A 230,686-nucleotide genomic window follows, 5' to 3' on the forward strand; every position below is an offset into this window, starting at 1 on the left:
GGAAGGAATGTAGGGCGTTTCATGACTGCCTCCAGTTTTATTCAAATCAAGGAACATTTAAAGAACAGAAATTATCCAATTAAAGTATAGAGCATATATAGGCATTGGCAAGAGGGGATTTTCTTACTTGACAGCAGGGCATTGACCTGCTATATTTGCACCAACATTGAGCTTTGATCTTTTAACCTGGTCCTGTGAGGCTGGAAAGGATTTATATGGTTTTTGAGCGTGTTTTGTTCATAACTGCCCGTTTCTCTAGTATTTAGAGAGGCGGGTATTTTATTTTAGCGAGAGATCTACAGGGGAGACATTATGTCTGCAGCTCAAATTATGGATCAGGACGCCATCCGCCGCGCGGTTTTGCGCATGGCGCATGAGATCCTGGAAAAAGGCGGGAGCAAGGACCTGGCCATCATCGGCATACGCACCCGCGGGGTGGTTTTGGCTGAACGTTTGCGCAAGGCCATCAAGGACATTGAGGGCAAGGACGTGCCAAGCGGGATCCTGGACATCACACTTTACCGCGATGACCTGACCATGGTGGGCGCCAAACCTGTGGTGCGCGAAACGCTCATTGATTTTGACATTACAGACAAACGCATTGTTCTGGTGGACGATGTGTTTTTTACAGGGCGCACCATACGGGCGGCTTTGGACGCTCTGGTGGATTTCGGCCGGCCGGCGCTGATCCAACTGGCGGTGCTCGTTGACCGCGGGCATCGCGAACTGCCCATCCGCGCCGATTTCGTGGGCAAGAACATCCCGACGGCAAAATCCCAGAACGTGCGGGTGTTTTTGGGCGAGTCCGATGGTAAAAGCGACCATGTGGACGTGGAGGGATCATGACGCAATGGAAGCATAAACATCTTCTGGGCCTGCAGGACCTGACCGCCGAGGACATAGAACTCGTTTTGGACACGGCGCGTTCGTTCAAAGAGGTTTCTTCGCGCGACATCAAGAAGGTGCCCGCGCTTCGCGGCAAGACCGTGGTCATGCTCTTTTTTGAACCCTCCACGCGCACGCGCATTTCATTTGAACTGGCGGCCAAACGTTTGTCCGCCGATACGCTCAACATCGCGGTCAGCGTTTCCTCGACGACAAAAGGGGAAACACTGCTGGACACCGCGCGCAACATTGAGGCCATGAACGTGGACCTGATGGTGGTGCGCCACGGCACGTCCGGCTCGCCTTTTATCCTGGCCCAAGGATTGAAATGTTCGGTGGTCAATGCCGGCGACGGCTGCCGCGAACATCCCACCCAGGCCCTGCTGGACCTTTTTACGCTCAAAGAAAAATTCGGAAGGATCAAGGGCCTGCGGGTCGGCATTGTCGGCGACATCCTGCATTCGCGGGTGGCGCGTTCCAACATCTGGGGTTTGACCAAATTGGGCGCCAAGGTCACCGTGTGCGGCCCGGCCACGCTCATGCCGCGCGGTATTGAGGCCATGGGTGTGGAGGTTTGTTATGACATCAGGAAACTCATCAAGAACAGCGACGCGCTGATCACCCTTCGCCTGCAGAAGGAACGCCAGCAGGACAAGTTCCTGCCGAGTTTGCGCGAATACGGCCGGCTGTTCGGCATCAACCGGGAAAAACTGGCCGAGGGATCCAGCGATCTCATCGTCATGCACCCGGGGCCGACCAACCGCGGGGTTGAACTCTCCGCCGAGGTTGCCGACGGGAAACAATCGGTCATCCTGGACCAGGTCACCAACGGCGTTGCCGTGCGCATGGCGGTGCTTTATTTGGTGCTGGGGACAAAACCCGGCACGGAAGGATAAACGTATGGGACTGCTCATTAAAAACGCGATGATCGTCAACGCGGACAAAATTTGGGATAAGCCGCAGGACATTTTGTGCGAGGCCGGCAAGATCGCAAAGATCGCCGCCTCCATCCCGACGGGCGACCATCAGGTCATTGACGCCAAGGGCAAAAAGGTCCTGCCGGGGCTCATTGATATTCACGTGCATTTGCGCCAGCCCGGATGCGAGGACAAGGAAACCATTGAGACCGGATCCAAGGCCGCGGCCAAGGGCGGGTTCACGACGATCATGTGCATGCCCAACACCACCCCGGTCATTGACAATGCCATGGTCGTGGAATTCATCCGCCGGGAAGCCCAACGCGTGGGCCTGGTCAATGTCCATCCCATCGGCGCCATCACCAAAGGCCAGAATGACCAGGAATTGACCGACATGGCGGAACTCAAAAGCGCCGGATGTCTGGCACTTTCCGACGACGGCAAGTCGGTCCTCAACAGCCGCCTGTTCCGTCTGGCCATGGAATATGCCAAGATGCTGGATATTTTGCTCATCGAGCATTGCCAGGACCCTTGTTTAAGCGCGGGCGGGGTGATGAACGAGGGAGAGGCATCGACGCTGTTGGGCCTGAAAGGTGATCCGGGCATCGCCGAGACCGTCATTGTCGCGCGCGACATTGAGATCGCCCTTTACCTGAACGCCCGCGTGCATCTGGCGCATATGAGCTTGAAGCGTTCGGTGGACCTGATCCGCGCGGCCAAGGCGCAGGGAATTCAAGTGACGGCCGAAGCGTGCCCGCATCACTTCACGCTCACGGACGCGGATGTCAAAAGTTTTGACACGTCCATGAAGGTCAGTCCGCCGCTGCGCGCCCAAGAGGACGTTGAAGCTATCAAACAGGGCCTTGCCGACGGCACCATTGATTGCATCGTCACGGACCACGCGCCGCATACCAAGGAAGATAAAGAAGTCGGCTTTGATGGCGCGCCTTTCGGCCTGACCGGACTTGAGACCTCGCTGGGCCTGACCATCACCGAACTGGTCAAGCCGGGCGTGATCACTTTATCGCAAATGGTGGAAAGAATGTCTGCCGCTCCGGCCAGGATCGTCGGGCTTGGCGGCAAAGGCCAGATCAAGGAAGGCAAGGACGCCGACTTGACCATCATTGACCCGGACAAAAAATGGACGGTCACGAAAGAGGGCTTTGTGTCCAAGTCCGTCAACTCACCTTTTATTGGACGAACGCTTTCGGGCCGGGTAGAATACACCGTCTGCGGCGGTAAAATTGTCTATGCGCCCGTCGCCTAATGGATAGGGCTACAGCCTCCGGAGCTGTCGGTGCAGGTTCGAATCCCGCCGGGCGCGTTTTTAAATGTGAAGTCGGACCGCCGAATCCCGCCGGGCGCGTTTAAATAGAAAGGGATTTGTGAGAAAGCAAAAGATCACCATTTCCGTCGTGGGCGGAAGCACCATCGGCACCAGCGTTGAGGACCTGGCGGAAAAAGTCGGGACCATGATCGCGGAACTTGACTGCATTATGGTGTGCGGCGGTTTGGGCGGCGCCATGGAGGCCGCGGCCAAAGGCGCCAAAAAAGCCGGGGGCATCACCATCGGCATTCTTCCCGGCAAAGAGAAAGACGACGCCAACCCGCATATTGATATCGCCCTTCCCACGTCCATCGGATACGCCCGCAACACCATCGTCGCCTGCTCGGCGGACATCATCGTAGCGCTTCCCGGCAGTTACGGGACCAATTCCGAGATCTGTTACGGGCTTGTCTACAACCGTCCGGTCATTGACCTGGGCAACTGGAACATTGACGGCATGATCGACACCAAGAGCTTCGAAGATGCCCGGGAAAAGATCAAAAAGATCATCAAAAAACTCCAGCAGATCTGAAACGGGACCATGGAGAAGATCCAAAATATATACAAAGTCGTCAGCAATGAGAAATTGTGCCCGCAATTCTGGCGGATGACGTTCGACGCGCCGGACATAGTCCGCGAGGTCAAGCCAGGCCAATTCGTGCACATCCGCACCGGCGAGGGGTTGGAGCCATTTTTCCGCCGGCCTTTCAGCGTGTACCGCGCGCAAAAATACGTTGAGATCTTTTATGAGGCCGTCGGCCCCGGTACCAAATTGTTGAGTCAAAAGAAAAAAGGGGACACCGTTGATGTTTTGGGCCCGGTGGGCACGCCGTTTGCCTTGCCGCCCGAGGGGACAAAGCAGGTGGTGATGATCGCCGGCGGCATCGGGGTGGCACCCATGCTCATTTTGTCCGACGTGCTCAAAAAGAAAAAATGCGAACTGGTGCTGTTGTACGGTGGCCGCACGCGCGGTCATGTCTATCCCATGCAGGAATTCAAGGACGGCGGGATCAAGGTGTTCGTGGCCACCGACGACGGCAGCGTCGGCATCAAGGGCCGTGTGAGCGCATTGTTCGGCAAGATCAGAAAAGACCCGCAAACCACGTTCCTTTACACCTGCGGCCCCGATGCCATGATGGCGGCGGTGCAGGATTTTGCCGGCCAACACAATTTGCGCGGCCAGGCCGCGTGCGAGGAGATCATGGCCTGTGCTTTGGGCGCGTGTCTGGGATGCTCTATAGAAACAAAACACGGTTACAGGACCGTGTGTTACGACGGTCCGGCTTTTGACATCCACGAGGTGATATTCCACCCATGAATTTATCAGTTAAGATCGCCAACGTTACATTTAAGAATCCGGTCACAGTCGCCTCAGGCACGTTCGGCCACGCGGAAAAATATTATGATCTTGAGGAGGCCAAGCGCCTGGGCGCCATCGTTCCCAAAACAGTGACCTTTCACCCGCAGGCGGGCAATCCGCCGGTGCGCATTTTTGAAACACCGTCCGGCATGATCAATGCCATCGGCATCGAGAATCCCGGGATCGACGCCTTTATCGCCGAGAAACTGCCGGCTTTCAGAAAGATCGGTGTGCCTTTGATCGTCAGCATCCTGGGCCATACGCCGGAACAGTTCGTCGGTATCATGGAGAAATTGAACAGCCCCGCCTTCGGCGGGGGCATTGCCGCCGTTGAATTGAATCTCTCCTGCCCTAATTTGAAATTTCAGACGCTCGTGGCCCAGGACCCGCAGGCCACGCAAGCCCTGGTCCATAAAATAAAAGCGATCTCCAAATTTCCCATCATCGCGAAATTGTCGCCGAATGTCACCGATATCGCGGTGATCGCGCTGGCCGCCCAGGACGGCGGGGCGGATGCCGTGTCCCTGGTCAACACTTTTAATGCCATGGCCGTGGATGTCAGGACACAGCGCTCGCGCATCGGGAATTTTACCGGCGGTTTGAGCGGTCCGGCCATACGGCCCATGGCCGTTTATATGGTGCACAGCGTGGCCAAGGCCGTTCAGGTCCCTGTCATCGGCATGGGCGGCATCATGACGGCCGACGACGCGTTGGAATTTCTTATCGCCGGGGCGACCATGGTTGCGGTGGGCACGGCGAATTTCGTCAACCCCCGCGCGCCGCTGGAGGTTTTACAAGGCATTGAGGCCTATATGCGCGAACACAAGATCGACGACATCAAAGATATTATTGGATCGTTAAAATATGACAAAAAATAATTCAAAATTGATCGTTGCTTTGGACGTGGATACCTTGGACGAGGCCAAACGTATCATCGAGGACCTCGGGGACATTGTTGATATTTTTAAAGTGGGCAGCCGGCTGTTTGTGGCCCACGGCCCGTCGGTTGTCCATCATCTGCAGGCCAAAGGCAAAAAAGTTTTCCTTGATCTGAAATTTCATGATATTCCCAACACAGTGGCCGGCGCGGTCAGATCGGCGGTGTCTTTAAGCCCGCTGTTCATGCTCACCGTCCACACGCAGGGCGGTTTGGAAATGTTGCAAGCGGCTTCCAAGGCGGCCAAGGAGCAGGCCATTGCTTTAGGTATTCCCAGACCTTTGATCATCGGCGTCACGGTGCTGACCAGTCAGGCCAGGGACGCCGATACCAATGATATAGTTATGCAAAGGGCCTTGCTCGCGAAACAGGCGGGCTTGGACGGAGTAGTGGCATCAGTTGAAGAAGCGGCCCTGGTTCGCGGCCGTCTGGGTAAAGGGTTTATCATTGTAACGCCTGGAATACGCCCGGCGGGTACAGATGCCGGCGACCAGAAACGCGCGGCAACTCCGGCGGCGGCCATGCAAAGCGGCAGTGATTTTATCGTCGTGGGCCGGCCCATCATCCAGGCCCCGTCCCCGCGCCAGGCGGCTTTGAAAATTTTGGGGGAGATATGAATCTTTTTGTCAAGAAACCCATCAGCCGGATCATTGAAGCCTCCGAGGGAGGAGAGCATCATCTCAAGCGTTCTTTGGGGCCGTGGAGCCTGATCTCCTTAGGGATCGGCGCCATCATCGGCGCGGGTTTGTTTTCGCTGACCGGCATTGCCGCGGCGGAAAACGCGGGGCCGGCGGTGATCTTGTCCTTTGTCGTGGCCGCCATCGGCTGCGCTTTTGCCGGCATGTGTTATAGCGAATTGGCGTCCATGATCCCGGTCGCGGGCAGCGCCTATACGTATACTTATGTGACGATGGGAGAGTTCGTTGCCTGGATCATCGGCTGGGACCTGGTGCTGGAATACGCCGTAGCGGCCTCGGTCGTGGCTGTGAGCTGGTCACGTTATGTCGGATCTTTTTTGCACGATTTCGGCATCACGATCCCGGCGCAGTTTGCCGCCTGTCCGTTCGATAACATCACCCTGGCCGACGGCAGCGTGATCCATGGTATCATCAACATACCGGCTGTGCTGATCATTGTCCTTATTTCGCTTCTGTTGATGATCGGCATCAAGGAGTCCGCCTGGGTCAACAATGTGATCGTGGTCGTGAAACTGCTGGTGGTGCTGACCTTCATTGCGGTGGGTTTTCACTACATCAATCCTGAAAACTACAAGCCTTTTATCCCGCCCAACACCGGCAATTTCGGGGAGTTCGGTTTAAGCGGCATCATGCGTGCCGCGGGAGTTATTTTCTTTGCTTACATTGGTTTTGATACAGTATCGACGGCGGCGCAGGAGTCGAAAACCCCGCATCGAGACGTTCCCATCGGCATCTTGGGATCGCTTGTTATTTGCACGATCTTGTATCTGGCATTTGCGTCGGTGCTGACCGGCATGGTCAATTATCAAGCCATGCGCGGGGATGCCGCGCCGGTGGCCACAGCCATCAATCTGACGCCGTATCCATGGCTGCAGGTGATGATCAAGCTCGGTATTATCGCCGGTTTTACGTCGGTGATCCTCGTCATGCTTTTGGGGCAGTCCCGCATTTTTTATTCCATGTCGCGCGACGGGCTTTTGCCGAAACTTTTTAGCGACATCCATCCTGCGTGGCGCACGCCGTGGCGGTCAAATCTTTTGTTCATGGTTTTCGTCGGTTTCTTTGCCGGGTTTTTCCCGATCTCAAAGCTGGGGCACATGACCTCCATCGGGACCTTGCTGGCCTTTATCATCGTCTGCGCCGGGGTCATGATCCTGCGGTACACCCAGCCGCTGGTGCCGCGGCCATACCGGGTGCCGTGTTTTCCGCTGTTCCCGTTTTTGGGGATCCTGGTGTGTTTGGCCATGATGACCGCTCTGGACGGGGACACCTGGTGGCGGTTGGTGATCTGGCTGGTGATCGGGCTCATCGTTTATTTCACCTACAGCCGTTTTAATAGCAAACTGAATAAGGGCGGTTAGCTCAGCTTGGTTAGAGCAGTTGATTTACATTCAACAGGCCGTAGGTTCAATCCCTACACCGCCCATTTTTTCGTCGGTCGGATCAACTTTTTCTGGACAAAGCCAACCCCCGATACTAAACTATCCGTCTAAATCTTGAAATTTTGGGGTCGTGGTGTAGCCTGGTTAACACATCAGCTTGTCACGCTGAAGACCGCGGGTTCAACTCCCGTCGACCCCGCCAAATAAAAAGGGGACACCTTATGGTGTTCCCTTTTTTCTTTTGAGGATGATGGTCCCGTGGTTCCACGCCCATCCGGGTTCATTGGTCCAATCCCCGAACTGGGCGACGGGGGAGAAATTTTCACCGATATAACGGGCCAGGAGAGGGCAATACGTTTTTCCGAAGGTCCCCAGCCCGTGCTCTCGGGCATTGGCGCGGCTGGAGATGAGCACCGTATTGACGCGGTTTTTTTCAATTTCAGCGATGACCGAGCGTTCCTGTTCAGGCGGGACCTTGACATGGTCAAAGAAAATGAGCTGGCGCGTCGGCGAACGCCGGTCAGTCAGGTAATAATACAGGTCGTCATAAGGCAGGGCAAAAAATAATTCGTCCGGCTTCAATGTTTTGTTCAAATAAGCCGCCGTCGTTTCAACGGTCTGTATCCACTGCGGGCTGTTGGTCAGGTACACAGGGCCCTTGCCGGCGTCCAGCCGCGCCGACGGAGTTTTATAGGAGTCAACGCGCACACGGGTCTCGTTAAAAGAGAAGATGACGATCAGCCCAAGCGCCACCCACAATAAACCGCGCAGTATTGTTTTCCATCGCGCGGTCGCCTGATGGATAAGAACAAAACTGAACATTATGCTCAAGGGCTGTACCCAAAACGCGCGATACCAAACTCCGCTTTTGAGATATTCGTGGAAATTTAAGACGTAGAAGACCCCCAGAACAGTTAAGGTCAGGATCAGGTCCTTGCGTTCCTGGGGCCCCGATTTTTTGGCCCAAAGCAAATACAGGACCTGCAGGGCGCACAAATTGACGATGATCCCGAAGATCAGATTGGCCGGGGTGGCGCGCATATTGTTAAAGACAATGGCGAAGAAATTCACCAGCGCCGTGGCGGGACTGATGTTATACGGCTGATCGTCGCCCCAATAGGGCAGGCATTGCCGTATTTCCATAAGGGACAGCGTGTGCAGGAAATACGCGTAGGATATCAAAAGCAGGAGGGGGATGCCGACCAGCCCTGCCGCGTAAAAAGATTTCTTGGAAAGACCCCAGGGGTTTTGTTTTGTCTTGTCAATGATGAAGACGCAGACGAGCAAACTGACCATGCAGGAAAGTCCGAAATTCAATTTGATCATCCCTAAGATAAAGGTCAGCGCAAGCGCGGTCCATAATGAGCGCATGTCTTGACGCCGGACATAGGCCAGCGCCATCCAGACGATGGCGAGGATCAGGGCGATGCCCCCGATATGATTATAGGTGAAGAAGAAATCCTGATGGAACGTCACGAACCAGACGGCGGTGAAAAACGCGGTCAAAGGAGCGGCGCATAAAGCCATGGCCGCGTAGATGAAGACAGCGGCAATGACCTTGATGATCAGTTTCCCTAAAAGGATGGCGCCGATGGTCTTGCCGAAGACCAGCGTGCAGGCCCCGTAATAATAGGGCATCAAGGGGCCATACACCCACCAGAAGTCGCGGTAGGGCAGATCGCCGCGCAAAACCGCCTGGGCGGCATACAGGTCGCGGCCGTGGTCGCCCTGGGCCAGGAATTCCTGGAAATCATGCCACGGCCACAAGAGGACAACGGCGCTGATGACGGTCAAAAGGAGAAATACCATGTACATGCGGCGGGACAAAGACAGCATACCGATATTGTAGGCAAGGCCTTGCGCGTTGTCAAAGACGATTCAAAGGAAATCCCCGGGAATAGTAAAATAATTGTCGTAAGCGCTTCACGCAGGTATAATACCCGCCATGTCCGGCATCCTCAAGTTCTGCCTGCCGTTTGCCCTCTGGGTTTTCCTTCTTCGCGATTTCGTCTTCGGCGCCATCCCCGTCAACATGGACACCCACACCATTTACGGGGTGATTAAATATTACTTTAATAATCTTTTAAACGGCGTTGTGCCTCTCTGGGAACCGTTCGTGGACCTGGGACGGCCGTTTTACGCGTTATCCATTTGCAATCTCTTTAACCCCGTCACACAACTCGTCGTCGTGCTCAAACTTTCAGGCGTGAATTATTACGCGGGTTTCTTGACGTATCTGATCGTCTATTTTGCCTTAGGGTTGGCGGGGTTTTATCTTTTAGCCAGGGAGATCCTCAAAGATAAGGCCTGCGCCTACTGGGCCTATGTGCTTTTGCTTTTTTCCGGCTTAGGGCTGTCCATTTTTACCCAGATGACCTGGCTTGAGATCTTCGTGCCCGCGGTGTGGTTCTTTTATTTTTGCCTGCGTTTCGCGGCCCGCCCGACACCGGGAAATTTCTTGGGGACGTGTTTGTCCTTGATGATCGCGCTGACTTCGTACCTGCCATTTTATTTTTTGACCCTTGCCGGCGTTTGTCTGATCGGCGCGTTCATTTTTTATTTTTCCGGCACGGTCCGTTTTGTGACGGACACCTTCCGTTTTCTGAATAGGAACAGAGCTCTGGCCGCTGTCGGATTGGCCGGCATTTTGATCGCGGCCGCGCCGTTGGGGGCTTATAAGATGGTGGATGCTTCCAATGACATCGTGTCCCCGGGCCGGCATTGCCAGTATTCTTCCACCCAGGAATGCTATGACCGTACCATGAACCAGAAGGGAGGGATGCTTTACGAGGAAGCGACCCGCAGCGGGACCTTGGGCGAACGCGTGGACCTCGGGTTTTTGTTCACGCATCTGGATAAGCTCACCTACGGTTCGGACTCTCCATTGTTCATCCCGATCTTCGTTGTTCTGCTCATCTGGCTTGGCGCGTTCTTGCGTTTGAGCCGGACCTCGGCGTTCATACTGACCGTCGCTGCCCTCGTCGCCTTGATCGCTTTGGGTGATGCGACGCCGGTATACCGGTTTTTGTATGACCATGTATTTTTCTTTAAATATTTTCGCAATCTCTTTTTCTTTTCCGCGTTTTTGATACCGCTGGCCGTGCTTTTTGCCGTTGGCCAGATGAAAACGCTGTTGGAATTGAAATTGGAGACAACAGCCAAGCGCAAAGCCGCTATCGTCGGTATTCTCGTCCTGCACGCGCTTTTTTCCGCCTTTCTGTTGCGCTACGACGGGGTCATTACGACCACGTTCGTGACTGTCATTGTCAGCGCTGTCCTGTTCCTCCTGTATTATGGAGGAGTTCGTTGGAAGACCCCCGTTTGGACCGCCTTGTTTGCCGCGGTCCTGTGCGCACAGCCGGCACAGGTCATGGTCAGTTACGTGGCCAATGCCGCGGAGTTTAAATGTGTTTTACCCCATGACCATGTGGCCCCCTCTTTCGGCTGGGTCAGGCCGGACAAAGCGCAAACCAGCGAATGCCGTATTTATCAATTCGTCCATTATGAAGATTTTTGGTACGCGATGAGCATGACCGATGCTCCGGCCAGGGTGGGTTATCCGCAGGCCGCCAGCCGCTGGGTGTTTGATCTTTCCCAGAAAACGGATGAGGCAACACTGGCCAACTACGGCCGGTATAAGATCGTTGTCTACGACGATGCCAGCCAGCCGGCCATTCCCGTGACCGGGGATTCAGCCGCCCTGCGGGTCAAACATTTTGACGTCAATCAACTGGTCCTTGCGACCGACCTTCCCCGCCGGATGATGCTGGTTTATAACGATGCCTTTACAGGCGCGTGGAAGGTTTTTATTGACGGAAAATCCGCGCAGTTGCTTCGCGCCAACAGCGCGTTCAAAGGCGTGTGGGTTGATCCGGGGGCGCACACAGTGGCGTTCCGTTACAGCCCGTGGGGCGGGCAAGGGCTGTATATTTTTGTCACCGTTGTGCTCATGGCATTTTTTGTCACGACAGTGCTGGTCCTTTGGAGAGAGAGGGTATGATCCGGAAAATATTTTTAAGGAATGTCCTGGCCTACGCGCTTTTGGCCGGCGTGTTCACGTTTGCCGTGGACCATGCCAAAGTCCAGGACCAGAGGTCGCGGTATCTGCTGGGAATTTTTTATAACGGGTATTTCAAAAATTACAAAGACGGCGTTGTGTATTTTGATTATATGATCCGTCAAGAACCCCGCGATCCGCAGAATTATGCCAATTTGGCGATCTGCTATAAAGAGCTGGGCGATACGAAACGGGGCGCAAAATGAGGGCTTCTTTCCGCCGGTGGCGTCAGCGGGTCATCCGTTATTGGCGGCTCAATGCCGTTGTGCCCCGCCTGCTGCGTTTCAACGCCTATACCGGTTATGTGGGCCGCCGTCTTTTCCAATACGTCCCGTTTTTGCTGCCCCACGACAGGAGTTATTACGGTTTCAGGCATCTGGTGAGGGCGGGCGACGGTCTTTTTCTGGACGTGGGGGCCAATGACGGTATTTCCGCGATCGGTTTTAAGCACATCCACAGCGATTATCGTGTCCTGTCGCTGGAGCCCAATCGCTGGCACGAGGCCTCGTTGAAACGCCTCAAGAAAAAATTGAAGGGCTTTGATTACCGGATCGTCGGGGCTGGTCAACAAACCTGCCGCCAAGACCTGCACATGCCCTTTTATCAGGGCGTCCCGGTCTATACGGCCGCGTCTTTGTATAAGGACTATGTCGGCGTTTCCATGCTCCGGCAGTTCGCCCAACACGCCGGGCATAAAGTGGAATACGTGACGCAAAGTGTTGAGATCGTGCGCTTAGATGACTGGGCGTTGACCCCGGATATCATCAAGATCGATACGGAAGGTTTTGAGTATGAGGTCCTGCTGGGCCTTGGCCGGACGATCGCGCGCTGCCGGCCTTTTATCATGCTGGAATACAATCCGGACCTGTTGCGGCAACAGGATGATCTTTTGAGGCCTCTGGGTTATGAAATGTTCATTTATGCATTCAAGGAGGACTCTTTCCATTCGTTTTCTATGGCGCGCCCGCAGTTGGACGGCGTTCGTGTGGCCGAGAACATTTTTTGTATTCCATCGGAAAAGAAACAGGGGTTACCGATCGCGGAAGGAAAGATTTAAATGCCAATGAAGCGGTTGTTCAAAGACGAGGTCATGGCCAATGCCGCGGCCCTGGCGCTGGTGAGTTTTTTGGAAGCCCTGCAGGCGCTGATCGTCATCGCGCTCATTTTCAGTTTTATCCCCATCCCTGCTTTCGATTTCGTGAAGAAATTATTTCCGTTGTCGTTATATGATGTGCGTCCCGAGAGGGAGATGTTCTTTTATAGGCTTGCGGTATTGACGGCCATCGGCCTCCAGGCCATTTTGACGTTCGTATTCCGCGCTCAATTGTCCGACGGAAAAATGCGCTGGAAATTATATCCTTTCGCGGCCGTCAGCGGTTTTTGGGCATTTGTCCAGGTGTTTGCTGTGTTTAAGATTTTGTTGTGGGGCGATCCGCCCTGGGCAAGGGGATTATTGTATGCCGGTATCGCCGGCGGCGTCCTGTCGAAAGTTTTTTGGCCGGAATTGCGGCGTTTCGCACAAACGGTTTATGGCCGGATCGATCAAAAGGCGGGATTGCGTTGGCCGTGGGGCTGGGATTTGGGGTTCCTGGGACTGTTGGGGTTTCTTTTATGGCCAGGTCATTTTGCGAACCTGCTGGGACGGATATTCGTGCGCGATGAATTTTATCACCTGGACGGTCTTTTCATGGCCCCGGCCTGGGCGCATTTGAACGGGCTTGCGTTGAATCAGGATGTCATCAGCCAATACGGCATTGCTTTGCCGATCATGGCCGGTGAACTGCTGAAACACACGGTCGGTTTTGATTATCCGGCCGCCGTCATGCTGGTCATGGCTGTGACGTTCCTTTATTACGCGGCGCTGTACGTGTTTGTGCGCCAGTGGCTGAACAGCCGGGCCCTGGCCGCCTTCGGGGTCCTGCTGGCGATCAAATTGCAGATGTTCCATTGGGGTGTTGCGCCTTTGGTCTGGCAGTTCCCGACCGCCACACCTTTGCGCCATTGGCCCGACATTATTTTCTTTGTTTGCTTGTGGCGGCACATACAGACCTCGCAGCCGCGATGGTTATGGGCCGCGGCCTTCACTGCGGGCTTCGCCTTGGCCTGGATGGTGGACGTGGGGGTGTATATGCTAGCGGCATTGTTGGTCTATGTCGCGGCGTTCGGATATCAATATCTTCGGCCATTTTCGCGTGTTGTTGTGCCGTTGATGAAGATGTTGTTCATTGCGGCGGGCACGGCCTTTTTGGTGTTTTGGGCGCTGCAGCGCGGTACGTTTTTTCACGCGGAATTTTGGAGCAATGCTTTCGAGCACGCTTCTCTTTTTCTGCGCGGTTGGGGGGCCTTGCCCATGACCGAGGGGTTGAAGGACAGGCAGTTCTTCGCGTTCCTTGTGGGGTTCGCCGTTCCTGTCGTGTACGTTTTTACCCTTATTTATGCCGGGGCTTTATGTCTTTTAAGAAAGACCGACTTCAGGCATATTTTTGCCGTTGTCTTAAGCGTTTACGGGCTGGGACTATATCATTATTTCATCCACCGCTCCGGTGTGACCAGTTATTATGCCGTGTGCGTTCCTCTGGTCATGGTGATCTGTTTCTGGATCAGCAGGGGGCTGGCAGTTCTCGGTATTGTTTCGCGGCGGATATGTGCCGGCGCGCTGGCCTGCGCGGCGCTGGGAGCCCTAATGACGGGTTATTTATTCACGTATTATCCCAATGTTTTGAATTTGGCCGGATTTGACTGGAAACCGGAAAAAGGATTTTACCAAAAGGAATTTGATTTTTCCGAAGATGCGGCACTGATCCGGCGTTTGACCGCGTCTGACGAGCCGGTAGCATTGATCAGCAGTTTTGAAACGAAGATATTGATGCAGGCCGGGCGTAAGCCGTTCTTTTATTATTTTCCGCTGGTGGAATCCGCGCATATGAATTCCCCGGAGGTGCGCGGCATTTATCTGCACACCTACGGCCGCATGGATAAAACGCTTCAGGACCTGAACCAAAGACAGCCAAGGTATATTTTCGTCGAGAAGAAATTGTTGAGCCACAAAGGCCGGCTGGCGCTCGGCACGCTTTTAGATCACGTCGACGCGCATTACGCGGCACAAGAACAGGGCAAGTATCTGATCGCTTATCGTCGCAAGGACTAGATGATGTTCTGGTTATCCCTATTAGCCATATTGGAAGCCATGCAGTTGACGGTGTTTTTGTCCTTGCTGCTGCATTTTGTCCCGCCGCCCGCGCCGCTGGCAGGCAGCGTCTATCCCGAATGGCAGTATTTGCTTAAGCCCGAATGGGAAACGGCGATCTTCCGCTTTTTCGTTTTCGCGTGCATCGCCTTGATGGCGATATTCATACGGGCCTGGCATCAGCGTAGCAGCGACAAGGAATTCATGTCCCGCCTTAAATGTTTTGTCGCCGTTGAATCGGTTTTGGTTTTCTTTTTACTGTCCGCGTTATTTAAAAAGACAGTGTATGCGGACCGGCCGGCATTGGCCACAACAGCGTTTGTCCTGGCGCTGGTCCTGGCGTGTTTAAATAAGATATTCTGGCCCTTTATTTACCGGAGCATGAGGGCATTATGGGATTTTCTGACCGACGGACGTAATGTGCCGTTTTTAAGGAGTTTGCTGACGGTATTGATGCCGCTGCTGATCTTCCTGCTCATTGATGTCCCCAATGTGCCCGCGGTCATTGCGAGATTTTTTTTCGGTGAACAGTTTCACCACAATGACAGTTTTATCTACGGGCCTGCTTGGGCCTACCTGAACGGCTGCGTCCCCAACATAGATACCATCAGCCAGTATGGTGCGGGACTCGGCGTTGTTCTGGGGTCTCTCATGAAACTCTTGGGGGGATTCAGTTACGAGAACGGGTTTCTGGTGATGATGTACGGCACCATCATTTATTATATTCTTTGTTTCATTTTCTTAAGGCGCTGGTTGAACAGCCCTGTTTTAGCTACCGCCGGTCTCCTCTACATGCTTAAGTTGCAGATGTTCAACACGGGCGTATACCCGTTCGTATTCACCTATGGCAGCGCCACGGTGATGCGTTACTGGTTTGACATTCTCTGCATGATGGCCATTGCGGCGCATATTCAAAGGCCTTCGCCTTGGTTTTTAGCCGCTGCGGCCTGCGCCTGCGGGGCGCAATTATTTTATCTTCCGACGGAGGGTGTTTATTTGACCGCCGCGTATGCGGCCTATATGCTGATCCATTTGTTCCGGCGTTCGTGGCGTGAACACATCGGGTTTACTTTACGCCGGTGGCCTTGCTGGGGGATTTTGGTTGTTTTGCCGGTCATCGTTGCGCTGGTCCTGATGCGCGTCTTGATCGGAGACGCGGTCATGTCCGCATCGTTCTGGCATAATATGGGGGAGTTCGTCGAATATTTTTTAAGCGGGTTCGGGATGACGCCCATATACACCGGCTTGGTCGACAAGCAATACCTGGCGTCGTTGATGGGTTTTGTTGTTCCCTGTGTATATCTGTTGACCCTGCTGGTCGTGGGAACGCTGTTGTTCTTAGGGAAGATCCATCGCCGCCATATGCTGGTTGTTTTTCTTTGTTTGTATGGCCTGGGCACATACCATTACTATATCGCCCGTTCAGCGGTCACCAGTTACTATGTCGTGGCCATTCCTTATGTGATGATCTTATGTTTTTGGATCAAGGTCATTTTGGACCGTTTTGAGCTGCAGACACAGCGTCACTTCAAGATGGTCATCCTGGCTGTCTGCGTGTGGGCGTTGTGGACGAATCATAATTTCTTAAGTTATCCTAATCGACTGAATTTTTCTCACAATCCGCTTACGGATCCCTTGGTCGCACAGCCGTTGGATAAAGACAGGCCGTACTTCAATCACCTGTTCAGGGACTATAATGCCCAGCTCAAAGTGCCATTGAATTCCTTAGGAGAGAGCGATGAGAAATTCGTGCGCGAATCCGATTTTCCGTCGGATGACAGTCTGGTGGCGTATTACGATCAAGAGGGTGATTTTAGCGTCGATGCCGATCTGATCGACCGTTTGACTTCACCCAAAGAAGCGGTGCCGCTCATCTCAAGCTTCGAGATTAAGATGCTGATGCAAGCCAAGCGCCGCCCGTATTTTTATTATTTTCCGCTGGTGATCTCCCATCCCATGCGCGCGCGTAATTTTGTGACCATCAGCATTTACACCACGGATCAGTTGAATAAAGTCCTTGACGGCCTGCGGAAAGACAGGCCGCCGTATATTTTTATGGAGAAAATATTTTTGACCACGCCGGTCCCCCGGTATTTTTATTTTTACTATCCCAGTTTTATGCTGCTCAGGGACTATGTGCTGGACCATTACACGCCGGATGACTACGGGCAATATTTGGTGGCGATGAAACGCAAGGAATAAAACCATCATGGACCGCAGGGAACAGATCAATGCCTGGCTTCTGACTGCCGCTGTTTTGGCGGCCGGCCTTCAATTCCTGCTGGTCATGGGCCTGATCGCGTCCTGGATGCCTGCCGTGTATACGTATGAGGTGGCCGATATTTTCCCCAGGGGCCGTCCGCATTTCTTGAGGGAATACGATCTATTCATTTTTCGCGCCTTTATTTTTCTGAATATATTATTGGCCTTCGCCGCCGCATTTTTCCTTAAGCACCGCCTGCGTGAGGAGCGTTTGACTAAAACCCTGGTCCGTTTTCTGTCCGTCGTAGGGGCCCTGGCCATGCTGGGGTTTTGGGCGGCGTTCAATAAAATAGTGAATGGTTCACCCTTCGCGTTAGGGTGGAATGCCGGCCTGTTCTGGCCGCCGCCGCATGTCCCGCAATTACCGTATTTCTTTCCGCTGCGTTATGGCGCTGTTGCCGCGTTCACGTTCAGTTTTATTGTCCCCATCGCCTATATGGCGGTCTTATTTCATGCGTTTGAAAACAAGATGCGCGGATGCGCCGCGCTGGCCGTTTGCGGTCTTGTTTTGTTTTTCGGCTATATGCGTTATCCGTTCACCGGGGCCCTGTTGTTTGCGTCTTTGCCGCTTTTGTTCGCGTCGGTGTTATGGTGGGCCAAGCAAAAACCATGGCCGCTTTCTTCGCGTAATGCCGTTGCTGTCCTATGCGGCATGCAGGCCGCGCTATTGTGCGTGTGGAGCGGGGAGCAGTGGAGGATGCGGGTACAGCCGTCGGATTTTTCCGTCATTGTTTATGTTATTTTTATTCTTGCCGCGCTTGGTATTTTCGCGGGCCTTGTTTTTTTGCGTCTTCGTCCTTCCTATGCTTTTGCTGTTTTTCAACTGGCGCTCGTGTCCCTGATGGCGCTGGCCTGGTTTAAACTCGTCGTCTACGACTATCGCGCAGACCTGGCCAGATTTTGGTTTAAGGCATTGGGGGCCTTGACGATCGCCCAGCCATTATTATGGATCATTGTCCGGAGAATACCGATGCCTTGCCCTAAAAGCTGGTGGCCGGATGTGCTGATCGCGGGTGTGATCGCGGCCTGTGTTTACGTGCCGGATACGGAAGCGCTGCTGGCGCACATGTTTTTGGGTGAGCATTTGCATCATTTTGACCATTTTATCATGGCTCCGGCCTGGGGTATGCTGCAGGGCGGCGTGCTCGATGTGGATGTGCGTTCCCAGTACGGGATCGGATCCATCGCCGTATTCAACGGATTAATGGCGTTGATGGGAGGGGTCTCGTATGTGCACGGGTTAGCCGCAGTGGTATGGCTGTGCACCGTATATTTTGTGCTGGTCTATGTGTTTTTACGCCGTTGGCTGCCGGGGCGCTGGTTGGCAATCGCCTGCTGGGCGATGATCTTTAAAGCGCAGATCGCCTTTGAGCTGGCTTTTCCGGTGGTGTTCACCTATCCTCAGGCCACTGTGGCGCGGCAATGGCTGGATGTCTTTTGGTTCATTCAAATGTTGTATTTTATGGACAAGCAAGATGCGCGCTGGCTGGCGGGGGCCAGTCTCACCGCGGGGGCGGCATTATGGTATGTCCCTTCGACGGGATTTTATTTGGGCATGGCCCATACTGTGATGGTTATCATGGCGGGCCTGCGGCAGGAGACGCTTCGCCGGCGCGTAGTCGCCTGTGTTTGGCCAACGGCATTGATGATCATTTCCGCCGTGGTATTGTATGTTTTTACCTGCGGGGTATGGTTTTTCCGGCCGGTGTTTTGGGATAATGTGAAAGATTTATTCCGGATTCTCATGCTGGTGAGCACAGCCCCCATGATGAGGACCATCGTGGACCAAACATGGGATGCATTGATCTTTTGCGTGATCGTTCTGACGTATACGGCCACGATCATCAAGGTGGGCTTGGATTATTTAAGAGGTCACGGTTGCCGTCGGGAGTGGTTTTTATTGGGCTTAAGCGTGTACGGGCTGGGCAGCCTGGAACATTATGTGGTCTTAAGCCTGGGCAATAATTATTACACGAAAGCGCTGCCGTTCTTTGTTATTTTATTTTATTGGTTGGCGAAAGCATTATCCTGCCCGGCATCGCTGTGGCAGCGCAGGCTCAAGGGAGCCATTGCCGGGGCGGCGCTGGGTGCGCTGGTGACCAGCCATAGTTTTATCGCATATCCGGGCCTGTTGAACATTTCCCGTGATCCTTTATTGGATCCGCGGGTAGCCAGGCCTCTGCCGGATGGCCGTCCCTATTTTTTTCATAAACACCGTTATTTTCCCCCACAGAATTTTTTACCCGTCAACTCCCTTGGCCAGGCCGATGACGGATGGGTGACCGAGGGGCAATTCAAGGATCATCGGGAATTGATCGCCTATTTCCGTCAGTATACGGATTTTACCATTGACGCCGCATTGATCGATGCGTTGACTTCTCCGGAGGACCATGTGCCGCTGATCAGCAGTTATGAGGTCATGATCCTCATGCAGGCCAAGCGTCGTCCGTTCTTTTATATCTTTCCTTTTTTGGATGACCGGCCGATGCGCATCCGTTCTTTTGGGGTGGATTTATTGCACACCCGCCAACAATTGGGTACGATCATCGCGGATTTTGAACAACGCAAGCCGCCGGTCGTATTTATGGAGAAAATCATGCTCCTTGATCCGGACAGGAACTGGTATGAAGAAACTGCGCCGGGACTGATGGGGCTTTTGCGTTACGTCAAGGCGCATTATACGCCGTTTGCCCAAGGACAGTATTTGATCGCTATGCGGCGAAATAGTCTTCAATAAGGAAGAGAAAAATGGACAGGTCTGAAAAAAATGATCGTGCGATCGCCTGGCTGGCTGCGGCGGTCTTTTGCGAAAGCCTGCAATGTTTGATCATTCTCGGTGTTATTTCCCATCATGCGCCGGTGGACACATCTTATTTTATGACCAGGGCCTTCGACAAGGTCAAGGAAGGGTTCTTTTTGACCCGCCAGGTGTTGTTGTATCGGATCTTCGGCGTTCTCAATGTCTTATTGGCTTATTGTTCCTGGCGTTTATTCCGCAACCGTTTGGATGATGCGCATTTTGTCCGGGGACTTAAATGGTATGTATGGTTGAACTTTTTGTTGATCGCCTGGCAGGTGACAGGCGTGTTCCAAATTGTCACCGAACATTCGGCGCCATGGGCTTGGGGAATATTGTATGCCGGTATAGGCATGGCCTTGATCACGCGGTTATTTTGGAAAGAAGTATTGCATTTATGCCAAAGCCGTTCTTTGGGACAAACTTTGGGTCAACAGCGCTGGATCATTGACGCATTTTTGTTGGCGGCCATTACGGCCGTATTGATGTGGTTGACCCGCGGTCATGTACCGGCGGGCGTCAAGGTTTCTTTATATATGGCAGTTTTATATACGGGCTTAAGGGTGTGGGGGGTCAATCCCTTGATCGCCGCCATTGGTATTTATTGCGCAGTCAAATGGATCTTCATTTACGCAGGGATGGGAGCGGCTTTTCGGATGGATGCGGCGCTGTTGCTGCTGATGGCTTTATATTACCGGCAAAAGCAATGGCGATACATGCTTGGGGCCGCATTGCTGACGGGGTTGATGCTGGTATGGGAGCCGCTCTACGCATTGCCGCAGATCGTTATGATAATGGTTTTTACGGCACCGGGGATTTTCGGTGAATCGAAGAACAGGTTCAAGGCGAAACTATGTTGGACTCTCCCCTGGTTGGTGTGGCTGGCGGCCCTTCAATGCGGATGGTCGGATACAAAAATCGTGCTTGCGTTGGCAAGACAGGTGATAGCGGCATTCCAGGGAACGGACAATGTCCCCTGGTATACACCGCTTTTTTCGAGGCATTTTTTTATTTTTACCGCCGGGTTGGCCGTGCCCTTGTTTTATCTGTTCTTTATTTTGGTCACGGGTGCGCGGACCGCTTTGCTTAAAACCATGGCCCGTCATTGGCTGGCCGTCGCATGGGCGGTCTATGGGTTATTATGCTACGGGGCTTATGCGTACTTGTCTGTGCCGCGCATGTATTATTTCATATCCTTGCCGCTGGTTGTCCTGGGCTGTTATACGGTACAGACGTGCTATGAGCGCCTGCGGCGTCCGGCAGCGTTGGGAGATCCGCAACACATGACCGTTAATTTGGGTTTGGCCTCGTGGATGGTGGTTGTGCAGATCGTTCAGGCGGTCATTTACATCCGCCAGGCTTTTGGTTATAGCCCTGTTCATGAGCCGGCTGTTTATACCTGGGGGATCGCCGCAGCCGTCACGGCGCAGGCGGTGTGGGTGATCCGGTGGCGGGACCGGTGGGCAAAGCCAGAACTGATGCGGCCATGGTTTGGATTTATTGCGATGGAAACGCTCCTGGTGACATTTCAATTATGCGCCTTGTGGCAAATGTTCATTTATAGTCCCCGTTCCCAGCTGGCCCAAAATGTTTTGGCGGTCTTGATCGTCATGAGCGTCGTCAATAAAGTATTCTGGCCGCAGGTGCGCCGGCTGGGCGCCGCGATCATGCGATGTGTCCTTAACCCGGTCTGGACCGGTCCTTTGAGGTTCTGGGCGGACGCGGCATGTGTTTTATTCATTGCGGCGCTGATCTATGTGCCGGATCCCCAGGCAGCCTTGGCCAAAATGTTCATGGGGGAACATTTCCATCACTATGACATGATGGTCATGGAACCCGCGTTTGCCTGCCACATGGGCAACCTTTTATATATAGACACGTTCACAACTTATGGCTTTGGTATGCCCTTGATCATAGCCCGGCTGGCCGAAGGACTGGGCGGTTTTTCCGATCTGACCGTTTTCAATATCATCGTGGTGTTGAGTATTTTGTCCTTCATCTTCTTTTACGTGTTCCTGCGCTATTGGATCGGGAGCATTATATTGAGCCTGGCCGCGGTTTTGATCGGCATCAAATGGCAGATGTTCTACAGTTTTGCCTATCCGATGACCTTCACCTACGCGAACTCAACGGCATTGCGTTTCGGCACGGACGTGCTGTTCCTGGCGGCCATGATCATGCACATCAGGACCCACCGGCAAATATTTTTGTGGCTGGCCGCCTTGAGCGCCGGATTTGCCGTGTTCTTTATTGTCTCCACGGGACTCGATTTGATATTCGCTTTTTGGGCCTATTTGACCCTGCATTTGGTGTCCAGGCAATGGCGGCCTTACGTTATGCGTTCGACATCGCAGTGGTGGCAGACAGGCCTGATCTACGCAGCCCCGTTGGTCAGCGGCTTTGCCTTTTATGCCTGGGTGGCGGGCAAGTACGCGTTCGGCCGTCTGTTTTGGCATAATATGTCAGAAGCCCAGCGGTTGTTTTTGGACGGCTTTGTATTCAGCGCGTATTTTAACGGCTGGCGCCATGCCAAATATCTGGATGACTGGATGGGGCTGGTCTTGCCGGCGGTGGAATTAGGGACCATTATTTATGTGATCATCAAAGTACTGCAGAACCGGGGGCGGCAGGAACATTTCTTTTTATTGATCATGGCGGTTTACGGCTATAGCATGTACATGCATTTTGCGGCCTTATGCGTGGGAAATAATTATTACATGCGCGCCTTGCCGTTCGTGTTCCTCTGCTTTTACTGGATCAAGCGGGGGATCGACCGCCTTCCTGTAGTGTGGCAAAGGCGTGCGCCGCTGGCGGTGCTGGGGCTGACGGCCTTTGCCCTGTTGACCAACCATAATTACATCAGCCATCCCAATATGTTTTGCATTTCCCGCAACCCGATGGTCGATCCTCTGGTGGCCGAACCTTTACCCGAGGATGGGCGGCCGTATTTCTTCCACCAGGAGGCGGGGATCCTCGAGGAATTTTTAAGGCCGGTGAATTCATTGGGAGAGAAGGACCAGGGCTTTGTGTTCGAATATCAATTCCCCGACGACGAGACCTTAAAGGCGTATTACCGTAAAGAGGCCGATTTCTCCGGCGAAGGCGCGTTTATTGCTTCTTTGACATCACCCGGTGAACGCGTGCCGTTGCTCTCCAGCTGGGACTGGCGTATCCTGCAGGCCGCCGACCGCAAACCATTTTTTTACGCGGTCCCGTTTTTCGAGAACCGCCCTTTGCGCGCGCGCAGTTTTTCGACTGCGACCATGTACCACAAGGATTTCTTAAAACGTGAACTTGAACGGATGGAAAAACTCAAGCCAGAGATGGTTTTCGTCCAGCGCATGTACCTTGATCCGGACGTTCCAGCCCGGTATTTCTATAAAACAAACAATGAGCCGTTGATGCTCTTGCTGCAGTATATCCGTCAGCATTATGAGCCCTTCAGGGAAGGGGTTTATCTGGTGGCGATGAAACGAAAATTATGATGCGGCGGCATAAAGCCGATTTTTATTCCTGCCGGATGTATTTTATGGTATAATATTTTTTAGTCGTTTTCTCTAATATGAATATCCTCTACGTCGTTGACACATTTTCCATCATAGAACCCATGGGGACCCTGCAATTGTCAGGGATCACCAAGGCGCGCGGCCATAAAAGTTTTGTCTGCGCCATCGATGACGGGGACGTCTGGCGCAAGCTGGACGAAGAGCGCATCGACGCGGTAGCCTGTTCCTTTATGTCCACGGAGGCCGGTGGTTTTAACGTCCTGGTTCGCGGGATCCGCGAACGCTATCCGCGCATGCCTATCATCGCCGGAGGCCCGCACCCGACGTATTATCCGCAGATCATCAATACCTGGCCTTTGGACGCGGTGGTGGTCGGCGAAGGCGATCACGTGGTCGCGGAGCTTTTGGAAAATCTCTATTTGGGCAGGGACATTTCCCATTTGAGCAATGTGCACACCAGGGAGTTCAAGAACCCGCAGGGAAATTTGGTTGAAGCCCTGGACGCCCTGCCTTTTTCAGACCGCGATCTGCTGGACGGCATCGCGCCCTTCAAATACATCCCCATGAAATCGTTCTTTGCCACCCGCGGCTGTCCGTACAGCTGTTCTTATTGCTTTAACAGCGCTTTTAACAAGATGCACAAGGACAAGGGGGAGGTCCTGCGGCGCCGCTCCGTCGAGAATTTGATCCAGGAGATCGAGCAGGTGAAAAAGAATCACAAGATGGACTTTGTGCGTTTCGGCGACGACACCTTTGTCATGAAATACGATGCCTGGGTCGAGGAGTTCTGCGACAAATACCCCAAACGGGTGGGCGTGCCGTTCTATTTCCTGATCCATCCTAATTTGGCGAGCGAGCCTTTGATCAGCAGTTTGAAGAAGGCGGGATGCCATTCCATCATGCTGGGCATTGAGTCCGGCAATCAGGACGTGCGCCGCAAGGTCCTGGACCGTTATGTGGCGGACGCGACCATCAAGAAGGCCTTTGATCTTTACCGCAAATACGACATCAAAGTGTTCAGCAACACCATTTTGGCCTTGCCGGAGACGACCCTGAAAGAGGACCTGGAATCTTTGAATTTCACCCTGGACTGTCGCCCGTTCTATTCCGGTTTTACGGTGTTCACCCCGTTTCCCGGAACGGCCTTGGGGGAATATTCCAGGGCCAAGGGCTATGTCAAAGGCAGCGATGATTTCGCGGAAAGTTTTCCCATCAGCATGCAGTCCGGGTCCATGCTCAATACCGTGACCGACGAACAGCGCAGGATCCACCGCAATATCCTGACCCTGGCGCCGGTGGCGAACCTGTTTCCCGCGTTGCGCGCGCTGATCGTCAAGCATTTGATCTATTGGAAACCGAACATTGTTTTTGACGTGGTGGGGTTTGTGGTGCGCAATTACTGCAACATGAAGATATTCCCGTTCAGCAAGTCCGCGTACACGTTCGTGCAGCTGTTCAACAAAGTCGTGCGCATCGACAAGCACAACTACAACAGCAACAATGCGCGCCCTGTCAAAATCGATGATTTGCGCAAATTCGAACACACCCGCCTTTCCGCCGTCCAAAGCACGTGATCACTATCGTTTTTTTGGCCATTCTGGCCATCGTCGGGGCAGGGCAGGCCCTGGTCATCACGGCGCACATCTGCAGTTTTATCCCCATCCATTGGTCCGGGCCTGTGCCCGGGGGTCTTGAGCCCGAACGCGAAAGTTTCCTCTACCTGATCTTCCTGTGTGCCGCGCTCGTCTTGATGGCCGCGGCTTTTGTGTTTGTTCGTCCCCGGCTGGAGGACCGCTCCAAACGCCGGGGGTGGATGCAGTTTCTGGCCCTCGAGGCATTATGGCTCACGCTCATGCTCTTCGCCTTTTTCAAAGGACTGACCTACCGCTATCCTTTTTATAATGTTCTGCCTTATGAGAACGGCCGCTGGGTGGAACCGTTCTTTTATGGCGTTGTGGCCTTAAGTATTTTATCCAAGGTCTTCTGGCCGGAGATCCGCCGTTTTTGCAACGGATTTTATCCTCAATGGCTCGCCTTTACGCCGTCCGTATGGCAGAAGCGCGCGGCCGGCGCGGCATTCGCGGCGTTCATTTTTGTTCTATTGTTGCCCAATGGCGGTGATGTGAGCGCGTTGAGTTACGCGTGGGACCAGTTCAACCATTGGGATGATTTTTTTCTCTCCCGCTGGTGTCTACTCCACGGAATGGGCCCTTCCCGGATGGTATTTTTGTTATTCATGGCCGTCATGGTCTTCTGGACGGCCTTGTTTTTTATCGTTCAGGAATGGTTGAAAAGTTTTTGGCTGGCCGCGTTCGCGGTCTTGCTGGGCGTTAAGCTGACACTGTTCCATTACGGCATGGCACCGGCGGCGTGGCTGTTCCCGCAGGCCATCCTGCAGCCGGGCGTGGGCATCGCCTCCTGGCAGGGACTGGGCAATGTGCCGATGTATGATGCGTTGAGGGCGCGGGAATTCTTTTCGTTCTTTATGGGGTTTTCTTTGCCGGTTTTTTATGTCTTTACTCTTTTGTCCGTCAGGAATACCGTGATCACTATTATTGCCGCCTATGGCCTGCTCACCTATACGAATTATATCGCGCATCCGACGCTGTTTTCATACGGGGCCGTGGCTGTTCCCGCTGTTTTGCTGTTATGTTTCTGGTTTAACCATCTTGTGGGCCGGTTTTTTTTGCGCCACCGTAAACTGGTCTTTGCCGCGCTGGCATTGACGGCGCTGGGCGCACTTTTGACCAACCGGCTGTTTGTCACCTATCCGCACGCGGTCAACATGTATGGCCAGAATTTCAGCAAGGAACGTCAGTTCCTGGAGAATTCTCTAGATCTCACCGCCGATGCCGCCCTGATCCATGCAACGCTTAAAGCCAATGAGCCGGCGGCTGTGATCGGCAGTTTTGAATTGCCCCTGCTCGCCCGGGCCGGGCACCCGGCATTTTTCAAACACGCGCCGCTGATGCTGTCCGCGTTTTTGGGATCACCGTCGGTGCGCGGCCTGCGTTTGAAAACCAAGGACGATCTTTTAGAGACGATCGATCAGCTTGAGCAGATCCCGCCAGCCCATATCTTTGTGGAGAAGAAATTGTTGTCTTTGCCGCAAGAATTTTATCAAAGCACGGCCGGGATGGCGATCCTGCTGTCCTTTGTCCGCGATCATTATGAACCCGCAGGGCAGGGGAAGTATTTTGCCGTATGGCGGCGCAAATGAACATGATGAATGCCAATCGTTCGCTGATCGCTGTGATCGTTTGTCTGATCAGTATGCAAGCCGTTGTGCTACTGGCGTTGCTGTTGGGATCGGTCCCGCCCGGTCCGGGCATGGCCGACCAGGTCTTGCCGGAATGGGCCGCCAGCGTCAAGCCCAAATGGGACATGGCCTTATTCGCCGTTTTCATCCTGACCGCCTTGCTGGGGCAGGCGGCCGCGCTGTTCTGGCTTAAAGATGAATTGAAACAAGAGGGATGGTGGCGCGGCCGGCTGACATATTTGTCGGTTGAAGGCGTGCTGACATTTTTACTGGTCAGCGCCGCGTATAAAATGACCATTTATGACAACAGTCCTTTTCTGGCCCAGCGGGCTTTGGTCCTGTTGGCGGCGACAGCTGTCCTGGTCAAATTATTCTGGCACGAGATCAACCTTATATTAGAGAAGACGCTGTGCTGTTTTCGCGCTTTACGCGTTTCATCCGTTGCGGCGGATGCCCTATCCCTGGCCGTTATCATTGTTTTGATCTACGTCCCGGACCTTGAGGCCGTGGCCGCCCAACTGTTCATCGGCGAGCAATTCCACCATTTTGATTTCTTCATCATGTCCCCGGGTTGGGCGTATCTTAACGGCCAGTTGCCTTACGTGGACACGATCTCCCAATACGGGGTGGGGGTGCCAGCGGTCCTGGCGCGCCTTTCCATACTCTTCGGCGGTTTTGATTATGTGCCGGTATTGATCATGATCATGGTTTGGGTCATCGGGTATTATCTTTTGCTGTACGGCTTTCTGCGTTATTGGCTGACCAGCATCCCCCTGGCGCTGGCCGTGTTTTTCACGGCCTTTCGTTTGCAGATGTTCCATTACGGGGTCAGCCCCTTGTGCTGGATCTATCCTTCGACAACCCCGGTCCGTTTCGGTCTGGACATCGTGTGGCTGGGACTTTTGCTGGCGCATTTGCGCACGGGTAAAATACGGTTTTTGATCGCGGCTGCCGTGTACAGCGGTGTGGCTTTGTATTACATGACCTCGACGGGTATCTGTGTTTTGCTGACATTCTATTTTTACGCGGCCGTGCTTTTATCAGTCCCGCATCTTAGGCAGCAATATTTTTCCACCAAACGCCTTCAAATGATCGCCGCGGCCTGCATCCCGCTGGCGGGTTTAAGCGCTTTTATTCTGTTCTGGCTGACCTTAGGGGGTCCTGTATGGGCAAAAACCTTTTGGCACAATATGACGGAATATCTGTCATTTTTCGCCCACGGCCACGCCGGCGGCGTTCTGCCCATTTATGAGAGCTTGAAATACCGACATTTCTGGGCCTCCTTCATGGGTTTTGCTTTGCCGCTGGCGTATCTGGCGACCCTTTTGATCGCCGGGGCCATGGTCTATTTGAAGAAAGTCCGCACGGAATATGTCCTGGCCGCCGTGATCGCGGTCTACGGCCTGGCCAATTACCAATATTATGTCGTGCGTTCGGCGCTCACGAGTTATTATATGAACGGCCTGCCGTTCGTTTTGCTTGCCGGTTTCTGGTTGAGCGTTTGGGTCCAACGCCTGGACGCCGCGGGACGGCGGCGCATCATTTGGGGGTCTTTGCTGTTGAGCGTTTACGCCCTGACCACTAACCACAATTACATCAGTTATCCGAACATGTTCAATTTTTCCCGCAACCCCATGGTGGACCTGACCGTGGCCCAGCGCTTTCCGGACCGGCAGGGGTATTTCAATCATCTGGTCAAGTCCATGAAGGAAGAGGACAAGCTCCCCGTGAATTCTTTGGGCGACACCGTTGAGGACATCCGCACCGAAGATGATTTCAAGTCGGATGGGGAATTGAAGGGCTATTTCCGTCATGAATTCGATTTCTCCGACGACGCAAAACTTGTCCGGTCCCTGACAGCCGAGGGACAGCGCGCCGCGGTTTTAAGCAGTTTTGAGACCAAGATCTTGATGCAGGCCCGGCGCCCGCCGTTCTTTTATCATTTACCGCTGTTGACGTCCCAGCCAATGCGTTTGAGGGCTTATCCGGCGGACGCAGGCCACAGCCCCAATTTTCTTAAAGACACCTTGAGCCAGTTGGAGGAGAACAAGCCGGAATATGTGTTTATGGAGAGGGTCTTCCTGCAGGACAAAATTCCCGTGTCTTATCAGGAGAGCAATGCCAATGTCGTTGCCATTGCCGCGTATATCCGCGATCATTATGCGCCGGGGCCCCGGGGGAAATACCTTGTGGCCATGAAACGCAAAGAATAAAGGAGACCATATGGCCACCATCGAGGAATTCAGGAAGGTTGAGCTGATCGTTGCCCAGATCAAGGAAGTCAAAGAGCACAGCAATGCCGACCGCTTGTATGTCGTGCAGGTGGACACAGGTAAGGATGTGCGTCAAGTCGTGGCCGGCATCCGCAAGGCCTATACGCCCGAGCAATTGGTCGGCCGGCGTGTTATCCTCGTCGCCAATTTGGAACCCGCGGTCATCCGCGGAGAGACCTCCAACGGCATGCTGTTGGCCGCTTCCGATGAGAACGGCATGGCCCTTTTGATGCCGGACAAGGATGTGGCTTTAGGCAGTATTGTGAAATGATCGAACAATTAAAACAATTCGTTCCCTCGCCGGTGTGTTTGCAATGCGACGGGTGTTGCCGGTTTAAGTCCGCGGATTCACCCTGGAGGCCCAAATTGGGCCCCGAAGAGTCCGCCGGCCTTGCGCTGAAGATCACCGGCAAGGACTGGCTTGATGATGACGGGCATATCCGCACCCTGCGCCATTGCGGAGAGAACCTGTGCCGTTTTTTCAATCCCGGTGACCACACCTGCCAGATCTACGACAACCGTCCTTTTGAATGCGCGCTGTATCCGTTCGTTCTTTCGCGTTCGTCCGAAGGTATGGATGTCTACGTTCATTTGAGCTGCCCGTATGTCCAGGACACCGAGGGGTCGGCCGTGCTGGACGGATACATCGGATATTTGAAAGAATATTTCCAGACCCCGGCGGTGCTGGATTTCCTTAAACGCAACGCGGCCTTGCTCCACGATTATTCTATATTTTTTTCTGAATTGCAGCATTTGTTCACCATTAAGGATTTGCGGCTGTGATATTGACCCAGGACCTGCTGGCCCATAAGCCCCTGTTCGATTTTTTTTTGGCCCGCGACGAACGCCGCGTGTCCTGCTATCATTTTTCCTCCGTTTTTGCCTGGCAGGATTTTTTCCGTTTCACCTTTGAGGTCATCCATGACCGTTTGTGCGTGTTCGCGCATCAGCCGCAGGGGTGTTTCCTGTATACGCCTCCCGTGGGCGGTGGGCTGGATATAGCGACGGTGGAAGAATGTTTCAAACGCATGGGCAAAAACCGTCTGGCGCGCGTGGAAAATATTTGCGATAACCAATTGCCCGCGCTCGTTTGCAAGGAGTATAATAGCCGTCACAAAGCGGATGAATACATTTACCGCAGGCAGGACATTGCGGGCCTGCGCGGCAACGCGTACAAGTCCCGGCGCCATGATGTGAATCTGGCGGTCAGGCAGTACCCGATCTTTGAGCAGTATGAGGACCGGTATTATCAGGGATGCATAGCCCTTTATGAACGCTGGGCCGCCCAACGTGCCCGTTGCCGTGATGAGGACGTTCACCGCGCCATGCTGGAGGATAATCGCCGTGTGCATGCCCTCGTGATCGCGCATGCCGGGGCGTTGGGGCTGATCGGGCGCGTGGTCATTATCGACGGGGAAGTGGCCGCGTACACGTTTGGATATCCGCAGAACGATCATACTTTTTGCGTGCTTTTTGAGGTCGCTGACCTCGCCAGGCCGGGGTTGGCGTCTTATATTTTTAACCGTTTGTGCGCGGACGAGGCCCTGGGCCCTTTCGAGTTCGTCAACGCCATGGATGATTTCGGCATGCCCGGCGTGGCCAGGGCCAAGGAATTGTTCCATCCCGTGCTGAAGGTTGCTTTGTATACCCTTACTGAAATTTAAGGATCTTTAACGTTGAAAATCCACAGCGCTGAAATTGTTGTTTTTGACGTGGAGACCACGGGTCTTTTTCCGCAGGACGGGGACCGCATCGTTGAGATCGCCGCGATGAAGGTCAAAGGGGGAAAGGTGGTGGACCAATTTTATTCCCTGGTCAACCCCAAACGGCCCATTCCGCCGGAGGCCACCAACATCAATCAGATCACCGAAGACATGGTCGCGGATGCTCCCACGGCTGACACGGTCCTGCCGAATCTCATCGATTTTATTTCCGGCGGCTGTGTGGCCGGGCACAATGCGCGTTTCGACATGGGGTTTTTGTGTTATGAACTGTCCTTATTCGGCCGGCGGCTTAAAGACGATACGCCCGTTGTGGACACGCTTAAGATGGCCAAGGGACTTCTGCCGTATTTGAGTAGTTATAAACTTTCTTATCTGGCGCGTTCCTTGGGGGTCACCGTCACCCAAACCCATCGCGCCATGGCGGACGTGGAATTGACCGTGGCCGTGCTTTTGCGGATGATGGAAATGGCCGCGGACAAGAATGCCGACGACGTAGGCACATTCCTCACCAAGTTCGGCGTTGAGAAACCGTTGTTCAAACTGGTCCAGGTCGCCCAGGACTCCCTGTTTTAATGAGCGTATGACTTATGGATCTTCTTCACCGGACCCTGCCCCTGAAGGCCGGCGCGTTTGAGATTTTCGCGGCCTTTAAGGACCGGCCGTACGCGTTTTTTTTAGACAGCGGCATTCAAACTCCTGCCGGACGTTTTTCTTTCATCGGTTTTTCCCCATCCAGCATCATCGAGGGACATCTCCTTCAAGACCTCGGGCGTTTGCGCGCGGCATTTGACAAGCACAAGGTCCAGGCCAAGGATTTTCCCCATCCTTTGCCCGGGGGCATGGTTGGTTACATCGGATATGACCGGAGGTTCTTTTTTGGTTTTTATGACACCATCATTGGCATCGATCACGCGGCAGGGGCCATCCACGTTACATCAACAGGATCGCCGCAACGGCTGCAGGAGATCTTACGCCTGCTGGACAACCCCCCCGTAATACCTTCCCGGCCTGTTTTGCCGCCGCTTGAATTGACAAGCAATTTTGACAAAGACGGGTATGCGGCCATCGTGCGCCGCGCGCTGGAACATATCCGTGCCGGGGACATTTATCAGATCAATTTGTCCCGCGAGATCCGCGCTTCCGGTACCGGCATTGATCCGATGGCTGTCTACGGGGCCCTGCGCCGTATTTCCCCGTCGGACCACAGCGCGTATTTCACCGACGGGAAAAACCATATTTTGAGCAGTTCCCCTGAGCAGTTCATCGCCGTCAACGGCAGGCGCGTGCGTGTCAGGCCCATGAAAGGCACGCGGCCGCGCGGGCAAACGCCCGTGGAGGATGCCCGTTTTCGCCGTCAGCTGGAGACGAGCGCCAAAGAGATCGCCGAACTTTTGATGGTCACCGACCTTGAGCGCAATGACCTGGGCCGGGTTTGCGATTACGGGTCGGTGCGCGTGTCCGAGATGCGCGCCATTGAAGAGTACGCGACCGTGTTCCAGGCCACATCCACCGTTGAGGGGACATTGCACCGCGGCTGCGACGGGTTTGATGTCCTTAAGGCGTGTTTTCCCAGCGGTTCCGTGACGGGCTGTCCCAAGATCGCGGCCATGACGATCATCGAGCGTTTGGAAACGGCCGGCCGCGGATCGTACACCGGGGCGTTGGGGTACATGAGTTTTACGGGAGACATGGATTTCAACGTTTTGATACGCACCCTCATCGTTGCCCCTGACGGCATCACCTTTAACGTCGGCGGGGGCATTGTCGCGGATTCCGATCCCTTCATGGAATATGAAGAGACCGTGCTCAAGGCCCGGGCCATGGCAAAGGCCCTGGGGATGCCATGACCATTTTTTTAGACGGCAAATATATTCAGCCCGACGACCAACTCCTGGACGATCTGACCCCGGGCCGCCGGCGTCTGCGCGGTGTGTTCGAAACCATGCGCGCCCGGCAAGGCCGTATCATTTTTTGTGACGAACATCTCCGGCGCCTGTCCGATGGGCTCAAATGCCTTGGCCTTGAAGATCCCCTGTCCCGTCGCCGCTGGAAAAACGTTCTGCGCCGATTGTTGGAACAAGGCCCTTGTGCGCATTCCCGGGTGCGCATTTTGGTGTGGCGCGAAGGCCGTTGTTTGCGTTATGCCGCGATGGCCCTCAAATACGAACCTCCTCCAATGTCACAATACCGCCGGGGAATAAGGGTCGTGACAGCGGCGACCCGCCGGAGGGCTTCTTTGCGGCACGCCAGGGTGAAGTCCTTGGACTATTTCCTTTTTGCCGACGCTTACCAACGGGCCGCGGCCTTAGGGTTTGACGAAGCCCTTTTACTCAACGCCCAAGGACACGTTTTCGAGGCCAGCCGGGCCAACATTTTTGTCCTGCACAACGGTGTTCTGCTGACACCGCCGCTGGGCAGCGGATGTCTTGACGGGATCATGCGCGGCCGCGTCATCCGTCAGGCCCTGCGGCACAAGATCCTGGTGCGCGAACGCAGTCTCACGGCCAAAGACGTCATCCATAGCGACGGCGCTTTCATCACCAACGCCCTCATCGGGGTCATGCCCCTGGCCTCGGTCGACGGGCAGGCGCTGAAATTCCCTGATATACGCCTTGCCCTTTTGCAGTGATGCCGTTATAATGACGCCTTAGAGAGAGTTATTATGAATAAGAATATTTATTCTTTATTGTTTATCCTGTGCCTTGTCTGTCCGGCGCGCGTTGGGGCGCAGGAGGAGCCGGTGGACGCGGTATGGCTTTTGACCCTGGACACCATCAAGGCCGAATCCAGCCAATTGATGGCGCAAAATACCCGGTTGAACGCTGACTATCATGCACTTCTTGAGGAGACCGATCAGTTGAATGCTTCTATTGAAGGGCAGGGCGGGAAAAACGCAGCGCTGGCCGATTTTTTAAAGACCAGGCATGGCCGCAGCGACCAGCAGGTCCGTATCCAGGAACTGGAGAGGCAGATCAAGGCGTCCCGTCGGGGTGCGTCCAAGCCAGAAAATGAACTGGACCGTTTGCGTCAAGAACTTAAAATTGAAAAAGCCAATGAGGCAAAATTGGAAAAAACGCAATAGGGGGAGGTTTTTATGGCAAAAACGAAAACAAACAAAAGCGCGCCGGTGTGCGCGTTGATCGAAGTGAGCATCACCCCGCAAAAGGACGCGGGGTTCGACCGTATCGCCGAGCGCATTTACAGTTATCCGCAGGTCCAAAGCTGTTATCTGGTCTCGGGCGGTTACGACCTTTTGGTCGTGGTCGAAGGCGACAATATCCAGACGGTGGCTGATTTCGTGGCGGCGAAACTGTCCTCCATGGCCAACGTCAGGCAGACCACCACGCATTTCCTGCTGCGCAAATACAAAGAACAGGGACAGGTCCTGCATCAGCCCAAAAAAGAACGCCGCGAGACCATCTCTTACTAGGATCTTTATGCGTATTTCCAAACGAGTTCATGAGCTGGCGCCCTCGGGGATCCGCGCGTTTTTCGACCTGGTCCTCGGGATGAAGGACGTTATTTCTTTGGGGGTGGGCGAGCCGGATTTCGTCACGCCGTGGCACGTGCGTGAAAAAGCCATCCAGTCCCTCGAGCAGGGATACACGTCGTACACTTCCAATAAGGGCATGGTCGAACTGCGCCGGCAGATCGCGCGGTTTTTGGAGGCCCGTCATGGCCTTGTCTACGACCCCGAAGAGGAGATCCTCATTACCGTCGGGGTCAGCGAAGGCCTGGACGTGGCCATGCGCGCCCTTTTGAACCCCGGGGAAAAGGTCCTGGTGCCGGATCCTTCCTATGTCGCCTATGGTCCTGTCGTGGAACTCGCCGGAGGCACGGCCATCACTTTACCGACGGGGGTTGCCAGCGGTTTTAAAGTCACGCCTCAACAGATCGAGTCCGCGGGGGCAGGCGCCAAAGCGCTGTTGTTGAATTATCCCGCCAACCCCACCGGCGCGTCCTATAACAAAAAAGAACTGGAAGCGGTCGCCCAGGCGGCTCAAAAGCGGGACCTGATCGTGATCAGCGACGAGGTCTATGACGAATTGACCTATGATTTTGAGCACACCCCGCTGGCGAAATTTTCCGGCATGCGCGAACGCGTCGTCTATCTCAACGGGTTTTCCAAGGCCTATGCCATGACGGGTTTCCGCATCGGATATGCCTGCGGCCCGGCGGACATCATCGGGGGCATGACGAAGATCCACCAGTACACCATCCTGTGCCCGTCCATCACCGGCCAGATGGCGGCCATGGAAGCGCTGAACAATGGGGCCAAAGACGTCGCGGCCATGAAAAAAGAATACGACCGCCGGCGCCGTTTCATCGTCGAGGCCCTCAACGGCATCGGGCTATCCTGTGTCATGCCCCAGGGGGCGTTTTACGTTTTCCCGTCGATCAGATCAACGGGGGAGAACTCCCTGGATTTCGCCAAAAACCTTTTGCAGCAGCAGAAGGTGGCCCTGGTGCCCGGGGTCGCTTTCGGGAAGTCATTCACCGATCACGTGCGCATTTCTTACGCGTCCAGTTATGATAACCTCAAAGAAGCGGTGCGCCGCATCGCATTGTATTTGAAACACAAGCCGAAAGGAAATTGATGCGCAAGATACACGCGCCGAAAGCGCAGCGTAAAAAAGAAGACGCCGAATTTGAGATCGGCTTCTATGAGAAAATCATAGCCGACACGCCGGATTTCATCCAGGCCCTGGCCGCGCTCGGTGATCTGTATACCAGGGCGGGGTATTGGCAAAAAGGCCTGGACGTGGACGTGCGGCTGTCCGGGCTCAAACCGGATGACCCCGTTATTTTTTATAATCTTGCCTGCAGTTACGCGCTGTTGAACCAGACCCGCGCGGCATTGAACGCTTTGTCCAAAGCCATCGAGTTGGGCTACGATGATTTCCGGCATTTGCGCTCGGATGGCGACCTGGAAAATCTCCTGAAGGACGCGCATGTGCAGGCGTTCATCAAGCGGCTGGAAAAAAGAAAAATTAAAGGAGCGATATGAGCTTAGTGGTCCTTGGCACCGTGGCGTTAGACCATGTTAAAACACCGTCGGGGAGCAAAAAGGACATGCTGGGCGGGTCCGCCGCCCATTTTGCCATGAGCGCGCGGCTTTTCACCGAGGTCCATCTGGTGGCGGTCGTGGGGCGGGATTTTCCAGAACGCCATCTCGATTTCCTGCGTCGCAAAGGCATTGACCTGACGTCGCTGAAGATCGGCCAGGACAAAACATTCCGCTGGAGGGGAGAATATAAAAAAGAAGACCTGAACACGGCCCTGACCCTGGCAACGGAATTGGGCGTGCTCCAAAATTACGTTCCTGAGGTGGCGGACCATCAGCGGCACATGCCCAACGTGTTTTTGGCCAATTGCGACCCGGACCTGCAGATGGAACTTTTGTCTCATTTGAAAAACCCCCGTCTGATAGGCCTGGACAGCATGAATTTGTGGATCACGCATAAACAAAGATCTTTAAGGCGGCTGATGAAAATGGTGCATTTGTTCGTTGCCAACGACGGGGAAGCCCGCGCTTTGACCGGCGAACATAACCTGATCGCGGCAGCCAAGCGTCTGTGCCGGATGGGGCCCCAAATGATCGTCATTAAAAAAGGCGAACACGGGGTTTTATTCTACAGCGACCGGTTCATGTTCTCTTTCCCCGCTTATCCGGTCGAGAAAGTGGTGGACCCGACGGGCGCGGGGGACACCTTTGCCGGCGGGCTCATGGGGTATTTGAGCAAGGCGCGCAAGGCCGATGAGAGGTCGTTGCGCAAGGCACTGCTGTACGCCACGACCGTGGCGTCGTTTAACGTGCAGGGTTTCGGGATGGCCATGACAGCGCCCCTGACCATGCGCGAGGTTGAAAGGCGCGCGCACCGTCTGGTCAGGTTTTTCAGCGTTTAACCCAAAAGGGATCTTATGACCTTGGTCGAACAGGTGGGCCTGGTGGCTTCCATCGGCTTACCGTTGTGGAACATCCCGCTCATCATCCGGATCGTCAAACGCCGCTCGTCGGCGGACCTTTCCATGGTCTGGGTCATGGGCGTATGGGTGTGTTCCCTGCTCATGGTGCCGTCGGGTTTTATGTCCAAGGACATTGTCTGGCGCAGTTTCAGCCTCGTGAATGCCGTCCTTTTTACCGGCGTCGTGATCGCCGCGTTCAAATACCGCGAAGGCAGTCATGGCAAAGGATAAAACGATCAGATGCGGGATGGTGGCCATCGTGGGCAGGCCCAATGTGGGCAAGTCCACACTGCTCAACGCTTTGTTGGGTGAAAAAGTGTCCATTGTTTCCAACGTGCCGCAGACGACACGCCACCAGATCCGCGGCATCTACACCGACGGGCGCGGGCAGATCGTTTTTATCGACACGCCGGGATTGCATCTGGGCCGTGATGCCCTGGACAAGCACATGAACCGCGTCTCGGCCGGCTCTGTGGACGGTGTCGATTGCGTCATCCATCTGGTGGATGCCAGCGAACATGTGGGCCAGGAAGAGCGCCATGTCGTGTCCCAGCTGAAGGACTGCGGCAAGCCCGTGATCGTCGGATTGAACAAGGTGGATGTGACCAAAGGCAAATACGTTCCCGACTACATCAAGCTATGGGAGGACATGCGTGGCAAAACAGTGACGGAAATGCCGGATTTGGTCCTGTTCCCGCTCTCCGCATTAAAAGGCACCAACGTGTCCAAACTCGTTGACCTTGTGTTCGAGCGTTTGCCCGAAGGGCCCATGTTGTATCCGGAAGATACCATCACCGACCTGCCGCGGCGCATGGCCATGGCGGACATCATCCGCGAAAAACTTTTTCGCGTCATGCGTGAGGAAGTTCCCCATTCGATCGCGGTCATCATCGAAAAGGCCCAGCCGCGCAAGGGCAAGACCCTGCACGTGCAGGCCCTGATCCTTGTTGAACGCGACAGCCAGAAGGAGATCGTCATCGGGAAAAAAGGCGATGTCCTGAAAACAGCCGGGATCGAGGCCCGCCCGGAACTGGAAGAGCTCTGCGGCGGCAAGGTATTTTTGGAAATGTTCGTCAAGACGCGAAGGCGATGGCGGGATGATCCGGAAATGCTTGAAGAGATGGGTTATGTTGAGCAATAAACAGATCGCCGTTGTCATCAGGCGTTTGAAGGTGGCCATGCGCGATTGGCCGGACCCGTCGGTGACCTTGGTCGGGAAAAAATGGAAAGACCCGTTTTTGGTGCTCATCTCCTGCTTATTGAGCTTGCGGACCAAGGACGAAACCACCCTGCCGGCCTGCGAGCGTCTGTTCGCGCGCGCCAGGGATATCCGCGGCCTCTTGAACATACCGGTCAAGGAAATGGAAAAATTGATATACCCCGTCGGGTTTTACAGGACCAAGGCCCGCACCATCCACGGTGTTTGCCGGGACCTGCGCACACGTTTCAACGGCAAGGTCCCGGAGGACCTGGAGCAATTGCTGACCCTTAAGGGTGTCGGCCGCAAGACGGCAAACCTCGTTGTGACCGAGGGCTTTGGCAAACCCGGCATTTGCGTGGACACGCACGTGCACCGGATCTCCAATCGCCTGGGGTATGTTCAAACCAGGACCCCCGAGGAAACGGAATTTGCTTTAAGGGCAAAATTGCCGGCGCAATACTGGATCGCATATAACGCGATGCTGGTCACGTGGGGCCAGAACGTGTGCAAACCCGTTTCACCGCTGTGTTCGCGATGCCCCGTCAGCAAAATATGCAGGCGGGTCAATGTGGGGATCCACCGATGAAATTATTTTTATATTTCTCCGAAATGATCGGCATGGATGTCCTGGACTCCCAGGGGCAGTGGGTGGCTGGAGTGCATGACATTGCCATGAACCCCCAGGGGGACATTTATCCCAAGGCCACGGAACTCATTGTCCGGCGGGGGTTCTTGGACAAGGAGTATGCCCGCGTCGCGTGGGACGATCTCATCTATATCGAGGAAGAAGTGCGGCTGAAGACGAGCGCCGCCCAAATGGTTTTTACCAAAGACCATCCCCGCTGCGATTTCACCCTGCGCCGCGACATCCTCGACCAGCAGGTCGTGGATACCGACGACCAGCGGGTGGTGCGCGTCAACGACATCCACCTGCTGCGCGTTGAGAACCTTATTTATGCCGCCCACGTGGACGTCAGTTTGCGCGGTCTGGTGCGCCGTTTGGGATGGACCGGGCCCGTTGACCTTCTGGTATGGTTTTTTCGCCGCCAATCCCCGTATTTGACGCTGGAAGAGCTTATTCCCTGGAAAAATACGCAGGTCCTGCCGAAACTGGGGCGCATGAAAAGCGTGCTGAAGCTAGACGTCACCAAAAATAAATTGTCCGGCATTCCGCCGGCGGCGCTGGCAGATATCATGCAGGACCTGGACATTTTTGCCCGTGTATCGCTTTTTAAGTCCTTTGACGCGGCTTTGCAGAACAGGGTTTTCACCGACATGCCGCTGGCGCGCAAGGAAGAATTGATCGACCAGCTCGAAGAGCCTGAGGTGGCGGCCCTCATTCAAAACATCCCGGCGGACGAAGCCACGGACCTTTTGATGAAACTGCCGCGCGCCAAGACCCATCAGCTTCTGCGTTTGTTCGGCTTGGAAGCCAGCAAAAAACTGCGCAAACTGCTGAGTTTTGCCAAGGATTCTGCCGGCGGGCTCATGACCACCGAATACCTGTCCCTCAAGCCGGATGCCACGGTGGCGGATGCCATTGCGAAGATCAAGGACAACACCGATTTTCCCGGGAGCATTTTTTTTCTTTACATCATCGACGACAACCATAAATACCTGGGAACGACGTCCTTGCGGCGCTTCATCAACGCGCAACCGGCCACTCCTTTATTGCGGACATGTTATCCCGAGGACGTGCATGTTTACACGGAAGATGATATCGAGCAGGTGGCGCTGCTGCTGGAGCGTTACAAATTTTCTTCCATTCCCGTCCTTAACCACGAGGGCATTTTGCAGGGGGTCATCACCATCGATGACGTCATGGAAGAATTGATCGCGCTGGTGTGGAGCAAATACAAGGAAAAACTTTAATGAAGAATATTCTGGACGCTGTGCGCAAGCATCCGACCGTTGCCAGGATCATCCTGTTTTTTTCCATCATGGGTCCGGGCATCATTACGGCCAACGTGGACAACGACGCGGGCGGCATCGCCACATATTCTCTGGCCGGCGCGCATTACGGCTACACGCTGTTGTGGTCCATGCTGCCCATCACGGCGGCCCTGATCGTCGTGCAGGAGATGTGCGCGCGCATGGCGGTCGCCACCGGCAAAGGACTGGCGGACCTGATCCGCGAGAATTTCGGGGTCAAGGTCACGTTCTATCTGATGCTGGTCCTTCTGGCCGTCAATATGGGCAACGTGATGGCGGAATTCGCCGGGGTCGCGGCCAGTATGGAAATTTTCGGGGTCAGCAAATATGTTTCGGTGCCTTTGGCCGCGTTCTTTGTCTGGATGCTCGTGGTCAAGGGAAACTATAAATCCGTCGAGAAGGTCTTTCTGCTGGCCTGTTTTTTTTACGTGGCGTACATCATTTCCGGCTTCATGGCCAAACCGGATTGGGGCCAGGTGATGCGCCAGACCGTGGCCCCGCAGATCACGTTCGATCTCGGTTATTTTGTGATGCTCGTCGGTCTCGTGGGGACCACCATCGCGCCCTGGATGCAATTTTACCAGCAATCCTCAACGGTGGAAAAAGGGGTGCCGCCGGAGGAGTATAAACTCGTGCGGCTGGACGTCATCGTCGGTTGCGTCACCGCGCCCGTTGTGGCGGCTTTCATCGTCATTGCCTGCGCCGCGACGCTGTATCAGGCCGGGGTCGGGATCCAGGACGCCAAGGACGCGGCCGTGGCCCTGCAGCCCTTTGCCGGCATCCACGCGACATGGCTCTTTGCGTTCGGTCTTTTGATCGCGTCGCTCTTTGCCGCGTCCATCCTGCCTTTGTCCACCGCGTATTCGATCTGCGGAGGCATGGGCTGGAACGAGGGGGTGAGCAAACGCTTTGACGAGGCGCCGCAATTCTTCGGCCTGTATACGGCCATGATCGTCGTCGGGGCAGGCATGGTCCTCATCCCGGATTTCCCTTTATTGAAAGTCATGTACCTTTCGCAGGTCGGCAACGGAGTGCTGCTGCCGTTCATTCTCATTTTTATGCTCAAACTGGTCAATGACCCACAGATCATGGGGGAGTTCGTCAACAAGCGCGCCATGAACATCGTGGCCTGGTTCACGGTGGCCGTTGTCATCACCCTCACCCTGATCATGGCTGGTTTCAGTTTTGCCCGGATGGTTTAGGAAAAACGGGTTCTTAAAATTTTTTGTAGATATTCGGTGAATTTTTGGTAAAGTTATGGCACAATTATTTCATATGGGAAAAAAAATAGGGCTCACCTACGATCTTAAAAGCGATTGGCAGGCGTCTTCCGACGACCCTGTTGACGCGGCTGCCGAACTGGACAGCTCGCGCACGGTCGAATGCCTGAAAAAGGCGTTCGAGTCGGCGGGACACACGGTCAAACTCATCGGCGGCGTGAAACACCTGCTCAAGATGCTGCCCGATCCCGGCGTGGACATTGTTTTCAACATCGCCGAGGGCCATCGCGGCCGCAACCGCGAAGCCCAAGTGCCGCTCATCCTGGAATTGTTCAACATCCCTTTTGCCGGAGCGGACGCGCTGACGCTGGGCATCACCCTTGACAAGGTGGCGGCCAAGAAATGTTTTATCGCCGACGGCATCCCGACGGCGCGCTACTTCAAGGCGACCGCGGAGGATGACTTAGGCGAGCTCAATACCATCGGTTTCCCTTTGTTCGTCAAGACCCTGCACGAAGGGACCTCCAAAGGGATCACGCCGGGCTCGCGCGTGGAGAACTTCAAGCGCCTGAAGAAACAGGTCGATTTCATCAACATGAATTACAAACAGCCGGCGCTGGTGGAGGAATTCATCAAGGGCACCGAATTCACCGTCGGGATCATCGGCAATGACCCGCCGCAGGCCATGCCGGTGGTGCAATACGCCATCGACGGCAAGACCGAACTGGGCAACGCGTTTTACACCTATGCCCACGTGGTGGACAAAAGCGTTGAGTACATCTGTCCGGCGCCTATCGACGAGGATCTCGCCAGGAAACTGCAGGACATCGCGATCCGTGCTTACAAGAGCGTCGACTGCCGTGATTTCGGGCGCGTGGACTTTCGCATGGACAAGGAAGGTAAGCCGTATGTCCTGGAAATAAACCCTTTGCCCAATTTGAGCCCCGATGACGTTTTTGTGCTCTTCGGCAATGCGCTCAAGCTGACGTACAACCAGATCATTAACAAGATCCTGGACGAGGCCCTGGTGCGTACGGGCCTGCTCCAGAGGGAGGAAGCGTACAAAAAATGAACCCTGTTGCCGCGCCCGCTCAAGAAGAAATAGTCTCTTTGGACCTTCCCAACATCCCTTTGTCCGCCGGTGAAAAACGCATCATCAAGTTTTTTCCGGGAGCGACCCTGGCGGATTGGGAGGATTGGCGCTGGCAGATCCGCAACCGTATCCGCACCTTTGAGCAGATCTCCAAATTCATGACCCTGACCCCCAACGAAGAAAAAGGGGTGAAGGGGGCGGGGGACAAATTGACCATGTCCATCCCGCCGTATTTCGCGGCCTTGATCGACCCCAAGGATACCGGCTGTCCCATCCGCCTGCAGTCCGTGCCCCAGGCCTTTGAATTCGAGACCGCGCCCGAAGAAATGCGCGACCCCTGCGGCGAGGACAAGGATTCCGCCGTGCACGGGCTGGTGCACCGTTATCCGGACCGCGTCTTGTTCCTGGTCAATGAAATGTGCGCCATGTATTGCCGCTACTGCACGCGTTCGCGCATGGTCGGCGACGGCAACCATACGCTCAACATTGCCACGTACGACGCAGCGCTCAACTACATCCGCGGGCACAAGGAGATCCGCGATGTGCTGATCTCCGGCGGCGACCCCTTGACCCTGGGCGACCGCATGCTCGAGTACATCATTTCCAGCGTCAAGGCGATCCCCCATGTTGAATTCGTGCGGATCGGCACCCGCATCCCGGTGACACTGCCCCAAAGGGTGACGCCGGAACTCCTGGCCATGTTCAAGAAGTATTCGCCGATCTGGATGAGCATCCATTTTAACCATGCCCGGGAGATCACACCACGCGTCAAGCATGCCTGCAACATGATCGCCGACGCCGGCATTCCCATGGGCAGTCAGACCGTTTTGCTCAAAGGGGTCAATGACGATCCGGTCGTGATGAAAAAACTCATGCACGAACTTTTGAAGATCCGCGTGCGGCCGTATTACATTTACCAGTGCGACCCCATCATCGGCTCCAGGCATTTCCGCACCAGTGTCGCAACGGGCATCAACATCATGCAGAACCTGCGCGGGCACACCACCGGTTACGCGGTGCCCACCTACGTCATTGACGGTCCGGGCGGGGGAGGCAAGATCCCCATCTCGCCCGAGTACATTGTTTCCAAAGACAACGGCCGTTACGTCCTCAAGAACTTCGCGGGCAAAATATACACCTACGTGGACCCCACCTACTAAGCGTTTGACAATTCGGGCATTCCTATTATAATACACACTTCACCAACCTGTTTCCCCTTGAAGGAGTTGTGACACGCGATGCTGGAAGTCAGGATCTCAGACAAGAACAGTTTCGAGAAGGCCATGCGGCAGTTCAAGAAGCAATGCCAGAAGGATGGTTTTCTCGTTGAATTGAAAGAACGCCGTTTCTATTGCAAGCCCTCCGAGCGTAAGCGCAAAAAAGGCAAACGATAACCCCTTCTACGTGATCAAAGTCAAGCGCGCCCTCATTTCCGTTTCTGACAAGGCCGGGTTGGCGCCATTCGCCCAGGGCCTTGACCGTTTGGGCGTTGAGATCATCTCCACCGGCGGCACCGCCAAATTCCTGCGCGCCTTGAAAATCCCCGTCATTGAAGTTTCCGATTATACCGGATTTCCTGAAATGCTCGACGGCCGGGTCAAGACCCTGCATCCGAAGATCCACGGCGGGCTTTTGGCCGTGCGCGACAATCCCGAACACCTCAAACAACTCAAAGAACAAAGCATCGGCCTCATTGACATGGTCGTTGTGAACCTGTACCCGTTCGAGAACGTCGTACAGAAAAAGAACGTCTCGCTGGACGATGCCGTGAAAAACATCGACGTGGGCGGACCGGCCATGCTGCGCTCGGCGGCGAAGAACTATAAAAGTGTTGCCGTCATCTGTAATCCCGCGCGCTATTCGGAAGTCCTGCAGGAATTGAAAAACAACAGCGGCATCCTGTCCGGCAAGGTCCTGGTCAATCTGGCCCTCGAAGTTTTTGAGCGCACCGGCACGTATGACGCCGCCATCCACGCGTTCTTGCACAGCCGTTTCAAAGGCGACAATGCTTTTTCCGAGTTCCCCAAAGACATCCTTTTGCGTTTTTCCAAAATGCAGGACCTGCGTTACGGCGAGAACCCCCATCAGGCCGCGGCGTTTTATACCGACCCCGCCGTCGGCGGGGCAGGCGGGGCCAGGCCGGGCCTGGCCGGCATGAAGCAATTGCACGGCAAAGAACTTTCCTTTAATAATATCCTCGACATTCAGGCCGCCGCGGCGATCGTGCGCGATTGCGACGGGCCCGCGGCCGTCATCATCAAACACAGCAGTCCCTGCGGCGCGGCCCAGGCCGTGTCTTTGGACAAAGCGTACCGCAAGGCCTTTGCCTGCGACCCTTTGTCCGCCTTCGGGGGTATCATCGGCCTCAATCGTTCCGTCGACGTCAAGACGGCCCGGGCCATCGTTCAAAGCGGGTTCATGGAATGCATCGTGGCCCCGCAATTTGAAAAAGCAGCGTTCGCGCTGTTGTCGCAAAAAAAGAATGTACGGCTTTTGGAACTGGACATCTCCAGCCTGCCCGAGGAAAAATACGATTTCAAGAAGGTCATGGGAGGGCTGTTGCTTCAGGACAAAGACAATCGTATTTTGAAGGCCGAAGAATTGAAGGTTGTCACCAAAGTAAAACCCGACAAGGCCCTTCTTGAAGCCATGCTGTTCGGCTGGAAACTCATCAAACACGTCAGGTCCAATGCCATTGCCGTCATCAAGGGCACGCAAGCCGTCGGCATCGGCGCGGGCCAGACCAGCCGTGTTGACAGCGCCATCCATGCCCTGCGCAAAGCAGGCAAAGCGGCCAAAGGCGCTGTTCTGGTTTCCGACGCTTTTCTGCCCAAGCCCGATACCGTCACCATCGCGGCCAAAGCCGGGATCAAGGTCATCGTCCAGACCGGCGGGTCCATCATGGACCTGGATGTCATCAAAGAAGCGGACAAACGCAAAGTCGCCATGGTGTTCACCGGCGTGCGCCACTTCAAACACTGATGGTTGCTTTTGATCCCCACCAATACCTGAATTCCTTTACGAATTTTGAGAACACCCTGCATCAGCTTAAGGACAAGGATTTTAATCTGGCCCGTGTCGTCGAGTTATTGGATCTTCTGGGCCGGCCGGACAAAGATCTCAAGATCATCCACGTTGCCGGCACCAAGGGCAAGGGCTCAACGTGCGTATTTTTAAGTTATATTTTGGCGGCAGCGGGTTTTCGCGTCGGCCTTTACACTTCCCCGCATTTGCACCGGATCAATGAACGCATCCGCGTTCTGGACAAGGACAGCGTTGAGCGCCGCGAAGATTTTGCCGGGATGATCACCGAGGAACAGCTGGCCCAGACCGTCAGCGTCCTGCGCGGGCACATCGCGGCCATGATGAACCGGGGTTCATTCCTGACTTATTTTGAGGTATTGACCGCGGCGGCGCTATATTTTTTCAGTCAGCAGCGCCTGGATTGGGTCATTTTGGAGACCGGTTTGGGCGGGCGCCTGGACGCGACCAACGCGGTGGACGCGCTGGTGGCGGTCTTGACGCCGGTCAGTCTGGACCACACGCATATTTTAGGCAAGACGCTGGAGCTGATCACCGTCGAGAAATCAGGGATCATCAAAAGTTCCCGCCAAAGGGCCGTGATCGCGCCCCAGGACGAAAAAGTCATGGCCCTGATCTTGAACCGCTGCCGCGAATTCGGTATCCCGCCGATCGTGGTGGACACGGCCAGATATCAGGACCTGAAGGTTTCTTTAAAAGGAGAACATCAGAAGGTCAACGCGTCCACGGCCGTGCATGTGATCGAGTTATTGCGCCATTGGGGGTATAAGGTCCCCGATGAGGCGATCGCCAAGGGGTTAAAACGGGCCCGGTGGCCGGGGCGATTTGAGGTCTTGCAGAAAAAACCCGTGGTCATTGTTGATAGCGCGCATAACGCGGCCTCGGCCAGGGTTTTGGCCAAAACAGTAGCGGATGGATATTCCGGACGGGCGGTGATCCTGGTCCTGGGCGTATCTTTGGACAAAGATATTCAGGGGATGGCGAGGGAATTAAAGGCAATGGCCGCGCGCGTTATTCTGACCCGGGCCGACCACCCGCGCGCGTATACGTTTGGCCGCGACGAGGCCGGAACATTGTTTCAGGATAAAGAATGGTCCGTGACCCAAACAGTCAACGAAGCTCTGGACCTGGCATTGTCCGAAGCCAAGGACAATGATGTGATCGTGGTGGCCGGTTCAGTATTCGTCATCGCTGAAACCAGGAGTATAATGGGGACATCCACCGTAACCTGAATTCCGTAGACTTGAATTCGGGTTACGGTGGGTGTCCCCGTAATTCATATGTATCAATACAAATCATTAGAAGACACGATCGTCGCCATCGCCACCCCGCCGGGCCAGGGGGGCATCGGCATTGTGCGTTTGAGCGGCACGCAGGCGCTGGCGGTTGCTGACCGTATTTTTCAGACAAAAAACGGCAGGAAGATCGCGCGCGCGTTGACGCACACGGTGCATTATGGCCGCATTGTCCATGGGGACAAGACCATCGACGAGGGATTGATCACCGTGATGCGCGCGCCTAAAAGTTACACGACCGAGGATGTGGCGGAGATCAATTGCCACGGCGGTATGGCCGCGGTGCGCGCGGTCCTGGAAGCGGCGCTGGACGCCGGCGCGCGCCTGGCTGAACCCGGGGAATTCACCAAACGGGCGTTCATCCACGGCCGCATTGATCTGCCACAGGCCGAGGCCGTTCTGGATATTATCCAGGCAAAGACGCAGGCATTTTTGCGCGCCGGCCATGCGCATTTGCAGGGTGAATTGTCCGCCGCGCTGGGCGGGATCCGCGACGCGTTGATGGAAATTTATACGGTCATTGAGGCCCTCATCAATTTTCCCGAAGATGATATTGATGCTAAGGGCAGGAATGCTCTTGTCCAACAGATGCAGGCGCAGGAACAAGAAGTTGAACATTTGGTGAGGTCCGCGGACCAGGGGCGCCTTTTAAAAGAAGGCCTGCGCATTGTCCTGTGCGGACGGCCCAACGTGGGCAAATCATCACTGCTGAACGTGCTTTTAAAACATGACCGCGCCATTGTCAGCCCCATGCCCGGGACCACCCGCGACCCGCTGGAAGAATACGCGCAAATTAAAGGTATTCCTTTTCAGATCATCGACACAGCCGGTATTTTGGAACCGCGCGATGTCGTGGAACAAGAGGCGGTCAAGCGCAGCCGGCGGCACATGGAGGACGCGGACATCGTTCTTTTGATCCTGGACGCCGGTGAGCCGCTTTCAAAAGAAGATACGCGTTTGGCCGGACAGATCAAGGGCCGGAAGGTCATTGTTGTTTTAAATAAAAGCGATCTTCCCGCGCGGGTCACGGGTGAAGACATCAGGCGCTTGTTTCCCGACAGTCCCGCGGTGCGCGTCAGCGCGCTTAAAAAGACAGGCATTGAGGATCTTGGATCCGCTCTCATCACATGCGCGGGGCAGGCCAACCATTTTGACGGGCAGGGGATCCTGATCAGCAATATCCGCCACGTGCAGGCCCTTAAGTCCGCGCAAGAGCGCCTTGCCCACGCCGTCACCTTGACGGAACAGGGCACTTCCTGGGAATTCGTTTCCGAGGAGATCAAGGGCGCAATCAATCAGCTGGATGCCGTCACCGGCCGCAACATCGACGCCGATCTCCTGGACCGCATCTTTTCCTCATTCTGCATCGGTAAATAGAGGCAGCTGCTGCCTTAATCCTACTTAATCTTTCTGCTGGATCTGGGTGTAGGCGGACAGGAGTTTCTGGATGAACTGCGGGTCCTGGGCGGATTCCATGACCTTGGGATTGGACATGAGCGTGACATAATCCCTTCTTTGAAGGGCCCTGACAACGCCCGGGTCCTTGAGCAAGGCCTGCATGCGTTCGTCCTCATGCAGGTCCTTGACGGCATCAGTATGTCCGGCCGGTTGGGCAGGAATAAAAGGCGTCAGAAGAGAGTAGGAAAAGGACCGGTGGATGTCCTTACGCAGGGCTGTTATGGATGGATGGATCGGCGGCAAAAATGCCAGGACAAAGACAATCGGCAGCGCCAGGACAGCAACCCACAAAGCCGTGATCATAGCTCCGGCCAACCGTGAAAAGAAGCCCGACTGGACCCTGCCGGAGGCATTGATCGATCCCAGGATCATTTTAAGGATCAAACTCAAGGCAATGGGGCCCAACAGCCCGATGGCAAGGCTGACAGCGATATCTTTTGTCACCCTATAATAGAGAAAAGCAACACCTGTACCGATGATCAGAGCACAGGGGCCGATCACTGAACGGGCAAACCCGCAGCTGGCGCCGCGCAACAGCGCCAACGCTTCGATTAAAAGCAGGCAAATGTCGGTAACAGCCATGATTTGATTATATCAGAGAAAAATTGTTTAAAAAATATTATTTTTTCATTCAAGGATTGTGGTAACCTCAATCAGGCCAACTATTTTGGAATAAATAAAAAGTTGCGATTTTATTTGCACTTTTGCCGGGATGTTTTACAATACCATTAGTAAGAAAGCGTTTTCGCCGTCATCATTTTTTCATACCTTTGTAGGTGGAAGTATGGCAGACGTCAAAAATAAGCGCAGCGAAGACCGCCTGGACTGTTTTGTGCCGGTGGAAGGCAAAGCCGGGTCCGCATTTGACCAGACACAGACCGTGGACATCAGCCGCAACGGCATCGGTTTTGTTTCCTCCCACCCCCATCAAGTCAACGAAAAAGTCGCCATCGAGATCCAATTGAAGCCCAATGCCGAGCCGGTTTTGGTGCTGGGGGTCGTTAAATGGGTGAGTAAACTTTCGGATTCCAAGAATTACCGGATAGGGCTTAATTTTGCCGAAGTCCTTTCCGGTTCCCCAACCCGCCTGGACAGGTATTTTGACGAGGCGGGATAGTTTCGCGAAGGATCTCTTTCATGCCCGAACGCCGCCTTTTTGAACGTTTTTGGGCGCGTTATCCCGCCAAATTTAAGGATTCACGCAATGAATACGGGACCGATGTTTTTCTAAGGGATGCCTCTGCCGAGGGCGTGCGCATCAACACCCGCGAGCGGATGTTTTTGGATGATCCCGTTACTTTGGAAGTTGAAGTTCCCGATGGCACCTCGCCGATGGTCCTCTCCGGCAGGGTGAGGTGGACCAGGGCGGCCGGTTCGTCGGCGTGGGATGTCGGCGTGCAATTTCCCCAGGTGGATTTTATGAAGATGAGCCGCCTTTTTCAACTGACCCTCCAGCCCTAAAACCAATCATGGACGAAAAAGCACTTTATACCTACGGCCCCGACGGGATCACGTTTGTTTCCGCGGCCGCGGGGGCGATCAAGACCATTTACGCCCCCCTATGCGGGGCGGACGCCTCCTCTTTGAAATCCGCGATCACGCCCTCTTTGAGCGGGGACATCAAATTGGATAAATTGCATTATGTCACCAAACCCGCGTCCCGTGAGGACCTGCGCCGGCCGTCGCGCGAATTTTTTGTTTCCGTCAAGGGCAAAGGGACCTGTTCGCTGGCCAAAGACAGCGCTCCGGATACGGCCACCGTCGCAATCGGACAATTGTGGCACCAGGTGACCCGCCGTCATCCGTCCTGCGGGCTTAGCCTTGAGGCCGTTCATTTCATTCCCGTCACCGATGAGACGGTTGAGCTCATGCGCGTGACGGTCAAAAACATTTCGCGCAGGAACATCACCTTGACCCCCACCGCGGCCATTCCCATTTTCGGCCGTTCTCTGGCCAATAAACACGACCACGAACACGTCACCGCGCTTTTACACCGCATCCAACAGAACAAGGACGGGGTGCTGGTCGAGCCCACCATGGTTTTTAATGAAGAAGGCCACGGGCAGGCGCAGTGCGTGTATTTTGTCTACGGCGCCGATGGCGCCGGCGCGCCCCCATCGGGAACTTTTCCGACGGTAGATACGTTTTTGGGGGATGCCGGCAACCTGGACGCCCCGCAGGCGGTCATGGAAGGCCATCGACCCGTTCAATGTTCTGATGAGGCCTTGCAGGGCAAGGAAGCCGTTGGTGCTTTGCGTTTCAAAGAGATCACATTGAAACCCGGAGGGACTAAAGAATATTTCATTGTTGTGGGACTGGCGCCTGACGCTGCCGGGGCCCGCGCGTTCTTCAAACGTTTCGCCTCTCCCCAAGCGTTCAAAGAGGCCTGGGCGCTCAACAGGAAATTCTGGGAGGACAAGACCGGCACGATCCGTTTTAAGACCGGCGACGAGGGTTTTAATGCCTGGATGCGCTGGGTCACCCTGCAGCCGATCCTGCGGCGTATTTTCGGCTGTTCATTTTTGCCTGACCACGATTACGGCAAGGGAGGCAAGGGCTGGCGCGACATCTGGCAGGACCTTTTGTCGCTCATCCTCATCGAGCCCTCCGCCGTGCGCGGGGCTTTGCTCAACAATTGCGCGGGGATCCGCATTGACGGCAGCAATGCCACCATCATCGGCGCCAAACCCGGGGAATTCATCGCGGACCGCAATGCCATCACCCGCGTCTGGATGGACCACGGCTGCTGGCCGCTGGTGACCCTGCTTTTGTATATCAACCAAAGCGGCGATTTTGATGTTCTTCTGGAAAAGGTCCCGTATTTCCGCGACCCGCAAATGTTCAGGACCTTTGAGAAAGACTTAGGCTGGCTGGCGCGCTACGGCCATAAACTGGTGGACAAAAAAGGCCATACGTACGAAGGCACCGTCCTCGAGCACATTTTGGTGCAGAACCTGACCCAGTTCTTTAACGTCGGGGAACACAATTGCATCCGCCTGGAAAGCGCGGACTGGAATGACGGGCTGGACATGGCTTTCGCGCGCGGGGAAAGCGCGGCGTTCACGGCCTTTTACGGCGGCAACCTTTTGAAGATCGCCGACATCATCGAGGGCCTGGCCGGACATAAAGGCATTGCGGCCGTTGAAGTGGCCAAAGAAATCTTGCTTTTATTGGACACCCTTAGCGGCGATCCCATAAATTACGACCATCCCAGGGACAAACATCAGCTGTTGTTCGACCGTTATTTCAGGGCCGTCCAGCCGGCATTGAGCGGGGAAAAAGTGTCCGTCAGCGTCCAGGGCCTTGTCAAAGACCTGCGCCACAAAGGCCGCTGGCTTTTTTCCCATTTGCGCCATCAGGAGAAAATTACTGTCGAGGATAAGGGCAAGAACTACACCTGGTTCAATGGGTATTATGACAATCAGGCCCAACGGGTGGAAGGTAAAAAAGACGGCACGGTGCGCATGACTTTGACGGCCCAGGTTTTCGCCATCATGAGCGGCATGGCCGAGACCAGGGAGATCGAGGACATTATGACAAGTGTTGATCGATTTCTGCGGGATAAGAATTTGGGCGGATACCGTTTGAATACCGATTTCGGCATCCGTCATTATCCGGATCTGGGGCGGGCGTTCGCTTTTGCCTACGGCACCAAGGAGAACGGTGCCTTCTTCAGCCACATGACGGTGATGTACGCGTACGCGCTGTATGAACGCGGCTTTGCCCGTCAGGGGCACGAAGTGCTGCGTTCGATCACCCGCATGGCCGTCGATGGCAGGCGCAGTAAGATCTATCCGGGCATCCCGGAATATTTTGATCCCGAAGGCCGGGGGATGTACCATTATTTGACCGGGTCTGCCAGCTGGTTTGTCCTGACCCAATTGACGCAGGCATTCGGCGTGCGCGGTCTTCGCGGTGACCTGGCCCTATCTCCGCAATTAGTCAGGGAAGAATTTGACGCGAAGGGCAACGCGTCCGTGACCTGTCCTTTTGCCGGGCACACGATCACGGTGCAATACCGTAATCCAAAGAAGCTGGATGCCGGGTCCTATACTATTAAAGAGATCAGCTTTCAGGGAAAGCCCTTAGGCCTTGAACGTTCCCCCCGGGGGGAGACGCTCATCAGGCGTTCCCGCCTGCGCGCCGACCTTGCATCGGCTAAGCCGCTTGTCCTGGATGTGATGTTGGGAACACGATAAGTATTAATTGCGTGATGCGCGTTTATTTGTTAAAATCCGTTTTCTTATTTTTAAACAGGCGTTGATCTCTCCATAAGCAGGATGAAGGAGTTTTATGGGAAAAGTCCCGGCGCATTCTCACCACGTCACCGCCCCTGAAGACCGCATTCCATTTTTTCAACAAGCCGCGTACAGCATAGGAGCACTTGTCAACCAGATGCAGGCGGCGGCTTTGACCGCCATGGTCCTGGTCCTCAATCTTGGTTTGGGGATGGATCCCGCCAAGGTGGGGATCATCGGGACGGTCCCGCGCCTGATCGACGCCTTCACCGACCCCTTGATCGGTTACACGTCGGACAATACCCGCACGCGGTATGGACGCCGCCGGCCCTTCATGTTATTCGGGGCCGTGATCTCAGGCCTTTTATTCATCCTGATGTTCCAGCTGCATAAAGAAAGCCCGGAAAGTTACAGTTTTTGGTATTTTCTGATCATCCAGTGCTTGTATGTGGTCGCCTTCGCCTTCTTCGCCATTCCCTTTATTGCCTTAGGGTTTGAAATGACCCCTGATTATCACGAACGCACGCGTCTGCAGGGGGCCTGCAACACCATCGGCCAGATCGCCTGGGTCATTTCTCCCTGGCTGTTCGCATTCATGTATAGCAGCAAGGACCTCGTGCATGGCGTACGGGTGCTAGCGGTTATTTTTGGCGTCTTCATCATCGCCGGCGGGCTTTTCCCGGTATTTGTCAACAAAGAGCGTTCTACCCATCTGCCCAGTGTCAAGAAACGCAAGGCGATGGAGGTGATGAAGGATTTCTTCTCCGGCTGCAAGATCGCCTTCAAGAACCGGCCCTTCGTTCAGCTGTGCACCATTACGTTCCTGGTCTTCAACGGGTTCATGCTGGCTTCCTCGTTCACGGCCTATGTCATTTTCTTTTACGTGTTCGGCGGCGATTACGGCAAGGGGGGGCAACTGCTTGGGTGGAACGGGACGGTGGCGGCGGTCGCGAGCTTCTTTGTCATCTTCCCTTTGATCACGTGGATCGCGACCAGGCTCGGCAAGCGCAACACCCTGCTCATTACTATTCCCTTGTCCATGGTCGGGTACGCCATGAAATGGTGGGGTTATAACCCGCAGCATCCCTACCTGCTCTTGGTGGCGGCGCCATTGATCGCCTTCAGTTTGGGGTCGATCTTCACTGTTGTCACCTCCATGCTGGCCGATGTCTGCGATTTTGACGAACTTGAGAACGGTTCCCGCCGGGAGGGTATTTTCGGCGCCATTTATTGGTGGATGATCAAGCTCGGACAGGCGGCCGCCTCGTTGATGTCCGGTTTTCTGCTCAACTGGACGGGCTTCAAGGAATCCTTGCACGGCGCCCAGACCGCGCATACCTTGTTATGGCTGCGGCTTTTTGATATCGGCATCCCCATCGCGGCCTCATTGATCGCGATCTATTTTATCGCGACCTTCGAGATCTCCGAGGACAGGGCTTACGATATTCGCAAGCAGCTGGAACAAAGACGGGGGAAAACGTAGTATGCCAAGAGGCGCGCCGCTTGCCCTTTGTTGCGCGTGGATATTGATGGCCCTGACCGGGTGCTCCCCGTCCCCCTCTAAAAGCAATACCATCCTCCTGTGGCACTGGATGACGGACCGTCACGACACCCTCGAGCAGTTAGCGGAAAAATACAAACAAGAGACAGGCATCGAAGTCACGGTCCAGTTGTTCGCCCCTTCCGAAGCGTATTCGCAGAAAGTGATCGCCGCGGCGCAGGGCAATGTCCTGCCGGACATTTACGGCGTTCTGGACAAGAAATCCATCGTGGCTGATTTCATCCAGGCGGGACTTATCGCCGATCTGACGAACGCAATGGAAGCGGACGGGGGGAGGTGGAAGAACAGCCTGTTTGACAAGGCCCTGGCCGACAGGCGCTTTGACGCCGGCAACATCTATGGGGTAAAGCCCGGGATCTACGGGGTCCCCATCGACGTGACCAGTCAGCAGATGCTCTACAACAGGAAACTCCTAGCCAAGGCGGGCATCACGGCGCCGCCTAAGACCTGGGACGAATGGATCAGGGACTGCCAGGCGCTGCGGCGTGTGGGGATCACACCGTTCGTGTCCGGCTGGGGCGAGCTCTGGTTGCTGGATTGTTTCGCCTCCAATTATGCGTTCAATATCATGGGGGAAGCGAAGGTTTTCGCCACCTACCGGGGAGAAGTCAAGTACACTGACCCTGACTGGATCAGGGTCTTGGGGCTCTTCGAAGAATTACGCGGCAAGAATGCCCTCATGGAAGGCATCGTGACCAAGGGCAATAAATACGCCGAGCAGGATTTCGCCCTGGAGCGCGCCGCTTTCACCTTCAACGGGTCCTGGTGCGTCAATGTTTATAAGGACATGAATCCGAAACTGGACTACGGGGTCATGCTCCCGCCGCCATTGGACACGGCGTTCCCGCTTAAGATCTGGGGAGGGGCCGGCTCCTCTTTTGTGGTCAATAGCACCTCTCCTCATAAGGACAAGGCCACGGCGTTCTTGAAGTGGTTGACCGCCAAGGAACAGCAAGCGGTGCTGTCCAAGAATACCAACAATTTGCCCGCAAACCGCGAGGCCATGGCGTTGATCCCACCCATCCTCGAGGAGTTTGCCAAGGGCATGGAAAATTCAACGCACCCGAACACCTGGCCGGTCCATGAAGATCCGCTGGTTGCGGAAACTCTTGACAAGGGCATCCAGAACATCATCATCGGCGAGAAAACCCCTGGGCAGGTGGCCGCTGATGTGCAACGGGTCAAGGACCGTCAAATGTCCAAAGGGAGCCGTTAGCATGGACCGGAAGTTCAGGAATGCCGCCGTTGCCAGGGACCATTTGGAGAATTTCCTGTTCGTTGTTCCCGCCGTCGCTATTTTCTGCATTTTTTACATTTACCCGTTTTACAAGATGATCAACCTTTCCTTGTTCGAATGGAAAGGGATCGGCCCCATGCATTTCGTGGGATTGGCCAATTACAAAGAGCTGATGGGAGACCATCTCTGGTGGGATTCCATCGGCCACGCCGGATACATCACCCTCATCGCCTTGATCTTCCAGAATCTCCTGGCGTTCGCGCTGGCCTTGGCCTGCGACCGGGAGATCCGCTTGAAGGGCTTCTACCGCGCGGTCTTCTTCATCCCGCCGGTGCTTTCGGAAGTCGTTGTCGGTCTCATCTGGAACTGGATCCTCAACCCTCAAATGCAGAACAACCAGCCCGTGGGACTGCTGAATCATTTCCTGTATGCCACGGGTTTCCCCCAGTTGGTGCATAACTGGTTGGGGGACCCCAAGACGGCCCTGACCACCATCGCCGTCGTCAATGCCTGGAAAGGGTTTGGCTGGGGCTTCATCATGTTCCTGGCCGGCCTGCAGACCATCGACAAACAGCTCTATGAAGCGGCCAGGGTCGACGGGGCAGGGGCATGGAAAACCTTCACCAACGTGACCGTCCCCATGATGCTGCCGGTGATCCTGGTGGTCGTCATCCTGACGGTGTTGGGGTGCATGCAGGTCTTTGTCCTTATCCTGGCCTTGGTCAGCGAGGGGCTGGTCAATCACACGGACGTGCCCGTGACGCGCATTTTCTCGGCGATGCAAAGCACCAACCGCTTTGGCTATGCCTGTGCCGAGGCGGTCATTTTCGGGGCCACCCTCATCTGCATCTCTTTCATCCTGAAAAAACTGGCGGACAGGACGAGGCAATTGTAGATATGCGCGTGAACAGATACATCCTCTGGAGAATGACCAAATCGACGTTCATCCACCTTTTCCTGGGCACAGTGACGCTGGTGTGCCTGTTCCCCCTCTTTTGGATGATACGCTGCTCGCTGATGAGCAATGAGACCATCTTCGTTGACACGGGGCTGCTGCCGCATCACATCAACTTCGGTAATTTCGCCATCGCGTGGACCAAGGGCCATCTGGCCGGGTTTTTCTTCAACAGCGTCATTTATACGGCCTGCGTCGTCAGTGGCATCGTGCTCATTTCTTCGCTCGCGGCTTTTGCCTTTTCGCGGCTGGAATTCCCGGGCAAGAACGTCCTGTTCTACCTGTTCGTTGCGGCCATGATGATCCCTTTGCCGGGAAGCTTCGTGGCGTTGTTCGTGCTGATGGCCAAACTGCACCTGGTCAATACCCGTATCGGCTATATCCTGTGCATGATCAACGTCGGGCTGTCCATGAGCATTCTTTTATTGAAAACATTTTTTGACAAGATGCCCCGTGACCTGGAAGACGCAGCCCGCATCGACGGCTGCTCCAAACTGGGGATCTGGTGGAACGTGGCCCTGCCCCTGGCCCGGCCGGCCATTGCGGTCATTGTGATCTTCAATTCACTGACCGTCTGGAATGAATATATCCTGGCAACCCTGCTGTTGGGGGACACCAGCCTCATGCCCTTGCAACGGGGGCTGATGGTTTTTCAGGGAGCCAACAGCGTTGATTACCCGGTCTTGATGGCCGGCCTCACCATGGCGGCAGTGCCTATTGTTATGGTATACTTGGCCATGCAGAAACATATTATCAAAGGCCTGTCTTCGGGAGCTGTGGTCGGTTAGAATTATGGGGACACAATACTTAATTCAACACAACACTTCATCAGGAATTAAGCATTATGTCCCCATAATTTTGCTGTCTGTTTTTCTTGCATCATGGGGTTTTTGTGCCTTTGCCGAGGACGTTCCTGCCGCCACATCCTCTGAAGAGCTCGTCCGCCTGTCCTGGAAGGCCTCCAACGAGGGGAATATCGACGCCCTCAACAAACTTTACGACGTAATGATCGCCGCCTACGATGCCGAGGCCCGCCTGCAGGCGGGCCGTTTGACCGGTTTCCCCCCACGGGACCAGGCTGAAAGTTATCGCATCATGGACGATGTGGCCACCGTCATGTTCATCAAGGCCGAGACCTTGATGCACCAAGGCAAGAATGACGAGGCCAAGGTCCTCTTTGAGCAGGTCAGCGCGCAATACCCGTGGGCCCAGAGTTGGGACCCCAGCCGCGGTTCATTCTGGTCGGTCAAAGAAAAAGCCCAGGCGAGCATCAAGACCATGTCCGGCCAGGCCCCGGACCAGGAAGCGGCTGTTGAGCGCAAAGTCCCGCGCACGGTCCCTCATCTTGCTTTCCCGGGCAAACGGGTCGTGGATTATCTGAAGTACGGCCGTTTCCTTAATGCCGGCACAAAAGGTTATCATTATCAGGTCACGGACCCAAAAGGGCTTAAGGCCGCCGCCGGAGAAGCTATTTATCCCAACCTCACGGACATGTATCGGGACCCCGCGTACAAAAAGGCCTTGCAGGAAGGCCGGCTGGAGGGCAGCCACTGGGATTTCGTCAATACCGATGACATGCAAGCCGCTATTTTCAAATGGGCCACGGCCCCGGAACCCTGGGGCACGCGGCTTTTTTATATGGGCGTCATTTTTGAAAAGGCCAAAATGTATCATGAGGCCATCAAGGCCTACCACGCCGTTGTCGTGTTCTTTCCAGAGACGGTTGCATGGACATATTGGCAAACTCCCTGGTATCCGGGCCAGGCCGCCGTCGCCAAGATCCAGTATATTATCCGCACGCATCCGGAATTAAAACTGGAATTCAAGGGGGCGAAAATTCAGATCCTGAATTCTTTTGACAATGACCCGAAAAACGACGTGACCATGACCAGTCCCGGGACCGTCACCAGGGCCAGCACGAAATTACGCGTGGAACAGATGCAAGTCCCGTTGGGCGAACCGGTCAAGACCGTTGGCACAGGCCTGGTGCAGCTGGTCAAATATTCAAGCGGTCCCTGGCAGATGACCGTTGACGGCAAGCCGTTCTTGATCAAAGGCATGAGCTATATGCCCAACAAGGTCGGCCAGAGCCCGGACAAGGGCACCCTGACCAATTGGATGGAACAGGACGAGAATGCCAACGGGCTCATCGACGCCCCTGATGAGGCGTGGGTGGACAAGAACCACAACGATCAGCAGGACCCTGATGAGCCGTCCGTCGGTGATTTTGCTTTGATGAAAGACGTGGGCGTCAATACCATCCGCTTGTACCATCACCCCATGAAACCCAACAAAGCGCTCCTGGAAAAAATGTTCAAGGACCACGGGTTGATGGTCGTCCTGGGGGATTTCATCGGCAAATACGCCATCGGGTCCGGAGCATCCTGGTCGGAGGGGACCGATTATGAAAATCCAGAGCATCTCAAGGCCATGATGGACAGCGTCCGGCAGATGGTCATGGAATACAAGGACGAGCCGTACATTTTGATGTGGATCTTAGGCAATGAGAACAATTACGGGGTCGCGTCCAATGCCGACAAAAAACCGGACGCGTATTACAAATTCGTCAATGAACTCGCGCTTATGATCAAGTCCATGGACCCCGATCATCCGGTTGCCCTGTGCAACGGGGACACTCTGTATCTGGATAAGTTCGCCCAATTCGCGCCGGACGTGGACATTTATGCCGGCAACGTGTATCGGGGCGATTACGGGTTTGGGTCATTCTGGCAGCAGGTGGCCGAGGTCGCGGACAAGCCGGCGTTCATTTCCGAATACGGTGCCCCGGCCTTTGCTCCGCCCATGTCTTATGAAGAGGCCCAGCAGGCCCAGGCCGATTATCACCGCGGCAACTGGTTAGACATCCAATACAACAGCGCCGGTTACGGGGACGGAGCAGGTAATGCCATCGGCGGCATTGCCTTTGAGTGGCTGGATGAATGGTGGAAGAATTATGAACCATCCATCCACGACACCAAGGCCGATGTGGTGGGGCCTTTCGCGGGCGGGTATTATTATGAGGAATGGTTCGGTATTTTCGGCCAGGGGGACGGCAAAAGCAGCCCTTTTCTGCGCGAACCCAGAAAGGTTCACAATACTTATAAGGAACTTTGGAAAAACTGAATACCCCGCATTTTTGACCTTCCATAGGAATAATTTCAGAAATATTTTTTAATTTAGTCGTAACTAATTGATATTAATATTGTTACGTCATTTCCTTTTATTTGCACATTCCCCAAAAGCATGTTATCTTTGAACGTTATCCGGGAAACGTTTCCCGGCCCAAAGGATGTCATTCCCGCGTAGGCGGGAATCCAGAACATAGAGATTAAATCAATGTTTAAAAAATCCCTGAGCATTGCCCTCATTGTTGCTTTTTTCCTGACCTCCCTGGGGCCTATTCCCAAAGCTCATGCCGACGTCCTTAATCTTCCCATCCCCGGCACCATGGTCAACTTAAGTCCTGCCTATGAGCCGGTGATGATCAAGGGCTTGACCGTCCACAAAGACAATCCCTTTTTGTTTGACTTTATCGTGGATGTGGGTGATTCAGGATTGTCCGTAGGGAACGCAGATCTGCGTTCCCTACAAGATGAATCAACCAAATTAATCAAATATTTCCTTGCTTCTTTAGCCATTCCTGAAAAAGACCTTTGGGTCAACTTATCTCCATATGAGAAAGACCGCACCATCCCCGAAGAACTCTCCAAGACCGACATGGGCCGTGACCTATTAGCCCAGGACTATATCCTCAAACAGATCACCGCCTCACTCATTTATCCTGAAAAGGCCTTAGGAAAAACATTCTGGGACAAGGTCTATACCAAAGCCCAACAACTCTACGGCACCACAGAAGTTCCCGTCAACACCTTCAACAAGGTCTGGATCATGGCAGACAAGGCAGAGGTGTTTGAACGCAACAACACCGCATTCGTTACCGACAGCCATCTTAAAGTAATGTTGGAAGAGGATTACCTGGCCCTTGAGCATCAAGGGCGGGTCCTGCAAAGCCACGATGGAACCCGGCCTGCTCACCAGCTCGCAGGCGCGCTAAGCGGTCCGGCTTATTCGCCGGACCAGCGCCCCGCACCACGCATGGATGCCCACACTCTGGCAAGCGACATCGTGCGTCAAATAATCCTCCCCGAACTAGAAAAAGAAGTCAACACCGGCAAGAACTTCGCTAATCTTCGTCAAATATTCAACTCCCTCATCCTTGCCTCCTGGTACAAGAAAAACCTCAAAGAAGCCCTCCTTAACCAGGTTTATTCCAATCAATCAAAGGTCAAAGGCATAGAAAGGGATGTCATTCCCGCGAAAGCGGGAATCCAATCCAAGGACGATGTGGAAGCCATCTACAACCAGTACCTTGCCGCCTACAAGAAGGGCGTGTTCAATTACATCAAAGAGGACATAGACAAAGCCAAAGGCACGACGATACCGAGGAAGTATTTTTCGGGTGGGATGCAGATAGCTCCGCATGATGTGGCCATGACAACCGATCCGCAGAAACTGGCCAACGCCTTGCCAAAAGACAGGGCCCTGGTGTCTTTTCAAACAGGGATGATGGACCATGTTGTGGCTGTGACGCCGACACCAGACCGGGCGATGATAAACGAGATGCCGGAGAAGTTACGGGGAATATTTTTTTTCACGGACAAGGGGGCGGTCTTAAGATTGCCCCATTGGGAAAGGTTCGTCAGGGATGTTCCTGTCAAAGAAATTGATGAAATCATTGATTTTTTGGCCCCCATAATGAGGGAAAATGATTCTTACGCTTCCATAATGAGGAAAAGGCTCTCATCATCGGTGGAAGAAAGACCCAAAAGACCTTCCGGATCTCAGGAGGCTACTATTAAGAGAGTCATACTTTTATTGGCTGCGCAAGGATATTACTTCCCTGTTGGGAGCGAAAACAGTAAAGAGCCTTTTTCTGTTATGGAGATAACTTTCGACTCCGGGGCACGTAACTATTATTTGACGCTTAATGATGCGGACGGAAAACCCAGGGAAGATTTAACAGCGCAGGAGAGGTCAAGATTGATAGGGAATGTACGAACCGCGTTAAGGCTCTTTAAAAGAGATCTTGGTGAAGCAACGTCGCTTCAGGGTAAGGAAGCGTCACGCCGATCCGATGCCCCGGACCGGGCGATGACGGCGAGGCCGGCCGCATTGGTTCAGATACCGGTAGAAATACAATTATGGATCAATGTATCGGCTGGCAGCGCCAGGCCTGAAAAATGGATTCCATCGGAAACGGTTGTGGCGGAAATGACCGACATGATTGAAGGCGTTTCACCCCAAAGGTCCGAATCAGGAAGGATCCGTGCCTGGGTGGACCGTACAAAAGAAAAACTCAGTCAAGAAAAACGCGATCCATTAATAGGGTTGAGAGAAGCGATTTCCATGACTGGATCTTCGCCGGACCAGCCCATATCCAGCAAATTGAGATCCACGGTCAAAAGACGAGTTTTTCTTCATGTCTCGTCCATTCCCGGGGATGAGCGGACTTCGCCTGAAACCGTTATTGCCGTCATCAATGAGATGATCAGCAAACAGGTTCCTCTTATGGATGAAACGTCAGATTCGATTCGGCAGTGGGTGAGGTCGCAACAACAAAGATATCCCGGTGATCAAGAAGAACAACTTGTGCAATTGCGGGAAGGTATTACCCGTGCTGTCGCAGCCGCCGCCCCGGACCGGGCGATGGTGGGCAAGCCACGGACATTGGATGGAATGATGGATCTTGAAGTTGCACGCATGGTGGTACGAATCAAGCGGTCTATGGAGCTCGTAGAAAGAACAATGGAGAGCGCAGGCAGGATTGTGCGGTGGTATTCCACAAATAAAAGCGGGTTGACCCCGCAAAGCATAGGAAGCCTTCAGGAGGCGCACACAATATTAGAGTATTATTTGGCTATATGGAAAATAGATTTAGAAAAATTGGAAACTGTTTTTACGGGTTCTTCCCCGGAAGATTATCAGACCATTGCACCGGCCCTACGCGCCGATATCCGGCAGGCGAGATCATTAATAGAGAGAATAGCATCCTTACTTCCCAGAGAAAGCGCTGTAGCACCGGACCAGGCGATGATGGGACCGAACCAGCCCAGGTCGCAGAGCGAAGCCTTGAACATGGCCCTTCAAATCCTGGATCATATTACTGGCACGGATTATCAAAATGCCAAGAGGATTCTTTTTGAAAAGATCCTTGAATTAAAATTTGGGGCGTTCGGTGAGGCAGTGGTTATCAAGGACCCGCAGCACATCCTTCCTTTATTTGAACTGACCAGAATAGATCCGCCCAGGGCCGAGATCATGGAGGGGCTGGCGGACCTGATCAGTGATGGCATCCTTGATCCCGAGGCTGTGCGTGACATTGTGACCATGGAGGATATCAGGCACTACCGGCGGATAAACGCCATGCAAATAGAAACAATAGGGGCAGGGTCACCGGCGGGAGATCTTATACATGCGTTGGAGATATTTGTCGGCGTGGTCACAGATGACAGCGTGTCCGGCGCCAAAGGCCCGGACCAGGCGATGGCGGCCAAGGGTGGTATTGACCTGAACGCCGGAAACATGAAGTGGAGCGTCCGTAAGGATGGGAGCGGTGTTGAGATGAAGGTTGACCCGGCCCTGATCGAGCGCATCAAACGCGAAGGCATTGACAGTTTGACGCCGGTGATCTTTCGCGTCACGCCGGTGGTGAGTATTTGGCCTTTGGTTGGTTTAGATCCGCCCAAAAAGGAAGAAGAGCGTTTGGTCGGGGTGTAACGCGTCGGGCTTGCCGAATCCGGAAAGATGTATTATACTTCTAGGGTGTAAGTTCAGTTTGAATAACAATCAAGATGGAGGTTGGATATGAAGAAGTTAGGTTTAACGGTTTTATTGTTGAGTGCTGTTTGTGCCGGCGCCTTGCCGGTTTGGTCAGCAGAGGCCTATAATTTCGGTGATTACCGTTCGGTCACCCTGATCTCCAAAGCGTGGCCGGCGCTGGAAAAAGGCGACATTGAGGCGGTGTTGGCCTACACCAACAAATGCATTGAGCTGTACGCACAGCAGGCCCGCCAGATGCAAGCCGGGCTGAAAGATTATGTCACGGGGCCCACCAAGGACGACACTTTCAATTTGTGGGCGCTCAATGACGTGGCCGCCGCTTATTACATCCAGGGCGAGGCCTACCGCAGGGCCAACATGAAAGCCGAATCCAAAGAGGCCTTCAGCAAATTGATCAATGAATATTCTTTCGGGCAGGTCTGGGACCCCAAGGGTTGGTTCTGGAAACCCGCCGAGGCCGCCAAGGAAAAGATCGCCATGGCCGAGGCCGGCGTGAACGTGGATTTCGGTGATTATACGTCCGCCCAGTTGACGTTAAAAGCATGGACCGCTCTGGCCGCCAATGACCTCAACGCGGTCGTGATCTATACGAACAAGGTCCTGGAACTTTATGCGCCCAAGGCCAAGGAGATGCAGGCCTCTTTGAAAGAATATGCCTGGGAAAGCAAAGAGAGCACCTTCAGTTATTGGGCGCTTAATGACGTCGGGACCGCTTTGTTCATCCAGGGCGAGGCCTACCGTAGCGCCGGCAAGAAAAAGGAAGCCGCCGAGGCCTACAAGAAGGTCATCAACGAGTATTTTTACGCCCAGTGCTGGGACCCGGCTGGCTGGTTCTGGAAACCCGCCGAAGTTGCCCAACAGAAGTTAAGTGAATTGGATAATGTTTAGGATTTTTGTTCTGGTTTTATTGACCGGCGTTCCCCTTTTGGCTTTGGCCAAAGATCAGGGGGACGCCGTTGCTTTTGTCCCTTTCATCGTCTACCGCGACAATGCTTCGCCCAACCGCTATATTTCGTCTGGTTACATGCCGACCGGCGAATGCATCAAGCAGGATAATGCGTATACCCAAAATTGCGCCGAGGGCAAGAGCTGCATCAAGGTCGTTTACGACACGGCCTGTTCGGCCAAAAGCCGGCGCTGGGCCGGGGTGTACTGGCTCAACCCGGCCGACAATTGGGGCGAGCGCAAAGGCGGGTATGATCTCAACGGGGCCAGGAAACTCGTGTTCTGGGCCAAAGGGGAAAAGGGCGGGGAAGAGATCGCCGAGTTCAAGATCGGCGGTGTCGGCTCCAGCCGCGAATTCCCCGACACCGATGCCGCCTCCATCGGCCCGGTCATCCTCTCCAAGGACTGGCGGGAGTATTCTATCGATTTGCGCGGCAAGGACTTATCCTCTATCATCGGCGGTTTCGCGTGGATCGCCAGTGTCGACGCCAACCCCGGACCCTGCACCTTCTTTCTCGACAACATCCGTTTTGAATAATTTTTAAAAAAACGTAAAATCCCTTGTCTTGGGCTTGGGCATTTGTTATATTCTTTAGTGTCTGTATAACTTTTAAGGAGAATTTATGTCCCAGGCCGTCCGCCGTGGCATTATTTTACTTGCCGCTTTGTTGCTTGTCCTCGCCGTGATCTCCGTCGCTATTTTTACCCAGAAAAGGTCCCTGGAAGAGCAGAACCGGAACCTGCAGGCCCAGCTGACCGAATACCAGAATAAAGAAAGCCAGCTGCTGGCCAAAACCAAGAAATTGCAGGACGACAGCAAGGCCATGAACGACCGCGTCGCGCAGAAGGACAAGGAGAAGGCCGAAGTCCAGGGCATATATGACGAGCTCAAGTCCAAGTATGACGCCGTCGACGGGCAGATGGCGCAGGTCGCCCGCGAGCGCGACGATTGGAAAAGCCGTCTGGAGACCACCCGCCGCGAGCGCGACGAGTTGATGAAAAAACTGCGCAACCAGCCCGAAAAGATCGTCTATAAAGAACGCGAGCCGGCCGCGGTTGCCGCGCCGCAGGGGGAAGGTTACTGGGCCCAGGTCCTTAAGGAAAAGGCCGTGCTGCAGCTGGAACTGGAGAAGGTCAAGTCCGACCTCGACCAGAGCGTCCTGGAGATCGTGGACTTAAAGAAGAAGAATTCCGACATGCAGTTGGAGATCAAGACCATTCAAAACGAAAAAGAAGAGATCGTCCGCAAGATCAAATACGGCGAGGACCTCGCCAACAACCTTTCCGTTGAGGTGGCCCGCGCCCGCAATGACCAGAAGATGACCAATGAGCGCGCCGATAAATTAAAAGATCAGAATCAGCAATTGCAGGACCAGATCAAACAATTGACCACGACCAAGGTGGCTTTGGAAAGAAGCCTCACGCGCCTGAGCGAAGACAAAGACAAAATGGGTAAGAAGCTCACCCAGACGGAAAGCGTCATCCAGGGCCGCATCGACGAGATCTGGCAGATCAAGCAGAACCTTGACCAGAAGATCACCGACCTTCCCATAAAACCTTCACCGACTGAAGTGGAATTGTCTCCGATCATTGTCAATGCCGTTCCGGTGGGCCCTGCCCCCGCTGTTGGTCCCGCGGCGGCCGCCCCTAGGGAAAAACAGCACACCGTCATCAGCATCAATGAGACCAATAATTTTGTCATTGTTGACCTTGGTGAGGCCGACGGCAGCCGGGTCGGACAGGCATTGAAGGTGTATCGCGGCGGCAATGACATCGCCTCCCTGGAAGTCATTCAGGTCCGCAAAGATATTTCCGCCGCAGACATCAAGAACAAGTCCGTGCAGCTGAAGGTCGGAGACATTGTCCGCTAATGCTTCGACTCGCCCCTTCGGGGCTCGCTCAGCACAAGTAGCGAGCAATTGATGAACACTCCAAAAAAGATCAGCATTGTGGACGTGGCCCGCCGCGCGAAGGTTTCCATCACCACGGTTTCGCGCGTCCTGAATAAATTTCCCACCGTCAACAAAGACATCGCCGCGCGCGTCCAGGAAGCCATCGGTTTCCTGAAATTCAAACCGAATCCGACGGCCCAGCGTTTGGCCAAGGGCGGGGCCAACACCGCGGTGGGGTTTGTCATCCCGGGATTTCCCGGCATTTTCCATTCCTTTTACGCGGTGGAACTCATGCGCGGCATCGGCCACGGCTGTGAGACCCTGCGCCTCGACCTCATCTTTCACATCACCGACGGACACAATCCCTTAAAATCCAATTATGCCGGCGGGCTTATTTTCGCCGACATCATCGAGAACCGTTCCCAGGTCGAGGAGGCCCTCTCCCAGGGGGTCCCGTGCCTGGTCATCAATCACATGGTCAAGGACCTGGAGGTCAGTTACATCGCGGTGGACAACGTCAAGGGCGGGGCCATGGCCGCGGAATACCTTATCAATCTGGGACATAAGCGCATCGCGACCGTGACGGGCAATATCCAGACCCAGGCGGGCATTGACCGTTTGGAGGGTTTCCAGAAGGCCCTGATGAAAAAAGACATCGCGCTTGATCCGAAATATGTTTTTAAAGGCGATTATTCCCGCCGCTCGGCCCGCACGGCCGGCGAACGTTTTTTTGCCCTGGATGATCCTCCCACGGCCGTTTTCGCCGCCAGCGACGATATGGCCCTTGAGATCATCTCCGTGGCCATGGAACACGGCATCAAGGTCCCCGAAGACATTTCCGTCGTCGGTTTTGATGACAACCCCGCGGGTCTTTTCGGCCCGGTTTCGCTGACGACCATCAAACAGCCGCTGTTTGCCATGGGGGAAGAAGCGGTTAAAGTCCTCTACGACATCATGCAGGGCAGGCAGGAAGGCCTTGTCCGCAAGGTCCTGATCCCCGAACTCATCGTGCGCGAATCCTGCGGCGCCCCCTCGTCATAATCAGTTGACAGTTCCCCCATTTTCCTGTAAATTTCTAATCACCAAATTATGTCTAATCAATATGACTGTATCGTGATCGGCGGCGGACACGCCGGTATTGAGGCGGCCCTGGCCTCCAGCCGCATGGGGACCAAAACCCTCATGGTGACGTTTTCTTTTTCCACCATCGGCCAGATGAGCTGCAACCCCGCCGTCGGCGGGGTGGGCAAAGGCCAGCTGGTCAAGGAGATCGATGCTTTGGGCGGGGAAATGGGCCTGGCCGCTGACCGCACCGGCATCCAGTTCCGTCAATTGAACGCGTCCAAGGGACAGGCCGTGCGTTCTTCCCGTTGCCAGTCGGACCGCAAGCAATACCGGCTTTACATGCAAAATGCGGTGGCCCGCGCGCCCAACCTCTCCGTTAAAGAAGATAAGGTCCAAGAATTGATCGTGCGCCACGGGAGGATCACGGGCATCAAGACCGCGGACGGCAGTGTCATTGAAACCAAGACCCTGGTCATCACGACCGGGACTTTTCTCAACGGCCGCATCCACCTCGGCTCCCGGATCACACCCGGCGGGCGCGTCGGGGAAGATGCGTCCAACCGGCTGGCGGACTCCATCCGGGACCTGGGATTTGAGGTCATGATGTTCAAGACCGGAACACCGCCGCGTCTTGACGGGCGCACCATCAATTTTGAAAATTTGGTCCGCCAGGATTCCGATGAGCCGCCGGTGCCGTTCTCGTTCCGCACGCCGGAAATTCCCAAGACGCAGAAACTTTTGCCGTGCCATATCACGCGCACGACATCGCAGACGCACGACATCATCCGCGCGAATTTCCATTTGTCGCCCATGTATTCCGGCCAGATCCAGGCCACGGGCGTGCGTTATTGCCCGTCCATCGAGGACAAGTTAAAGAAATTCGCCGACAAGGACAGTCATCACGTTTTTTTGGAACCCGAGGGCCTGGACACGTCCGAGTATTATCCCAACGGCATCTCGACGGGCTTGCCTGCCGGTGTGCAGGAACAGATGGTGCATTCCATTCCCGGTTTGGAGAGGGCGGTCATGGTCCGTCCCGGATATTCCATTGAGCACGGCGTTATCCCGGCGACGGAATTGAAAGCGACGCTGGAGACCAAGAGGGTGAAGGGTTTATTCCTGGCCGGGCAGATCAACGGCACCACGGGTTATGAGGAAGCCGGCGCCCAGGGGCTCGTGGCCGGCATCAACGCTGCCTTGCAGGTTCAGGGCAAAGAGCCGTTCGTCCTCGGCCGTCATGAATCTTATATCGGTGTTCTCATCGACGATCTGGTGACCAAGGGCACCGAGGAGCCATACCGCATGTTCACCTCGCGCGTGGAGTACCGGCTCATCGTGCGCGAGGACAATGCGGACATCCGTCTGGCCAAATACGGGCATGCCTTCGGGCTTTTGTCCGACGGGGAATACAGACAGGTCATTGATAAATACGAGACCGTTGAACGCCATATCGAACATTTGCGGCATGTCAAACGGGACGGGAAAAGCCTTTATGATCTGCTCAAAAGGCCGGAAGTCACCTACGACACGATCAGGGCCTATGATGACAGTTTCAAGGATTGCGGCGCCTCAACCGCGTCCCAGGTCGAGTATGCCATTAAATACGAAGGGTTCATTTCCCGTCAGATGAAGGAAATTGAGAAGTTCCGCCACATTGAATACATCCGCATTCCCGACGGGTTTGATTTTGAAGCGGTGCCGGGCCTGTCCAAAGAGGTCCGTGAGAAATTCAAACGTTTTACCCCGGCGACGCTGGGCCAGGCCAACCGCATTTCGGGCGTTACCCCGGCTTCGATCACGCTGATGATGGTTTATTTGAAAAAATACAAACAAGGAGAACGGAATGAAAATCGCAAATGACATTATGGAACTGATCGGCAATACGCCCCTGGTGCGCCTCAACAAGGTCACCCAGGGCTGCCAGGCCACGGTCGTGGCAAAACTGGAATTTTACAACCCTTTAAGTTCCGTCAAGGACCGCATCGGGTTCAACATGATCCGCGATGCCGAGAAAAAGGGAAAGATCAAAAAGGACACGGTGATCATTGAGCCGACCTCCGGCAATACCGGTATAGCCCTGGCGTTCGTTTGCGCGGTCAAAGGGTATAAACTCGTTTTGACCATGCCCGAGACCATGAGTTTGGAACGCCGCGCGCTGTTAAAGGCGATGGGCGCTGAACTCATTTTGACGCCGGGCGCGGAAGGCATGAAAGGGGCGATCAGGAAGGCCAAGGAGATCCATGATTCGGACCCGAAGTATTTCATGCCCCAGCAGTTTGACAATCCGGCCAACGTGGAGATCCACCGCCTGACCACCGCCGAGGAGATCTGGCGCGATACCGACGGGAAAGCGGATTTCCTGGTCGCGGGTGTGGGCACCGGCGGCACCATCACCGGTGTCGCGCAGGTCATCAAACCCCGCAAGCCGTCTTTTAAGGCGATCGCTGTAGAGCCGGTCACGTCCCCGGTCCTTTCCGGCGGCCAGCCCGGCCCCCATAAAATTCAGGGGATCGGCGCGGGATTCATTCCCAGCATTCTGGACATGAAGCTCGTGGATGAGGTTATCCAGGTGACCAATGAAGAGTCCTTTGCCATGGCCAAACGCCTGATCCGCGAAGAGGGAATATTATGCGGTATATCTTCCGGCGCCAATGTGGTCGCGGCCATCAAGGTGGCGAGTCGCCCGGAGAATAAAGGCAAGCTCATCGTGACCGTTGTTCCGTCCACCGGCGAGCGTTATTTGAGCACTGATCTGTTCGCCGAATTCCGTAGCTGACGGGCATGAAATTTAACCGCAATGAATGGGCCGGCGCCTTTGGGGACATAGGCACGGACTTCCCGCTTTTGGTCGGCATGATCCTGGCCTCCGGCCTTGACCCGGCCTGTGTGCTGACCGTCTATGGCGTCATGCAGGTGATGACCGGCATCATTTACCGCCGGCCCATGCCTGTCCAGCCCCTGAAAGCCGTTGCCCTCCTTGTCATCACCCAGAAAATACCGGCAGACACGATTTATGGCGGAGGCCTGGCCATTGCCCTCATCATGCTGGCCCTGACCGTCAGCGGGTCTTTGTCGCGGCTGGCCCGTCATATCCCAAAGTCCGTCGTGCGCGGCATTCAACTGGGGCTTGGGATCAGTTTGGCCCTTTTGGCCCTGAAGGATTATCTGCCCCGCGACGGCGTTATCGGATACGTTTGGGGCGGATGCATTTTCGTTCTCATCCTGGTGCTTTTAAAGAACAGGCGGTTTCCGGCGGCGCTCGCCGCCATTCTTTTGGGGTTGGTGTATGCGTTTGTATTTAAGATCAATCCTGCGGGTTTTTCCGGCGCTGTCGGATTTCATTTACCCGTTGCGCGCATGCCGGGGTGGGGCGCGGTGGGAACAGGTTTTATTCTTTTGGCCTTGCCGCAAATTCCTCTGTCTTTGGGCAATTCCATTTTAGCCACGCGTCAGCTCAACGAAGACCTTTTCCCCGAGCGGCCGCTGACCGTTAATAAGATCGGATGGACCTATACGCTCATGAACATCGTGAGCCCTTTGTTCGGCGGCGTGCCTGTCTGCCACGGTTCAGGAGGGATGATGGGGCATTACACGTTCGGCGCGCGCACCGGCGGGTCGCTTCTCATCTACGGCGGGATGTATCTGCTGTTGGGGCTGTTGTTCAGCCAGACCTTCGCGCAGGTGATCCAGATATTCCCCATGCCTGTCCTGGCGGCGATCCTGTTCGTCGAGGCCTTATCGTTGATGGCGCTGGTGCGGGATCTCTCGTCGGACAGGGCCGGCTTGTGGGTCGCTTGTATGGTGGGGCTGATGGCCTGCGCTTTGCCTTACGGCTTTATCGTGGGCATGGCTGCCGGTGTCGTCGTTGAGCTGTTCTTTCGGAAGAATTTAACTTCCAGGGCCAGGGACGCTTAAAGCGCCGGGGTCAACGATGCGTTCGTTGTGGGAGTCCTGGATCTCTTCGTCCCATATTTTGAAATGGGCGTTGATGGAGCGAAGGACATACGGGCCCATGACCACGATCCCCAGGATGACCAAAAGGACGATGAGGGAATATTCGATCAAGGATTGGCCGTGCCGATGATGTGCGCGCATGGTGAAAGTATATACCACATGTCCGCTCCCGGCAAGCGCGATCCTTGACACCCGAATACCGTATCGTTTTATTTCCATTTCAAAGAAAACTACCCATAGGGCATAAATGTAAAAATAGAAATATACCCCCATATGGGGCTTTCGCTATATTGGGTGAGCTGCGGCTTATTTTCTATTGACAAAGGGAGAAGATGTGATAAATTGGTCATGTAAAAAAAGTGTATGAGAGTTATTCTAAAGATAACCTATGATACCTGAAAATACATCAAAGACCTTAGGCCCGATCGAGACCAATATCGTCGCCCGCTTAACATACGAGAAAAAGTTGATCGTCACTGTAGAGGATCTCGATCAATTATTTAAACTCGCCCCAGAGGATAGAAAACAGGTTGTTTTCAGGCTCAAAAGGAAAAAAATACTGGACCCTATAAAGCGCGGCGTCTATGCCTTTTCCCCGCTTGAAGCCGGCCCGGAAGGGACAGGGATCGATGAACTGCTCATTCCTCCGCTTTTTTTCCCAAAAAAGAATTACTACGTCGGTTACTCAACCATGTTTAATTACTACGGTTTTTCGGAACAACTTTTTCAGACCGTATATGTTCTTAATACAACCTTACGTATGGAAAGGATCATTTGCGGTATTTCCTATAAGTTCATAAGAATTCCGGAAAGCCGCATCTATGGCCGGGAAATCATTAAAGTGAAAAATACGGATGCCCTCGTCAGCTCTAAAGAGAGGACGCTCATCGACCTTCTTTATTTTAACAAGCCGGTCGGCGGCATTAATAACGCCGTCCAGATCTTCAAACAAGTTGTTGAAGAAAAGAAATGTGATATCAAGAAGCTCATTCAATACGCCGCACGTTTTCCAAATATCACGACCAGAAAACGCGTCGGCCTGATCCTTGATGATTTAGGCATTACCGAAACCACCCTTAGCCCGCTTATCAAAAGCGTGGCAAAAACCGCGCTGAGTTCGCTGACTGGATCGCGCAAAGGAACGCTCAACAAAAAATGGAGAGTCATTGTTAATGATCCACAAAAATAAAGAAGAATTTATAAAAACCCTTGAAAGAGCGTCCAGGAAGAAAGAGTTTTTATTGCCTCTATTGGAAAAAGATTACTATTTAACGTTGGTCCTTTCCCGGGTGCACGAGCTTTCAGAAGACCTCATTTTTAAAGGAGGGACATGCTTAAATAAGATTTATTACGCATATTATCGTTTGAGCGAAGATCTTGATTTTAGTATGAAGCTCCCACAGTACGAAGCGACGCGCGGCGAAAGACGCAAGTGTATCCAGTCGGTGAAGGACCATATAAAGAAGTTTGTGGAGCCATTAGATATAAAGATCGATGGATCGGACAATCCTGGGCGCAACGAATCCAAGCAGTATGTATATTATTTTGTTTATCAATCAGCTCTACGCCAGGTCGAAGCAAAAATTAAATTTGAGATCGGCCTTAGGTATAATCCGATCCACGCGACAGAGAAACGCCAAGTCCAACATAATTTTTTGCATCCCTTTACCGGAGAACCGTTATTTGATGGAGGCAAGGTCAATTGTTTGTCCTTAAAAGAGATCGTGAGTGAAAAGCTCCGGGCCGCGGCCTTAAGGAAGACCATCGCGCCGCGCGATTTCTATGACCTCGATTTTATTTTGCGTAATCAATTCAACCTTGCGGACCAGGAAGTGATAGATCTTTTTGAGAAAAAGATTAAGGAAGATGGCGGAGATCCGGATTTAGCAAAGTATCGCACCAATCTCGGGCGATCCAATGATGAAATCAAGGACATGCGTTCACGGATTGAAAATGAATTATTTGACGTATTAACGCCGGGCGAACGTGAGCATTTTGATCTCGACAAGGCGCTGATGAGGATAAATGAGGCTTTAAAAGGGCTGAAATAATGATGCCGGTTATCCGCGCGGATGAGAAAGTGACCTCTCTCGCGCTTCCCCAACCGTTCCTGGAACGCTTGCGTTCCATCATTCCAGTTCCCCTCTTGCCGCAGGTCGAGGGTTCTTTTTCTGCAAAGACCCACGCGGGACTTCGCGTCAATACCCTTAAGACCACGGTGCCGGAAGCGAAAGCATTCCTTAAAGGTATGGACATCTCCTGGCAGGAGGTGCCGTGGTGCTCCTACGCTTTGTGGGTGCCGGTACCATCGCTTAAGGAAATTTTAGCGTCGTCGTGGGCTTCGGAAGGAAAATTGTACAGCCAGGGTGTTGAAAGCCAGATCCCGGTTTTGGTTTTGGATCCCAGGCCCGGGGAAACGGTTTTGGACTTATGCGCCGCGCCGGGCAGTAAGACGACACAGATCGCCGCTCATATGAACAATGAAGGCACGCTGGTGGCCAACGAACCGGTGCGGGACAGGTTTTTCCGGCTAAGATCCGTCGTGGACTTGATGGGCGCGCGGGTCACTCTCAAGATGGTGGACGGACAGCGTTTTGACGGCCGCGGGACCCTGTTCAACCGTATTTTGGTGGATGCCCCGTGCAGTTCGGAGGGCCGTTTTAACGTCCATGAACCCAAGACCACCCGGTATTGGAGTGTGCGAAAGGTCCATGAAATGGCGCACAAGCAAAAAGGCCTGCTCCTGAACGCCAGCCGTCTTTTAAAACCCGGCGGGATTTTGGTCTACGCCACGTGCACGTTCGCCGTGGAAGAAAATGAAGCGGTGGTGGACTGGTTATTGCGCAAGACACAAGGCCTCCTGTCTTTGGAGCCGGTCGCTTTGGACGGCGTGCCGTCTTATCTGGCCCAAACACCCGTCGCCCCTCAAGCGGCGCGCTGTTTAAGGGTATTGCCGGATGGGCGCATGGAAGGTTTTTTTACGGCCAAATTTGTTTTAACAGGTTAAATTCTTGACCATCCCGTGAATTTGTACGAAAATGACACATGATTTGCTTTCGGATATCCACTATGCGCCGCATGTTGTTTCTTTTATTTTTTGTCGTTTTTTATTCCCCTGCTATTTTTGCCCAGCAAGGACCGTCAGAGAGCCTGACGCTGGACATTAACGTCGTCCAGATCGTGCTCAATGATGAACACCGCGACGGGGTGGACTGGGAGGCCATTGTTTCGGATTTTCACGTACTCCCCTTAAAAAAAGAGGACAATTCTTTCTGGATGGATAAAAGATACCGTTTAAGCGCCGGCACCGTTTCCGCCGAGGATTACGCGGTTTTGCTGGACGCTTTGGACACCGTCGGAAAGATGTCGCAGATCCCGCAGGAAAGCGTGCGCTTGACGATGGATGAACCCCTGGCTTCTACTTTAAGTTTAGGCGAAGGCAAGGAGCAGACGGTACGGCTTGGACTGCGTTTTGCCTCTTCGGTCCATGCGGGCCCGTCCATCGTCATCGAGCCGGCCATCGGGGTGATCTTCAAAGACGGGGGCAAGCCGCCGGTGGCCCTGACCTTAAAGACCCAGACCCAGGCCGCGATCAAGGAAAACACGATCATTATCCTGGGCGGACTTACGGAGGAAACCGAGATCACCAAAATGCATAAATTCCCCATTTTGGGCAACCTGCCTTTGGTCGGTCTGGTTTTTCGTAACCAGGGCCGCTGGATGCAAAAGACCGAGACCGTGATCTTTCTGATCCCGCGCGCGCAGGCCGTTGACGCAGAACAACCACAGCAGCCCCCTCAAACCCAATGACAGTCCGTCTTTTAAAGGCGATGGCATGTTCATGTCTTTTGTTTTTCGTCAGCGGTTGTGCCACTGTGCCCCTGCCCGTGAGCGCGCCGTTGCCGGGAGTGTCATTGAACAGCGTGTGCGACCGTTATGGCGTGGCCTGGGAATTTGACGGTGTAACACAGGTGGTCCTGTTGGAATACAAAGGGGCCATGGCCAAAGCGCTCGTCGGAAGTCCGGTGGTCTTAGTCGGCAAGGAAAAGGTCATCTTAAGCGCGCCCTTGCGCCGCCGGCAGAGCGTTATTTACGTACCGGAGGATTTTGAGTCCAGGGTCCTGGCGCCTTTTGGAGTGGTGCTGGGACGCAGGGGGCTGGTCGCCGACATGTCGATGTCTAAGGTCCGCACCATTGTGGTCGATGCGGGCCACGGCGGCAGAGATCCGGGTGCCACCGGAACGACCGGCACTAAAGAAAAGAACGTGGTCCTGGACATCGCCAAACGATTGAGGGGCCTGCTGGAAGGGGCCGGTTTCAAGGTCATCATGACGCGCACCCGTGATGAATTTATACCGCTCGCCGATCGCACCGTGATCGCGTCCCGGCCGGACATTGATCTTTTCGTCAGCATTCATGCCAACTCCAATCCGTCGGCCAAGACCAGGGGGGTGGAGACCTATTACGTCAAGACCGTTGACCAGAAAGACCTGGACGAGGACCAGCGTCAGAGGAATGAAAAGGTCTTTGCCAGAAGTTTGAACATGGAATATTCGCCGCTGTTGGCCGGCATCGTCGCGCAGATGATGTACGACCACAAGATCGGCGAATCCCGCAAACTCGCCGAAGAGATAGCCCGCGGCGTTTCCCGCGATGTGAGCGTTCCCAACCGCGGGGCAAGGGCCTCCCGGTTTTTTGTCGTGCGCAACACCATCACTCCGGCCGTCCTGGTTGAAACGGGGTTTTTGACCAATGCCCGGGAAGAAGAAAAACTTAATTCCGGCGGATACCGTCAGCGCATGGCCGAAGCCATCACCCGCAGCATCATTGATTATGCCACAGCCCTTTAGTTCCGACGCTCCCATTGGTGTCTTTGATTCCGGTCTCGGCGGCCTGACCGTGGTCAAGGAGATCACCCATGCCCTGCCCAATGAGCGGGTGGTGTATTTCGGGGACACCGCGCATGTGCCTTACGGCAACAAGTCCAAAGAAACCATCATCCGTTTTGCGACCCGGATCGTCACCATCCTTTTGAAATACAAGGTCAAGATGGTGGTGGTGGCCTGCAATACCGCCTCCAGTTTGGCCCTGGAGACCCTTCAAAGGAAATTTTCCGTGCCCATCGTCGGGGTCATCGAGCCCGGCGCCCGCAAAGCGGCCGTATCAACAAGGAACAAAAAAGTCGGTATCATTGCTACCCAGAGCACGATCAAAAGCGGACGCTATGTCCGCAAGATCCTCGAGCTTGACGGGCGCATCATGGTCACCAGCAAGGCCTGCCCGCTGTTCGTGCCTTTGGTTGAGGAGGGGTGGTTTGACCACCCGGTGACCGTTTCGGTCGCGCAAGAATATTTAAAGGACATGAAGAGGGCCAAGGTGGACACTCTTATTTTGGGCTGTACCCATTACCCGCTGTTAAAAGGGGTGCTGGGCCGTGTCGTCGGGCCCAAGGTCAACCTGGTGGATTCCGCCACGGAAGTGGCGGGTGCCGTGAAAGACATCCTCGTTCGCAAAGGACTGCTGCGCATGGCCCTTAAGCCCGCCCGCCACACCTATCTGGTCAGCGACGAGCCGGAATTGTTCAAACGCCTGGCCGTCCGATTTTTAGGCAACAGCGTCAAGAATGTCCAAAGGTACCGCGATGTTTGAAGTGACGGTCAAAGACCATGTCGCCTCCGCCCACCGGCTGGCAGGGTATGAAGGTCCCTGCAAGGACCTGCACGGCCACACCTGGCATGTGGAGATTGCCGTCGTCGGGGACCAATTGGATGCGGTGGGCCTGCTTGCGGATTTTAAGGTCCTGAAGAAAAAATTGAAGGATGTCCTGGATCCTCTGGACCACGCGTATTTGAACGATCTGCCCGCTTTCAAGGGCGTTAATCCCACCACCGAGAACCTGGCCCGCCACGTTTATCGTGCCTTGGCCCCGGCTGTCAGGCCGCTGAAACTCAAGCACGTGCGCGTATGGGAAAGCGAAACCGCCAGCGTGATTTATTATGAATAAAGCAGTTGTCTTATTGTCCGGGGGGCTTGATTCCTCGACGACGTTATATCATGCCCTTCAAAAAGGGTATGCCTGTCATTGCCTGGTCTTTGATTACGGCCAGAGGCATAAGAAGGAAATACGTTCTGCTGTTGCCGTAGCCAAGGCCGCCGGTTGTCCCTATGAGATCGTCCGCATCGGCTTACCGTGGAAAGGCTCCGCCTTGCTGGACAAAAAAGTCAAGGTCCCCGAGGGCCGGCGTCTGGATGCCAAAGATATCCCCGTGACCTATGTTCCTGGCCGGAACATCATTTTTTTAAGTTTCGCCGCTTCTTTTGCCGAGGCCGTGGGGGCCGGGGTCATTTTCATCGGGGCCAATGCCGTGGATTACTCGGGCTATCCTGATTGCCGTCCGGAGTTTTTCAAGGCCTATGCCGGAGTGCTGGCGCGCGGGCTTAAGGCCTGTGTTGAGGGACGGACGATCAAGGTTGAGACGCCGCTCATTCATTTGAGCAAATCACAGATCGTGCGCCTGGCCCAACGGCTGAAGGTGCCCACCCATCTGACATGGTCGTGTTATCAAGGCGGACAAAAACCCTGCGGCGTATGCGATAGCTGCCGTTTACGAGCCAAGGGTTTTGCAGGGTCGGGATTGCAAGATTCATGCGTGGTGCGGGTGACTTCGGTGGGGGCCCCCCGGCGCGCGCAGGAACGAGCACGACGGGGGTGACCGAAGACAGGACCCGCCCTTAGTGATTGGACAAAATGAACGCAAAAATCATGGAAATATTCCCGTCGGTGCAGGGAGAAGGTACATATGCCGGAGTACGGCAAGTATTTGTCCGTTTCTTCGAATGTAATATGCACTGCACGTGGTGTGATACGCCCAATTCCATCGGCGACACCGTGCGCAATTATCAGGAGATGGGGCCGGATGAAGTTGAGGCCAAGGTCCGCGCCTGCGCGTCCGGATGCCACTCGGCGAGTTTGACCGGAGGCGAACCGCTGCTGCACAAGGACTTTATCCGGGCGTTCGCGCCCCGTTTAAAAGCCATGGGCCTGAAAAATTATCTGGAAACCAATGGCACCCTTCCTGATGCTTTGGCCGAAGTGATCGATGTCATGGACATCATCGCCATGGACATCAAACTGCCCAGTTCAACGAAAGAAAAGCCGTTCTGGCAGGAACATAAGGATTTTTTGCGCATCGCCCGGCGCAAAGAGGTGTTCATCAAGACGGTCATCACCAATGATACGGAGGCCTCCGACGTGCGGCAAGCCGCCCTGCTCGTGGCCGGCGTTGACGCGTGCATCCCGTTCATCCTTCAGCCCAATTATTTTGAAATGAAGCAGGGCGTCGTGGCCAAATGCGGGGACCTGGCAAAAGAGTGTGCAAAAATTTTGAGCGATGTTAGAATACTGCCCCAGATCCACAAATTCATGAAATTAAGATAATGGCAAGGGCGGGTCCTGTCTTCGGTCACCCCCGTCGGTGCTCGCACCAGCTGCGCGCCGCCGGGGGGCCCCCACCGAAGCCACCCGCACCACGCCATAGGAAGGAAGGAATGAAAAGCTCCTACGAAGGCCTGCAAAAGAACATCCGCAAATTGAAGACCCCGGCCATCGAGGTGTGGGACAATCAATATCCCGACCGCGATTATACGGTGGACATTGCCATCCCGGAATTCACCTGCATCTGTCCCAAGACAGGTCTGCCGGATTTCGCCACCATCAACATCAGTTACAAGCCCGCCAAGACCTGCCTGGAATTAAAATCTTTGAAGATGCATTGCGTGTCCTACCGTAGCGTGGGCATCTTCCACGAACATCTGGCCAATAAATTTTTGGATGATTGTGTCAGGGCCTGCCATCCGCGCTGGATGAAAATAGAGGTCGTGATGAACCCGCGCGGCGGCATCGCTACGACCGTGACCGCGGAGTATGCATACACGTAGAGGTGCCGTGAAAGAATTGATCGTCGCGTCCCGCAACAAAGGCAAGGTCAATGAGATCAAGGAATTGTTGGCCGACCTGCCCGTCAAAGTCACATCTCTCCTGGATTATCCTAAGATTTCCGACGTGGTCGAGGACGGAAAGACCTACAAGGCCAATGCGTTAAAGAAAGCCGTGGCCGTCGCCAAAGCCACCGGCAAGATGGCCTTGGCCGACGATTCCGGCATAGAAGTTGCGGCGCTGGGGAATGCGCCGGGGATCTACTCCTCGCGTTTTGCGGGCAAGGGGGCCGGTGAGAAAGACAAAAACCGAAAATTATTTGAAATGCTTCAAGGCATGCCGATGTCCAAACGCCGGGCGCGTTACCGTTGCGTTGTTGCCCTGGTGGATGGCAAGGCCAAAGAGATCAGCGTTGCGCAGGGGACATGCGGCGGGTATATCACTACAGAAGAGCGCGGTACCAATGGTTTCGGTTTTGACCCGGTTTTTCTTTTAAAACGTTACGGCAGGACCTTTGGGGAATTATCACCGTCTTTAAAAGCAAAGATATCCCACCGCGCGCGGGCGCTCAAAAAGATCAAGGACGTCATTCAAAGATCGATTTGAGGATGGTGTTGATGACCCTGGGGACGGAGATCTTTCTGTCAAACTTCGGGTTGGTGATCTTATCGTAGATATGCACGGTTAAGGTCTGAAGCACGTCCTGGGCGATGGGCGGCACTATTCCGCTGGTCATGTCCACCACGATCGTCAGATCGCAGATCTGGTCAAAATCCACCCACCCCTGGCCCAGCAGGACGATGGTCGGGCTTTTCATGCGCAGATTGTCCGTCATGATCTTCCGGTCCTTGACCGTAAAATTGCCCTCCACGTCGGTGATCATCAACTGGCCCAGGCGCAGGGCTTCGTTGAGAACATCCAAAAGCCCTTTGAATATTTTGAATTCCGTTAAGAAGCCCTCCCGAATGGCCAAAGACCCTTTGGCCTCCAGACCTTTGATATCAGACAGCATCCCCTTGGACAACATGGTCATGTAAAACTTGCCGTTGATCTCTTCCGCCTTGAGGTTGGGGATGTCATTTTTAAGTTTATGCAGGTCCAGCCCGTCAATGTTCAAGGCCAGATCAAAGGGGATACCCGCGCCGTTCAGGTCGCCTGAACCCACGGCATGGAGCTTTCCATCATAGACATTGGCGTCCGCCGTCAGGTTGCTGATCGTTCCTTCGCGCTGGCCGACGGTGATGTGAAGGTCATTGGCCGTGTACCCCAAAATGGAAACGGACGCGCTTTGGAGGGTGGCATCGGTGGTCCAACGTTTCCAGTCCGGTACCGGGCCTTTGATGGCCGCGTTGACATTGAGGGTGCCGGACGGTTTAAGCGCCTCAAAGGCCTTTTTTTGTTCTTCGGGCAAAAGAACGGCAACGTCTTCCAGACGAAAAGTCATTGTGGTGTTAATGTTCAGGACCGGCGGATCGGCTGGCGACAGGACGGCATTGCCGCTGGCGCCAAAGGCGATGTTCAAATATTTTCCGGTCAATTCATTGATGGTCAGGGTGTCCCCGTTTTTGCGGATATCAACTTTTAACTGCACGTCTGCTCCGTCCAGCGTGGTTTTGATGACGGGATCCTTGAAATCATTAAGGCCTCCGGTCAACGTGTAGGCCTTGCCCAGATAAGTCCCGGTAAAATTGTTCCATGTCAGCGCGTCGGGGGCGCCATCCAGGTGTCCGGAGATGCCCGTGACGCTCTGGTTGAATGTTTTGCTGGCCACGTTCACGCCGGCAAGTTCGGCCGTGGCTTTGATCTTCGCGCTTGAGGGGTCCCCGGCAAGACCCTCGAATTGCACCTGGAACGATGCTGTTCCGCTGACTTCAAGCCCGTACTGATCCATGATCTGAGGGAACGCATCTTTGAGTTTGGCAAGGTTGATCCTGTCCGCTCCTGCCCGGATGTTCAGGACAGGCGTCTTGAAATTCAATACTGTTCCCGTTGCTTTGATGTCGGTGTCCAATACCTGAAGGACAAGGCTTTTGATGGTCAGTTCATCGGTTTTGAACGCGGCGTCGAGGCTGATGTTCTTGAATGGCGCGAAGGGGAAACCGTTGGCCTGGCCATCAGCCACGCTCACGTGCCCGGTATAGGTCAAGGCCTGCGGGTCTTTCAGGGGATAAGAGGCCTCGACGTTCATGGTGATGTTGCCGGTCAAGGACTGTTGTGCGTCAAGGACAACGGCGGCATTGTCCGCCTTGATGTCCGTCAGCATTTCAATGCTGCGCTCATTTTTCATTTGGATGATCAGCGGCTTCAGGGTGAAGTTCCCGCGGACTGTTTGAGCGTCCATCCGGATATCCGTATTCTTTGTCGTCATGGTCGCGGTGATCTGAAGACCGTTTTTGTCCTGACGGGCCTTAATGTCTTCTAAAGCGACGTCGCTTTTGATGCTTTGGTCTTTAAAGGAAACATCCAGGCCTTTGAGGGCCGCGTTGGCGCGCACGGTGAGGGTGTTCCCGCCATGGTCAATGCTCAATTGGACTTTCTCGACGGTGCCGGCCTTCCATGACAGCCCCTCAACGGGAGGCAGGAAGCGCAGGTATTCGGCGGGGCGGATGTTCTTGAGATCAACGTCCGCGTGCAGGTCCTGGTTGAGCGGCTGATAATACCCACGGGTGGTGACCAGGCCCTGTGTCCGGGGTAAAGAGGCCGACACATCAAAAGCAATGCCTTTGTAAGACAGGGATATTTTCAGGTTGAGGTTGCCTAGAATTTCCGTCCAGTTACGGCCGTTGGAAACATCATTGATGCGGACCTGTCCATTGCTGATATTGATCCCGGTCACGGTCACGGCCACAGGCGGCCCCCCAGCCGGCGGCGCAAGGAGGTCGCTGAAATTCCATTCATCCACCCCTCGACGTATGATATGCACAAAGGGATGTTCCAGGTTGATAAACGGGATGGTGACCTTGTATTGTTTGGCCCCGGGGATGACAATGAGGCCGAAGGACAGGCGATCGGCTTGCAGGAAGACCTGATCTTGCGAGCCCTTTTGGTAAACCTTGAGTTTTTCGACGATAAATCCTTTGACCCAGTTGAAATGCAGGGCTTCGAATTCAACTTTGCGTTTGAGGAACGCCTCGGCCTGGGAGGTGACGAATTTCTTGGCCTGGACCGGGAGGATGACGCGGTTCACGTAGACCGTCAGCGCGGTCAGGAAAAAGACGACGGCGGCAATGATGATCAGGGGCTTTTGCCACTTCATAAGCACCGGCATTCTGTTAAGATCGGGGGACAGGGATTCGAACCCTGGACCTCTTGCTCCCAAAGCAAGCGCGCTAGCCAACTGCGCTATCCCCCGTCGTGAAGCAGATAAATCAGTATTTTTTAGTATACCATGTTAAAACATTGAAATCAAAACGAAGGTCTATATAATAGAGGCATCATGAAACGCGACCACGCCAAACTCATCTGCGATGTCGGTGAACTGACCGGGCTTTTCCATGACGCGCCGGGCATGGAGGATTTTCTTAGGAAAATAACCGCCATGATCACCCGGCACATGGCCTGCGAGGTCTGTTCCATCTACCTTTATTATCAGGACAGCCGCGAGCTTGTCCTGAAAGCCACCACCGGATTGAACCCGTCTTGCGTCGGGCATGTGAGAATGCGCCTGGGGGAAGGATTGACGGGTCAGGCCCTCAAGGAGCGCCGGCCCATCTGCGAAGGCCGGGCCAAAGATAACCCGCATTTCCGTTATTTCCCCGGGATCGGCGAGGAGAAGTTTGAATCGTTCCTGGCCGTGCCCATTTTGCGCGGCACCGTTGAAATAGGGGTCATGGTCATCCAGAGCGAGAAGAAAAATTATTTCACGCCCGAGGACATCCAGATCTTCCGCGCCGTGACCTCCCAATTGGCCGCCACCATTGAGACCGCCCGGCTTCTCATCACCCTCAACGACAAGGAACGTCAAAAGCGCGCCCCCGCCGTTGCCGCGGACCTGAAATTCGTCAAAGGCCGTTCGGGGGCCGAAGGCGTGGCCCTGGGCAATGCCGTTGTCGTGGATGAGGCCATGACAGACCTGCAGCGGTTCACCCAGACCTCCCACACGCACACCGAAGATGATTTTCACAAAGCCGTGCAAGCGACCGAGGCACAATTGGAGGACCTTCAGGAGCAGGTCGAGACAACACTGTTTGACGTGGCCGCGCTCATCTTTACGGCGCAGATCCTTATGCTTAAGGACAAAGGATTTTCAGATGTCATCGCCGCTCAGATCCGCCATGGCGTCGATCCGCCGCAGGCGGTCGTGTCCGTGGTGCAGGAATATGTCCGCAAATTCGCGTCCATCAACGACAGTTATTTGAGGGAAAAAATTTACGACGTCAAGGACATGGGCCGGCGCGTCCTGGAGAACATGACTGGTTTAAAAGACCCTCACGCGGATTTCGAGGGCCGCATCGTCATTGCCCGTGAACTTTTTCCGTCGGATGTGCTGAAACTTTTTTCGCAAAAAGTCAAAGGCATCATCCTGCTCAACGGCGGGGTGACCTCGCACGTGGCGATCCTGTCGCGTTCATTGAACATTCCTCTGGTCATCGCCGATGAACCCGGGCTTTTAGCTGTGCCCGGCGGCACCCGGGTCCTTTTGGACGCGGTCATGGGCACCATCCATATCAATCCTGATGAGGACACGGTCCGCAAGGTCCTGGACCGTGAGGACCTCAACAAAGACCTGGACCGCCTCAAACGCCTGATCCGGGAACATCCGAAGACGAAAGACGGCGTTGCCGTCAAACTCATGGCCAACATCAATCTGTTGGGGGACCTGAAGGCCGCCAACGAATTCAAGGCCGACGGCATCGGGCTTTACCGCACGGAATTCCCGTTTTTGATCCGCAGCAATTTTCCGTTGGAAGAAGAACAGTATCTGATCTACCGCCGTCTTGTGCAAGGCATGCCAGGCAAAGAGATCACGTTTCGCACGCTCGATATCGGCGGGGACAAGATCCTGCTGCATTACAATTACGGCAGGGAAGAGAACCCGTTTTTGGGTCTGCGGTCCATCCGTTTTTCCTTAAAACACAAGGATGTGTTCATCCAGCAGATACGGGCGATCCTGCGCGCGGGCCACGGCCACGACATGCGTGTTTTGTTCCCCATGATCTCTTCGGTGGACGAATTTTTGGAAGCCAAAGGCATTGTGCAGGAATGCGCCCATGACCTGGCCAAAGAAGGCATAAAATATATTAAAGACCCGCCCATAGGGACCATGATCGAATTGCCTTCGGTCATTGAGATCATTGACGAATTGGCCCAGGAAGCGGACTTTTTGAGCATCGGCACCAATGACCTCATCCAGTATCTGCTCGCCGTGGACCGCAACAATGAAAAGGTGGCGGACTTGTATATGCCTTATCATCCGGCGGTGTTAAGGGCGCTCAAGAAAGTGGCGGATGCCGGACTCAAATACGGCAAGGACGTGTCCGTTTGCGGGGACATGGCCCATTCCGTCCAATTCCTGCCGTTTTTATTAGGGATCGGTTTGCGGCGTTTCAGTATGGACGCGCGGTATTTACCCAGTGTGCATGAAAAGTTAAGCACCATTGTTCTGGCCGAGGCCGAAATCAAAACGCGGGAGATCCTTCAACAGAGCAAGGCTGTCCGCACCGCCCAATTGCTGGACGATTTCTAATGCGCGACCGTGTCCTGACGATCCTCCTGCTTGTTTTTCTGTTCGGCCTGTTCGCCGCGGACCTGGCCCGGCCCATCAATTTGACGGCGGTGGACATCGGCCGTCACGTCAAGAACGGGGAACTTCTCCTGCAGGGGCAATGGGACCTCCTGCACAGGAATTTTTATTCCTTCACGCATCCCGATCATCCGTTCATCAACCATCACTGGCTGTTCGGTGTCCTGTCCTACGGCGTGCATCAATGCGCCGGGTTCACGGGCCTGTCCATCGTTTATATCGGGGTATTGCTGGGGGCTTTGTTCTTTTTTTTGCGCGCGGCCGCTTTGCGCGGACATTTCGCGCTGGCCATCTTTTTCGCGTTTTTGTCCCTGCCCATTCTGGCCGACCGACGGGAGATACGCCCCGAGGGGTTAAGCCTTTTATTCATGGGGCTGTATTTTTATCTGTTGACCAAACTGTCTTTGGGGCAGGTCCGGCAACGGACGGTCTTGATCATTTTGGGAATAACGCAGGTCATTTGGGTCAATACCCATATTTTCTTTTTTATGGGGCCGTTGCTGACGGCGATATTCTTGTGGGAAGGGTATGCGCGCAAATGCAGTGTATGTGTGCGCGCCCTGTGGCCTTTGCTGATCCTGCTGTCGGCGGTCGATCTCATTAACCCCTCGGGATTGGCCGGCGCCTTGACGCCGTTGAACATTTTTAAGGAATTCGGATACCGTCTTGCGGAAAATCAGACGGTGTTTTTTATGATGGACCGTTTCCCGGGCCAGAAGGAATACGCGTATTATCTGGGGCTGGTCCTCGTTGCCGTCGTCGGGATCATTTTGGCCGTGCGCGCGCGGGGATGGAAGGCCAACGCGCCGTTCATTCTGCTGGCCGTGTTCGCGGCCTGCGCCGGCCTTAAAGCCGTGCGCCTGATGACGCCCTTCGCGTTTTTTCTGGTCCCGCTGGGGTCTTTTTTTTACGGCCAGGCCGAGGGGAAGTTACCGCCAAAAATACAGAAAACCATCCGCGTATTTTTGCTCGCCGCCGCCCTCGTCCTGGGCGTTATCCAGGCGTCGGGTTTGCGCAACAGCCCCATCGGTGTGGGTCTGGCCCCCGGGGTGAATGTGTCAGCGGAGTTTTTCAAGCAAACCGGCATCCAAGGGCCGGTGTTCAGCAATTACGATATCGGCGGATATTTGATCTATCATTTGTACGGCCGGGAGCCGGTGTTCGTGGACAATCGGCAGGAGGCCTTCCCGCCGGAATTTTTTAAGGGAACGTATGTCCCGATGCAGGAGGACAAAGAGGTCTGGAAAAAAGCGGACGGCCGCTGGGGGTTTAACGCGGTGTATTTTTACCGGCATGACCTGACCCCGTGGGGACAGGCCTTCCTTGTCCGGCTGGTGGACGACCCGGACTGGGCCCCGGTGTTCGTGGATGGATATACGATCATTTTTTTAAAACGCAACGGCCCCAACCAGCGCGTCATTGACCGTTTCCAACTGCCGCGGTCCATGTTTTCGGCGTCCGGCCCCGCCGTTGGCGGGGCTGGACAGGCCGGATGAATTTTGTTAGGATTGAGGCCTGATTATTCAACATATGCGCCTGTAGCTCAGTTGGATAGAGCAACAGCCTTCAACAGGAGCCTTCATGGGGAAAAAGAACCCATGAAGTGGACGTCGCTAAGTCGGTAGATACCCTTTAGGGGGCAATACCGAGCTACCCAAGTGGGGAGTGTAGAGACTTTACACGGCGGGGCTGAGATGCCCAAGAGAAAGTCCGGCCAGCAACTCCCGCTTTTGCGGGACGGTTAAGGCAACTTAATGCTGGAAGCTAAGCTGTAGGTCGCACGTTCGATCCGTGCCAGGCGCGTTTTTTATTTAACTCGATGCATCATACAAAAGATAAAGCAGATATAGGTTTTTGTAAGGTCATTACGGATCTTACGATGAAGGGGTATGTGCCATGCATACCTTTTTCAGAACATCAAGCGTTTGATCTTGTTGTGGTTGGGCGGGACGGCACCACTTTCAGGATCCAGATTAAATACTCAACATTAAGGAAGAATGGGTCTGTGGATGTCCGGTATAGGAGAAACTGGGCGGATAAGCACGGCGTACACACCAGAATTTATTCAAAAGACGAATTCGATTATTACGCGATTTATTGTCCAGAGAAAGATGCAGTGCTTTATGTCCGTAATACTCCGGATTGCCCGAAGTCGATCCGTTTTGATAAGCCAGCCAACAATCAGATGCGGCATATTAAATGGGCAAATGACTATTTGAAAATCAAGAAATGATATCAGTTGGGCGGCGTTATTCTTGTTGAGTGTTTTTGGGTTTTTTGGTAATGTATTGCCCTTTTCAGTACTGTTGTCATTCCCGAATGTTTCTGTCGGGAATCCAGACACGGCTTTATCGTACAATGGTGGGTGCCCCGCATGTCTGGAATAAACATTATGGAATGCGGGACGACCAACCACTTTTTCTGGGACAAAAAAACGTAGTAAGTGGTGGGTGTAGCTCAGTTGGTTAGAGCGGAAGATTGTGGATCTTCAGGTCGCGGGTTCAAATCCCGTCACTCACCCCATTTTGACCCTTAATCTGTTATAAGGAGCATTGAATTTTGCCTTGACATATGTCAGGATGTAACATAAGATGTTAAATTATGACAATCTATCAACCGCGTGAAATTACGAAAACATTAATTGAGTCGCTTGAAAACATGCCAGTGGTGGTGCTTTCCGGAATGCGCCAGACGGGTAAAAGCACCCTTCTTTTAAACCAGCCGCAATTAAAGAAAAGAAGGTATGTCAGCTTCGATGATTTTAACACTCTCGAATTAGCCCGCAGTAATCCGGAGGAGCTCCTGTCCGGTAAAGAACCCATTACTATTGATGAAGCGCAAAAGTATCCTGAGATCTTAAATGTTATCAAGAAAGAAGTGGATAGAAATCGCAAGCCCGGGAGATTTCTCTTAAGCGGATCGGCTAATTTCTTGCTCCTTAAAAAAGTCGCCGAAAGCCTGGCTGGCAGGGCAGTCTATATGACTCTTCATCCATTTACTCGAAGGGAAATGTTAGGGGTTATTAAAGAAAAACCGGCCCTCGCGTGTTTTATTGATACCGGCGCGTTTCCTAAACGTGAAATCAATCCTGTTTCGTTAAAGGAAATCTTAAAAGGCGGTATGCCTTCCGTATGCCTTGGCCAGGTAAAAAAGCCAGAGGTGTGGTTTCGCGGCTATGAACAAACATATCTGGAGCGTGATATACGCTCCTTAGCTCAAGTGGCGGATTTGGTATCATTTCGAAATCTTTTGCATCTGGTGGCTCTTCGGAATACAAAGATCTTAAACATAAGTGAGCTTGCTCGTGACGCGAAACTAAACGTTGTCACTGCCTCGCGCTATCTTTCGCTTATGGAAGCTTCATTTATTTTAAGCCGAGTTCAGCCCCATTTTAAAAATAAAACAACCCGGCTTATTAAATCTCCTAAAGTATATTTATCCGATACAGGGCTGTCCGCTTACCTTGAGGAGATCAAAGATTCAAATGTAAACGAGATGGCAAGAGGGGCGTTGTTGGAAAGTTACGTGGCGCAGAATTTAGAGGGAATATTTTCCGCTTATTATCCCGACGCGAAGATTACCTATTGGAATATTCAAGGCAGATACGAGGTCGATTTTATTATAGAGGTGGGTGGCAAAACGCTCGCGATTGAAGTAAAAAGCGGCAGCCGGTGGAAAGAAAGCGATCTGGCAGGCATAAAAGCGTATTTAGCCAGCAATAAAGAATGCCTTGGCGGATTATTGGCTTACAATGGCCGCGATGTTTTAAGGCTTGGCAAAAACATATGGGCTGTTCCGGTTAATTTATTGTTAAGTTAGCCCAATGTTAAGAGGCCATTAAACAGGCCTGCCTGCCGTCAGGCAGGTTCTGACCTGTTTGAGCCAGCGACCCCCCAGTAATTTTCAGCAAAGAGGAATGGAGTTTTAAAAAATGGATCTACTTATTTTCGCCGGCTCTCTGCGGGCCGACTCTTGTAATAAAAAATTTGCCCGGGAAGCGCTGCGTTTAGCCAAAGAAGCCGGGGTTGAGGGCGAATTCCTGGATCTAAAGGATTACCCCATGCCACCCTATGATGGAGACATTGAAGCCGCCTCCGGCATTCCCGAAACAACGATCCGTCTTGGAAAGAAAATTGCCTCTGCGGATGCCCTGCTGATCTCCACCCCGGAATATAACGGCAGTATTCCGGGAGTTCTTAAGAATGTTGTGGATTGGCTTTCCCGCGAAAAGCCGGTATCTTTAAGCGGCAAGCATTTGCTGCTTTTGGCGGCCTCTCCGGGCGCTTTGGGTGGTGTTCGCAGTTTGTGGCATTCACGTCAACCGTTCGAAGTGCTCGGCGTACACGTGTTTCCCGCGATGGTGGGTTTACCTAATGCTTACAGCGCGTTTGATGAACAAGGTCAATTAAAAGAGGAAAAAACCCTGCAGAATTTGCGGAAAATATTGGACCAATTTATTAAACATGCAAGCACAAACCTGGGAAAAAGTCTATCTGATCCGCCCCACACTTGACCCCGCACTTGTTGCCAATGCGAAACCGAAAGGCGGAGAGATTACCATGAAATAATAAATTGATATTTTCATTTTTCATGGTATGGAATGTCGCGCCTTTCACAACTTCATTGGGGGTAGCGGTACTTCATGGAAAAGCTATTCATAAAAAGATCGATGTCGTACCGTTTGAAACTATTACAGGCGGGATGAAGGCGATGTTCTAGCAGGACAACAAAGAAAGTAATTAAAAGTAATGATAATACCTGCCAAGCCGGTTACCAGAAGCATTGCCAACATCGACCGTTTTCAAATTCCTTACCGGATATACGGGCGAGGAGCCGAAGTCCTCGTTTGTATTAACGGGATCCAGCAGTCCATGGCGATTTGGATTGACTTTGTCCGCCGGTTCTCTCATAAATATAAAATCCTGCTTTTTGATTTTCCCCATCAGGGTAAAGGCCTGGTTAACGCGGGTTCTGCGGATGTTACTCTGTCCGAGCAGGTTGAGATCTTAAATGAATTGCTTATGACCGCCGGGATCCAAGAGAAGCTCACGTTATGTTCGGCCTCGTGGGGAGGCGTAGTTGCGGCGAGTTTCACCATTCGTTACCCCCACCGGACCAAAAAACTTATTTTGGCCGGGATCGGCACCAAACCAAATCAAACAATGATCGATACGATCACGCGGGGATCGCGACTTCCCATGGAAAACCGCCTGGAAATAGCCGAAACATTGATCAGTAGTTTTGGCCAAGACCTGCCTTTAAAAGTAAAAGCCGCCATTATCAGCCAATTTGAACGTATGGACCAAAAAGCGTTAGCTTCCTTTTACCAGCACGGCTCGTTTATTCTTGCCTGCGGGGCCCTGCATAAAGTGATCGATCTAAAGAGCATCACCTGCAAAACCATCCTGTTAAGGGGCGAAAATGATACGATCATTGACCCGGAAGATCTTATTTTATTGGCCTCTGAGATCCCCGGCTCACAGATCAGGACGATCAAGGGGGCGGGCCACTTCCTTCACCTGGAAAATGATAAACTTCTGGACGCCTACGCAGATATCCTGGGCTCGTAAGAGACCACCATGAACATAGTCCATTTTATTATCAAAGATATTTTCCGGAAAAAGATACGCGTGTTTTTAACGATCCTTGGGATCAGCGTCGGTATTTGCGTGTGCATCATGATGCTGGGGGTGGGAGAAAGCATTAAGAGTTCATTTCAGGACACCTACAGCAAGCGTCAGATCGATCTGATCATTCAAGAGAAGGACCAGCTGAGTATTTTGTTAAGCAGGGTCGATGCCGGTATCGCCAAGCAAATAAAAAACAATCCAGCGGTCGAAGATTCCTCCGCGACGCTTCTTTACATCCATAAACTTAAGGATTCAGCGGTGCCGGTCTTTGGCTGGGAACCGGACAGCTTTTTATTTGATGCGGTCAAGATCACGGCGGGGCGGCGTCCGGTCCTTGATCAGAAAGAAGCCATCGCCGGACAAGCGCTCATGCGCAGCCTTAAGAAAGAAAATACCCGGCAGATAAAGATCAAGGGCGTGTCTTTTGATGTTGTCGGTGAGTACAAAAGCACGAGCCCTTTTGAACAGTATGCGGCCGTGCTCCCGCTGGCGGATCTTCAAACAGCCATCCACGAACAGGGCAAAGCGAGTTTTATTAATATCAAACTGAAGCCCGCTGATCGTACCGACGCGGCCATGGAGAATATAACCAGGGAAATAGAAAACAGCGCGCCGCTGGTTTCGGTCATGCGTTCCGATGTCTTTATCGCCGAAAAAACAAAGTTTATCGTCGTGGGCGAGAAATTCTCGTTCCTGATCAGCATCATTACCATTATCGCGGTGGCCTTAGGATTGGCCAATACGATGGTGACCTCTATGTTTGAAAAAAGGAAATTCCTGGCCATTTTGCTTGCGTTGGGCTGGCAGAAGATCGAGATCGCCGCACTATTTGTGTGTGAATCTCTGGTCGTGTCCTTGATCGGAGGCATGATAGGGATCTTTTTGGGCTTTAAAGGGATCACGTATGTCTTTGGCCTGACCAGCATCCAGGCCTTTGTCCCTGTACTGGATCTTGTTTTAATAAGTAAAATAGTGGTGATGATCCTGGTCAGCGCCATATTTGCCGCGATCGTTCCCATATGGATAACGTTAAATTCTAACCCCATTGAGGTCATCCGTGGCGAATAGAGATGCCGTCCGGAAAGAAATTTTTCGCACGGTCCATTTGCGCAAATATTATCCGCAAACCCAATCGTCGGCCCTGCATGACGTTAGCTTAACGATCATGAAGGGGGAATTCGTCGGGATCAAAGGGCCCAGCGGCAGCGGCAAGAGCACCCTGCTTTATATTTTAGGAGGCCTAATTCCTCCGACTTCCGGTGAGGTTTATTTTTATGATCAGCCGCTTCACGGCATAAAGAACAAGGCCATATACCGCCGGGAAAATTTGGGTTTTATATTCCAGGATTTTTATCTGTATCCGCATTTCACGGTATTGGAGAACATGCTTTTCCCACTTCTGCACCATCTGATCATTCCCAAGAACATCATCAAAAAAGCGGAAATGCATCTGGAATATTTAGGCCTGGGCGCAAAGAAGACAATGCCGGTGGAAGTTCTTTCAGCCGGAGAGCGCCAGCGGGTTTGCATCGCACGGGCATTACTGCATGATCCCCAATGTATTTTGGCCGATGAGCCCACCGGAAATTTAGACAGTCAGAACGCTAAGAATATCCTCGATCTCCTGCAAAAGATCAACAGGGAGTACGGGACCACCATCCTCATGGTGACCCACGATGATCAGGTGTCCCATTACGCCCATCGCCTGGTCCACATGGTGGATGGGAAATTAAATATTTGTGGCATATTAAACTTTTAGATGGTTTTAATTATCTATGTTACGGTTTTCTAAAAAGCGTCAGAACCAATTGATCAACGGGTCTCTGCGGTCGGTCAAGTGGGCCATGAAGGTCCTGCCCAGGGGACTGATCGAGTTTTTTGTGAAAGGCCTGTTTTCCGTCGCCTCTTTAGGGACCAAAAGATTGAAGGAGATCTGCGTCAGGAATTTACAATTGGTCTATGGGAACTCCAAGAACGAGGCGCAATATAAAGCAATAGCCGAAAAATACCTTAGGTCCATCGGCTATTCCATGATGGACCTTCTTTACTATGTTGACCGGCCCAAAGAGTTGTCAAAGATCGTGCATTTTGAACATGAAGACCATTTGAAGAAGGCCCTTGAGTCAGGTCAGGGCGTTATTGCCGTATCCGCCCACATGAGCAATTTCCCTTTGATGTTCGTTTCTCTGGTCCAAAAAGGGTATAAGGTCAATGTGATCATCCGCACCATGCGCGACGAGAACTTCAGTCAATTTATGTATCATTTGTGCGGTCAATGGGACATCCATATGATCCAGACCTCCCCAAGAAAGGAATTTTTAAGAGACAGTTTGGGGGCTTTACAGCGCAATGAGCTGTTGTTCATCCTCCTGGACGAAGTGGTTGCCAAAGAAAACGGTATTCAGGTAAAATTTCTCGGCCGTGAGGTCACGAGGGCAACGGGGCCGGTCTTATTTCTTCAGCGGACGGGCTCGCCCATCCTGCCGATGTTCATCGCGCAAGACGAGCAAAAACATTTTAAGATTTTCATTGAACAGCCGTTTAAGGTCCACGGGGAAGGCGGCAAACAGGAAAATATGCTCAAGAACATTACGGGGCTGACAAATATCATTGAGGGTTTTGTTAAACAATATCCTCTGCAGTGGGGCGGTTGGCTTAATAAAAGATGGGCTTTGGAATAGCACTCAAGGGGGGACCGATGCGAAGGATCGTATTATATTTTTTGTTTTATTTTTGTATTCCCGGCTTGAGTTACGCGGCGCCGTGTTATGGCCCCAAAATGCCCGAACAGAAACAATTTTTTCTGGGGCTTCAAACATATTCGGTTTTTAACCGGTCTTTGGGAACGGACTATGGAAAAGTGAGCAGCCTTCAGGAATTCTTTCTGATCTCATACGGGGTCTTTGATTGGCTTTCTCTGGACATGAAAGGCGGGGCGGGAAACATAAAACAGCGTTCCGGGGTGGGCGGTGATATGAATTACCCCGCTTTTTTAGGGGGCGGGTATGGTTTTCGCCTCAAGCTTTATGACCGTGAAGCGTCAAAAATGGTTTTCGGGTTCCAGCACATCAGCATCCACCCGCAGACGGTATCCGTGGGCGCTTCAAAGAACAAGGCCGTATTGGATGACTGGCAATTTTCTTTCTTAGTGTCCCATGACGTTTTCAACGTCACGCCTTATGTGGGGACGCGGTGGTCCTGGATGAATAAGATCCACTGGACCGATGGTGAGAGAAAGCTGGAAAAGTCGGACCTGAATAAAAGCGTGGGGTTGATCGCCGGAGTTGATATTCCCTTGAGCAAAAAGACATGGCTTAATGTGGAAGGTCAATTTTTTGACGCGACAGCCCTGGCCGGAAGCATCAATGTCGCTTTTTGACATCGCAAAGGGTTTTCTTGTTTTAACGGGGAAGATGTGTTACAGTAGCTTTGGAAGTAGGATCAACAATGGGTACCTCTTTTAAAGGGGGTATCACTAAAACGGAGGCAACATGGCTTTTCAAGGTGGTGGGTACGACAGAGGTCCAAGAGAGATGCACAAGGCAGTTTGCGCGGATTGCAAAAAAGAGTGTGAAGTTCCTTTCAAGCCCAGAGAAGACCGTCCGGTCTATTGCAAGGAATGTTTCTCAAAGCACAAGGACAGCGGTCGTTAAAAGATAGCAAAGTTTCTTGATCTAAACCCCCTTGCAGTTAAAAAACTGCGGGGGGTTTTTGTTTTTCGGGGTATAATGCGGCATGAATAAAACAGAAATACAGGCATGCATCGCATTGCTTGAAGATCTGGTCGCTCACAGCATTGAGCTGGCCCATTTATCTGATGAACAAAGGATCGCCCTTCTGAAGGCGGCGGGGCAGATCTCCCGTCCGGACCGGGAGGAAATTCGAAAAAGAATAAGGGACAGGGCCCGGCTTAAACGCCAGAAGATCGATCACCATGAACGGACTGCCCGGGCCCGCACCGGCATCCGCTCTGCCCGTAAGGACGCTGTATTCACGGCCCCTGAACAGATCACGCATGCCCGCGCCCAAGAGGTATCCAAGGCCCTTGAACTGATCAATCCGCGCGCCTGCTATATCTGCAAGAGTGAGTTTACGCGGCTGCATTTCTTTTATGACGCGCTGTGTCCGGGCTGCGCGCAGTTGAACTACTCCAAACGCTTTCAGACGGCTTCTCTTAAAGGCCAGGTCGCGTTGATCACGGGGTCGCGCTTGAAGATCGGCTATCAGGCGGCGCTGATGATGTTGCGCGCCGGGGCCCACGTGATCGCCACCACGCGATTCCCGGTGGATGCAGCACTTCGCTATTGCCGTGAAAAAGATTTCCACCAGTGGGGCGGGCGCCTGCATATTTATGGATTAGACCTGCGGCATACGCCCAGCGTGGAACTTTTCTGTAACTATGTGGAACAAAAATATGCCCGCCTGGACCTGCTGATCAATAACGCGGCGCAAACGGTCCGCAGGCCGCCGGGTTTTTACGCGCATCTCATGGCGAATGAAACCCTCCATTTTGAAGAATTGCCCCCGGACGTTCAGCCGCTGCTTCGTCCTTTTGAGGAATGTAAAGTCAGGTTGATACCGAGCGTCCGATCCACAGGATCATCGGTGCCCACACTCGCCTGGAATGGAACAATGCCCGGCATCGGGCTAAGCGCGTCAGCCAAGCTTTCCCAGGTCCCGTATACGCACGACCATGCCCTGCCGCTGGAAAAAGTTTTTCCTAAAGGACGGTTGGACGCGGACCTGCAGCAGGTGGACCTGCGGCAAACCAACAGCTGGCGGCTGGGACTGGGGGAGATCCCCACCGCGGAGATGATCGAACTCCAGCTGGTCAATGCCATAGCGCCTTTTGTTTTGTGCAATAAATTGTCAACCATGATGAAGCGCGAGAATACCGGGCAAAAACATATTGTGAACGTATCCGCCATGGAAGGAAAGTTCCACCGCTATACAAAAACAGACCGTCATCCGCACACCAATATGGCTAAAGCGGCTTTGAATATGCTGACCCATACGTCGGCCAGCGATCTGGTCAAATACGGGATCTACATGAATGCCGTGGACACCGGATGGGTCACTGACGAAGACCCCATGGCTTTAGCCATGCGCAAACAGGAGAACCATGATTTTCAGCCCCCTTTGGACATCGTGGATGGAGCGGCCCGGGTCTGCGACCCGTTCTTTCACGGCATTCTGACGGGGACGCATTGGTGCGGCAGGTTTCTCAAGGATTATTATCCGGTTGACTGGTGAGCAAGAAAGTTTACTAATAAGCCGCAAATAGAGTTATAATGATTGTCAATGATCGCAAGGGCACAAGGAGCACTATGAGCGTTGAAAAAGAGATCGATATCCGCATCCACAGGAGCGGCACGGGCTATCCCGGATGGTATGTGGGGATTGCGGCCAATCCGCGCAAACGGTTATTTGAAGGCCATAATGTCAGTGAGCGCAGCGGGGCATGGCTTCACCGGGATGCCGGTTCAGAATTGATGGCCAAGGCCATTGAGACCATTTTTATGAAGAAGGGCTGTAAAGGCGGGCCCGGCGGTGGAAATAGTCCGCACCATGTCTATGCTTATAGAATGACGCGAACAACACGGGGGAGTCAGGGTTAAAGGGAGGTATTGAGATGGCAAAATTTTTGATGTTGGGCAAGTATTCCGTGCAAGGGGTCCAAGGGATTGCGGCAGAACGCACGAAGAAAGTGGTGGATATCATTCAAAAGTCCGGCGGCAAAGTCAACGCGATGTACGCGTTATTGGGCTGCCATGACGCGGCCCTGGTCGTTGATTTTCCAGGCAATACCGATGCCATGAAGGCCTCCATTGCCATAACGAAATTGACCGCCATTGGGTTCACCACTTACCCGGCACTACCCATTGAGGAATTTGACAAGATCTTAGGATAAAGCAGGGCCGGTCACGCTGCAAAAACTTAGTGACAATTGTTTTGCGCGCGGTAGAATACAGACGCAGGAGAACCAGAGATACATTCTCTGGTTTTTTTATTGGAGCCCAATATGTTTAGCGCGTTAAGGAACTTGATCATCGGCAGGCCGAAAAACCCGCAGGACCGGCGCGTATTCCATAGCCTGTCCCTGATCGCTTTCTTTGCCTGGGTGGGCTTGGGCGCGGACGGTTTGTCTTCCTCGTCTTATGGTCCGGAAGAAGCGTTTTTGGCTTTAGGCGAGCACAGGTATCTGGGTATTTTCGTGGCCTTTTTGACCGCCGCCACCGTCTTTTTGATCAGCGCCGGCTATTCACAGATCATCGAGCTTTTTCCAGGCGGCGGGGGCGGGTATCTGGTGGCCAGCAAATTGCTTAACCCAACGCTGGGCATGATCTCCGGATGCGCGCTTTTGATCGATTATGTTCTGACCATTTCCATTTCCATCGCCAGCGGAACGGACGCGCTGTTCAGCTTTTTGCCTGCAGGACTTCACGAGCCGAAACTCATTGTCGCCACGGCCGGCGTTATTCTGCTGATGGTCATGAACATGCGCGGGGTCAAAGAATCTGTTGTCCTCTTGACACCCATTTTCCTCATTTTTATTTTTACCCATTTTTTTGCCGTTGTCCATGCCTTCATGACCCACAGCGGACAAATTCCCTCCATGATGACGGCCGGGAACGCGGACATTGCCAATCTGCATGGTCAGGTCGGCACGTTCGGCATCCTGTTTTTGATCCTGCGCGCCTACAGCTTGGGCGCGGGAACGTTCACCGGGATTGAGTCGGTCAGCAACGGCATGCCTCTTTTAAGGGAACCCAAGGTTGCCACCGGCAAAAGGACCATGCTGTACATGTCTTTCTCGCTGGCATTCACCGTCTTCGGGTTGATGGTCGCCTATTTGCTTCTGGACGTGCACAAAGACCCGCACAAGACATTGAACGCCACGCTTTTCGAAGGATTGACCGGTTCATGGCCCCAGCCGTGGGGGCACGCGTTTGTCCTGCTGACCCTGGTATCGGAAGCTGCGCTGCTCTTCGTGGCCGCGCAAGCCGGGTTCTTAAGCGGGCCGCGGGTTTTAGCCAACATGGCCATGGACCGCTGGATGCCGACGAGTTTTGCGGCTTTGAGCGACCGGCTGGTCACCCAGAACGGGGTGATCCTGATGGGCGCCATGGCCCTGGCGACCCTGATATTGACCAAGGGATCGGTCAAGACCCTGGTCATCCTTTACAGTATCAATGTTTTTATCACTTTTTGTTTGTCGCAGGCGGGGATGGTGCGCCATTGGTGGCAGGTCCGGCGCGAGCAAAGGAACTGGTGGAAAAAAATGCTCATCAACGGCCCGGGTTTCGTGGCCACGACGTTCATCCTTTGCGCCGTCGTTATTTTGAAATTCCATGAGGGCGGATGGGTGACGCTGTTGATCACGGGCATTTTGGCGGTATTTGCCGGCATCATCAAGAGTCATTATCGGGACACGATCAGGATGCTCAAACGTTTGGACCCGCTGGTGGAGATCGCCGCGGGCATTCCCCAAGGCCAGGGTTCGTCGGCGCAGCCGGATCCCACGGGCAAGACCGCGGTGATCCTGGTCAACGGTTTTAACGGACTGGGGCTTCACACCATGATGGCGGTGGCCAGGTATTTCGGCACCTCTTTCAAGAATTACGTTTTCATCCAGGTGGGGGTGGTTGACGCCGGTAATTTCAAAGGGGCCCAGGAGATGGAGAGGCTTGAGGCCTCGGTCCGCAACGACCTCGGCCGCTATGTCCAGTTCATGCGCCATAACGGCTATTATTCGCAAAGTTATTATGCCACGGGTACGGACGTTACGCTGGAAGTGGAGGGCCTGGCCAAGGAGGTTATGGCCAAGTATCCGGACTGCGTGTTTTTCGGCGGGCAACTGGTTTTCCCGCACGAAACGTTCATGACCCGGCTTTTGCACAACCACACGGTTTTTACCATCCAGAAACGGCTGTATCCTCAAGGCATCCCGTTCATGGTCCTGCCCGTGCGGGTGTAGGTTTTAGGGAACCAGCGCCCCCCTTGCGTTGACAAATCTTGGTAACTATGTTAGATTTACCCGATGATATTCCGGCGCCAGGTTGCTCTGCTCCTGTTATTTTTCTTTGCTTTTTCCCCCTTCAGCCATGCCGTCTGGATCTGGACGCCCGAAACAGGCAAGTTCATCAATCCCAAAATGTCGGTCAAGTCCACTCCGAAGGAGCAGTTGGAATTTTCCCGTTCTTTGATGGAGAGCAAGAAATATCCCGAGGCGCTCTCTGAATTCAAGAAACTCATCCGTCATTATCCCCGCGCCAAGGAAGCCCCCGAGGCCCAGTATTACATCGGCCAGATCCACGAAGAATTGAATAAGCCCTATGAGGCCTATAGGGCCTATCAGGTCGTCATTGATAAATACCCTTTCAGCGAGCGCGCCGGCGAGATCGTCCAACTGCAGTACGATATCGGCAACCAGTTATTGGAAGGCAAGAACAGGCACGGTAAGTGGGTGGAGGTCATCATCGGCGGGGATGAGAAGGTCATCACCATTTTTCGTTCCGTCATCAAGAACGCGCCTTACGGGAAATTCGCCGCCGTGTCCCAATACAAGATCGGGCTGTATTTGCAGGAAAAGGGCCTTTATCAGGAGGCCCGCGATGAGTTTGAGAAGACCGCCAACGATTATCCCACCAGCGACTGGGCCAAGGCCGCGAAGTTCCAGATCGCCATGGCTGACAGCAAGCGTTCTTCCGACGTCCAGCATGAGCAGAAGGTCACGAACATCGCCCTCGAGGGTTTTCAGGAATTCATCAAAACGCATCCGGAAAGCGAATTGACCCCCGCCGCCAAGGAGCAGATCAGCCGCCTGCGCGACAAAGAGGCGCAGAACAATTTCCTGATCGCCGAGTTTTACGAGAAGCAGAAGAATCCCAAGGCCGCGAAAGTGTATTACAAGGATATCATTGACCGTTATGCCGACACGTCCTGGGGCTCCAAGGCCCTGGCGCGTCTGAAGACCATCGGGGGATAAACATGCACCGTTTGTTACGCGTCTTTTGGCCTGTTTTTTTTATCTTCGCCGGCTGTGGCTACACCACAGGGTCTTTGCTTCCTGCCAATTACCGCACCATTTACGTCGAGCCGTTCAAGAACAAGGTCCAATATATCAGCGACATCACGCGCGCGCTGTATGTGCCTTTGCTGGAGACCAAGGTGCGCACGGCCGTTGTCAACCGCTTCCAGTTCGACGGGCATTTGAAGATCAAGGATTCCGAACGCGCTGATCTTGTCCTGAAAGGCGACCTGATCGAGTTCAACCGCGAGGAATTGCAGATGACCGACGCCCAGGAGGTGCAGGAATACCGCATCCGCATCACCATGGCGCTGACCATGATGGACGTCGCGACCGGTGAGGCCTTCTGGTCGGAACCGTCGTTCGCCGGCGAGGCCACGTATTTCACGACAGGCGCCCAGGCCAGGTCTGAAAGCGCCGCGCTGGATGATGCCCTGACCGACCTTTCCCGCCGCGTGGTGGAACGCACCATTGAAAACTGGTAATGATTTATTTATTCCTCGGCGATGATCTTGCCCGCAAAGATACCCAAATTTCCTCTTTGAAGGCCGCGGCCTTCAAAGACCCCCAGGCCATTCCTTTTGATTACGAGGCCTTAGACGCCATCACGTTACCCGTTGATGTTTTGAAGAAATCCCTGGTCACCCTGCCCGTCCTGTCGGCCAAGCGGCTGGTCGTTGTGCGCAATGTCCATAAATTGAAAGCCGCGGATATCGCTGTGCTGTCGGCGTTCTTGAAGAAGCCGCTGGGTCACGTGGATCTGGTCCTGGAATCCGCTGAAGTTGCGCTGAAAGGGGAATTGAAGGGACAGGCGGCATCATGCCGGAGGGTGGTATTCAGCACGGCCTCGCCGGGCAATGCTTTTGACGTGGCGCGGTTGATGACCGCGGGCAAGGCCAAAGAGGCCCTGAAAATCCTCAACGATCTTTATGATCACGGCACGCACCCTTTGCAGGTCATGGGCGCTTTGGTGTGGCATTGGGGTCAGGAGGGAAGGGCGCTGGGCCCTGAAAAATTTGAACGGGGCTTAAAGGCCCTGGAAGAGGCGGACCTGAACATCAAAAGGACCCGTTTTAAACCGGAATACGCGGTGGAAAAAGTGGTGGTGGAATTGGTGGCGCTGCGTCGTCAGTAGGATGTCACCCCCGAATGTTTTTGTCGGGGGTCCAGAAAATGTATGTCTGGATGCCCGACAGAAGCATTCGGGCATGACAATGTTATTTTACTAGGAGTTTGGCAAAACGGGATTTGCGGCGCGCCGCGGTCTTTTTGTGCAGGATGTTGCGTTTGGCGGCCTTGTCCATTTTCCGGTAGAGGACCTTCAAAAGTTCCTGGGTTTCGGACTTTTTGTCTTTAACGGCGGAAAGGAATTTCTTGACCGTTTTTTTAAGGTCGGTCTTGATGTCAAGATTACGCATGTGACGGGTGCGGTTCTTGCGTAGGTCTTTGACGGCTGTTCTGCGTTGCGGCATTTGTGTAATATAACAAACATCCAAAAAATGTCAAACGATAAATCACAACTTCCCCACGCACATCGATCCCTCTTAAGGTCCGGCGGCATCGTCGCGTCAGGCGTCCTGGCCTCCAGGTTTTTAGGGTTTATCCGCGATGTGGTCATCGCGCATTTTATGGGAACAGGCATGCTGGCCGAGGCGTTTTTTGTGGCCCAGCGCATCCCTAATTTATTGCGGGGCCTGGTGGGTGAGGGCGCGGCCAACGCGGCCATTGTTCCTGTTTTATCCGAATACAGCCAAAAGAAAAGCAAGGCCGAGTGGCAGGAATTGATCAACGCGGTCATGGCCTGGGGTGTTGTCATTTTAGGCGGGATCACCGTTGTTGGCATGCTCGCCGCGCCGTGGATCGTGGCGGTGATCGCGCCTGGTTTTACGGACAATGCGGCCAAATTTCAATTGACCGTGGACTTGACCCGCATCATGTTCCCGTATCTGGTCCTCATCGCGCTCACCGCGTTCCAGGTGGGCATCCTGTATACGCTGCAGTCATTTGCCGCGCCGGCGTTCGGGCCGTGTTTGCTCAACGTGGCCATGATCTTGAGCGTTTGGGCCGCGTGCCTGTTCTCCTGGCATTTGGCCTACGCGTTGTCGGTCGGGGTCCTGGTCGGAGGGGTATTGCAGTTCGGGGCGCAGGGATTGGCGTTAAAAAAACAGGGCGTGCGTTGCGTCAGGCCAAAAACATTGAATAACGAAGGGGTGAAAAAGATCTGGTCTTTGCTTGTACCGCGCGTCTTGGGGTCGGGCGTGTATCAATTGAATGTTTTTGCCGACACCTTTTGCGCGTCATTGGCAGCCATCGTCGGAGCGGGCGGCATCGCGGCCATTTATTACGCCAACCGCATCGTGCAGCTGCCTTTGGGGGTGTTCGGCTACGCGCTGTCTTCCGTGACCCTGCCGTCCCTTTCGAAAATGGCCGGTGAAGGCAGGATGGAGGAGTTCCGTTCCACCGTATCGTTCACGTCAAAGAAATTGATGATGGTTTTGGTCCCGTCGGCGCTGGTGATGGTTGTCCTGGGCAAGGTGATCATCCACCTGGCTTTTCAGCGCGGTTCATTTGACGCGTATTCCACGCAGATCACGTCCCAGGCCCTGATGTTCTTCGCGTTGGGCCTGCCGTTTTACGGCGTCTCCCGTATTTTTGTTTCCGCTTTTTACGCCCTGCAGGACACCAAAACGCCGGTGAAGATCGCGGCATTGTGCTTAGCCATCAATGTGGTGTTGAATTTTGTGTTGATGTTCCCGCTCAAGATCGGCGGCATCGCCCTGGCCAGCAGCATTTCCGGTTTGGTCAACAGTTGGCTCCTATGGACCGTCTTAAAGAAAAGATTAAGGCACTCCCTTTAACGAGCGGGGTGTATATTTTTGAAGACACCGACGGCAAGGTGATCTACGTGGGCAAGGCCGTGTCTTTGCGCCGCCGGGTGGAGTCGTATTTCCGTTCCAACGCCCGTTCTTTGAAAACCGACATGCTCGTCGGACATATCCGCGGCGTGGAAGTCATGTTGACCCAGAGCGAGGCCGAGGCCCTGATCCTGGAAGCCAGTTTGATCAAGCGCCATCAGCCCAAATACAATGTTGAACTCAAAGACAGCAAGACCTATCCGTATGTCCAGATCACCAGGGAGAAATTTCCTCTGGTCGCTGTTGTCCGGCGTAATACCAGGGAATTCAAGAAAACACCGTCGGACCTCTACGGTCCTTATGTCAACCCGCGGCTGGTGCGCGAGGCCCTGACCATCATCCGCAAGATCTTCCATTTCCGGACCTGCCATCCGTTCCCCCATCAATCGTGTCTGGATTTTCATATCGGCCTGTGCGACGCGCCATGCATCGCCAATATCAGCAAAGAGGAATATGGACGCAACATCCGCAGCGTGAAACTCATCCTAGAGGGGAAAAAGGACGATCTGTATAAGGGGTTGCAACGGGACATGGAGGCCTTTGCGCGGGCCAGGAATTTTGAGGCGGCGGCCAAGGTGCGCGACCAGATCCGCGCCATCGGCGCTTTGTATTCCGGCACGCAGGACGTCAACTATTTCAAGGAAGCCGAACAATTGCAAAGGGCTTTGGGCCTTTTACAGCCGCCGCGGCGTATGGAATGTTTTGACATTTCCAACATCATGGGCAACCAGGCGGTCGGGTCCATGGTATCGTTTTTTAACGGCAAGCCGGACAAGAATAATTACCGCCGTTTTCGCATCAAGACGGTCGAGGGCATTGACGATTTCAAGATGATCGCCGAGATCGTGCGCCGGCGTTACCGGCGCTTGAAAGAAGAGAGGGCCGCGTTCCCCGACCTCATCGTCATTGACGGAGGCAAAGGCCAGCTGGCCGCGGCAGCCGCGGAGTTGAAAAATTTAGGAGTGATCATCCCCATTGTTTCCTTGGCCAAGCGCGAGGAGGAAATTTTCGTGCCCAATAAACGCTTGCCGGTCATTTTAGCCAAGGACTCACTGGGGCTTCAACTGTTACAGCGCGTGCGCGACGAAGCCCATCGCTTTGCGTTGAAGTACCACCATCTTCTGCGGGGAAAGGCAGTGAAAGAATGAACATATGACTCAATTTGAATGGAAGGTTTTGGAAGCGGCACTGACGATCCCCTTTGGCCAGACGCGCAGTTATGGGTGGGTGGCGCAGAAGATCGGCCGGCCCAGAGCCATGCGCGCCGTCGGACAGGCCTTGCGCAAAAATCCATACCCCATCGCCATCCCTTGCCACCGCGTCATCAGATCCGATGGTACGCCCGGGGGCTATGCCGGCAGGATGGGTCCCCAAAAAGGCCGCCTTCTGGCCCTGGAACAGGCAGTGCTGCGGCGCCTAAGAAATCCCTCGACAGGATAGCCGTATTCCCGTATTATCGTCGGCATGGAAATTGGCATCGTAGGTCTTCCCAACGTCGGCAAATCATCCCTTTTTAACGCGCTCACCGGCGCGGCCGCGGCCGTGGAGAATTTTCCGTTCACCACCATTGAACCGAACATCGGCGTTGTGCCTTTGCCTGACGCCCGGCTTGGCCGTCTGGCCGAGGAATGGAACTCTGCCAAGGTCACTCCGGCAGGCATCCGTTTCGTGGACATCGCGGGCATTGTCCAGGGGGCGAGCGAAGGCCAGGGCCTGGGCAATAAATTTTTGGCCCACATCCGCTCGGTGGACGCCATCGCCCACGTCGTGCGCTGTTTTAAGGATGATAATGTGGTCAATGTCATGAACGAACTCAACCCCCAGAGCGCTGCGGACATCATTGAGACCGAACTCTTATTAGCTGATATCCAGCAATGCCAGAAATCTTTGGACAAACACGCCAAGCCGGCCAAGGGCGGGGACAAGGGCGCGATGGCCAAATGCAATGTTCTTAACGACGCGATGAAGGCCTTTAATGAAGGCAGGCCCGCGCGCGCTTTGGATCTGCCCAAAGATATTCTTGATGAGTTCCAATTCCTGACAGGCAAGCCCCTGCTGTATGTGGCCAATACCGACGAGGGACAGCCGGACGAAGGCCTTTTGGCGCCTTTGCGCGATCGCGCCTCCAAAGAAGGGGCCGCGCTGGTTACCCTGTGCACCAAACTGGAAGCAGAGATCGTTCAATTGCCCTCCGAGGAACGCTCCGCGTATTATGAGTCCGCCGGTATTACTTCTCCGGGTTTGGCCCGGCTTGCCCAGGCCGGCAAGGATCTGTTAAAGCTTGTTTGTTTTTTCACCGCCGGGCCGCAGGAAACCCGCGCCTGGCTGGTGAGCAAAGGCACCGTTGCCGTCAAGGCCGCCGGCAAGATCCATACCGACATTGAGAGGGGATTCATCCGCGCGGAGATCTACAAATACGCGGACCTGGAAAAATGGGGCTCTTACAAGGCCGTGCAGGAAAAAAACCTTGTCACCCTTGAAGGCAAGGAATATGAAATGAAGGACGGGGATTGCGCCTATTTTCGTTTCAGTGTTTGAAATTTTCATGTTAGAATAACCGCCATGCTGGACGATCTCGCCAAAGACATCGACGAACTCAACAACAAGCTTTCGGGCTTAAGGGGGTATCTTTGACTTGGGCCCCAAAGAAAAAGACATAGCCGCCATCCAGGAGCGCATGGCTCAGCCGGGTTTTTGGGACGGGCAGGAACGATCCAACCGGCAGATGCGGGAATTGAAGTCCTTGAAGAACGTCGTTGAGCCGTTCGCCGATTGTGTCAAACGTTTGGCCGATGCCCGTGAATTCCTGCCCCTGGCCGATGGTGATGAAGCCATGACCCGGCACATCATCGCGGATATCGCTGCCTTAAAGATCCAGATCGACGCTTTGGAATTGCTGGCCATTTTGAGCGGGCCGTATGACGCCAATAACGCTTTGTTGAGCATCAACGCCGGCGCCGGCGGAACGGAGTCCTGCGACTGGGCGAACATGCTCTTGAGGATGTACACGCGCTGGTGCGACATCCGCGGTTTTAAATGCGAGATCATTGACATTTTGCACGGGGAAGAGGCGGGGATCAAGAACGCCACCCTGCGCATTGAGGGGGAGAAGGCCTACGGGTATCTGAAGGCGGAAAAAGGCGTGCACCGTCTGGTGCGCATATCGCCTTTTGATTCCAACAAACGCCGCCACACCTCTTTCGCATCCGTTGAAGTCATCCCCGAAATTGAGGATGATGATGCCCAGATGACCATTGACCCCTCGGAGCTGCGCGTTGATGTTTACCGCGCCTCCGGGCCCGGCGGCCAGGGGGTCAATACCACCGACTCGGCGGTGCGCATCACGCATGTGCCGACGAATATCGTGGCGCAGTCCCAGAAGGAACGTTCCCAACTGCAGAACAAGATGCAGGCGATGAAGGTCCTGCGCGCCCGCCTGTATGAATTGAAGAGGCGCCAGCAGGAAGACGTCCTGAACAAGGAAGCCGGGGACAAGCAGAAGATCGAATGGGGCAGCCAGATCCGCTCCTATGTTTTACAACCCTATATCATGGTCAAGGACCACCGCACCGGCGTTGAGACCGGCAACGCGCAAAAGGTGCTCGACGGCGGCATTGATGATTTTATCCAGGCGTATTTGAGAACAAAACCGGAAGACCGGGACAAGCGTCTTAAAAATAAAGGGAATGACGATGTTTGATTTTTTTGTCCGTAAGGGCATGGTCGGATCGGCCCAGAATTTCATCAGCCGGCTCAATCCTAAGGTGCAGGTCCATATCCACCCCGACGCGCCTTTGCCGTCCATCGACTTAGTCAAGAAATTAAGCAGCCGCGCCTCCCGGATCTGCGCGCTGGAACCCAAGATCAGCGCGCTCTCCGACGAACAATTGCGCGCCAAGACCGATGAGTTCAAGAGCACCATCGCCCAAGCCGTGGCCTCTAAAAAGGCCGAACATGATCAGGTTTTGGCCAATTATCGCAAGGCCCAGTCAGCCCAGGAAAGGGAAGACCTTGCGCGCGAGATCAAACGTCTGGACAAAGAACTTTTTGAGACCAAGCGCGCGGTTTTGGATGTCATTCTCAATGAGGCCTTTGCCGTGGTGCGCGAGGCAGGCAAACGTTTTTTGAACATGCGTCCTTTTGACGTGCAATTGGTCGGAGGCATGGTCCTGCACAACGGCGCCATCGCGGAAATGACCACCGGCGAAGGCAAGACGCTCGTGGCCACCCTGCCCGCGTATTTGAACGCCTTGACCGGCGACGGGGTGCACGTGGTCACCGTCAACGACTATCTCGCCCACCGCGACCGTCATTGGATGGGGCCGGTCTATGAATTCCTGGGGTTAAGCATCGGCGTCATCCAGCACGACATGAACCCGCGCGAACGCCAGGCGGCTTACGGATGCGACATCACCTACGGCACCAATAACGAGTTTGGTTTTGATTATCTGCGCGACAACATGGTCTCTTTTAAGGAAGAGATGGTCCAGCGCGGGCATGCGTTCGCCATCGTGGACGAGGTGGACAGCATCCTCGTTGACGAAGCGCGCACGCCCCTGATCATCTCCGGCCCGGCGGAAGAAAGCACGGACAAATATTATAAGGCCCATCAGATCTCTCTGGGGCTCAAAGGCTGCCGCGTGACCGATACCGATGTGGAAAAAATAAACGCCAAGGCCAAAGGGCTGGACCCGGAAGAATTGTACAAGGACTACGATTATGTCGCCGATGAAAAGGCCAAATCTATCGCGCTTTCGGATGAGGGGGAACGCAAAGCCGCTGAAATGTTCGGGGTCCATAATTTGCATGAGATCGAAACAACGGAATATCTCCATCATGTCATCTGCGCTTTGCGGGCCAAGGAATTCTTCAAACGCGACATCGACTACGTGGTCAAGGACGGCAAGGTCATCATCGTCGATGAGTTCACCGGCCGCATGATGCCGGGCCGGCGCTGGTCCGATGGGCTCCACCAGGCGGTGGAGGCCAAGGAGGCGATCGCCATTGAGCGCGAGAACCAGACGCTGGCGACCATCACGTTCCAGAATTATTTCCGCATGTATCAGAAGCTGGCGGGCATGACAGGGACCGCGTACACCGAGGCCAATGAGTTCAAACAGATCTATAATCTCGATTGCGTGGTCATCCCCACCAATAGTCCCATGGCCCGCGACAGCCATTCGGATTGTGTTTACAAGACGCAAAAAGAAAAATACGAGGCCGTGGTCCAGGCGATCGAGGCCTGCCACGCGAAAGGCCAGTCGGTGCTGGTGGGTACGATCTCCATCCAGAAATCGGAATTGATCAGCGCGCTTTTAAAGCAGAAAGGCATCCCGCATCAGGTCCTCAACGCCAAATATCACGAGATGGAAGCGCATATCATTGCCCAGGCCGGCCGTTATCATGCCGTGACCATCGCCACCAACATGGCGGGCCGCGGGACCGACATTATGCTGGGCGGTAACGCCGAATATCTGGCGCGCGCGCTGGCTTTGGAGAAAGGCAAGGACAATTCCGACGAGCAGCGTGAGGCCATGGTCAAGACGTTCATCAGCCAGTTCAGGGAACAGGTGAAAAAAGAGCATGACCAGGTCATCGCCGCGGGCGGTCTGTACGTCATCGGCACCGAACGCCATGAGTCCCGGCGCATTGATAATCAGCTGCGCGGCCGCTGCGGCCGTCAGGGCGATCCCGGCGAATCGCGTTTTTATGTGTCTTTGCAGGATGACCTGATGCGGCTCTTCGCGTCCGACCGCATCATGGTGGTCATGGAAAAGCTGGGGATGGAAGAAGGGCAGGTCATTGAATCGCGCATGGTCTCCGGCGCTCTGGAGATCGCCCAGAAACGCGTTGAGAATTACAACTTTGAGATCCGCAAGCAATTGCTGGAATACGACAATGTCATGAACAAACAGCGCGAGGTGATCTATTCCCTGCGCCGTTCCATCCTGGAAGGCGAGAATTTGAAGGACGTCGTGCTCGACGCTGTGGCCCAGACCGCTGAAGACATGATCGACCAGCATGCGGCTTTGGCCGAGGCCACGGAAAACCCCGTCAACGTCCTGGCGGCGCAATTGCAGGCCGCCTTTGCGTTGAACATCTATCCGATCAAACATATGTTCGCCGAGTCCTCCACCGCTGAAATTAAGACCGCCGTGGTCGATTTTCTGATGGACGCCTATGAGCTTAAAGAGAAACAATTGACACCCGAAGTCATGCGCCGCATGGAACGCATGGTCCTTCTGCACGTCATTGACACCCAATGGAAAGACCATTTGCACGCGATGGACCATATCAAGGACGGCATCAGCTTGCGCGCCCTGGGCCAGCGCGATCCGCTGGTTGAATATAAAAAAGAAGGTTTCGCGATGTTCAAGACGCTGTACGGGACCATTAACCACGAGGTCGCCTCCCTGATGTTCAAGCTTGAACCGCCGCAAGGCCAGGAGGAGAGACCGCGCACGGTGTTAAGCCGTTTGCCTCAGCATGCCGTGCATCAGGATTTTTCGGGGTTGGCCGCTGCCGCGGCTGCGCCGCAGGGAAGCATCCCTGAGATGGTGGAAGAGATGCCGTCCGCCCCCGCCCTTGTCCCGCTGCGCGCCGAACACAAGGTCGGCCGCAATGATCCCTGCCCATGCGGCAGCGGAAAAAAATACAAAAAATGCTGCGGACAATGATCCTCATCGTCCTTTCCGCTGTCCTGCTGGTCATTTCCTATCCCCAAATGGACTGGGGACCGCTCGCGTGGGTGGCCCTGGTCCCGTTCTTTTTCGCCATCGACGGTAAAAGCGTCCGTTCTGCCTTCAGCTTGGGTTATGCCTGTGGTTTTCTTTTTTTTGCAGGCACCCTGGGCTGGTTCATCTACGTGACGTATCCCGGGGCTTTTTTATTCATTGCCTATCTTTCCTTATATTTTGCCGCGTTCGCCGCCGCGTTCGTTTTTTTCCGCCGTTTAGGCCTGGTCCCGCGCCTGTTCACGCTGTCCGCCGTGTGGGTCGCGCTTGAATTCATCCGCGCCCACGCCTTGAGCGGTTTCGGGTGGGTGTCCCTGGGTCACTCGCAGTATAAAAATTATCTGCTGATCCAGATCGCGGACGTGACTGGTGTTTACGGCGTGTCGTTTTTGGTCATGCTGGTCAATCTTTTGGTTTTTGAAAGTTTGAAATTTGTCCATGACATCCGCCAGCTCCGCCGGGCACAGATCATCGTGACCCTACTGGTATGTTTGGTTTTAGGGTACGGTATCGTGGATACGACGCATACGCGCGCCTACGGCCAGGTGAAGGTGGGAGTGGTCCAGCCCAACATTCCCCAGTCGCTCAAATGGGACCCCCGCCTGAAAGGGAGGATCGTTGAGCGCAACATACAATTGACACGCACATTCGGTGTCCATAAGCCCGAGATCATCATCTGGCCGGAAACATCTTTGCCGGGGATCTTGGGGGAATCGCCGGAGCTTTTTGAACAGGTCAAAAAAACCGCCCGTGACATGCAGACACCGATCCTGATGGGCACCATCATCCAGGAAGGGGAGGAACAATATTACAATTCAGCCGTTCTTGTTTCTGCCGACGGAGAAATGACCGGCCGTTATGACAAGGTCCATCTGGTGCCTTTCGGCGAGTATTTGCCGTTGCGGCCCGTGCTCGGGTTTATCAACCGTTTCATCGGCATGGGGGACTTTACTTCGGGCGTGGAATATACGCTGTTTTCCGCCGGGCGCGAACAGAAAAAATTTGGCGTGCTCATCTGTTTTGAAGATACCCTGCCGTATTTGCGCCGGGGCTTCACCAATGCCGGGGCGCAATTTTTGGTCAACATGACCAATGACGCCTGGTTTGAGGACACCAAGGCCCCGTTTTTGCATTTGCAGGCCGCGGTGTTCGGCGCCGTTGAGAACAAGCGCGCGCTGGTGCGCGCGGCCAACACCGGCGTGAGCGCCTTCATTGATCCTTTTGGCCGCGTCATCCAGGCCGTTCAAAATGAGCGCGGCAAGAAGGCCTTTGTCATGGGCACGGCCGTGGCTGCCTTGCCGCTGGTCAACCAGCGCACGGTGTACACGAAATATGGGGATGTTTTTGCAATGCTTTGTTTCTTGGGTATACTAGGGGCGATATGGGCAACAAGGACCGCATCAAAAAGATAAAACGGGCCATGGCCCGTTATACGTTTTATTTCTTTTCAGCATTTTTCCGCCTTTTGCCTTATCCCGTCGTGCGCGCCATGACCAATGCCTTGATCGCCCTCGCGTTCGTGATGGTCAAGCGCATGCGCAAGCTCTCCAGGGAAAGCCTGACCATCGCTTTCGGCAAGGAGAAAGGCGAGCGGGAGATCGAAGATATTATCCGCACCTGTTTTTCCAATTTGGGCCGCAGCGCCATTGAAATGCTGTATTTCACGCAAAGACCGCAGATGATCACCGCGAAGCTGGCGTTTGTGCCCGGCGCCCGGGAAAACCTGGAGGCCGCGCTGGCCGAGGGCAAAGGGGTCATCGCGGTCACGGCCCATTTCGGCAATTTTCCGCTCATGCTTTTGTATCTGGCCCGCATGGGATACAAGACCAATGCCATCATCCGTCCGGCGCGCGATGAGGTCATTGAAAAGGTCTTCCAGGACACCCGCACACGTTTGGGCCTGCATACCATTTACAGTTATCCGCGCCTCGAATGCGTCAAAGAATCCCTGCGCGTTTTGCGCAACAAAGAGATCTTGTGCATTCCTTTGGACCAGAATTTCGGGACCGGCGGGGTGTTCGTTAAATTTTTCGGCCAGAAAGCGGCCACAGCCACGGGGCCGGTGGTCTTTGCCGCGCGCACGGGCGCGGTCATTCTGCCCATTTTCATTGCCCGCGACGCGGACGACCGGCACAAGATCATGACGGAACCGCATTTCGCGATCGAGGCCAAGGCCACGGATGACGAGACCATCCAATACAATGTGGCCAAGATCACCGGCATCATCGAGACCTACATACGCCGCTATCCCCACGAATGGGGATGGATGCACCGGCGCTGGAAAAGTAAACCCAAGGAAGAACAAAAATGAAAAAAATACTATTGTCCGGGTTCGGATTTTTGTTGGTCATCGGCGGTATGGCGCTCACCCTGGCGCAATGGGAGATCCTGGCCATGGTCATCAGGGCCTGTGCCGGGCCTGTCCTGGCCGTTGCCGGCCTTGTCATCCTGTTCGCCGCTTCTTCTCAAAAACAATGAAACTCATCATCTTCGACCTCGACGGCACGCTGGTCAATGCCTATCCGGCCGTGCATGCGAGCATCAATCACACGCTCAGAGCCATGGGATTTTTGCCCCGGTCCGCCGCGGTCATCAAAAGTTCCGTGGGCTGGGGGGACCGGCATTTGCTGGAGACATTTGTAGGCAAAGCGAAAGGTAAGGCGGCCATTAAAATATACCGCAGGCATCATGCCGTGGCCCTGAAGACCGGCGTTCGGTTTTTGTCCGGCGCCAAAGCGATTCTAACATTTCTAAAAAGGTCCGGCTATCGGCTGGCCGTGGCCAGCAATCGTCCGACGAAGTTCACGCTCCTGATCCTTAAGATGCTTGGCGCGCGGGCGTATTTCGACATGGTGTTGTGCGCGGACAAAGTCCAAAGGCCAAAGCCCCATCCGGACATGCTCATTAAGATCATGCGTCTGCTTAAGGTCAGGAAAGAAGAGACGCTTTATGTCGGGGACATGACCATTGATGTCCTCACGGGCCGCGGGGCCCGCGTGCGCACCGTGGCGGTGGCCACGGGGTCGAGCACAACAGCGCAATTAAAACGATTGAAACCCTGGCGCGTGATTGATAAGATGAGTTGTCTAAAAACCATCATAGGAGGTTTTCATGAGCAAAAAGAAACGTAAGGGCAAACTCAACTGGCGTTCCAAAAAGGCCAACCACGGCACCAAACCCGGCAAGGGCTAATTCTTTAAAATTTTTTTAGTCCTCACGCTGTTTGTGATATAAACTATAAGTATGATCAGTTCCCGGATGCGCTGTTTGCATTGTTTTTTAGCCCTTGTTCTGGTTGTTTCCGCGGCCGGTTGCACGGCCCCTTTATTGTTTATAGGCGCCGGCGCGGTGGGCGGTTATGCCGTCAGCGGCGACACCTTTGAGGGGATCACGGCCAAAAGCCAGGAGGAGATTTGGGATGCCGCCTATCGCGTGGCCTCCATCATGGGCACCATTGAAGAAGACAACCGCCGCAGCGGGCAAATGACCGCCCGCATCAACGGCGCCCGCGTGACCATAACGCTGGTACCGGTCAATTTGACATCTACTACACTGCGCATCAAGGCCCGCAAAGGCATTTTTCCCCGTAGAGGCACCGCCCAAGAGGTTTATGTCAAGATCAACACCCAGCTGGAAGAATAGGCTTTTCGATTTTATTATTTGACAAAGCACAGAAAGCTGTTATATTATCCCTTGTATATGAGCAACGGTGATCTTAAGCCCGCAAGGTAGAAGGTGACGTGCCTTGCGGCTTTTTTATTGCCTGCCAGGCGGGATCATACAAAAACGTTGGCTCAAGTTTAATAAAGAGGAGGTATCAAAGAAATGGTTAAAGGTAAAGTAAAGTGGTTCAATGATCAAAAAGGTTTTGGATTCATTACTCCCGAAAACGGCAAAGATGTGTTTGTCCATCACAGCGTCATTCAGGGTGATGGTTACAGATCGTTAGCTGAAGGCCAGGACGTCGAGTTTGAGATCGTCCAGGGACCTAAAGGCGAGCAAGCCCAGAACGTGGTGAAATTGTAAAAAACAACTGGTCCCTTTTGGGGCCATGTTTTTTAATAGCCGCAAAAACCCTCCGTGACTTTATTAGTTGCGGAGGGTTTTTCATTTTTCGCGTTCGAGGGTGCGGGGATTAAAGCGCAGGGCGCGCAATTGGGGAGCTAATGCCGCGGTCAAGCCGACGACGGCCAGCGTCACCAGGCCGCCGGCCGCGACACAGGGAATTGTTCCTATCAGCGCCGCCACCATGCCGCTTTCAAAGGCGCCGAGTTCATTCGAAGCGCAGATAAAGACCCAGCTGACCCCCGAGATCCTTCCGCGCATGTCATCCGGCGAAAGCAACCGTACCATGGACCGGCGGATGACCATGCTCACCCCGTCAAAGATCCCGCTCAAGGTCAGGGCGGCCATGGACAGCCAGAAATTTTTTGAAAAAGCGAAAATGAGGATGCTCACGCCAAATCCCGTCACGGCCAGCAGTAGATTGCGGCCCGCGTTGGTCATGGGCGGATGACGGGCGGCGACGAGCATCATCAGCAAAGCCCCCGCGGACGGCGCGGCGTTGAGCAATCCGAACCCCTTGGCCCCGACGTGCAGAATATCATTGGCAAAGATGGGCAAAAGGGCGATGGCCCCCCCGAACAGCACGGCGAAGAGATCCAGCGCCAGGGCCCCCAAAAGCGGCTGATGGCCGAACACGAAACGCCATCCGATGCGGATACTTTTCAGCACCGGCTCCTTGTGTTCCGGCATGGTCTGCCGGCGCGGCCCTATCCCCAGCGTGCACAGCCAAGAGAGGATAAAGAATCCTGTGATGAAAACGTAGGAACCCGCCGCCCCCTTAGCATCAAACACAAAACCGATGATCGCGGGCCCCGCGATGGAACATCCGATCCACGTACTGCCTATCCACGACGAGGCCTTGACCGTGAGTTCTTGAGGGACCACCTGCGCTTCAAAAGCGCTGTTGGCCGGGTCGGCGAATCCGCGCGCGATACCGGCCAGAAAGATGACGCCGTAAAGGGGCAAAACCGACGTGTGATGACCTTCCAAAGAAAGCGCGGCCAGCGCCGCGGCGCACAGGCAGGACGCGGCGCGGGTGATGAGAAGTATTTTGCGGCGGTTGAAATGGTCGGCCACGTGTCCGCCGACGAGGACCAGGGCAATGGCCGGCACGGCTTCCACCAGCCCCAGCCAGCCCAGGGCCATGGCGCTGTGGGTGATCTGGTAAATTTGGAAACCGATGACAACGGCCAGCGCCCGGCTGGCCAGTGTGAAGGACCCGACGGAACTGATGAAAAGACGGAGGTCAGGGTTGTTCATGGTTTCAGGGTAATTTTTCCATAAACCCGTGGGCGGTTCAAGGGTTTATGCTAAAATCACTTCATCCATCAAAAGTCGTTGATATAGATAATACTTACAGATATAATAATTTATTATTAAACCGCCTTGGCGCGTGGCGCTTAGGCGTGTTTTGTTTAATATGGAGGGATATTCTATGGGCGCTTTGCATTTGAACGAAAGCAATTTCAGCCAGGAAGTGGAAAAGTCCACTCTTCCTGTCCTGGTGGATTTTTGGGCCGAGTGGTGCGGGCCATGCAAGGCCATCGGGCCGATCATTGAACAATTGTCCGTTGAGCTGCAGGGTAAGATGAAAGTCGCCAAGGTCAACGTGGACGAATGCCCGGACTTGGCGGGGAAGTTCAACATCATGTCCATTCCCAGCATGCTGATCTTCAAGAACGGCGCGCCCGTGGACCAGATCGTCGGGGCTAGCCCTAAGGACCGGATTTTGGAAAAATTGAATCCGCATTTGTAAGGGACCGTCTATGTTCATTCAGGTTTTAAAATCAAAGATCGGTCATGCCACGGTCACGGATGCCCAATTGCATTATGAGGGAAGTATCACCATTGATACAGACCTCATCAAGGCGGCCGGCTTGATCGTCGGCGAGAAAGTGCATGTCCTTAACGAGAACAACGGTACGCGTCTGGAAACCTATGTGATCGCGGGAAAGCCGGGTTCGGGGGAGGTTTGTCTCAACGGTCCGGCCGCGCTGCACGGCAAGGCCGGCGACAGGGTCATTATTTTGAGTTATGCTTTGGCCGAATCGCAGGAGGCCAAAAAGATCATGCCGACGATCATTTATCTGGACGGCAAAAATAGAATAAAAAAATAACAACACCCCTATGGTTGCCGGTATCTTAAAGATCCGATTGTTAGGTGACCCGTGCCTGCGCCGCAAGTCCAGACCGGTCAAGGAAGTCGGGCCGGTTGAGCGCGTGCTCATCAATGCCCTGTTCGCGACTTTGAAAGAGCATAAGGGGGTGGGTCTGGCCGCCCCGCAGGTGGGGATCAATGAGCAGATCTTTGTCGTGGATACGGGTAAGGACGCGTTCGCGGTCGTCAACCCCAGGATCTTAAAAAGCGAAGGCAAGGCCGCGACCGAGGAGGGGTGTTTGAGCATCCCGAATCTGCATGTCAAGGTCAAAAGGGCCAAGGAGCTTGTGGTTGAATTCACCGACGAACATGACCGGCGCTTCCGGGCTGAAATGTCGGGCCTGACCGCCAGGGTGTTCCAGCATGAACACGACCATCTCAACGGCAAGCTCATCATTGATTACCTGCCTCCCGTCAAAAAGGCGCAGGTGCTCAAAGAGATCAAAGACGGTGTTTTCATCGGGAAGACCGGCCATGATGCAGGCAACACAAGAGAGATTTGAGTCGGGACTCGTCAAACTCCCGCCATGGTTCAGGCAGGAATTGCCGGACATGGGCAAGGTCCGGGCCATGAAAGAAATGCTGCGCGCCTCGCGTTTGCATACGGTGTGCGAAAGCGCGCGCTGCCCCAATATGGGCCAATGCTGGGGCGAGGGCGTGGCCACGTTCATGATCTTAGGGGGCACGTGCACGCGCGCGTGCCGTTTTTGCGCCGTGCCTGCCGGACGGCCCGAGACCGTGGATGAGCAGGAACCCCGGGGCGTGGCGGATGCGGTCAGGCAATTGGGCCTGCGTTATGTTGTGCTGACGTCGGTGGCCCGCGATGACCTCAAGGACGAAGGGGCGTTCCAGTTCGTGCGCACCATCGCCGCCATCCGTTGTTTGACCCCGCAGGTCAAGATCGAGGTCCTCATTCCTGATTTTTCCGCGAAAGAGGACGCGTTAAAGATATTGAGCGAAGCGGTCCCCGAGGTGGTCAGCCATAATATTGAGACCGTGCGGCGTTGTTCGCCGCTGTTACGGCCGCAGGCGGACCATGACCGGTCTTTGCGGGTGCTCAAGCGTTTCCGTGAATTGAACCCTGGTGGTTTTGTGAAATCATCGTTCATGGTCGGCGCGGGTGAGACCGACGAGGAGATCGTTGTGCTGATGGAGGAATTGCTGGAGGCCGGATGTCAGATATTGACCATCGGCCAATATCTGGCGCCCACCCGGATGAAACGGCATTTGCCCGTGGCGCGTTTTGGGACGCCTGAACAATTTGAACGCTACCGCGCCATCGGCAGGAACATGGGTTTCAAATACGTGATGAGCGGACCGCTGGTGCGCAGTTCCTACATCGCCGAAGAAGGGTATCATGAGTGCATGAAAGCGATGGCGGCATGATCTCTTTTTTGGCCCGTCTTGGTTTAAGCGTCGTACTTTTGGGGTGGATCTTAAGCCGTATAGATCTGACCAAGACGTGGCAAGCCCTTAAGGGGGCGGACCCCTGGCTCATGTTCGCGGCGTTTTTGATATTCATCGCCACCAATGTCATCATTTTTTTCCGTTGGAGGGTGTTCATCAGGGCGCTGGACCTTAAATGCAATACTTTTGACGGCGCGCGCTGGTTTTTGATCGGGCTGTTTTGCAACCTTTTTTTGCCGACTTCCGTCGGTGGGGACGTGGTCAAAGGCATGGGGCTGGCCAAAGCCACCGGCCAGAACCCCAAGGTGTTCGCCTCCATCGTCCTGGACCGTCTGGCGGGGTTTTCGGGCATCGTGATCACGGCCTGCGTTTCTTTTGCCTTCGGCCGCGCCGTGGTCCAGGATCCGTCGGTGCTCATGTCCATCGCGGTGATGACGGCGGTGTCCGTGCTTTTAGCCGTGACACTTTTCAGCCGCCGCATTTTTTATTGGGTCGCCTCCGTGTTCGTATTCTGGCCGCGCCTGAAAAACGCGTTGATGGAATGGCACGATGACATCCTGCTCATGCGCGGCAAACAGCTCCAGGGTCTGGAGACCATCGGGCTTTCCATTCTGGCCCAGCTGGTCCTGGCGTTTGAATTTTACGTGACGGCCAAGGCCATGCATCAGGAGATCGCTCTGGTGTATTTCGTGATCTTTTCGCCGCTGGTGTGCGTGGCCACGTCTTTGCCATCCATCGGGGGATTGGGCGTGCGCGAGGTCGGCTGGGTGTATCTGCTGTCCAAGGTGGGCGTGCACCAGGGGGTCGCCGTGGGCCTAAGCCTGCTCAACTTTTTTTTCATGGTCCTCGTCGGGCTTTGCGGGGGGATTTTTTATGTCGCTACATTATCTGGTCGACGGCTACAACGTGGTCAAGCAGGCCCCGGCCTTGGCAGACCGGTCGCTTGAGCAAGGCCGCGACGGGCTTTTGCGCTGGATCGATGCCCAACGTCCTCAAGGCAGTATTAACAACCGCGTGACCGTTGTTTTTGACGGCAGCAGTGAACATTTCGGCGGCGCTTTCGCCGGGACCGCCCAGGTGATCTTTTCCAGGGACGAAAGCGCGGACGAATGCATCAAGACCATGGTGGAGAAAAGCGCTGCCAGGTCCAATGTGGTTGTTGTCAGCGATGACAAGGGAATTACGCTGTATGTCCGTTCTTTGGGGGCCAGGATCATGGGGGTCAAAGAATTTGCCGCGGACCTGTTCGACGCGCCATCCGGGTCATCACCCAAAAAAGGACGCGGCAAATATATTTCTTTGGCCCAAGCCCAGCAGATCAATGAGGAATTAAAGAAGATCTGGTTGAAATAATGATCACCCGCGTCCTCGACAATGTCCGTTCACGTTTGACCCACATGGGCGAAGCCATTTTCTTTCTGGGCGAGATCCTGCGCGTCATCGGCCGGGGCAAGGTGCGTTTCAACGAGGTTTTAAACCAGATGTACGCCCAGGGCGTGCAGTCCATCGTCATCGTTGTTTTGACGTCTTTTGCCTCCGGCATGGTTTTGGCCCTGCAGGCGAGCATCACCCTGCAGAGGTTCGGGGCCAAGGAATTCGTGGCCCGGCTGGTGGCATTGTCTTTGCTGCGCGAATTAAGCCCCGTGTTCACTTCGCTCATTTTTTCCGGCAAGGCGGGGGCCGGTATAACGGCGGAACTGGGCACCATGAACACCCATGAACAGATCCAGGCCACGCGCGCTTTGGGCGTCAACCCCGTTGAATTCCTGGTGGTGCCGCGGTTTGTGGCCTGCGTTTTGGTATTGCCGATCCTGGTCGTTATTTCGGAGATCGTGGGGATCTTCGGCGGTTATGTGATCGCCGTCAGCCAGGCTCATGTCCCCGGGGTCTTTTACGTGCATGAGACCATGGAAGCGGTGGATTACGTGGATTTCTTCAGCGGGCTCATCAAGGTCTTCTTTTTTTCGGTGATCATCGGATGGATCTGCTGTTACCAGGGTTTTTATACCAAAGGCGGGGCCATGGGGGTCGGCCAGTTCACGACCAGGGCTGTCGCCTATTCCTATATCGCCGTCATCATTTCCGACGTTGTTTTGACAAAGATCATCCTGACCATCTGGGGGTAAATGTATGCGTTTACGTTCGCTGTGCGCTCTGTCTTTATTGAGTGCCGTTTTTGCCGCTGGCTGTGCCAATGGGGGTAACAATGACGGGCAATTGCAGAGCTATCTGTACCCTGTCGTTGAGGCGGGGTGGATCCGTAACGGCGAACCCATTGAGTACGGGGAGGAGAGGTGGTTTTCCGTGAACGACGTCGAGATCCTGATGGATTCCGAGGTCGCTGTGATCGGGGAGTACAAGGGCACGCAGATCTTCGTGGACAAGATCGACACAAAACCGTATGACCGTCTTTATACCAAGTTCGCCAAGAACAAATTCCGTTATTATGAGCGTTCGCCTAATGATTAAAGTTGAAGGCGTTTGCAAGAGCTTTGCCGGGGAGCGGGTCCTGGAGGATATCACTTTTGATATCGCTTCCGGCGAGATCGTGGTTTTGCTGGGCTCCAGCGGTGTGGGAAAGACGGTTTTGCTCAAACATCTGATCGGGCTCATCGCTCCCGACGCAGGGCGCGTCCTGATCGACGGCGTGGACATCACCTCATTGCCCGAGGAAGGGTTACTGCAGGTGCGCAAATCCATGGGTTATCTGTTCCAGGAGGGCGCACTGTACGATTTCATGGATGTTTTTGACAATGTCGCTTTTCCTTTAAGGGAGCATACGGTTTTAAGCGGCCCGGCCATCACGGACAAGGTCCGTGATGTGCTTAAACTGGTGGGCCTGCAGGATGCCGGGGAGAAATTCCCGGCGCAGTTAAGCGGGGGCATGAAAAAACGGGCGGGATTGGCGCGCGCGATCATTTTGGGGGCCAAGATCCTGCTGTGCGACGAGCCAACCTCTGGCCTGGACCCCATCCGCAGCCGTGATATTTCGGACCTGATCCATTCCGTGGCCAAAAAGATCGGTTCCACGACCGTCATCACTTCACATGACATTGATAATTCTTTGCGCATCGCCGACCGTCTTATCCTTTTGAACGAAAGCCGGATCGTGGCCGTGGGCACGCCCCAGGCCATGCGCGCCAACCAGGAAGGGTTCGTCCGTGAATTCCTGCGGGTCTAGAGAAAGCCGTTAATGGAGAACATTATGGACAAAAATAGCGTCAAGAAAATAGCGGCGGGACTGTTTTTCGCGGCGGGCCTGGTCCTTGTTGCCATCAGCGTTTTTTTTATCGGCATTGACCGTGGCCTGGCCCAGCCGAAATTCAAGGTCATTGTGCTTTTTAACCAGGTGGGCGGCCTGGTGGACGGCGCGCCCATCCGCATCTCCGGGGTCAACGTGGGCATCGTCGGGTCCACGGATTTCCTTGATAACCCCATTGAAGGCCGCAGTTTAAAGGTCGTCATGGACATCTTTAAGAAATACGAATCGCAGTTCCGCAAATGTTCCCGGGTGAGCATCAAGACCGAAGGGGTGCTGGGACAGAAGCTCATTGAGATCAGCGAAGACCGCACCCGCATTGTCTTTGACATGACCAAGCCTATCATCGGGGAAGATCCCCTGGACGTTGAGGACATGGCCGGGGTCATCACCCACACCGCGGTTTCCCTGCAAAAGACGAGCGAGGACGTCAACCAGGTCATGAACGAATGGAAATACATTTCCCGCAAGGCCAAGCGGATGATGAACCGTTTTGAGCAGAAATTTATTGAGGGAGACCTGTTCAAAATATTTTAGGGAGGGAAAGGCATGTTCGTCCTGGCAAATTTCATGCACGCGCTGGCGGTTCTTGTGAACATCGTCCTGACGGTGTTTTATTGGCTCATCCTTTTTCGGGCGATCATCAGCTGGGTCAACCCGGACCCGTTCAATCCTATCGTGCAATTCGTGCATCGGGTGACGGAACCGGTCCTTGAGCCCCTGCGCCGGCTTTTGCCGCCCATGCCCATTGATATTTCCCCGATCCTGGCGTTTTTGGGCGTCATTTTCCTGCGTTCATTTTTGGTCAGGACCCTGCAGGACCTGGCCATGCGTTTACAGTAATTCTTGCAAAATGAAGGGCTTTCATGTATATAGAGAAGGCATTTTTAAGGAGACGACATGTTCGATAAGATCAAGCAGATGATGACGTTAAGGAAACAGGCCGATAAGCTCAAGAAAGAACTGGAACTCGTCATCATCGAGATCAGCGATGTGCGGGGCATCAAGGTCGTTGTCAACGGCGCCCAGATCTTCCAGTCGGTGGACATTGACGCGGGGCTTTTGAACGCCGGCAATAAGAACCGCCTCCAGATGGACCTTTTACGCAGTATCAACACCGCGGTCAAAAAGTCCCAGCAGGCGGCCGCCAACAAGATGCGCAATACGCCCGGTTTGAACATACCGGGGTTAACTTAAAAATCAGGAGGACTCATGCCTTACGATGCCAGTTTAGACGCCGCCACATTCAAAGAAGTGATCGATTTTGAGAACACCCGCGTTACGGTCGGGGTTTTTTCCTATAACGGCGCGCCCAAGAAATTGCAGATCACCCGCGAAAATTTTCTTAACGAAAAATGGAGTTTCACCAAACTCGGCCGTTTGAACAAGGAAGAGGCGCAGGCGGTTCTGCCGATCATGGCCAAAGCCATCGAAGCGCTCTAGGGAGTTTTATGGCCAACGAAGTTTACTTGACCCGCGAGGGTTTTCATAAACTGCAAAAACAGCTGGAGACCCTCAAGTCCACCGAACGCCGCAAGATCGCCAAAGCGATCGGCGAGGCGCGCGCGCAGGGCGACATTTCCGAGAACGCCGAATACGACGCGGCCAAGGAAGCGCAGGCCCACAATGAGACCCGTGTTGCCGATTTGGAGGCAAAACTGGTCAACGTGCGCATCATCGAGAATGAGAAGATCCCTTCCGACAAGGTGTTCATCGGCGCCATCGTGGCGCTGGAGGATCTGGACAGCGGTGAAAAAATGACCTACATGCTGGTGTCCCCGGAAGAGGCGAGTTACGAGGAAAAAAAGATCTCGGTGTTTTCCCCCATCGGCAAAGGGCTTTTGGGCCATAAAGCCAAAGAGACCGTGGAGTTAAAAGTCCCGGCCGGGACACTCAAGTATAAAATTTTAAGCATCAAACGTCCTTCTTAAGCGCAGGTTCCGCCCACAACATTATCAACGGGTAATACAGTAAGATAAATTTGTCATTTTATCGTATATGGTGTATCATAAAAATGATTTTGTTGCCTCCGCATTCCCCATGCGGTTAACATAAATTCCCCTAATCAGAAGTTGTTGCTTACGCAAAATAAACCATCATCTTTGAGGTTTCAAATTGAAACCTCAAGTTACCGTGGATTGTCATTCCCGCGCAGGCGGGAATCCAAAACATTGACCAAAGGAATACTATGCTCAAAACATTGTCCATCGCCGAATGGCCCATCGACGACCGTCTGCGGGAAGTAGGTAATTTTACGTAACAAGGGGGTAAAATGTTGAATTATTACCTACTTAATGGCTTTAAAAATATGTTTGACCCGGTGATTTGACTTATCACGGCCGTAATGATAGAGTGGTCATCACATAGTTCTTCCGGTTCCCCGCCGGAAGTGCGGTTCATACAAACTCCCCTGTTGCAAGCGGTCGTGCCTGTTTTTTTAAGAATTCTTAATTTTCAAGGGGGCGTGCCATGTCTCAAGAACAAAAGAAGGGGATCCTTGTGCCAGTCGAGATCATCCATAGTAAGATCTATTTAATTCGAGGACATAAGGTCATGTTTGATAAGGATTTGGCGGAATTGTATAATGTTGAAACAGGACATCTCAATAGGGCGGTCAGCCGGAATATCGACCGTTTCCCGGAAGATTTTATGTTCCAACTAACAAAGGAAGAGATGGATTCTTTAAGATGCCAATTTGGCATCTTAAAGAGAGGGCAGCACATTAAGTATTTACCCTTCGTTTTTACTGAGCAGGGGATCGCTATGCTCTCAAGCGTGCTTAAATCCAAAAGAGCTGTCCAGGTGAACATACAAATTATACGGGTTTTTGTGAGACTTAAAGAGCTGATACTTTCCCACAAGGACCTGGCCCGCAAGATTGAGGACCTGGAGCGGAAATTCGGCGACCATGATGCCAAAATCATCCACCTGTTCAATGAGATTCGCCGGTTGATGGCCACTTCTGAGCCGCTGGATAATTACAAAAGGACAAAGGTAGGTTTTGTGGTGAATTAAGAAACGCTTTTGCAAGTGGGCGGGTTTTCTGTATAATGCACCCATGATTTCTCTCGGCGTCATCGGTTGCGGTCATTGGGGACCCAACCATGTCCGTGTTTTTTCCCAGTTGACGGCCTCGCGTGTCGTCCGGTGCGCAGACCCCGACGAAAAACGCCTGGCATTCGTCCGCGCGCTTTTTCCCGCTGTTGAAACCACGACGGACTATACGCGGATCCTCAAAGATCCCGGCGTTGACGCGGTGGTCATTGCCGCGCCCACTGATCTGCATTTTAAATTGACCAGGGAGGCGCTGGAGGCGGGCAAGCATGTCCTTTGCGAAAAACCCCTGTCGCTTGACCCAGATGAGTGTCTTAAGCTGGGCGATCTGGCCCGCAAGCAGGGCAAGGTCCTGATGGCCGGGCATGTTTTTGTTTTCAACCGGGGCATTGTCAAGATGCGCGAGTACATCCAGGGCGGAGAATTAGGGGCATTGCATTACGCCCATAGCGAGCGCACCAATCTGGGCCCGTTCCGTTACGACGTCAATGCCTTGTGGGACCTGGCCCCGCACGACATTTCCATTTTCAATTACCTGTTTGACAGTTGTCCGGTGAGCGTTTCGGCCCGCGGGCATAAATGCCTGGGCAAGGTCCTGGAAGACCTGGCCTTTGCCACCCTTGATTATCCCAATGATGTCATGGTCAATATCCATGTCAGCTGGCTTGACCCCAGGAAGGTGCGCCAGATCACCATCGTCGGCGCCCAGAAAATGGTGTCCTGGGACGACCTGGACAACGACGGGTCCATCAAACTTTACGACAAGCACGTTGAGAAAACATCCGTTTATTACGAGACCTATGGCGAGTTCCAGCTGTTGTCCCGTGAGGGGAACGTCACCATCCCCAAGATCGGTTTCCACGAGCCGCTCAAGGACCAGGCGCAGTATTTTATCGACTGTGTTGTCAAAAACGTCCCGCCGGTTTTGGCGGATGCCCAAAGGGCTTATGATGTTGTGCGCACCCTGTGCGCCATCCAGGAGTCCATGGACCGCAAAGGCGAATTGGTCAAACTATGAATTATTTTAAGCACGAAAAAGCATTGGTCCATCCCAAGGCCGTGGTCGGTGAAGGCACACGCGTTTGGGCCTTTGCCAATATTCTGGAAGGGGCTGTGGTCGGCAGGCAATGCAACATTTGCGACGGTTGTTTTGTTGAAGGAGGCGCCGTCCTCGGCGACCACGTGACGCTTAAAAACGGTGTGGCGGTCTTTAACGGGATCACGCTCGGCAACGACGTGTTCGTCGGTGCCCATATGGTGTTCATCAATGACCGTTATCCGCGTTCCAACCGTGCCGATGCCTGGACGCTGGAAAAGACCCTGGTCAAGAAAGGGGCCGCCCTTGGCGCCAATGCCACCATCATGTGCGGCATCACCATCGGGGAATACGCGGTGGTGGGCGCGGGGAGTGTTGTGACCAAGGATGTGCCGGCGCACAGCATCGTTGTGGGCAATCCCGCCAAAGCCGCGGGCCACGCCTGCTGCTGCGGCCGTAAACTTTCTTCTGATCTGCGTTGTTCGTGCGGCCTGAAATATGAAACATCGCATTCTGGTCTGTCCTGTTGCTTATAATGAGCGGGTGAAAATAAAGAACGTCATTGATCGTTTTTTGAAAAGCCGCGCTTTTGGCAAGACGGATTATTGCATCGTGGACGATGGTTCCGATGACGGCACCAGCGAAGTCATCGCCGGTTTTGCCCCGCAAGGGGTCAGGACGGTCAAACACCCCGGACGCAGCGGGGTGGGGGCGGCCATCCGCACGGCCATCCGTTACGCGCAAAATAATCACTACGACGTCCTGGTTATCATGGCCGGCAATGACAAGGACGATCCCGAGGAGATCCCGCTGGTGGCGGGCCCCGTCGTGGAGCAGGGTTTTGACGTGGTGCAGGGCTCAAGGTATCTGGGCAAGGCCGGTTCCAGCGGCGACATGCCGTTCTATCGCAAGGTCGCCACGCGTTTGCATCCGTTCATTTTTTCTATATTCACCGGACGAAAATTGACGGACACCACCAATGGTTTTCGTGCCATGCGGGTGGCGATCTTTGACGACAAACGGATCAACCTGGACCAGGAATGGCTCAATAGCTATGAACTGGAACCGTATGTGCTCTATAAAGCCATCACGTTAGGGTACAAATTCAAGGAAGTGCCCGTCACCAAAATTTATCCGCCCAAAAATTCAGGCGGCTATACCAAGATGAAGCCCTTTGTCAGTTGGTGGGGCATTTTAAGGCCGCTGTTCTATCTGCGTTTGGGAGTTAAAACATGAGACTTTTCGGAAAAAACCCCGTCATTGAACGGCTGAAGGCCGATCCCAAGAGCATCCGCCGCGTCCTTCTTGAACTGGGACATCCGGACACCGCGTATGTGCACAAGAAATGCCATCAGTGGGGCATTCCGGTCGCGTCGGTACCGCGCAGCAAGATCCAAAAACTGGCGCAGAGTTTGAATACCCAGGGGGTACTCGCCGAAATAGATGAATTCCCGTATCAGCCCTTTGAAGACATGCTGGATACGGCGTGGGACAAGAAACAGACCCTCGTTTTTTTGGACAATCTGACCGACCCGCAGAATCTGGGCGGCATCCTGCGCACCTGCGGTTCTCTGGGCGATTTCGCCGTTGTCCTGCCGACGGCGGAGTCCGTCAGCGTGACGGAGACGGTATTGCGGGTGGCCTGCGGCGGCGAGAATTATTTGTCGGTCGCGCGCGTTTCCAATCTGGCCAATGCCATTGAAAAGGCGAAGAAAAAAGGTTTTTGGATCATCGGTACTGTGGCCAAAGATGCCAAGAATATCACGGATGTTCAGATGAATTTCCCGGCGGGCCTTGTCCTTGGCTCCGAAGACAAAGGGGTGAGGGACGTCATCCGCAAGAAACTGGACCTGGAAGTGATGGTCCCCATGAAAAATGAACGCATGTCGCTCAACGTGGCCCACGCGGCCGCCATTTTGTCCTATGAGATCATCCGCCAAAAAAAGAAACAAAAAGACCGACCCGCACACGGCAACCCTTAATTTCTTTGGGGAAGCGGGACTGCTCAAGCGCGTCCACCGCAGCGGCTGGTGGGTGGCAGGCATTGAGAATCCGGAAACCGTGGCCGAACATTCCTTCCGCTGCGCGGTCATCGCGTATTATATCGCCCATTGCGAGAATGCGGACCCTTTCAAGGCGGTGACCATGGCGCTTTTTAATGACATCCACGAGGCGCGCATCAATGACCTGCACAAGATGGGGCATTATTACATTAATTTCCGCGACGCCGAGAAAAAGGCCTTTGCCGACCAGATCGCGGTCCTGGACCACAGGGTCAGGAAAGCGCTGGCTTCCCTAAGGCTGGCGTATGACGCCCAATCCTGCCGTGAAAGCCTGATCGCGCGCGACGCCGACATCCTCGAATGCCTTTTGCAGGCCAAGGAGTACGTGGATAACGGCTACCCGGCCGCCCGCACGTTCTTTAAAAGCGCCCCCGGCCATCTCAAAACAAAGACCGCCCGCGCGCTGTGGAAAAAAGCCCTGCGCTGGGACAGCCACGCGTGGTGGCAGGAAGTTGTCAAGTTCGAACGATGACCCGATGGCTTTTGTCCTGTTTTTTGCTGCTGACCGGCTGCGCCACCTACAATACCGCCACCGAGCGCAACGAGATCATTCTCATTTCCACCTCTTCCGAAGTGGCGATGGCCCACAGCATTCACAGTCAGATCTCTTCTCAAAATAAGATCATCAGTAATACCGACGAGACCAGGCGCCTGGAGCGCATTGGCGGGCGCGTGGCGCGCGTCAGCGACCGCCAGGATTACCAGTATCATTTCTACCTGATCGACAGCGACGAGATCAACGCCTTCACCGTGCCGGGCGGCAACATCTATTTTTATACGGGGCTTTTGCGCCGCCTGCCCTCGGACGACCAGGTCGCCTCGGTCCTCGCCCATGAGGTCGGTCATTGCGCGGCCAAACACACCGTCAAGAAATTCCAGGCCGCTTTGGGTTATAACGTCGCCCGCAATGTGCTGGTCAACATCCTTGCTTTAAGGGCGCCGGGGGTCCAGTCCGTGGCAGGATTGGGCGCGGATGCCGTCATGAACCTGGCCAACTCCGCCTACAGCCGACGGGACGAATATGAGGCGGACCGTTTGGGAATTAAATATCTGTATTTGGCCGGTTTTGATTTAAATGGTATGATACAGGCATTTGATGTCCTGCAGGAGGCGACCAAGGGCGATCACAGCCCTCTGATCCTCAGATCACATCCTTTTTTAAAGGACCGCATCGTGGCTGTGCGCAAAGAGATCGAGGCTGTCGGGACAAAATACTGACGTAGGGGCCGGGTCACCCGGCCCGAAGGGTGCTCATGCGGCGCATCGGGATCGCGGCCAGCAAAATGGCCAGGGGCAGTTTGCCCAAGTACAATGTTTTCGTCATCATGATCGCTTTTTTGTGTTCTTTGCTTTTGTTCTTTATCTGCGGGCTCTCCATTTTAGCGGCGCTGTTTTTGGTTTCTTTGGTGTGCCGGCCGTTTTTGTCTCCGGAATTTAACGCTGCGTCACCGGCGATCGTCCGGGTATGTCTGGTCGCCCTGGCCGTTGTCATCGGGGTCCTCAACGTTTTGGCCGTGATCAAGAACGTAAAAGTCAACAAATAGGGATTATGCCTTCTAAAGCCGCACATCTGTCCGCCCAGCAGCAAATATTCAAGGTTGTCTTTGAACGCTCTCCCGCCGGCATCACCGTCACCGACCAGCACGAGCGCATCACAGCCTGGAATCCCATGGCCGAGAAGATGCTCGGCATGGGCCACAAGGACCTTTTGAACAAACCTGTCCAGGACCTCTATACGCCAGACGAGTGGAAACGCATGCGTGACCTGCAGATCCGCAAGCACGGGATGCTGGCCGACATCGCCACCAAGGTCATCCGCAAGGACGGGACCATGCTGGACGTCAACACTTCGATCGCTGTGCTCAAGGACAATGACGGCCATGTCGTGGGCGCCATCGGCATCATGCATGACATGTCCCGCCAGAAGATGGTGGAAGAACAGTTGATGCAGGCCAAACTTGCCGCGGAACAGGCCAATATCGCCAAGAGTGTATTTTTGGCCAACATGTCCCATGAGGTGCGCACCCCCATGAACGCCATCATCGGTATGCTGGACCTGACATTGGACACCGCGCTCAACGATGAGCAAAAGGACAATCTGGAAGTGGCCAAGGATGCCGCGGACAATCTCTTGAGTTTGATCAATGATATTTTGGATCTTTCCCGGGCCGAAGCGGGCAAGGTCGTCGTCGAAGAAATTGAGATCAATGTGCCGGACATCGTCAAGAACGTCGGCAAGGGGCTTTCGGTGCTGGCGCGCAATAAGAGCATTGACCTGATGTGGAACGTTGATGCCGGCATCCCGCGGCAATTGGTCGGCGACCCGGTGCGTTTAAGGCAGGTTTTGGTCAATCTGGTCAATAATGCGATCAAATTCACCAACAAAGGCCAGGTGCAGGTCAACGCCAAAATGGAGTCCTTAACAGCCAAGGACTGTGTCGTCAAGTTTGAGGTCATAGACCAGGGCATCGGCATCCCTAAAAAGAATTTGGCCACGATTTTTGACGTGTTCACCGAAGCGCACAACACCACGGCCCGCCGTTATGGAGGCACGGGGCTGGGACTGGCGATCTGCAAAAAGATCGTCGAGATGATGCGCGGGGCCATTTGGGTCGAAAGCACCGAGGGCAAGGGGAGCATGTTTTATTTCACCATCATTTTTGGCGTCAACCCCGATCTCATATGCCACCCCGTGCATGGTCAGGCGCGCGGGCAGGCGGTTGTCCAGGACAATCTTCCCGATGAGATCAGGCATTTGCGCGTCCTTTTGGCGGAAGATAATGTGGTCAACCAGCGCATCGCGGTCAAGACGCTGGAAAAATTCGGCTGGTCGGTGCACGTCGCCGGTGACGGCCAGGAGGTTTTGGATATTCTCAACAAACAGGCCTTCGATGTCATTTTGATGGACGACCAGATGCCTCTGTTGACCGGGGCGGAAGCCACCCAGGTCATACGCCGCGAAGAAAAACAGACGGGACAGCATATTCCCATCATCGCCATGACCGCCAATGCCATGTCCGGCGACCGCGAAAGGTATCTGGCCATCGGCATGGACGGTTATGTGTCCAAGCCCATTGACCGCCAGGTCCTGTATCAAGAGGTTGTCCATCTCGTGACACAACGTTTGAAAGAATAGAAAGGCCTCAAGTCCATGAGCGATGATGCGATCGACCTGCCGGAAGCCCTGGAGCGGGTCCAGGATGACAAGGGTTTTCTGGTGGAATTGCTGGATGTTTTTCAGGAGGATTTCTTAAAAAAGCGGGCCGTTCTGGCAGAGGCCCTGACAACCAGGGATATCATGAAGGTCATGGAAGTCGCCCATTCCATGAAAGGTTCCTCGGGTAATATTTCAGCCAAAGGCATATACACCATATGCCTGGAGCTGGAAAAGCTCGCCAAAACCAACAGCACCGACGGTATGCAGGATCTGGCCAGGAACATCGATGTCCAGTTCGCGGGCGTTCAGGCGTTCGCCGCCAAGCTCAAAAAAGAGTTGGGCGGATGACCGCCGTCCGTGACCTTTGGCCGGCCTTGTCCCTTGTGGCCGTCGCCTGTGTCCTTTATGCCAATACTGTTGTTCATCCGTTCGTCCACGATGACCTTGTTTTTATAGTCCAGAATCCCGCCATCAGCCGGCTCGATCATATCGCCGGTATTTTTTTGGACCCTTCCGGCGCGGTCTCCCACGGCATCAACGCGTATTACCGTCCTGTCCTGGAATTGATCTACCGTCTGGAATACCGGTTTCTCGGGCCTGATCCCAGCGGGTATCACGCGTTCAATGTCCTCGTGCACGCGGCCAACGGCGTGCTCATTTTCTTTCTTTTGTCCCGTCTGGGCTTGGGGTCACGCGGCCTGGCCTGGGGGTTGTCCGCGATCTTCCTCGTCCATCCGGCGCAAAGCGAGTCGGTGGCCTGCGTTGCCGGCATATCCAATCTTGCGTCGGCATTTTTTATTCTGGCATGCCTTTATTTTTACGTGTCCCGCCGTACTGTTTGGGCCATGGCCGCGTTTGTTCTCGGCCTGTTCACCAAAGAATCCACGGTCATCCTTCCGCTCATGTTGATCGTCGTGGACCGCCTGTATATCGGTGGATCTGCCGGCCGCACATGGACCCGCGCGGGACCGTTTGCGGCGCTTGCGTGTGTTTTTCTGGTCCTTCGTCAGTATTTGACGGGGACGGATCCGGTTTCAGCTGTTTTGGCCTCGCCGGGAGAACTTGCCTTACGCCTCCTGGCCATCCCGCGCACCCTGCTGACTTACGGAAAGATCATTGTCCGGCCGGATGACCTGCATTATTACCGCAACACCGATATCCTGGCGCCCAATGCCTGGGCTTTCGCGCTCCTGGGGCTGATCATCCTGACGGGGCTGTGGTGGTTCAGGCGGCTTAATACCGATGACAAAAGAACAGTTATTTTTGGGGCCGGATGGTTCTTGGCGTTCCTGCTTCCTGTCCTCAATGTCGCGCCGCTCATTAATGAATATTCGTTCATCCTGACCGCCGAGCATTTTTTATACCTTCCCATCGTCGGTGTTTTACTGACCGGCGGCGTTGTCCTGTGCCGTTGGACGGTCCGTCCGTCCGTGCGCAAGGGCATATTCGCCGTGGTTTTCGCGGCGTGCTTCGTTACCACCGTTGGGCAGAACACCTTCTGGAGAGGGGAGGTCCCGCTGTTTGAGCGCATGATCCGTTTTGAGCCGCGCTTCGGCCGCGGCCATATTCTTTTGGCCAGGGCGTATGATGCCGACCACCGTTATGATCTGGCCAGGCGTCATTTCCTGATCGCCCTGGGTATCATGCAGGGTTACGCGGCCAGGGCATCTAACGCGACGGCGAAAAACATTTATCTGGGCTTCATCAGGGATATTCATATGGATTTGACGCGGCTGGAAAAGATGGGCAAATTGTGATAGTTTAAGGACATTCCGTAAGTTTGGGGGCTCATTTATGTTTTGGATCGTTGTGATCAGTTTTGCTGTTTTGATCGGCGTCGCGTTGGCGGTCTATGCCATGCCGTCGGACTCTACCAAGGCGTCCAGAAGGAGGGAGAGGCGGCCGGAGCCCGTGCCCCAGGAAAATCCTAAGGACAAAGAATGGCAGGCCATTGCCCAGCGCTGGGAAAAACATAATCTCGGCCTGCAGGGCGATATCGAAAAAATGAAGATGGAGCAAAAGAAATTCCTGCAGGACATGGAGGACCAGAAAGCTCGCAACCAGGAGCTCGTCGAGAAATTGGCCCTGGAAAAAGGGTGGAGGGAAAAGGAGCAGGGGAACCTGGACAAGGCCAAGGCCCATGAGAAGGACCTTAAGGAACAGATCTTCCGCACGGAAGGTGATCTGGAAAAAGAACACACGGCCCGCCTGCGCGCCGAGCGCGACCATCAGGAATTAAAGATCAAAACCGATGCCCTTTTGGAAGAAAAACGCCTGTTGTCCACCAAAGCCATGAGTTTGGAAACCACGGTCCAGCAATTGTCTAAGGAGGCCAGGGAGCTCAAGCGCGACAATGAAAACTTAAGCCGCAAGCGTGAGGATATCCAGTGGGTGGCCAAGTCGGAGTTTGAAGAGGTCAAAAAACTTTTACTCGCCAAAGAGCAGGAGATCGCCCGGCTGAAAAACGCCCCCGCCGGCTGACCATTATGCTTTTTTCCCGACGTACGGACTGGCCATTAGTCCCCAATGAACTTGCAGACATCTTGCAGAATATGCGCGCGCAAGGTCAGGACATTTTGGATCTGACCGAGTCCAATCCGACCCGGTGCGGTTTCAATTATTCCCCGTCGATATTATCCGCGTTCAATGTTCCGGACAATTTGACCTATGACCCGGCCTCCCAGGGGGTTCCCAAGGCCCGGCAGGCGGTGGCCGGATATTACGCGGCCAAGGGTTTGTCCGTCAACGTGGATGATATTGTTCTCACCTCCAGCACGTCCGAGGCGTATGCGTTCCTTTTGCGGCTTTTGTTGAACCCCGGGGAGAAAGCCCTTGTCCCGCGGCCCAGTTATCCGTTATTCCAGTTTTTGCTGGAGCTCAATGATGTTGCCTATACCCAGTATCCTTTGGTCTACGATGGGGCGTGGCGTCTGGACCAACAGGCCCTTGAAGACGCGGTGGATGAGAAAACCCGCGCTGTCATTCTGGTCAATCCCAATAATCCGACGGGGTCCTATGTCCAAAAGGATGAACTGGATTTTTTGAACGGCCTGTGCCTGCGGCATTCCCTGTCTTTGATCTCCGACGAGGTTTTTATGGATTATGGGTGGGGGCCGCGGGCCGGCGTGACCTTGATGGGAAACGCGCGGGTGCCGACCTTTGTGCTGGGCGGATTGTCCAAGACATTGGGGCTGCCGCAGATGAAAATGTCCTGGCTGGCCATGTCCGGTCCACGGGACACCATCGCCACGGCCATGGGGCGTCTGGAGATCATCGCGGACACGTTTTTGTCCGTCAATACGCCCGTGCAGAATGCCGCGCCCGTCTGGCTGGCTGATGCCGGCGGCGTCCGGGACCAGGTGCTACGCAGAGTGAAAGACAACTGGTTCTGGCTTAATGCTCACGTTCCCGCCGGTGTCAAGGTATTGTCCGCCCAGGGCGGCTGGTATGCGGTGCTGGCCATTGAGGGCCTTACGGACGAGGAGGCCTTTGTCACCGGACTGCTCAAGGACGAACGCGTTCTGGCGCATCCCGGGTATTTTTTTGATTTTGAGGCCTCGGGATACGTTGTTGTGTCGCTTTTACCAACTGCGGAAATTTTTTGCCAGGCCGCCGGCCGTCTGTTAAGATATGTCCATGAACAAAAGACCTGACTGGGACGAATATTTCATGAAACTGGCGATGCTCGCTTCCGAGCGCGCCACATGCCCGCGCATGCATTGCGGATGCGTCCTGGTCAAGGCCAAGAACGTCATTGCCACCGGGTATAACGGGTCCATCCCCGGGGACGAACATTGCGACGACGCGGGGTGTCTGCTCGTGGATGACCATTGCGTGCGCACCGTGCATGCCGAAATGAACGCGCTGATCCAGGCGGCCAGGCGCGGCCATGCCGTTGAGGGAGCCGGCGCCTACATCACCAACATGCCTTGCACCACCTGCGCCAAGGCCTTGATCACCGCCGGCGTCAAGCGCGTCGTGGTTTTTTCCGATTACCATAAGACCATGGCCACGGAATTTTTTGCCAAGGCCGGGGTCATCATTGACCGCGTTCCCATGCCGGACAAAATGATCGATTATGACCTTAAAAATTATTCTTCCGCACGCTAGGAGACAGATATGGCCATCAAAGTCCTGATCGCCGACGACGAAGAAGCCATCCTTGGGATCATGGCTAATAAAGTGGCCGCGCAGGATTACGCGGTCGTGACCGCCCGCGACGGCCAGGAAGCGTGGGACAAGATCGTTTCCGAAAGCCCCGACGTGATCATCCTCGACATCGTCATGCCCAAAATGGACGGTTGGTCCGTCTTGCATAAACTGCGCTCTGAGCCCCCGTCGAAGAAATGGCAGCCCGTCATCATCGTTTCCGCTCTGGGGGAAATGGACCATGTGCAAAAAGGGCTGGATCTGGAAGCCGACCATTATTTGACCAAACCCTGCCGTATCGAGGATGTTCTCAAAGGCATACGTCTGATGGTATCGTTGATCCCGGCGAGAAACGTTTAGCCACGGCCCCAAGCCATGACAAATTTTGTCCCGATCGTTTGTATTGTATTGCTATGAACATTTTAACGACACACGGCACGGCGATCCTTGATGGTCAGCGGCCCGTTATGCTTAAGGGCGTGAATTTCGGGGGATGGCTGATGATGGAAGCGTATTTCACGCATGCCCCGAATTTTGCCGAGAAGGTTTTTAAGGAACATTTTTCAAAAGTCCGCGGGGACAAAACCCTTGCGCAACTGGAACGGTCATTTCGCGCGAATTTCATCACCGAGGCAGACATGAAAACCGTGGCCGGCTTAGGCATGAATTGCGTGCGCCTGCCGTTCAATGGCCGTTTGCTTGAGCGAAAGCCTTATCAGGTTGATCCCGCGGGTTTTCATTATCTTGACGATGCCGTGCGCTGGGCCAGGAAATACGGCGTGCGCTTGATCCTGGATCTGCACGCGGCGCCGGGATCGCAGAATCACGACTGGCATTCGGACAGTTTGGGTAAAGCCGGGTTATGGACGTCCAACAGAAACCAAAAACGCGTGTGTGCTTTATGGGAAGCGGTGGCGGACCGTTATAAGGACGAAGGCGCGGTGGCCGGCTATGACCTGCTCAATGAGGCGGTTGTGCAGGACAATGGTCTTTTGAACCGTTTTTATAAAAGCGTCATCAAAACCATCCGTTCGGTGGACCGCAGGCACATTTTGTTCATTGAAGGCAATCGCTGGGCGCAGGACATCGACATGTTGGAGGATTTTTCCGACGACAATTGGGCTTACAGCGTCCATTTTTATGAGCCCGTGGAATTCACGTTCCATCTCAACCATTTCCTGAAATACCCGTTGATATCCAGGGCCGGAAGATGGGACGCGGGGGTGATGCGCCGCCGGATGAAGGCGTATTTGACCCAAGCGCGCTCCAGGCAAAGGCCGGTGTATGTCGGCGAGTTCGGGGTCAATGCCCGCGAAGGCGTTTACGGCGAGGACATTTATCTGCGCGACCTTTTGAAGGTGTTCAATGACTGCGGTTTCCACTGGACGTACTGGACCTATAAAGCGGTCAAAAATTATATGTTTCCCGACGGTATTTACAGTTACAGGCCTAATACTCCGTGGGTCAATCGCCAGGGGCCCAAGAGCGGCTGGGACACGTGGGCGGCCTTGTGGCCCAAGCATCAAAAGGACATGATCGCGTCCTGGCGGACAAAGACCTTCACGCCCAACGCGCGCGTCCTGGCCGAATTAAAAAAGGCCATTTGAATTATGGGGACACAATACTTAATTTCCAGCACACAGAACGGCCTGATCAAAGAGACCGCGGCATTGCGCGAGCATAAGGCGCGCCAGGAAACAGGCCTGACGCTCATTGATGGTCAAAGAGAGTTGGAGCGGGCTTTGCAGGCAGGCATCAAGTTGGTGCGGGTATTTTTTTGTCCCAAACTGATCCAGGGCAAGCTGAACCTCAAGTCCCTTAAAAGCGAAGGGACCGAATGCGTTGAGGTCACGGACCATATTTTCGCAAAATTGGCGTATGGTCAAAGGGTGGAGGGCGTCATCGGCGTGGCCCGCGTGCCTTCTCAAGCATTGAACGGCCTGAAATTATCCGAAAACCCTTTGATCGTGGTTGTTGAATCCGTTGAGAAACCCGGTAATTTGGGCGCCATCCTGCGCACCTGCGACGGTGCCGGCGTGGACGCTTTGCTCATCGGCGATGCCAAGACCGACCTTTACAATCCTAATGTCATCCGCGCCAGCGTCGGCACCATATTCACCGTTGCTGCGGCCGTTGACACGAATGAAAACATCAGGGCTTTCTTAAAGACCAAGGGCGTTAAAACGCTCGGCACCTTTCCCGACGCCAAGGATGTTTATACCAAGGCGGACCTGAAAGGGCCTTTGGCTGTTGTTTTGGGCACGGAAGATGAAGGCCTAAGCCCTTTTTGGCAAAGGCATTGCGACAGGAAGGCCCATATCCCCATGGCCGGCCAGGCCGACTCACTGAATGTCTCCGTCACCGCCGCTATTGTCGTTTATGAGGCCTTAAGGCAGAGGGCTTAATGCGCCTGCAGGTGTTTTTATCCCATAATGGTGTTTGTTCCCGCCGGGACGCGATGGTCCTTGTCCAGTCGGGCCGCGTGAAGGTCAACGGCCTCATCGTGCGCGAGCCGTCGTTCGCGGTTGAGGCCGGTGATGATATCATGGCCGACGGCCAAAAGGTCGAGTCCAAACAATATTCCTATGTCATGCTCAACAAGCCCGCCGGCTATGTCACCAGCAAGGAAGATCCGCACGCGGACAAAACCATCATGGACCTGCTTCCCAAAGAATTGCATCATCTTGTTCCTGTCGGCCGTCTGGACAAGGAGAGCGAAGGCCTGCTGTTATTGACCAATGACGGCAACCTGGCCCATCGCCTGACGCATCCGAAATTCCACGTGGATAAAACCTATACGGTGCGCGTCGGGGGCGAACTGGCCAGGGAAAAAAAGATGCGCCTGGAACACGGGGTGGTCATCGAGGGCGAAAAAACAGCCCCTTGCTGTATCCGCGACGTACAGTATAATGGCACGGATACGGAATTCCGGATGATGATCCACGAGGGCCGCAAACGCCAGATCCGGCTCATGCTCAAAGCCGTGGGCAGTCATGTTCATTACTTAAAACGCGTTGCCGTCGGAGATCTGAAGCTGGGAGACCTCAAGACCGGCGCCTGGAGATATTTGGACCCCAAGGAAGTGAAGATCCTGCGATGATCACCGTCAGCAATTTATCCAAGAATTTTGATGAGCGCATGCTCCTGCAGGATGTGTCTCTGGGCATTTTTCCCAATGAGCGCATCGGCCTGACCGGCCCCAACGGGGCGGGCAAAAGCACGTTGTTTGCCATCATCCTCGGACAAATGGAACCCACGTCGGGTTCGGTGCAGGTCCAGAAAAACTTGAAGATCGGTCATATGGCGCAGGAAACGAAATACGCCTCCGACCGCACGGTCATGGATGAAATGACGTCCGGCGATGCACAGATCCGTGAACTTCTGCATGAAAAACACCGCCTGGAAGAAGAACATAAGGCCGACAGTTCCCGTTACGGCGATATTTTGGAGGTCCTGGAGAAAAAGGGCATTTATGAAATGGAACATAAGGCCGAAAAAGTCCTGACCGGGCTTGGCTTCAAACAGGAGGATTTCCATAAGCCCATTGCCCATTTGTCAGGCGGCTGGCAGATGCGCACCCAGTTGGCCAAACTGCTGACCACCCGTTACGACCTGCTTTTGCTCGACGAGCCGACCAATTACCTTGACCTGGAGGCCACGCTGTGGCTCAAAGGATATTTGTCCAAATACGACGGGACGTTCATCATCATTTCGCACGACAAGATCTTCCTCAACGATGTCACCAATTACACCATCATTCTGGAAGACGGAAAAATGACCAAGGTCAAGGGCAATTACGAACTGTATGAAGAGGAAAAGATCACGCGCCTGCGCACCCTGGAAAAACAAAGCAAGGTCATTGAAAAGAAACGCGAACAGCTGGAACGTTTCACCGAGCGTTTTCACGCCCAGCCCAATCGTGCCTCTGCCGTGCGCAACAAACGTAAAATGCTCGACCGGATGGAAGAGATCCGCATCCCGCAGGAAAAACACAGCATCCGCGATTTTCAGTTTCCCCCGACAATAGAAAGCGGTCATACGGTCCTGACCATGAGCAAGGTCGCGAAATCCTACGGGGACAAACAGGTCTACAAGGACCTTGACCTTGAGATCACCAAGGGCCAGAGAATATGCCTGGTCGGCCCCAATGGTGCCGGCAAAAGCACGCTGCTCAAAATGCTCGCCGGGGTCCTGCCGTTCGATTCCGGCACGCGCAAACTCGGGCATCAGGTGTCTTTGGGATATTTTTCCCAAACGCGTCTGGATGTTTTGAACCCGGCGCGCACGGCGCTGGAGGAATTGTTGTCCGCGTCCACGGCCTCGGTGCCCATGACGCAGGCGCGCACCCTTTTGGGTGTTTTTAATTTCCGCGGGGACGACGTGTTCAAACACGTGCGGATCCTCTCCGGAGGGGAAAAAAGCCGGCTCATCCTGGCCAAACTTCTGGTCAATCCGCCCAATTTCATTTTGCTCGACGAGCCCACGACCCACCTGGACATCGACGGGGTGGAAGCCCTGACGAGTTGTTTCAGGAAATACACGGGCACGCTGTGTTTTATCAGCCACGATCTTTTTTTCGTCAAAGAGATCGCCGACCATATCATGGACGTCAATAACGGGACGCTGAAAATGTATCCCGGCGGCCTTGATTATTATCTGGACAAGAAAGCCGGCCGCGACGCGCAGGAAAGACAAAAAGCAGGGCAGGAGAGGGCCGCTGCCAAACAGAAAAGATCCGCTCCGCCGGGAAATAACGGCCATGCCGCGTCTTCTCAAATCAGGTCTGCCCAACAACGTCATCGGCAGGCCTTAAAGCGTCTGGAAGATATCAAGACAGAGGCCAAGAATTTTGAAAATGAGCGCAAACAGCTGGAGACCGAAAGTTACGTCAAGTCACGCGTTCTTTCTGATGCGTTCGGCCGGGACCCGGTCCTGATCAAGGAATACGGCCGGCGGCTCAAGGAGATCCAGCAACGCATGCGGGAGATCGTCGTGACCCTGGACAAACTGCAGGAAGAGAAGATAAGGATCACCAAATGATAGCACCACTATTGCTGGTCCTTTTTTTCAGCGGGTGCGTGCAGGTGCAGATGCTGCCCCATCTCGACGAGGCGCTGACCCTTCGGTCATTCAGCGCGCAAAAGGACGAACAGCATCAATATGTCCGTGACGCGGATGCCCGGTTTGACAAACTTTTGGCCGCGGTGCAAAGCGGGGACATCAAGAAGTACAACACAAAAAAAGATATTGTGAGGGCTTTCGGAGAGCCGGTCCTGACCAAGGACATTGTCATCGATGGGCTGCCTTCGACATATGGCCTGTATCGTCATGCCATTGGATCCAAAGCTAAACAGAAAGTGTATCTGTATTTTAATGCCCAGGGGCAGTTGACCTATTGGGAGTCTATATGATGACAAAGGCTATTTAGTAAGATTTGTATCATTGGAGGAATGGTCATGAGCGCTAAGTTTGAAAAGTTAAATATTTTCTTCGATAGAATAAAAACTATTGGATTTTTTCAAAGAATATTCCAGTGGCGTCAGATTAGCAATTTAAGTCATGATGCTTATCGAGAATTTAAGGAGCTGGAGAGATTGTTTGAGGATACGACCACAAGGATCAACGAATTAAATAAATCAACAGAACTTTCGAGTGTTGAAAATGATCGTCTTAAGTCAGAGAAAATAAAATTAGAGAATTTGTTGAAGTCTGGGGTAGAGAAATTGGAGGATACTAAGGGAGAGGTTTCCGATTTAAAGGCTTCGATTGCTTCGAAAGACGAAAAAATAAGTTCGTTAACGGAACAAATTAAAAAAGAGGCGATTGAATTAGCCGTATTGAAAGAAAAAACAAGCCTGCTTGAACAAGAAATGCAGAAAATTAAGCAAGAAAATACAAAATATGAACAGACCGAGGCTGGCCGGTTGGCTAAACATGGTAATGAGATGGCAACAATTATAACCATCAGAGATCAAATCCAAAGCGACAGAAAGAAAGAGATAGAGGAACATCAGGCAAATGAGATTGCTCGTATAGAAGCGATGAAGGAAACCTGGAGCAAACATCAGGAAAAGGTCAAGAATACTATCAAATCAATATGTCAAAAACATGCCATAGAGTATTTGGATCAAGTTCCTTTTAAGGGAAGCCCTGATAACACAGTTAAGATTTGTGATGAATTTGTTATTTTTGATGCCAAAAGTCCTTCTTCGGATGATTTGGGAAATTTTCCGGTCTATATCAAAGCTCAGACTGAGGCGGTGAAGAAGTATATAAAAGAGGAAAATGTGCGCAAAGATATTTTTCTTGTAGTTCCTTCGAATACCGTCGATGTTATTGAACAGTTCAGCTATAACATGGCTGACTACAACGTTTATATAATCACTATCAATGTGCTCGAGCCGCTTATGTTGCTTGTTAAGAAGCTCGAAGATTATGAATTTGTTAATCAATTAAGCCCAGAAGAGCGGGAAGATATTTGTAGAATCATTGGTAAGTTTGCTTACATGACAAAAAGAAGAATACAAATCGATCATTTTTTTACCCGACAATTTCTTGAAATACTTGCTAAATGTGAAGCTGGTCTTCCAGGAGAGATACTTGACAGGGTGGCTGCATTCGAACAATCTGAGAAATTGAATCCTCCTCAAGAGAAGCGTGCAAAACAGATTCTCATCAAAGATTTAGAAAAGGATGATCAGAAAATTCAGAAAGAGGCCGAAGCAAAGAGTGTTGTGTTTCCTTTATCATTGTCGCGCAATATCAAGAACATTCCGCTCTATGAAGGGGAAGAATCGGTCTCGTAAGAATAAGATATTATGTTTTATGATAATTTTTAAAGATCCTTCCGTGATTGCTTTCACCAGCGACGCGTCCGTTGATTTCACCACACAGGATTTTGACGCGTCTTTGGCCCCGGCCCAAAGCGCCTACCTTAAAACGCATACCGGTATTGACATCCCGCGGGTTTTTTGGCGCAAACAGGTCCACGGGGATGATGTCCTCATCGCCGGAAAAGAGGCCTGCGCCAGGGGCTGTCCTGACGCGGACGCTTTCATCACCGACCGCAAGAACGTGCCGATCGCCATCCGCACGGCGGATTGCGTGCCGGTCTTTATTTATGATCCCCTCAAACAGGTCATCGGCCTGGCCCATGCCGGATGGAAGGGGACGCGTCAGCGCATCGCGGCTAAAACCGTCCAGGAAATGCAAGACAAATTCACCTGCCGATGCTATGATTTAAAAGTTGCTTTAGGTCCGGCCATCCGTTCGTGCTGTTATGAAGCGGGGCCGGAATTTAAGGTGTATTTCCCGGACGATACTGTTGAACGCGGTGGAAAAGTTTACGTGGATATCGTCGCGGCCAACCGCCGCCAGTTGGTGGAAGCGGGGATTGACGACGGCAATATTTTCGATGGCGGCGCGTGCACCTGCTGCAATAAAGATTATTTTTCGTTTCGCAGGGACGGTAAAAAAGCCGGACGCATGATCTCTTTGATGATGTTGTTGTAAAAATATATGTATATCGTCGTTTTGGTCACAGCCAAGGATGCAAAAGAAGCGCACAAGATCGCCAACGGTCTTTTGCAGGACAAGTTGGTCGCCTGCGCCAATATCGTTGCGGGCGTGCGGTCTTTGTTTTGGTGGCGGGCACAAGTGGATTCATCCAAAGAAGCATTGCTTATCCTCAAAACAAAGAAGGCCTTGTTCAAAAAAGTCGTCGCCAAAGTCAAGGTGCTGCACAGTTATGAGGTCCCGGAGATCATCGCTTTGCCCATTGTTGCAGGCAGCAGCGATTATTTAAAATGGATCAAAACGTTGGTCTCCATCATATTTGTCGGGATGGTCCTGTCCGCGCCTTCTTTAGCGCCGGCCATGAGCAATATGCCGGAGGGGACTTCAGAAATATCTTTGGTGGGCAAGGCCGCTTATGACGTGACCCTGCCGACGGCTTTGGGTGAGCAGAAGTCGCTGTCGCAGGCGCGGGAAGGCAAGAAAGCGGTGCTGTTCTTCTGGGCCACCTGGTGTCCTCATTGCCGCGATGAGATCACGCGCATGAACAAGAACCTCGATGCCATCACCGCCAAGGGGATCAAGGTCGTTTTGGTGTCCATCGGGGAAACGAAAGAGGATGTGGCGGCTTATTTAAAGCGCAATGCCGTTGTGCTGGACAGTTTCTTGGATGAGGACAATGCTTTGCAGGGACCGTATGATCTGGTCGGCGTTCCGACGCTGGTCTTCGTGGATGAAAAGGGCGTTATCCGCGAGGTGCGCCACGATTTTCCCGATGATTACGAGAAATTTTTTTAGCGGCGGATCTTGTCTTTGACGTTGCTCTGCAGTTTTGCTTCCAGTTTTAACCTGGTCACAAAAGCCGTCAGGATCTGGCTGCGTTTGCGCGCGCTGAGCATTTGCCGGTAATTGTCTTTCTCGCCTTCAAAATCTTCGTCTTTGACTTTCACGACACTGCTCAAATAAGCGATGGCCGGCCCTTGGGGCGTTGCCACCGTGTCCGTCAGCCGGTTATTTTCCTCCAACTTTAAACTCGCTTCTTGCAATTGCGCGGCAAATCCCAAAGCCGGGTTATATTCCCCGTGGCTGAATTCCGGCGTTTGCCGGACATCCAAGTTCAGCGCCTGGCAGGATGTCTTGAAATCTTTTCCCGTCGCGACGCTTTCCTTGATCGATCTTAGAACTTCCTCGGCTTTGGCCTGCGCTTTTGCATACGCTTTTTGTGCGATCACGGTTTTTTGTACCGCTTCTTTGATCACTGCCAGGTCAGGGACGGCTGAATCCTTATGTTCTTTGACCCTGGCGATCTGCCATCCGTCGGGCATTTCCAAAAGCGGGGTGGTGGCGCCCGCCTTCATGGCAAAAAGTTTTTCCACCAGGTCCGGCGACCAGGCGAAGGTCAGCAGGGGCTGGTCCTTGGTGAATGGTCCGCTTTCCTTTGCCTCGTAACCGGCTTGTTTGGCCGCGGCCACAAAGTCCGCGGACGGCGTTAACGCTTTGGCAAAGGCCTGCGCTTCTTTTTTGTCCGGCAGGGCAATGATGACGTATTGCACGTTCACCGTGGCCGGCGCGCGCAAGGTCTCCGCATTCCGGTCATAATATTCTTTAATTTCTTTTTCCGACGCCTCGAGCCCGGCGCTAAAGTCCGCGGGGTTGATGATGACATAATCCAATCTGATCTTTTCATTGCGCCTGGCATATTCCTGTTTGACCTCATCATCAGCAATGACCATGGGTCCGGTAACGCCGTCGAGCATTTTTTTGATCATCAATCTGTTGCGCATGCCTTCCTCGAAGTCATGGGGTTTACGGCCGAAGGCGCCGGGATTGCGGACAAGTTCCTCATACAGATAGCGGTCGAACCTACCTTCCCGTTGAAAGAAGGGAAAGGCCGCGATCAAGGCCGCCACTTCTGCGTCGCTGACCTTGATGCCGCGTTTTTTGGCTTCCCGCGACAGGATGAGGCGGTCCCAGGCCTCGTTTTCCAAATCCAGCCTGTCGCCTAATTTGGAGAGTTGATCGCCGTAGAGGATGAGCGCCTGGTCGCGGCTGTCCATGTAGGCGCGTTCGAAATCCCGCAAAGAAACGCTTTGGCCGTAAATTTTTCCGGCGCTGTTGGTGCTGTCCCAGCCCGAAGCCGCGCCGAAGACCCCGAAAGACAGGACAATGATGACCGTGATGAACCACAGCACTTTTTTGGACACGCCCTTGTGGCGCAGGATGCTAAGCATATCGGTGATTATAGACGATGGCCTAAATTTTGACAAGAATTAAGACGGAAAACGCTTTCCCAATAAGCCGGTCTTGGGCTTGTTTTTTTGTGTTTTATAGTAAATACTTATACATGAACCCTAATAGATATATCTAACATATGAACCCCTTGTTCCGCCAGATCATTTGCTCTATTTTGACCGTTACGTTTGCGTTAACAGCGGTCCCGCCTCTGCACGCCCAAGAGATTTACCTGCCCCAACCCGGCGTCCGCATTGGCCTAAGCCCCCAATTCAACCCCGCCGTCCTCAAAGGCCTCAAGGTCCATCCCGACAATCCGTTTCGGTTTGATTTCATATTGGATACCGGTGACGTAGAGACGCAGCATGCTGCGTCTCTACAAAACGAATCAATGAAATTGATCAAATATTTCCTCGCCTCTTTAACCATCCCCGAACAAGACCTCTGGGTCAACCTGTCTCCTTATGAGAAGGATAGAATTGTTCCTCAATCCTTTGGTCAAACCGAGATGGGACGTGACCTATTAGCCCAGGATTATCTGCTCAAGCAGATCACCGCATCACTAATCTACCCAGAGGATGAATTCGGCAAGATCTTCTGGAAGAGGGTCTATGAAGAAGCCAACAAGAGATTTGGAACAACCAACATCCCGGTCAATACCTTCAACAAGGTCTGGATCGTGCCAGAGAAGGCCGTAGTCTATGAGAACGCGCAAGCAGGCACGGCGTATGTGGTAGAAAGCCGATTGAAGGTGATGTTGGAAGAGGATTATCTTGCCTTGGCCAACAACCAACCGCCTACCAGGGGACATGTTCCGCAGAACGTGTCCCCAAGCACCCTGCCAACCTATCAACCATTGAATCCGAAAGCATCCCAGGGAAATCCCCTTAACGCCTCACCAGAGATTAACGCATTAGGTTCTCAAATAGTCAGAGAGATTGTCATTCCCGCATTAACCAAAGAAATCAACGAAAACAAGAACTTTGCCCAACTAAGACAGGTCTACAACTCCCTTATCTTGGCCACCTGGTACAAGAAGAAGATCAAGGACAGCATTCTCTCTCAAGTGTATGCAGATAAGAATAAGATTTCAGGCCTAACGCCAACCAGGGGACATGTTGCTGGCACCGCTAGTGCCAGTAACGTGTCCCCAAGCACGTTGCCAACCAACCCAGCATTGAATGCGAAAGCACCCCAGGGAAACCCGCCCAACGATGTCGAAGCCATCTACCAGCAATACCTCACCGCCTTCAAGAAAGGGGTCTACAACTACATCAAAGAAGAGCAGGACCCTGTGACCCGACAGATGATTCCAAGGAAGTATTTTTCGGGTGGCGTGAAATTCGGTGATGTGGCGATGGTGACTACAAAGGATGCGGCCATGCTTCCGCAGGTGGCTTCCGATCACTCCGCTATTGTTCAGACAAATTTAAATCCAGCTGGCCGGGCGATGGCGGCTATACAGGATTGGGAAAGAGTGCGTGCTCGGGCAAAAATTTCTTTCTTCGTCAAAACATTTTTTATTATGGGAGGGACGGTTATCGGTGCAAGTGCGTTTAAGCATTACAGTCAGAACGTATACGCGGTTCTCGCAATGGGGATGTTGTACGGCTTCACAACCTTCCGTTTTGTTATGGACGACTACTTAATAGGAAAAAGTGAACGTGCTGGGGACTATATTACGATTTCAAGGCAACCGAAGGAAAGGGACTCTTTGGGTATTCATGTCGTCCTAAATTTAAAGGGGCTGGCCGGACAACAGGAGAACGCATATACACTTATCGCGGAAGATGTGGTTAAGGTTGTTTATGAGCTTGTTGCGAACTGGAAACAAGAGGGTGGGCTTAAAGAAGTAAAATATATTACAGGAGATTCCCCGTTGCTTGTTCAGGAGAGGAGGGGTATGGGAGCAAGGTTTATGCCTAGCATAAAGCGTCTGCTCAATAAGATCGGCGTGGGGGATGAGGATATTGAAGTGCACAAACGTCAAAGAACAGATAAAAGGCAGTTTATGTTGTGGAAGATATTGTATCCGCGTGTATGGATGATAAATAATAAAACATATAGTGGCAGATTCAGGATGAATGTTTCCACGCCCGAGGCTCAGCAGGCCTTGCTTGAAAAATTGAGACCTGTTTATGATGCGTTGAACGGCGTTGATCCTAATGATCCGGAAAAGATGGCCAAGAAAAGGCGAATTTTGTTCGGCGGGAGTTTGGCGCGGGATGAAGAAGCCCAAGTGGACGATGCCACAGCCTCCGTGCAGGCCGGGCCGGACGCGGCGATGTCAAGGTCACAACAGTCAGAAAATATTAAAAGCATTGCTGATTGGATTGATGCTCTCAAGAAAGACAATTATGTTTTGTTCCACCAAACAATGGATGATTCAGCTGAAAGAATATTACAGAGTTATTTTAAAACCAGCCCTCAAATTAATGGGATTGCCGCAGTATATACTCGAGAAATTTTGATGGGAAATCTTCAATGGATGTCTATGTCTGCGGGAGAATTTCAGAGACGTCGTTTGGAACAGGACGGTCCCCTCGGACAAATTCACAAAGGTGCAAATGCGATAGTTGTTCTTGTTTTTCCAAAAAAAGAATTCGGAGGCGTAGATCGTTTTATCCGACTTTTCGAAGTCTTTGAGATGATTGATGAAAAAATAGGCGGCGATTGGCTTCAAGAAACAGGAGGTATGGGTGTCCCCAATAAATATGTAGCTGGATATATCCATCCCACTGATCAATCCATTGATGTGTATATAAATCCAAATAGCGTTGTTAAACCTTTATCTGATGAGCATTGGGGATTGTTAGGCGTTGGAAATGAAAATTTGATTGTTTTAAGGGATCAGGCGATAAAAAGTGTTATGAGCAAACAATCCGGCCCTGGAGGTATTGACTTTAAATCCGACAAGGTGGACAGCGCTTTTGAAATAAAAAGAGAGCCGGAACAAATGGGGACACGTAACGAGTACATGTCCCCATTTGTCGACCCGGTCATGCTGGAGCAATTACAAAACGCCCCGGGGTTCGTGCCGGTGATCATCAACATCCAGCCCATGACGGATTTGCGGATGTTTTTGGGGCTTCAAGAAAATAAGCCGGAAAAAGAGGAGGCTGTGTTATAATTCTTAAATATGGATTTCGAGGCGGTTTTTAAAATAATCCTGGGACAATTTGGCAAATATAACGTCCGTTTCGCGATCATAGGGGGTTTTGCCCTGCACGCGGCGGGTTTTACCAGGGCCACCAAAGACATTGATTTCCTGCTGCATCATGAAGACAAGGCGAAAGTCAAGGCAGTCCTTGCCTCTTTGGGGTATGAAGCCATTCATGAAAGCGAGGACGCCGCGAATTTCTTGAATCGATTGTCCGAGTTGGGACAGATCGATTTTATCATAGCCCGTCGTAAATATGCGTTGGCGATGCTCGAACGCGCCAAGCCGTATGAGATCATTAAAGGGCATACGGTCAATGTCATTGTGCCGGAAGACATTATTGGTTTGAAGATCCAGGCCTTGCACAATGATCCCGCGCGGTATGCGCAGGACATGGCGGACATTCAATGGCTGATCAAAAATCACCGGGAACAGCTGAATGTGGGACTTTTACGGGAGTATTTTGATCTATTCAACTGTGCTGATCAATTGGAAAGAATTTTAAACGAGACCGACCATGCTTAGCGACGAAGAAAAAAGAGAAATGCTGGAAGACGCCCGAAGCGAGTCCCGCCGCAAGGCATTTGCCCGGGCGAGAACACAGGTCTTCAGTCAGCCGATGACCTGGGAACAGTATTTTCGTTTTTTGCGCGGCGTTGTGAATCTTTTTCCTCAAAAAGAGTCCTTTAAAAAGATCGAGGGAAGTGCGTTTAAGCTCTAAATCAGCGTATCTATTCGCTTTACATTTAAAAACCGTCTCGTTATAATACGCTCCTTATGAAAAAGTTAAAATTAGGTCTCCCCAAAGGCAGTTTGCAGGACGCCACCGTCGCGCTGTTCGCCAAAGCCGGCTTTAAGGTGACGGTGTCCACGCGCTCCTATTTCCCCCGCATCGACGATGCCGAGATCGAGCCCGTGCTGTTGCGCGCCCAGGAAATGTCCCGCTACGTCGAGGATGAGACGCTGGATTGCGGCATCACCGGCAATGACTGGATCTTGGAGAACAACTCCGATGTGACGCGCCTTTCCGAACTTCTCTACGCCAAACAGACCACCAATAAGGTGCGCTGGGTCTTGGCCGTGCCCGAGGACTCAAAGATCAAGACTATCAAAGATCTGGAAGGTAAAAAGATCGCCACGGAAGTGGTCAATGTCACCAAACAGTATCTGGCCAAACATAAGGTCAAGGCCGACGTGGAATTTTCCTGGGGCGCCACCGAAGCCAAGGTGGCCACGGGCCTGGTGGATGCCATTGTGGAGTTGACCGAGACCGGCTCGTCGCTGCGCGCCAATAAACTGCGCATTGTTGACACCCTTTGCGAGTCCACGACCCAGTTCATTGCGAATAAAAAAGCCGCCCAGGACCCCTGGAAGAAAAAGAAAATGGAGCAGGTCATCATGCTTTTGCAGGGGGCCCTGGCCGCCAATAATATGGTGGGCCTGAAGATGAATTTGCGCAAAAAGGACCTCGACAAGGTATTGAAGATCCTGACCTCTTTGCGCAACCCTACGATCTCACATCTGGCCGCGGACAACTGGCTGGCTTTGGAAACAGTGATCGACGAGGGGACCGTGCGTTCCATTATTCCCCAGCTCAAAGAAGTGGGCGCTGAGGGCATCATCGAGTATTCTTTGAATAAGCTGATCTACTAAAAAAGGAAAAGTATGCCTTGCGGAAGAAAAAGAAAACGCATCAAGATCCGCACGCACAAGCGCAAGAAATTGCGTAAGTCGCTGCGTCATTTGAAAAAGCGCGCCACCCGTTAAGGCGAAGCGGGGGGAGGTCCGTATGAAACGCTTATGCACGCGTTGGGCGGTTGTTTTGGCTGTCCTGATGCTGGGTTATTTCAGCGCGGGGAAATTTGTTTTCTCCGCTGCCGGCCCCGTCGTTGACGCCCGTTCCAAGGCGCTGGCCCATTACATCATGGGCATTTCCAATGACCTCAACGGCATGGCCGCCGAGTCCGTTAAAGAGTACGAAAAAAGCGTTGCTCTCAACGGCCAGGAGCCCTTGCCCCATCTGCGCCTGGCCGCCTATTACGCGCGCCTTGGCCTTCTGGACAAGGCCGTGGCCCAGCTGAAAACCGTTGTCCGCCTCGACCCCAAAGAGCCCCAGGCCCATTATCTTTTGGCCATGGTGTATTCCTCACAGAACAAGTTTGACCTTGCCGCAACCGAATACGAACTGATCCTCAAATCAGCGTCAGCGGACAATCCCGAAAATACCGAGATCTACCTGTATCTGGCCCAACTGTATTCTTCCGAGCGCAAATTTGACGAAGCCATTGCCCAGTTCAATAAGATCTTGGAAGTCCAGCCGGACAATGCTTCCGTTTGCTATCTTTTGGGGTCCATCTATGCGGAAACCGGCGACAGGGCCAAGGCCAAAGACGCGTTCAAGAAAGTGCTGGCCCTTCAGCCTGATCACGACGGAGCATTGAATTCGCTGGGGTATATTTATGCCGAAGATGGCGTGAATCTCGACGATGCTTTAAAGATGGCGCGCCGGGCCGTGGATCTTGATCCTTCCAACGGCGCTTATTATGATACGCTCGGCTGGGTGCTGTACAAAAAAGGGATGAATGCCCAGGCGCTCATGGCTTTGCAAAAAGCAGAGGCCTATATCCAGGACCCGGTGCTTTATGATCACATGGGCGATGTGTATAAAGCCGTGAAGGAATTCACCCTGGCCCGCAAATTTTGGCACAGATCTCTGGACATGAAACCCGGCCAGGCGGAGGTTTCCCGCAAACTCGGAGAACTCGAGAAAGTCCACGCCTTTAACGGAACTCCCTAGTGCCTTCCATCACGCTTTTTGCACCTGCAAAATTGAATCTTGTTCTGGACGTTTTGGGCAAACGCCCCGACGGTTTCCATGAACTGCGCACGGTGTTCGAGCGCGTCGGCCTGTGCGATACCATCACATTGACGGCCAATCCCCATGGTCCTATCCGCGTGATTTGCGGCCACCCCCACGTTCCCAAAGGCCCCAGAAATCTGGCCTTCCGGGCCGCCCGGCAAATACAGCAGGAATATGGCGTCCGCCAGGGGGTGGACATCCGGATCGTCAAGCGCATTCCCGTGGCCGCGGGCTTGGCCGGCGGGTCCAGCGATGCCGCGGCTGTTTTGATGGGGGTAAACCGTTTGTGGCGGTTGGGTTTAAGTCAAAAAGATTTGGTCCGGCACGCCGCCCGCCTGGGCAGCGACGTGGCTTTTTTTATCTACGATACGCCCTTTGCCTTGGGCACGGGGCGGGGGGAGAAGATCAGGCCTTTAAAATTGGGGGTTAAATTGTGGCATGTGCTTGTCACGCCTAAGGTTAAAATGTATACCAAGGATGTTTTCGCCTGCCTCGCCCGGAAGGCCAAGAGTTTAAAGTTGACAAAAAAAAAGGATAATGTTAATATTTGTCTTCCTTATTTAAGGAAGAACGATTTTCAGGGCCTTGGGACGGCTTTGTCCAACGACCTTGAGCTTTCCATTTTGTCTTTAAAGCCGGATCTGATCCGCTTAAAAAAGAAATTGTCCGACGCCGGGGCTGCCGGTGTCTGTTTCTCTGGCAGCGGTCCGTCTGTTTTCGCCCTGGCGTCCGGCCGGGCGCAGGCCGAGTCGATCAAAGACGGGTTCGATAAGCGTTTCACGCAGGTTTTCGTCGTACCGACGCTGTGATCGGGCGCGCCGGTTGTCAAGGATCGACTGCCCGGTGGTGTAATGGTAGCACCCGAGAATTTGGATCTCGTTGTCCAGGTTCGAATCCTGGCTGGGCAACCACGTTTGCATATTTATGACTGACGTTCGCGCGATCATTTTAGCCGCCGGAAAAGGGACCCGGATGAAGTCCGAGATCCCCAAGGTTTTGCATCCCGTTGCCGGCCGTCCGGTCATCGCTTACGTTCTGGACATTGTCCGTTCTTTGAAAACTTTTGTTGTCGTCGGGCACGGGGCCCAAAATGTCCGGGCCGCTTTAGGGGACGGACTGACCTATGTTGCGCAGGATCGGCTTTTGGGAACGGCGGATGCCCTGCGCCGCGTGGCGCCGCTCTTGAAAGGGTTTCGCGGGCACGTGCTTGTCTTGTGCGGGGACACGCCGCTTTTGGAAAAACAGACGGTGCAGCGTTTGCTGGCCCAACACCGTCGCAGTCGGGCCGATGCCACGGTCCTGACCGCCCATATCCATGATCCGCGCGGATATGGTCGCATCCTCCGCGATGCCGGCGGCCGTATTAGTGCTATCCGTGAACAAAAAGACGCCAGCCCCCGGGAAGCGCGGATCACAGAGATCAACGTCGGGGCATATTGTTTTCAGGCGCAAAAGATTTTTGATGTGTTGAGGCGGGTCAAATGGAATGCCCGCAAAAAAGAATTTTATCTGACGGACGTCATCGAGGTTTTATTAGCGCGGGGCGGCCGCGTGGGAACGGTCCTGGCCGGGGATGCTTCATTGGCCTTCGGGATCAACACGCGCGTGGACCTGGCCCGGGCCGAAAGGGTCATCCGGATGCGCATTTTGAGCAAACTGATGCTGGGGGGCGTGACCATCGTGGATCCGGCAACCACCTATGTGGAAACCGGTGTCAAGATCGGACGGGACACGGTGATCTATCCGTGCACCGTCATTGACCGGGATGTCGTCGTCGGGAAGAATTGCCGCGTGGGACCTTTTGCCCATTTGCGGCCCGGCACGCGCGTGGGTGACCACGTTGAGATCGGTAATTTCACGGAAGTGTCGCGCAGCCGTGTGGGCAAAAACGTGTTCATAAAACATTTTTCTTTTTTGGGTGATGCGGTCCTGGGGGCCAATGTCAATATCGGTGCTGGAACGGTGACGGCGAATTTTGACGGCAGGACCAAGAACAGGACAACAATATCCGATGGTGCCTTTATCGGCTCGGGCGCTGTTTTGGTGGCGCCGGTCAGCGTCGGCAAGAAAGCCGTTGTGGGCGCCGGTTCGGTCGTGACAAAGGGTAAGAATATTCCGGCCGGGGCTGTGGCGTTCGGTGTCCCGGCCAAGATCGTACGGTAGGGGTACGGCATGCCGTGCCCGTATAGAGGAGATGTATGGCTCAATTAGCGGTGTTAGGCGGTAATGCCAATCCGGCATTGACGGCGGAGATCTGCGGGATCTTGAAGATCACGCAAACGAAGGTGCTGGTGGACCGTTTCTCCGAGGGCGAGATCCGCGTGCAGATCAAGGAGAACATCCGCGGCAGGGACGTTTTTATCGTCCAGCCGACATGCCAGCCGGTCAACGACAATATCATGGAATTGCTGATCCTCATCGACGCGGCCCGCAGGGCTTCCGCCGACAGGATCACCGCGGTGCTGCCGTATTACGGTTACGCCCGCCAGGACCGCAAGGACCAGCCGCGCGTGCCGATCACGGCAAAGCTGGTGGCGAACATCATTGTCGCGGCCGGCGCCAACCGCGTGCTGACCATGGACCTGCATGCCAGCCAGCTGCAGGGATTCTTTGATATTCCCGTCGACCATTTGTATGCCATTGACGTTCTTTCCAATTATTTCAAGGACAAAAATTTGTACGGACCGGACATTGTTGTTGTTTCTCCCGATGTTGGGGGCTTAAAAATGGCCCGGGCCTACGCGAAACGCCTGCACGCGGGTCTGGCCATCGTGGACAAGCGCCGCATGAGCCCGGATAAGACCGAAGTCATGCACATCCTCGGTGAGGTGAGCGGCAAGAACGTGGTCCTGGTCGATGATATTCTGGCCACGGCCAGCTCGATCATTGAAGGGGTGACGGCATTGAAGGCCAACGGGGCCAAATCCATTTACGCGGCGGTCAGTCATGGCGTGTTGTCCGGCCCGGCGAAACAGCGCATCCGCGACTGCCAGGACTTGAAGGAAGTGGTCATTACCAATACGATCCCCCTGGCGGACGCGGGGAGCAATCCCAAGATCAAACAGCTTTCCGTAGCGCCCTTATTGGCGGAAGCCATCGCGCGCACCCATAACGGGGAATCTATCAGCAGTTTATTTGAAGAGATCCGTAACTAGAAAAGGCAGGGTCATCCCATGGAAGAAATTCAATTCGACGTCCAATTAAGAAAAGAAGCGGGATCAGCCAATGCCCGCCGCGTCCGCCGCGCGGAGCTTATCCCGGCGGTGGTTTATGGGGGCGGTTTGAAACCCACCATGATCCAGGCCGACCGCAAGGCCTATAACCGCATCCATCGCCAGCATATGGGGGAGAGCCTCATCTATCACCTCAATGTGGCCGAAGGCGACAAGAAGGTCGCGGATTTTCCGGCCATCATCAAAGATATTCAGAGGCACCCCGTCAGTGAAGAGGTCATCCACATCGATTTTAACCGCATTTCCCTGGACAAAGAGATCGAGGTCAATATCAAGGTCATCACCAAGGGCGAAGCCATCGGCATCAAGCGCGACGGCGGCACCCTGGACCACACCTTATGGGAACTGGACGTCATCTGTTTACCGACCAATATCCCGCATCATTTTGAAGTGGACATCACGAATTTGGGCATTCACGACGCCATTCACGTGCGCGATGTGGTCCTGCCGGCGGGCGTGCGCACCAAACATGACCTTGACGCGGTGGTCGTGTCGGTGGTCGGTTCCACCAAGGAAACGGTGGCCGCGCCCACGGAAGAAGAGGCCGCCGCTACAGAGCCCGAGGTTTTGAAAGAAAAGAAGAAGGAAGAAGGCGAAGAGCCGGCCGCTGCCAAGAAGGAAGACAAAGAGAAAGAAAAAGACAAAGAGAAGAAGTGATCTAAATGCGGCTCATCGTCGGCCTCGGCAACCCGGAACCCCGTTACGTCCATACGCGGCACAATTTGGGATTTTTGTGCGTCCAGGCCCTGGCCGAAGGGCAGGGCGGTCGCTGGCGCAAGGCCTCTTTTGCGCAGGCCCTGACCAGCCGTATCGTGCTCGACGGTATTGAATGTTCTTTGATCTTGCCGCTGACCTACATGAACAATTCAGGGGTAGCGGTCAAACAGGCGGCCGCCAAAAGCGGCGTTGAACCCGGCGACATCATCGTCGTGTATGACGACATGGATCTGGATTTCGGGGACATGCGTTTGCGCGCCGCGGGAAGCGCCGGCGGACATAACGGGATCAAATCCGTTATTGAACATCTGGGGTCCAAAGATTTTGCCCGCCTGCGTTTGGGCGTGGGCAACCCTAAGCCCGGCGTCGATCCCGCGGACCATGTGCTGTCAGATCTCACTCCGGCTGAGTTAAAAAAACTCCCGGACCTTATCAACAATGCCCTTTCCTGCCTTCACATCTGGGGGACCGAAGGGGTCGAAAAAGCCATGAATGAGTTCAACAAAAGGAAGGTTTAATGAATAAGTACGAATTGGTTTACATCGTGGACGCCCACGCGCCGCAGGCCGCCAGGGACGAGATCAGCAAACAGGTCACTGAGGCGGCTTCAAAATCCGACGTGAAGGTCATCAATTCCCAGGTCTGGCTGGAACGCCACCGGATGAGTTTTCCCATCAAAAAAGTGTGGGAAGGGACGTATTACCTTTTGAACATCGAGGCCCCGATGGCCGCCGTCAACAAGATGCAGGCGTTCTTGCGGCTCAATGAGCAGATCTTGCGTTTCCTGGCCATCCGCCAGGAGAACAAAAGCGCGTAACATATAACGAAAGGCTGTCTATGGCGAGTTTGAACAAAGTCCTTCTGATAGGCAATCTCACGAAAGACCCGGAATTGCGCTACACCCCCAACGGCACGGCCGTGACCAATCTGCGTTTGGCCGTTAACCGCAAGTTCAAGGACCGCACCGGCGAACTGAAAGAAGACACGTGTTTTATCACGGTGACCGCCTGGGACAAACAGGCTGAGATCTGCAATCAGTATCTGCAGAAGGGCCGGGCGGTTTTTGTCGAGGGCATTTTGCAGTCCCGCTCCTGGGAGACCAGTGACAAGCAAAAGCGCAGCACCATTGACGTGCGCGCGGAGCGCATCCAGTTTTTAAGCGGCGCGCCCAAGTCGGCGGAAGGGGCCGCTGTCCCGCCTATCGGCGGGACCGGCGGGGTCAACCCCGCGATCGGCGGGGCTAAAGACACCAATGAACAGGACGAGGTCATCTCGCCTGAAGATATCGCATGGGAGGAATGATCATCATGGAAAACAGAAGGTTCGGTGGTAAGAAATTATCCAGGGAAGACCGCAATAAGAAGAAGTTCCGCCGGGACGGGGACGGTCCCCGGCGCATGGGAAGGATCCAGCGTTTCACCATCCCCAAGGGCACGGACATCAATTATAAGAACATCGCATTTTTGCAGAAATGTCTGACCGAGCGCGGCAAGATCCTTTCGCGCCGGCTCACCAGCGCCGACGCCGGCCAGCAGCGGCTTTTGAGCACGGCGGTCAAGCGCGCCCGCCTTCTGGGGCTTTTACCCGTCGGATCGACAAAAAGAAAGTGAAACCAATGAATATCATATTGACGCAGGACATGAAAGATCTGGGGCATATCGGCGACGTCGTCAGGGTCAAGGACGGCTACGCCCGCAATTATTTATTGCCCCGCCAGATGGCCATGGCGGCGACCGCCTCCAACATCAAACGCATGGAAAAAGAAAAAGCCGGCCGTCAGGCCGTTTATGAACAGCAGAAAGTCCAGGCCCAGGCCAAAGCCGCCGTAGTCGCCAAGATCTCTTTGACCGTTGCCGTCGAGGTCAATGACCAGGAAAAAATGTACGGCGCCGTGCCGGAAACAGAGATCCTCAAGGCCCTGGCAGCGGAAGGCCAGAAGGTGGACAAGAAAGACCTTGTCATCGAAAAGCCCGTTGAAGAATTAGGTATCTTTGAGATCGGCGTGAAACTCCACCCGGAAGTGATCGCGAAAGTCCGTTTATGGGTAACGAAGAAATAAGGGTCCCCCCGCAGAACATCGACGCTGAAAAAGCCCTGCTGGGGGCCATGATGATCGATGAAGAAGCGATCGGGACCGCCATCGAGCATCTCGACAGCTTTTATTTTTATGAGACCCGCCACCAGAAGGTCTTTGACGCGGTGCGCGACCTGTACGCCCAGCGCAAGAACGTGGACATCATCACGCTCTCCGATTTTCTCACCGGCAAGGGGATCCTGGAAGCCGTCGGGGGCCTCTCCTATCTGACCGAACTGGCGGATTTCGTGCCCACCTCCGCCAATGCCCGTTATTACGTGGACATTGTCAAGGAAAAGGGCATCCAGCGGCGGCTCATCAAGAATTCCACCGAGATCATTTCCAAAAGTTACGGCACCGACGTCAATGTGGACGAATTGGTGGATGCCGCGGAACAGCTCATCTTCGAGATCGCCACCGCCAAGCAAAGACAGCAGGCGGTCCACGTCAAAGACATCATCAAGACCGCCATTGAGACCATTGACCAGCTCTACCAGCACAAACAGGCCATCACCGGGGTGGCCACCGGATTCATTGATTTTGACCGCATGACCTCTGGTTTGCAGAAATCCGACCTCATCATCATCGCCGGCCGTCCATCCATGGGAAAAAGCGCCCTGGCGGGTTCCATCTGCGAGTATGCCGCCATTCACGGCAACGTTCCGGTCGCGATCTTTTCTTTGGAAATGTCCAAGGAACAGCTGGTCCAGCGCATGCTGTGTTCCCAGGCGCAGGTGGACGCGCACAAGGTGCGCACGGGGTTTTTGTCCCCGTCGGAATGGCCGCTGTTGACCAAGGCCGCGGGCAAACTGTCCAACGTCCCCATTTTTATTGATGATACCCCGGCGATCTCGGCTTTGGAATTGCGGGCCAAGGCCAGGCGGCTGAAGACCTCCCATAATATCGGGCTCATTGTCGTGGACTATCTGCAATTGATGGAGGCCTCGGCCAGGACCGAAAGCCGCCAGCAGGAAATTTCAGAGATCTCCCGGTCGCTCAAGGCGCTGGCCCGTGAATTGAACACGCCCTTGATCGCCATCAGCCAGTTGTCGCGCGCGGTGGAAAGCCGGCAGGACCACAGGCCCCAGCTGTCGGACCTGCGCGAATCCGGGGCCATTGAGCAGGACGCGGACGTGGTGGTGCTCCTCATGCGGGAGGAACAATATAACCCCACCCCGGAAAATCAGGGCATCGCGGAAGCCATCATCGCCAAACAGCGCAACGGCCCGACAGGGTCCCTCAAGTTGAAATTTTTCAAGGAATTCGTTAAATTTGCCAATTTGGAAACCGTCCACCATCAATAAAAACCTTTTGCCCATTGACACGGCCAACCCCAAACTCTATAATCAAAACCATGCGTAAAAAGACCCTTTTTATTTTTGTTTGCGCCTTCACTTTTTGTTTTTTCGCCGGCGCCAATATCCTTTGGGCCCAAGAAGTTACGGACCAGCAGCAGGCAGCAGCTCCCGCAGCCCCCGTCAAGATCGTCAAGGCCATTGATATCCGCGGCAACAAGTCCATCGGGATCGCCCAGGTCCTGGCGAAGATCAAAATACGCGTGGGACAGGAATACCTGGAGAACGTGGTCAGCGATGACCTCAAGCGACTGTATAATACCGGCCATTTCGCCGACGTGCAGATCGAGCATGAGGATCACGAGGGCGGGTATAAAGTCATTGTGCTTTTGAAAGAAAAGCCCATTGTTGAAGAGATCACCTTTTCCAAATTGCGCCATTTCAATACGCGCCATTTGGAAAGCAAAATGAAGACCAAGAAAGACAGGTTCCTGGACAATAAGACGGTCAAGGATGATGTCAATACCATTGAGGACCTTTATAAGAAGAAAGGCCTCACCCAGGTCAACGTGGACGTTGAGACATTTGTGGATGAGACCACCAACAAGGCCAGTTTGCATTTCATCATCCGCGAGGGCTGGCGCGTCAAGATCAAACGCATCGGTGTGTACGGCAACACCGCCTATCCGGACAAACGCATCATCAAGGTCATGAAGTCCCGCCCGGCATGGCTGTTCAACTCCGGGTTCCTGAAAGAGGAGGTCTTAGAGGAAGACATGACCCGCATCCAGTCTTTTTATGAGCAAAACGGTTACATCGACGCCAAGGCCGGCCATAAGATCGAAGGGCTGTATAAGGGCCTGGTCAACGTTGTCATCACCATTGAGGAAGGCAAGCGTTATTACGTCGGCGATGTGGTCTTCAGCGGTAATGCCGCCGCCTCCGAATACGAGATCAAGAGCAATATCAAGAACATGCGCGAGGGCAATGTGTTCAGCCGCGAGAAATTGGATGAGGACATCGGCAAGATCCGCGATTCTTATTTTGACCGCGGTTACATTTCCGCCAACGTGCAGGAGTCCACGTCGTTCAATACGGATACGGGCAAGGTGGACATCAGGATGGATATTAAGGAAGGCAATTTAGCGTATATCGACAAGATCAAGATCCAGGGCAACACCCAGACCCGCGACATCGTCATCCGCCGGGAACTGCGCATGTATCCCGGCGACCAGTTCGACGGAAAGAAGCTGCGCAAGTCCAAGGACCGCCTCAAAGACCTGGGGTATTTTGAGGACGTGGGCTACGACATTGAAGACACCGACAAACCGGACCAGAAGGACTTGATCGTGCAGGTCAAGGAAGCCAAGACCGGCAGTTTCTCTTTCGGCGGCGGTTACAGTACGGTGGACCGGATCGTCGGGTTCATCGAGATCGAGCAGAAGAATTTTGACATTTCCAAATGGCCAACGTTTACCGGCGGCGGCCAGGACCTGCGCGTGCGCGCGGAAGCTGGCTCCACCCGCCACAACATTGTGTTGAGTTTTACGGAGCCGTGGCTTTTCGATTATCCGGTTTCCGGGGGCTTTGACGTTTTTGCCACCCAGCAGAAACGCGACAGCACCACCGGTTACGCCTACGATGAAACACGTACCGGCGGCGATCTGCGTTTGGGCAAAAGGTTCGATGATCATTTCTCGATCGGGTCGACCTACCGGCTGGAACAGATCAAGATCAATAATTTGGACAGCGGCGTTTCCGCGGACCTGTCTGCCGAAGAGGGTACCAACGTGGTCAGCGCTCTCGGGTTTTCCACCACCCACGATCACCGCGACAGCACGTTAAGCCCCACGCAAGGATGGGTCATCCAGAACAATGCCGATTTTGCCGGCAGTTTCCTCGGGGGAGACAAGGATTTCTACCGTTTGCAGACATCGGGCAGTTATTATGTCCCGTTCAAGTTCGATGAATTGATCACGGTCCTGCAGATGAGCGCCAGGACCGGCCTGGTCAAGCCCTATGGCGATTCGGACAAGGTCCCTATTTTTGAGCGGTATTTCGCCGGCGGCGCGCGTTCCATCCGCGGTTACAATGAACGCCGGGTGGGGCCTTTGGACCCCGGCAGCAATGATTCCATCGGCGGTGAAGCCATGTTCGTCGGTAATGTCGAATACACGGTGCCCATTGTCGAGATCCTCAAGGCCGCGGTATTTTTTGATACCGGTAATGTCTGGAGCGATACGAAGGATTACGGTTCGGGCCTCAAAAGCGGCACCGGCTTAGGGCTGCGGGTCAAGACCCCCATCGGCCCCATCAACCTGGATTATGGTATTCCTTTGAACGATGAGCCCGGCGAAAGCAAGAGAAGCGGCAAGTTCTATTTCAGCGTCAGCCGTGGTTTTTAACGGGTCGTCCCGCCGCATTTTTTAAACAACAACAGGAGGGGTGTATGAAAGCGGTCAAATGTTTTATTCTAACGGTGGTGTTCGCTCTGACAATGGGGCTTTCAGCCCATGCCAAGGAGATGAAATACGCGTTCGTTGATCTAAGCCGCGTCTTCGATAATTATCAGAAGACCAAGGATTCCGACGCTGTCCTGCAGAAAGACAGCCAGGCATTCCAGAAGGAACGTGACAAGATGGTTGAGAAGGTCCGCGATGCCCAGGGCAAACTGGCCCTTTTGAAAGAATCTGAAAAGCAGAAAACGCAGGCCGACATCGATAAACAACAGGCCGACCTCATTGAATTCAATAAGCAAAAAATGACGGAATTGGCCAAACAGCGCGATGAGAAAGTCCGCGAGATCCTGCTGGAGATCGAAAAGAACGTCAGCGCAATGGCCAAGAAGGAAGGCTATGATATGATCTTCAACGACCGCGTTCTGGTCTATGGGGACCAGAGCATGAACCTCACCGAGAAGGTCCTGAAAGGCCTTAACGACAGTTATCCCGGAAAGAAATAACCAAAGCCCATGTCCCATTCCGTTGCCGATATCGCGCGTTGGGTCGGCGGCGAGATCACCGGCGATGGGAAAGCCCTGATCACCGGATGCGCCGGCATCGAAGAGGCGCAAAAAAGTGATATCACTTTTTTGGCCGACCGGAAATACGCGTCTTCGGCCAAGGCCACCCGGGCGGGTGCCATCATTGTTCCCCGGCAGGTTGTTTTGCCGGGGAAAACTTTTATACGGGTGGATAACCCGTCGCTGGCTTTCATTGAAGTGATGCGCCGGCTTTTGCCAGATCCTTCCCGCCATTTTCCTAAAGGCATACATCCAACGGCCGTCGTCGCCAAAGATGCTGTATTGGGCAAAGGCGTCGCCCTCGGCCCTTATACGGTCGTGGAAAGCGGCGCGTCTTTGGGTGAAGGGACGGTCGTGCACGGCCATTGTTATGTCGGGCCCGGGACTTCCGTCGGGAAAAATTGCCTTTTGTATCCCGGGGTCATCCTGCGCGAGCATATCACGGTCGGTGCCCGGGTCATCATCCAGCCCGGGGCTGTCATCGGTTCCGACGGGTATGGCTTTGTGACTGTGGAGGGCAAACACGTCAAATTGCCGCAGGTGGGCACGGTTGTCATCGGGGATGATGTCGAGATCGGCTCCAACGTCACCATTGACCGCGCGCGTTTTGACAAGACCGTCATCGGTGAGGGGACCAAGATCGACAATCTTGTCCAGATCGCGCACAACGTCATCATCGGCAAACATTGTTTGATCGTGGCCCAGGCCGGTGTTTCGGGCAGCACGCGCATCGGCGATCATGTCATTTTGGCGGGCCAGGCCGGTATCGTCGGGCATTTGACCATCGGCGACGGCGCCGTTGTCACGGCCCAGTCCGGGGTCAGCAAGGACATCAAGGCGGGCGAACAGGTGTTCGGGTCGCCGGCGCAGCCCATCAAAGACGCGTTTCGGGCCCGTGCCCATATCCAGCGGCTGGACCATTATGCGAAGACCATTAAAGACCTGAAGAAAAGGATCGAGGACCTGGAAAAGAAGGTCCGTTGATATGAACCAACACACCATCCAATCACCGGTCACCTTGTCCGGCACGGGGTTGCATACGGGGCAGAAGGTGACGTGCACCTTAAAACCCGCCGTGGCCGGGGAAGGCGTGCGTTTCGTGCGCATTGACCTGCCCGGGCAGCCGGTCATCAAGGTTTGTCCGTCATCGGCTGTCATGGACGCCGGGGTCACGCGCTGCACCATTGTGCAGGCCGACAGTGCCAGGGTATCGACCGTTGAACATTTATTGGCCGCTTTGGGCGGGCTGTCCGTGGACAATGTCACCATCGCGATCGACGGGCCCGAAGTGCCGGGTCTGGACGGCAGCAGTCTGGATTTCGCGGCGGCCATTAAGAAGGCGGGGATCGTTGAACTGAAAAGCGCCCCCCAAGATATTTTTGAGATCAGGGAACCGATCATCGTCACCCATAAGAACGCGTTTTTGGCCATCGTGCCCGCGCCGGAATTCAGCGTATCCTATACGCTGGATTACGACCACCCGGCTTTGCGTTCCCAGTTTTTCACCTTGTCCGTTGATCCCAAGACCTTTGAACGCGCATTGGCAGGTGCCCGCACATTTTGTCTGCAAGAGGAAGCGCAAGAGATCCGGGCCAAGGGGCTGGGCAAAGGCGCCGACCGCCACAATACCCTGGTCATGGGCAGGGACGGACCCCTGGACAATTCATTGCGTTTTCCCGACGAGTGCGCCCGGCACAAGGTTTTGGATATTGTCGGGGACCTGTTTTTGCTGGGATACGGCGTGCGCGGGGCCGTGGTCGCGACCAAGAGCGGCCATGCCTTGAACCGCGAACTCGTCAAAAAGATCGACGCCCAGCGCAAGAAATATGCCGCGACCGCTTTTGTTCCCGCCTCTCTGCCGTCGGGCGGGCGTGTTTTTACCATTGACCAGATCCAGAAGATCCTGCCGCACCGTTACCCGTTCTTGCTGGTGGACCGCGTCATTGAGGTCGAACAGGGCAAGCGCGGGATAGGCGTCAAGAACGTCACCATCAACGACGGGTTCTTCCAGGGGCATTTTCCGGCCAAGCCGGTGATGCCGGGCGTTTTGATGGTGGAAGCCATGGCGCAGACCGCCGGGGTCGTGGTTTTGACAAGTGGGCTGCACAGTGGTAAAGTAGCGCTATTCATGGCCATTGAAGCGGTCAAGTTCCGCAAGGTGGTTTCTCCGGGCGACCAGCTGCTGATGGAAGTTGAGATCATCCGCGACCGCGACCGCACCGCGAGCGTCAAGGGCACGGGCAGGGTGGACGGGGAGATCGTTGTTGAGGCCGAAATGCTTTTTTCGTACACGGACGCGTCCTACCTTTACGCGTGATCGTTATGTCTTTCATTCATCCAACCGCCATCATTGCTTCTGAGGCCCGTCTGGGCAAGGACGTGAGCGTCGGGCCTTATACGGTCATTGAAGGCCCTGTCACCATCGGGGATGGGACCGTCATCGGCGCCCATTGCGTTGTCGAAGGTCACACGACCTTAGGGGAAAAATGCGAGCTGTATACGGCCGCGGTCATCGGCAGCCGTCCGCAGGACAAAAAACACAACAGCAAAGACCAGGTGACCCTTAAGATCGGCAACAATAACATTTTTCGTGAATACGTCACCGCCAATCCCGGCACCGTCGAGGGCGGGGGCACGACGTCCATCGGCAATAACAATTTATTCATGGCCTGTTCCCACGTGGCCCATGACTGCCATATCGGCGATGACTGTGTCCTGGCCAATTATGTCGGCCTCTCCGGCCATGTGACCATTGAGGACCGCGCGCTCATCGGCGGCCTTTCCGGCGTGCATCAATTCGCCCGCGTCGGTTACATGTCCATCATCGGGGGGTGCTCCAAGGTGAACCAGGACGTGCCGCCTTATTCCATGGTGGACGGCAATCCCGCGACCTTAAGGGGTTTGAACGCCATCGGGATCAAGCGCGCCGGCATCCCTTCGGATACGGCTTTGGCTTTGCGCCGGGCTTTTAAAATTCTTTTTAATTCAGGGCTGGCCAGGGGCAATGCCCTCACACAGGTTGAACAACAGATGGGGAGCATTCCGGAAATTCAACGTTTGCTGGAATTCATTAAAAATTCTAAACGCGGGATCTCATGAAAACCATAGGATTGATCGCGGGGCGCTGGTCGGCCGAATAAGGCCGACCGTTTAGCGCGCCGGCGAGACAGTGAGCCGGCCGGGCAGCACAAGGAGGCGGCGTGTTGGCTAATAAAACTATCGGCCTTATAGCTGGGAACAGGCAGTTCCCTTTTTTATTTGCCCGGGCCGCCAAAGACCAGGGTTACAAGGTCGTGGCCGCGGGGGTTTGGGGGGACACCTCCCCGCTATTGGCCGCGTTCGCCGACGATTTCCGGTATTTTTACGTCGGACAGATGAAAAAGATGATCGCGTATTTTAAGGACAAGGGGGTCACGCAGGTCATCATGGCCGGACAGGTCAACCCCGATCATCTTTTCGATCCCCGTCTTGCCCTTGACGAAGAATTCGCTTCCCTGGAGGGATCCCTCAAAGACCGCAAGGCCGACACCATTTTTTCCGCCGTTGCCGGCAGATTGGGCGAACACGGCATGGCCTTGCTGGATTCAACATTCCTGCTCAAGAAATACCTGGCCCCCAAAGGCACATTGACCCACCGCGGTCCGACGCTGGCGGAACTGGCGGACATGGAATTCGGCTTCACCATCGCCAAACTCATGGGCGGCATCGACGTCGGGCAGACGGTCGTGGTCAAGGAAAAGGCCATTGTCGCCATCGAGGCCATGGAAGGCACGGACAATGCCATCGCACGCGGCGGCGCCATCGCGCGCGGCGGGGCCGTGGTGGTCAAGACCGCCAAACCCGCCCAGGACAACCGTTTTGATGTTCCTGTTGTGGGCCCGCAGACCATCCGCGTCATGGCCCGCGTCAAAGCCGCCTGCTTGAGCATTGAAGCCGGTAAGACCCTTCTCATTGACCGCGAAGCAACCGTCCGTCTGGCCGACCGTCACGGGATCTGCATCGTCGCTGCCTAGAAAACGCTTTCCCGAAAACCCCTCCAGGGCTTGTTTTAGGTGTATTTATATTCCATACTTGTAGTATATGAAATACCCCGTATTCCGTCGTTTAACCTGCGCTTTGGTCATTATTACCTTTACGGCAACGATGACCCCAGCTTTGCACGCACAGGAAATTTCGCTTCCTCAGCCCGGCGTCCGCGTATCCTTAAGCCCCGCCTTTAACCCCCCAGTCCTCAAAGGCCTCAAGGTCCATTCCGATAATCCGTTTCGTTTTGATTTTATCCTTGATCAAGGTGATTCCCTCCCCCTTGTGGGGAGGGCCAGGGAGGGGGACAAACAAGAACAACTCAAACAAGAAGCCAACAAACTCATCAAATACTTCCTCGCCTCTCTGACCGTGCCAGAGAAAGACCTCTGGGTCAACCTCTCTCCCTATGAGAAAGACCGTATCGTCCCCACATCTTTCGGTCAAACCGAGATGGGAAGGGATCTTCTGGCCCAGGACTATCTGCTTAAGCAAATAACCGCATCTCTGATCTATCCAGAGGATGAATTGGGTAAGACCTTCTGGAACAGGATCTACCAAGAAGCATCCAGGAGATACCATACAACCAACATCCCGGTCAATACATTCAACAAGGTATGGATCGTACCCGAGAAAGCCGTAGTGTACGAGAACGCGCAGGCGGGAACGGCTTACGTTGTCGAATCCAGATTGAAGGTGATGCTAGAAGAAGATTATTTGGCATTATCCAAAAATACCGTAGGGGCGCAATTTATTGCGCCCGATAAGGGTTCGATGAATCGAACCCCTACGGATGTTAATTCGTTGGGTTCCCAGATTATCCGTGAGATCGTCATCCCCGCCTTAACCAAGGAAATCAACGAAGGAAAGAACTTCGCCCAACTCCGTCAGGTCTACAATTCTCTGATCCTTGCCACCTGGTACAAGAAGAAGATCAAGGATAGTATTCTCAATAAAGTTTATTCCGATAGGAATAAAGTTTTAGGCATTGGTTACGATACGCCAACCAGGGGACATGTTGCTGGCACCGCCAGTGCCAGTAACGTGTCCCCAAGCACGCTGCCAAGCGACCCAGGGTTGAATGCGAAAGCACCCCAGGGAAACCCGCCCAACGATGTCGAAGCCATCTACCAGCAATACCTCACCGCCTTCAAGAAAGGCGTCTACAACTACATCAAAGAAGAACAAGATCCCATCACCCAACAGATTATCCCGAGGAAATATTTTTCGGGTGGTGTTAAATGGGGCATGGCAATGCTTCAAACAACAACAGATCAGGCCATGCTCCCGCAAGTAGTTTCCGATCATGCCGCTATTGTTCAGACAAATTTAAATCCAGCCGACCGTGCGATATTCAGTAATATCACCAGTAGGGCTGATTCAGCAGCTGCTAGCCGAAGAATTCTATCGTTTAATCAAGCTAAAATGGCATTTGCCGACTTCTTGCTAGGCAGAGATGGAAAAAGCAAACAAATTGTTGATTTGCCAAGACTAGTGGATAGCCTCAATGCAATGAATAAACCTACAAGAGAAAAATTCCTAGAGTGGACTGTGAATATGGATGATAATTGGTATCAGTATGGTTTATCCAATCATAGTAAAGCTAAATATCGTTCGCTGGCATTATTGTTAATGGAAATGGAAAGCCATAACCGAAATGCTCCGGCTATGAAACTTTGGAATTTTCTTTCCCAACGGTTTGGAGCGTCTCGTTTTCACACAGAACAATGGGTATCTTGGCAACCTGCAATTGACCAAAATCTGTTAAAGGATGTATTACGCATTGCGAAACGATATGGGCTGCGCGCTCATGGGACATTGAATTTTAACATGTTCGGGATCAATAAATATTCTGCTCTCAACGGTTTCTTTCAGAATGAATGGGGAATGCTTAATATCATGATCGATGGGAATCTGTCTCGGGGAAGCATTGGCCCTTTAGCGCCTGTTGAAGATGAAGGGAATCCGAATGTCGCGGCAGCATTATATGGCCCTTTTTATATTATTGTTGATAAACGTCAAGATGAAGTGCTGCCTGAGAGGCGTTTGAATGAGCATGACAGAGTTTCTCGAAAGGATCAGTTGATTTATCTTGTCCCAAGCGAAAAAGAAGTACTTTTTTTCAGTGAAGGTATTCGTGAAGCTTTGCATTTGGGCCTCATTGATCAGGGAATCGCTGACGAGGTATTATCAAAACTTATGACGTATGGACAGTTCGTGATTAATCAAGCCGCATTGGCTAATCTTGAAACTCCCGGTGGCATCGACTTCAAATCTGATAAAGTGGACAGCGCCCAATTAAGCCAAGACCGGGCGATGATGACCAGACGAAATTTTCTGTCTTCGTCGGTTGCGGCAGGTATTGGACTGGTATTACCAAATGCCACCCTTGGGCAATCACTCGCAGGCTTTGGCAGGACGCCTATACCTGATAAACCAGATCAGGTCCAAGTACGATCTATTACAGGTTTTGAAACCCATGGCAATCGATACAATCTCACTTTTGAGGGGTTTAATCATAATCAGGGCGTAATAAAATCGGCGGGGCGGCAAGCGCGGGAAGTGGGTCATTTTAATTTCTTTATTTATCCCAATGGGGGATCGATACTAAGGATTGTCGGAGAATTCCCGGGGATCAATGAATCCGCGCACTTCTTTTCAGTTAACCGGGATCGGGATAAGATCAATTATATAGGCTCCACCGATAACTCTGCAGCGTTAGGGGATATTGCTTTAAACGAAGGGTTATGGGTGCTTCTCGGTGAGTATTTAACGACAGGTTCTTTGCCTTCGGAATTTGACCAACAATTTAATATTTTATTTCCTCGTTGGGCGCCACTGAATTCTTTGACCGATCGATCGCCGTTTAATTTCTCAACAGGGCTCGTTAATGTTTTATCTCCGCGTTTTGTTCCTCCGGATGATAAAACGCTTTTGCTCGTCGGGCAGCAGCGAGACATCATTGAGGGTTATGTTCGCGCTGTTGGAGTGCCCGGTGGGTTTATGTCCTATACATCCATTAAACATTTGGAGGGATTAACCACGTTGGATGATTACGGCGGCGGAATTCAAGATGCGCAGGACCTGGTTGATCTGTATCCGAATACCGTCTTACAACTTGGTTTGTACATGGTGGATGAATTGAATAATGTAAATAGCGGTATATACGATGCGAATATTCGAAAGTTGGGGGAGTGGATCAAGCAAACAAGGCGTCCGGTGTATTTGCGCATTGGCTATGAATTTGATTTGCCCGACAATAAGTATAAGCCGCAAGAATATATAAAGGCCTATCAAAAGATCGTCGACATATTGAGACAGCAAAAGGTAACGAATGTATCGTTTGTATGGCATTCTGCAGTTTATCCGAGCCAAGAAAAATCTGCGCAGGACTGGTATCCGGGGGATGAATATGTTGATTGGGTCGCGATGACCCGTATGGATCCTTCACAAGATTTACAAGGGACTCGGTTAGCTCAGTGGGCCAGAGGGCACAACAAACCTTTTATGATCGCGGAGGCATCTCCGATGGGTCGGAAGACTACGGAGGAAAAGAAAGTATGGTTCGACACTCTTTTGCCATTTATCAGACAAAACAATATCAAGGCCCTTGGGTATATCAACAGTAATTGGGATGCATTGGGTTTATTTTGGGATAGGGGCTGGGGGGACCAGCAAGTGCAGAATGATCCGGCAATTCGTCAATTGTGGATGGACAGAGTCATCCAGGATGGTTCTTATTTGCAATCGTCAGCAGATCTATTCAGGCAATACCTCAATTTTAACCCAAGCCTTGACCGGGCGATGGCGGCCGCAGATCAGGCTGGGCCGGACGCGGCGATGAAGGTGACGCGGCGTACTCTTTTGAGAGGCGCGGGCGCTACGGTGGCGGTGAGGGTATTGGAGGGGGCGTTTGGCAGCCTTGCACTGCAGGCAAGCGGGAACACCAACGCTCCCGACAAGAATAGTGTTCTGGCGATGTCTTGGGATATCCTTGATAAGACGGCACTTCGGATGAATTTACCGAAAGCATTGCTTGAGAACATCAAGGCCGCGCTTCTGGAAGAGGCCACTAAAATATACTCAGAATACAAAGACACGCTTCCTCCAAGAGTACGCTCGATCCTCGGGGATGATTTTAGAAAGCCGGTTCCTTTTTACGCGCGGTGGCTTGTCAGCAGGTTTATCAAGAATGAGATCGAGCCAAGGATAAAATATCTCAGTAAATACACCGCCTTTCTTGACCCGGATGAAGTGGGTATCTTAGATTCTGAGCCGGATTTGGTGAAATATTTCGTTAAAAGAACCGTGAGGTTATACGCTGAAAGAGGTCCGGATTGGATGACCGAGGAAGAAGCGGCTAAAAGCGTGATCGGTCTGTTTGCTTACTTGATCAAAGAAAGTAATGGCAAGTTTCCTCTTTCGCAGGAGGAAATTGGCAATTATTATTATTTATTAAAGAGGGATAAACTCAATACCCTTACAGATTTCGATTTAAAGAATGTAAGGTTGGTGGAGGGTTATCGCGAAAGATTAAAGAAATATTACCGGATAAAATTTGCTCCGAATGAATTGCGTTGGGATATACAAAGTCAGAGAGGGGAAAGAGAGATTGTTCGGGTGGAATATCTACCGACCCATGATAATGTGCAAGTTATTGGATATGGTCTTGAAGAGTATAGTAAAATGGATCGTCGAGTGATCGCACTTTTGAGGTTGCGTGTTTATTTATCGGAGAAAAACGGGGGCGACCATCCGCAGACATCCACAGGCGGTATTGATTTCAATGCCGACAAGGTGGACAGCGCTTTTGCGGTGAAAAATAGCGGCGGCGCGATCAAATTTAACATCGACCCCGCCATGCTCCAGCAATTACAGGATTCCCCCGGTTTCGTGCCCGTGATCATCAACGTCAGTCCGCTCAAAGACCTGCCTGCATTTTTGGGATCAAACGACCCTGTTCCAGTGTCTTCCAAAGCCGCTGCCCTTTAGGTGAGAAATTAATACCTAATCCACATTTGGATTTACTAAACGAAATTCTACTTGCACATAGACAGGCAGGCGAAATTTATAGATTTAAGGTTTTTCTTGCGTCATTTCAATGCGCGTGGTATCTTTAATTGTACAATTGTATATTATTAATGGACGGCAGGAGGGGTCATGCGTTCGATCGTCGTTGATACTTCGGTTGTTTTGGCCGTTGCTTTGGGGGAACCAGAGAAGTTGAAGCTGGTTCGGATGACCAAAGGCGTTGCTTTATTGACCCCTGCTTCAATGAAATGGGAAATAGGTAACGCGCTTTCTGTTATGTTTAAGAAGAAACGGATCACGCTCAATGAAGCAAAGAAAGTTTGGGGCATTTGTATGGATATTCCGCTGCAATATGTGGATGTCGACCCTGTCAGGTCCCTTGAAATAGCTTTTGAGGGTGATCTGTATGCCTATGACGCGTATATGATCGCGTGCTGCCTTGAACGCAAGGCGCCATTATTAACGTTGGATCAGGTTTTATCGAAAAAGGCCGGGCTTTTTAACGTGTCCATGGAGGTTGTCATATGAAAATTTTTACCTATTCTCAATTTCGTCAAAAACTTGCCACCATTCTTGACTTAGCGCGCAGGGAAGGGCGGGTCATGATCAAACGCAAGGATGGCTCCTTGTTTAATTTGTCCCCCGCAAGGCGCAACAACGGATCGCCTCTGGATGTGCGTTCGCTTAAAACAAAAGTCACGACCGTTGATATTATCAACAGTGTCCGTGAAAGCCGTCAGCAGTAACCCCTGAAAATCTCTCCTTTGCGCTGAAAACCCCTTTGACACTCCCGTTGTATTTCTATATAATAAAATATCTTAGAACATAGTTACTTATAAATAATTTAAGATGGAAAGATGGTTTTTATGGCGGCTGACGAGACGAGGATCAATAAACTTAAAACATTGCGGCAAAAGGGGTTAGACCCCTATGGCCAGCGTTTCATACGCTCCCACGCGGTGGCGGATATCCTTAAGGATTTTAAAGAAGGCCTGAAGGTGATCACGGCCGGGCGCATTACAGCCCACCGCGATCAGGGCAAGGTCCATTTCATGGACCTGACCGACCAAAGCGGAAAAATACAACTGTTTGTTAAGGCGGACAATCTTAGCCTCGAAGCCGCGGAATTGTTAAAAGCCCTGGACATCGGCGACATCATCGGCGTTCAAGGGGAAACATTCACAACCAAGACCGGCCAGAACAGCATCCGCGTTTTGAAGTATGACGTGCTGGCCAAGTCCTTGCGGAGTTTGCCGGAAAAATGGCATGGCTTGAAGGACGTGGACATCCGCTACCGCCAGCGTTATGTGGACCTGATCGCCAACCCCGAAGTGCGCGACGTGTTCATCAAACGCAGCCGTATCGTGTCCTTGATCCGCAGCTTTCTCGACGGGCGGGGATTTCTGGAAGTGGAAACGCCGATCTTGCAGCCCATGGCCGGGGGGGCCCGCGGCAAGCCGTTCAAGTCCAGGCACAATACTTTGGACATGGATGTTTATCTTCGCATCGCGCCCGAACTGTATCTCAAGCGTTTGCTGGTGGGCGGCATGGAAAAAGTGTACGAGATGAACCGCAATTTCCGCAATGAAGGCATTTCAACGCGGCATAATCCGGAATTCACCATGCTGGAGGTGTATCAGGCCTACGGGAATTTTGAGGACATGATGACATTGACCGAGGAGATGATCGCTTCCATCGTGAAGACGCTCAATGGTTCGTACAAGATCAAATATCAGGGGCAGGACATTGATTTCACGCCGCCGTGGCCGCGCCGTTCTTTCGCCCAGGTGGTCAAGGAGCGTTTTGACATCAACCCCCAGGACAGCGCCCAGGTCATGCTGGACAAGGTCAGGGCCAAACGTGGGGGGCATGCGAAGGTGGACCGTTTGACCCGCTCGGCGGTCATGAAGATCGTGGAAGAGGTCCTCGACGAGAAAGCTACGCCCAACCCGGTCTTTATGCTGGATTATTTTACGTTCCTCTCGCCCTTGGCCAAGGCCAAGCCGGATGACCCGGCCGTGGCCCAGCGTTTTGAATTTTTCATCGCGGGGCTTGAAGTGGGCAACGCCTATTCCGAGCTCAATGACCCGCAGGAACAGCGCCGTCGCCTGGAGGCGGACCTGGACGACGATGAAACAGGCAACCGCGTCATTGACGAGGATTTTGTTACGGCCCTGGAATACGGCATGCCGCCCGCGGGCGGCCTGGGGGTCGGCATTGACCGGCTCGTCATGATCTTGACGGATTCTCCGTCGATCCGTGATGTGATCTTGTTCCCATTGTTGAAACCGGAGCAATAATTTATGGGATTCGCGAGCTGGATGGCCTACAGGTATTTGACGGCCAGGAAGGACAAATTCCTTTCGGTCATCAATGGTGTCGCCATTGCCGGCATCGCCATCGGCGTGGCGGCGCTGATCGTCGTCATCGGGGTCATGAGCGGTTTTGATCATGAACTGCGCGAAAAGATCATCGGCGCCAATGCCCACGTTCTGGTGGAGCGCGAAACCGGCCTTGAACAATATGCGGCCCTGCAGGACAAACTGAAAGTTTTGCCCGGGGTCATGGCCGCCACACCGTACATCCACGGCAATGTATTTCTGGAAAGCGGCCGCAAGGCCGCGAGTTTGATCCTGCGCGGGGTGGAACCCAAAAGTGAGGGCTCCGTGACCAAGATCGACCAATATCTGGCCCAGGGGGCCATCAAAGACCTGAAGCCCGATGAAGCCGTCATCGGCAGTCAAATAGCGTCGTTTTATGGTTTGCGCGTCGGAGATGATATGACCATCATCGCCCCGGCGTCCGGCATGGCCGGTGCCCCGTGGCGGTATCATTTTAAGGTGGCCGGCACTTTCACGTCGGGCATGTATGACTACGACATGAACCTGGTGCTGGTGGATCTGCGCAAAGCCCAGGAGATCTTCCATACCGGGCCGGATACGGTGACCGGGATCGGGCTGAAGTTGCGCGATCCGCAAGCCGCCGGGGCCCTCAAGAAGAACATTTATGATCTGGCGGGATTCAGTTTTTCCGTGCGCACGTGGATGGAGAGCAATTCTAATTTCTTCGCGGCGCTGCAATTAGAGAAATTCGCGATGTTCATCATCCTCATCCTCATCGTCCTGGTGGCATCGTTCAATATCATCAGCACCCTGATCGTGACCGTAACGGGCAAGGTCAGGGACATCGGCATCCTCAAGGCCATCGGCGCCTCTAAAGGCACGGTGGGCCGTTTGTTCATGTGGCAGGGATTGGCCGTGGGGATGCTGGGCACGTTTTGGGGTTTTACCGGCGGGGTGGGCTTGAGTTTGCTCTTGAAGAAATACCAGTTCATCCGCCTGCCACAGGACATTTATTACATTGACCATTTGCCGGTTTTAGTGCAGGCCTCCGACGTAGCGGTCATTGTCGCCGCGGCGATGCTGATCACTTATGCGGCCACAGTTTATCCGGCGATGAAGGCGGCTGATCTGGAGCCGGTGGAGGCCTTACGGTATTGATATGCTGATCACCGCCCATGACATTGACAAGTCCTACGGGCAGGGAAGCCAGACCCTGCGCGTTTTAAGCGATGTTGAATTTTCCGTTGAGGCAGGGGAAATGGTGGTCGTTGTCGGCCCTTCAGGGGCCGGCAAATCAACGCTTCTGCATATTTTGGGCGGCCTTGACAAGCCCACGCAAGGACAGGTTTTGTTCAAAGGCCAGGACCTGTACGCGATGTCCGACGAGGCGCGTTCCCGGGCGCGCAATACGGCCATGGGTTTTGTTTTTCAATCGTATCATCTGTTGCCCGAGTTGACGGCCCTGGAGAACGTGATCCTGCCGCGGCTGGTGCAAAATAATTCAAGAAAGACGGGCGCCCTTGAGGCCGAAGGGTTAAAATTATTGGAGCAGTTGGGGCTTTTCCCCCGGGCCGGGCATCGTCCCTCCGAGCTCTCCGGCGGGGAACAGCAAAGGGTCGCCATCGGCCGGGCGCTTTTCAACAGCCCCGACGTCATTTTTTGCGACGAGCCAACGGGAAACCTGGATTCCAAAAGCGGGGCCATGGTCATGGACATTTTGCTTCATGTGAACCGCAGCCGTCATCAGGCGGTCGTTATTGTCACGCACGACGATCTTATCGCCCGGCACGCGCACCGGATCGTCGCCATCAAGGATGGCCGTATCCAGGCGGTCCCGGCCGCCGTGGAGTAGGGGCCGGGCATGCCCGGCCCGTGCAGCGTAGGAAAGAAGATATGAAGATTTATTTAAATGGCAAATTCGTCAACAAAGAGGACGCCAGGATCTCCGTGTTCGACCACGGCTTTCTCTACGGCGACGGAGCTTTTGAGGGCATCCGCGCTTATGACGGCCTGGTGTTCCGTCTTAAGGAGCACATTGACCGTTTGTACGAAACCATGCAGGCGCTTTCGCTCGACCCGCGCATGACCAGGAAAGAAATGACCAACGCGGTGGTGGCGACCCTGAAGGCCAATCAGATCAAGGACGGATATATCCGCCTGATCGTCAGCCGCGGCGACGGGGACTTGGGGTTGGACCCGCGCAAATGTTCCGGCAGACCCAACGTGATCATCATCGCCGGCAAGATCACGCTGTATCCGGCCGAGCTGTATCAAAAAGGCATGGCCATCATCACGGTCAAGACGGTCAAGAACCGCCGCGACGCGCTCGATCCGCGGCTGAAAACCCTCAATTATCTCAACAATATCCTCGCCAAGATCGAGGCGAACAACGCGGGTTATGCCGAGGCCATCATGCTCGACGGCGATGGGCACGTGGGCGAATGTACGGGCGACAACATTTTCATCGTCAAGGGCGGGCGCCTGGCGACACCGGCGCAGGGATGTCTTTTGGGCATCACCCGCCAGGCGATCCTGGACATCGCGCGCAAGACGAAGCTGCCGGTTGCGGAGGGCTTGATCACCCTGGACGAGGTGTACGGCGCCGACGAATGTTTCCTCACCGGCACCGCCGCGGAATTGATCCCGGTGGTGAAGGTGGACGGCCGCACCATCGGTAGCGGTAAGCCCGGACCCATGACCGGTCAATTGCTCAAGGCGTTCAAGGCATTGACAAAAAAAGACGGCATCCGATATGCAGTGTAATATTTGCGGTAAAAAGAAAGCCACGGTGCATTTGACCGAGATCGTCGACGAACAGATGTCGGAGATGCATTTGTGCGAGGAGTGCGCGCGCCAGAAAAGCACCCAGATGGAACAGCAGTTCGGCCTGGCGGACCTGCTGGCGGGCCTTTCTGAATCGGGTACAAAAGGTTCGGCCAAGCCCGAGGAGAAAAGCACTCTTCAATGCGCGACCTGCGGCCTGAATTATGAAGATTTCCGTAAGTTCGGCCGTCTGGGATGCGGGGACTGTTACGTTTCGTTCAAGGACCATCTGGCCGGGCTTTTGCGCAAGATCCACGGCTCCAACCGTCATCTGGGCAAAACGCCTTTTTCCGGCCAGGCGCAGGGCGCGCCCGGTGGTACGGAAATACCGGCCACCGCGGGATTTTTGGTGTCAGAGACCATCGAGGATATCAAGAAAAAAATGCAGGCGGCCATACAGGACGAGGATTTTGAAAAAGCCGCGATGCTGCGCGACAAGCTACGGACCATGGAACGGGAACGGCCGTAGAAAATTATGAAGATCGAAGAACTGCTCAACCATACCGGCGAATGGCTTAAGGGCTCGGGGCCCCACGCGAACATCGTCATGAGTTCACGCATCCGTCTGGCCCGTAACCTGGCCAAGGTGCCGTTTCCCAACAAGTCAGGGAAAAAGGACCTGGACGCGGCGCTGGCTTTGGTCGAAAAAGCCGTGGGGCATATCGACCTTTTGAAGGGCTCGTCGCTTTTTCGCATGAGCGACCTTGACCAGGTGGACCGCCAGATGCTCGTTGAGCGGCATTTGATGAGCCACGAGCACGCCTCCAATCCCGAGGGCAAGGGTCTTCTGGTTTCCGCCGAGGAAGTGGTGTCCGTCATGATCAATGAGGAGGACCACCTGCGCATCCAGGTGATGCGTTCGGGCTTGAGCCTGACCGACGCGTGGGGCATCATCAACGCCATTGACGACGCGCTTTCCAAAGAATTGCCTTACGCGTTCATGAACAATTGGGGATACCTGACCGCCTGCCCGACGAATACGGGCACGGGCATGCGCGGGTCGGTGATGATGCATTTGCCGGCTTTGGTGACGACCAAGCAGATCAACAAGGTCCTGGCCGCCATTTCAAAATTGAGTTTCGCCAGCCGCGGTTTTTACGGCGAGGGCACGCAGGCCAGCGGCAATTTTTATCAGATCTCCAACCAGGTCGCGCTGGGCCACAGCGAAATGGACATCATCCAGAACATCAATGGGCTCATCCGCCAGGTCGTCGAGCAGGAAGAGCAGGCGCGCCAGGCCCTTTTATTGCAGAACCGTCCCATGCTGGAGGATAAGATCTGCCGGTCGTGGGGGCTTTTGAAGACCGCGCGCATCATCTCAAGCCAGGAGGCCATTGAACTTTTTTCCATGGTGCGTTTCGGCATTGACATGGACATCCTCAAGCACGTCGACCATAAGGCCCTCAACGAATTGTTCATTATTATCCAACCTGCGCATCTGCAGAAGATCGAGGGTAAAAAACTCAACGCGTTCGAACGCGATACCAAACGGGCGGAGGTCATCCGCCAGAAGTTAGGAGGCAGGGATGTTTAACAGGTTCACGGAGCGGGCGCGCAAAGTCATCGTGTTCGCCAAGGAAGAAGCACGGCGTTTTAACCATGATTATATCGGCACCGAACACCTTTTGCTGGGGCTGATCCGCGAGGGCGAGGGCGTTGCCGCGGCGGTGCTGCAGAAACTGGGGCTGGACCTGGAGACCATCCGTCTGGAAGTGGAAAAACTCGTCCAGGCCGGCCCGCCCACCCAGGTGATGGGGGACATTCCCTTCACCCCGCGCTCCAAGAAGGCGCTGGAACTTTCCGCCGAGGAAGCGCGCGCCCTGGGGCACAATTATATCGGCACCGAGCATCTCTTGCTGGGCCTGGTCAAGGAAGGCGAAGGCATGGCCTACCGCGTGCTGTTGAATTTGGGTCTGGACCTGGGCAAATTGCGCAATGAGGTCATGGAATTATTGGGTTCCGGGATCCCCGGTTACGGCCAGCAGGAACCGGTCAAGACGGGAAAGACGCCGGCCATCGACGCCTACGGCCGCAATTTGAACAAATTCGCCCGCGAGGGAAAGCTGGACCCGGTCATCGGCCGCAAGAGCGAGATCGAACGCGTCATCCAGATCCTTTCAAGGCGCACCAAGAACAACCCCGTGCTGTTGGGCGAGGCGGGCATCGGCAAGACCGCCATCGTCGAGGGCCTGGCCCAGCAGATCGTGGCCGGCGACGTGCCCGAGATCCTGCGGGACAAGACCATCGTGGTGCTGGACCTGGCCATGATGATCGCGGGCACCAAGTACCGCGGCCAGTTCGAAGAACGCATCAAGGCGGTCATGGACGAACTGAAACGTTCAGGGAAGATCGTCCTTTTTATCGACGAGCTCCATACGCTCGTCGGGGCGGGCGCGGCCGAGGGGGCCATTGACGCCGCCAATATCCTCAAACCGGCCCTGGCCCGCGGCGAGATCCAGTGCATCGGCGCCACCACCCTGGATGAGTACCGCAAGCACATTGAAAAGGACGCGGCCCTGGAACGCAGGTTCCAGACCATCATCGTTGATCCTCCGTCGGTGGATGAAACAATACAAATTTTAAAGGGCCTGCGCGACCGATATGAGGCGCATCACCGGGTGAAGTATTCCGACGAGGCATTGGAGGCGGCCGCGCGGCTTTCGGACCGCTACATTTCCAACCGTTTTTTGCCGGACAAGGCCGTGGACATCCTGGACGAGGCCGGGGCCCGCGCGCGCCTCAACGCCATGGTCGTCCCGGACGGCATCAAGGAACTTGAAGAAAGTATTGAGCAGTTAAAGAAAGAAAAAGAGTCGTTCATCAAGAGCCAGGATTTTGAACGCGCAGCCAAAATGCGCGACCAGGAGCGCGACGTGCGCGACCAATTGGAGCGCAAGCGCGCCGAGTGGATGCAAAAGCGCGATAACGCGCTGTTGACCATCACCGATGATGACATCGCCAGGATCATTTCGCAGTGGACGAAGATCCCGCTCATCCGCCTTGAGCAGAAGGAAAGCGAACGGCTTTTGAAGATGGAAGAGCAGATGACAAAGTCGATCATCGGTCAGGAAGAGGCCATCTCGGCCATTGCCCGCGCCGTGCGCCGTTCCCGCGCCGGGATCAAGAACCCGCGCCGGCCCATCGGTTCCTTTATTTTTCTGGGGCCCACGGGTGTCGGCAAGACGCTTTTGGCGCGCATCCTTTCGGAGTTCATATTCGGCGACGAGAAGGCGCTCATCCAGATCGACATGTCCGAATATATGGACAAATACAATGTTTCGCGCCTGATCGGCGCGCCGCCGGGTTATGTCGGCTACGAAGAGGGCGGCCAGTTGACCGAAAAGGTGCGCCGCCGTCCGTATTCGGTCGTCCTTCTCGACGAGATCGAAAAAGCCCACCCGGACGTTTTCAACCTGTTGCTGCAGGTTTTTGAGGATGGTCGTTTGACCGACAGCCTGGGACGCACGGTGGATTTTCGCAACACCGTCATCATTATGACCTCCAACGTGGGCGCCGAACTGGTGCGCAATGCCGGTTCCCTGGGGTTCGTGGCGCAAAAGGAGGACGCGTCCTATCAGGCGATGCGCGAGCGCCTGCTGGGCGAGGTCAAAAAGGCCTTTAGGCCGGAATTCCTCAACCGTATTGATGACATCATCGTTTTCAAGGCCTTGACCAAGGAGCATCTGCAGGTCATTGTGGGGCTGGAGATCAAGCATCTGACCGACCGGCTCAAAGACCGCGGGATCGAGGTGAACCTGACGCAGGAGGCGATGGGCTTTCTCATCGAGAAAGGTTATGACCCCCTCTACGGGGCCAGGCCTTTAAAACGCACGATCCAGCGTTACATCGAGGACACTTTGTCGGAGGAAATCATCGCCGGCCGGTTCAAGGAAGGCAGCAAGGTGCAGGTTGTCCGCAAGGGGGACGCCCTGAGTTTCGAAGACCAGAACGCCATTAAGGTGTAAAATACCGCGCATGATGGACATCGCCGCCAGATCCGGTTCCTTCGCCCTCAATTGGACGCGTTATTTGGGGCAATTGTTCATTTTGTGGGCACAGACCATGACGTGTGCCGTGACCCCGCCTTTTAAAGGAATGCGTTCTTTGGCCCAGGCGGTGCGCATCGGTCCGGGCAGTTTTGTCATAGCGGCACTGGTCGCGTTTTTTGTCGGGATGATCATTGCCCTGCAGATGGCCTATCAGATGGTGCAGTTGTCGGCGGAAATTTATATCCCCAACATCATTGCCGTGTCCTTGACGCGTGAACTCGCCCCGGTGTTGACCGCGCTCATCGTCGCCGGCAGGATCGGCGCGGGGATCGCGGCCGAGATCGGTTCCATGGTCGTCACCGAGCAGGTGGACGCCCTGAAAGCGTTCGCGGTCAACCCGGTCAAGTATTTGGTCGTCCCGCGTTTTGTGGGGCTTCTCATCATGCTGCCGGCATTGACCATGTTCGCCGATATCATCGGCATCTGGGGCGGCTACGTCATTTGCGTGTTCAAGCTGCACATCAGCCATGAAATGTTCTGGAGGATGGTCTTTCACGCGCTGACCATGAAGGACATCGTGACGGGCCTGGTCAAGACCGTCTTTTTCGGCATGATCATTGCTATCATCGGGTGCCATCAGGGACTTACGGTCAGGGGTGGGGCCGAAGGTGTGGGCAAGGCCACGACCACGGCCGTGGTGCGGTCGTTCATCCTCATCATCATGACCGACTGCGTCATCACGTTTATTTTTTACTTTTTATTAAAGGTCTGATGATCGAGATCCATAACCTTTATAAAGCGTTCGGTTCCCAGATGGTCCTCAACAATTTGAGTTTGACCATCCGCCGGGGCGAGACCAAGGTCATCATCGGCCGTTCGGGAGTGGGCAAAAGCGTTCTCCTGAAAAGCATCATCGGCCTGGCGCGGCCCGACAGCGGTTCCGTCAAGGTCAACGGCGTTGAGGTCACCAATTTGAACGACCGCGATTATAATAAATTGAGGATGGAGATGGGTATGGTGTTCCAGGGCGGGGCGCTTTTTGATTCCATGAACGTGGGCGAAAACGTCGCTTTTGTCCTTGACGAATTCATGAACCTCGACCGGAAAACCGTGCGCGACCGCGTACGCGACGCGCTGGCCCTCGTGGGCCTTAAAGATGTCGAGGACATGATGCCCTCGCAGCTTTCCGGCGGCATGCTCAAACGCGTCAGCCTGGCCCGCGTGATGTGTATGGAGCCGCAGATCATTTTGTACGACGAGCCGACCAGCGAAGTGGACCCCATCACCGCGGCGGCGATCAACCACCTGATCGTTGAATTGCACGACAAGTTAAAAGTGACCTCCATCGTTGTCACCCATGACATGAACTCGGCGTACCATGTTGCCGATTCGATCGCCATGCTCTACCGCGGCCAGGTCATCGCCGACGGGAAACCGGAAGATATCAGGAACACCCAGCACCCGGTGGTGAAACAATTCATCACCGGAGAGGCCCTCGGGCCGATCACCGAAGACGAGAACCTCATTTTCGGGCACGTCAAATAAGGGGAGAACGCTTATGTCGCGCGAGAGCCATCTCGAACTGAAAGTCGGAAGTTTTGTCCTGCTGGCCCTGGCCGGCCTGTCCTATTTCATATTTTCGGTCAGCAACCTGTCATTATTTGAGAAAGGCCGTCCCCTGCAGGCCGTGTTCGGTTTCGCCAACGGGCTCAAAGAGGCCGCACCGGTGCGTTTGGCCGGGGTGGAAGCGGGCCTGGTCAAGAACATGGAGGTTTTTACGGACGCTAATGACGATCAAAGGACCAAGGTGCGCGTCACCATGTGGATCAAGGAAGGTGTTGAGATCCCCGTGGATTCAAAAGTGACCATCAATCAACTGGGCCTTCTGGGTGAAAAATACGTGGAGATCATGCCCGGCACATCCACCGAGTTTTTCAAGGCCGGCACCGTCGTCGTCGGGCTTGATCCGGTGCCGATGGAGAAGATCTCGGAACGGGTGTATGCCTTGACGGAGAAGATGGAGAGAACCATCGATAATATCAACAAAGGGCAAGGCACCGTCGGGAAATTCCTGACGGATGAGTCCATATACCGCAATCTGGATGAACTCACCGCGGACCTGAAAGCCAACCCCTGGAAGCTGTTGTACCGGCCTAAAAATAGGTGAAAGCTGGAAGCTCGAAGCTGGAAGGAAAAAATCCTTTGAGCTTCGACCTTCGACCTTCGAGCTTAGCATGAGAACTAAAACTATATTTGTTTGTCAGGAATGCGGCACGAACTCTCTGCGCTGGGTCGGTAAATGTCCCAATTGCGAGAGTTGGAATTCTTTTGTTGAAGAACAGTCCGCGGCCCATCCCGAGACCCAGAAATTGCGCCTTCAGATGGCGGCTTCGGCCCAAAGCCCGGTCCTGCTCAAAGACGTGGACGTCCGGCAGGAGCGCCGTTTTTTAACGGGCATCGGCGAATTCGATCGCGTGATGGGCGGCGGGGTGGTGCCCGGCTCCGTCACCCTCATCGGCGGGGACCCGGGCATCGGCAAATCCACCATTGTCATCCAAAGCGGTTACGGGCTGGCCCGGCAGGGCCTGAAAGTTTTGTATGTCAGCGGCGAGGAAAGCGTGCGCCAGGCCAAATTGCGCGCTGACCGTGTGACCAAGGACTTCGGCGGCGCCGACCTGTTCATCGTCAATGCCATTGACGTACAGGAGATCGTGGACCATATCCACACGCTTGGACCCCAGGTCGTTGTCATTGATTCGATCCAGGTCGTGCATCTGGCGGAATTGTCTTCGTCGCCGGGCAGTGTGGCCCAGGTGCGGGAAAGCGCGGCCGTGTTCACCCAATTGGCCAAGAGCCGCGGCATCGCGCTGTTTTTGGTCGGGCACGTGACCAAGGAAGGGATGCTGGCCGGTCCGCGTGTTTTGGAACACATGGTGGATACGGTGCTTTATTTTGAGGGCGAGCGGTATTCCTCATACCGGGTGCTGCGCGCCAATAAGAACCGTTTTGGTTCCACCAATGAGATCGGCGTTTTTGAGATGACGGCGGCCGGCCTGCAGGAGGTCTCCAACCCGTCGGAGATCTTTCTTTCCGAACGGCCGCAGGATTCTTCGGGGTCCGTGGTTGTTCCTGTTCTTGAAGGGACGCGGCCTTTTTTGGTGGAGATCCAGGGGCTAGTGAGCCGCTCGGCCTTCGGCATGGTGCGCCAGAAAGCGCAGGGATTTGACTCCAACCGCCTGGCGCTCTTGGTCGCGGTGCTCGAAAAACGGCTGGGGCTGAATTTGGGGGACAAGGACATTTTTTTAAACGTCGTCGGCGGCGTTAAAGTGATGGACCCGGCGGCAGACCTTGCGGTGACCTTGGCGGTGGCATCCGCCTTGCTGGACAAACCCGTGCCGCATGACCTGGCTGTTTTGGGCGAGGTGGGGCTTTCGGCGGAAGTGCGCAGTGTTTCCCAGATCGAGGTGCGCGTCAATGAAGCCCAGAAGCTCGGCTTCACCCGGTGCATCATGCCCAAAAATAATCTCAAGGGCAAGGCGGATTACAAACCCAAAGGCATCAAACTCATTCCCGTGACGAACGTGCGGGAAGCGTTGGATAAAATGTAATGGCCCCGCCTCCGCTGATGGCGGAAGCGGCGGGGTCCTGTTAGGAGAGGCATATGACATTATTATTCGTCCGGGCGTTCTTTTTTATCATCAGCGGCATCGTCGGGTATCAGATCGGCGCGATCAACTATGCCCCGCAAGCAGGGGCTGCCTTCGGCATCATCGGCGCCGCGGTCCTCATCGCGATGGAATTGACCATGCGCCAGGTTTCGGTGCGCGGGCTTTCCAGCATGGTCTTCGGGCTTTTGCTGGGTATTTTTATGGCCAAATTGGTCAGCGACATTTTTTCTTTGTTGCCGTTGGGCGACGTTTTACAGCCCATCCTGCGCGTGGTCTTGACGCTCGTTTTTTCTTATTTGGGCGCGGTCATGGCGCTTCGCGGCAAGGACGAATTCAACCTCATCATCCCGTATGTGCGTTTCAAGCGCCAGGACCTCAAGGCGGGGGTGGTGCTTTTGGACAGCAGCGCCATCATCGACGGGCGTATCGCGGATATTTTTAAGACCGGGTTTTTGGGCGGCCGTTTGGTTGTGCCGCGTTTGATCTTGCACGAACTCCAGCGCCTGGCTGATTCCAGCGACGATATCAAACGCGGCCGTGGACGCAGGGGGCTGGAACTTCTTAAGAACATGCAAAAAGACACCGCCGCGGACGTACACATCCATGAAGATGACTTAAGCGGCCCCGAACCGGTGGACCTGAAACTCGTCAAATTGGCCAAACTGATGGACGCGCGCATCTGCACGACGGATTTTAATTTGAGCCGCATGGCGTCCATCCAGGGCATTGAGATGCTGCACATCCATGACCTGGTCAACGCGGTCAAGCCCATGGTGTTCACCGGCGAGGAGATCGAGGTGCGCCTGGTCAAGGACGGCAAAGAGCCCAACCAGGCTGTGGGGTACATGGAAGACGGGACCATGGTGGTTGTCAGCGATGGTAAACGCGCCCTCGGGCAAACGGTCAAGGTGTCCGTCACCTCCGCCTTGCAGACCCAGGCCGGGCGCATGATCTTCGCCAAACTGGAGAGATGAACATTTCGGTCATCATTGTTGCCGCTGGCGTGGGCACCCGGTTGAAAGCCGGGGCGCCCAAGGCGTTCGTTCTTTTAAAAGGCAGGCCCCTGATCGCCTATTCGCTGGCTGTTTTTCAAAGAATGAAAGCGGTCAACGGCATTATTGTCGTCGGGCATAAGGACCATCTGAAACGTTTTGAAGCCCTGCGCCGGAATTTTAAAAAGATCCGCGCGGTCGTTGCGGGCGGCGCGGCCCGGGCCGATTCAGTCAAATGCGGTTTGGCCGCTGTTGATGACAATACCGATGTTATTTTGGTCCACGACGCGGCCCGTCCGCTGGTCAACGCGGAAATGGTCAAACGCCTGCTGACGGCATTAAAAAGACATAAGGCCGTTATCACGGGGGTGCCTGTCAAAGCCACGGTCAAGCAGGTCAATGCCAAGACCCTGCGCGTTGAACGCACCCTGCAGCGCTCCCTGTTGTGGGAAGCGCAGACGCCGCAGGGATTTCATAAGGACGTCTTGGTGAAAGCGCATCAACGGAAATTTAAAGGCGAAGCCCTTCGACTGGGCTCAGGGCCAGCCACCGACGATGCCATGCTGGTCGAGCGTTTAGGCGTCGGGGTCAAGGTCGTGATGGGGGACCACCGCAACATCAAGATCACAACGCCGGAGGATTTGAAGATTGCAGAGGGGTTAGTCTGATGGGCCACAGAATCGGCATAGGATATGACGTGCACCGGCTGAAGAAGGGGCGGAAGCTTATGCTGGGCGGTATTGAAGTGCCGCACACGCACGGGCTCGACGGCCATTCGGACGCCGACGTGGTCCTGCACGCGATCTGTGACGCGCTTTTGGGGGCGGCAGGGTTGGGCGATATCGGCGAGCATTTTCCCGATACCGACCCGAAATACAAAGGCATTGCCAGTTCAGCCCTGCTGAAACAATCTAATCAGAAGGTCAATGACGCCGGCTACAAGGTTGCCAACGTGGACGTCATGATCGTGGCCGAACAGCCGAAACTTCAGGAGTATAAGCCGAAAATGCGTTTTCACATCGCCTTTGAACTGGCGGTGGACGAAACACAGGTCAATATCAAAGCAGGCACGCATGAGGGCCTGGGATTTATCGGGGCCAAACAAGGCATTGCCGCGTACGCGGTTGTTTTAATCCGTAGGGGCGATTAATAATCGCCCGTACATGCGAGGTATAATATGGTTGTTCTTTTATCCATCATCGTCGTTTTTCTGGTCATTTATGTCCTTTTTACCGACGAGATCCGCACGGTCAAAGAGCGCGACCCCGCGGCCAAAAGCGCGCTGGAAGTCCTTTTGTTGTATCCGGGCCTGCACGCTCTGGTCATTTACCGCGTGGCGCATCAACTTTGGCAATGGAAGATCCCCATTGTCCCGCGCTGGCTGTCGCAGACCGCGCGGTTTTTCACCGGCATCGAGCTCCATCCGGGGGCCGAGATCGGCCATAACCTGTTCATTGACCACGGCATGGGCGTTGTCGTGGGAGAGACCGCCATCATCGGGAATAATGTGCTTTTGTACCAGGGCGTGACCTTGGGGGGAACGGGCAAAGAAACCGGCAAACGCCACCCGACCATCGGGGACAATGTGGTCATCGGCACGGGGGCCAAGGTCCTGGGCAATATCACCATCGGCGGGAATTCCTATATCGGGGCCAACGCGGTGGTCATCAAGGACGTGCCGCCCAACTCCACGGTGGTGGGCATTCCGGGGCGCGTCACCAAACAGGAAGGCCAGAAGATCGACTCCCTGCTCGACCACACGCACGTGAATGACCCGGTCATGGAAAACATGGTCCGGCTATTGAAGCGCATCAAGCATCTGGAAGAGAAAACCGGCCATCGCGGCGACGGCAGTGACGCCGATTATAATATTTGATCCCGGCCATGCAGATCTATAATTCTTTGACCAAGAAAAAAGAAGATTTTGTCCCTCTGGAGGGCAAGACGGTCAGGATGTACACCTGCGGGGTGACCGTTTATGACAGGTGCCACATCGGCCACGCCCGCAGTTTGTATGTCTTTGACGTCATCCGCCGGTATCTGAAATTCCGCGGCTATGACGTGCGTTTTGTGCGCAATATCACCGACGTGGATGACAAGATCATTGCCAAAGCGCTGGAGACGGGCAGGACCAGTCAACAGGTCAGCGATGAGCAGATCGCTTTGTATCATGAGGACATGAAGTTGCTGGGGATGGAGCCGGGGGATGTTGAGCCGCGCGCGACCCAGAACATCCCTGACATGATCGCCGATATCCGGGGGCTCATGGAAAAAGGTTACGCCTATGCCGTGGGCGCGGACGTGTACTTTAATGTGCGCGCTTTTAAGGATTATGGCAAATTGTCGGGCCAGAGCATTGACAGGATGATGGAAGCGGTGCGCATTGAAAAGGACTCCGGGAAGAAAGACCCGCTGGATTTCGCGCTGTGGAAATCCTCCAAACCCGGCGAGCCCGCGTGGGACAGTCCCTGGGGCCGGGGCAGGCCCGGCTGGCACATTGAATGCTCGTGCATGAGCATGAAGCATTTGAAGACCCAGACCCTGGACATCCATGCCGGCGGCCGCGACCTCATTTTCCCGCATCATGAAAATGAGATCGCCCAGAGCGAGGCCCTGACGGGAAAGACCTTTGCCAAATACTGGATGCACCACGGGCTTTTGACCATCAACGGGCATAAAATGTCCAAATCATCCGGAAATTTTATCACCATCAAGGACGCGGCGGCCAAATACAGCGCTGATGAGCTCAAACTGTTTTTTCTGTTCTCTCATTACGCCAGCGCCATTGATTTTACCGAGGAGAAAATACAGGAAGCCCGCAAAGCATTGGGGCGTTTTGACATTTTGTTCTGGAAAGCATCTGAATTGCTTAAGGACAAGGACGTCGAGCCCTGCCAGGCGGATTTTATCACCACCCACAAGGAAGAGTTCTTAAAGGCCATGGACGATGATTTCAATACGCCTCAGGCCATGGCCGCGCTGTTCAATCTGCTCAATGATACCAATAAATACATTGATGAGAACAAGAAGGACCCGCATTATCTGGGCGTCATTTATCATGCCGTGGACATTCTGGAGAATTTCGCGCGCAATATTTTTGGGCTCTTCCTTAAGGAAAAGGAAAGGCCCCTGGCGCAGGACCTGAAGAAACTTCTGGAGGAACGGCTGGCGGCACGGGCGGCCAAGGATTTCAAGCGTTCCGACCGGTTGCGGGACCTGCTCAAGGACAAAGGCATTGCCGTCGAGGATGGAAAGAGCGGTCAGACATGGCGGTGGATATGAAAGGCAAATTTATCACATTTGAGGGCTCGGAGGGCTCCGGCAAAAGCACGCAGGCCGCGCTGGTGTTGGACTATTTGAAAAAGAAGAAGGTCCCTGTCACGCTGTTGCGCGAGCCCGGCGGGGTCAAGATCAGCGAGGCCATTCGCGGCATTTTGCTGGACGCGGCGAACAAGGACATGGGCGATGAATGCGAAACGCTCTTGTACATGGCGGCCCGGGCCCAAATGGTCAAAGAGGTTTTGTTCCCGGCGCTGGGATCCGGCACCGTCGTGCTCTGCGACCGTTTTTTGGATTCCACCATTGCTTACCAGGGTTACGGCAACGGGGTGGATGTGGCATTGATCAAAGAATTGGGCCGTTTTGCGACCCAAGGGATCGCCCCGGACCGGACATTTTTATTTGATATTGAAACCGCCAAAGGCCTGGCGCGCACCAAGGTTGCCAAGGACCGCATTGAATTGCGCTCACTCGAGTATCACAATAATGTCCGTCAGGGATATCTGGAGCTGGCCCGTCTGGAGCCCAAGCGGATCAAGGTCATCACCGTTGACGGGTCCAAGGAAGATATTTTTAAACGAGTTCAACCGTTCGTGGACAGCTTGCTATGTCTTTGATGGATGTTCATTCCGATGTCGTTGACCGTTTCCGCCGTTTGTCGGCCAGCGGCCGGATGGGCCATGCTTATTTGTTCACGGGGCCTCACGGTACGGGCAAGATGCAAACCGCCCTGGCCGTGGCGCAATTGGTCAATTGTGAGGATGTTTCCGGCGGCGCGCCATGCGGTGTTTGCGCCTCCTGCCGCAAGATCACGTCCGGCAATCATCCGGACATTCATATTCTGGCCCTGCTGGAGGATGAAAATGCCATTAAGATCGCACAGGCCAAAGAAATGATCCAGCGCACGGCCTTCAAAGCGTATGAAGCCAGGGTCAAGGTGTTCATTGTCCGCGACGCTGATCTATTGACCACGGAAGCGGTCAACAGTTTATTGAAAACGTTGGAAGAACCCGCGCCCAATACCTTGATGCTTTTGACCACCGCGGTGCCGGAGGCCTGTCCGGACACCATCAAGTCCCGCTGCCATGTGATCCCGTTTTTTTCCTACCCCTTAAACCGCGTGGCGCAGGCCTTGCGGGAAGAAGGAGTGGCGCAGGATACAGCGGCATTTTTGGCTTTTTACACCGACGGGTGCCTGGGCCGGGCCCGGCAATTGGCCAAAGAGGACATGGGTTTGCGGAAGAACCAATGGATCAATGAATTCTTTTCAAGCGGGAACAATGAAGATTTCTTGAAGGGATTGGCTTCTGACAGGCCCAGCGCAGTGGAAGCATTGACCGTGCTGCTTTCCTTTGTCAGGGACGCTGTCCTGTTAAAAAGCGGATCTGCTCCTGCTGATTGCGCGCATCAAGACCGGCTGCAGGACATCAGAGTTTTGGCCGGACGGCCTTTGAAGGAATTGTCCGCCATGGCCGGACAGATCGTCCGTGCCCGCAAACTCATCAACGAGAACCTCAACGCTAAAATGGCGTTATCTTTGCTTAAAGAGAGGGTGCATTCATTATGGGACATTTGATAGAGATCCAATTGGGGGAATACCGTTCCGTCGGTGTTTATGACGCCAATGGCGTGGCCTGCGGCCGGGGGGACATTGTGATCATTGACGTGCAAAAAGGTTTTGAGTTCGGCAAGGTGGTTTCCGAGGCGGGCAAGGCCTGCAGCGGAAAGACGGAAGCGGCCGCCGGCAGGACCCTGCGTAAGGCCAGCGACGGGGACCTGCGCCAGATCGTCAACAATCAGATGAAGGCCAAGGACGCTTTGGAGGCGTGCCGGCGCAAGGTGGCCGAGACCAAGATCGACATGCAATTGATCAAGGCCGAGTATTCTTTTGACAGCACCAAGGTGCTCTTTTTCTTTGCCGCCGAGGACAGGGTGGATTTCCGCAATCTGGTCAAGGACCTGGCCAAGATGTTCCGTGTCCGCATCGAACTCAAGCAGATCGGCGTGCGCGACAAGGCCAAGATCATCGGCGGATACGGCGTGTGCGGACGGGAATTGTGCTGTTCGTCCTACATGAAGGGCTTTCATCCGTTGTCCATCAAGATGGCCAAGGAGCAGGGTCTGCCGTTGAATCCCTCAAAGATCTCCGGTGTGTGCGGCCGCGTCAAATGCTGTATGGCGTATGAGTATAACGTGTACCGTGAGTTCGCCCGGTCCATGCCCAAGATGGGTCAGAAGGTCACGACCCCTGAGGGGGACAAGGGCCGGGTCGTTAACGTGGACATCCTCAAGCGTTTCGTCACCGTAGATCTGGGCGAAGGCAAGACCGCCAGGGTCGCCTACGCGCAGACCAATGCCAGCTGATCATGAGTAAATTCTACATTACGACGCCGATCTATTATGTGAACGACGCGCCGCACATCGGCCACGCGTACACGACCATCCTCGCCGATGTTCTGGCCCGCTATCACCGTTTTGCCGGGGACGAGGTATTTTTTTTGACAGGATTGGACGAGCACGGACAGAAGGTCAAGCAGGCCGCCGAGAAACGCGGCATGACACCGCAGGCCCATGCCGACGACCTGGCCCCGCGGTTCCTGAATCTATGGAAGAAGCTGGATATCCGCCACGACGATTTTATCCGCACCACCGAGGGGCGCCACAAGAAGGCCGTGCAGGCGGTTTTGCAGCAGGTGTTCGATGGCGGCGACATTTATGTCGATGAGTACGGGGGCTGGTATTCCGTGGCGGAGGAACGTTTTATTACCGATGCCGAATATGAAAGCGGACAGTTTCGCGACGTCAAAAAGCTTAAAGAAAAGAATTATTTTTTCAGGATGGGCAAATACCATGACCGGCTCGTTGAGTATATCAAAGCCAACCCCGATTTCATCCAGCCCGAGTCCCGCCGTAACGAGATCCTGGGATTCTTGGACCAACCGTTGGGCGATCTGTGCATCTCGCGTCCCAAATCACGCATGGATTGGGGCATTGAGATCCCTTTTGATAAGGATTATGTCACCTATGTCTGGTTTGACGCGCTGATCAATTATATTTCTGTTCCGGGCTATATTTCTGATCAGGCAAAGTTCAAGAAATGGTGGCCAGCCGACGTGCATTTGATCGGCAAGGACATTTTGACCACCCACTGCGTGTATTGGACCACGATGCTGTTTTCCCTGGGACTGCCTCTGCCCAAGACCATTTTTGCCCACGGCTGGTGGCTTATGGGCGAGACCAAGATGAGCAAATCGCTGGGCAATGTCGTCAATCCTTTGGACCTGGCCGAAACCTACGGCATTGACGCGGTGCGTTATTATCTCATGTGCGAAATGGCGCTGGGCCAGGATGCCAATTTTACGCCGGAAAGTTTCATCAAACGTTTTAACAGCGACCTGGCCAATGATTTCGGCAATCTCTTGAATCGTGTGAGCGGTTTGATCGCCAAAAATCACGGGGGGAAGGCGCCCGAGCCCGGGCCTTTGACGCCGGCGGAAGAAGAGTTGAAGCGCTGCGCGCAGGCATTGAACTCAACGGTGATCTCTTTGATCGGCCGGATGAAGGTGCATGAGGCCATTGAAGCCGTCATTCAACTGGTGCGGCAGGTCAATAAATATCTGGAGGTCCAAGCCCCTTGGAAATTGGCCAGGATCGACATGCCGTCCGCCAACCGCGTGCTTTATACCGCCGGGGAATGTCTGCGTATCGCGTCCATGATGCTGGTGCCGGTCATGCCGCATAAGGCCAACATGGTTTTGGATATTTTAGGCGCTGCAGGCACAAAGCCGGTTTGGGGGCAATGGAAACCCGGAACGGTCCTCAAATCCCATCCGCCGCTTTTTCCCCGCATTGAGGTTGAATAAATGGCCATCGAAACAATCAAGTGGATAGGTGGCGCGGCCAGGATCATTGACCAGACCAAATTGCCCGGCAAACTTAGTTTTATCAACTGCCGTGATGTGGACACCATGTGGCATGCCATCAAGCGTTTGAGCGTGCGCGGGGCGCCGGCCATCGGTGTTGCCGCGGCCTTCGGCGTTTTGTTAGGCGTGCAGAAATCGAGGGGTAATGATCGCGCTAAATTTGTAAAACTATTTCATAAAACCTGTGCTTATCTGGCCACGTCCCGTCCGACCGCGGTCAATTTGTTCAATGCGCTTGACCGGATGAAGGCGGTCGTCACCCGTCATCCGTCGGCAAGCGTGAAACAATTAAAGAAGGTATTGCATCAGGAGGCCATGGCGATCTTCAAAGAAGATCAGGTCGTATGCCGCACCATGGGGGACCACGGGGCCAAACTCATCAAAAACAGCATGACAGCGCTGACCATATGCAATGCCGGGGCATTGGCCACGGTGAATTATGGGACGGCGCAGGGCGTTTTTTACAGCGCCAGAAAAATGGGACGCAAGTTCAAGGTATTTTCCTGCGAGACGCGTCCGCTGTTGCAGGGCGCGCGGCTGACCTGCTGGGAATTGATGCGGGAAAAAATTGATACAACGCTCATCTGCGACAACATGGCGGCGACACTCATGAAGCAGGGCAAGGTGGACATCATCTTCACCGGTGCGGACCGCATCGCGGCCAACGGGGACGCGGCCAATAAGATCGGGACCTATATGCTCGCGGTCCTGGCCAAACATCACGGCGTTCCTTTTTATATCGTCGCGCCCAGATCCACCTTTGACCTCAAAACGCGCACAGGCGCGCAAATCCCCATCGAGGAGCGCAAGGCCGATGAGGTCACACATTTCGCCGGTGTCGCGACCGCGCCTAAGGGCGTTAAGGTCTATAACCCCGCCTTTGACGTCACGCCGGCCGCCTTGATCACGGGCATTGTCACCGAATACGGCATCATCCGTCCTCCTTATCTGCGTAATATTAAAGCTACGTTATGAATGTTTCTGACCTGGGCGAGTTTGGGTTGATCGAGAAGATACGCAAATACGCGCCGATGACATCAAGCGTGGTCAAAGGTATCGGCGATGATACGGCGGTATTGCGTCATACTAAGGATAAGTATCTGCTCTTTACGACCGATATGCTTGTTGAGGGCACACATTTTAAGCGCCGCATGGGGGGCGCAGCGATAGGTCATAAAGCGCTGGCATGCAGTATCAGCGATATCGCGGCCATGGGCGGAGTGCCGGCGCACGCGGTCGTGTCTTTGGGGCTTGGGCCAAGAACGCCGCTGCGTTTCGTTGAGGAGATGTATAAGGCCATGGCTGCTTTGGCCAAACGTTTCGGCGTCAGCATTGTCGGCGGGGACACGGTCCGGTCGGATAAGATCGTTATCAACGTGGCTTTGTTGGGCGAGGTGGAGAAAAAGCATCTTGTGACCCGTAGCGGAGCAAGGCCGGGGGACTGGATCTTTGTTACCGGGACATTAGGACGCTCTTTAGCAACGGGAAAGCATTTGAATTTTACGCCGCGGCTTAAAGAGGCGCGGTTTTTAGTTAAGAATTTTAAACCGTCCGCCATGATCGATATTTCCGACGGGTTGGCCGGCGATCTTAACCATATCCTCAAGGCAAGCAGGGTGGGCGCGCGTTTATGGGACAATGCCGTGCCGCTGACCGGGGGCGCGACCCTGGCACAGGCACTCACCGACGGAGAAGATTTTGAATTGTTATTCACGCTTAAAGAATCACAGGCCATGCGTTTATTGAAATGGCAGAACAAACGCAGGAGCTGGTTTTTTTATCCCATCGGCGAGATCACTGCCGACACCAGAGAACAAATTCATGCCAGGAGTTACACGCATTTCTAAGAGTCAAGAGGAAACGATGGGTCTGGCCGCCCAATTCGCCCGTCATTTAAAAAAGGGCGACATTGTCGCCTTAAAAGGCGAGCTGGGCACGGGCAAGACCGTGTTCGTCAAAGGCGCGGCGTCCGCCTTTGGCATTGACCCCGACAGCGTCAACAGCCCGACCTTTGTCATCATGAATTATTATCCGGCCAAGACCGCGCTGTATCATTTTGACCTGTATCGCCTGGAGAAGCCGCAGGAAATATCCTCGGTCAATTTTGATGAGTATTTTTACGGCGACGGCATTTGTTTTATTGAATGGCCCGAACGGCTGGGCGGCCTGCTTCCCAAAAACCATTGGCTGGTGGAATTGCGGCATAAAAGCGAGAACCAACGGGACCTATGCATTTCTTATCCATCGAACCCTCAACAAAAGTTTTTTCTTTAGCGCTGTCCAATAGCGGGCGTGTCTTGCGTTATCGCAATATGACCGTGGACAAGGTGCTGGAGCATTCCATTATTCCGGCTGTTGACCGGCTTTTGGCATCCGCGGGCGTGCCTTTTAAGAAACTGGGCGCTTTTGCCGTGGGTCTGGGGCCGGGGTCGTTCACCAGTTTGCGGGTGGGATTAGCCACGGTCAAGGCCTTTGCCATGGCCACGGGTAAGCCCGTCGTGGGCGTTCCCAGTTTGGACACGCTGGCGCGGGGCGCCGCTGGTTTGCCTTGCGATGAGATCTGTGTTTTAAGCGATGCCAGGCGGGGGATGGTGTACGCGGCCATTTATGGTTCGACAAGGCTCACCACAGGTGGTTCGACCCTAAAACGCACGTCGGATTATATGTTATGTGACATTAAGACCGTTTTGGATAAAGTCCATGGCAAGACCCTTTTTACAGGCGACGGAGCGGGGCTTTACCGCAACGACATCATCCGCGCGTACAAAGAATGCGGTTCTACGGTGTGCAAGCCCGCCTTCGCTCCTCAAAAATTATGGTCTCCGCAGGCCAAACGCCTGGCGCAAATAGCGTTTGAGCGTTTGGCCGCGAAAGATTATGATGATATGGAGCGTTTGGTCCCTTTATACCTGTATCCGGCGGATTGTCAGGTGGACCGAAGGTCCACCTGACCTCGAGCGTAGCGAGAGGCCTTCATGACAGTTAAAGACCAGCAAACAGCAACGACCAGCGAACATTGGACCTGGGCGGAGATCGACCTCAACGCCATGGCGGCCAATTTCGCCGAGTTGAAAAAATTGGCGGCCAAGAACATGGCCTACAACGCGGGGCTCATCCCCGTCATCAAGGCCGACGCCTATGGCCACGGCATGCTCGCGACAGCCCAATGCCTTGACGCCCAGGGCTGTCCTTTGTTCGCCGTTTCCAATGTTTCCGAAGGCATTGCCTTGCGCCGTGCGGGGTTCAAACAGAAGGTCCTGCTTTTTGAAAGCACCTTACCGCAGGATGCCGCCGCCATTGTTGAGAACCAATTGACCCCGACGGTATGCACCCCGGAACTGGCCCAGGCCATTGACGCGCAGGCCATCGCTGCCGGCGTGCAGGTGCCGGTGCATATCAAGGTGGACACCGGCATGGGGCGGCTTGGCGTGGATGAGGAGGATGCTCTTGCTTTTGTGCAAAAATTGCGCGATGACCATCCGCGTCTGGTCCTGGAAGGGTTGTACACGCATTTCCCGCTGGCGGAAACCGACCGGGAATTCACCTTTGGCCAGATGCGCCGCTTCCGTGATATTGTTTATGCGATGGAAAACCAGTTCATCACCTTCACCTACGTGCACGCGGGCAACAGCATGGGGCTGGGGAATTACAAAAGTGAATTGTTCAACCTGGCGCGGCCGGGCCTGATGCTGTATGGTCTTTATCCGTCGGAAGAGTTGAAGAAGAAAGTGGCCCTGCATCCGGTCATGGCTGTCAAAACGCGCATCATTTTCGTCAAGACCATTGCCAAAGGCCGCGGCGTCAGTTACGGCCATACGTTCAAGGCCAAGGATGACATGACGGTCGCGGTTCTGCCCATCGGCTACAGCAACGGGTATTTGCGTTCCCTTTCCAACAGCGCCTTCGTGTTGATCCGCGGGCTGCGCTGTCCTGTGGTGGGCCGTGTCACCATGGACCAGGTGATCGTGGATGTGACGCCATTGGGGATGTCCGGGGACCTGCCGCGTTTGGGGGAAGAAGCGGTTTTGCTGGGAGATCAGAAAGGCGCCAATATCAGCGCCGACGAGGTGGCCCATTGGGCCGGCACCATCAGTTACGAGATCCTCTGCAGTTTGGGAAATAACCTGCCTAGAATTTACTTTTAATGGCGATCAAAGCCGCGGTCAAAAAGATCCCCGGCGCCAGCCATGCCGAGGCCATGGGGGGCAGTCCGCCGCCTTTGCCTAAAGCCAGGCCCACCGCGTCCAGAACATAATACAAAAATCCGATGATCAAAGCCACGGCGATGGAGGCCAGGGCCGCGGTCTTGCGTTTGCTCGCGGCGATGAGCACGAAGGGCAGGCCGGCCAGGACGATGATGAAAGCGCGCAAAGGAAAGGCGATCTTCTGGTGGAAGTCCACCTGCAGATTTGTGACGGTTTTCGTGGCCCCGCTTCCCGAAAAACGTTTGATGTAATCGCGCAGTTGTTTGAGGTTCATGGCCGTGATATTGAGCCGCTGCTTCATGAAATCCTCCGGCGTTTCCCGGATGTCCATCAATTTCTCGTCGTAGACCCTGATCTCTCCCGGGACGTTGGGCAGTTTTGAATTGTATTCCGTGATCTGGCAGCGCAGGAATTTCCACGCGATCCCCGTCCATTTGCCTTTGGCGGCCAGGATCTTTTCTATCAGGTTCTGGTTTTTGTCGTGTCCGATGATGGTCACCCCGGAGATCTCATTGGTGTTGGGGTCAAAAACGTCCACGAAGAACAGCCGGTTTTTCATCCCGTAGAAGGTGAGGTTATGGATGAGCGGACGGCCCTTGCCTTTTTCCATGACAGTGACCTTGATCTGGCTTTCCCTGATCTGCTCGTTGATCAGGGATGATTGCGGGACAAAACGTTCATTGACCAGAAAAACGAAGGCCGACACGATGAGCGCGAAGATGAGCGCGGGCCTTGTGATCTGCCAGAAGTTAAGCCCGCTGGCGCGCGCCGCGACGATCTCATTGTTGCTGTTGAGCTGGCTGTAGGTAAAAAGCACGGCGATCAGGCAGGCCATGGTGGAGGTGTTGACCGCGACCACGGGTAAAAAGGAGATGTAATACTGGACGATCACGTCCATGGGCACTTTTTTCTCAATGAAATCTTCCAGGTTGGCGAACGTGTCAATGAGGATGAACAAGAACGCGAAGGTCACGACGGTGCCTAAGAAAATACCGATGATGTCCTTAAGGATGTAGCGGTCTAGGATACGCATAGTTTCCAGTTTAAGGCCAGGACCGCCAGCCCCAGGACAATGTCAGGCAGCCACATGGTCAGGGCCGGGTCGGTGATGTTCTGGGTCGCCAGCCCCTGGCAGGCCAGGGACAGCAGATAATACGGTGCCGCGAAAAGCACGGCGAAGAGGATGTTGGCGGACCTTGCCCGGCGGTGGGTGATGACCGCGAAGGGAAAGCCCAAAAGGATGAATAACAACGGCGTCAAAGACCAGGCGGTGCGGCGCTGGTATTCGGTGACCAGGGGCGCCGGATCAATGGACATTCCTTTGTATTCGTTGATCTTGGCGTTGATCTCCTGCAGGGTCATGGCCTTGGACTTTTTGTCCGTTTTCAGGTTTTTTTTGGACAGGTCCATGGTGATAAAAGAGGTCTGGAAATTCAGTTTGTAGAAATTTTCGGGGTTTTTCAGGTCCGGCTCGTCGGAAGTGCCGTTGACTAATTTGAGCAGGAGTTTGTCCTGGCTGGGCACGCGGACAAATTCCCCTTCCTGCGCGATGATGGTGCGCGTCGGTTTATTGGGTCGCGGCTGGTAGATACGCACGCCGTAAAGCCGGTTATTGTCAATGCGGTAAATGAAGACGATGTATTTGTCGAACGCGTTGATGAACGACCCCGCTTCCAGAATTGCCGACGGGTTCTTGGAACCCGTTTGCTGCAGGACGCGCGACTGGGCATCGTAGGCGGCCGGGATGACCCGGTCGTTGAGGATATAGACGATCAAACTTAAAGACAGCCCCACCACGATGAGCGGGAACAGCAGGCGGCGCAGGGTGATGCCGCTGGCGCGCATGGCCAGGATCTCATTTTCCGCCGACATGCGCCCGAAGGTCAAGAGCACCGTCACTAAACAAGCCACGGGCAGCGTGTATCCCAGGAGGATGGGGATGTAATAGATGAAGACGGCGCTGATCGACGCTAAAGGAACACCCTTGTTGATGACCTTGTCCGCCAGCTGCGGCAAATATCCCAGCATGAAAACCCCGGTCAGCACGCTGATGGCGATGACAAACGGCAGCAAACATTCTTTAAGGATGTAATTTCTAAGGATCCGCATAAGTGCTTCGTCAACTTTTTTCAGTAAGTTATTATGGAAAAGTTTCCTTCGCACTTCCGCTAGGGGGGCAAGCCCCCCTTCGGCGCTCGCTATCGCTCGCTGAGCACCCCCCAAACGTGGGGGAAGGTTTCCCCCACACCCCTTTCATTACACCGTATCAGTTTAAAAATTATTTTGACGGTGTAATAGATGTTATGGCCAGCGTCAGGATGCCGGCATAGGCGGCGCCGGCTTCTTTCAAGGCGCGGCTGGCGGCCTCGGCCGTGGCCCCGGTCGTGAACAGATCGTCGACGATGAGCACGCTTTTGTCGGCGACGGCATCAGAATGGTTTATTCTAAAAGCGCCCTCCAGGTTTGTCCAGCGTTCTTTTGCGCCTAAAGCCGCCTGCGGCTCGGTTGAACGCGTCCGTGCCAGGATGTCGCCGCGGCAAGCGAGGCCGTATCGCCCGCGTAAGACCCCGCATAAAATTTCCGACTGGTTAAAACCGCGTTCCCTCAGGCGCGCGGGGTGTAAAGGGACGGGGACGCAAAAGTCAAAACGGTTCAAGGGGATGTGATAGGTGTCGATGAAAGCGTTCAACACTTGCGCGAAAGCGGGTGCCAAGCGGGTTTTGCCGCTGTATTTGAAGGCGTGCAACAGGCGGCGCATGGACTCATCGTAAAGGCAGGCCGACCATCCGGCGTCATAGGAGGGGGACCTTGCGGCACACGCAGGACAAATACCGTCGGGGGTGAATATCTCCAAACGGCGCGGGCAAAGCCGGCAGAACGGCGGGACATTGAATGGGATGGAGGCGCGGCAGACGTCGCAGAGTTGTTTGTGCCGGCCGTCGTTCAAAAAGGCCCGGCACAGCGCGCAATGGTCCGGAAAAACCAATTGTTGAAATCCCTGCCACACGCCTGGAAACATGGGTTGATGGTATCATATAATCCGGCTTGTCATCCACTTTAAATATTCGTATAATCAAGTCATGCCATCATCCTCTACGTCCCGGGACAGGGCGCAATTGTTCGGCCTTTTAAAGGCCGACGCGTTGGTCAAAGGAAAGGTCATTCTCTCATCGGGTAAAGAAAGCGATCATTACTTTGATGCGCGCCTGGTCACTTTAAGCGCGGCCGGCGCCTATCATACCGGATGCATCATTTTAGACATGATCAGGGAGGATGCCCCGGACGCCATCGGCGGGCCGACGCTGGGAGCGGATCCCATGGTCGGGGCCATTGCCTGCTTAAGCCACGAGCAGGGCAGGCCTTTGAACACGTTCATCATCCGCAAATCACCCAAGGCCCACGGCAAACAACAGCAGGTGGAAGGACCTTTGCTTAAAAAGGGGGCGAGGGTCGTGCTCATTGATGATGTGGCCACGACGGGCAAGGCCTTTGTTGAATCCATTGAAGTTCTCTTGCGGATGGACGTGAAGGTGATCAAGGCCGTTTGCGTCATTGACCGTCAGGAAGGCGCCGGCGCGGCATTGGCCAAATACGGGGTGCCGCTGGAATCCATATTTACGGCAGATGAGTTTTTAAAGTAATGCCCAAGATCATCCTAGCTTCCGCTTCACCCCAACGGCGCAAACTCATGGCCGTTCTCGGTTTGCCTTTTACCGTTCGCCCCAGCACACTCAAAGAGATCACCAAACCCCATGCGGGCTGTGCCGCTCTCGTTAAAATCAACGCGCTTTTAAAAGCAAAAGACATCGCCTCCCGCGTCACCTCCGGACTGGTCATCGGCGTGGACACCATCGTCTGTTCCGCCCGCGGCCGGCTCATCTTTAAACCCAAAGATCTCAAAGCGGCCAAGGCAGACCTGAAAGAATTGATGGCGCGTCCCCACTGGGTTTATTCCGGCGTTGCCATCGTTGACGCGGCCACGGGCAAAACAGCCGTGGGCCATGAAAAGACCAGGGTGTTCATGGACCGCCTCTCGGGCAAGGCCATTGACCGGTATCACCGTCTGGTTTCACCGCTGGACAAGGCCGGGGGCTTTGACATCGAGGGCAAGGGCGCGCTTTTTATCCCGCGCATTGAGGGATGTTATTTTAACGTCGTGGGTCTGCCGCTGGCCAGGCTCCGCAGGATGCTGGAAAAATTCGGGGTGCATGTGTTATGAAAAAACTGTTTGTCACCCCCGAATGTTTTAGTCGGGGGTCCAGAATATGGATTCCCGCTTTCGCGGGAATGACATTTTTTATGTTTCTATCCGGGTGCGTTTCGGAATTTAATCCCGCCACGGGCCGCGAAGAGACCCTGTTATACGGCGACGAGAAAGAAAAGAACATCGGCGCCTCGGTATCCGTGCAGGTTGAAAAAACCGTTAAGCTCAATACCGACGTGGATGTCAATGAACGCTCGGAGAAGGTTTTAAAGAGGATCATTGCGGTGTGTGACCGCAAAGACTTGGTCTATACCGTCCGCGTGATCGAGGACGATGCCGTCAACGCGTTCAGTTTGCCCGGCGGATACGTTTACGTCAATAGAGGGCTCATTGACCTCATGACGAATGACGATCAATTGGCCGCTGTCATCGCCCACGAGATCGCGCATATCACGGCCAAGCACGCCATGAAGCGTCTGCAGGGCGCTTATGGCGCCATGGTGCTGGAGGGCGCGGCCATCGCGTCGGGGCAGGGAGGCATGGCCGCCGGTGTGGGGATCGCCGCGGACTCCCTTTTGTTCGCGAATTCCCGTGAGGATGAATTTGAGGCGGACCGTTTGGGGGTGCGTTACATGAAACGGGCCGGGTATGACCCCTCCCAGATGCGGGTCATGCTGGGCAAACTTTTGGAACATCAGATGAAAGAACCGCCAAGACCTTTTATTTATTGGCGCACGCACCCCTTTATCCCCCAGCGCATGGCCAGGGCCAACGAAGCCGCAAAGGGAGCGGCCGAATTTCGGGATTATCTGAATATTACGGGAGAAGAAAAATAAACCTTCTTACGGCTGCGACATTTCAGCGGAAGTTCTGGATCGTTCTTTCAGGCGCAGCCATCATCATTTTTTATGTTTTGCAACGGCCATCGCAGCCGGTCCAGGTTTGCGCCGCCAATGTCTGCGTGAACGTGGAGGTTGTATCCGGCAAAGAGGACACACAGCGCGGCTTGCAGGGCAGGAAGGGCCTCGGACACAATAGAGGGATGCTGTTCGTTTTTGAACGGGATGACCGTCACCGGTTCTGGATGAAGGACATGAAATTTCCTCTGGATATCCTTTGGCTGGACAGTAGCGGGGGCATTGTCGCCGTTGGCGAGAATCTGCCGCCCTGTCCTGCGGATCCGTGCCCGGTGTATGGGCCGCCCGCCAACGCGCGTTACGTGCTGGAAGTCAGCGCGGGTTTCAGCCGCGCCCATGACCTCAAGCCCGGTGTCCGTGTCAGCATTCACCATTTGCCTGCTGTGTTCCGCCCCTGAACCAACAGTTTCAGAAGATCCCCAATAGAAATTTCTTGACAAGAAATACCCCTTCTGTTATTTTATTTTCAAATACGTCATTGAATGACGTATTTAAGCCCGTCCGTTCCAGACGGGGACAGGGCATCTGATCCAGCTATTGGTTAAAGAATAAGTAAAATGGGAGCTTAGTTATGGGTATGATCATGACACGTTTTTGGGTTTCATTGGTTATGGGTATTCTGGTTTGGGTCCCGGTGTTGGCTTTGGCGGCAACCATGCCCGAATATACGGTGGTCATTAAGGACCATAGGTTTGATCCTGTCCAGATCGAGGTCCCGGCCAATACCAAGGTCAAATTAGTCATTGACAATCAGGACGCCACGCCCGAAGAATTTGAAAGCCATGATCTGGGCCGCGAAAAGATCATAGCGGGTAACCGCAAGGCCGTTGTGTTTATAGGCCCTTTGAAAGCCGGCTCTTACAATTTTGTCGGTGAATTCCATAAAGATACCGCCAAAGGCAGCATCTTCGTTCAATAAACTTTCTTCATAAACATAAGGAGAAGGCATGATATGCAAAGCAGGGTTTGTGTCAGTCGGGGTTTTATTGTTGGTTTTTGTGTTTGGTCCGGCTCAAGCAGAGCAAGCATATGTCGCTTTGCCGGATGTGGTGGTGACGGCGCAAAGAGAAAAACGATTGGCCGATGAATTGCCGGCGGTTGAAGGCGCAAAGATCTACAGCGGCAAAAAAACATCCTATGTGGACCTGCAACAAAAACCTGTCATCATCAATAATAACTACCGCCAGGCCTTGGATCAAACACCGGGGCTTTTGGTCAGTGAGGAGTCTACTCCTTTAATCAGTATCGGGTACAGAGGCTTGGCTCCGGACCGCGTGCAGTTCACGCAGGTCCTCAAAGACGGCGTCCCCATCACAGCGGATATGTATGGCTACCCGGAGGCCTACTACACGCCTCCTTTTCAAACGGTCGATCACGTGGATTTTATCCGCGGCGGCGCCGGTCTTTTATACGGTCCTCAGCCGGGGGGAGCGATCAATTTTGTGACCAAGGAACCCTATGCCGCGGGACCCTTTGCCTTAGTGACGGAAAACGCTGGTGGAAGTCACGGCCTCTACTCTCATTATACCGGTATCAGCGGTACGCTGGATCATGCCGGTTATTATGCCTATGTCCACCACCGCCAGTCCCAGGGTTTTCGTGATCATAACAGCCAATCGGAAGTTTATTATGGCGGTTCAAAAGTGCAATGGAATGGCCCATCGGATGCCCGTTGGGGTCTGGATTTCGATATTTACAATGAAAAACACGGGGAACCCGGCGGGCTTACCCGTGCGGATTTTGACGGCGATCCCCATAAAACCACCCGGCTCAATGATCATTTTGAATTAAATCGTTATGCCGGGGCATTGAATTTTGAGAAAGATCTGGATGAAGCCAAATCTTTGTACTGGAAAACGTTCGGCGGATATTATCAGCGGTTGAGCTGGCGCCAGCGCGGCGGCGGTTTTGGAACATTGCCCAGCGGCGCGGCGTCTTGGACCAATGACATCCAGGACCAGGAATTTTATAGCGCGGGAACGGAAGGCCGGTTTAAAGAAACTTATGATGCGTTCGGTTTTAACGACCATGTGTTGACAGGGGGGATATTGTATTACCACTCTACGTCACCGCGCAGCGACAAGCGCGGAACATCGGCCGATGCGGATGACGGTGACCTTCGTCAAAAAAGCCGCCGGACCATGAATACGGTGTCCGTTTTTGCTGAAAATCTGTTTCGTCTGGGGCGTTTGATGGTCACCCCGGGCGTACGTTTGGAGAATATTTGGCAGGGGATCAAGGAGAAAGAAAATCTGGATAAAACAACGGTCCCTTTAGCGGATGATCGCCAATATGATTTTGTTCCGCTGTTTGGTTTGGGAATGGAGTATGAGATCACTCCCAAGGCGCAGGTTTATACCAATATTTCTCAAAGCTACCGGCCCAAGACGTTCGCGCAGGCCGTCCCCACCGGCAGCGGCCAAACCGTCAACGGTGATCTGGAGGAAGGCAATGGGTGGGAAGTGGATTTCGGCGTGCGCGGCCGTCCGGTGGATTTCTACAATTGGGACATCAATTATTTCTTTATGCGTTTTGATGATCAGATCGGCACGTCCGGTACGACGGTGGACAATGTCGGCGACGCGGCCCATCAAGGTGTGGAGCTGGCCAATCAATTGGACCTGATCGGCGTTTTTGATGCCCTCAATGACACGTCGCATGGCAAGAACTTGGGACAATTGGATCTTTTCGCGAATATCATGGTGCTGGATGCCCGTTTTATTGAGGGACCCAATAAAGGTAAAACGCCCCAGTATGCGCCGGATTTTATTTTTAAGACCGGGTTGGAGTACCATAAGGACAGGATGAAGCTGCGCTTGAGCGGAACGTTCGTCGACGATCATTTCGGCAACGACACCAACACAACGCAGTTTCTGGTGCCTTCCTATAAGGTCTGGGACCTGACGACGGATGTGAAGGTTTATAAGGACATGGTGAGTATTTTTGGAGGCATCAATAATCTCTTTGATGAACATTATTATGCCCGCGTGAATGCCGGCGGCATTGATCCTGCGGACGGGCGTAATTACTACGGAGGGTTAAAGTTTATATGGTAACCATATTCCAAAAGGGCGGACCGGTCATGTGGCCGCTGCTTATTACCTCCATCGTGGCATTGACTGTTGTGATCGAACGCTTTATTTTTATTCTCCGCGAACGCCGCCGCCGGAGCCACGGCGCCGTTGAACAGATCCTGGCCAACGTCGAGCGCGGGAATGTGGACGCGGCGGTCAAATGCGGCCAGCAGACGCAGGATTTTGTGGCAAGGACGCTGGTCTATAGCCTGGTGCACCGCCAGCAGTCATTTTCCAACGCGCTTTTGCTGGCGGCCAACCAGGAACTCAAACGGTTCAGTCAGGGGCTTTCGACGCTGGACACCATCATCACGCTGGCCCCGCTGCTGGGCCTTTTGGGCACGGTCACCGGCATGATCCGCGCGTTCGGTCTTTTAGGGACCAAGGAGCTTGAGGCCCCGACGGTGATCACCGGCGGGATCTCAGAGGCGCTCATCGCCACGGCCTTTGGTCTTTTCATCGCCATCATCGCGCTGATCCCGTTCAATTATTTGAACAGCCAGCTGGAAGACGCCCGGCATGAGATCGAGGATGCGGCCACCTATCTTGAGCTTTTGATCGTCAAACTGGCAAACAGGCCATGAGAATACCTTTACCGGTTGCCAAGAAACGCCCCAGGATCGAGATCATCCCTTTGATCGACATTATTTTTTTCCTGCTGGCGACCTTTGTCATGGTTTCTTTGTCCATGGTCCGTAATCAGGGCATTTCCGTCCATTTGCCGGCGGCGGCAACGTCAACGGCACAGGAACCCAAGGCGCCCGCCGTTACCCTCACTGTCACCGATCAGGGGGATGTCTACCTGGACAAGGAAAGCGTGACCTTTGAGGCCATGTCGGCGCGCCTGAAACAAATGAAGGCGCAAGATCCGGACATTAAGGTGTTCATTAACGGCGATGAAAAAGCGTATTTCGGAAAGGCCATCGCCGTTCTCGATGAAGTCAGACGGTTGGGGATCGCCAAAGTTTCGATCCGGACAAAGGCGGCGGCGTCATCCCGCGGGATTTGATCATGAACGTTGCGTCCGAGCGTATAAGATTGAAAGATACGACTTGCCCGCTCATTCGTCTGGATACGGCCAGGAAGCGGGACAGACCGTTAAGTTTTTCCCTTTCCTTGCTGCTGCATATCCTCATCTTTTTTCTTGTCGGCATATCTTTGATCAAACCCGCGCAGTTCGGGGTGGACGAAGGTATGGGTAGTGTTGAGATCGACCTTGTGCCCGCTTTGGAAGAGATCGCCCCGCAGGAAAGCGTTGTGCCGCCGATGATCGTCCAATCCACAGGCGGCGCCATCACCGAGACCAAACCCGATTATCTCAAAAACCCGGCACCTGTATATCCCGAGTCCGCGCGCCGTCGGGGACAGGAAGGGTTGGTGCTCTTGAGCGTCGCGGTGGATAAAAACGGCCTTCCTCAGGCCGTGGAGATCAAGAAAAGCAGCAGTTTTACCTTGCTGGATAATGCGGCTGTCAAGAGCATCCGTGCCTGGAAGTTCCAGCCCGGGCGCATCGGTTCCCTGCCGGTGGATTCCAACGTCGAGATCCGTGTCCGCTTTCAATTAACATCGCCGTGAGTTATGAATTATTTCTTCGGACGGTAGATATGCGTGGAAGAACCGAAGAAGGATTCGGCGGCTTCCATGATGGTTTCAGAGAGCGTTGGATGCGGATGGATGGACAGTTTCAGGTCTTTGACCACAGACCCCATTTCAACGGCAACAACCCCTTCAGCGATCATTTCCCCGGCACCAACCCCGACAATACCGATCCCCAGAACACGTTCGGTCTTGGGATCAACGAGGATCTTGGTCAGCCCGTCCTGACGGCCAAGGGTCAAAGCACGGCCTGACGCGCCCCAGGGGAATTTGACGACGCGGATTTCCTGACCTGTTTTTTGCGCATCTGTTTCGGTCAGGCCGCACCAGGCAATTTCCGGGTCGGTGAAAACGACCGCGGGGATGGCGCGCGGCTCAAAGGCGACTTTATGCCCGGCAATGGCTTCGGCCGCCACGAGACCTTCATGGGTGGCCTTGTGGGCGAGCATGGGGTCACCGGCAACGTCGCCGATGGCGTAAATGTTCGGATCATTGGTCCGGCGCTGGTCATTGACCTCAACGAAACCGCGCGCGTTGACCTTGACCTTGGTGTTCTCCAAGCCCAGGCCTTCCGAATTGGGTTTGCGGCCGACGGATACCAGCACTTGATCGTAATCTTCCTTGAATTCCTTGCCGTCCTTGTCCGCGAAAGTGACGGTGATCCCGTCCTTGTTTTCTTCCATCTTGACGACCTTGGTTTCCAGCATGATCCTGGCGAACAGGCCCTTGACGCGTTTGTAAAGCACATCCGCCAGATCGCGGTCAGCGCCCGGTAAAAGTCCGGGCATCATTTCCACGACGGAAATTTTGGCGCCCAGTTCATGATACACGGTGCCCAATTCCATGCCGATATATCCGCCGCCCACGACCAAAAGACGGCCGGGCACGGCGTCCATGTCCAAAGCAGATGTCGAGTCCCAAATGTGTCGAGATTTAGGTAAGTTAGGCATGGCTGACGGCCGCGAACCCGTGGCCAGAATGGCTTTCTCAAATGACAGATCTTCAACGATGCCGTCAGATTTTTTGATCTTCAATGCGGAGGAATTGACGAACACGGCTTCACCCTGAATGTATCTGATCTTGCGCTGTTTGGTCAAGGCGCCCAAACCGCCGGTGAGTTTGGCGACAACGCTTTTTTTCCAGTCGCGCAGTTTGTTGATATCAATTTTGGGCGCGCCGTAGGCGATTCCGAAATCAGCGGCGTGCCTGGCCTCGGAGATCACCTTGGCCGCGTGCAGATAGGTTTTGGAGGGGATACAGCCGCGGTATAAACACACGCCGCCGGGGTTTGCCTCTTTGTCCACCAAAGCGACGCTTAATCCTAAGTCCGCGGCCTTAAACGCGGCCGCATAACCGCCGGGACCGGCGCCGATCACGACCAGTTGGACGGGGGACAAAGACATTTAGATGGCTCCGGGATTTTGCAGGGCTTCGGCAATAAAGCGGATGAAGCGCGCGCCGTCCGCGCCGTCAATGACACGGTGGTCGTAGGACAGGGACAAGGGAAGCATGAGCCGCGCGACGAATTGATCTTCCGCATATACCTGCTCCATGACCCCGCGGGAAACGCCGAGGATGGCGACCTCCGGCCAATTAACAATGGGGGCAAAGAACGTTCCGCCGATACCGCCTAAGTTTGAAATGCTGAAACATCCGCCCTGCATTTCTTCAATAGTGGTCTTGCGCGCGCGGGCGCGCTCGGCAAGGACTGTCAGTTCGTCGGAGATCTGCAAAACGGTTTTCTGGTCCGCGTTCTTGATGACCGGCACCAGAAGCCCGCGGTCGGTGTCCACCGCAACGCCGATATTGCAATAGTCCTTATACACGATCTCATGGGCGGCCATGTCAATGGAAGCGTTGAACTGCGGGAAACGTTTTAAAGCCGCGGCCGTGACCTTGACCAAGAACGGCGTGACGGACAATTTTTTTCCTTCGCCGGCCAAATCTTTGCGCAGTTGTTCCAGTTCCGTGATGTCCGCTTTGTCAAATTGGGTGACATGGGGGATGGCTTGCCACGCGTGCGAAAGGTGTTCCGCTGTCTTGCGGCGCACATTGTTCATGGCTTCGCGTTTGACGTTGCCCCATTTGCTGAAATTCGGCAGGGAGGGCTGGGCCGTAGGGCCTGCTGCGCCGCCTGTAATGATGCGCTTGGCGTAGGCCTTGACGTCGTCGGTGGAAATGCGGCCGCCGGAGCCCGTGCCGGGCACCTGGGCGATATCAATGCCGATCTCACGCGCGAACAAACGCACGGACGGCGCGGCATGAACGTCCTTGCGCACAGGCATATAAAAAGGCGTTTGCGGCGCTGACGTCGCAACCGGAGCCGCTGTCGGTGTCTGGCTCTCTATTTTGTCACCCCCGAATGTTTTTATCGGGGGTCCATCTTTTTGGATTCCCGCTTTCGCGGGAATGACAGGAGAGGTTAAAAGTTCGTCTTGTTGAATTCTGAACACCGGCTGCCCAACCTTGACCGTGGCCCCGGCCTTGACCAAAATTTCTTTAATGACGCCGTTGTGCTGGGAAGGGACTTCCAAAACCGCCTTGTCCGTTTCCAGTTCAAGGATGTTCTGGCCTTTTTTAAGCGCGTCGCCGGCCTTGACTAAGACCTTAGTCACGGTGCCTGCGGCGATATTCTCTCCCAGTTCGGGTAAAAATATGTCGAGCAGCATAGCGTTCCCTTATGAAACCATGGGATTTAATTTTTTTGGGTCAATGGGCAGTTCTTTTTGCGCACGGGCCAGCACGTCCGCGCCGATCTTTTTTTCATTGTGCAGGGTCACCAGGGCGGCCCAGACAATGTGTTTGGCGTCCACTTCAAAGAAATCACGCAGGGCTTCGCGGCTTTCGCTGCGGCCGAACCCGTCGGTGCCAAGCGCCGTGAACGGGCCGGGGACCCATTGCCGGATGCTGTCCGGCAGGGTTTTCATGTAATCGGACGCGGCGATGAAAACGCCCTGCTCGCCTTTTAAGATTTGGGTGATGTACGGCACTTTTTTGGCGCGCGGATCCAAAAGGTTCGCGCGCTCCACGTTGAGCGCTTCGCGGCGCAGTTCATTGTAACTGGTGATGCTCCACACGTCGGCGGCCACATGATACTTTTCTTCCAGGACCTTTTGCGCTTCCAGGACCTGGTTCATGATGGCCCCGCTGCCGAACAGATGCGCGCGCAAGGGGAATTTCTTTGACGTTTTGCTGTAGCGGTAAAGCCCTTTGATGATGCCGTCCTTGACGCCCTCGGGCATGGCCGGCATGGGGTAATTTTCATTGCCGACGCTCAAATAATAAAAGACACTGTCCTGTTTTTCGTACATCCGGTAAATGCCGTTGCGGATGATGACCGCGATCTCGTAGGCAAACGCCGGGTCATAGGAGACAAGGTTGGGCACCGTTGAGGTCAGCAGGTGCGTGTGGCCGTCCTGGTGCTGGAGGCCTTCGCCGTTAAGCGTGGTGCGTCCTGATGTTGCTCCGACGAGAAATCCTTTGCAGCGCAGGTCCCCGGACGCCCAGACCAGGTCCCCGACGCGCTGGGGGCCGAACATGGAATAATAGGTGTAGAAAGGGATGGTGTTGATGTTGTGCGTGGCATAGGCCGTGCCCGCGGCGATAAATGACGATATGGAACCGGCCTCGTTGATGCCCTCTTCAAGGATCTGCCCGTCCTTGGCTTCTTTGTAATAGATCAAACTGTCGGAGTCCACCGGTTCATACAATTGGCCGACGTGGGAATAAATGCCGACCTGGCGGAACAGGCCTTCCATCCCGAATGTGCGCGCCTCGTCGGGAATGATGGGAACAATGAACTTACCGATCTTTTCGTCGCGCAATAATTTGGAGAGCACGCGCACATACGCCATCGTGGTGGAGACCGCGCGGCCTTCGGTGCCTTTGTAAAATTCTTCGAACAGTTCTTCGGCCGGGGTTTGCAAAGGCGCGCTGTCGGTGCGCCGCGATGGCAGATAACCGCCCAGTTTCTTGCGGCATTCGCGCAGGTATTGCATTTCCGGGGAATTTTCTTCCGGTTTATAGAACGGCGCTTTGGCGATATCTTTGTCGGCAATAGGGATATTGAACCGCGAGCGGAATTCTTTCAACTCTTCTTCGTTGAGTTTTTTCTGCTGATGGGTGATGTTCTTGCCTTCGCCGCTTTCGCCCAGACCGTAGCCCTTGATGGTCTTGGCGAGGATGACGGTCGGCGCGCCTTTGTATTCGACGGCGGCTTTGTAGGCGGCATACACTTTTTCCGGGTCATGCCCGCCGCGGCGCATCTTGCGGATGTCTTCGTCGGAGAGATTTTTGGCCATGTCCAGCAGGCGCGGGTCTTTGCCGAAGAAATGTTCGCGCACGTAGGCGCCGGAGGAAACGGTGTATTTTTGATACTCGCCGTCCACTGCCTCGCCCATGCGCCGGGCCAAAAGGCCTTCGCTGTCTTTTTCCAATAAAGGGTCCCAGTCATCACCCCAAATGACCTTGATGACGTTCCAGCCCGCGCCCCTGAACAACGCTTCCAGTTCTTGGATGATCTTGCCGTTGCCGCGCACCGGGCCGTCTAAGCGCTGGAGATTGCAGTTGATGACGAAGATGAGATTGTCCAGTTTTTCGCGGGAGGCCATGGTCAAGGCGCCCAGCGATTCCGGTTCGTCGCTTTCGCCGTCGCCCATGAACACCCAGACCTTATGACCGTCCTTGGGTTTAAGCCCGCGGTCTTCCAGATAGCGGTTGAACCGCGCCTGGTAAATGCCCATGATGGGGGCCAGCCCCATGGACACCGTCGGGAATTCCCAAAAATCAGGCATCAGCCACGGGTGAGGATACGACGAAAGGCCGCCGCCGGGCTGCAATTCACGACGGAAATTGACCATATTTTGTTCGGTGAGACGGCCTTCCACAAAAGCGCGGGCATAAATACCCGGGGAGGCATGGCCCTGAAAATAGACCTGGTCCCCGATGCCGTCGGGACCCTTGGCTTTGAAAAAGTGGTTGAACCCGATCTCGTAAAGGGTGGCGGAAGAGGCGTAGGTGGAAATGTGACCGCCGATGCCGTCGGCAACTTTATTGGCGCGCACCACCATGGCCATGGCGTTCCAGCGGATGATGCTTTTGATCCTGCGCTCCAATTCCCGGTTCCCGGGGAACTGGGGCTGTTTTTCTTTGGTAATGGTGTTGATGTAGGGGGTGTTGAGGGTAAAAGGGAGGGTGACCCCGCTTTCCTGGGCCCGGATCTGCAATTGCTGTAGAAGGTATTGGACCCGCTCGGGGCTGCCGTTGTTCAGCACATAGTCCAGGGACGCCAGCCATTCCTTAAGTTCAATATCATCCATGACCGGAACGCTCTTTTTTACGTGATCGCTCATAAAAACCTCTTATTGTTATATATGGTGCCGGAGGAGAGATTTGAACTCTCAAGGCTTTCGCCATACGCTTCTGAGGCGTACGCGTATACCAATTCCGCCACCCCGGCAAAATGACTTCCCAATGAAGATTTAAGAGTATAAACCGTCCAGAATTGTATGTCAAGGCAGAGCTTCCACAAATCAACAAGAACAACTTCAGCAAAGCTCAACGCAGTGCAAACTTCCTTAGACCAATCAGAACAACCATAACAAAGTTTGCCAATACATACGTTTATTTGTGTTATAATTTTTCCCTATGTTGACCTTAAGTTTCCAAACCGCGGCCGGGGCTGTCCTGCAGGTCTTCCTGATGGGGCTGGTCGGGTATGTCCTGACTAAAAGGGGGGTTTTAGACCAAAACGGCTTGAAATTGCTCTCCCGCCTGAACATTCAGGTCTTTTTCCCCTTATTTGTCTTTTACCAGTTCATCAGCCATTTTGACTTCAAAGCCATCCCTTTCTGGTGGGTCTTTCCGCTGATCAGTTTTGGCATCACCCTGACAGGTTTGGGTGTGGCGTCCTTGCTTTTGGCCTTTCGTAAGTCACCTGTTAAGAACGAGTTTAAGGCGGTGATCGCCCTGCATAATGCCGGACATATTCCTTTATTATTGGCCGCGACCCTGCCCTTGGGCAGTCAATCCCCGGTTTTGTATATCTATATCATCCTGTCGCTCATCGGGTTTGACCTGTCCCTATGGTCGTTGGGCGTATGGCTGTTGACGCGCAAAGCCGGTTCGGGCGTTGATTTTAGAAATCTGGTCAATCCGCCTCTGACAGCCATGGCTTTTGGTCTGGTTTTAGTGTTTTTGGGATGGAATACAGCCATTCCTGAATTGATCACCAAACCGGTCCATATCCTGGGGGATTGCGCTTTGCCTTTGATCATGGTCACGATCGGCGGGAATCTGGCCATGACACGTTTGAACAGGGACAATGCTTTTGACCTGACGCGGGTGTGCGCGGCAAAACTGATCATCATGCCGGCGCTGGCTTTGCTTGCTGTGTCGGTGTTAAGGCCGGACCCGCTCATCGGGCTTTTGATCATCATTCAGTCCGCGGTGCCGTCGGCCATGACGCTGTCCATCATCGGCCGGCATTATGACATCAAGAACCAGGATTTCGTCAACCAGGCGATCTTTTTCACCCATTTGGCCTGCATCATCACCTTACCGGTCGCGCTGGCCTTGTATGGGGGGCTGCTTTATGGCCATTAAAGTCATCGTCACCAATAAAAAAGCGTATCATAATTTCCATCTGCTGGACAAGTGGGAATGCGGCATCGCGCTCGTCGGGCCGGAGGTGAAGTCCTTAAGGGCCGGCCACGCCAGTTTCACCGACGCTTTCGCCAACACGGACAAGGGCGAACTGTTCTTGCACAACCTGCACATCAACCCGTATCAGCAGGCCAGTTTCATGAATCCGGAAGTGGACCGGCCGCGCAAATTGCTTTTGCACAAGAAAGAGGTGGAACGCATCACCGGGCTTTTGTCGCGCACAGGCCTGACGCTGGTGCCGACGAAGATCTATTTCAACAGCCGGGGTTTGGTGAAGGTGGAGATCGCCTCGGGGCAGGGCAAAAAATTGTACGACAAGCGTGAAGACATCAAAAAACGCGAGACCAAACGCGACATGGACCGCGCGATCAAGGGGTATAAACGATAAAGATGGTGGAGGTGCCGGGGATCGAACCCGGGTCCTTGAGTTTCAAAGCATAAGCGTCTACGATGCGTAGTTTGTCTTTTAAGTCTCATCCCTCATGCCCCGGCAAACAGGCTCATTTTGGGACCAGCCCTCAAGGTCTCGCTCCATGAATGAAGGCGGGCTCATGGAGCCAGTCTGCTCATGACCTTTTGTCCTGCCCGCAGACACGGCAGGCAAAAGGGCTAAGCTACGAGAGCTTAGACAGCAACGGCTTCAGCCGGAGCTTCGCTTTTGGCGAATTCCGACATGACGCCGTTATACGTTAACGTTGAGTTAGCGTTTAATTGTGCCTGGATTTTTGTCGAGGCCTACCAGACTTCCCCGGCACGCAACCTATGCCCGAACAACACAAGTCGAGACCAAGTCACCCCCATATCTGAAAGAGCGGAAAATACGGTATTAGTATAACGGAAATACCCTGTTCTGGCAAATTTAAGTGGGTTGACGGCGTTGGAGCTATGGTATAATATTTGAATTCTAAAAGACAGGGGTGGAATATTTATCTGGGACTGTTATTGATCTTGTTATTCTTGCCGGGCAAGATTTGCGCGGATGGGGCCAATGAATTGGGCGATCGTGCCATCGCGGCCACCATTAAAACCTTGGCCAAGGCCTTTGTTCAGACGGTGGATCTGGAGAAATTCAAGGCCAAACATATCAGGTCCTTATCAAAAATGAGTGAAGAAAAATTTCAAAAGCGATATATTGAGATTTACGATGTTGTTAAGGATATTCCTCCTGAATTGCGCATCAAATACGGCGTCACGGAACACCTGGACAGGACGCAAGCCATCCGAGGTATCGGGGATTTGGATAAAACGGATCTGGCAGAGATCATTGACGGGATACCGGACCAGGTTGTGATTAAATATGTGAAAATTTATATAAAAAAGAACGTTGATCAGGCCAAAGATCAAATATTCTTACAGCAGATCGATTCTTTATGGAAGAAAATAACCCAGAAGGCGTAAGATCAGCGGCCTTTATAAAGGTTGCCTTTTTTATGATCTTGTGCTAAAAGAAAGACATAGTTTCGGCAGTATTTTACCTTCAGTTCCCCGCTGAAGATATCAACCGTTCCCCAGTATTTGATACAATTTTATGGTGTCCGGCCTGGCCTTGTATGGCTAGGGCCTTGACATGTATACTTCAATGAAGTATACTTTAAGCAGGGGGTCGTTGTGGAGTTCATTGAAACGCCGTTCTTTCTAAAAGCATCAAAATGGTTGTTGGATGACGATGAGTTAAGGCGGCTGCAGGTAACGTTGTTGCTTTATCCGGCGATGGGTGTTGTGATACCGGGTTCGGGGGGTCTGAGAAAGTTAAGATGGGTTTCATCGGGCAAGGGCAAGAAAGGCGGGCTAAGGGTCATTTATTATTGGGTAACGGCAGATGATCAGATCTATTTATTATCCGTATACAAAAAATCTTCTCAAGAAGATCTGTCTTCGGACGACATAAAATATTTAAGGTCAGTCATAGAGGAGGAAATATGAACCGGCGTGATTTTAATAATTTGGTCCAGAGCATCAAAGAAATGAAACAAATCAGGGCGGGCAAGCTTAAGCCCGCCAGGGTCACGAAATTTGACCCCATTTCTATTAAATCCATCCGCCATAAACTTCACCAATCACAGACAGCGTTTGCTTTCATGATCGGGGTCAGCCCATCAACCTTGCGTAATTGGGAGCAGGGGGCCAGACAACCGGAGGGGCCGGCGCAGGCCTTGCTTAAAGTGGCCCAAAAGGATCCGCAGGCTGTGTATAAGGCATTGCATGGATAGTCGGTATTGAGGTTCTGATTGAGAAACATCAGGCAATCTTGATAAAGGTTGCCTTTTTTGCTGTTCGGTGATAAAAAAGGTATTCAGAAACACTTTCAAAAAGGGGCGGGAAACCGATGAGAAATGTTAGAAAACCGCTGATCATTGCCGTCATTGTCCTCTTTGTTTTGGCGATCGCAAAAGACCAGATCATCAAGGCCGCGGTGACCATCGGCGTCTCAAAGGCGGTGGGCGCGCCTGTGCATATTGACGGCATGTCGGTTGGTATCTTCCGTCAGTCCGTGCGCATCAGGGGATTTAAGATGTATAATCCTTCCGGCTTTCCGCGCGGGCCCATGGTTGACATTCCCGTGATCAGCGTTGAATATGATCTCGCCGCGATCCTCAGGGGCGATCTGCACCTGCCTTTGCTCGTCCTTGACCTTAAGGAAATGATCCTTGTCAAAAACAAGGAAGGCCGGCTGAACGTCGATGCCTTGAAGGTCGTGCAGAACAAGGGCACAAAACCGTCCAAGGCCATGGCGCTGCGCATTGATACGGCCGTGCTTGATCTCGGGCAGGTCATGGTCAAGGATTACACCGGAGGTGAGCGGCCCGGCGTCCAGACCTATAACATCGGCGTGCATCATAAAACCTACAGGAACATCAAAAGCGTCGAACAGCTCATTGTTCTCGTCATGATCGAGGCCATGAAGCCGACGGCCATCAAAAGCGCGGGCATTTACAGCGCCGCGGGCGTTCTGGGCGTTGCTTTTTTGCCTGTCGTGGCGGCCGGCGTCGTCTTTGACAAGGTGTATCAGCGGATCCACAAATGAAGGATTTGTTCTTTCCGGTCATGGTTGTTGTGTTAGAATTTTGATATGTACGACGTGGATTTTGTCCAGGTATTGCAGGCCTCCATCGCCCCTTGCGTCATGATCTCGGGGGTGGGTTTATTGCTGCTTTCTTTTTCCAACCGGTTGTCCCGGCCTTTGGACCGGATCCGCCAATTGAAGAAAGAATATGAGAAAGTGCCCGATGGGCAGAAGGCCGTTCTTCTTGAACAAATTGAGATCTTTTACCGCCGCTGCAAGATCCTGCGCAATGCGGTGGGGGCTTTGACGGTGAGTTTATTTTTTATTTCGGTCGTTATCCTCATTCTTTTTATTTCTTTGACCGTTCAAACATATTTCTTCAGGCCGCTCATGAGAGTGTCATTCGTTCTAAGCATTCTGGCGATGATCACCGGGGTCGTGTTTTTCTTCTGGGATGTTCTGGTGACTTTAAAATCCATCCGGCTGGAAATAAGGCAGTTTAAAAGACAATAGATCCCCGGCCCTTCCTCCAATGACCCGCAAATTCATAAAAGATGAACCATGGTTTTGATCAGTTTGATTTTGCCGTTCTTCCTGTTCATCTCGGTGTTCTTTTCTGCTCCCGCGCTGGCGGGCGATTGGAACGTCCATTTCCTCAACGTCGGTTATGGTGATGCCATCATCATTGAACGTCCCGATGGTCATGTGACCCTGATTGATGCCGGAAGCCGTCCGGCCGCAGAGAACATAAAAGAGTTCTTAAAAAACAAAGGCATTGCCGGCATAGATGCGGTTGTGCTGACCCATCCCCATGAGAATCATTGCGGGGGTTTGGAAGGGCTGGCACCGATCATCAAGGCCAATGAACTATTTTTTAACGGTGATACCGGCGGGGATGAGATATGCGCCGGTATTCTGGAAACATTGCGGCGGGCAGGCAGGACGATCAAAATAGTGAAGGCGGGGGATGTGGTGTATGAGGGGCGGGACCATCTTTTAAAAGTATTGCATCCGTCCGTCCTGGGGCCGGGGACCAATGACAATTCCCTAGTCGTGTGGCTTAAGGCAGAAGGAAAAGGTTTTTTATTTACGGCAGACATCGGTATGCTTGGGCAAGCGGCGTTGGTGCGGGAATTTCCCTTTGTATCGCAGGCCAATGCCGTGCAAGTACCGCACCATGGGGACGCGGTGATCCCCTCATGGAAAGCCGATTTCCCGCGGGCTGTTTTTATCATGTCGACCGGAAAAAATCCTTACGGCCTGCCCTCGAAAGAAACGCTGAATGCTTTGGCGGGAAAATTGTACCGCACGGACCAGGGCGCGATCACGCTGACAAGCAAGGGTGAGGAGATCTCCATTGTTCAGCATCCGTAATATTTCTTCCAGACACAGGGCATGGGCGTTGGCTTTGGCCTGGGTGGCGGCCATTTATTTGACCTCAGGACAGGTCCGCAGCGTCAATGATTGGCTAAGGCAATGGCCGGCATATCCTGTTTTGATCGCCATCCTGTGTTTGTTATTCCTCACGGTGTTTATAACAGCCGGCCTGAAAAAGCGGGCATTGGACCGCAAACAATGGTTTTTGATCGGACTGATCGCCGCGCTCTACACCGCAACTGTTTTTTATCTTCAAATTCCTGCCGAACGGGCGCATTTGGTGCAGTATGGTATTTGTGCCCTTCTTTTTTACCGGGCCTTAAGACACCATATGGGTGCGGGGCGCGCCGTTTTTCCCGCCTGGGTTCTGACCGTTTTGTCCGGGTTTCTGGATGAGGTCATTCAAGGGCACACTCCCGGCCGTTATTTTGGCTGGGGGGATGTCATTCTTAATGCCTGGTCCGGGGCCATGGCTTTGGGCCTTAATTTTATTTTTATCCTGCATTAATTTGTTATAATCCTGCCTATGGCTTTGATCAGTCTGCAGGAGATCAGCGTTGCGTTCGGCGGGCCTTTGTTGTTTGACGGGTTAAGCCTGCAATTGGAAACCAAAGAGAGGGTCGTTCTCCTGGGGCGCAACGGCGTCGGGAAAACAACGCTCATGAAGGTCATCGCCGGACAAATGGGCGTTGATACCGGCGAGGTTGTGCGCCAGCAGGGCATTGAAGTGACGCATTTGCCGCAGGAAGTCCCGTTGGCCCTTGAGGGCAATGTTTTTGATATTGTGGCGCAGGGTTTGGGCAAGCGCGGGGAGTTGCTGCAGGAATATCATCATGTCAGCCATCGCCTGCATACGGAGCATACCAAGGCATTGATGCGCCGGCTTGATCATCTGCAGGAGCAATTGGACCATACGCAAAGCTGGGACATCAGCGGTCAGGTGGAGCTGGTGATCGCCAAAATGGGCCTGGACCCCGAAGCCCAATTCCAGCAGCTTTCCGGCGGGCAGAAACGCAAAACTTTATTGGCCAAGGCGCTGGTCATCAACCCCGACATCCTTTTACTGGACGAGCCCACCAATCATCTGGACATCCAGGCCATTGACTGGCTTGAAGCATTCCTGAAAGATCATGCCGGCACCCTGATGTTCGTGACCCACGACCGCATGTTCATGCGTCATATGGCGACAAGGATCGTGGAACTTGACCGCGGGAAAATTTTCAGCTGGAGCTGTGATTACGCGACATTTTTAGAGCGCAAGCAAATGGCATTGGAGAATGAGGAGGCCCGCTGGGAGAATTTTGACAAGAAATTGGCGGAAGAGGAAGTTTGGATCCGCAAAGGCGTCAAGGCCCGCCGGACACGCAATGAAGGCCGGGTCAAGGCGCTGGAACGTCTGCGCGACGCGAAAAAAGCCCAGCGGCATGTGATCGGCCAGGTCAGCATGCAGGCACAGGAGGCCGGGCGTTCCGGCCATCTGGTGGCCAAGGTCTCCAATCTGGGCTTTAGTTACGGCGAGCATTGCCTGGTGAAGGATTTTTCCACGAATATCATGCGCGGGGACAAGATCGGCATCATCGGCCCCAACGGGTCGGGGAAAACAACGCTGGTCCGCCTGATATTAGGCAAGATGACGCCCCAAAAAGGCAAGGTGCGCTTGGGGACCAAACTGGAGATCGCGTATTTTGACCAGTTACGTGAAGACCTCGACGAAGAAAAAAGTGTCATGGACAATGTCACCCGGGGCAGCGACACGGTGACCATCAACGGCAAGCCGCGGCATATCATCGGGTATCTGCAGGAATTTCTTTTCACCCCGGACCGCGCCCGGACCCCGGTCAGGGTGCTTTCCGGCGGTGAGCGCAACCGTTTATTGCTGGCCCGCCTCTTCACCAAACCCTCCAATGTGCTGGTCATGGATGAGCCGACCAATGACCTGGATGTGGAGACGCTGGAATTGCTGGAAGAATTGCTTTTGGATTATTCAGGCACGCTTTTATTGGTCAGCCACGACAGGACCTTTTTGAACAATGTCGTCACCAGCACCATTGTTCTGGAAGGCGGCGGCGTCATCAATGAATATGCCGGCGGGTATGATGATTGGCGCAGTCAATATTTGGAAGAAAAATCACCCCCTTTTCTTTTTGGGTGATAAAATAATTTTGTATTTAACCCTGAACTCAAGGAGATGCGTATGCTTAAACAAGCGTGTATCGGTTGCAAGATCGTAGGCGCATTGGCCATCATCGGGGCATTGAATTGGGGGGCGATCGGGATCCTGCAGGTGAATTTTGTGGAACAGATCCTGGGGGACGGCCTGGCCCGGGTGGCGTATATTTTAGTCGGGATCTCCGGTCTTATGCTTTTGGCAAGTTATTTTATCGTTTGCCCGATGTGTAAGAAATAATTATGCATAATTTTTTGAAGGCATGGGTCGTGGCTATTTTTTTGGTCCTGAACTCCGGGTGCGCGGCGATGCTCATCGGCGCCGGCGTGGCCGGGGGCCTGGTCATCAGCGAGGATTCGGCCAAATTCAGCGTGGACAAGGGTTTCAGCCATGCCTGGGCCGCCAGTCGCCAGGTGCTTTCCAAAGAAGGCAAGATGACTTCCGAAGATAGAACAGCGGGCAAGATGGAAGCCGCGGTGGGCGAGTCCAGGGTCATCGTTTTTGTCAAAGCGGCCACCCGGCGCTCCACCACGATCGAGGTCAAGGCCCGCAAGAACCTTTTGCCTCACGTGGCGCTGTCAGCCCAGATCAGCCGCAAGATCCAGGAACGTTTATGAGGTTGTTGTGTTAGAATAATTCGGTCATCTATAAGGAGGGTTCACGTGTTCATACGGATACTATTCGGCTTTTTGTTTGTCCTCGGCGTTTCCGGCTGTGCCACCACCCAGCATAAGGCCTCGCAGCAGGACCAGATGCAGACCCGCGTTGTTGAACTGGAAAAGAAGCTCGAGGAAAAAGATGCCGAGATCGTGGACTTGCAGTACGCGGTCAAAGACCTTTCCAGCCGCGTGGATGCTTCCAAAGCCCCCGCGGCGGCCGAATCTTCCGTGCCTGCCGGCGAGTCCGCTGTTGCCGTCAAAGACGGAAACAACATCATCCGTGTTGCCGCTACCCCCGAAAAGGTGCAGGCCGCCTTGAAGGCCGCCGGGTTTTATAACGGCAGGGTTGACGGTAAAATAGGCGCGGGCACTAAGGCCGCCATCGTCCAGTTCCAGAGATCCCAAGGGCTTAATGCCGACGGAGTGGTCGGCCCAAAGACCTGGGATGTCCTGAAGACCTACCTCCAATAGTCAGTCAGCGCTGTCTTATGCATCCGGACCCAAAGCTCCCACGGCCAAACATCGTGCTGAACGCCGTTTCCGAAGAGCAATTGCTCAATACACGGCTCTGCGATCTGCCGGTGGCCATTGAAGGCACATGGCTTGAGGAATGCGTGCGCCAGTTGTACGCGGAACTCGATGCCAAAGGGCTTGTTTTTCATCCTGTCTGTTACCTGGCCGATGAGTGGCTGACCCCCGAAGGGGAAACGGTCATCGGCATCCCGTTCTATCTGGCCCACCCGGTGCTGGTCAAGCTCGAACATAAGATGATGCTGGAAGCCGAGGGGGAAGGCAGGGACTGGTGCATGCAGTTGTTGCGCCACGAGGCGGGCCACGCGTTCTCTTACGCCTATGATCTGCACAAACGCGGGGACTGGCAAAAGGTGTTCGGTTCCCCGCAGGAGGAATACGGCGACACCTATAAGTTCAAACCCTACAGCAAACGGTTCGTCCGGCACATTGACGGGTTTTACGCGCAGTATCATCCCGACGAGGATTTCGTGGAAACCTTCGCGGTGTGGCTGACCCCGGATTCCAACTGGCAGGAAACGTACAAGGGCTGGAAGGCGCTGGACAAATTGCATTTCGTTGACGGCCTGATGAACGAGATCAAAGGCAAGCCGCCCGTCTATAAGAAGATACGCAAATTATGGAACCAGAGGAAATTGACCGTCACGCTCAAGAATTATTACCGCCGCAAACGCCAGACGGAGCAGGAAGAGTCCCCGGATTTCCACGACGTTCAGCTGGAAAAGATCTTTAAACCGTTGTCTCCCGAAGAATGGATCGCCTTTAAGAAAGACCAGCGCAGAAGTCAAACTCTTTTGACCGCCCAGGCGCTCATCCGCAGGCATGCCAAAAATATTTTGAATAGCATTGACCGGTGCACCGGAGAGCGCAAATATATCATCAGCCATTTGCTCAAGAACACCAGCCTTCGGGCCCGGCAGTTGAACATGATCGTGACAGACCCGCAAGACGTGGCCGTTGTGCGTTTGTCGGTGTACGTCACGAGCTTGGTCATGAATTATGTCCATACAGGATGGTACAGGGGGTTGAGGCGGCGCACATGAAAAAGAAACTGAAGGTCCTCATGCTGTTTTACAGCCCCTACCAGAAGCCGCGCGGTTATGATTACAAAGAGGAATTCGCCGACCCCGAGAACATGTATACCGAAAAGGACGTGCTGGAAGCACTCAAGGCCCTGGACCATGAGGTGTCTTTGCTGGGGATCTTCAATGACATCGCCCCGCTTTTTGAAGAGATCAGGGAAAACAAGCCCGACGTCATTTTCAACATGATGGAGGTGTTCAACGACCAGGCCTATCTGGAGAAGAACATGGCCGCGCTGCTGGAGGTGACCGGCATCCCTTTCACCGGCTCCTCGTCGGGGGTCCTGTACCTGTGCAACAACAAGGCGGTGCACAAAAAGATCTTCAGCTATCATCGCATCAAGGTGCCGCGGTTCCGCGATTTCCCCAGGGGGGGACGGGTGTCCGTGCCTGCGAAGTTCCGCATGCCCGCGGTGATCAAGCCCCTGTGCGAGGAGGCCTCGCGCGGCATATCCCAGGCGTCGGTCGTGGACGATGCCCCGGCGTTCATTGAGCGGGTCAAGTTCATCCACGAGAACATGGGTATGGATGCCATCGCCGAGGAATACATTGAGGGGCGGGAGCTGTACGTGACGGTCATCGGCCACAAACGCCTGATGGTGCTGCCGCCCAGGGAAATGGTCTTTGCCAAGGTCCCCGATGAACAGCCCCGCATCGCCACCTACAAGGCCAAATGGGATGACGATTACCGTGAGCGCTGGGGCATTGACAGCGTGCCGGCCAAAAATATCAGCGATGAGACGCTCAAGCACATTGAAGATGAATGCAAGCGCGCCTACCGGGCCATGGACGCGCGCAGTTACCTGCGCTTTGACATACGCCTGACGCCGCAGGGCGAGGTGTTCTTCATTGAACCCAACGCCAACCCCTGCATTGCCAGGATCGACGAGATGGCCATGGCCGCCCAGAAGGCGGGCATCAGTTATGAGGAGCTGATCGGGCAGGTCGTTGAGCAGGCCATTGCGCTCAATGAACAGGCCCGTTCACGCAAGGTGAAACCATGAGATTGGCGCGACCCCTGGTTGTGTTGGACCTGGAAACCACCGGCATCTGGATCGAAAAGGACCGTATCATTGAAATTGCCATGGTCAGGATGGCCCCGGACGGGCAAACCGAACTTTTTGCCACCAGGGTCAATCCGGCCATGCCCATACCGGCGGTGGTCACCCAATTGACAGGGATCAGCGACGCGGATGTCAAGGACGCGCCCGTTTTCGCGGCCATCGCGGGCAAGGTGGCCGCCTTTATGGCTGATGCCGACCTGGGCGGGTTTAACGTTGAGCGTTTTGACCTTCCATTGTTGAGCCGCGAACTCGCCACTGCCGGCCTTCAATGGGATTTTGCCGGCAGGACCATTTACGACGCGCAGAAGATCTATCATCTGCATGAACGCCGCGACCTTTTTGCCGCTTTCGCTTTCTACTGCAAGAAAGACCTTAGCAATGCCCATTCTGCCGCTGCCGACGCGCAGGCGTCTTTGGACATCCTGGCCGAGCAGGTCAAACGTTACGGCGCGGGCCGGGACGATATTGAAGCGCTTAAGGAATTTGATTACAAGGCCACCGCTGAATATTTTGACACGGAGCGCAAATTCCGCTGGTGGAACGGGGAGCTGTACATGACCTTCGGCAAATACGCCAGGAAAGAACCCATCCATGTCGTGGCCAAGAAAGACCCGCACTACCTGCATTGGATCCTGGACAAGGATTTCAGCGACCAGGTCAAGGGCATGATCCAGGACGCCCTCAACGGCCGCGCCCCCAAACCGCCCAAACCGTAAACAATTTTAAAAATATTTTTTCGTATCAACATAAACTACTGTAGATAAATAAGTTACAGCAGTTTCTTCTATTTGCACATCCCCCAAAAACATGTTATCTTTGACCGTCGTCTAAGAAAGCGCTTTCCAGAATATAGAGATCAAATTAATGTTTAAAAAATTCCTAAACCTTGTCCTGATTCTTACCTTTGTGGCCTCTTCGTTGGCGCCTGCCCGTTCTTATGCCGCACCCCTATCTTTACCTGAGCCGGGAACAATGGTCAATCTAAGCCCTGCCTTTGAGTCGGTCTTGATCAAAGGCCTTAAAGTCCATCCCGAGAATCCTTTTGCCTTTGATTTCATTGTAGATACCGGCCACACGGGATTGTCCGTAGAGACGAGGCATGCCTCGTCTCTACACAACGAATCCATGAAATTGATCAAATATTTCCTTACTGCCTTAACCATCCCCGAAAAAGACCTCTGGGTCAACCTGTCTCCCTATGAGAAGGACAGGATGATCGCAGAGAACTTAGGCAAAACCCAAATGGGCCAGGACATGCTGGCCCAGGACTATATCCTCAAACAACTGACCGCATCTCTGATCTATCCTGAACGTGACTTAGGCAAGGCCTTCTGGGACAAGGTCTACCAAAAAGCCCAACAACTCTACGGCACTACTGAAATACCCGTCAACACCTTTAACAAGGTCTGGATCGTTGCAGACAAGGCCGATATCTTTGAACGCGGCAATGTGGCCTACATTGTAGGAGCACATCTTAAGGTGATGCTGGAGGAGGACTACACGGCTTTAAACAAGAACCAACAGGGATTGTCACCCCCGAAATCTTCTATCGGGGGTCCAGAGCATGGGACATCTTCTGGATTCCCGACAAAAACATTCGGGAATGACAGCCATGCGATGGCCTCCCAGATCGTCCGTGAGGTCATCCTTCCCTCCATCGAACAAGAAGTCAACCAGGGCAAGAACTTTGCCCCTCTTCGCCAGATGTTCTACTCCATGATCCTGGCTTCCTGGTACAAGATGGCCCTTAAAGACACCATCCTAACCCAACTCTACGGTAACCAATCAAAGACCAAGGTCGGCATCAACGCCAACAACCCCAATGACAAGGACAAGATTTTCGAACAATACCTGAAGGCCTACAAGAAGGGTGTGTTCAACTATATTAAGGAAGATGCTTCGGCTGCGCTCAGCACAGGTGCTTCGACTCCATCGTCCCGACAATCGTCGGGACTCGGTCGCTCAGCACAGGTGCCCAGGAAGTATTTTTCGGGGGGGCTGCAGATGGGCGTTGACCAAGCCATGCGGGTCGTGCACGACCTGCCTTTGGGGACATCATTACGTACAGGAAACACCTTTGATGTCGCGATCTTGGCCAATACTAAATTGGCTGGTTCCGACGGGGCGATGGTGGCCAGGATACCAGTTAATTATACTAATACAAGAACACGTCAAGCAGTAGCTGGTTTGAAACTAACAGAGCTGGGCGTTGGCTATACACGTTTATCCAACGGAAATCCGACACCAGAGATGATTTTTACCGTGACCACTCCAAGCGGTCGAACAATTGAATTAACCGGAGCATCACCGGCAGGAGAGTCTGAAGGAGTAAGAGCAGCCCTCTTTATGCTAGATGGGTCAGCAGCTGAAGACCTTACACTTATCAGAGATGGAGTTCTCAAAGCCGTTTACGGGGATATCTCTAGAGAAGATGCGGAAAATAGGATGCTAAAAGACATTTTTGGATTAGACAGGCAGCAAGCCCTTGTCCAGATGAAGGCTGACTTAAAAGGAAAAAATATTAAAGTCGCCCTTTGGATCGCTGAAAAAGTAATCCTTCCAAAGCTTAAAGACGCCATTGAATCAGGGAGGGTTGATCCAGCCATAAGATATCGCATGGATGACACTCAAAACAAAAGTATTGATGACTTTCTTATTAATCTCGACATTGAACTTTTTGGTCGTGAAGGATACAAGGGGGATCAATTTTTAGCCCTTAGTGGAGGCAATGTAACTGCTTTGAGTAGGGTTGGGTACAGATTAGTAGCTACTTTAAACGGTGTTTCCAATGAAGAAGTTTTATCTCATGGTTATAACCCAGATACAGGAGAAGTTGATCCTCATCAGGAGTTTGGCATCGTTCATCCCATGCCTGTTTTAATCGAAGGCGCCGCTCATGGAGGCTGGCTAACTGATTTTCAAGAGTTTATGTATTTAATGATGCTTAATGAACGAGAGAGAGCAATGAAAGGATTAGCTCCGAAGTTTGAAAGTCTTCTTAACAAAATACAAGCAGTGACAGTGGCACTAACCGATATATTGAAGAAACAGGGAGAGTCCGTCGGTGTGGGTAGCGAAGCGGCCTTTATGTTAAGAAACGCAAATAGCAATTTAGATCCGATTCAATATCTTTTAGATGCGGCTCGAAAGAGTGGATTAGTAGTAGGAGAAGATTATGGTTTAAGCTTTGATTGGGCCACCAGTGAAATTTATCACACCACTGCAGATGGATGGCCTGTGACCGGGTATTATCTATCACTTGAAGGCCGATTAGGAAAACTGCCTGAGATTATTATTCCTGGAGGAACTGCGGAAGGTCAAGTGCGAACTCTGGGCCAATTGATAACAGTTCAGGGTAAAAAATATGCTGTATTATCGACGATAAATATGTTTGATTGGATTAAATATTTAATTACAAGAACAAACAACCCTCTTCCCTTGGCTACACTGGAAGATATATTTGCTCAGTTTGATATCCAAGGAACCAGAATGTTGACAGGACTTTTATATGAACTGAAAAGAACATCCGGATTTCCGTTTAGTTTTCAAAATAGTAATGGTGTAACGCAGGTCATGGATGACATGTGGACAACCCGTCGAGATATCATGAGAGCTGCGATCAAGGGGACCCCTCTAGGAGAACCGTTAGTTATTGGAGAGGGGAGAGATCAAGAAGTATTAAATTTTCCTCAGGATACGTTCGACGGGGGGTTGGTAAAGCTCAATCAGGTTGGGCCGATAAAGTGGTTTATGCAAGCGGCCGCAGAGTTACGGGCACGAGGCCGTGATGTTGTTGATTCTCATAGGGGGAATGAACCGGCTAACGGCACGGAACGAGCGGCTGAAGCGATAGCCATAACCACTTTCCCAGTATTAACTGCAAGTGGTGGACACGAAGTTACGGGCAGAAAACCGATTGTTGCCGCCAAATTCGGCAGTCTGATGCAAATACGTTCAATCGTGTGGATGGAGATGCTAAGGGCATACGAAAGGATTGATGGCCGGCGAGAAGCCGACGCCGCAATGCTGGCGCCGTTAAGAGACGGTAATTATCCCGCAGAGCAGGCGGCCTTCAATACGGAGATGGATCGATTATATGGTGAGGAATTGAAGGCGGCTTTCGATGATGTTCGTCAAGATGGAAAAGAATATGTATTAGGACCGAGAGCTAAAAGTGCAGTGAGTAACCTTGTTCAATATTATCATGATAATGTTGGACGTAATTCAAGAGAATGGCAGCGTAATTTTTATGAATGGGTCCAGTCGCACCAATCATTTTTATCTGCCAATGTTATTGCTGAAATAGGCCTTGAAACCTATGCACCGTTCTTTTTGGAAAAATTACAGGCAATTGCTTTAGAGAATGATCCTGACGGTAATCCTCGGGCCGCGGCCAGACAAATCCAAGAAATTGCCAAAGAGGGAATGATTGGCGGGTATGAGGTCAGTGGTGATATTAAACAAGAAGCTCAAAGAATTTTGGTCACACATCCAAACTTGAGTGGATTAGCAGAATGGTTGAAGGAAGATCCTTTTCCGACAGTTGAAGAGGGGAGCATACCCGGCTATTTGCTTTTAGTTCGTCACGGAGAGACTACGTGGAATGAAACCGCTCTTAATATGTGGGCAGGGTGGTTGGGGGCGCATGTGACTGAAAGAGGACGCCAGCAAACACTTGAAGTTGGAAGTAAAATGAATAAGCTTACGTTTCAACATGCAATTTCCTCTGATTTAATCAGAGCTATCGAGACAATGGAGTATTTTCTCGAAGGCCGTGGGGATACTATGCCCTATGAAACCTCTTCGGATTTGCGTGAAAAATCCTATGGTTTTCTGGCTGGTTTCAGGAGAACGGATGTTGCACGATTGTTTACAAGAGTCAAAGATCTGTTCACTTTTTGGCGTAGGGAACCTGATGGACGTGCGCCAGGAGGAGAAAGTTTTGAAGACACTAAAGAAAGGGTTCGTCACGATTTAGTGCATAGTATTCTTCCCCGTATTGCTCGAGGAGAAAATGTGGTCATTTCAGCTCACGGGAATAGCTTGCGGGCCCTTATTGCAGCGTTGAGAGAGTTCACGTTGGGGCGAGCTTTGACTAGACAAGAAGTTATTGATCTCGAAGTACCTCAATCCGCGCCAATCGGGATCATTTTTGATAAATTGTTAAAGGCCAAAGAATTTTGGTCGTCCGAGATAGGTGCTGAGGCAGTTCAAGAGGCCTTGTTAAACAGTGCCGCCGACGCCGCGATGGCAGGAAAATATAAAGAGCGCAAGCCGGACCAGGCGATGGCGACAACCCCCGGCGGTATTGACTTCAACCGCGCAAAGATGCAGATGAACGTGCGCAAAGAGGGCGCGGGCGTGCAGATGCAATTTGACCCAGCCATGATCGAACGCATTAAGCGTGAGGGCTTTGACGGCCTGGATTTCAAGATCGACACCATTGTCCCCATCACAAACCTGCCAATGCTCCTTGGCCTGCGCAAAGAAGAACAAGAAAGCCGCCCGCCACAATTGGCCAGCGTGTAATTTTAGCATGGACTGAATTCTCAGAACATGCTATAGTTCCAAAATTAGTCGGTTCCCCGCCGATTATTTGAATAATTTTATCTCCCCACAATGAGGAAATAACATGCCTCAAATTTCTAAACAAGTCGCTGTTTTTCAAGGCAAGCAAATTCGCAGAGTTTGGGATGACGCCCAAGAAAGATGGTATTTTTCTGTGGTGGATATTGTGGAGACCCTCACGGGGAGTTCGATCCCTAAAAGGTATTGGTCTGATCTTAAAAGAAAGCTTGGCAGTGAAGGAAGTCAGGTGTACGAGAAAATCGTACACCTGAAATTTCTGGCTTCTGACGGCAAGAAATATTCAAGCGATGCCGCGGATACTGAAACCATGTTTCGTATCATTCAATCAATACCATCTCCAAACGCCGAGCCGTTTAAATTATGGCTGGCGCGGGTCGGGTATGAACGGGTTGAAGAATACTCAGACCCTGAATTAACCATACAACGCGCGATCCAGACATATTTGAAAAAAGGATATTCGCAAGACTGGATCAATATGCGTCTTAAAAGCATAGAGATCCGTAAATTATTAACGGATGAATGGGTGAAACGAGGCGCTAAAACTAATGATGAGTTTGCTCAATTGACGGACGATATTACCTTTGCCTGGGCCGGGATGACAACCAAACAATACAAAGATTTTAAAGAGTTAATGAAAGAAAATCTGCGTGATAACATGACAAACTTGGAACTGGTCCTGAATATGCTGGCCGAAGCAAGCACGACGGAAATTTCCCAGGTCAAACATCCGCAAACATTCGGCCAAAATCGAACGATCGCCAAACAGGGCGGGGCAGTGGCTGGTAAAGCCCGAAAAGCGATCGAGGCCAAGACAGGGAAAAAAGTTATCACCAAGGACAGTTATATTAAGCAGCGGCAAAGTATTGGTATTTAGGCCCAGCCATGAGCGTCAGCTCCTGCTCGGCCTTGAGCCACCCAACGGGAATGACAGAAATATAGCAAGATTTAATACTTGAGATTTTGCGCGTTATGGATAAAATAAGGCATGAATTCAAAAAGCGTGTGGTTGGTCGTTGTCCTGGTCGCGGCCGGTGCCGTGATTTTTGTTCTGTCCTTTAAACAAAAAGAGGAACCCCCGCCGCGGGCCGTGATCGCGGCTGTGCCTGTCCAAGTCATGGCCCAGACAGCCGACCCGGCGCGCTCCCCGGGGAGCGTCACCGGTTATGCGGTCCAGGTGTATTCTTTCCAGGACAAGACCCGCGCCGAGAAAGCCCTGGAAGACCTCAGATCAAGTGGCTATCAGGCGTTTCTCGTGGTCAGTGATCTGGGGGAGAAAGGCACGTGGTATCGCGTGCGCGTCGGCGGTATTGCCGATGAGAAAGAGGCCCAGGTCATGCTGGAAAATGTCCGCAAGAATTATAAAAGCGGGTTTATCGTCAAACCAAAGGTGTGATATGCATAAATATTCGTTGCTTTTTGTTTTGGTAGCATTGGTCGCGGCCGGCTGTACCACCAAGGTCACCCGCATGGAGCCCGACAAGGTCGTGGATTTCAGCGGCGGATGGAACGACATTGACGCGCGTCTGGTCGCCCAGGAAATGATCAAGGACTGTCTGGCCGGCGAATGGGTCAATGAATTCACCCAAAAGAGCGGCCGTCCGCCCGTTGTCATCGTCGGGGCTGTCAAGAACCGCACCTTTGAGCATATCGATCCCGGCGTTTTCATCGCGGACATGGAGCAGGCCCTGACCAATTCCGGCAAGGTCACCTTTGTCGCGTCTAAGGATGATCGCGAGGAAGTCCGCGCCGAACGCGCCGACCAGCAGGCCCGCCTGCCGGACGGGCAGGCAGGCAACACCGCCCACGCCACCATCAGCCCCAAAGGCCTGGAGACCGGCGCCGACTTCATGGTGCAGGGCAGCGTTAATTCCATCAAGGACGCGGTCCGTGGCAAATACGCGGTCTTTTACCAGGTCACGCTGGAATTGGTGGATTTGAAGACCAACCAAAAGCGCTGGATCGGCCAAAAAGAGATCAAAAAAGTCGTTGAACGATCATCCTTGAAACCGTAGGAACGCATCGATGCGTTCCCTACCATACGTTTTTTGGGTTTTGTTCCTTCCGGCGTTCGTTTCCTGCGCCACTCCCCCCAGGAACATCCAGCCGCAGATCAACAGCTTGGTCATTGCCCAGCATTTTGACAAAGCCGTTTCTTTTTTAGGGCAGAACCCTTCGGCCTACGGCTCCAATAATGAACTTTTATTCTGGCTGGACCGCGGCTTTGTTTTGCATCTGGCCGGCCGTTACGCCGAAAGTGTCAGCGCTTTTGAGTCCGCCAAACGCAAATTCAACGATCTTTACACCCGTTCGATCAGCCAGACCGCGGCCACCTATGCTGTTAACGATTATTGGCAGGAGTACAGGGGCGAGGATTACGAGTATGTGCTCGTCAATATTTTTCAGGCCCTGAACTTCGCGGCCATGGACAATGTCAGCGAAGCGCTTGTTGAGGCGCGGGACATGGACGCCCGGTCGAAATGGACCAAGACCGACGATGCCTTTGCCCGCATGCTCTTCGGTATTCTGTACCGGGCTGCGGGAACGCCGCAAGATCTCAATGACGCGTATATCGACGATGTCCGCAGCAAAGCCCAATACGGGGCGGATGTCCCCAAGATCCTTGCGCAGAATTTGGAAGCGGCGCAAACGCCGGATGTCCAGGCCAGTGCGGAAGTTTATTTGTTCCACTATACGGGGTTTGTTCCTTTAAAGGTCGCGGATACTTTTCTCATACCTTTGGACGCGAGCCATGTCACGGCCATCAGTTTTCCCCGGTACGCCGACCGGGTCAGCGACGTGCGTTCTTCGGTATTTTCCGCCGTCGGCCCCGCCGTTGGTCCCGCCGTTGGCGGGGCTGGCAGCAGGAGCGCGCAGGAGAATACGGAACCGGTCGAGGACATCGGCGCCATTGCCAAAAAGATATTGAATGACCGCAAGGCCTTCATCCTGGCCAAGGCGGGTTTAAGGCCCATCGGAAAATATCTTCTGGAAAAGGCCGTTGAAAGCAGGGTGCGCGACAGGAACGGCGAGACCCCGGCGGAGATCGTCAATCTTTTTGCCAACGTCTATAATTTGTATTCTGAACAGGCCGACGTGCGCGGCTGGCAGACCCTGCCGGAAAAGATCCGCGCGGCGCGCCTGCTGCTGGAGCCGGGCCGGTATGAATTTTTCGTGGAGGATCTTGACGAGAAAGGGGTGTCCCTGGGCAAAAAGCCGCTGGGTGTTTTTGACCTGCAGGCGGGCCGGAAGAAGTTTTTCATCGTCCGTTCTTACCGTTGAAATCAGTTGCGGGTGGTTTTCAAATCAGATAGAATATCTAATATGGCAAACAAGAAGATCCTGGTGATCGATGACGATCCAACACTGCTCAAGATGCTCCAGCCCTTTCTGGAATCGCACGGGTTTGCCGTCACTGTTGCTGTCGATGGGGAGGAAGGCCTCGCCAAATTGAAGATCGAACATCCGGACCTGATCATTCTGGACGTGCAGATGCCCCGGATGAACGGGTACGCGTTCATTTCTGAAATGAAGAAATTGGGAGGAGCCAAAAAGATCCCCATCATCGTCCTGACCGCCAAGGAAGGGATGGTGGAGATCTTCAAGGCCGAGGGCGTCAAAGAATACATCACCAAACCGTTCAAATCCGAGGTCCTTTTAAGCAATATCAACAAGTACGTGTGATCCCTCCCGTGCCCCAATACCACAACCTTTCGTTCGATGAACTGTTCCGTCACGAGACGGATCCTGCTTTGCAGGGCTATGAGCGCGGGACCGTGACGGATTCAGGATCTGTCGCGGTGGACACGGGCAAATTCACGGGTCGTTCCCCTAAAGATAAATATATCGTCCTGGATGAAACGACCAAGGATACTGTGTGGTGGGCCACGGGTCAATCATCCGGCTCCGACAATAAGCCGCTGTCCAAAGAGGCGTGGGCGCATTTGAAAGATGTTGCGGCCAAGCAGTTGGACGGCAAGACGCTTTACACCATGGACGGTTTTTGCGGGGCCAATGCGCAGACCCGTTTGTCCGTGCGGCTGGTCACCGAGGTTGCGTGGATGGCACATTTTTTCAAGAACATGTTCATCCGCCCGACGGCGGAAGAATTAAAAACGTTCAAGCCGGACTGGACCATCCTCAACGCCTGCAAGACCACGTGCGCGGATTTCGCGAAATGGGGTTTGCGTAGCGAGGCGTTCGTGGCGTTCAACATCACCGAGCGCATGACGGTCATCGGCGGCACCTGGTACGGCGGGGAGATCAAAAAAGGCATTTTCTCCATCATGAATTATTTCCTGCCCTTAAAGGGCATCGGCGCTTTCCATTGTTCAGCCAATCAGGGTGAAGGCGGGGACACGGCGCTGTTCTTCGGCCTGTCCGGCACGGGCAAGACGACCCTGTCCACCGACCCCAAACGAGCGCTCATCGGGGACGACGAGCATGGCTGGGACAATGAAGGGGTGTTCAATTTTGAAGGCGGCTGTTATGCCAAATGCATAGGGCTCACCGCCGAGCGTGAGCCGGAAATATTCCGCGCCATACGCCGCGACGCTTTACTGGAGAACGTGGACTTAGGTCCCGGCGGCAAGGTGGATTACGCGTCCAAGAAAAAGACGGAAAACACCCGCGTGTCCTATCCGCTTAATCACATTGACAATATTGTCAAGCCCGTGTCCAGGGGCGGGCATCCATCAAAGATCATTTTTTTGGCCTGCGATGCTTATGGGATCCTGCCGCCGGTGGCAAAACTCACCAGGGAACAGGCCATGTATCATTATCTGAGCGGTTACACAGCCAAGGTGGCCGGCACGGAACTGGGGGTCAAGGAACCGCAGGCCACGTTTTCCGCCTGTTTCGGCAAGGCATTTTTAATGGTCCACCCGACGCAATACGCGCGCATTCTGGCTGAGAAAATGGACAAGCACGGCTCATCCGCGTATTTAGTCAATACCGGTTGGGTCGCCGGCCCCTACGGCGTGGGCTACCGTATTCCTTTAAAGGGCAATCGCTTGATCATAGACGCCATCTTCAACGGGTCTTTGGATCAGGGAGTGTTCGAGACGTTGCCGGTTTTTAATTTGAGGGTCCCCAAGGCGGTGCCTGGGGTGGACGCGAAAATGCTGAACCCGCGCAATCTGTGGGCGGACAAAAAGGCCTATGACCTGCAGGCCGCGCGCCTGGCGCAGATGTTCATCAATAATTTTAAGCTTTTTACCGACACGCCCGAGGGCAAGGCCTTGGTGGCGGCCGGCCCCCAACTGGAGCGGGAGATAGACCTGCCCCCTCAACCCGCCATCACTGCCGCCGGCGGTGATTAAGAAAACGCTTTCCCACAAACGCCCTCAACCCCTTGTAATTCCTTATTAAATAAGGCATACTTTTAATGAACTCCCGCGTCTGGTCCCGCTGTTTCTTTAGCGGGACCGGCGGGGGTGCTTTCACCCATCAACTAAAACCGTGAATTTTATGCCGCGTAAGATCATCAGTGCACTCGTTATCTTTGCCTTTCTGACTACGGCAGTTCCTGTGCCCAGCCGGGCAGGGGAGGTTTTTTTGCCAGCTCCCGGTGCCAGGAT

228 protein-coding genes, 7 tRNA genes, 1 other RNA gene and 1 pseudogene (1 of these 237 cut by a window edge) are annotated in these 230,686 nt (G+C 53.8%); 221 read left to right on the forward strand and 16 right to left on the reverse strand.

The window, feature by feature from the left end:
* Positions 1-312: 312 nt before the first annotated feature.
* The 11 genes from pyrR (at position 313) to Q7K71_05930 (ending at position 7,708) form a co-directional block, all read left to right on the forward strand.
* Entirely contained in the window at positions 313-846 is a 534-nt protein-coding gene (gene pyrR, locus Q7K71_05880) for a bifunctional pyr operon transcriptional regulator/uracil phosphoribosyltransferase PyrR (protein MDO8675625.1), read from the forward strand.
* A complete protein-coding gene (locus Q7K71_05885; protein MDO8675626.1) occupies positions 843-1,781 on the forward strand; it encodes an aspartate carbamoyltransferase catalytic subunit in 939 nt (312 codons plus the stop codon). The genes pyrR and Q7K71_05885 overlap by 4 nt, the downstream gene beginning before the upstream one ends.
* Before the next feature lie 4 nt (positions 1,782-1,785).
* Entirely contained in the window at positions 1,786-3,069 is a 1,284-nt protein-coding gene (locus tag Q7K71_05890) for a dihydroorotase (protein MDO8675627.1), read from the forward strand.
* A tRNA-Arg gene (locus tag Q7K71_05895) sits at positions 3,055-3,126 on the forward strand. Before Q7K71_05890 ends, Q7K71_05895 begins: the two co-directional genes overlap by 15 nt.
* 61 nt (positions 3,127-3,187) lie before the next feature.
* The gene (locus Q7K71_05900) at positions 3,188-3,661 is read left to right on the forward strand and encodes a TIGR00725 family protein (GenBank protein MDO8675628.1); all 474 of its coding nucleotides are present in this window, start codon (positions 3,188-3,190) and stop codon (positions 3,659-3,661) included.
* 9 nt (positions 3,662-3,670) lie between these two features.
* Positions 3,671-4,447, forward strand: a complete 777-nt coding sequence (locus tag Q7K71_05905) for a dihydroorotate dehydrogenase electron transfer subunit (GenBank protein MDO8675629.1) — start codon at positions 3,671-3,673, stop codon at positions 4,445-4,447.
* Positions 4,444-5,367 (forward strand): dihydroorotate dehydrogenase, encoded by a 924-nt coding sequence (locus Q7K71_05910; protein ID MDO8675630.1) that lies wholly within the window; start codon positions 4,444-4,446, stop codon positions 5,365-5,367. Before Q7K71_05905 ends, Q7K71_05910 begins: the two co-directional genes overlap by 4 nt.
* A complete protein-coding gene (gene pyrF / locus Q7K71_05915; protein ID MDO8675631.1) occupies positions 5,354-6,043 on the forward strand; it encodes an orotidine-5'-phosphate decarboxylase in 690 nt (229 codons plus the stop codon). The genes Q7K71_05910 and pyrF overlap by 14 nt, the downstream gene beginning before the upstream one ends.
* The gene (locus Q7K71_05920; GenBank protein MDO8675632.1) at positions 6,040-7,485 is read left to right on the forward strand and encodes an amino acid permease; all 1,446 of its coding nucleotides are present in this window, start codon (positions 6,040-6,042) and stop codon (positions 7,483-7,485) included. The genes pyrF and Q7K71_05920 overlap by 4 nt, the downstream gene beginning before the upstream one ends.
* Positions 7,476-7,550: transfer RNA gene (locus Q7K71_05925), tRNA-Val, on the forward strand. The genes Q7K71_05920 and Q7K71_05925 overlap by 10 nt, the downstream gene beginning before the upstream one ends.
* 80 nt (positions 7,551-7,630) lie before the next feature.
* Positions 7,631-7,708 (forward strand) — tRNA-Asp (locus tag Q7K71_05930).
* Positions 7,709-7,725: 17 nt separating this feature from the next.
* Here Q7K71_05930 and Q7K71_05935 read toward each other — a convergent pair.
* Positions 7,726-9,342 (reverse strand): hypothetical protein, encoded by a 1,617-nt coding sequence (locus Q7K71_05935; GenBank protein MDO8675633.1) that lies wholly within the window; start codon positions 9,340-9,342, stop codon positions 7,726-7,728.
* Positions 9,343-9,451: 109 nt separating this feature from the next.
* Here Q7K71_05935 and Q7K71_05940 point away from each other — a divergent pair, with 109 nt between their 5' ends.
* From Q7K71_05940 to mnmE, 32 genes are all read left to right on the forward strand, one after another.
* Positions 9,452-11,506 (forward strand): hypothetical protein, encoded by a 2,055-nt coding sequence (locus Q7K71_05940; protein ID MDO8675634.1) that lies wholly within the window; start codon positions 9,452-9,454, stop codon positions 11,504-11,506.
* On the forward strand, positions 11,503-11,769 hold the full coding sequence (locus Q7K71_05945; protein ID MDO8675635.1) for a hypothetical protein: 267 nt from the start codon (positions 11,503-11,505) through the stop codon (positions 11,767-11,769). The genes Q7K71_05940 and Q7K71_05945 overlap by 4 nt, the downstream gene beginning before the upstream one ends.
* The gene (locus Q7K71_05950; protein ID MDO8675636.1) at positions 11,766-12,620 is read left to right on the forward strand and encodes an FkbM family methyltransferase; all 855 of its coding nucleotides are present in this window, start codon (positions 11,766-11,768) and stop codon (positions 12,618-12,620) included. The genes Q7K71_05945 and Q7K71_05950 overlap by 4 nt, the downstream gene beginning before the upstream one ends.
* The gene (locus Q7K71_05955; protein MDO8675637.1) at positions 12,621-14,711 is read left to right on the forward strand and encodes a hypothetical protein; all 2,091 of its coding nucleotides are present in this window, start codon (positions 12,621-12,623) and stop codon (positions 14,709-14,711) included.
* The gene (locus Q7K71_05960; protein MDO8675638.1) at positions 14,712-16,952 is read left to right on the forward strand and encodes a hypothetical protein; all 2,241 of its coding nucleotides are present in this window, start codon (positions 14,712-14,714) and stop codon (positions 16,950-16,952) included. It abuts the gene before it with no gap.
* 7 nt (positions 16,953-16,959) lie between these two features.
* Complete coding sequence (locus Q7K71_05965) at positions 16,960-19,749, forward strand: hypothetical protein (GenBank protein MDO8675639.1); 2,790 nt, start codon at positions 16,960-16,962, stop codon at positions 19,747-19,749.
* Between the two features lie 11 nt (positions 19,750-19,760).
* On the forward strand, positions 19,761-23,294 hold the full coding sequence (locus Q7K71_05970; GenBank protein ID MDO8675640.1) for a hypothetical protein: 3,534 nt from the start codon (positions 19,761-19,763) through the stop codon (positions 23,292-23,294).
* Between the two features lie 77 nt (positions 23,295-23,371).
* Complete coding sequence (locus Q7K71_05975; protein ID MDO8675641.1) at positions 23,372-24,889, forward strand: radical SAM protein; 1,518 nt, start codon at positions 23,372-23,374, stop codon at positions 24,887-24,889.
* The gene (locus tag Q7K71_05980) at positions 24,886-26,535 is read left to right on the forward strand and encodes a hypothetical protein (GenBank protein ID MDO8675642.1); all 1,650 of its coding nucleotides are present in this window, start codon (positions 24,886-24,888) and stop codon (positions 26,533-26,535) included. Before Q7K71_05975 ends, Q7K71_05980 begins: the two co-directional genes overlap by 4 nt.
* Entirely contained in the window at positions 26,532-28,787 is a 2,256-nt protein-coding gene (locus Q7K71_05985) for a hypothetical protein (protein ID MDO8675643.1), read from the forward strand. The genes Q7K71_05980 and Q7K71_05985 overlap by 4 nt, the downstream gene beginning before the upstream one ends.
* 10 nt (positions 28,788-28,797) lie before the next feature.
* Positions 28,798-29,118, forward strand: a complete 321-nt coding sequence (locus Q7K71_05990; protein ID MDO8675644.1) for a hypothetical protein — start codon at positions 28,798-28,800, stop codon at positions 29,116-29,118.
* A complete protein-coding gene (locus Q7K71_05995; protein MDO8675645.1) occupies positions 29,115-29,630 on the forward strand; it encodes a YkgJ family cysteine cluster protein in 516 nt (171 codons plus the stop codon). The genes Q7K71_05990 and Q7K71_05995 overlap by 4 nt, the downstream gene beginning before the upstream one ends.
* Positions 29,627-30,511, forward strand: a complete 885-nt coding sequence (locus Q7K71_06000; GenBank protein ID MDO8675646.1) for a phosphatidylglycerol lysyltransferase domain-containing protein — start codon at positions 29,627-29,629, stop codon at positions 30,509-30,511. Before Q7K71_05995 ends, Q7K71_06000 begins: the two co-directional genes overlap by 4 nt.
* A gap of 12 nt (positions 30,512-30,523) precedes the next feature.
* Entirely contained in the window at positions 30,524-31,144 is a 621-nt protein-coding gene (locus Q7K71_06005) for a 3'-5' exonuclease (protein ID MDO8675647.1), read from the forward strand.
* A 14-nt stretch (positions 31,145-31,158) separates the two neighbouring features.
* Entirely contained in the window at positions 31,159-32,418 is a 1,260-nt protein-coding gene (locus Q7K71_06010; protein MDO8675648.1) for an anthranilate synthase component I family protein, read from the forward strand.
* The gene (locus tag Q7K71_06015; protein ID MDO8675649.1) at positions 32,415-33,200 is read left to right on the forward strand and encodes an aminotransferase class IV; all 786 of its coding nucleotides are present in this window, start codon (positions 32,415-32,417) and stop codon (positions 33,198-33,200) included. The genes Q7K71_06010 and Q7K71_06015 overlap by 4 nt, the downstream gene beginning before the upstream one ends.
* 33 nt (positions 33,201-33,233) lie before the next feature.
* On the forward strand, positions 33,234-33,653 hold the full coding sequence (locus Q7K71_06020; GenBank protein MDO8675650.1) for a hypothetical protein: 420 nt from the start codon (positions 33,234-33,236) through the stop codon (positions 33,651-33,653).
* Positions 33,654-33,665: 12 nt separating this feature from the next.
* Entirely contained in the window at positions 33,666-34,001 is a 336-nt protein-coding gene (locus Q7K71_06025) for an Lrp/AsnC ligand binding domain-containing protein (GenBank protein MDO8675651.1), read from the forward strand.
* A gap of 7 nt (positions 34,002-34,008) precedes the next feature.
* Positions 34,009-35,169 (forward strand): aminotransferase class I/II-fold pyridoxal phosphate-dependent enzyme, encoded by a 1,161-nt coding sequence (locus tag Q7K71_06030; GenBank protein MDO8675652.1) that lies wholly within the window; start codon positions 34,009-34,011, stop codon positions 35,167-35,169.
* Positions 35,169-35,579, forward strand: coding sequence for a hypothetical protein (locus tag Q7K71_06035; protein ID MDO8675653.1), 411 nt, complete (start codon positions 35,169-35,171; stop codon positions 35,577-35,579). Before Q7K71_06030 ends, Q7K71_06035 begins: the two co-directional genes overlap by 1 nt.
* Positions 35,576-36,478: a PfkB family carbohydrate kinase gene (locus Q7K71_06040; GenBank protein ID MDO8675654.1), complete on the forward strand. Its 903-nt coding sequence runs from the start codon at positions 35,576-35,578 to the stop codon at positions 36,476-36,478. The genes Q7K71_06035 and Q7K71_06040 overlap by 4 nt, the downstream gene beginning before the upstream one ends.
* Before the next feature lie 15 nt (positions 36,479-36,493).
* A complete protein-coding gene (locus Q7K71_06045) occupies positions 36,494-36,769 on the forward strand; it encodes a hypothetical protein (protein ID MDO8675655.1) in 276 nt (91 codons plus the stop codon).
* Complete coding sequence (gene era / locus Q7K71_06050) at positions 36,756-37,679, forward strand: GTPase Era (protein MDO8675656.1); 924 nt, start codon at positions 36,756-36,758, stop codon at positions 37,677-37,679. The genes Q7K71_06045 and era overlap by 14 nt, the downstream gene beginning before the upstream one ends.
* The gene (gene nth / locus Q7K71_06055; protein MDO8675657.1) at positions 37,666-38,325 is read left to right on the forward strand and encodes an endonuclease III; all 660 of its coding nucleotides are present in this window, start codon (positions 37,666-37,668) and stop codon (positions 38,323-38,325) included. Before era ends, nth begins: the two co-directional genes overlap by 14 nt.
* A complete protein-coding gene (locus Q7K71_06060) occupies positions 38,322-39,611 on the forward strand; it encodes a CBS domain-containing protein (protein ID MDO8675658.1) in 1,290 nt (429 codons plus the stop codon). The genes nth and Q7K71_06060 overlap by 4 nt, the downstream gene beginning before the upstream one ends.
* A complete protein-coding gene (locus Q7K71_06065) occupies positions 39,611-40,873 on the forward strand; it encodes an Nramp family divalent metal transporter (protein ID MDO8675659.1) in 1,263 nt (420 codons plus the stop codon). Before Q7K71_06060 ends, Q7K71_06065 begins: the two co-directional genes overlap by 1 nt.
* Before the next feature lie 55 nt (positions 40,874-40,928).
* Entirely contained in the window at positions 40,929-41,963 is a 1,035-nt protein-coding gene (locus Q7K71_06070) for an ATP-grasp domain-containing protein (GenBank protein MDO8675660.1), read from the forward strand.
* Complete coding sequence (locus Q7K71_06075; protein ID MDO8675661.1) at positions 41,960-43,144, forward strand: KamA family radical SAM protein; 1,185 nt, start codon at positions 41,960-41,962, stop codon at positions 43,142-43,144. The genes Q7K71_06070 and Q7K71_06075 overlap by 4 nt, the downstream gene beginning before the upstream one ends.
* A gap of 78 nt (positions 43,145-43,222) precedes the next feature.
* Entirely contained in the window at positions 43,223-43,378 is a 156-nt protein-coding gene (gene rpsU / locus Q7K71_06080; protein ID MDO8675662.1) for a 30S ribosomal protein S21, read from the forward strand.
* 13 nt (positions 43,379-43,391) lie between these two features.
* On the forward strand, positions 43,392-44,966 hold the full coding sequence (purH, locus tag Q7K71_06085) for a bifunctional phosphoribosylaminoimidazolecarboxamide formyltransferase/IMP cyclohydrolase (protein MDO8675663.1): 1,575 nt from the start codon (positions 43,392-43,394) through the stop codon (positions 44,964-44,966).
* On the forward strand, positions 44,966-46,258 hold the full coding sequence (locus Q7K71_06090) for a folylpolyglutamate synthase/dihydrofolate synthase family protein (GenBank protein ID MDO8675664.1): 1,293 nt from the start codon (positions 44,966-44,968) through the stop codon (positions 46,256-46,258). Before purH ends, Q7K71_06090 begins: the two co-directional genes overlap by 1 nt.
* Positions 46,259-46,306: 48 nt before the next feature.
* Positions 46,307-47,698, forward strand: coding sequence for a tRNA uridine-5-carboxymethylaminomethyl(34) synthesis GTPase MnmE (mnmE, locus tag Q7K71_06095; GenBank protein ID MDO8675665.1), 1,392 nt, complete (start codon positions 46,307-46,309; stop codon positions 47,696-47,698).
* Positions 47,699-47,722: 24 nt separating this feature from the next.
* On the opposite strand, the gene Q7K71_06100 is transcribed toward mnmE, so the two are convergent.
* Positions 47,723-48,361, reverse strand: a complete 639-nt coding sequence (locus tag Q7K71_06100) for a hypothetical protein (GenBank protein ID MDO8675666.1) — start codon at positions 48,359-48,361, stop codon at positions 47,723-47,725.
* Between the two features lie 202 nt (positions 48,362-48,563).
* Here Q7K71_06100 and Q7K71_06105 point away from each other — a divergent pair, with 202 nt between their 5' ends.
* From Q7K71_06105 to Q7K71_06180, 16 genes are all read left to right on the forward strand, one after another.
* Positions 48,564-48,896 carry a PilZ domain-containing protein gene (locus Q7K71_06105; protein ID MDO8675667.1) on the forward strand — a complete coding sequence of 111 codons (333 nt, stop codon included), beginning with the start codon at positions 48,564-48,566 and terminating at the stop codon, positions 48,894-48,896.
* 20 nt (positions 48,897-48,916) lie between these two features.
* Complete coding sequence (locus tag Q7K71_06110) at positions 48,917-49,240, forward strand: PilZ domain-containing protein (protein ID MDO8675668.1); 324 nt, start codon at positions 48,917-48,919, stop codon at positions 49,238-49,240.
* Positions 49,241-49,248: 8 nt separating this feature from the next.
* Complete coding sequence (locus tag Q7K71_06115) at positions 49,249-51,978, forward strand: cellobiose phosphorylase (protein MDO8675669.1); 2,730 nt, start codon at positions 49,249-49,251, stop codon at positions 51,976-51,978.
* A gap of 94 nt (positions 51,979-52,072) precedes the next feature.
* The gene (locus Q7K71_06120) at positions 52,073-53,500 is read left to right on the forward strand and encodes an MFS transporter (protein ID MDO8675670.1); all 1,428 of its coding nucleotides are present in this window, start codon (positions 52,073-52,075) and stop codon (positions 53,498-53,500) included.
* A gap of 1 nt (position 53,501) precedes the next feature.
* Positions 53,502-54,794 carry an extracellular solute-binding protein gene (locus Q7K71_06125; protein ID MDO8675671.1) on the forward strand — a complete coding sequence of 431 codons (1,293 nt, stop codon included), beginning with the start codon at positions 53,502-53,504 and terminating at the stop codon, positions 54,792-54,794.
* Position 54,795: 1 nt separating this feature from the next.
* Complete coding sequence (locus tag Q7K71_06130) at positions 54,796-55,710, forward strand: sugar ABC transporter permease (GenBank protein ID MDO8675672.1); 915 nt, start codon at positions 54,796-54,798, stop codon at positions 55,708-55,710.
* Positions 55,711-55,712: 2 nt separating this feature from the next.
* A complete protein-coding gene (locus Q7K71_06135; protein MDO8675673.1) occupies positions 55,713-56,558 on the forward strand; it encodes a carbohydrate ABC transporter permease in 846 nt (281 codons plus the stop codon).
* A gap of 70 nt (positions 56,559-56,628) precedes the next feature.
* The gene (locus tag Q7K71_06140) at positions 56,629-58,893 is read left to right on the forward strand and encodes a glycoside hydrolase family 2 TIM barrel-domain containing protein (protein ID MDO8675674.1); all 2,265 of its coding nucleotides are present in this window, start codon (positions 56,629-56,631) and stop codon (positions 58,891-58,893) included.
* A 213-nt stretch (positions 58,894-59,106) separates the two neighbouring features.
* Positions 59,107-62,547, forward strand: a complete 3,441-nt coding sequence (locus Q7K71_06145; protein MDO8675675.1) for a hypothetical protein — start codon at positions 59,107-59,109, stop codon at positions 62,545-62,547.
* An 87-nt stretch (positions 62,548-62,634) separates the two neighbouring features.
* Positions 62,635-63,498 carry a tetratricopeptide repeat protein gene (locus tag Q7K71_06150; GenBank protein ID MDO8675676.1) on the forward strand — a complete coding sequence of 288 codons (864 nt, stop codon included), beginning with the start codon at positions 62,635-62,637 and terminating at the stop codon, positions 63,496-63,498.
* The gene (locus Q7K71_06155) at positions 63,491-64,093 is read left to right on the forward strand and encodes a hypothetical protein (GenBank protein MDO8675677.1); all 603 of its coding nucleotides are present in this window, start codon (positions 63,491-63,493) and stop codon (positions 64,091-64,093) included. Before Q7K71_06150 ends, Q7K71_06155 begins: the two co-directional genes overlap by 8 nt.
* Positions 64,094-64,178: 85 nt before the next feature.
* Positions 64,179-65,426, forward strand: coding sequence for a hypothetical protein (locus Q7K71_06160; protein MDO8675678.1), 1,248 nt, complete (start codon positions 64,179-64,181; stop codon positions 65,424-65,426).
* 51 nt (positions 65,427-65,477) lie between these two features.
* Positions 65,478-66,488 carry a LacI family DNA-binding transcriptional regulator gene (locus Q7K71_06165; protein MDO8675679.1) on the forward strand — a complete coding sequence of 337 codons (1,011 nt, stop codon included), beginning with the start codon at positions 65,478-65,480 and terminating at the stop codon, positions 66,486-66,488.
* A gap of 48 nt (positions 66,489-66,536) precedes the next feature.
* Positions 66,537-68,372: a tRNA uridine-5-carboxymethylaminomethyl(34) synthesis enzyme MnmG gene (mnmG, locus tag Q7K71_06170; protein ID MDO8675680.1), complete on the forward strand. Its 1,836-nt coding sequence runs from the start codon at positions 66,537-66,539 to the stop codon at positions 68,370-68,372.
* On the forward strand, positions 68,356-69,288 hold the full coding sequence (gene cysK / locus Q7K71_06175) for a cysteine synthase A (protein ID MDO8675681.1): 933 nt from the start codon (positions 68,356-68,358) through the stop codon (positions 69,286-69,288). The genes mnmG and cysK overlap by 17 nt, the downstream gene beginning before the upstream one ends.
* 5 nt (positions 69,289-69,293) lie before the next feature.
* A complete protein-coding gene (locus Q7K71_06180) occupies positions 69,294-70,427 on the forward strand; it encodes a putative sulfate/molybdate transporter (GenBank protein MDO8675682.1) in 1,134 nt (377 codons plus the stop codon).
* On the opposite strand, the gene Q7K71_06185 is transcribed toward Q7K71_06180, so the two are convergent.
* On the reverse strand, positions 70,401-70,625 hold the full coding sequence (locus Q7K71_06185; protein ID MDO8675683.1) for a hypothetical protein: 225 nt from the start codon (positions 70,623-70,625) through the stop codon (positions 70,401-70,403). The genes Q7K71_06180 and Q7K71_06185 overlap by 27 nt on opposite strands.
* A gap of 229 nt (positions 70,626-70,854) precedes the next feature.
* Here Q7K71_06185 and Q7K71_06190 point away from each other — a divergent pair, with 229 nt between their 5' ends.
* The 11 genes from Q7K71_06190 (at position 70,855) to rdgB (ending at position 79,008) form a co-directional block, all read left to right on the forward strand.
* The gene (locus Q7K71_06190; protein MDO8675684.1) at positions 70,855-71,655 is read left to right on the forward strand and encodes a type IV toxin-antitoxin system AbiEi family antitoxin; all 801 of its coding nucleotides are present in this window, start codon (positions 70,855-70,857) and stop codon (positions 71,653-71,655) included.
* Positions 71,639-72,517, forward strand: coding sequence for a nucleotidyl transferase AbiEii/AbiGii toxin family protein (locus Q7K71_06195; protein ID MDO8675685.1), 879 nt, complete (start codon positions 71,639-71,641; stop codon positions 72,515-72,517). The genes Q7K71_06190 and Q7K71_06195 overlap by 17 nt, the downstream gene beginning before the upstream one ends.
* Complete coding sequence (locus tag Q7K71_06200; GenBank protein ID MDO8675686.1) at positions 72,517-73,473, forward strand: RsmB/NOP family class I SAM-dependent RNA methyltransferase; 957 nt, start codon at positions 72,517-72,519, stop codon at positions 73,471-73,473. Before Q7K71_06195 ends, Q7K71_06200 begins: the two co-directional genes overlap by 1 nt.
* Before the next feature lie 62 nt (positions 73,474-73,535).
* A complete protein-coding gene (locus tag Q7K71_06205; protein ID MDO8675687.1) occupies positions 73,536-74,276 on the forward strand; it encodes a hypothetical protein in 741 nt (246 codons plus the stop codon).
* A 20-nt stretch (positions 74,277-74,296) separates the two neighbouring features.
* The gene (locus Q7K71_06210) at positions 74,297-75,316 is read left to right on the forward strand and encodes an N-acetylmuramoyl-L-alanine amidase (GenBank protein MDO8675688.1); all 1,020 of its coding nucleotides are present in this window, start codon (positions 74,297-74,299) and stop codon (positions 75,314-75,316) included.
* Complete coding sequence (gene murI / locus Q7K71_06215) at positions 75,300-76,115, forward strand: glutamate racemase (GenBank protein ID MDO8675689.1); 816 nt, start codon at positions 75,300-75,302, stop codon at positions 76,113-76,115. The genes Q7K71_06210 and murI overlap by 17 nt, the downstream gene beginning before the upstream one ends.
* Positions 76,090-76,470 (forward strand): 6-carboxytetrahydropterin synthase QueD, encoded by a 381-nt coding sequence (gene queD, locus Q7K71_06220; GenBank protein MDO8675690.1) that lies wholly within the window; start codon positions 76,090-76,092, stop codon positions 76,468-76,470. The genes murI and queD overlap by 26 nt, the downstream gene beginning before the upstream one ends.
* A complete protein-coding gene (gene queC, locus Q7K71_06225) occupies positions 76,463-77,179 on the forward strand; it encodes a 7-cyano-7-deazaguanine synthase QueC (GenBank protein ID MDO8675691.1) in 717 nt (238 codons plus the stop codon). Before queD ends, queC begins: the two co-directional genes overlap by 8 nt.
* 35 nt (positions 77,180-77,214) lie before the next feature.
* Entirely contained in the window at positions 77,215-77,904 is a 690-nt protein-coding gene (locus Q7K71_06230) for a 7-carboxy-7-deazaguanine synthase QueE (protein ID MDO8675692.1), read from the forward strand.
* A gap of 110 nt (positions 77,905-78,014) precedes the next feature.
* The gene (gene queF, locus Q7K71_06235; GenBank protein ID MDO8675693.1) at positions 78,015-78,404 is read left to right on the forward strand and encodes a preQ(1) synthase; all 390 of its coding nucleotides are present in this window, start codon (positions 78,015-78,017) and stop codon (positions 78,402-78,404) included.
* A complete protein-coding gene (gene rdgB, locus Q7K71_06240; protein ID MDO8675694.1) occupies positions 78,391-79,008 on the forward strand; it encodes an RdgB/HAM1 family non-canonical purine NTP pyrophosphatase in 618 nt (205 codons plus the stop codon). Before queF ends, rdgB begins: the two co-directional genes overlap by 14 nt.
* Here rdgB and Q7K71_06245 read toward each other — a convergent pair.
* Together Q7K71_06245 and Q7K71_06250 are read right to left on the reverse strand one after the other, a co-directional pair.
* Positions 78,989-81,658: an AsmA-like C-terminal region-containing protein gene (locus tag Q7K71_06245; GenBank protein ID MDO8675695.1), complete on the reverse strand. Its 2,670-nt coding sequence runs from the start codon at positions 81,656-81,658 to the stop codon at positions 78,989-78,991. The genes rdgB and Q7K71_06245 overlap by 20 nt on opposite strands.
* A 22-nt stretch (positions 81,659-81,680) precedes the next feature.
* Positions 81,681-81,754: transfer RNA gene (locus Q7K71_06250), tRNA-Pro, on the reverse strand.
* A gap of 84 nt (positions 81,755-81,838) precedes the next feature.
* Here Q7K71_06250 and ptsP point away from each other — a divergent pair.
* The 19 genes from ptsP to Q7K71_06345 all read left to right on the forward strand — a co-directional run bounded on the left by ptsP (position 81,839) and on the right by Q7K71_06345 (position 99,941).
* Positions 81,839-84,088, forward strand: coding sequence for a phosphoenolpyruvate--protein phosphotransferase (gene ptsP, locus Q7K71_06255; GenBank protein MDO8675696.1), 2,250 nt, complete (start codon positions 81,839-81,841; stop codon positions 84,086-84,088).
* Positions 84,088-85,641 (forward strand): hypothetical protein, encoded by a 1,554-nt coding sequence (locus tag Q7K71_06260; protein ID MDO8675697.1) that lies wholly within the window; start codon positions 84,088-84,090, stop codon positions 85,639-85,641. The genes ptsP and Q7K71_06260 overlap by 1 nt, the downstream gene beginning before the upstream one ends.
* A gap of 323 nt (positions 85,642-85,964) precedes the next feature.
* Positions 85,965-86,378 (forward strand): group I intron-associated PD-(D/E)XK endonuclease, encoded by a 414-nt coding sequence (locus Q7K71_06265; protein MDO8675698.1) that lies wholly within the window; start codon positions 85,965-85,967, stop codon positions 86,376-86,378.
* Between the two features lie 213 nt (positions 86,379-86,591).
* Positions 86,592-86,668, forward strand: a tRNA-His gene (locus tag Q7K71_06270).
* 78 nt (positions 86,669-86,746) lie between these two features.
* Positions 86,747-87,964, forward strand: a complete 1,218-nt coding sequence (locus Q7K71_06275; protein ID MDO8675699.1) for an ATP-binding protein — start codon at positions 86,747-86,749, stop codon at positions 87,962-87,964.
* 112 nt (positions 87,965-88,076) lie between these two features.
* Positions 88,077-88,658 carry an NAD(P)H-dependent oxidoreductase gene (locus Q7K71_06280; protein MDO8675700.1) on the forward strand — a complete coding sequence of 194 codons (582 nt, stop codon included), beginning with the start codon at positions 88,077-88,079 and terminating at the stop codon, positions 88,656-88,658.
* 235 nt (positions 88,659-88,893) lie between these two features.
* The gene (locus Q7K71_06285) at positions 88,894-89,715 is read left to right on the forward strand and encodes an alpha/beta hydrolase (protein MDO8675701.1); all 822 of its coding nucleotides are present in this window, start codon (positions 88,894-88,896) and stop codon (positions 89,713-89,715) included.
* A gap of 9 nt (positions 89,716-89,724) precedes the next feature.
* Positions 89,725-90,843, forward strand: coding sequence for an ABC transporter permease (locus Q7K71_06290; protein MDO8675702.1), 1,119 nt, complete (start codon positions 89,725-89,727; stop codon positions 90,841-90,843).
* On the forward strand, positions 90,833-91,534 hold the full coding sequence (locus Q7K71_06295) for an ABC transporter ATP-binding protein (GenBank protein MDO8675703.1): 702 nt from the start codon (positions 90,833-90,835) through the stop codon (positions 91,532-91,534). Before Q7K71_06290 ends, Q7K71_06295 begins: the two co-directional genes overlap by 11 nt.
* Before the next feature lie 16 nt (positions 91,535-91,550).
* Positions 91,551-92,456, forward strand: a complete 906-nt coding sequence (locus Q7K71_06300; GenBank protein ID MDO8675704.1) for a lysophospholipid acyltransferase family protein — start codon at positions 91,551-91,553, stop codon at positions 92,454-92,456.
* A 17-nt stretch (positions 92,457-92,473) separates the two neighbouring features.
* Positions 92,474-93,154 carry a hypothetical protein gene (locus Q7K71_06305; protein ID MDO8675705.1) on the forward strand — a complete coding sequence of 227 codons (681 nt, stop codon included), beginning with the start codon at positions 92,474-92,476 and terminating at the stop codon, positions 93,152-93,154.
* A 112-nt stretch (positions 93,155-93,266) separates the two neighbouring features.
* Positions 93,267-93,428, forward strand: coding sequence for a DNA-directed RNA polymerase (locus tag Q7K71_06310; protein MDO8675706.1), 162 nt, complete (start codon positions 93,267-93,269; stop codon positions 93,426-93,428).
* An 82-nt stretch (positions 93,429-93,510) separates the two neighbouring features.
* The gene (locus Q7K71_06315) at positions 93,511-95,028 is read left to right on the forward strand and encodes an SDR family NAD(P)-dependent oxidoreductase (GenBank protein ID MDO8675707.1); all 1,518 of its coding nucleotides are present in this window, start codon (positions 93,511-93,513) and stop codon (positions 95,026-95,028) included.
* 74 nt (positions 95,029-95,102) lie between these two features.
* A complete protein-coding gene (locus Q7K71_06320; protein ID MDO8675708.1) occupies positions 95,103-95,393 on the forward strand; it encodes a hypothetical protein in 291 nt (96 codons plus the stop codon).
* 14 nt (positions 95,394-95,407) lie between these two features.
* Positions 95,408-95,686, forward strand: coding sequence for a GYD domain-containing protein (locus tag Q7K71_06325; protein MDO8675709.1), 279 nt, complete (start codon positions 95,408-95,410; stop codon positions 95,684-95,686).
* 111 nt (positions 95,687-95,797) lie between these two features.
* Entirely contained in the window at positions 95,798-97,753 is a 1,956-nt protein-coding gene (locus Q7K71_06330) for an APC family permease (protein ID MDO8675710.1), read from the forward strand.
* A gap of 63 nt (positions 97,754-97,816) precedes the next feature.
* Complete coding sequence (gene bamD, locus Q7K71_06335) at positions 97,817-98,764, forward strand: outer membrane protein assembly factor BamD (protein MDO8675711.1); 948 nt, start codon at positions 97,817-97,819, stop codon at positions 98,762-98,764.
* 2 nt (positions 98,765-98,766) lie between these two features.
* Positions 98,767-99,291, forward strand: a complete 525-nt coding sequence (gene lptE / locus Q7K71_06340; protein ID MDO8675712.1) for an LPS assembly lipoprotein LptE — start codon at positions 98,767-98,769, stop codon at positions 99,289-99,291.
* The gene (locus tag Q7K71_06345) at positions 99,291-99,941 is read left to right on the forward strand and encodes a hypothetical protein (protein MDO8675713.1); all 651 of its coding nucleotides are present in this window, start codon (positions 99,291-99,293) and stop codon (positions 99,939-99,941) included. The genes lptE and Q7K71_06345 overlap by 1 nt, the downstream gene beginning before the upstream one ends.
* Before the next feature lie 82 nt (positions 99,942-100,023).
* Here Q7K71_06345 and rpsT read toward each other — a convergent pair whose 3' ends face one another.
* Positions 100,024-100,278 (reverse strand): 30S ribosomal protein S20, encoded by a 255-nt coding sequence (rpsT, locus tag Q7K71_06350; GenBank protein ID MDO8675714.1) that lies wholly within the window; start codon positions 100,276-100,278, stop codon positions 100,024-100,026.
* A gap of 27 nt (positions 100,279-100,305) precedes the next feature.
* Here rpsT and murJ point away from each other — a divergent pair, with 27 nt between their 5' ends.
* From murJ to Q7K71_06410, 12 genes are all read left to right on the forward strand, one after another.
* The gene (murJ, locus tag Q7K71_06355; protein MDO8675715.1) at positions 100,306-101,664 is read left to right on the forward strand and encodes a murein biosynthesis integral membrane protein MurJ; all 1,359 of its coding nucleotides are present in this window, start codon (positions 100,306-100,308) and stop codon (positions 101,662-101,664) included.
* Positions 101,625-102,869: an excinuclease ABC subunit UvrC gene (locus Q7K71_06360; protein ID MDO8675716.1), complete on the forward strand. Its 1,245-nt coding sequence runs from the start codon at positions 101,625-101,627 to the stop codon at positions 102,867-102,869. Before murJ ends, Q7K71_06360 begins: the two co-directional genes overlap by 40 nt.
* A 4-nt stretch (positions 102,870-102,873) precedes the next feature.
* Positions 102,874-103,161, forward strand: coding sequence for an MGMT family protein (locus Q7K71_06365; protein MDO8675717.1), 288 nt, complete (start codon positions 102,874-102,876; stop codon positions 103,159-103,161).
* A gap of 24 nt (positions 103,162-103,185) precedes the next feature.
* A complete protein-coding gene (gene ychF, locus Q7K71_06370; protein ID MDO8675718.1) occupies positions 103,186-104,259 on the forward strand; it encodes a redox-regulated ATPase YchF in 1,074 nt (357 codons plus the stop codon).
* A gap of 24 nt (positions 104,260-104,283) precedes the next feature.
* A protein-coding gene (gene prfB / locus Q7K71_06375; GenBank protein ID MDO8675719.1) for a peptide chain release factor 2 occupies positions 104,284-105,421 on the forward strand; the annotation gives its coding sequence in 2 pieces (ribosomal slippage) (positions 104,284-104,352 and positions 104,354-105,421; 1,137 coding nt in all).
* The gene (secA, locus tag Q7K71_06380) at positions 105,414-108,398 is read left to right on the forward strand and encodes a preprotein translocase subunit SecA (protein ID MDO8675720.1); all 2,985 of its coding nucleotides are present in this window, start codon (positions 105,414-105,416) and stop codon (positions 108,396-108,398) included. Before prfB ends, secA begins: the two co-directional genes overlap by 8 nt.
* A complete protein-coding gene (lnt, locus tag Q7K71_06385) occupies positions 108,395-109,867 on the forward strand; it encodes an apolipoprotein N-acyltransferase (GenBank protein ID MDO8675721.1) in 1,473 nt (490 codons plus the stop codon). The genes secA and lnt overlap by 4 nt, the downstream gene beginning before the upstream one ends.
* Entirely contained in the window at positions 109,837-110,766 is a 930-nt protein-coding gene (locus Q7K71_06390; GenBank protein ID MDO8675722.1) for a lysophospholipid acyltransferase family protein, read from the forward strand. Before lnt ends, Q7K71_06390 begins: the two co-directional genes overlap by 31 nt.
* The gene (locus Q7K71_06395) at positions 110,763-110,933 is read left to right on the forward strand and encodes a hypothetical protein (GenBank protein MDO8675723.1); all 171 of its coding nucleotides are present in this window, start codon (positions 110,763-110,765) and stop codon (positions 110,931-110,933) included. The genes Q7K71_06390 and Q7K71_06395 overlap by 4 nt, the downstream gene beginning before the upstream one ends.
* Complete coding sequence (locus Q7K71_06400) at positions 110,930-111,586, forward strand: HAD-IA family hydrolase (protein ID MDO8675724.1); 657 nt, start codon at positions 110,930-110,932, stop codon at positions 111,584-111,586. The genes Q7K71_06395 and Q7K71_06400 overlap by 4 nt, the downstream gene beginning before the upstream one ends.
* 112 nt (positions 111,587-111,698) lie before the next feature.
* Positions 111,699-112,097: a hypothetical protein gene (locus tag Q7K71_06405; GenBank protein MDO8675725.1), complete on the forward strand. Its 399-nt coding sequence runs from the start codon at positions 111,699-111,701 to the stop codon at positions 112,095-112,097.
* A 183-nt stretch (positions 112,098-112,280) separates the two neighbouring features.
* The gene (locus Q7K71_06410; protein ID MDO8675726.1) at positions 112,281-112,481 is read left to right on the forward strand and encodes a cold-shock protein; all 201 of its coding nucleotides are present in this window, start codon (positions 112,281-112,283) and stop codon (positions 112,479-112,481) included.
* A gap of 81 nt (positions 112,482-112,562) precedes the next feature.
* Here the strand turns inward: Q7K71_06410 and Q7K71_06415 are convergent, their stop codons facing one another.
* Positions 112,563-113,780 (reverse strand): MFS transporter, encoded by a 1,218-nt coding sequence (locus Q7K71_06415; GenBank protein MDO8675727.1) that lies wholly within the window; start codon positions 113,778-113,780, stop codon positions 112,563-112,565.
* 175 nt (positions 113,781-113,955) lie between these two features.
* On the opposite strand from Q7K71_06415, the gene trxA reads away from it, so the two are divergent.
* From trxA to cutA, 37 genes are all read left to right on the forward strand, one after another.
* Positions 113,956-114,276, forward strand: a complete 321-nt coding sequence (trxA, locus tag Q7K71_06420) for a thioredoxin (protein ID MDO8675728.1) — start codon at positions 113,956-113,958, stop codon at positions 114,274-114,276.
* A gap of 10 nt (positions 114,277-114,286) precedes the next feature.
* The gene (locus tag Q7K71_06425) at positions 114,287-114,637 is read left to right on the forward strand and encodes an aspartate 1-decarboxylase (protein MDO8675729.1); all 351 of its coding nucleotides are present in this window, start codon (positions 114,287-114,289) and stop codon (positions 114,635-114,637) included.
* 10 nt (positions 114,638-114,647) lie between these two features.
* Positions 114,648-115,181, forward strand: coding sequence for a peptide deformylase (gene def, locus Q7K71_06430; GenBank protein MDO8675730.1), 534 nt, complete (start codon positions 114,648-114,650; stop codon positions 115,179-115,181).
* The gene (lipA, locus tag Q7K71_06435; GenBank protein ID MDO8675731.1) at positions 115,153-116,064 is read left to right on the forward strand and encodes a lipoyl synthase; all 912 of its coding nucleotides are present in this window, start codon (positions 115,153-115,155) and stop codon (positions 116,062-116,064) included. Before def ends, lipA begins: the two co-directional genes overlap by 29 nt.
* Positions 116,040-117,032 carry a lysylphosphatidylglycerol synthase transmembrane domain-containing protein gene (locus Q7K71_06440; GenBank protein MDO8675732.1) on the forward strand — a complete coding sequence of 331 codons (993 nt, stop codon included), beginning with the start codon at positions 116,040-116,042 and terminating at the stop codon, positions 117,030-117,032. The genes lipA and Q7K71_06440 overlap by 25 nt, the downstream gene beginning before the upstream one ends.
* Positions 116,959-117,438 carry an NYN domain-containing protein gene (locus Q7K71_06445; GenBank protein MDO8675733.1) on the forward strand — a complete coding sequence of 160 codons (480 nt, stop codon included), beginning with the start codon at positions 116,959-116,961 and terminating at the stop codon, positions 117,436-117,438. The genes Q7K71_06440 and Q7K71_06445 overlap by 74 nt, the downstream gene beginning before the upstream one ends.
* The gene (locus tag Q7K71_06450; GenBank protein ID MDO8675734.1) at positions 117,438-118,211 is read left to right on the forward strand and encodes an ABC transporter permease; all 774 of its coding nucleotides are present in this window, start codon (positions 117,438-117,440) and stop codon (positions 118,209-118,211) included. The genes Q7K71_06445 and Q7K71_06450 overlap by 1 nt, the downstream gene beginning before the upstream one ends.
* Positions 118,212-118,215: 4 nt before the next feature.
* Entirely contained in the window at positions 118,216-118,554 is a 339-nt protein-coding gene (locus Q7K71_06455; GenBank protein MDO8675735.1) for a hypothetical protein, read from the forward strand.
* The gene (locus Q7K71_06460; protein MDO8675736.1) at positions 118,547-119,266 is read left to right on the forward strand and encodes an ATP-binding cassette domain-containing protein; all 720 of its coding nucleotides are present in this window, start codon (positions 118,547-118,549) and stop codon (positions 119,264-119,266) included. Before Q7K71_06455 ends, Q7K71_06460 begins: the two co-directional genes overlap by 8 nt.
* 24 nt (positions 119,267-119,290) lie before the next feature.
* Positions 119,291-119,881: an MlaD family protein gene (locus Q7K71_06465; protein MDO8675737.1), complete on the forward strand. Its 591-nt coding sequence runs from the start codon at positions 119,291-119,293 to the stop codon at positions 119,879-119,881.
* A 12-nt stretch (positions 119,882-119,893) separates the two neighbouring features.
* Complete coding sequence (locus Q7K71_06470) at positions 119,894-120,187, forward strand: YggT family protein (protein ID MDO8675738.1); 294 nt, start codon at positions 119,894-119,896, stop codon at positions 120,185-120,187.
* Positions 120,188-120,244: 57 nt separating this feature from the next.
* Positions 120,245-120,541, forward strand: coding sequence for a YbaB/EbfC family nucleoid-associated protein (locus tag Q7K71_06475; protein ID MDO8675739.1), 297 nt, complete (start codon positions 120,245-120,247; stop codon positions 120,539-120,541).
* A 15-nt stretch (positions 120,542-120,556) separates the two neighbouring features.
* The gene (locus Q7K71_06480; GenBank protein MDO8675740.1) at positions 120,557-120,787 is read left to right on the forward strand and encodes a hypothetical protein; all 231 of its coding nucleotides are present in this window, start codon (positions 120,557-120,559) and stop codon (positions 120,785-120,787) included.
* An 8-nt stretch (positions 120,788-120,795) separates the two neighbouring features.
* Complete coding sequence (gene greA, locus Q7K71_06485) at positions 120,796-121,275, forward strand: transcription elongation factor GreA (protein ID MDO8675741.1); 480 nt, start codon at positions 120,796-120,798, stop codon at positions 121,273-121,275.
* Positions 121,276-121,813: 538 nt separating this feature from the next.
* Positions 121,814-122,359, forward strand: coding sequence for an ORF6N domain-containing protein (locus tag Q7K71_06490; GenBank protein MDO8675742.1), 546 nt, complete (start codon positions 121,814-121,816; stop codon positions 122,357-122,359).
* A 43-nt stretch (positions 122,360-122,402) separates the two neighbouring features.
* Complete coding sequence (locus Q7K71_06495; protein ID MDO8675743.1) at positions 122,403-123,416, forward strand: Gfo/Idh/MocA family oxidoreductase; 1,014 nt, start codon at positions 122,403-122,405, stop codon at positions 123,414-123,416.
* Complete coding sequence (locus Q7K71_06500) at positions 123,413-123,970, forward strand: acyltransferase (protein ID MDO8675744.1); 558 nt, start codon at positions 123,413-123,415, stop codon at positions 123,968-123,970. Before Q7K71_06495 ends, Q7K71_06500 begins: the two co-directional genes overlap by 4 nt.
* Positions 123,933-124,670 carry a glycosyltransferase family 2 protein gene (locus Q7K71_06505; GenBank protein ID MDO8675745.1) on the forward strand — a complete coding sequence of 246 codons (738 nt, stop codon included), beginning with the start codon at positions 123,933-123,935 and terminating at the stop codon, positions 124,668-124,670. The genes Q7K71_06500 and Q7K71_06505 overlap by 38 nt, the downstream gene beginning before the upstream one ends.
* Positions 124,667-125,416 (forward strand): 23S rRNA (guanosine(2251)-2'-O)-methyltransferase RlmB, encoded by a 750-nt coding sequence (gene rlmB, locus Q7K71_06510; protein MDO8675746.1) that lies wholly within the window; start codon positions 124,667-124,669, stop codon positions 125,414-125,416. Before Q7K71_06505 ends, rlmB begins: the two co-directional genes overlap by 4 nt.
* Positions 125,358-125,969: an HD domain-containing protein gene (locus tag Q7K71_06515; GenBank protein ID MDO8675747.1), complete on the forward strand. Its 612-nt coding sequence runs from the start codon at positions 125,358-125,360 to the stop codon at positions 125,967-125,969. Before rlmB ends, Q7K71_06515 begins: the two co-directional genes overlap by 59 nt.
* Complete coding sequence (locus Q7K71_06520; protein ID MDO8675748.1) at positions 125,966-126,715, forward strand: M48 family metalloprotease; 750 nt, start codon at positions 125,966-125,968, stop codon at positions 126,713-126,715. Before Q7K71_06515 ends, Q7K71_06520 begins: the two co-directional genes overlap by 4 nt.
* A 35-nt stretch (positions 126,716-126,750) precedes the next feature.
* Positions 126,751-127,041 (forward strand): hypothetical protein, encoded by a 291-nt coding sequence (locus tag Q7K71_06525; protein ID MDO8675749.1) that lies wholly within the window; start codon positions 126,751-126,753, stop codon positions 127,039-127,041.
* A gap of 5 nt (positions 127,042-127,046) precedes the next feature.
* The gene (locus Q7K71_06530) at positions 127,047-128,633 is read left to right on the forward strand and encodes an ATP-binding protein (protein MDO8675750.1); all 1,587 of its coding nucleotides are present in this window, start codon (positions 127,047-127,049) and stop codon (positions 128,631-128,633) included.
* A gap of 15 nt (positions 128,634-128,648) precedes the next feature.
* Positions 128,649-129,002, forward strand: coding sequence for an Hpt domain-containing protein (locus tag Q7K71_06535; protein MDO8675751.1), 354 nt, complete (start codon positions 128,649-128,651; stop codon positions 129,000-129,002).
* Positions 128,999-130,411, forward strand: a complete 1,413-nt coding sequence (locus Q7K71_06540; GenBank protein MDO8675752.1) for a hypothetical protein — start codon at positions 128,999-129,001, stop codon at positions 130,409-130,411. Before Q7K71_06535 ends, Q7K71_06540 begins: the two co-directional genes overlap by 4 nt.
* Before the next feature lie 37 nt (positions 130,412-130,448).
* Entirely contained in the window at positions 130,449-131,135 is a 687-nt protein-coding gene (locus tag Q7K71_06545) for a hypothetical protein (protein ID MDO8675753.1), read from the forward strand.
* Between the two features lie 71 nt (positions 131,136-131,206).
* Positions 131,207-132,307: a pyridoxal phosphate-dependent aminotransferase gene (locus tag Q7K71_06550; GenBank protein MDO8675754.1), complete on the forward strand. Its 1,101-nt coding sequence runs from the start codon at positions 131,207-131,209 to the stop codon at positions 132,305-132,307.
* Positions 132,291-132,764, forward strand: coding sequence for a cytidine/deoxycytidylate deaminase family protein (locus Q7K71_06555; GenBank protein ID MDO8675755.1), 474 nt, complete (start codon positions 132,291-132,293; stop codon positions 132,762-132,764). The genes Q7K71_06550 and Q7K71_06555 overlap by 17 nt, the downstream gene beginning before the upstream one ends.
* A gap of 9 nt (positions 132,765-132,773) precedes the next feature.
* Positions 132,774-133,163 carry a response regulator gene (locus Q7K71_06560; GenBank protein ID MDO8675756.1) on the forward strand — a complete coding sequence of 130 codons (390 nt, stop codon included), beginning with the start codon at positions 132,774-132,776 and terminating at the stop codon, positions 133,161-133,163.
* 53 nt (positions 133,164-133,216) lie between these two features.
* Complete coding sequence (locus Q7K71_06565; protein ID MDO8675757.1) at positions 133,217-134,410, forward strand: glycoside hydrolase family 5 protein; 1,194 nt, start codon at positions 133,217-133,219, stop codon at positions 134,408-134,410.
* Positions 134,411-134,413: 3 nt separating this feature from the next.
* On the forward strand, positions 134,414-135,208 hold the full coding sequence (locus Q7K71_06570; protein ID MDO8675758.1) for an RNA methyltransferase: 795 nt from the start codon (positions 134,414-134,416) through the stop codon (positions 135,206-135,208).
* Positions 135,208-135,903 (forward strand): pseudouridine synthase, encoded by a 696-nt coding sequence (locus Q7K71_06575; protein MDO8675759.1) that lies wholly within the window; start codon positions 135,208-135,210, stop codon positions 135,901-135,903. The genes Q7K71_06570 and Q7K71_06575 overlap by 1 nt, the downstream gene beginning before the upstream one ends.
* Positions 135,900-137,843 (forward strand): ATP-binding cassette domain-containing protein, encoded by a 1,944-nt coding sequence (locus Q7K71_06580; protein ID MDO8675760.1) that lies wholly within the window; start codon positions 135,900-135,902, stop codon positions 137,841-137,843. The genes Q7K71_06575 and Q7K71_06580 overlap by 4 nt, the downstream gene beginning before the upstream one ends.
* Positions 137,840-138,214, forward strand: a complete 375-nt coding sequence (locus Q7K71_06585; protein MDO8675761.1) for a hypothetical protein — start codon at positions 137,840-137,842, stop codon at positions 138,212-138,214. The genes Q7K71_06580 and Q7K71_06585 overlap by 4 nt, the downstream gene beginning before the upstream one ends.
* A 45-nt stretch (positions 138,215-138,259) precedes the next feature.
* Entirely contained in the window at positions 138,260-139,609 is a 1,350-nt protein-coding gene (locus tag Q7K71_06590) for a hypothetical protein (GenBank protein ID MDO8675762.1), read from the forward strand.
* A gap of 19 nt (positions 139,610-139,628) precedes the next feature.
* Complete coding sequence (gene pgeF, locus Q7K71_06595) at positions 139,629-140,315, forward strand: peptidoglycan editing factor PgeF (GenBank protein ID MDO8675763.1); 687 nt, start codon at positions 139,629-139,631, stop codon at positions 140,313-140,315.
* Between the two features lie 6 nt (positions 140,316-140,321).
* Positions 140,322-141,113, forward strand: coding sequence for a divalent cation tolerance protein CutA (gene cutA, locus Q7K71_06600; GenBank protein ID MDO8675764.1), 792 nt, complete (start codon positions 140,322-140,324; stop codon positions 141,111-141,113).
* Here the strand turns inward: cutA and Q7K71_06605 are convergent.
* A complete protein-coding gene (locus tag Q7K71_06605; protein MDO8675765.1) occupies positions 141,110-142,546 on the reverse strand; it encodes a peptidylprolyl isomerase in 1,437 nt (478 codons plus the stop codon). The genes cutA and Q7K71_06605 overlap by 4 nt on opposite strands.
* Positions 142,547-142,938: 392 nt before the next feature.
* Between Q7K71_06605 and Q7K71_06610 the strand changes: the two genes are divergently transcribed.
* The 50 genes from Q7K71_06610 to alr all read left to right on the forward strand — a co-directional run bounded on the left by Q7K71_06610 (position 142,939) and on the right by alr (position 193,123).
* Positions 142,939-145,677, forward strand: a complete 2,739-nt coding sequence (locus Q7K71_06610; protein ID MDO8675766.1) for a hypothetical protein — start codon at positions 142,939-142,941, stop codon at positions 145,675-145,677.
* 9 nt (positions 145,678-145,686) lie between these two features.
* Positions 145,687-146,232 carry a nucleotidyltransferase gene (locus tag Q7K71_06615; GenBank protein ID MDO8675767.1) on the forward strand — a complete coding sequence of 182 codons (546 nt, stop codon included), beginning with the start codon at positions 145,687-145,689 and terminating at the stop codon, positions 146,230-146,232.
* Positions 146,225-146,428 (forward strand): hypothetical protein, encoded by a 204-nt coding sequence (locus Q7K71_06620; protein ID MDO8675768.1) that lies wholly within the window; start codon positions 146,225-146,227, stop codon positions 146,426-146,428. Before Q7K71_06615 ends, Q7K71_06620 begins: the two co-directional genes overlap by 8 nt.
* A 56-nt stretch (positions 146,429-146,484) precedes the next feature.
* On the forward strand, positions 146,485-147,360 hold the full coding sequence (gene hisG / locus Q7K71_06625; GenBank protein ID MDO8675769.1) for an ATP phosphoribosyltransferase: 876 nt from the start codon (positions 146,485-146,487) through the stop codon (positions 147,358-147,360).
* Positions 147,361-147,496: 136 nt separating this feature from the next.
* Positions 147,497-148,504: a tetratricopeptide repeat protein gene (locus tag Q7K71_06630; protein ID MDO8675770.1), complete on the forward strand. Its 1,008-nt coding sequence runs from the start codon at positions 147,497-147,499 to the stop codon at positions 148,502-148,504.
* Positions 148,504-149,376 carry a 4-(cytidine 5'-diphospho)-2-C-methyl-D-erythritol kinase gene (gene ispE / locus Q7K71_06635; GenBank protein MDO8675771.1) on the forward strand — a complete coding sequence of 291 codons (873 nt, stop codon included), beginning with the start codon at positions 148,504-148,506 and terminating at the stop codon, positions 149,374-149,376. Before Q7K71_06630 ends, ispE begins: the two co-directional genes overlap by 1 nt.
* A 28-nt stretch (positions 149,377-149,404) precedes the next feature.
* Positions 149,405-149,478 (forward strand) — tRNA-Gln (locus tag Q7K71_06640).
* Positions 149,479-149,491: 13 nt separating this feature from the next.
* Positions 149,492-150,730 (forward strand): NTP transferase domain-containing protein, encoded by a 1,239-nt coding sequence (locus Q7K71_06645; GenBank protein ID MDO8675772.1) that lies wholly within the window; start codon positions 149,492-149,494, stop codon positions 150,728-150,730.
* A 35-nt stretch (positions 150,731-150,765) separates the two neighbouring features.
* A complete protein-coding gene (locus Q7K71_06650) occupies positions 150,766-151,722 on the forward strand; it encodes a ribose-phosphate pyrophosphokinase (GenBank protein ID MDO8675773.1) in 957 nt (318 codons plus the stop codon).
* 18 nt (positions 151,723-151,740) lie between these two features.
* Positions 151,741-152,457: a 50S ribosomal protein L25 gene (locus Q7K71_06655; GenBank protein ID MDO8675774.1), complete on the forward strand. Its 717-nt coding sequence runs from the start codon at positions 151,741-151,743 to the stop codon at positions 152,455-152,457.
* Between the two features lie 5 nt (positions 152,458-152,462).
* Entirely contained in the window at positions 152,463-153,035 is a 573-nt protein-coding gene (gene pth / locus Q7K71_06660) for an aminoacyl-tRNA hydrolase (protein MDO8675775.1), read from the forward strand.
* Entirely contained in the window at positions 153,035-153,334 is a 300-nt protein-coding gene (gene rpsF, locus Q7K71_06665; protein MDO8675776.1) for a 30S ribosomal protein S6, read from the forward strand. The genes pth and rpsF overlap by 1 nt, the downstream gene beginning before the upstream one ends.
* A 20-nt stretch (positions 153,335-153,354) precedes the next feature.
* Positions 153,355-153,819: a single-stranded DNA-binding protein gene (gene ssb, locus Q7K71_06670; protein ID MDO8675777.1), complete on the forward strand. Its 465-nt coding sequence runs from the start codon at positions 153,355-153,357 to the stop codon at positions 153,817-153,819.
* Positions 153,816-154,127: a 30S ribosomal protein S18 gene (gene rpsR / locus Q7K71_06675; protein ID MDO8675778.1), complete on the forward strand. Its 312-nt coding sequence runs from the start codon at positions 153,816-153,818 to the stop codon at positions 154,125-154,127. Before ssb ends, rpsR begins: the two co-directional genes overlap by 4 nt.
* A gap of 5 nt (positions 154,128-154,132) precedes the next feature.
* On the forward strand, positions 154,133-154,576 hold the full coding sequence (gene rplI, locus Q7K71_06680) for a 50S ribosomal protein L9 (protein MDO8675779.1): 444 nt from the start codon (positions 154,133-154,135) through the stop codon (positions 154,574-154,576).
* On the forward strand, positions 154,558-155,895 hold the full coding sequence (gene dnaB / locus Q7K71_06685; protein MDO8675780.1) for a replicative DNA helicase: 1,338 nt from the start codon (positions 154,558-154,560) through the stop codon (positions 155,893-155,895). Before rplI ends, dnaB begins: the two co-directional genes overlap by 19 nt.
* A gap of 50 nt (positions 155,896-155,945) precedes the next feature.
* Positions 155,946-158,291 carry an outer membrane protein assembly factor BamA gene (bamA, locus tag Q7K71_06690; GenBank protein ID MDO8675781.1) on the forward strand — a complete coding sequence of 782 codons (2,346 nt, stop codon included), beginning with the start codon at positions 155,946-155,948 and terminating at the stop codon, positions 158,289-158,291.
* Between the two features lie 44 nt (positions 158,292-158,335).
* The gene (locus tag Q7K71_06695) at positions 158,336-158,848 is read left to right on the forward strand and encodes an OmpH family outer membrane protein (GenBank protein ID MDO8675782.1); all 513 of its coding nucleotides are present in this window, start codon (positions 158,336-158,338) and stop codon (positions 158,846-158,848) included.
* A gap of 9 nt (positions 158,849-158,857) precedes the next feature.
* Positions 158,858-159,892, forward strand: a complete 1,035-nt coding sequence (lpxD, locus tag Q7K71_06700) for a UDP-3-O-(3-hydroxymyristoyl)glucosamine N-acyltransferase (protein MDO8675783.1) — start codon at positions 158,858-158,860, stop codon at positions 159,890-159,892.
* Between the two features lies 1 nt (position 159,893).
* Positions 159,894-161,225 (forward strand): UDP-3-O-acyl-N-acetylglucosamine deacetylase, encoded by a 1,332-nt coding sequence (gene lpxC, locus Q7K71_06705; GenBank protein ID MDO8675784.1) that lies wholly within the window; start codon positions 159,894-159,896, stop codon positions 161,223-161,225.
* Between the two features lie 5 nt (positions 161,226-161,230).
* Positions 161,231-162,007 carry an acyl-ACP--UDP-N-acetylglucosamine O-acyltransferase gene (gene lpxA / locus Q7K71_06710; GenBank protein MDO8675785.1) on the forward strand — a complete coding sequence of 259 codons (777 nt, stop codon included), beginning with the start codon at positions 161,231-161,233 and terminating at the stop codon, positions 162,005-162,007.
* Between the two features lie 104 nt (positions 162,008-162,111).
* On the forward strand, positions 162,112-162,921 hold the full coding sequence (gene lpxI, locus Q7K71_06715) for a UDP-2,3-diacylglucosamine diphosphatase LpxI (GenBank protein MDO8675786.1): 810 nt from the start codon (positions 162,112-162,114) through the stop codon (positions 162,919-162,921).
* A gap of 67 nt (positions 162,922-162,988) precedes the next feature.
* Positions 162,989-167,923, forward strand: coding sequence for a glycosyl hydrolase (locus Q7K71_06720; protein ID MDO8675787.1), 4,935 nt, complete (start codon positions 162,989-162,991; stop codon positions 167,921-167,923).
* A 168-nt stretch (positions 167,924-168,091) separates the two neighbouring features.
* Positions 168,092-168,490 (forward strand): type II toxin-antitoxin system VapC family toxin, encoded by a 399-nt coding sequence (locus Q7K71_06725; protein MDO8675788.1) that lies wholly within the window; start codon positions 168,092-168,094, stop codon positions 168,488-168,490.
* Complete coding sequence (locus tag Q7K71_06730) at positions 168,487-168,708, forward strand: prevent-host-death protein (GenBank protein MDO8675789.1); 222 nt, start codon at positions 168,487-168,489, stop codon at positions 168,706-168,708. Before Q7K71_06725 ends, Q7K71_06730 begins: the two co-directional genes overlap by 4 nt.
* Positions 168,709-168,819: 111 nt before the next feature.
* Positions 168,820-170,262 (forward strand): lysine--tRNA ligase, encoded by a 1,443-nt coding sequence (gene lysS / locus Q7K71_06735; GenBank protein MDO8675790.1) that lies wholly within the window; start codon positions 168,820-168,822, stop codon positions 170,260-170,262.
* Between the two features lie 3 nt (positions 170,263-170,265).
* The gene (locus Q7K71_06740; protein MDO8675791.1) at positions 170,266-171,462 is read left to right on the forward strand and encodes an ABC transporter permease; all 1,197 of its coding nucleotides are present in this window, start codon (positions 170,266-170,268) and stop codon (positions 171,460-171,462) included.
* A gap of 1 nt (position 171,463) precedes the next feature.
* Entirely contained in the window at positions 171,464-172,156 is a 693-nt protein-coding gene (locus Q7K71_06745; GenBank protein ID MDO8675792.1) for an ABC transporter ATP-binding protein, read from the forward strand.
* A gap of 41 nt (positions 172,157-172,197) precedes the next feature.
* Positions 172,198-173,067, forward strand: coding sequence for a branched-chain-amino-acid transaminase (ilvE, locus tag Q7K71_06750; GenBank protein MDO8675793.1), 870 nt, complete (start codon positions 172,198-172,200; stop codon positions 173,065-173,067).
* Positions 173,057-173,596 (forward strand): UvrB/UvrC motif-containing protein, encoded by a 540-nt coding sequence (locus Q7K71_06755; GenBank protein MDO8675794.1) that lies wholly within the window; start codon positions 173,057-173,059, stop codon positions 173,594-173,596. The genes ilvE and Q7K71_06755 overlap by 11 nt, the downstream gene beginning before the upstream one ends.
* Before the next feature lie 6 nt (positions 173,597-173,602).
* Complete coding sequence (locus tag Q7K71_06760) at positions 173,603-174,661, forward strand: protein arginine kinase (GenBank protein MDO8675795.1); 1,059 nt, start codon at positions 173,603-173,605, stop codon at positions 174,659-174,661.
* On the forward strand, positions 174,654-177,092 hold the full coding sequence (locus Q7K71_06765) for an ATP-dependent Clp protease ATP-binding subunit (protein ID MDO8675796.1): 2,439 nt from the start codon (positions 174,654-174,656) through the stop codon (positions 177,090-177,092). Before Q7K71_06760 ends, Q7K71_06765 begins: the two co-directional genes overlap by 8 nt.
* 10 nt (positions 177,093-177,102) lie before the next feature.
* Entirely contained in the window at positions 177,103-177,888 is a 786-nt protein-coding gene (locus Q7K71_06770; protein ID MDO8675797.1) for an ABC transporter permease, read from the forward strand.
* A complete protein-coding gene (locus Q7K71_06775) occupies positions 177,888-178,661 on the forward strand; it encodes an ABC transporter ATP-binding protein (protein ID MDO8675798.1) in 774 nt (257 codons plus the stop codon). The genes Q7K71_06770 and Q7K71_06775 overlap by 1 nt, the downstream gene beginning before the upstream one ends.
* A gap of 13 nt (positions 178,662-178,674) precedes the next feature.
* Positions 178,675-179,283 carry an MlaD family protein gene (locus Q7K71_06780; GenBank protein MDO8675799.1) on the forward strand — a complete coding sequence of 203 codons (609 nt, stop codon included), beginning with the start codon at positions 178,675-178,677 and terminating at the stop codon, positions 179,281-179,283.
* 67 nt (positions 179,284-179,350) lie between these two features.
* Positions 179,351-180,724 (forward strand): DNA repair protein RadA, encoded by a 1,374-nt coding sequence (gene radA / locus Q7K71_06785; protein ID MDO8675800.1) that lies wholly within the window; start codon positions 179,351-179,353, stop codon positions 180,722-180,724.
* A 53-nt stretch (positions 180,725-180,777) separates the two neighbouring features.
* Entirely contained in the window at positions 180,778-181,758 is a 981-nt protein-coding gene (locus Q7K71_06790; protein ID MDO8675801.1) for a TRAM domain-containing protein, read from the forward strand.
* The gene (gene ispD / locus Q7K71_06795) at positions 181,755-182,444 is read left to right on the forward strand and encodes a 2-C-methyl-D-erythritol 4-phosphate cytidylyltransferase (GenBank protein ID MDO8675802.1); all 690 of its coding nucleotides are present in this window, start codon (positions 181,755-181,757) and stop codon (positions 182,442-182,444) included. The genes Q7K71_06790 and ispD overlap by 4 nt, the downstream gene beginning before the upstream one ends.
* The gene (gene ispF / locus Q7K71_06800) at positions 182,444-182,926 is read left to right on the forward strand and encodes a 2-C-methyl-D-erythritol 2,4-cyclodiphosphate synthase (GenBank protein MDO8675803.1); all 483 of its coding nucleotides are present in this window, start codon (positions 182,444-182,446) and stop codon (positions 182,924-182,926) included. Before ispD ends, ispF begins: the two co-directional genes overlap by 1 nt.
* Positions 182,927-182,953: 27 nt before the next feature.
* Positions 182,954-183,652, forward strand: a complete 699-nt coding sequence (gene epsC / locus Q7K71_06805) for a serine O-acetyltransferase EpsC (GenBank protein ID MDO8675804.1) — start codon at positions 182,954-182,956, stop codon at positions 183,650-183,652.
* A gap of 8 nt (positions 183,653-183,660) precedes the next feature.
* Positions 183,661-185,058, forward strand: coding sequence for a cysteine--tRNA ligase (cysS, locus tag Q7K71_06810; protein MDO8675805.1), 1,398 nt, complete (start codon positions 183,661-183,663; stop codon positions 185,056-185,058).
* Positions 185,055-185,672: a dTMP kinase gene (gene tmk / locus Q7K71_06815; protein ID MDO8675806.1), complete on the forward strand. Its 618-nt coding sequence runs from the start codon at positions 185,055-185,057 to the stop codon at positions 185,670-185,672. Before cysS ends, tmk begins: the two co-directional genes overlap by 4 nt.
* Entirely contained in the window at positions 185,663-186,631 is a 969-nt protein-coding gene (locus Q7K71_06820) for an AAA family ATPase (GenBank protein MDO8675807.1), read from the forward strand. The genes tmk and Q7K71_06820 overlap by 10 nt, the downstream gene beginning before the upstream one ends.
* A complete protein-coding gene (locus Q7K71_06825) occupies positions 186,619-187,419 on the forward strand; it encodes a stage 0 sporulation family protein (protein MDO8675808.1) in 801 nt (266 codons plus the stop codon). The genes Q7K71_06820 and Q7K71_06825 overlap by 13 nt, the downstream gene beginning before the upstream one ends.
* 2 nt (positions 187,420-187,421) lie before the next feature.
* Positions 187,422-188,918, forward strand: a complete 1,497-nt coding sequence (gene metG / locus Q7K71_06830; GenBank protein MDO8675809.1) for a methionine--tRNA ligase — start codon at positions 187,422-187,424, stop codon at positions 188,916-188,918.
* Complete coding sequence (gene mtnA, locus Q7K71_06835) at positions 188,919-189,953, forward strand: S-methyl-5-thioribose-1-phosphate isomerase (protein MDO8675810.1); 1,035 nt, start codon at positions 188,919-188,921, stop codon at positions 189,951-189,953.
* Positions 189,950-190,825, forward strand: coding sequence for a thiamine-phosphate kinase (thiL, locus tag Q7K71_06840; protein MDO8675811.1), 876 nt, complete (start codon positions 189,950-189,952; stop codon positions 190,823-190,825). The genes mtnA and thiL overlap by 4 nt, the downstream gene beginning before the upstream one ends.
* Positions 190,800-191,252, forward strand: coding sequence for a tRNA (adenosine(37)-N6)-threonylcarbamoyltransferase complex ATPase subunit type 1 TsaE (gene tsaE, locus Q7K71_06845; GenBank protein ID MDO8675812.1), 453 nt, complete (start codon positions 190,800-190,802; stop codon positions 191,250-191,252). The genes thiL and tsaE overlap by 26 nt, the downstream gene beginning before the upstream one ends.
* Positions 191,253-191,275: 23 nt before the next feature.
* Complete coding sequence (gene tsaB, locus Q7K71_06850; protein ID MDO8675813.1) at positions 191,276-191,929, forward strand: tRNA (adenosine(37)-N6)-threonylcarbamoyltransferase complex dimerization subunit type 1 TsaB; 654 nt, start codon at positions 191,276-191,278, stop codon at positions 191,927-191,929.
* Positions 191,930-191,953: 24 nt separating this feature from the next.
* Positions 191,954-193,123: an alanine racemase gene (gene alr, locus Q7K71_06855; GenBank protein ID MDO8675814.1), complete on the forward strand. Its 1,170-nt coding sequence runs from the start codon at positions 191,954-191,956 to the stop codon at positions 193,121-193,123.
* Here the strand turns inward: alr and Q7K71_06860 are convergent.
* The 3 genes from Q7K71_06860 to Q7K71_06870 form a co-directional block, all read right to left on the reverse strand.
* On the reverse strand, positions 193,107-194,216 hold the full coding sequence (locus Q7K71_06860; protein ID MDO8675815.1) for an LptF/LptG family permease: 1,110 nt from the start codon (positions 194,214-194,216) through the stop codon (positions 193,107-193,109). The genes alr and Q7K71_06860 overlap by 17 nt on opposite strands.
* Positions 194,204-195,292 (reverse strand): LptF/LptG family permease, encoded by a 1,089-nt coding sequence (locus Q7K71_06865; GenBank protein MDO8675816.1) that lies wholly within the window; start codon positions 195,290-195,292, stop codon positions 194,204-194,206. Before Q7K71_06865 ends, Q7K71_06860 begins: the two co-directional genes overlap by 13 nt.
* Positions 195,293-195,461: 169 nt before the next feature.
* A complete protein-coding gene (locus tag Q7K71_06870) occupies positions 195,462-196,202 on the reverse strand; it encodes a ComF family protein (protein ID MDO8675817.1) in 741 nt (246 codons plus the stop codon).
* Between the two features lie 61 nt (positions 196,203-196,263).
* Between Q7K71_06870 and pyrE the strand changes: the two genes are divergently transcribed.
* The 9 genes from pyrE to Q7K71_06915 all read left to right on the forward strand — a co-directional run bounded on the left by pyrE (position 196,264) and on the right by Q7K71_06915 (position 202,953).
* On the forward strand, positions 196,264-196,824 hold the full coding sequence (pyrE, locus tag Q7K71_06875; GenBank protein MDO8675818.1) for an orotate phosphoribosyltransferase: 561 nt from the start codon (positions 196,264-196,266) through the stop codon (positions 196,822-196,824).
* Positions 196,824-197,402, forward strand: a complete 579-nt coding sequence (locus Q7K71_06880) for a Maf family protein (GenBank protein MDO8675819.1) — start codon at positions 196,824-196,826, stop codon at positions 197,400-197,402. The genes pyrE and Q7K71_06880 overlap by 1 nt, the downstream gene beginning before the upstream one ends.
* A gap of 80 nt (positions 197,403-197,482) precedes the next feature.
* Positions 197,483-198,223 (forward strand): M48 family metallopeptidase, encoded by a 741-nt coding sequence (locus Q7K71_06885; GenBank protein MDO8675820.1) that lies wholly within the window; start codon positions 197,483-197,485, stop codon positions 198,221-198,223.
* Positions 198,224-198,300: 77 nt separating this feature from the next.
* Positions 198,301-198,702, forward strand: a complete 402-nt coding sequence (locus Q7K71_06890; GenBank protein MDO8675821.1) for a DUF192 domain-containing protein — start codon at positions 198,301-198,303, stop codon at positions 198,700-198,702.
* A 185-nt stretch (positions 198,703-198,887) separates the two neighbouring features.
* The gene (locus tag Q7K71_06895) at positions 198,888-199,223 is read left to right on the forward strand and encodes a cupredoxin domain-containing protein (GenBank protein MDO8675822.1); all 336 of its coding nucleotides are present in this window, start codon (positions 198,888-198,890) and stop codon (positions 199,221-199,223) included.
* A gap of 28 nt (positions 199,224-199,251) precedes the next feature.
* Positions 199,252-201,360 (forward strand): TonB-dependent receptor plug domain-containing protein, encoded by a 2,109-nt coding sequence (locus Q7K71_06900; GenBank protein MDO8675823.1) that lies wholly within the window; start codon positions 199,252-199,254, stop codon positions 201,358-201,360.
* On the forward strand, positions 201,354-201,962 hold the full coding sequence (locus Q7K71_06905; GenBank protein ID MDO8675824.1) for a MotA/TolQ/ExbB proton channel family protein: 609 nt from the start codon (positions 201,354-201,356) through the stop codon (positions 201,960-201,962). Before Q7K71_06900 ends, Q7K71_06905 begins: the two co-directional genes overlap by 7 nt.
* Positions 201,959-202,387, forward strand: coding sequence for a biopolymer transporter ExbD (locus tag Q7K71_06910; protein MDO8675825.1), 429 nt, complete (start codon positions 201,959-201,961; stop codon positions 202,385-202,387). Before Q7K71_06905 ends, Q7K71_06910 begins: the two co-directional genes overlap by 4 nt.
* A 2-nt stretch (positions 202,388-202,389) precedes the next feature.
* The gene (locus Q7K71_06915; GenBank protein ID MDO8675826.1) at positions 202,390-202,953 is read left to right on the forward strand and encodes an energy transducer TonB; all 564 of its coding nucleotides are present in this window, start codon (positions 202,390-202,392) and stop codon (positions 202,951-202,953) included.
* Between the two features lie 8 nt (positions 202,954-202,961).
* Here the strand turns inward: Q7K71_06915 and lpdA are convergent, their stop codons facing one another.
* From lpdA to Q7K71_06935, 4 genes are all read right to left on the reverse strand, one after another.
* A complete protein-coding gene (gene lpdA, locus Q7K71_06920; protein ID MDO8675827.1) occupies positions 202,962-204,377 on the reverse strand; it encodes a dihydrolipoyl dehydrogenase in 1,416 nt (471 codons plus the stop codon).
* Positions 204,378-205,643, reverse strand: a complete 1,266-nt coding sequence (locus Q7K71_06925; protein ID MDO8675828.1) for a 2-oxo acid dehydrogenase subunit E2 — start codon at positions 205,641-205,643, stop codon at positions 204,378-204,380.
* Positions 205,644-205,652: 9 nt separating this feature from the next.
* Positions 205,653-208,325: a pyruvate dehydrogenase (acetyl-transferring), homodimeric type gene (gene aceE, locus Q7K71_06930; GenBank protein ID MDO8675829.1), complete on the reverse strand. Its 2,673-nt coding sequence runs from the start codon at positions 208,323-208,325 to the stop codon at positions 205,653-205,655.
* Positions 208,326-208,347: 22 nt separating this feature from the next.
* Positions 208,348-208,432: transfer RNA gene (locus Q7K71_06935), tRNA-Leu, on the reverse strand.
* Between the two features lie 188 nt (positions 208,433-208,620).
* On the opposite strand from Q7K71_06935, the gene Q7K71_06940 reads away from it, so the two are divergent.
* Together Q7K71_06940 and smpB are read left to right on the forward strand one after the other, a co-directional pair.
* Positions 208,621-209,577, forward strand: a complete 957-nt coding sequence (locus Q7K71_06940) for an AEC family transporter (protein ID MDO8675830.1) — start codon at positions 208,621-208,623, stop codon at positions 209,575-209,577.
* Complete coding sequence (gene smpB, locus Q7K71_06945; GenBank protein MDO8675831.1) at positions 209,573-210,025, forward strand: SsrA-binding protein SmpB; 453 nt, start codon at positions 209,573-209,575, stop codon at positions 210,023-210,025. The genes Q7K71_06940 and smpB overlap by 5 nt, the downstream gene beginning before the upstream one ends.
* A 3-nt stretch (positions 210,026-210,028) precedes the next feature.
* Here the strand turns inward: smpB and ssrA are convergent.
* Positions 210,029-210,436: a transfer-messenger RNA gene (gene ssrA / locus Q7K71_06950) on the reverse strand.
* Positions 210,437-210,534: 98 nt separating this feature from the next.
* Between ssrA and Q7K71_06955 the strand changes: the two genes are divergently transcribed.
* The 22 genes and pseudogenes from Q7K71_06955 to Q7K71_07060 all read left to right on the forward strand — a co-directional run.
* Positions 210,535-211,035: a hypothetical protein gene (locus tag Q7K71_06955; GenBank protein ID MDO8675832.1), complete on the forward strand. Its 501-nt coding sequence runs from the start codon at positions 210,535-210,537 to the stop codon at positions 211,033-211,035.
* 210 nt (positions 211,036-211,245) lie between these two features.
* Positions 211,246-211,560 carry a hypothetical protein gene (locus Q7K71_06960; GenBank protein MDO8675833.1) on the forward strand — a complete coding sequence of 105 codons (315 nt, stop codon included), beginning with the start codon at positions 211,246-211,248 and terminating at the stop codon, positions 211,558-211,560.
* A complete protein-coding gene (nadS, locus tag Q7K71_06965; GenBank protein MDO8675834.1) occupies positions 211,557-211,847 on the forward strand; it encodes a NadS family protein in 291 nt (96 codons plus the stop codon). The genes Q7K71_06960 and nadS overlap by 4 nt, the downstream gene beginning before the upstream one ends.
* 116 nt (positions 211,848-211,963) lie before the next feature.
* On the forward strand, positions 211,964-212,662 hold the full coding sequence (locus tag Q7K71_06970) for a hypothetical protein (GenBank protein MDO8675835.1): 699 nt from the start codon (positions 211,964-211,966) through the stop codon (positions 212,660-212,662).
* Positions 212,663-212,707: 45 nt separating this feature from the next.
* Positions 212,708-213,154: a DUF2721 domain-containing protein gene (locus tag Q7K71_06975; GenBank protein MDO8675836.1), complete on the forward strand. Its 447-nt coding sequence runs from the start codon at positions 212,708-212,710 to the stop codon at positions 213,152-213,154.
* 48 nt (positions 213,155-213,202) lie between these two features.
* Positions 213,203-214,015 (forward strand): MBL fold metallo-hydrolase, encoded by an 813-nt coding sequence (locus tag Q7K71_06980; protein MDO8675837.1) that lies wholly within the window; start codon positions 213,203-213,205, stop codon positions 214,013-214,015.
* Positions 213,999-214,526, forward strand: coding sequence for a VanZ family protein (locus Q7K71_06985; protein MDO8675838.1), 528 nt, complete (start codon positions 213,999-214,001; stop codon positions 214,524-214,526). The genes Q7K71_06980 and Q7K71_06985 overlap by 17 nt, the downstream gene beginning before the upstream one ends.
* Positions 214,527-214,544: 18 nt before the next feature.
* Positions 214,545-216,170 (forward strand): ATP-binding cassette domain-containing protein, encoded by a 1,626-nt coding sequence (locus Q7K71_06990; GenBank protein MDO8675839.1) that lies wholly within the window; start codon positions 214,545-214,547, stop codon positions 216,168-216,170.
* Positions 216,171-216,212: 42 nt separating this feature from the next.
* On the forward strand, positions 216,213-216,425 hold the full coding sequence (locus Q7K71_06995) for a DUF378 domain-containing protein (protein ID MDO8675840.1): 213 nt from the start codon (positions 216,213-216,215) through the stop codon (positions 216,423-216,425).
* Between the two features lie 2 nt (positions 216,426-216,427).
* Entirely contained in the window at positions 216,428-216,802 is a 375-nt protein-coding gene (locus Q7K71_07000; protein ID MDO8675841.1) for a DUF3568 family protein, read from the forward strand.
* A gap of 45 nt (positions 216,803-216,847) precedes the next feature.
* Positions 216,848-217,315 carry a peptidoglycan-binding domain-containing protein gene (locus Q7K71_07005; protein ID MDO8675842.1) on the forward strand — a complete coding sequence of 156 codons (468 nt, stop codon included), beginning with the start codon at positions 216,848-216,850 and terminating at the stop codon, positions 217,313-217,315.
* Positions 217,316-217,332: 17 nt separating this feature from the next.
* Positions 217,333-218,418: a putative zinc-binding metallopeptidase gene (locus Q7K71_07010; protein ID MDO8675843.1), complete on the forward strand. Its 1,086-nt coding sequence runs from the start codon at positions 217,333-217,335 to the stop codon at positions 218,416-218,418.
* A complete protein-coding gene (locus Q7K71_07015) occupies positions 218,415-219,461 on the forward strand; it encodes a hypothetical protein (GenBank protein ID MDO8675844.1) in 1,047 nt (348 codons plus the stop codon). The genes Q7K71_07010 and Q7K71_07015 overlap by 4 nt, the downstream gene beginning before the upstream one ends.
* Positions 219,458-220,237, forward strand: a complete 780-nt coding sequence (locus Q7K71_07020; protein ID MDO8675845.1) for an exonuclease domain-containing protein — start codon at positions 219,458-219,460, stop codon at positions 220,235-220,237. The genes Q7K71_07015 and Q7K71_07020 overlap by 4 nt, the downstream gene beginning before the upstream one ends.
* A gap of 409 nt (positions 220,238-220,646) precedes the next feature.
* Positions 220,647-225,050 carry a histidine phosphatase family protein gene (locus Q7K71_07025; protein ID MDO8675846.1) on the forward strand — a complete coding sequence of 1,468 codons (4,404 nt, stop codon included), beginning with the start codon at positions 220,647-220,649 and terminating at the stop codon, positions 225,048-225,050.
* 103 nt (positions 225,051-225,153) lie between these two features.
* On the forward strand, positions 225,154-225,984 hold the full coding sequence (locus Q7K71_07030; GenBank protein MDO8675847.1) for a Bro-N domain-containing protein: 831 nt from the start codon (positions 225,154-225,156) through the stop codon (positions 225,982-225,984).
* 111 nt (positions 225,985-226,095) lie between these two features.
* A complete protein-coding gene (locus tag Q7K71_07035; GenBank protein MDO8675848.1) occupies positions 226,096-226,503 on the forward strand; it encodes an SPOR domain-containing protein in 408 nt (135 codons plus the stop codon).
* Between the two features lies 1 nt (position 226,504).
* A complete protein-coding gene (locus tag Q7K71_07040; GenBank protein MDO8675849.1) occupies positions 226,505-227,122 on the forward strand; it encodes a penicillin-binding protein activator LpoB in 618 nt (205 codons plus the stop codon).
* A 10-nt stretch (positions 227,123-227,132) separates the two neighbouring features.
* Entirely contained in the window at positions 227,133-228,389 is a 1,257-nt protein-coding gene (locus Q7K71_07045) for a hypothetical protein (protein MDO8675850.1), read from the forward strand.
* A 42-nt stretch (positions 228,390-228,431) separates the two neighbouring features.
* Positions 228,432-228,791 (forward strand): response regulator, encoded by a 360-nt coding sequence (locus Q7K71_07050; protein MDO8675851.1) that lies wholly within the window; start codon positions 228,432-228,434, stop codon positions 228,789-228,791.
* A gap of 20 nt (positions 228,792-228,811) precedes the next feature.
* Positions 228,812-230,428, forward strand: a pseudogene (gene pckA, locus Q7K71_07055) (phosphoenolpyruvate carboxykinase (ATP)).
* Positions 230,429-230,663: 235 nt separating this feature from the next.
* A protein-coding gene (locus Q7K71_07060; GenBank protein ID MDO8675852.1) for a response regulator crosses the window boundary here: on the forward strand, positions 230,664-230,686 show its start. It continues 2,482 nt past the right edge of the window; the window shows 23 of its 2,505 coding nt (coding positions 1-23); the start codon lies at positions 230,664-230,666; its stop codon lies off the right edge, out of view.

The organism is Candidatus Omnitrophota bacterium (genome assembly GCA_030650275.1).
GTDB lineage: Bacteria > Omnitrophota > Gorgyraeia > Zapsychrales > Fredricksoniimonadaceae > JACPXN01.

What these genes read in the sequence shown, in the direction of transcription:
- pyrR (MDO8675625.1), top strand. Translation starts at nt 313, where the DNA reads ATGTCTGCAGCTCAAATTATGGATCAGGACGCCATCCGCCGCGCGGTT.
- Q7K71_05885 (MDO8675626.1), top strand. Translation starts at nt 843, where the DNA reads ATGACGCAATGGAAGCATAAACATCTTCTGGGCCTGCAGGACCTGACC.
- Q7K71_05890 (MDO8675627.1), top strand. Translation starts at nt 1,786, where the DNA reads ATGGGACTGCTCATTAAAAACGCGATGATCGTCAACGCGGACAAAATT.
- Q7K71_05905 (MDO8675629.1), top strand. Translation starts at nt 3,671, where the DNA reads ATGGAGAAGATCCAAAATATATACAAAGTCGTCAGCAATGAGAAATTG.
- Q7K71_05910 (MDO8675630.1), top strand. Translation starts at nt 4,444, where the DNA reads ATGAATTTATCAGTTAAGATCGCCAACGTTACATTTAAGAATCCGGTC.
- pyrF (MDO8675631.1), top strand. Translation starts at nt 5,354, where the DNA reads ATGACAAAAAATAATTCAAAATTGATCGTTGCTTTGGACGTGGATACC.
- Q7K71_05920 (MDO8675632.1), top strand. Translation starts at nt 6,040, where the DNA reads ATGAATCTTTTTGTCAAGAAACCCATCAGCCGGATCATTGAAGCCTCC.
- Q7K71_05935 (MDO8675633.1), bottom strand. Translation starts at nt 9,342, where the DNA reads ATGCTGTCTTTGTCCCGCCGCATGTACATGGTATTTCTCCTTTTGACC.
- Q7K71_05940 (MDO8675634.1), top strand. Translation starts at nt 9,452, where the DNA reads ATGTCCGGCATCCTCAAGTTCTGCCTGCCGTTTGCCCTCTGGGTTTTC.
- Q7K71_05945 (MDO8675635.1), top strand. Translation starts at nt 11,503, where the DNA reads ATGATCCGGAAAATATTTTTAAGGAATGTCCTGGCCTACGCGCTTTTG.
- Q7K71_05950 (MDO8675636.1), top strand. Translation starts at nt 11,766, where the DNA reads ATGAGGGCTTCTTTCCGCCGGTGGCGTCAGCGGGTCATCCGTTATTGG.
- Q7K71_05955 (MDO8675637.1), top strand. Translation starts at nt 12,621, where the DNA reads ATGCCAATGAAGCGGTTGTTCAAAGACGAGGTCATGGCCAATGCCGCG.
- Q7K71_05960 (MDO8675638.1), top strand. Translation starts at nt 14,712, where the DNA reads ATGATGTTCTGGTTATCCCTATTAGCCATATTGGAAGCCATGCAGTTG.
- Q7K71_05965 (MDO8675639.1), top strand. Translation starts at nt 16,960, where the DNA reads ATGGACCGCAGGGAACAGATCAATGCCTGGCTTCTGACTGCCGCTGTT.
- Q7K71_05970 (MDO8675640.1), top strand. Translation starts at nt 19,761, where the DNA reads ATGGACAGGTCTGAAAAAAATGATCGTGCGATCGCCTGGCTGGCTGCG.
- Q7K71_05975 (MDO8675641.1), top strand. Translation starts at nt 23,372, where the DNA reads ATGAATATCCTCTACGTCGTTGACACATTTTCCATCATAGAACCCATG.
- Q7K71_05985 (MDO8675643.1), top strand. Translation starts at nt 26,532, where the DNA reads ATGAACATGATGAATGCCAATCGTTCGCTGATCGCTGTGATCGTTTGT.
- Q7K71_05990 (MDO8675644.1), top strand. Translation starts at nt 28,798, where the DNA reads ATGGCCACCATCGAGGAATTCAGGAAGGTTGAGCTGATCGTTGCCCAG.
- Q7K71_05995 (MDO8675645.1), top strand. Translation starts at nt 29,115, where the DNA reads ATGATCGAACAATTAAAACAATTCGTTCCCTCGCCGGTGTGTTTGCAA.
- Q7K71_06010 (MDO8675648.1), top strand. Translation starts at nt 31,159, where the DNA reads ATGGATCTTCTTCACCGGACCCTGCCCCTGAAGGCCGGCGCGTTTGAG.
- Q7K71_06015 (MDO8675649.1), top strand. Translation starts at nt 32,415, where the DNA reads ATGACCATTTTTTTAGACGGCAAATATATTCAGCCCGACGACCAACTC.
- Q7K71_06020 (MDO8675650.1), top strand. Translation starts at nt 33,234, where the DNA reads ATGAATAAGAATATTTATTCTTTATTGTTTATCCTGTGCCTTGTCTGT.
- Q7K71_06025 (MDO8675651.1), top strand. Translation starts at nt 33,666, where the DNA reads ATGGCAAAAACGAAAACAAACAAAAGCGCGCCGGTGTGCGCGTTGATC.
- Q7K71_06030 (MDO8675652.1), top strand. Translation starts at nt 34,009, where the DNA reads ATGCGTATTTCCAAACGAGTTCATGAGCTGGCGCCCTCGGGGATCCGC.
- Q7K71_06035 (MDO8675653.1), top strand. Translation starts at nt 35,169, where the DNA reads ATGCGCAAGATACACGCGCCGAAAGCGCAGCGTAAAAAAGAAGACGCC.
- Q7K71_06040 (MDO8675654.1), top strand. Translation starts at nt 35,576, where the DNA reads ATGAGCTTAGTGGTCCTTGGCACCGTGGCGTTAGACCATGTTAAAACA.
- Q7K71_06045 (MDO8675655.1), top strand. Translation starts at nt 36,494, where the DNA reads ATGACCTTGGTCGAACAGGTGGGCCTGGTGGCTTCCATCGGCTTACCG.
- era (MDO8675656.1), top strand. Translation starts at nt 36,756, where the DNA reads ATGGCAAAGGATAAAACGATCAGATGCGGGATGGTGGCCATCGTGGGC.
- nth (MDO8675657.1), top strand. Translation starts at nt 37,666, where the DNA reads ATGTTGAGCAATAAACAGATCGCCGTTGTCATCAGGCGTTTGAAGGTG.
- Q7K71_06060 (MDO8675658.1), top strand. Translation starts at nt 38,322, where the DNA reads ATGAAATTATTTTTATATTTCTCCGAAATGATCGGCATGGATGTCCTG.
- Q7K71_06065 (MDO8675659.1), top strand. Translation starts at nt 39,611, where the DNA reads ATGAAGAATATTCTGGACGCTGTGCGCAAGCATCCGACCGTTGCCAGG.
- Q7K71_06070 (MDO8675660.1), top strand. Translation starts at nt 40,929, where the DNA reads ATGGCACAATTATTTCATATGGGAAAAAAAATAGGGCTCACCTACGAT.
- Q7K71_06075 (MDO8675661.1), top strand. Translation starts at nt 41,960, where the DNA reads ATGAACCCTGTTGCCGCGCCCGCTCAAGAAGAAATAGTCTCTTTGGAC.
- rpsU (MDO8675662.1), top strand. Translation starts at nt 43,223, where the DNA reads ATGCTGGAAGTCAGGATCTCAGACAAGAACAGTTTCGAGAAGGCCATG.
- Q7K71_06090 (MDO8675664.1), top strand. Translation starts at nt 44,966, where the DNA reads ATGGTTGCTTTTGATCCCCACCAATACCTGAATTCCTTTACGAATTTT.
- mnmE (MDO8675665.1), top strand. Translation starts at nt 46,307, where the DNA reads ATGTATCAATACAAATCATTAGAAGACACGATCGTCGCCATCGCCACC.
- Q7K71_06100 (MDO8675666.1), bottom strand. Translation starts at nt 48,361, where the DNA reads ATGGCTGTTACCGACATTTGCCTGCTTTTAATCGAAGCGTTGGCGCTG.
- Q7K71_06105 (MDO8675667.1), top strand. Translation starts at nt 48,564, where the DNA reads ATGGCAGACGTCAAAAATAAGCGCAGCGAAGACCGCCTGGACTGTTTT.
- Q7K71_06110 (MDO8675668.1), top strand. Translation starts at nt 48,917, where the DNA reads ATGCCCGAACGCCGCCTTTTTGAACGTTTTTGGGCGCGTTATCCCGCC.
- Q7K71_06115 (MDO8675669.1), top strand. Translation starts at nt 49,249, where the DNA reads ATGGACGAAAAAGCACTTTATACCTACGGCCCCGACGGGATCACGTTT.
- Q7K71_06120 (MDO8675670.1), top strand. Translation starts at nt 52,073, where the DNA reads ATGGGAAAAGTCCCGGCGCATTCTCACCACGTCACCGCCCCTGAAGAC.
- Q7K71_06125 (MDO8675671.1), top strand. Translation starts at nt 53,502, where the DNA reads ATGCCAAGAGGCGCGCCGCTTGCCCTTTGTTGCGCGTGGATATTGATG.
- Q7K71_06130 (MDO8675672.1), top strand. Translation starts at nt 54,796, where the DNA reads ATGGACCGGAAGTTCAGGAATGCCGCCGTTGCCAGGGACCATTTGGAG.
- Q7K71_06135 (MDO8675673.1), top strand. Translation starts at nt 55,713, where the DNA reads ATGCGCGTGAACAGATACATCCTCTGGAGAATGACCAAATCGACGTTC.
- Q7K71_06145 (MDO8675675.1), top strand. Translation starts at nt 59,107, where the DNA reads ATGTTTAAAAAATCCCTGAGCATTGCCCTCATTGTTGCTTTTTTCCTG.
- Q7K71_06150 (MDO8675676.1), top strand. Translation starts at nt 62,635, where the DNA reads ATGAAGAAGTTAGGTTTAACGGTTTTATTGTTGAGTGCTGTTTGTGCC.
- Q7K71_06155 (MDO8675677.1), top strand. Translation starts at nt 63,491, where the DNA reads ATGTTTAGGATTTTTGTTCTGGTTTTATTGACCGGCGTTCCCCTTTTG.
- Q7K71_06160 (MDO8675678.1), top strand. Translation starts at nt 64,179, where the DNA reads ATGTCCCAGGCCGTCCGCCGTGGCATTATTTTACTTGCCGCTTTGTTG.
- Q7K71_06165 (MDO8675679.1), top strand. Translation starts at nt 65,478, where the DNA reads ATGAACACTCCAAAAAAGATCAGCATTGTGGACGTGGCCCGCCGCGCG.
- mnmG (MDO8675680.1), top strand. Translation starts at nt 66,537, where the DNA reads ATGTCTAATCAATATGACTGTATCGTGATCGGCGGCGGACACGCCGGT.
- cysK (MDO8675681.1), top strand. Translation starts at nt 68,356, where the DNA reads ATGAAAATCGCAAATGACATTATGGAACTGATCGGCAATACGCCCCTG.
- Q7K71_06180 (MDO8675682.1), top strand. Translation starts at nt 69,294, where the DNA reads ATGAAATTTAACCGCAATGAATGGGCCGGCGCCTTTGGGGACATAGGC.
- Q7K71_06190 (MDO8675684.1), top strand. Translation starts at nt 70,855, where the DNA reads ATGATACCTGAAAATACATCAAAGACCTTAGGCCCGATCGAGACCAAT.
- Q7K71_06195 (MDO8675685.1), top strand. Translation starts at nt 71,639, where the DNA reads ATGATCCACAAAAATAAAGAAGAATTTATAAAAACCCTTGAAAGAGCG.
- Q7K71_06200 (MDO8675686.1), top strand. Translation starts at nt 72,517, where the DNA reads ATGATGCCGGTTATCCGCGCGGATGAGAAAGTGACCTCTCTCGCGCTT.
- Q7K71_06205 (MDO8675687.1), top strand. Translation starts at nt 73,536, where the DNA reads ATGCGCCGCATGTTGTTTCTTTTATTTTTTGTCGTTTTTTATTCCCCT.
- Q7K71_06210 (MDO8675688.1), top strand. Translation starts at nt 74,297, where the DNA reads ATGGCATGTTCATGTCTTTTGTTTTTCGTCAGCGGTTGTGCCACTGTG.
- murI (MDO8675689.1), top strand. Translation starts at nt 75,300, where the DNA reads ATGCCACAGCCCTTTAGTTCCGACGCTCCCATTGGTGTCTTTGATTCC.
- queD (MDO8675690.1), top strand. Translation starts at nt 76,090, where the DNA reads ATGTCCAAAGGTACCGCGATGTTTGAAGTGACGGTCAAAGACCATGTC.
- queC (MDO8675691.1), top strand. Translation starts at nt 76,463, where the DNA reads ATGAATAAAGCAGTTGTCTTATTGTCCGGGGGGCTTGATTCCTCGACG.
- Q7K71_06230 (MDO8675692.1), top strand. Translation starts at nt 77,215, where the DNA reads ATGAACGCAAAAATCATGGAAATATTCCCGTCGGTGCAGGGAGAAGGT.
- queF (MDO8675693.1), top strand. Translation starts at nt 78,015, where the DNA reads ATGAAAAGCTCCTACGAAGGCCTGCAAAAGAACATCCGCAAATTGAAG.
- rdgB (MDO8675694.1), top strand. Translation starts at nt 78,391, where the DNA reads ATGCATACACGTAGAGGTGCCGTGAAAGAATTGATCGTCGCGTCCCGC.
- Q7K71_06245 (MDO8675695.1), bottom strand. Translation starts at nt 81,658, where the DNA reads ATGAAGTGGCAAAAGCCCCTGATCATCATTGCCGCCGTCGTCTTTTTC.
- ptsP (MDO8675696.1), top strand. Translation starts at nt 81,839, where the DNA reads ATGAAACGCGACCACGCCAAACTCATCTGCGATGTCGGTGAACTGACC.
- Q7K71_06260 (MDO8675697.1), top strand. Translation starts at nt 84,088, where the DNA reads ATGCGCGACCGTGTCCTGACGATCCTCCTGCTTGTTTTTCTGTTCGGC.
- Q7K71_06265 (MDO8675698.1), top strand. Translation starts at nt 85,965, where the DNA reads ATGCATCATACAAAAGATAAAGCAGATATAGGTTTTTGTAAGGTCATT.
- Q7K71_06275 (MDO8675699.1), top strand. Translation starts at nt 86,747, where the DNA reads ATGACAATCTATCAACCGCGTGAAATTACGAAAACATTAATTGAGTCG.
- Q7K71_06280 (MDO8675700.1), top strand. Translation starts at nt 88,077, where the DNA reads ATGGATCTACTTATTTTCGCCGGCTCTCTGCGGGCCGACTCTTGTAAT.
- Q7K71_06285 (MDO8675701.1), top strand. Translation starts at nt 88,894, where the DNA reads ATGATAATACCTGCCAAGCCGGTTACCAGAAGCATTGCCAACATCGAC.
- Q7K71_06290 (MDO8675702.1), top strand. Translation starts at nt 89,725, where the DNA reads ATGAACATAGTCCATTTTATTATCAAAGATATTTTCCGGAAAAAGATA.
- Q7K71_06300 (MDO8675704.1), top strand. Translation starts at nt 91,551, where the DNA reads ATGTTACGGTTTTCTAAAAAGCGTCAGAACCAATTGATCAACGGGTCT.
- Q7K71_06305 (MDO8675705.1), top strand. Translation starts at nt 92,474, where the DNA reads ATGCGAAGGATCGTATTATATTTTTTGTTTTATTTTTGTATTCCCGGC.
- Q7K71_06310 (MDO8675706.1), top strand. Translation starts at nt 93,267, where the DNA reads ATGGCTTTTCAAGGTGGTGGGTACGACAGAGGTCCAAGAGAGATGCAC.
- Q7K71_06315 (MDO8675707.1), top strand. Translation starts at nt 93,511, where the DNA reads ATGAATAAAACAGAAATACAGGCATGCATCGCATTGCTTGAAGATCTG.
- Q7K71_06320 (MDO8675708.1), top strand. Translation starts at nt 95,103, where the DNA reads ATGAGCGTTGAAAAAGAGATCGATATCCGCATCCACAGGAGCGGCACG.
- Q7K71_06325 (MDO8675709.1), top strand. Translation starts at nt 95,408, where the DNA reads ATGGCAAAATTTTTGATGTTGGGCAAGTATTCCGTGCAAGGGGTCCAA.
- Q7K71_06330 (MDO8675710.1), top strand. Translation starts at nt 95,798, where the DNA reads ATGTTTAGCGCGTTAAGGAACTTGATCATCGGCAGGCCGAAAAACCCG.
- bamD (MDO8675711.1), top strand. Translation starts at nt 97,817, where the DNA reads ATGATATTCCGGCGCCAGGTTGCTCTGCTCCTGTTATTTTTCTTTGCT.
- lptE (MDO8675712.1), top strand. Translation starts at nt 98,767, where the DNA reads ATGCACCGTTTGTTACGCGTCTTTTGGCCTGTTTTTTTTATCTTCGCC.
- Q7K71_06345 (MDO8675713.1), top strand. Translation starts at nt 99,291, where the DNA reads ATGATTTATTTATTCCTCGGCGATGATCTTGCCCGCAAAGATACCCAA.
- rpsT (MDO8675714.1), bottom strand. Translation starts at nt 100,278, where the DNA reads ATGCCGCAACGCAGAACAGCCGTCAAAGACCTACGCAAGAACCGCACC.
- murJ (MDO8675715.1), top strand. Translation starts at nt 100,306, where the DNA reads ATGTCAAACGATAAATCACAACTTCCCCACGCACATCGATCCCTCTTA.
- Q7K71_06360 (MDO8675716.1), top strand. Translation starts at nt 101,625, where the DNA reads ATGGACCGTCTTAAAGAAAAGATTAAGGCACTCCCTTTAACGAGCGGG.
- Q7K71_06365 (MDO8675717.1), top strand. Translation starts at nt 102,874, where the DNA reads ATGACTCAATTTGAATGGAAGGTTTTGGAAGCGGCACTGACGATCCCC.
- ychF (MDO8675718.1), top strand. Translation starts at nt 103,186, where the DNA reads ATGGAAATTGGCATCGTAGGTCTTCCCAACGTCGGCAAATCATCCCTT.
- secA (MDO8675720.1), top strand. Translation starts at nt 105,414, where the DNA reads ATGTTTGATTTTTTTGTCCGTAAGGGCATGGTCGGATCGGCCCAGAAT.
- lnt (MDO8675721.1), top strand. Translation starts at nt 108,395, where the DNA reads ATGATCCTCATCGTCCTTTCCGCTGTCCTGCTGGTCATTTCCTATCCC.
- Q7K71_06390 (MDO8675722.1), top strand. Translation starts at nt 109,837, where the DNA reads ATGGGCAACAAGGACCGCATCAAAAAGATAAAACGGGCCATGGCCCGT.
- Q7K71_06395 (MDO8675723.1), top strand. Translation starts at nt 110,763, where the DNA reads ATGAAAAAAATACTATTGTCCGGGTTCGGATTTTTGTTGGTCATCGGC.
- Q7K71_06400 (MDO8675724.1), top strand. Translation starts at nt 110,930, where the DNA reads ATGAAACTCATCATCTTCGACCTCGACGGCACGCTGGTCAATGCCTAT.
- Q7K71_06405 (MDO8675725.1), top strand. Translation starts at nt 111,699, where the DNA reads ATGATCAGTTCCCGGATGCGCTGTTTGCATTGTTTTTTAGCCCTTGTT.
- Q7K71_06410 (MDO8675726.1), top strand. Translation starts at nt 112,281, where the DNA reads ATGGTTAAAGGTAAAGTAAAGTGGTTCAATGATCAAAAAGGTTTTGGA.
- Q7K71_06415 (MDO8675727.1), bottom strand. Translation starts at nt 113,780, where the DNA reads ATGAACAACCCTGACCTCCGTCTTTTCATCAGTTCCGTCGGGTCCTTC.
- trxA (MDO8675728.1), top strand. Translation starts at nt 113,956, where the DNA reads ATGGGCGCTTTGCATTTGAACGAAAGCAATTTCAGCCAGGAAGTGGAA.
- Q7K71_06425 (MDO8675729.1), top strand. Translation starts at nt 114,287, where the DNA reads ATGTTCATTCAGGTTTTAAAATCAAAGATCGGTCATGCCACGGTCACG.
- def (MDO8675730.1), top strand. Translation starts at nt 114,648, where the DNA reads ATGGTTGCCGGTATCTTAAAGATCCGATTGTTAGGTGACCCGTGCCTG.
- lipA (MDO8675731.1), top strand. Translation starts at nt 115,153, where the DNA reads ATGATGCAGGCAACACAAGAGAGATTTGAGTCGGGACTCGTCAAACTC.
- Q7K71_06445 (MDO8675733.1), top strand. Translation starts at nt 116,959, where the DNA reads ATGTCGCTACATTATCTGGTCGACGGCTACAACGTGGTCAAGCAGGCC.
- Q7K71_06450 (MDO8675734.1), top strand. Translation starts at nt 117,438, where the DNA reads ATGATCACCCGCGTCCTCGACAATGTCCGTTCACGTTTGACCCACATG.
- Q7K71_06455 (MDO8675735.1), top strand. Translation starts at nt 118,216, where the DNA reads ATGCGTTTACGTTCGCTGTGCGCTCTGTCTTTATTGAGTGCCGTTTTT.
- Q7K71_06460 (MDO8675736.1), top strand. Translation starts at nt 118,547, where the DNA reads ATGATTAAAGTTGAAGGCGTTTGCAAGAGCTTTGCCGGGGAGCGGGTC.
- Q7K71_06465 (MDO8675737.1), top strand. Translation starts at nt 119,291, where the DNA reads ATGGACAAAAATAGCGTCAAGAAAATAGCGGCGGGACTGTTTTTCGCG.
- Q7K71_06470 (MDO8675738.1), top strand. Translation starts at nt 119,894, where the DNA reads ATGTTCGTCCTGGCAAATTTCATGCACGCGCTGGCGGTTCTTGTGAAC.
- Q7K71_06475 (MDO8675739.1), top strand. Translation starts at nt 120,245, where the DNA reads ATGTTCGATAAGATCAAGCAGATGATGACGTTAAGGAAACAGGCCGAT.
- Q7K71_06480 (MDO8675740.1), top strand. Translation starts at nt 120,557, where the DNA reads ATGCCTTACGATGCCAGTTTAGACGCCGCCACATTCAAAGAAGTGATC.
- greA (MDO8675741.1), top strand. Translation starts at nt 120,796, where the DNA reads ATGGCCAACGAAGTTTACTTGACCCGCGAGGGTTTTCATAAACTGCAA.
- Q7K71_06490 (MDO8675742.1), top strand. Translation starts at nt 121,814, where the DNA reads ATGTCTCAAGAACAAAAGAAGGGGATCCTTGTGCCAGTCGAGATCATC.
- Q7K71_06495 (MDO8675743.1), top strand. Translation starts at nt 122,403, where the DNA reads ATGATTTCTCTCGGCGTCATCGGTTGCGGTCATTGGGGACCCAACCAT.
- Q7K71_06500 (MDO8675744.1), top strand. Translation starts at nt 123,413, where the DNA reads ATGAATTATTTTAAGCACGAAAAAGCATTGGTCCATCCCAAGGCCGTG.
- Q7K71_06505 (MDO8675745.1), top strand. Translation starts at nt 123,933, where the DNA reads ATGAAACATCGCATTCTGGTCTGTCCTGTTGCTTATAATGAGCGGGTG.
- rlmB (MDO8675746.1), top strand. Translation starts at nt 124,667, where the DNA reads ATGAGACTTTTCGGAAAAAACCCCGTCATTGAACGGCTGAAGGCCGAT.
- Q7K71_06515 (MDO8675747.1), top strand. Translation starts at nt 125,358, where the DNA reads ATGAGATCATCCGCCAAAAAAAGAAACAAAAAGACCGACCCGCACACG.
- Q7K71_06520 (MDO8675748.1), top strand. Translation starts at nt 125,966, where the DNA reads ATGACCCGATGGCTTTTGTCCTGTTTTTTGCTGCTGACCGGCTGCGCC.
- Q7K71_06525 (MDO8675749.1), top strand. Translation starts at nt 126,751, where the DNA reads ATGCGGCGCATCGGGATCGCGGCCAGCAAAATGGCCAGGGGCAGTTTG.
- Q7K71_06530 (MDO8675750.1), top strand. Translation starts at nt 127,047, where the DNA reads ATGCCTTCTAAAGCCGCACATCTGTCCGCCCAGCAGCAAATATTCAAG.
- Q7K71_06535 (MDO8675751.1), top strand. Translation starts at nt 128,649, where the DNA reads ATGAGCGATGATGCGATCGACCTGCCGGAAGCCCTGGAGCGGGTCCAG.
- Q7K71_06540 (MDO8675752.1), top strand. Translation starts at nt 128,999, where the DNA reads ATGACCGCCGTCCGTGACCTTTGGCCGGCCTTGTCCCTTGTGGCCGTC.
- Q7K71_06545 (MDO8675753.1), top strand. Translation starts at nt 130,449, where the DNA reads ATGTTTTGGATCGTTGTGATCAGTTTTGCTGTTTTGATCGGCGTCGCG.
- Q7K71_06550 (MDO8675754.1), top strand. Translation starts at nt 131,207, where the DNA reads ATGCGCGCGCAAGGTCAGGACATTTTGGATCTGACCGAGTCCAATCCG.
- Q7K71_06555 (MDO8675755.1), top strand. Translation starts at nt 132,291, where the DNA reads ATGAACAAAAGACCTGACTGGGACGAATATTTCATGAAACTGGCGATG.
- Q7K71_06560 (MDO8675756.1), top strand. Translation starts at nt 132,774, where the DNA reads ATGGCCATCAAAGTCCTGATCGCCGACGACGAAGAAGCCATCCTTGGG.
- Q7K71_06565 (MDO8675757.1), top strand. Translation starts at nt 133,217, where the DNA reads ATGAACATTTTAACGACACACGGCACGGCGATCCTTGATGGTCAGCGG.
- Q7K71_06570 (MDO8675758.1), top strand. Translation starts at nt 134,414, where the DNA reads ATGGGGACACAATACTTAATTTCCAGCACACAGAACGGCCTGATCAAA.
- Q7K71_06575 (MDO8675759.1), top strand. Translation starts at nt 135,208, where the DNA reads ATGCGCCTGCAGGTGTTTTTATCCCATAATGGTGTTTGTTCCCGCCGG.
- Q7K71_06580 (MDO8675760.1), top strand. Translation starts at nt 135,900, where the DNA reads ATGATCACCGTCAGCAATTTATCCAAGAATTTTGATGAGCGCATGCTC.
- Q7K71_06585 (MDO8675761.1), top strand. Translation starts at nt 137,840, where the DNA reads ATGATAGCACCACTATTGCTGGTCCTTTTTTTCAGCGGGTGCGTGCAG.
- Q7K71_06590 (MDO8675762.1), top strand. Translation starts at nt 138,260, where the DNA reads ATGAGCGCTAAGTTTGAAAAGTTAAATATTTTCTTCGATAGAATAAAA.
- pgeF (MDO8675763.1), top strand. Translation starts at nt 139,629, where the DNA reads ATGATAATTTTTAAAGATCCTTCCGTGATTGCTTTCACCAGCGACGCG.
- cutA (MDO8675764.1), top strand. Translation starts at nt 140,322, where the DNA reads ATGTATATCGTCGTTTTGGTCACAGCCAAGGATGCAAAAGAAGCGCAC.
- Q7K71_06605 (MDO8675765.1), bottom strand. Translation starts at nt 142,546, where the DNA reads ATGCTTAGCATCCTGCGCCACAAGGGCGTGTCCAAAAAAGTGCTGTGG.
- Q7K71_06610 (MDO8675766.1), top strand. Translation starts at nt 142,939, where the DNA reads ATGAAATTGATCAAATATTTCCTCGCCTCTTTAACCATCCCCGAACAA.
- Q7K71_06615 (MDO8675767.1), top strand. Translation starts at nt 145,687, where the DNA reads ATGGATTTCGAGGCGGTTTTTAAAATAATCCTGGGACAATTTGGCAAA.
- Q7K71_06620 (MDO8675768.1), top strand. Translation starts at nt 146,225, where the DNA reads ATGCTTAGCGACGAAGAAAAAAGAGAAATGCTGGAAGACGCCCGAAGC.
- hisG (MDO8675769.1), top strand. Translation starts at nt 146,485, where the DNA reads ATGAAAAAGTTAAAATTAGGTCTCCCCAAAGGCAGTTTGCAGGACGCC.
- Q7K71_06630 (MDO8675770.1), top strand. Translation starts at nt 147,497, where the DNA reads ATGAAACGCTTATGCACGCGTTGGGCGGTTGTTTTGGCTGTCCTGATG.
- Q7K71_06645 (MDO8675772.1), top strand. Translation starts at nt 149,492, where the DNA reads ATGACTGACGTTCGCGCGATCATTTTAGCCGCCGGAAAAGGGACCCGG.
- Q7K71_06650 (MDO8675773.1), top strand. Translation starts at nt 150,766, where the DNA reads ATGGCTCAATTAGCGGTGTTAGGCGGTAATGCCAATCCGGCATTGACG.
- Q7K71_06655 (MDO8675774.1), top strand. Translation starts at nt 151,741, where the DNA reads ATGGAAGAAATTCAATTCGACGTCCAATTAAGAAAAGAAGCGGGATCA.
- pth (MDO8675775.1), top strand. Translation starts at nt 152,463, where the DNA reads ATGCGGCTCATCGTCGGCCTCGGCAACCCGGAACCCCGTTACGTCCAT.
- rpsF (MDO8675776.1), top strand. Translation starts at nt 153,035, where the DNA reads ATGAATAAGTACGAATTGGTTTACATCGTGGACGCCCACGCGCCGCAG.
- ssb (MDO8675777.1), top strand. Translation starts at nt 153,355, where the DNA reads ATGGCGAGTTTGAACAAAGTCCTTCTGATAGGCAATCTCACGAAAGAC.
- rpsR (MDO8675778.1), top strand. Translation starts at nt 153,816, where the DNA reads ATGATCATCATGGAAAACAGAAGGTTCGGTGGTAAGAAATTATCCAGG.
- rplI (MDO8675779.1), top strand. Translation starts at nt 154,133, where the DNA reads ATGAATATCATATTGACGCAGGACATGAAAGATCTGGGGCATATCGGC.
- dnaB (MDO8675780.1), top strand. Translation starts at nt 154,558, where the DNA reads ATGGGTAACGAAGAAATAAGGGTCCCCCCGCAGAACATCGACGCTGAA.
- bamA (MDO8675781.1), top strand. Translation starts at nt 155,946, where the DNA reads ATGCGTAAAAAGACCCTTTTTATTTTTGTTTGCGCCTTCACTTTTTGT.
- Q7K71_06695 (MDO8675782.1), top strand. Translation starts at nt 158,336, where the DNA reads ATGAAAGCGGTCAAATGTTTTATTCTAACGGTGGTGTTCGCTCTGACA.
- lpxD (MDO8675783.1), top strand. Translation starts at nt 158,858, where the DNA reads ATGTCCCATTCCGTTGCCGATATCGCGCGTTGGGTCGGCGGCGAGATC.
- lpxC (MDO8675784.1), top strand. Translation starts at nt 159,894, where the DNA reads ATGAACCAACACACCATCCAATCACCGGTCACCTTGTCCGGCACGGGG.
- lpxA (MDO8675785.1), top strand. Translation starts at nt 161,231, where the DNA reads ATGTCTTTCATTCATCCAACCGCCATCATTGCTTCTGAGGCCCGTCTG.
- Q7K71_06720 (MDO8675787.1), top strand. Translation starts at nt 162,989, where the DNA reads ATGAAATACCCCGTATTCCGTCGTTTAACCTGCGCTTTGGTCATTATT.
- Q7K71_06725 (MDO8675788.1), top strand. Translation starts at nt 168,092, where the DNA reads ATGCGTTCGATCGTCGTTGATACTTCGGTTGTTTTGGCCGTTGCTTTG.
- Q7K71_06730 (MDO8675789.1), top strand. Translation starts at nt 168,487, where the DNA reads ATGAAAATTTTTACCTATTCTCAATTTCGTCAAAAACTTGCCACCATT.
- lysS (MDO8675790.1), top strand. Translation starts at nt 168,820, where the DNA reads ATGGTTTTTATGGCGGCTGACGAGACGAGGATCAATAAACTTAAAACA.
- Q7K71_06740 (MDO8675791.1), top strand. Translation starts at nt 170,266, where the DNA reads ATGGGATTCGCGAGCTGGATGGCCTACAGGTATTTGACGGCCAGGAAG.
- Q7K71_06745 (MDO8675792.1), top strand. Translation starts at nt 171,464, where the DNA reads ATGCTGATCACCGCCCATGACATTGACAAGTCCTACGGGCAGGGAAGC.
- ilvE (MDO8675793.1), top strand. Translation starts at nt 172,198, where the DNA reads ATGAAGATTTATTTAAATGGCAAATTCGTCAACAAAGAGGACGCCAGG.
- Q7K71_06755 (MDO8675794.1), top strand. Translation starts at nt 173,057, where the DNA reads ATGCAGTGTAATATTTGCGGTAAAAAGAAAGCCACGGTGCATTTGACC.
- Q7K71_06760 (MDO8675795.1), top strand. Translation starts at nt 173,603, where the DNA reads ATGAAGATCGAAGAACTGCTCAACCATACCGGCGAATGGCTTAAGGGC.
- Q7K71_06765 (MDO8675796.1), top strand. Translation starts at nt 174,654, where the DNA reads ATGTTTAACAGGTTCACGGAGCGGGCGCGCAAAGTCATCGTGTTCGCC.
- Q7K71_06770 (MDO8675797.1), top strand. Translation starts at nt 177,103, where the DNA reads ATGATGGACATCGCCGCCAGATCCGGTTCCTTCGCCCTCAATTGGACG.
- Q7K71_06775 (MDO8675798.1), top strand. Translation starts at nt 177,888, where the DNA reads ATGATCGAGATCCATAACCTTTATAAAGCGTTCGGTTCCCAGATGGTC.
- Q7K71_06780 (MDO8675799.1), top strand. Translation starts at nt 178,675, where the DNA reads ATGTCGCGCGAGAGCCATCTCGAACTGAAAGTCGGAAGTTTTGTCCTG.
- radA (MDO8675800.1), top strand. Translation starts at nt 179,351, where the DNA reads ATGAGAACTAAAACTATATTTGTTTGTCAGGAATGCGGCACGAACTCT.
- Q7K71_06790 (MDO8675801.1), top strand. Translation starts at nt 180,778, where the DNA reads ATGACATTATTATTCGTCCGGGCGTTCTTTTTTATCATCAGCGGCATC.
- ispD (MDO8675802.1), top strand. Translation starts at nt 181,755, where the DNA reads ATGAACATTTCGGTCATCATTGTTGCCGCTGGCGTGGGCACCCGGTTG.
- ispF (MDO8675803.1), top strand. Translation starts at nt 182,444, where the DNA reads ATGGGCCACAGAATCGGCATAGGATATGACGTGCACCGGCTGAAGAAG.
- epsC (MDO8675804.1), top strand. Translation starts at nt 182,954, where the DNA reads ATGGTTGTTCTTTTATCCATCATCGTCGTTTTTCTGGTCATTTATGTC.
- cysS (MDO8675805.1), top strand. Translation starts at nt 183,661, where the DNA reads ATGCAGATCTATAATTCTTTGACCAAGAAAAAAGAAGATTTTGTCCCT.
- tmk (MDO8675806.1), top strand. Translation starts at nt 185,055, where the DNA reads ATGAAAGGCAAATTTATCACATTTGAGGGCTCGGAGGGCTCCGGCAAA.
- Q7K71_06820 (MDO8675807.1), top strand. Translation starts at nt 185,663, where the DNA reads ATGTCTTTGATGGATGTTCATTCCGATGTCGTTGACCGTTTCCGCCGT.
- Q7K71_06825 (MDO8675808.1), top strand. Translation starts at nt 186,619, where the DNA reads ATGGGACATTTGATAGAGATCCAATTGGGGGAATACCGTTCCGTCGGT.
- metG (MDO8675809.1), top strand. Translation starts at nt 187,422, where the DNA reads ATGAGTAAATTCTACATTACGACGCCGATCTATTATGTGAACGACGCG.
- mtnA (MDO8675810.1), top strand. Translation starts at nt 188,919, where the DNA reads ATGGCCATCGAAACAATCAAGTGGATAGGTGGCGCGGCCAGGATCATT.
- thiL (MDO8675811.1), top strand. Translation starts at nt 189,950, where the DNA reads ATGAATGTTTCTGACCTGGGCGAGTTTGGGTTGATCGAGAAGATACGC.
- tsaE (MDO8675812.1), top strand. Translation starts at nt 190,800, where the DNA reads ATGCCAGGAGTTACACGCATTTCTAAGAGTCAAGAGGAAACGATGGGT.
- alr (MDO8675814.1), top strand. Translation starts at nt 191,954, where the DNA reads ATGACAGTTAAAGACCAGCAAACAGCAACGACCAGCGAACATTGGACC.
- Q7K71_06860 (MDO8675815.1), bottom strand. Translation starts at nt 194,216, where the DNA reads ATGCGTATCCTAGACCGCTACATCCTTAAGGACATCATCGGTATTTTC.
- Q7K71_06865 (MDO8675816.1), bottom strand. Translation starts at nt 195,292, where the DNA reads ATGCGGATCCTTAGAAATTACATCCTTAAAGAATGTTTGCTGCCGTTT.
- Q7K71_06870 (MDO8675817.1), bottom strand. Translation starts at nt 196,202, where the DNA reads ATGTTTCCAGGCGTGTGGCAGGGATTTCAACAATTGGTTTTTCCGGAC.
- pyrE (MDO8675818.1), top strand. Translation starts at nt 196,264, where the DNA reads ATGCCATCATCCTCTACGTCCCGGGACAGGGCGCAATTGTTCGGCCTT.
- Q7K71_06880 (MDO8675819.1), top strand. Translation starts at nt 196,824, where the DNA reads ATGCCCAAGATCATCCTAGCTTCCGCTTCACCCCAACGGCGCAAACTC.
- Q7K71_06885 (MDO8675820.1), top strand. Translation starts at nt 197,483, where the DNA reads ATGTTTCTATCCGGGTGCGTTTCGGAATTTAATCCCGCCACGGGCCGC.
- Q7K71_06895 (MDO8675822.1), top strand. Translation starts at nt 198,888, where the DNA reads ATGACACGTTTTTGGGTTTCATTGGTTATGGGTATTCTGGTTTGGGTC.
- Q7K71_06900 (MDO8675823.1), top strand. Translation starts at nt 199,252, where the DNA reads ATGATATGCAAAGCAGGGTTTGTGTCAGTCGGGGTTTTATTGTTGGTT.
- Q7K71_06905 (MDO8675824.1), top strand. Translation starts at nt 201,354, where the DNA reads ATGGTAACCATATTCCAAAAGGGCGGACCGGTCATGTGGCCGCTGCTT.
- Q7K71_06910 (MDO8675825.1), top strand. Translation starts at nt 201,959, where the DNA reads ATGAGAATACCTTTACCGGTTGCCAAGAAACGCCCCAGGATCGAGATC.
- Q7K71_06915 (MDO8675826.1), top strand. Translation starts at nt 202,390, where the DNA reads ATGAACGTTGCGTCCGAGCGTATAAGATTGAAAGATACGACTTGCCCG.
- lpdA (MDO8675827.1), bottom strand. Translation starts at nt 204,377, where the DNA reads ATGTCTTTGTCCCCCGTCCAACTGGTCGTGATCGGCGCCGGTCCCGGC.
- Q7K71_06925 (MDO8675828.1), bottom strand. Translation starts at nt 205,643, where the DNA reads ATGCTGCTCGACATATTTTTACCCGAACTGGGAGAGAATATCGCCGCA.
- aceE (MDO8675829.1), bottom strand. Translation starts at nt 208,325, where the DNA reads ATGAGCGATCACGTAAAAAAGAGCGTTCCGGTCATGGATGATATTGAA.
- Q7K71_06940 (MDO8675830.1), top strand. Translation starts at nt 208,621, where the DNA reads ATGTTGACCTTAAGTTTCCAAACCGCGGCCGGGGCTGTCCTGCAGGTC.
- nadS (MDO8675834.1), top strand. Translation starts at nt 211,557, where the DNA reads ATGAACCGGCGTGATTTTAATAATTTGGTCCAGAGCATCAAAGAAATG.
- Q7K71_06970 (MDO8675835.1), top strand. Translation starts at nt 211,964, where the DNA reads ATGAGAAATGTTAGAAAACCGCTGATCATTGCCGTCATTGTCCTCTTT.
- Q7K71_06975 (MDO8675836.1), top strand. Translation starts at nt 212,708, where the DNA reads ATGTACGACGTGGATTTTGTCCAGGTATTGCAGGCCTCCATCGCCCCT.
- Q7K71_06980 (MDO8675837.1), top strand. Translation starts at nt 213,203, where the DNA reads ATGGTTTTGATCAGTTTGATTTTGCCGTTCTTCCTGTTCATCTCGGTG.
- Q7K71_06990 (MDO8675839.1), top strand. Translation starts at nt 214,545, where the DNA reads ATGGCTTTGATCAGTCTGCAGGAGATCAGCGTTGCGTTCGGCGGGCCT.
- Q7K71_06995 (MDO8675840.1), top strand. Translation starts at nt 216,213, where the DNA reads ATGCTTAAACAAGCGTGTATCGGTTGCAAGATCGTAGGCGCATTGGCC.
- Q7K71_07000 (MDO8675841.1), top strand. Translation starts at nt 216,428, where the DNA reads ATGCATAATTTTTTGAAGGCATGGGTCGTGGCTATTTTTTTGGTCCTG.
- Q7K71_07010 (MDO8675843.1), top strand. Translation starts at nt 217,333, where the DNA reads ATGCATCCGGACCCAAAGCTCCCACGGCCAAACATCGTGCTGAACGCC.
- Q7K71_07015 (MDO8675844.1), top strand. Translation starts at nt 218,415, where the DNA reads ATGAAAAAGAAACTGAAGGTCCTCATGCTGTTTTACAGCCCCTACCAG.
- Q7K71_07020 (MDO8675845.1), top strand. Translation starts at nt 219,458, where the DNA reads ATGAGATTGGCGCGACCCCTGGTTGTGTTGGACCTGGAAACCACCGGC.
- Q7K71_07025 (MDO8675846.1), top strand. Translation starts at nt 220,647, where the DNA reads ATGAAATTGATCAAATATTTCCTTACTGCCTTAACCATCCCCGAAAAA.
- Q7K71_07030 (MDO8675847.1), top strand. Translation starts at nt 225,154, where the DNA reads ATGCCTCAAATTTCTAAACAAGTCGCTGTTTTTCAAGGCAAGCAAATT.
- Q7K71_07035 (MDO8675848.1), top strand. Translation starts at nt 226,096, where the DNA reads ATGAATTCAAAAAGCGTGTGGTTGGTCGTTGTCCTGGTCGCGGCCGGT.
- Q7K71_07040 (MDO8675849.1), top strand. Translation starts at nt 226,505, where the DNA reads ATGCATAAATATTCGTTGCTTTTTGTTTTGGTAGCATTGGTCGCGGCC.
- Q7K71_07045 (MDO8675850.1), top strand. Translation starts at nt 227,133, where the DNA reads ATGCGTTCCCTACCATACGTTTTTTGGGTTTTGTTCCTTCCGGCGTTC.
- Q7K71_07050 (MDO8675851.1), top strand. Translation starts at nt 228,432, where the DNA reads ATGGCAAACAAGAAGATCCTGGTGATCGATGACGATCCAACACTGCTC.